Origin of the sequence: Streptococcus equi subsp. zooepidemicus (assembly GCF_015689395.1) — a bacterium.
Taxonomy (GTDB): domain Bacteria; phylum Bacillota; class Bacilli; order Lactobacillales; family Streptococcaceae; genus Streptococcus; species Streptococcus equi.
Map to the genome: position 1 here is coordinate 1,612,588 of NZ_CP065054.1, position 230,686 is coordinate 1,843,273.

212 protein-coding genes, 12 tRNA genes, 6 rRNA genes, 1 other RNA gene, 4 pseudogenes and 1 riboswitch (2 of these 236 running past the window's edge) are annotated in these 230,686 nt (G+C 42.5%); of the genes and pseudogenes, 40 read left to right on the forward strand and 195 right to left on the reverse strand.

Translation table 11 applies throughout. From position 1 onward, the window contains the following. Nucleotides 1-726: pseudogene (locus I2432_RS10525) on the reverse strand (cell division protein FtsK); its annotated part reaches 121 nt to the left of the window's first position; the annotation flags it as partial. 119 nt (nt 727-845) lie between these two features. Here I2432_RS10525 and I2432_RS07595 point away from each other — a divergent pair. Next, on the forward strand, nt 846-1,019 hold the full coding sequence (locus I2432_RS07595) for a hypothetical protein (RefSeq protein ID WP_012516058.1): 174 nt from the start codon (nt 846-848) through the stop codon (nt 1,017-1,019). An 85-nt stretch (nt 1,020-1,104) separates the two neighbouring features. Continuing rightward, nucleotides 1,105-1,911 (forward strand): peptidylprolyl isomerase, encoded by an 807-nt coding sequence (locus I2432_RS07600; protein WP_206158705.1) that lies wholly within the window; start codon nt 1,105-1,107, stop codon nt 1,909-1,911. 155 nt (nt 1,912-2,066) lie between these two features. Here I2432_RS07600 and I2432_RS07605 read toward each other — a convergent pair whose 3' ends face one another. The 3 genes from I2432_RS07605 to I2432_RS07615 are packed head-to-tail and all read right to left on the reverse strand — an operon-like array spanning nt 2,067 to nt 4,618. Next, nucleotides 2,067-2,900 (reverse strand): metal ABC transporter permease, encoded by an 834-nt coding sequence (locus tag I2432_RS07605; RefSeq protein WP_206158706.1) that lies wholly within the window; start codon nt 2,898-2,900, stop codon nt 2,067-2,069. Beyond that, nucleotides 2,901-3,626: a metal ABC transporter ATP-binding protein gene (locus tag I2432_RS07610; protein ID WP_138119628.1), complete on the reverse strand. Its 726-nt coding sequence runs from the start codon at nt 3,624-3,626 to the stop codon at nt 2,901-2,903. A 59-nt stretch (nt 3,627-3,685) separates the two neighbouring features. Next, a complete protein-coding gene (locus tag I2432_RS07615; protein ID WP_043031220.1) occupies nt 3,686-4,618 on the reverse strand; it encodes a metal ABC transporter substrate-binding protein in 933 nt (310 codons plus the stop codon). Between the two features lie 145 nt (nt 4,619-4,763). Between I2432_RS07615 and I2432_RS07620 the strand changes: the two genes are divergently transcribed. Continuing rightward, nucleotides 4,764-5,411, forward strand: coding sequence for a metal-dependent transcriptional regulator (locus tag I2432_RS07620; protein WP_138119630.1), 648 nt, complete (start codon nt 4,764-4,766; stop codon nt 5,409-5,411). A gap of 49 nt (nt 5,412-5,460) precedes the next feature. Here the strand turns inward: I2432_RS07620 and I2432_RS07625 are convergent, their stop codons facing one another. From I2432_RS07625 to I2432_RS07660, 8 genes are all read right to left on the reverse strand, one after another. Then, nucleotides 5,461-6,162, reverse strand: a complete 702-nt coding sequence (locus I2432_RS07625; protein WP_138119631.1) for a 5'-methylthioadenosine/adenosylhomocysteine nucleosidase — start codon at nt 6,160-6,162, stop codon at nt 5,461-5,463. A 21-nt stretch (nt 6,163-6,183) separates the two neighbouring features. Continuing rightward, complete coding sequence (macP, locus tag I2432_RS07630) at nt 6,184-6,432, reverse strand: cell wall synthase accessory phosphoprotein MacP (RefSeq protein ID WP_012679907.1); 249 nt, start codon at nt 6,430-6,432, stop codon at nt 6,184-6,186. Beyond that, nucleotides 6,432-6,986 carry an NUDIX domain-containing protein gene (locus tag I2432_RS07635; RefSeq protein WP_138119632.1) on the reverse strand — a complete coding sequence of 185 codons (555 nt, stop codon included), beginning with the start codon at nt 6,984-6,986 and terminating at the stop codon, nt 6,432-6,434. Before I2432_RS07635 ends, macP begins: the two co-directional genes overlap by 1 nt. Nucleotides 6,987-7,016: 30 nt before the next feature. Next, nucleotides 7,017-8,399, reverse strand: coding sequence for a bifunctional UDP-N-acetylglucosamine diphosphorylase/glucosamine-1-phosphate N-acetyltransferase GlmU (gene glmU, locus I2432_RS07640; RefSeq protein WP_138119633.1), 1,383 nt, complete (start codon nt 8,397-8,399; stop codon nt 7,017-7,019). Nucleotides 8,400-8,756: 357 nt separating this feature from the next. After that, nucleotides 8,757-9,731, reverse strand: a complete 975-nt coding sequence (locus I2432_RS07645; RefSeq protein WP_014623302.1) for a Gfo/Idh/MocA family protein — start codon at nt 9,729-9,731, stop codon at nt 8,757-8,759. Further along, nucleotides 9,732-10,190, reverse strand: a complete 459-nt coding sequence (locus I2432_RS07650) for an ASCH domain-containing protein (protein ID WP_138119634.1) — start codon at nt 10,188-10,190, stop codon at nt 9,732-9,734. 199 nt (nt 10,191-10,389) lie between these two features. Then, nucleotides 10,390-11,088 (reverse strand): 3-oxoacyl-ACP reductase, encoded by a 699-nt coding sequence (locus tag I2432_RS07655; protein WP_115251206.1) that lies wholly within the window; start codon nt 11,086-11,088, stop codon nt 10,390-10,392. Further along, on the reverse strand, nt 11,081-11,317 hold the full coding sequence (locus I2432_RS07660) for a DUF2829 domain-containing protein (RefSeq protein WP_012516072.1): 237 nt from the start codon (nt 11,315-11,317) through the stop codon (nt 11,081-11,083). Before I2432_RS07660 ends, I2432_RS07655 begins: the two co-directional genes overlap by 8 nt. A gap of 305 nt (nt 11,318-11,622) precedes the next feature. Here I2432_RS07660 and I2432_RS07665 point away from each other — a divergent pair, with 305 nt between their 5' ends. Then, the gene (locus I2432_RS07665) at nt 11,623-12,450 is read left to right on the forward strand and encodes a hypothetical protein (protein ID WP_138119635.1); all 828 of its coding nucleotides are present in this window, start codon (nt 11,623-11,625) and stop codon (nt 12,448-12,450) included. A 213-nt stretch (nt 12,451-12,663) separates the two neighbouring features. On the opposite strand, the gene I2432_RS07670 is transcribed toward I2432_RS07665, so the two are convergent. The 9 genes from I2432_RS07670 to I2432_RS07710 all read right to left on the reverse strand — a co-directional run bounded on the left by I2432_RS07670 (nt 12,664) and on the right by I2432_RS07710 (nt 19,291). Further along, nucleotides 12,664-13,269, reverse strand: a complete 606-nt coding sequence (locus I2432_RS07670; RefSeq protein WP_037579231.1) for a L,D-transpeptidase — start codon at nt 13,267-13,269, stop codon at nt 12,664-12,666. Between the two features lie 92 nt (nt 13,270-13,361). Further along, nucleotides 13,362-16,013, reverse strand: coding sequence for a valine--tRNA ligase (locus I2432_RS07675; RefSeq protein ID WP_138119636.1), 2,652 nt, complete (start codon nt 16,011-16,013; stop codon nt 13,362-13,364). 12 nt (nt 16,014-16,025) lie between these two features. Then, nucleotides 16,026-16,589, reverse strand: coding sequence for a hypothetical protein (locus I2432_RS07680; protein ID WP_012516076.1), 564 nt, complete (start codon nt 16,587-16,589; stop codon nt 16,026-16,028). Nucleotides 16,590-16,788: 199 nt separating this feature from the next. After that, nucleotides 16,789-17,373 (reverse strand): GNAT family N-acetyltransferase, encoded by a 585-nt coding sequence (locus I2432_RS07685; RefSeq protein WP_012516077.1) that lies wholly within the window; start codon nt 17,371-17,373, stop codon nt 16,789-16,791. Continuing rightward, nucleotides 17,370-17,594 (reverse strand): hypothetical protein, encoded by a 225-nt coding sequence (locus tag I2432_RS07690; RefSeq protein WP_154293451.1) that lies wholly within the window; start codon nt 17,592-17,594, stop codon nt 17,370-17,372. Before I2432_RS07690 ends, I2432_RS07685 begins: the two co-directional genes overlap by 4 nt. Nucleotides 17,595-17,632: 38 nt before the next feature. Continuing rightward, nucleotides 17,633-18,133: a helix-hairpin-helix domain-containing protein gene (locus I2432_RS07695; protein ID WP_012516079.1), complete on the reverse strand. Its 501-nt coding sequence runs from the start codon at nt 18,131-18,133 to the stop codon at nt 17,633-17,635. 21 nt (nt 18,134-18,154) lie between these two features. Continuing rightward, nucleotides 18,155-18,409, reverse strand: coding sequence for a DUF1912 family protein (locus tag I2432_RS07700; RefSeq protein WP_012516080.1), 255 nt, complete (start codon nt 18,407-18,409; stop codon nt 18,155-18,157). 367 nt (nt 18,410-18,776) lie between these two features. Further along, nucleotides 18,777-18,847, reverse strand: a tRNA-Thr gene (locus I2432_RS07705). A gap of 273 nt (nt 18,848-19,120) precedes the next feature. After that, nucleotides 19,121-19,291 carry a hypothetical protein gene (locus I2432_RS07710; protein WP_021321036.1) on the reverse strand — a complete coding sequence of 57 codons (171 nt, stop codon included), beginning with the start codon at nt 19,289-19,291 and terminating at the stop codon, nt 19,121-19,123. A 431-nt stretch (nt 19,292-19,722) separates the two neighbouring features. Between I2432_RS07710 and I2432_RS07715 the strand changes: the two genes are divergently transcribed. After that, nucleotides 19,723-20,478: a bifunctional 3-deoxy-7-phosphoheptulonate synthase/chorismate mutase gene (locus I2432_RS07715; protein ID WP_012516082.1), complete on the forward strand. Its 756-nt coding sequence runs from the start codon at nt 19,723-19,725 to the stop codon at nt 20,476-20,478. Between the two features lie 58 nt (nt 20,479-20,536). After that, nucleotides 20,537-21,619 (forward strand): 3-dehydroquinate synthase, encoded by a 1,083-nt coding sequence (gene aroB, locus I2432_RS07720; RefSeq protein ID WP_138119638.1) that lies wholly within the window; start codon nt 20,537-20,539, stop codon nt 21,617-21,619. Between the two features lie 330 nt (nt 21,620-21,949). Here the strand turns inward: aroB and I2432_RS07725 are convergent, their stop codons facing one another. The 9 genes from I2432_RS07725 to I2432_RS07765 form a co-directional block, all read right to left on the reverse strand. Next, on the reverse strand, nt 21,950-22,723 hold the full coding sequence (locus I2432_RS07725) for a nucleoside phosphorylase (RefSeq protein WP_138119640.1): 774 nt from the start codon (nt 22,721-22,723) through the stop codon (nt 21,950-21,952). A 125-nt stretch (nt 22,724-22,848) separates the two neighbouring features. Further along, entirely contained in the window at nt 22,849-23,733 is an 885-nt protein-coding gene (locus I2432_RS07730; RefSeq protein WP_138119642.1) for a shikimate dehydrogenase, read from the reverse strand. 150 nt (nt 23,734-23,883) lie between these two features. Next, on the reverse strand, nt 23,884-27,327 hold the full coding sequence (locus I2432_RS07735; RefSeq protein ID WP_206158707.1) for a glycoside hydrolase family 2 TIM barrel-domain containing protein: 3,444 nt from the start codon (nt 27,325-27,327) through the stop codon (nt 23,884-23,886). A gap of 13 nt (nt 27,328-27,340) precedes the next feature. Continuing rightward, nucleotides 27,341-28,825 (reverse strand): response regulator transcription factor, encoded by a 1,485-nt coding sequence (locus tag I2432_RS07740; protein WP_206158708.1) that lies wholly within the window; start codon nt 28,823-28,825, stop codon nt 27,341-27,343. Then, nucleotides 28,825-30,549, reverse strand: a complete 1,725-nt coding sequence (locus tag I2432_RS07745) for a sensor histidine kinase (protein ID WP_206158709.1) — start codon at nt 30,547-30,549, stop codon at nt 28,825-28,827. Before I2432_RS07745 ends, I2432_RS07740 begins: the two co-directional genes overlap by 1 nt. Then, entirely contained in the window at nt 30,539-31,144 is a 606-nt protein-coding gene (locus I2432_RS07750) for a YesL family protein (RefSeq protein ID WP_206158710.1), read from the reverse strand. The genes I2432_RS07745 and I2432_RS07750 overlap by 11 nt, the downstream gene beginning before the upstream one ends. A gap of 347 nt (nt 31,145-31,491) precedes the next feature. Beyond that, nucleotides 31,492-32,937: an ABC transporter substrate-binding protein gene (locus I2432_RS07755; protein ID WP_111710727.1), complete on the reverse strand. Its 1,446-nt coding sequence runs from the start codon at nt 32,935-32,937 to the stop codon at nt 31,492-31,494. A gap of 83 nt (nt 32,938-33,020) precedes the next feature. Continuing rightward, nucleotides 33,021-33,947, reverse strand: a complete 927-nt coding sequence (locus I2432_RS07760; protein ID WP_165619207.1) for a carbohydrate ABC transporter permease — start codon at nt 33,945-33,947, stop codon at nt 33,021-33,023. 9 nt (nt 33,948-33,956) lie between these two features. Beyond that, nucleotides 33,957-34,907 carry an ABC transporter permease gene (locus tag I2432_RS07765; RefSeq protein ID WP_042671048.1) on the reverse strand — a complete coding sequence of 317 codons (951 nt, stop codon included), beginning with the start codon at nt 34,905-34,907 and terminating at the stop codon, nt 33,957-33,959. A 211-nt stretch (nt 34,908-35,118) separates the two neighbouring features. Between I2432_RS07765 and I2432_RS07770 the strand changes: the two genes are divergently transcribed. Both I2432_RS07770 and I2432_RS07775 read left to right on the forward strand, forming a co-directional pair. Next, the gene (locus tag I2432_RS07770) at nt 35,119-36,012 is read left to right on the forward strand and encodes an ROK family protein (RefSeq protein ID WP_206158711.1); all 894 of its coding nucleotides are present in this window, start codon (nt 35,119-35,121) and stop codon (nt 36,010-36,012) included. Next, nucleotides 36,000-38,174 (forward strand): GH92 family glycosyl hydrolase, encoded by a 2,175-nt coding sequence (locus I2432_RS07775; RefSeq protein WP_206158712.1) that lies wholly within the window; start codon nt 36,000-36,002, stop codon nt 38,172-38,174. Before I2432_RS07770 ends, I2432_RS07775 begins: the two co-directional genes overlap by 13 nt. Before the next feature lie 319 nt (nt 38,175-38,493). Here I2432_RS07775 and I2432_RS07780 read toward each other — a convergent pair whose 3' ends face one another. From I2432_RS07780 to I2432_RS07790, 3 genes are read right to left on the reverse strand one after another with little or no spacing between them, the layout of a single operon-like run. Then, entirely contained in the window at nt 38,494-39,885 is a 1,392-nt protein-coding gene (locus I2432_RS07780; RefSeq protein ID WP_206158713.1) for a glycoside hydrolase family 1 protein, read from the reverse strand. A gap of 25 nt (nt 39,886-39,910) precedes the next feature. Continuing rightward, nucleotides 39,911-41,605, reverse strand: a complete 1,695-nt coding sequence (locus tag I2432_RS07785) for a beta-N-acetylglucosaminidase domain-containing protein (RefSeq protein WP_206158714.1) — start codon at nt 41,603-41,605, stop codon at nt 39,911-39,913. Between the two features lie 14 nt (nt 41,606-41,619). After that, complete coding sequence (locus I2432_RS07790; protein WP_037579350.1) at nt 41,620-42,678, reverse strand: GntR family transcriptional regulator; 1,059 nt, start codon at nt 42,676-42,678, stop codon at nt 41,620-41,622. 132 nt (nt 42,679-42,810) lie between these two features. Here I2432_RS07790 and I2432_RS07795 point away from each other — a divergent pair, with 132 nt between their 5' ends. Next, nucleotides 42,811-44,097 carry a glycoside hydrolase family 125 protein gene (locus I2432_RS07795; protein WP_206158715.1) on the forward strand — a complete coding sequence of 429 codons (1,287 nt, stop codon included), beginning with the start codon at nt 42,811-42,813 and terminating at the stop codon, nt 44,095-44,097. A gap of 14 nt (nt 44,098-44,111) precedes the next feature. Further along, entirely contained in the window at nt 44,112-46,832 is a 2,721-nt protein-coding gene (locus I2432_RS07800; protein WP_111678333.1) for an alpha-mannosidase, read from the forward strand. Nucleotides 46,833-47,020: 188 nt separating this feature from the next. Here I2432_RS07800 and I2432_RS07805 read toward each other — a convergent pair whose 3' ends face one another. The 4 genes from I2432_RS07805 to I2432_RS10440 all read right to left on the reverse strand — a co-directional run bounded on the left by I2432_RS07805 (nt 47,021) and on the right by I2432_RS10440 (nt 49,823). Continuing rightward, nucleotides 47,021-47,629: an ATP-binding cassette domain-containing protein gene (locus I2432_RS07805; protein ID WP_111678334.1), complete on the reverse strand. Its 609-nt coding sequence runs from the start codon at nt 47,627-47,629 to the stop codon at nt 47,021-47,023. Then, complete coding sequence (locus I2432_RS10350; RefSeq protein ID WP_231151225.1) at nt 47,626-48,099, reverse strand: hypothetical protein; 474 nt, start codon at nt 48,097-48,099, stop codon at nt 47,626-47,628. The genes I2432_RS07805 and I2432_RS10350 overlap by 4 nt, the downstream gene beginning before the upstream one ends. A 51-nt stretch (nt 48,100-48,150) precedes the next feature. Continuing rightward, complete coding sequence (locus I2432_RS07810) at nt 48,151-49,629, reverse strand: ABC transporter permease (RefSeq protein ID WP_231151224.1); 1,479 nt, start codon at nt 49,627-49,629, stop codon at nt 48,151-48,153. 68 nt (nt 49,630-49,697) lie between these two features. Further along, nucleotides 49,698-49,823 carry a hypothetical protein gene (locus I2432_RS10440; protein WP_255313937.1) on the reverse strand — a complete coding sequence of 42 codons (126 nt, stop codon included), beginning with the start codon at nt 49,821-49,823 and terminating at the stop codon, nt 49,698-49,700. 523 nt (nt 49,824-50,346) lie between these two features. On the opposite strand from I2432_RS10440, the gene I2432_RS07815 reads away from it, so the two are divergent. Beyond that, entirely contained in the window at nt 50,347-50,532 is a 186-nt protein-coding gene (locus I2432_RS07815; RefSeq protein WP_255313988.1) for a helix-turn-helix domain-containing protein, read from the forward strand. Between the two features lie 101 nt (nt 50,533-50,633). Here the strand turns inward: I2432_RS07815 and I2432_RS07820 are convergent, their stop codons facing one another. From I2432_RS07820 to I2432_RS07845, 6 genes are all read right to left on the reverse strand, one after another. Continuing rightward, nucleotides 50,634-51,215 (reverse strand): GNAT family N-acetyltransferase, encoded by a 582-nt coding sequence (locus tag I2432_RS07820; protein WP_043031274.1) that lies wholly within the window; start codon nt 51,213-51,215, stop codon nt 50,634-50,636. Between the two features lie 250 nt (nt 51,216-51,465). After that, nucleotides 51,466-51,867, reverse strand: coding sequence for a bacteriocin immunity protein (locus tag I2432_RS07825; RefSeq protein WP_249093179.1), 402 nt, complete (start codon nt 51,865-51,867; stop codon nt 51,466-51,468). Nucleotides 51,868-52,161: 294 nt separating this feature from the next. After that, the gene (locus tag I2432_RS07830) at nt 52,162-52,458 is read right to left on the reverse strand and encodes a bacteriocin immunity family protein (protein WP_111678339.1); all 297 of its coding nucleotides are present in this window, start codon (nt 52,456-52,458) and stop codon (nt 52,162-52,164) included. Then, nucleotides 52,458-52,646 carry a leucocin A/sakacin P family class II bacteriocin gene (locus I2432_RS07835; protein ID WP_229297300.1) on the reverse strand — a complete coding sequence of 63 codons (189 nt, stop codon included), beginning with the start codon at nt 52,644-52,646 and terminating at the stop codon, nt 52,458-52,460. Before I2432_RS07835 ends, I2432_RS07830 begins: the two co-directional genes overlap by 1 nt. A gap of 758 nt (nt 52,647-53,404) precedes the next feature. Then, the gene (locus I2432_RS07840; RefSeq protein ID WP_111678854.1) at nt 53,405-53,701 is read right to left on the reverse strand and encodes a bacteriocin immunity family protein; all 297 of its coding nucleotides are present in this window, start codon (nt 53,699-53,701) and stop codon (nt 53,405-53,407) included. 6 nt (nt 53,702-53,707) lie between these two features. Further along, a complete protein-coding gene (locus I2432_RS07845) occupies nt 53,708-53,956 on the reverse strand; it encodes a garvicin Q family class II bacteriocin (RefSeq protein WP_111678341.1) in 249 nt (82 codons plus the stop codon). 258 nt (nt 53,957-54,214) lie between these two features. On the opposite strand from I2432_RS07845, the gene I2432_RS07850 reads away from it, so the two are divergent. From I2432_RS07850 to I2432_RS07860, 3 genes are all read left to right on the forward strand, one after another. Further along, a complete protein-coding gene (locus tag I2432_RS07850) occupies nt 54,215-56,371 on the forward strand; it encodes a peptide cleavage/export ABC transporter (RefSeq protein ID WP_111678343.1) in 2,157 nt (718 codons plus the stop codon). Between the two features lie 10 nt (nt 56,372-56,381). Next, a complete protein-coding gene (locus I2432_RS07855) occupies nt 56,382-57,740 on the forward strand; it encodes a bacteriocin secretion accessory protein (RefSeq protein WP_111678345.1) in 1,359 nt (452 codons plus the stop codon). 99 nt (nt 57,741-57,839) lie between these two features. Continuing rightward, nucleotides 57,840-57,974 (forward strand): ComC/BlpC family leader-containing pheromone/bacteriocin, encoded by a 135-nt coding sequence (locus tag I2432_RS07860; protein ID WP_012516117.1) that lies wholly within the window; start codon nt 57,840-57,842, stop codon nt 57,972-57,974. Between the two features lie 118 nt (nt 57,975-58,092). Here the strand turns inward: I2432_RS07860 and I2432_RS10475 are convergent, their stop codons facing one another. The 8 genes from I2432_RS10475 to I2432_RS07900 all read right to left on the reverse strand — a co-directional run bounded on the left by I2432_RS10475 (nt 58,093) and on the right by I2432_RS07900 (nt 65,757). Further along, nucleotides 58,093-59,427 (reverse strand): sensor histidine kinase, encoded by a 1,335-nt coding sequence (locus I2432_RS10475; RefSeq protein WP_111678347.1) that lies wholly within the window; start codon nt 59,425-59,427, stop codon nt 58,093-58,095. Further along, nucleotides 59,427-60,176 carry a LytR/AlgR family response regulator transcription factor gene (locus I2432_RS07870; RefSeq protein ID WP_111678349.1) on the reverse strand — a complete coding sequence of 250 codons (750 nt, stop codon included), beginning with the start codon at nt 60,174-60,176 and terminating at the stop codon, nt 59,427-59,429. Before I2432_RS07870 ends, I2432_RS10475 begins: the two co-directional genes overlap by 1 nt. 631 nt (nt 60,177-60,807) lie before the next feature. Continuing rightward, nucleotides 60,808-61,011 (reverse strand): TmhB bacteriocin enhancer peptide, encoded by a 204-nt coding sequence (locus I2432_RS07875; RefSeq protein ID WP_111678351.1) that lies wholly within the window; start codon nt 61,009-61,011, stop codon nt 60,808-60,810. A 16-nt stretch (nt 61,012-61,027) separates the two neighbouring features. Next, entirely contained in the window at nt 61,028-61,285 is a 258-nt protein-coding gene (locus I2432_RS07880; protein ID WP_111678353.1) for a Blp family class II bacteriocin, read from the reverse strand. Between the two features lie 475 nt (nt 61,286-61,760). Further along, complete coding sequence (locus tag I2432_RS07885) at nt 61,761-62,042, reverse strand: hypothetical protein (protein WP_206158717.1); 282 nt, start codon at nt 62,040-62,042, stop codon at nt 61,761-61,763. Between the two features lie 15 nt (nt 62,043-62,057). Then, complete coding sequence (locus I2432_RS07890) at nt 62,058-63,383, reverse strand: family 4 glycosyl hydrolase (RefSeq protein WP_111678855.1); 1,326 nt, start codon at nt 63,381-63,383, stop codon at nt 62,058-62,060. A gap of 19 nt (nt 63,384-63,402) precedes the next feature. Further along, complete coding sequence (locus tag I2432_RS07895) at nt 63,403-64,953, reverse strand: PTS transporter subunit EIIC (RefSeq protein WP_111678357.1); 1,551 nt, start codon at nt 64,951-64,953, stop codon at nt 63,403-63,405. 15 nt (nt 64,954-64,968) lie between these two features. Then, nucleotides 64,969-65,757 (reverse strand): carbohydrate deacetylase, encoded by a 789-nt coding sequence (locus I2432_RS07900; RefSeq protein WP_111678359.1) that lies wholly within the window; start codon nt 65,755-65,757, stop codon nt 64,969-64,971. A 158-nt stretch (nt 65,758-65,915) separates the two neighbouring features. Here I2432_RS07900 and I2432_RS07905 point away from each other — a divergent pair, with 158 nt between their 5' ends. Next, complete coding sequence (locus I2432_RS07905; protein ID WP_206152409.1) at nt 65,916-66,632, forward strand: MurR/RpiR family transcriptional regulator; 717 nt, start codon at nt 65,916-65,918, stop codon at nt 66,630-66,632. A 348-nt stretch (nt 66,633-66,980) separates the two neighbouring features. Beyond that, nucleotides 66,981-67,217: pseudogene (locus tag I2432_RS07910) on the forward strand (ISL3 family transposase); the annotation flags it as partial. Between the two features lie 228 nt (nt 67,218-67,445). Here I2432_RS07910 and rlmD read toward each other — a convergent pair. Then, nucleotides 67,446-68,804 carry a 23S rRNA (uracil(1939)-C(5))-methyltransferase RlmD gene (gene rlmD / locus I2432_RS07915; protein ID WP_111678363.1) on the reverse strand — a complete coding sequence of 453 codons (1,359 nt, stop codon included), beginning with the start codon at nt 68,802-68,804 and terminating at the stop codon, nt 67,446-67,448. Then, a complete protein-coding gene (locus tag I2432_RS07920; RefSeq protein WP_111678365.1) occupies nt 68,801-69,769 on the reverse strand; it encodes a helix-hairpin-helix domain-containing protein in 969 nt (322 codons plus the stop codon). The genes rlmD and I2432_RS07920 overlap by 4 nt, the downstream gene beginning before the upstream one ends. A gap of 63 nt (nt 69,770-69,832) precedes the next feature. Here I2432_RS07920 and recX point away from each other — a divergent pair, with 63 nt between their 5' ends. From recX to I2432_RS07940, 4 genes are all read left to right on the forward strand, one after another. Further along, nucleotides 69,833-70,609 (forward strand): recombination regulator RecX, encoded by a 777-nt coding sequence (gene recX, locus I2432_RS07925; RefSeq protein ID WP_111678367.1) that lies wholly within the window; start codon nt 69,833-69,835, stop codon nt 70,607-70,609. Between the two features lie 232 nt (nt 70,610-70,841). After that, nucleotides 70,842-71,375: a nucleoside tri-diphosphate phosphatase gene (gene ntdP / locus I2432_RS07930; RefSeq protein WP_012516131.1), complete on the forward strand. Its 534-nt coding sequence runs from the start codon at nt 70,842-70,844 to the stop codon at nt 71,373-71,375. Between the two features lie 249 nt (nt 71,376-71,624). After that, a complete protein-coding gene (locus I2432_RS07935) occupies nt 71,625-71,936 on the forward strand; it encodes a DUF960 domain-containing protein (RefSeq protein WP_012516132.1) in 312 nt (103 codons plus the stop codon). 659 nt (nt 71,937-72,595) lie between these two features. Then, nucleotides 72,596-72,985 (forward strand): hypothetical protein, encoded by a 390-nt coding sequence (locus I2432_RS07940; RefSeq protein WP_206158718.1) that lies wholly within the window; start codon nt 72,596-72,598, stop codon nt 72,983-72,985. A gap of 16 nt (nt 72,986-73,001) precedes the next feature. On the opposite strand, the gene I2432_RS07945 is transcribed toward I2432_RS07940, so the two are convergent. The 14 genes from I2432_RS07945 to I2432_RS08010 all read right to left on the reverse strand — a co-directional run bounded on the left by I2432_RS07945 (nt 73,002) and on the right by I2432_RS08010 (nt 81,578). Continuing rightward, nucleotides 73,002-73,073, reverse strand: a tRNA-Glu gene (locus I2432_RS07945). A 12-nt stretch (nt 73,074-73,085) separates the two neighbouring features. Beyond that, a tRNA-Ile gene (locus tag I2432_RS07950) sits at nt 73,086-73,159 on the reverse strand. A gap of 45 nt (nt 73,160-73,204) precedes the next feature. After that, a tRNA-Thr gene (locus I2432_RS07955) sits at nt 73,205-73,277 on the reverse strand. Nucleotides 73,278-73,285: 8 nt separating this feature from the next. Continuing rightward, a tRNA-Leu gene (locus tag I2432_RS07960) sits at nt 73,286-73,367 on the reverse strand. A gap of 5 nt (nt 73,368-73,372) precedes the next feature. Next, nucleotides 73,373-73,445, reverse strand: a tRNA-Lys gene (locus I2432_RS07965). A gap of 3 nt (nt 73,446-73,448) precedes the next feature. After that, nucleotides 73,449-73,521, reverse strand: a tRNA-Asp gene (locus I2432_RS07970). 13 nt (nt 73,522-73,534) lie between these two features. Next, nucleotides 73,535-73,607: transfer RNA gene (locus I2432_RS07975), tRNA-Val, on the reverse strand. A gap of 14 nt (nt 73,608-73,621) precedes the next feature. After that, nucleotides 73,622-73,737: ribosomal RNA gene (rrf, locus tag I2432_RS07980) — 5S ribosomal RNA — on the reverse strand. 84 nt (nt 73,738-73,821) lie between these two features. Further along, nucleotides 73,822-76,721: ribosomal RNA gene (locus tag I2432_RS07985) — 23S ribosomal RNA — on the reverse strand. Between the two features lie 310 nt (nt 76,722-77,031). Further along, nucleotides 77,032-77,104, reverse strand: a tRNA-Ala gene (locus I2432_RS07990). A gap of 55 nt (nt 77,105-77,159) precedes the next feature. Further along, nucleotides 77,160-78,708, reverse strand: a 16S ribosomal RNA gene (locus I2432_RS07995). The 16S, 23S and 5S rRNA genes sit together here with 8 tRNA genes alongside, the layout of an rRNA operon. Before the next feature lie 283 nt (nt 78,709-78,991). After that, the gene (gene hpf, locus I2432_RS08000; RefSeq protein ID WP_012679953.1) at nt 78,992-79,540 is read right to left on the reverse strand and encodes a ribosome hibernation-promoting factor, HPF/YfiA family; all 549 of its coding nucleotides are present in this window, start codon (nt 79,538-79,540) and stop codon (nt 78,992-78,994) included. A 75-nt stretch (nt 79,541-79,615) separates the two neighbouring features. Continuing rightward, nucleotides 79,616-80,197 carry a ComF family protein gene (locus I2432_RS08005; protein ID WP_111678856.1) on the reverse strand — a complete coding sequence of 194 codons (582 nt, stop codon included), beginning with the start codon at nt 80,195-80,197 and terminating at the stop codon, nt 79,616-79,618. Nucleotides 80,198-80,255: 58 nt separating this feature from the next. Next, nucleotides 80,256-81,578, reverse strand: a complete 1,323-nt coding sequence (locus I2432_RS08010; protein ID WP_111678371.1) for an ATP-dependent helicase ComFA — start codon at nt 81,576-81,578, stop codon at nt 80,256-80,258. 55 nt (nt 81,579-81,633) lie between these two features. On the opposite strand from I2432_RS08010, the gene I2432_RS08015 reads away from it, so the two are divergent. Then, nucleotides 81,634-82,275 carry a YigZ family protein gene (locus I2432_RS08015; RefSeq protein ID WP_111678373.1) on the forward strand — a complete coding sequence of 214 codons (642 nt, stop codon included), beginning with the start codon at nt 81,634-81,636 and terminating at the stop codon, nt 82,273-82,275. 120 nt (nt 82,276-82,395) lie between these two features. Then, entirely contained in the window at nt 82,396-83,322 is a 927-nt protein-coding gene (cysK, locus tag I2432_RS08020; RefSeq protein ID WP_111678375.1) for a cysteine synthase A, read from the forward strand. Between the two features lie 415 nt (nt 83,323-83,737). Here the strand turns inward: cysK and I2432_RS08025 are convergent, their stop codons facing one another. From I2432_RS08025 to I2432_RS08085, 13 genes are all read right to left on the reverse strand, one after another. Beyond that, the gene (locus tag I2432_RS08025) at nt 83,738-84,100 is read right to left on the reverse strand and encodes a S1 RNA-binding domain-containing protein (protein ID WP_012516140.1); all 363 of its coding nucleotides are present in this window, start codon (nt 84,098-84,100) and stop codon (nt 83,738-83,740) included. Next, complete coding sequence (locus I2432_RS08030; protein ID WP_111678377.1) at nt 84,100-85,500, reverse strand: bifunctional Cof-type HAD-IIB family hydrolase/peptidylprolyl isomerase; 1,401 nt, start codon at nt 85,498-85,500, stop codon at nt 84,100-84,102. The genes I2432_RS08025 and I2432_RS08030 overlap by 1 nt, the downstream gene beginning before the upstream one ends. A gap of 33 nt (nt 85,501-85,533) precedes the next feature. Continuing rightward, nucleotides 85,534-86,175 carry a response regulator transcription factor gene (locus tag I2432_RS08035; protein WP_021321066.1) on the reverse strand — a complete coding sequence of 214 codons (642 nt, stop codon included), beginning with the start codon at nt 86,173-86,175 and terminating at the stop codon, nt 85,534-85,536. Then, nucleotides 86,168-87,172 carry an envelope stress sensor histidine kinase LiaS gene (locus I2432_RS08040; RefSeq protein ID WP_111678379.1) on the reverse strand — a complete coding sequence of 335 codons (1,005 nt, stop codon included), beginning with the start codon at nt 87,170-87,172 and terminating at the stop codon, nt 86,168-86,170. The genes I2432_RS08035 and I2432_RS08040 overlap by 8 nt, the downstream gene beginning before the upstream one ends. Continuing rightward, on the reverse strand, nt 87,169-87,861 hold the full coding sequence (gene liaF, locus I2432_RS08045; RefSeq protein WP_111678381.1) for a cell wall-active antibiotics response protein LiaF: 693 nt from the start codon (nt 87,859-87,861) through the stop codon (nt 87,169-87,171). Before liaF ends, I2432_RS08040 begins: the two co-directional genes overlap by 4 nt. 133 nt (nt 87,862-87,994) lie before the next feature. Continuing rightward, nucleotides 87,995-89,890, reverse strand: coding sequence for a Stk1 family PASTA domain-containing Ser/Thr kinase (gene pknB / locus I2432_RS08050; protein WP_111678383.1), 1,896 nt, complete (start codon nt 89,888-89,890; stop codon nt 87,995-87,997). Next, nucleotides 89,887-90,627, reverse strand: a complete 741-nt coding sequence (locus I2432_RS08055; RefSeq protein WP_111678385.1) for a Stp1/IreP family PP2C-type Ser/Thr phosphatase — start codon at nt 90,625-90,627, stop codon at nt 89,887-89,889. Before I2432_RS08055 ends, pknB begins: the two co-directional genes overlap by 4 nt. Before the next feature lie 37 nt (nt 90,628-90,664). Next, on the reverse strand, nt 90,665-91,987 hold the full coding sequence (gene rsmB / locus I2432_RS08060) for a 16S rRNA (cytosine(967)-C(5))-methyltransferase RsmB (RefSeq protein WP_111678857.1): 1,323 nt from the start codon (nt 91,985-91,987) through the stop codon (nt 90,665-90,667). Further along, nucleotides 91,977-92,912, reverse strand: a complete 936-nt coding sequence (gene fmt, locus I2432_RS08065) for a methionyl-tRNA formyltransferase (RefSeq protein WP_111678387.1) — start codon at nt 92,910-92,912, stop codon at nt 91,977-91,979. Before fmt ends, rsmB begins: the two co-directional genes overlap by 11 nt. Nucleotides 92,913-92,978: 66 nt before the next feature. After that, the gene (locus I2432_RS08070; protein WP_111678389.1) at nt 92,979-95,363 is read right to left on the reverse strand and encodes a primosomal protein N'; all 2,385 of its coding nucleotides are present in this window, start codon (nt 95,361-95,363) and stop codon (nt 92,979-92,981) included. 63 nt (nt 95,364-95,426) lie between these two features. After that, entirely contained in the window at nt 95,427-95,744 is a 318-nt protein-coding gene (rpoZ, locus tag I2432_RS08075; RefSeq protein ID WP_012516150.1) for a DNA-directed RNA polymerase subunit omega, read from the reverse strand. A gap of 24 nt (nt 95,745-95,768) precedes the next feature. Beyond that, a complete protein-coding gene (gmk, locus tag I2432_RS08080) occupies nt 95,769-96,395 on the reverse strand; it encodes a guanylate kinase (protein ID WP_012516151.1) in 627 nt (208 codons plus the stop codon). 163 nt (nt 96,396-96,558) lie between these two features. Next, nucleotides 96,559-98,169, reverse strand: a complete 1,611-nt coding sequence (locus I2432_RS08085; RefSeq protein WP_111678391.1) for a ribonuclease Y — start codon at nt 98,167-98,169, stop codon at nt 96,559-96,561. Between the two features lie 156 nt (nt 98,170-98,325). Here I2432_RS08085 and I2432_RS08090 point away from each other — a divergent pair, with 156 nt between their 5' ends. Continuing rightward, nucleotides 98,326-98,811, forward strand: coding sequence for an S-ribosylhomocysteine lyase (locus I2432_RS08090; protein WP_012677489.1), 486 nt, complete (start codon nt 98,326-98,328; stop codon nt 98,809-98,811). Between the two features lie 146 nt (nt 98,812-98,957). On the opposite strand, the gene I2432_RS08095 is transcribed toward I2432_RS08090, so the two are convergent. The 5 genes from I2432_RS08095 to I2432_RS08115 form a co-directional block, all read right to left on the reverse strand. Then, nucleotides 98,958-100,409, reverse strand: a complete 1,452-nt coding sequence (locus tag I2432_RS08095) for a cell division site-positioning protein MapZ family protein (RefSeq protein WP_206158719.1) — start codon at nt 100,407-100,409, stop codon at nt 98,958-98,960. A gap of 13 nt (nt 100,410-100,422) precedes the next feature. Continuing rightward, nucleotides 100,423-101,577, reverse strand: a complete 1,155-nt coding sequence (locus I2432_RS08100; protein ID WP_111678395.1) for a THUMP domain-containing class I SAM-dependent RNA methyltransferase — start codon at nt 101,575-101,577, stop codon at nt 100,423-100,425. A 63-nt stretch (nt 101,578-101,640) separates the two neighbouring features. After that, nucleotides 101,641-102,009: RNase P RNA component class B (rnpB, locus tag I2432_RS08105), an RNA gene on the reverse strand. 12 nt (nt 102,010-102,021) lie between these two features. Then, entirely contained in the window at nt 102,022-102,345 is a 324-nt protein-coding gene (gpsB, locus tag I2432_RS08110) for a cell division regulator GpsB (protein ID WP_111678397.1), read from the reverse strand. 121 nt (nt 102,346-102,466) lie between these two features. Continuing rightward, on the reverse strand, nt 102,467-102,982 hold the full coding sequence (locus tag I2432_RS08115; protein ID WP_037579781.1) for an SLOG family protein: 516 nt from the start codon (nt 102,980-102,982) through the stop codon (nt 102,467-102,469). 75 nt (nt 102,983-103,057) lie between these two features. Here I2432_RS08115 and recU point away from each other — a divergent pair, with 75 nt between their 5' ends. Together recU and pbp1a are read left to right on the forward strand one after the other, a co-directional pair. Beyond that, nucleotides 103,058-103,666, forward strand: coding sequence for a Holliday junction resolvase RecU (recU, locus tag I2432_RS08120; protein WP_206158720.1), 609 nt, complete (start codon nt 103,058-103,060; stop codon nt 103,664-103,666). Further along, nucleotides 103,653-105,818 (forward strand): penicillin-binding protein PBP1A, encoded by a 2,166-nt coding sequence (gene pbp1a / locus I2432_RS08125; protein WP_206158721.1) that lies wholly within the window; start codon nt 103,653-103,655, stop codon nt 105,816-105,818. Before recU ends, pbp1a begins: the two co-directional genes overlap by 14 nt. A gap of 42 nt (nt 105,819-105,860) precedes the next feature. Here the strand turns inward: pbp1a and pepC are convergent, their stop codons facing one another. The 9 genes from pepC to I2432_RS08170 all read right to left on the reverse strand — a co-directional run bounded on the left by pepC (nt 105,861) and on the right by I2432_RS08170 (nt 115,990). Continuing rightward, complete coding sequence (gene pepC / locus I2432_RS08130) at nt 105,861-107,195, reverse strand: aminopeptidase C (protein WP_111678401.1); 1,335 nt, start codon at nt 107,193-107,195, stop codon at nt 105,861-105,863. A gap of 674 nt (nt 107,196-107,869) precedes the next feature. After that, on the reverse strand, nt 107,870-108,694 hold the full coding sequence (gene nadE, locus I2432_RS08135; protein ID WP_111678403.1) for an NAD(+) synthase: 825 nt from the start codon (nt 108,692-108,694) through the stop codon (nt 107,870-107,872). Further along, the gene (locus tag I2432_RS08140; RefSeq protein ID WP_111678405.1) at nt 108,691-110,151 is read right to left on the reverse strand and encodes a nicotinate phosphoribosyltransferase; all 1,461 of its coding nucleotides are present in this window, start codon (nt 110,149-110,151) and stop codon (nt 108,691-108,693) included. The genes nadE and I2432_RS08140 overlap by 4 nt, the downstream gene beginning before the upstream one ends. Nucleotides 110,152-110,433: 282 nt before the next feature. Further along, nucleotides 110,434-111,819 carry an amino acid permease gene (locus tag I2432_RS08145; RefSeq protein ID WP_206158722.1) on the reverse strand — a complete coding sequence of 462 codons (1,386 nt, stop codon included), beginning with the start codon at nt 111,817-111,819 and terminating at the stop codon, nt 110,434-110,436. Between the two features lie 119 nt (nt 111,820-111,938). Further along, nucleotides 111,939-112,856, reverse strand: a complete 918-nt coding sequence (trxB, locus tag I2432_RS08150) for a thioredoxin-disulfide reductase (RefSeq protein ID WP_111678411.1) — start codon at nt 112,854-112,856, stop codon at nt 111,939-111,941. 59 nt (nt 112,857-112,915) lie between these two features. Next, complete coding sequence (locus I2432_RS08155; RefSeq protein ID WP_012516167.1) at nt 112,916-113,143, reverse strand: DUF4059 family protein; 228 nt, start codon at nt 113,141-113,143, stop codon at nt 112,916-112,918. A 109-nt stretch (nt 113,144-113,252) separates the two neighbouring features. Then, nucleotides 113,253-113,996 (reverse strand): amino acid ABC transporter ATP-binding protein, encoded by a 744-nt coding sequence (locus I2432_RS08160; RefSeq protein WP_111678413.1) that lies wholly within the window; start codon nt 113,994-113,996, stop codon nt 113,253-113,255. Then, nucleotides 113,996-114,799 carry an amino acid ABC transporter permease gene (locus tag I2432_RS08165; protein ID WP_111678415.1) on the reverse strand — a complete coding sequence of 268 codons (804 nt, stop codon included), beginning with the start codon at nt 114,797-114,799 and terminating at the stop codon, nt 113,996-113,998. Before I2432_RS08165 ends, I2432_RS08160 begins: the two co-directional genes overlap by 1 nt. Nucleotides 114,800-115,162: 363 nt before the next feature. Next, complete coding sequence (locus I2432_RS08170; RefSeq protein WP_111678417.1) at nt 115,163-115,990, reverse strand: transporter substrate-binding domain-containing protein; 828 nt, start codon at nt 115,988-115,990, stop codon at nt 115,163-115,165. A gap of 523 nt (nt 115,991-116,513) precedes the next feature. Here I2432_RS08170 and I2432_RS08175 point away from each other — a divergent pair. Next, entirely contained in the window at nt 116,514-116,969 is a 456-nt protein-coding gene (locus I2432_RS08175; protein ID WP_111678419.1) for a hypothetical protein, read from the forward strand. Nucleotides 116,970-117,621: 652 nt separating this feature from the next. Here I2432_RS08175 and I2432_RS08180 read toward each other — a convergent pair. From I2432_RS08180 to proB, 8 genes are all read right to left on the reverse strand, one after another. Further along, the gene (locus tag I2432_RS08180) at nt 117,622-118,965 is read right to left on the reverse strand and encodes a DEAD/DEAH box helicase (RefSeq protein WP_111678858.1); all 1,344 of its coding nucleotides are present in this window, start codon (nt 118,963-118,965) and stop codon (nt 117,622-117,624) included. A gap of 82 nt (nt 118,966-119,047) precedes the next feature. Next, nucleotides 119,048-120,055: a phospho-N-acetylmuramoyl-pentapeptide-transferase gene (gene mraY, locus I2432_RS08185; protein WP_206158723.1), complete on the reverse strand. Its 1,008-nt coding sequence runs from the start codon at nt 120,053-120,055 to the stop codon at nt 119,048-119,050. Nucleotide 120,056: 1 nt separating this feature from the next. Then, the gene (gene pbp2x, locus I2432_RS08190; protein WP_111678423.1) at nt 120,057-122,312 is read right to left on the reverse strand and encodes a penicillin-binding protein PBP2X; all 2,256 of its coding nucleotides are present in this window, start codon (nt 122,310-122,312) and stop codon (nt 120,057-120,059) included. 3 nt (nt 122,313-122,315) lie between these two features. Continuing rightward, nucleotides 122,316-122,639: a cell division protein FtsL gene (gene ftsL, locus I2432_RS08195; protein WP_012516176.1), complete on the reverse strand. Its 324-nt coding sequence runs from the start codon at nt 122,637-122,639 to the stop codon at nt 122,316-122,318. Between the two features lie 3 nt (nt 122,640-122,642). Continuing rightward, nucleotides 122,643-123,593, reverse strand: coding sequence for a 16S rRNA (cytosine(1402)-N(4))-methyltransferase RsmH (gene rsmH, locus I2432_RS08200; RefSeq protein ID WP_111678425.1), 951 nt, complete (start codon nt 123,591-123,593; stop codon nt 122,643-122,645). A 101-nt stretch (nt 123,594-123,694) separates the two neighbouring features. Continuing rightward, nucleotides 123,695-124,111 (reverse strand): hypothetical protein, encoded by a 417-nt coding sequence (locus I2432_RS08205; protein WP_111678427.1) that lies wholly within the window; start codon nt 124,109-124,111, stop codon nt 123,695-123,697. A 19-nt stretch (nt 124,112-124,130) separates the two neighbouring features. Then, on the reverse strand, nt 124,131-125,378 hold the full coding sequence (locus I2432_RS08210; protein ID WP_206158724.1) for a glutamate-5-semialdehyde dehydrogenase: 1,248 nt from the start codon (nt 125,376-125,378) through the stop codon (nt 124,131-124,133). Then, the gene (gene proB, locus I2432_RS08215) at nt 125,378-126,196 is read right to left on the reverse strand and encodes a glutamate 5-kinase (protein ID WP_043053371.1); all 819 of its coding nucleotides are present in this window, start codon (nt 126,194-126,196) and stop codon (nt 125,378-125,380) included. Before proB ends, I2432_RS08210 begins: the two co-directional genes overlap by 1 nt. Before the next feature lie 632 nt (nt 126,197-126,828). Here proB and I2432_RS08220 point away from each other — a divergent pair. Then, nucleotides 126,829-127,914 carry a hypothetical protein gene (locus I2432_RS08220; protein WP_249093184.1) on the forward strand — a complete coding sequence of 362 codons (1,086 nt, stop codon included), beginning with the start codon at nt 126,829-126,831 and terminating at the stop codon, nt 127,912-127,914. Nucleotides 127,915-128,503: 589 nt separating this feature from the next. Here the strand turns inward: I2432_RS08220 and I2432_RS08225 are convergent. Genes I2432_RS08225 through I2432_RS08235 form a run of 3 tightly spaced genes read right to left on the reverse strand, consistent with a single transcriptional unit; the run spans nt 128,504 to nt 131,172 of the window. Further along, nucleotides 128,504-130,132, reverse strand: a complete 1,629-nt coding sequence (locus tag I2432_RS08225; protein WP_111678434.1) for an ABC transporter permease — start codon at nt 130,130-130,132, stop codon at nt 128,504-128,506. Between the two features lie 4 nt (nt 130,133-130,136). Continuing rightward, nucleotides 130,137-130,868: an ABC transporter ATP-binding protein gene (locus I2432_RS08230; protein ID WP_111678436.1), complete on the reverse strand. Its 732-nt coding sequence runs from the start codon at nt 130,866-130,868 to the stop codon at nt 130,137-130,139. A gap of 46 nt (nt 130,869-130,914) precedes the next feature. Then, nucleotides 130,915-131,172, reverse strand: coding sequence for a bacteriocin immunity protein (locus tag I2432_RS08235; protein WP_111678437.1), 258 nt, complete (start codon nt 131,170-131,172; stop codon nt 130,915-130,917). Between the two features lie 368 nt (nt 131,173-131,540). Here I2432_RS08235 and I2432_RS08240 point away from each other — a divergent pair, with 368 nt between their 5' ends. Further along, nucleotides 131,541-132,767: an LPXTG cell wall anchor domain-containing protein gene (locus I2432_RS08240; protein ID WP_206152400.1), complete on the forward strand. Its 1,227-nt coding sequence runs from the start codon at nt 131,541-131,543 to the stop codon at nt 132,765-132,767. 195 nt (nt 132,768-132,962) lie between these two features. Here the strand turns inward: I2432_RS08240 and tkt are convergent, their stop codons facing one another. The 16 genes from tkt to I2432_RS08320 form a co-directional block, all read right to left on the reverse strand. After that, nucleotides 132,963-134,948 (reverse strand): transketolase, encoded by a 1,986-nt coding sequence (tkt, locus tag I2432_RS08245; RefSeq protein WP_111678441.1) that lies wholly within the window; start codon nt 134,946-134,948, stop codon nt 132,963-132,965. Between the two features lie 383 nt (nt 134,949-135,331). Further along, on the reverse strand, nt 135,332-135,976 hold the full coding sequence (gene fsa / locus I2432_RS08250) for a fructose-6-phosphate aldolase (protein WP_012677466.1): 645 nt from the start codon (nt 135,974-135,976) through the stop codon (nt 135,332-135,334). 174 nt (nt 135,977-136,150) lie between these two features. Then, nucleotides 136,151-137,656, reverse strand: coding sequence for a glycerol kinase GlpK (gene glpK / locus I2432_RS08255; RefSeq protein ID WP_111678443.1), 1,506 nt, complete (start codon nt 137,654-137,656; stop codon nt 136,151-136,153). Nucleotides 137,657-137,989: 333 nt separating this feature from the next. Further along, entirely contained in the window at nt 137,990-138,583 is a 594-nt protein-coding gene (locus tag I2432_RS08260; RefSeq protein WP_111678445.1) for a PepSY domain-containing protein, read from the reverse strand. A 665-nt stretch (nt 138,584-139,248) separates the two neighbouring features. After that, nucleotides 139,249-139,449 carry a bacteriocin gene (locus I2432_RS08265; RefSeq protein WP_043041044.1) on the reverse strand — a complete coding sequence of 67 codons (201 nt, stop codon included), beginning with the start codon at nt 139,447-139,449 and terminating at the stop codon, nt 139,249-139,251. A 58-nt stretch (nt 139,450-139,507) separates the two neighbouring features. Continuing rightward, nucleotides 139,508-139,702: a bacteriocin gene (locus I2432_RS08270; protein ID WP_111678447.1), complete on the reverse strand. Its 195-nt coding sequence runs from the start codon at nt 139,700-139,702 to the stop codon at nt 139,508-139,510. 504 nt (nt 139,703-140,206) lie between these two features. Next, the gene (gene rsmI, locus I2432_RS08275) at nt 140,207-141,073 is read right to left on the reverse strand and encodes a 16S rRNA (cytidine(1402)-2'-O)-methyltransferase (protein ID WP_111678449.1); all 867 of its coding nucleotides are present in this window, start codon (nt 141,071-141,073) and stop codon (nt 140,207-140,209) included. 4 nt (nt 141,074-141,077) lie between these two features. Then, nucleotides 141,078-141,401: a DNA replication initiation control protein YabA gene (yabA, locus tag I2432_RS08280; RefSeq protein WP_012680029.1), complete on the reverse strand. Its 324-nt coding sequence runs from the start codon at nt 141,399-141,401 to the stop codon at nt 141,078-141,080. Then, entirely contained in the window at nt 141,394-142,194 is an 801-nt protein-coding gene (gene ricT, locus I2432_RS08285; protein WP_206158726.1) for a regulatory iron-sulfur-containing complex subunit RicT, read from the reverse strand. Before ricT ends, yabA begins: the two co-directional genes overlap by 8 nt. After that, entirely contained in the window at nt 142,191-143,066 is an 876-nt protein-coding gene (locus I2432_RS08290) for a DNA polymerase III subunit delta' (RefSeq protein ID WP_111678453.1), read from the reverse strand. The genes ricT and I2432_RS08290 overlap by 4 nt, the downstream gene beginning before the upstream one ends. Nucleotides 143,067-143,079: 13 nt before the next feature. After that, on the reverse strand, nt 143,080-143,715 hold the full coding sequence (gene tmk / locus I2432_RS08295; protein ID WP_111678859.1) for a dTMP kinase: 636 nt from the start codon (nt 143,713-143,715) through the stop codon (nt 143,080-143,082). A 314-nt stretch (nt 143,716-144,029) separates the two neighbouring features. Then, nucleotides 144,030-144,314 carry a YlbG family protein gene (locus tag I2432_RS08300; protein WP_043053379.1) on the reverse strand — a complete coding sequence of 95 codons (285 nt, stop codon included), beginning with the start codon at nt 144,312-144,314 and terminating at the stop codon, nt 144,030-144,032. Beyond that, nucleotides 144,315-144,761 (reverse strand): YlbF/YmcA family competence regulator, encoded by a 447-nt coding sequence (locus tag I2432_RS08305; RefSeq protein ID WP_037579848.1) that lies wholly within the window; start codon nt 144,759-144,761, stop codon nt 144,315-144,317. Between the two features lie 102 nt (nt 144,762-144,863). Continuing rightward, complete coding sequence (locus I2432_RS08310) at nt 144,864-145,454, reverse strand: ATP-dependent Clp protease proteolytic subunit (protein WP_012677455.1); 591 nt, start codon at nt 145,452-145,454, stop codon at nt 144,864-144,866. Between the two features lie 231 nt (nt 145,455-145,685). Further along, nucleotides 145,686-146,315: a uracil phosphoribosyltransferase gene (upp, locus tag I2432_RS08315; RefSeq protein WP_206158727.1), complete on the reverse strand. Its 630-nt coding sequence runs from the start codon at nt 146,313-146,315 to the stop codon at nt 145,686-145,688. Nucleotides 146,316-146,464: 149 nt separating this feature from the next. Continuing rightward, on the reverse strand, nt 146,465-148,096 hold the full coding sequence (locus I2432_RS08320) for a putative polysaccharide biosynthesis protein (RefSeq protein WP_043031351.1): 1,632 nt from the start codon (nt 148,094-148,096) through the stop codon (nt 146,465-146,467). Nucleotides 148,097-148,181: 85 nt separating this feature from the next. Here I2432_RS08320 and I2432_RS08325 point away from each other — a divergent pair, with 85 nt between their 5' ends. From I2432_RS08325 to I2432_RS08345, 5 genes are all read left to right on the forward strand, one after another. Beyond that, a complete protein-coding gene (locus tag I2432_RS08325; RefSeq protein ID WP_206158728.1) occupies nt 148,182-149,627 on the forward strand; it encodes a UDP-N-acetylmuramoyl-L-alanyl-D-glutamate--L-lysine ligase in 1,446 nt (481 codons plus the stop codon). Nucleotides 149,628-149,888: 261 nt separating this feature from the next. After that, nucleotides 149,889-150,668, forward strand: a complete 780-nt coding sequence (locus tag I2432_RS08330) for an ABC transporter ATP-binding protein (protein ID WP_206158729.1) — start codon at nt 149,889-149,891, stop codon at nt 150,666-150,668. Nucleotides 150,669-150,692: 24 nt separating this feature from the next. Continuing rightward, a complete protein-coding gene (locus tag I2432_RS08335) occupies nt 150,693-151,631 on the forward strand; it encodes an iron-hydroxamate ABC transporter substrate-binding protein (RefSeq protein WP_111678461.1) in 939 nt (312 codons plus the stop codon). A gap of 9 nt (nt 151,632-151,640) precedes the next feature. Beyond that, entirely contained in the window at nt 151,641-152,666 is a 1,026-nt protein-coding gene (locus I2432_RS08340; RefSeq protein WP_111678463.1) for a FecCD family ABC transporter permease, read from the forward strand. Further along, nucleotides 152,663-153,661: a FecCD family ABC transporter permease gene (locus I2432_RS08345; protein ID WP_111678465.1), complete on the forward strand. Its 999-nt coding sequence runs from the start codon at nt 152,663-152,665 to the stop codon at nt 153,659-153,661. Before I2432_RS08340 ends, I2432_RS08345 begins: the two co-directional genes overlap by 4 nt. Before the next feature lie 671 nt (nt 153,662-154,332). Here the strand turns inward: I2432_RS08345 and I2432_RS08350 are convergent. From I2432_RS08350 to I2432_RS08500, 31 genes and pseudogenes are all read right to left on the reverse strand, one after another. Next, the gene (locus tag I2432_RS08350) at nt 154,333-154,986 is read right to left on the reverse strand and encodes a DUF1803 domain-containing protein (protein ID WP_111678467.1); all 654 of its coding nucleotides are present in this window, start codon (nt 154,984-154,986) and stop codon (nt 154,333-154,335) included. Nucleotides 154,987-155,052: 66 nt separating this feature from the next. Continuing rightward, nucleotides 155,053-155,988, reverse strand: a complete 936-nt coding sequence (locus I2432_RS08355) for a manganese-dependent inorganic pyrophosphatase (RefSeq protein ID WP_043052335.1) — start codon at nt 155,986-155,988, stop codon at nt 155,053-155,055. A gap of 352 nt (nt 155,989-156,340) precedes the next feature. Beyond that, nucleotides 156,341-157,132, reverse strand: a complete 792-nt coding sequence (gene pflA, locus I2432_RS08360) for a pyruvate formate-lyase-activating protein (protein WP_012516212.1) — start codon at nt 157,130-157,132, stop codon at nt 156,341-156,343. A 76-nt stretch (nt 157,133-157,208) separates the two neighbouring features. Beyond that, nucleotides 157,209-158,543, reverse strand: coding sequence for a hemolysin family protein (locus I2432_RS08365; protein ID WP_014623408.1), 1,335 nt, complete (start codon nt 158,541-158,543; stop codon nt 157,209-157,211). Nucleotides 158,544-158,670: 127 nt separating this feature from the next. Further along, the gene (gene mnmM / locus I2432_RS08370) at nt 158,671-159,228 is read right to left on the reverse strand and encodes a tRNA 5-(aminomethyl)-2-thiouridylate-methyltransferase MnmM (protein WP_111678469.1); all 558 of its coding nucleotides are present in this window, start codon (nt 159,226-159,228) and stop codon (nt 158,671-158,673) included. A 9-nt stretch (nt 159,229-159,237) separates the two neighbouring features. Then, nucleotides 159,238-159,966: an aminoglycoside 3'-phosphotransferase gene (locus I2432_RS08375; RefSeq protein WP_269206748.1), complete on the reverse strand. Its 729-nt coding sequence runs from the start codon at nt 159,964-159,966 to the stop codon at nt 159,238-159,240. A 70-nt stretch (nt 159,967-160,036) separates the two neighbouring features. Beyond that, nucleotides 160,037-160,960 carry a tRNA modification radical SAM protein MnmL/YtqA gene (mnmL, locus tag I2432_RS08380; RefSeq protein ID WP_111678471.1) on the reverse strand — a complete coding sequence of 308 codons (924 nt, stop codon included), beginning with the start codon at nt 160,958-160,960 and terminating at the stop codon, nt 160,037-160,039. Nucleotides 160,961-161,149: 189 nt separating this feature from the next. Then, on the reverse strand, nt 161,150-161,800 hold the full coding sequence (locus I2432_RS08385) for a phosphatase PAP2 family protein (protein WP_111678473.1): 651 nt from the start codon (nt 161,798-161,800) through the stop codon (nt 161,150-161,152). Further along, nucleotides 161,790-162,368: an ECF transporter S component gene (locus tag I2432_RS08390; RefSeq protein WP_043031370.1), complete on the reverse strand. Its 579-nt coding sequence runs from the start codon at nt 162,366-162,368 to the stop codon at nt 161,790-161,792. Before I2432_RS08390 ends, I2432_RS08385 begins: the two co-directional genes overlap by 11 nt. A gap of 72 nt (nt 162,369-162,440) precedes the next feature. Further along, nucleotides 162,441-162,566, reverse strand: a riboswitch (FMN riboswitch). 667 nt (nt 162,567-163,233) lie between these two features. After that, nucleotides 163,234-163,518: a hypothetical protein gene (locus I2432_RS08395; RefSeq protein ID WP_012677440.1), complete on the reverse strand. Its 285-nt coding sequence runs from the start codon at nt 163,516-163,518 to the stop codon at nt 163,234-163,236. 15 nt (nt 163,519-163,533) lie between these two features. Next, nucleotides 163,534-163,926, reverse strand: a complete 393-nt coding sequence (locus I2432_RS08400; protein WP_111678065.1) for a hypothetical protein — start codon at nt 163,924-163,926, stop codon at nt 163,534-163,536. Further along, nucleotides 163,923-165,119 (reverse strand): Tle-like phospholipase domain-containing protein, encoded by a 1,197-nt coding sequence (locus I2432_RS08405; protein WP_428843970.1) that lies wholly within the window; start codon nt 165,117-165,119, stop codon nt 163,923-163,925. The genes I2432_RS08400 and I2432_RS08405 overlap by 4 nt, the downstream gene beginning before the upstream one ends. Before the next feature lie 4 nt (nt 165,120-165,123). Beyond that, nucleotides 165,124-165,507 (reverse strand): hypothetical protein, encoded by a 384-nt coding sequence (locus I2432_RS08410; RefSeq protein ID WP_111678479.1) that lies wholly within the window; start codon nt 165,505-165,507, stop codon nt 165,124-165,126. A gap of 226 nt (nt 165,508-165,733) precedes the next feature. Beyond that, nucleotides 165,734-166,163: pseudogene (locus I2432_RS08415) on the reverse strand (hypothetical protein). 409 nt (nt 166,164-166,572) lie between these two features. Continuing rightward, on the reverse strand, nt 166,573-166,824 hold the full coding sequence (locus I2432_RS08420; protein WP_111678483.1) for a hypothetical protein: 252 nt from the start codon (nt 166,822-166,824) through the stop codon (nt 166,573-166,575). 25 nt (nt 166,825-166,849) lie between these two features. After that, nucleotides 166,850-167,089 (reverse strand): annotated as a pseudogene (locus I2432_RS08425) (hypothetical protein); the annotation flags it as partial. Beyond that, nucleotides 167,086-167,493, reverse strand: a complete 408-nt coding sequence (locus I2432_RS08430) for a hypothetical protein (protein ID WP_111678485.1) — start codon at nt 167,491-167,493, stop codon at nt 167,086-167,088. The gene I2432_RS08430 and the pseudogene I2432_RS08425, both read right to left, overlap by 4 nt. 381 nt (nt 167,494-167,874) lie before the next feature. Beyond that, entirely contained in the window at nt 167,875-168,420 is a 546-nt protein-coding gene (locus I2432_RS08435) for a tRNA (cytidine(34)-2'-O)-methyltransferase (protein ID WP_111678487.1), read from the reverse strand. Nucleotides 168,421-168,578: 158 nt separating this feature from the next. Further along, a complete protein-coding gene (gene yidD / locus I2432_RS08440) occupies nt 168,579-168,857 on the reverse strand; it encodes a membrane protein insertion efficiency factor YidD (protein WP_012677432.1) in 279 nt (92 codons plus the stop codon). Further along, nucleotides 168,854-169,576, reverse strand: a complete 723-nt coding sequence (locus I2432_RS08445; protein ID WP_111678489.1) for a pseudouridine synthase — start codon at nt 169,574-169,576, stop codon at nt 168,854-168,856. The genes yidD and I2432_RS08445 overlap by 4 nt, the downstream gene beginning before the upstream one ends. Nucleotides 169,577-169,821: 245 nt before the next feature. After that, nucleotides 169,822-170,361 (reverse strand): SMC-Scp complex subunit ScpB, encoded by a 540-nt coding sequence (scpB, locus tag I2432_RS08450; protein ID WP_021321103.1) that lies wholly within the window; start codon nt 170,359-170,361, stop codon nt 169,822-169,824. Next, complete coding sequence (locus I2432_RS08455; protein ID WP_111678491.1) at nt 170,358-171,065, reverse strand: segregation/condensation protein A; 708 nt, start codon at nt 171,063-171,065, stop codon at nt 170,358-170,360. Before I2432_RS08455 ends, scpB begins: the two co-directional genes overlap by 4 nt. Further along, nucleotides 171,065-171,811: a site-specific tyrosine recombinase XerD gene (xerD, locus tag I2432_RS08460; RefSeq protein ID WP_111678493.1), complete on the reverse strand. Its 747-nt coding sequence runs from the start codon at nt 171,809-171,811 to the stop codon at nt 171,065-171,067. Before xerD ends, I2432_RS08455 begins: the two co-directional genes overlap by 1 nt. Beyond that, nucleotides 171,808-172,269, reverse strand: coding sequence for a cyclic-di-AMP-binding protein CbpB (gene cbpB, locus I2432_RS08465; RefSeq protein WP_012516231.1), 462 nt, complete (start codon nt 172,267-172,269; stop codon nt 171,808-171,810). The genes xerD and cbpB overlap by 4 nt, the downstream gene beginning before the upstream one ends. Beyond that, nucleotides 172,266-172,787: a metallophosphoesterase gene (locus I2432_RS08470; protein WP_111678495.1), complete on the reverse strand. Its 522-nt coding sequence runs from the start codon at nt 172,785-172,787 to the stop codon at nt 172,266-172,268. The genes cbpB and I2432_RS08470 overlap by 4 nt, the downstream gene beginning before the upstream one ends. Then, nucleotides 172,763-173,752, reverse strand: a complete 990-nt coding sequence (locus I2432_RS08475) for a nucleoside-triphosphate diphosphatase (RefSeq protein WP_111678497.1) — start codon at nt 173,750-173,752, stop codon at nt 172,763-172,765. Before I2432_RS08475 ends, I2432_RS08470 begins: the two co-directional genes overlap by 25 nt. Further along, nucleotides 173,749-174,543 carry a glutamate racemase gene (gene racE, locus I2432_RS08480; RefSeq protein ID WP_111678498.1) on the reverse strand — a complete coding sequence of 265 codons (795 nt, stop codon included), beginning with the start codon at nt 174,541-174,543 and terminating at the stop codon, nt 173,749-173,751. The genes I2432_RS08475 and racE overlap by 4 nt, the downstream gene beginning before the upstream one ends. Nucleotides 174,544-174,722: 179 nt before the next feature. Then, nucleotides 174,723-174,965: a YneF family protein gene (locus tag I2432_RS08485; RefSeq protein WP_012516235.1), complete on the reverse strand. Its 243-nt coding sequence runs from the start codon at nt 174,963-174,965 to the stop codon at nt 174,723-174,725. A gap of 385 nt (nt 174,966-175,350) precedes the next feature. Next, nucleotides 175,351-176,040: a Bax inhibitor-1/YccA family protein gene (locus I2432_RS08490; RefSeq protein WP_111678500.1), complete on the reverse strand. Its 690-nt coding sequence runs from the start codon at nt 176,038-176,040 to the stop codon at nt 175,351-175,353. Between the two features lie 18 nt (nt 176,041-176,058). After that, the gene (locus tag I2432_RS08495) at nt 176,059-176,559 is read right to left on the reverse strand and encodes an HD domain-containing protein (RefSeq protein WP_111678502.1); all 501 of its coding nucleotides are present in this window, start codon (nt 176,557-176,559) and stop codon (nt 176,059-176,061) included. 38 nt (nt 176,560-176,597) lie between these two features. Continuing rightward, nucleotides 176,598-177,335 (reverse strand): TrmH family RNA methyltransferase, encoded by a 738-nt coding sequence (locus tag I2432_RS08500; protein ID WP_111678860.1) that lies wholly within the window; start codon nt 177,333-177,335, stop codon nt 176,598-176,600. A gap of 292 nt (nt 177,336-177,627) precedes the next feature. On the opposite strand from I2432_RS08500, the gene I2432_RS08505 reads away from it, so the two are divergent. Together I2432_RS08505 and yidC are read left to right on the forward strand one after the other, a co-directional pair. Continuing rightward, entirely contained in the window at nt 177,628-177,906 is a 279-nt protein-coding gene (locus I2432_RS08505; protein ID WP_037579906.1) for an acylphosphatase, read from the forward strand. A gap of 82 nt (nt 177,907-177,988) precedes the next feature. Next, nucleotides 177,989-178,909, forward strand: a complete 921-nt coding sequence (gene yidC, locus I2432_RS08510) for a membrane protein insertase YidC (RefSeq protein ID WP_111678504.1) — start codon at nt 177,989-177,991, stop codon at nt 178,907-178,909. A 255-nt stretch (nt 178,910-179,164) separates the two neighbouring features. Here yidC and greA read toward each other — a convergent pair whose 3' ends face one another. The 15 genes from greA to I2432_RS08585 all read right to left on the reverse strand — a co-directional run bounded on the left by greA (nt 179,165) and on the right by I2432_RS08585 (nt 196,292). Further along, nucleotides 179,165-179,647 carry a transcription elongation factor GreA gene (greA, locus tag I2432_RS08515; RefSeq protein ID WP_037579971.1) on the reverse strand — a complete coding sequence of 161 codons (483 nt, stop codon included), beginning with the start codon at nt 179,645-179,647 and terminating at the stop codon, nt 179,165-179,167. A gap of 72 nt (nt 179,648-179,719) precedes the next feature. Then, nucleotides 179,720-181,297, reverse strand: coding sequence for an endolytic transglycosylase MltG (mltG, locus tag I2432_RS08520; RefSeq protein WP_111678506.1), 1,578 nt, complete (start codon nt 181,295-181,297; stop codon nt 179,720-179,722). Nucleotides 181,298-181,405: 108 nt separating this feature from the next. Beyond that, nucleotides 181,406-181,888 carry a GNAT family N-acetyltransferase gene (locus I2432_RS08525; protein WP_111678508.1) on the reverse strand — a complete coding sequence of 161 codons (483 nt, stop codon included), beginning with the start codon at nt 181,886-181,888 and terminating at the stop codon, nt 181,406-181,408. A 47-nt stretch (nt 181,889-181,935) separates the two neighbouring features. Further along, a complete protein-coding gene (gene murC / locus I2432_RS08530; protein WP_111678510.1) occupies nt 181,936-183,267 on the reverse strand; it encodes a UDP-N-acetylmuramate--L-alanine ligase in 1,332 nt (443 codons plus the stop codon). Between the two features lie 43 nt (nt 183,268-183,310). After that, nucleotides 183,311-183,904, reverse strand: coding sequence for a divisome accessory protein ZapJ (gene zapJ, locus I2432_RS08535; RefSeq protein ID WP_111678512.1), 594 nt, complete (start codon nt 183,902-183,904; stop codon nt 183,311-183,313). 203 nt (nt 183,905-184,107) lie between these two features. Then, nucleotides 184,108-187,200, reverse strand: a complete 3,093-nt coding sequence (locus tag I2432_RS08540; RefSeq protein WP_206158731.1) for a pilus expression-regulating Snf2 family helicase — start codon at nt 187,198-187,200, stop codon at nt 184,108-184,110. 334 nt (nt 187,201-187,534) lie between these two features. Beyond that, nucleotides 187,535-188,845: a ribosome biogenesis GTPase Der gene (der, locus tag I2432_RS08545; RefSeq protein ID WP_037579917.1), complete on the reverse strand. Its 1,311-nt coding sequence runs from the start codon at nt 188,843-188,845 to the stop codon at nt 187,535-187,537. 38 nt (nt 188,846-188,883) lie between these two features. After that, on the reverse strand, nt 188,884-189,792 hold the full coding sequence (gene dnaI / locus I2432_RS08550) for a primosomal protein DnaI (RefSeq protein WP_012680068.1): 909 nt from the start codon (nt 189,790-189,792) through the stop codon (nt 188,884-188,886). Beyond that, nucleotides 189,793-190,956: a replication initiation and membrane attachment family protein gene (locus tag I2432_RS08555; protein WP_206158732.1), complete on the reverse strand. Its 1,164-nt coding sequence runs from the start codon at nt 190,954-190,956 to the stop codon at nt 189,793-189,795. It lies immediately after the preceding gene. Next, nucleotides 190,940-191,434 carry a transcriptional regulator NrdR gene (gene nrdR, locus I2432_RS08560; RefSeq protein WP_012516251.1) on the reverse strand — a complete coding sequence of 165 codons (495 nt, stop codon included), beginning with the start codon at nt 191,432-191,434 and terminating at the stop codon, nt 190,940-190,942. Before nrdR ends, I2432_RS08555 begins: the two co-directional genes overlap by 17 nt. Before the next feature lie 189 nt (nt 191,435-191,623). Continuing rightward, on the reverse strand, nt 191,624-193,114 hold the full coding sequence (locus tag I2432_RS08565) for a HAMP domain-containing sensor histidine kinase (protein WP_115251292.1): 1,491 nt from the start codon (nt 193,112-193,114) through the stop codon (nt 191,624-191,626). 3 nt (nt 193,115-193,117) lie between these two features. Continuing rightward, a complete protein-coding gene (gene covR / locus I2432_RS08570; protein WP_012516253.1) occupies nt 193,118-193,804 on the reverse strand; it encodes a two-component system response regulator CovR/CsrR in 687 nt (228 codons plus the stop codon). 183 nt (nt 193,805-193,987) lie between these two features. Continuing rightward, entirely contained in the window at nt 193,988-194,521 is a 534-nt protein-coding gene (locus I2432_RS08575) for a YceD family protein (RefSeq protein WP_111678519.1), read from the reverse strand. 288 nt (nt 194,522-194,809) lie between these two features. After that, nucleotides 194,810-195,703: a zinc metalloprotease HtpX gene (gene htpX / locus I2432_RS08580; RefSeq protein WP_111678521.1), complete on the reverse strand. Its 894-nt coding sequence runs from the start codon at nt 195,701-195,703 to the stop codon at nt 194,810-194,812. Nucleotides 195,704-195,734: 31 nt separating this feature from the next. After that, complete coding sequence (locus I2432_RS08585) at nt 195,735-196,292, reverse strand: LemA family protein (protein ID WP_111678523.1); 558 nt, start codon at nt 196,290-196,292, stop codon at nt 195,735-195,737. A 136-nt stretch (nt 196,293-196,428) separates the two neighbouring features. Between I2432_RS08585 and rsmG the strand changes: the two genes are divergently transcribed. From rsmG to ktrA, 3 genes are all read left to right on the forward strand, one after another. Continuing rightward, the gene (gene rsmG, locus I2432_RS08590; protein ID WP_111678525.1) at nt 196,429-197,142 is read left to right on the forward strand and encodes a 16S rRNA (guanine(527)-N(7))-methyltransferase RsmG; all 714 of its coding nucleotides are present in this window, start codon (nt 196,429-196,431) and stop codon (nt 197,140-197,142) included. 519 nt (nt 197,143-197,661) lie between these two features. Then, the gene (gene ktrB, locus I2432_RS08595; protein ID WP_111678527.1) at nt 197,662-199,038 is read left to right on the forward strand and encodes a potassium uptake transporter channel subunit KtrB; all 1,377 of its coding nucleotides are present in this window, start codon (nt 197,662-197,664) and stop codon (nt 199,036-199,038) included. Between the two features lie 9 nt (nt 199,039-199,047). Further along, nucleotides 199,048-199,722 (forward strand): potassium uptake transporter gating subunit KtrA, encoded by a 675-nt coding sequence (gene ktrA / locus I2432_RS08600; RefSeq protein WP_012516259.1) that lies wholly within the window; start codon nt 199,048-199,050, stop codon nt 199,720-199,722. A 201-nt stretch (nt 199,723-199,923) separates the two neighbouring features. Here the strand turns inward: ktrA and sstT are convergent, their stop codons facing one another. Then, nucleotides 199,924-201,138, reverse strand: coding sequence for a serine/threonine transporter SstT (gene sstT, locus I2432_RS08605; RefSeq protein WP_043030134.1), 1,215 nt, complete (start codon nt 201,136-201,138; stop codon nt 199,924-199,926). Between the two features lie 427 nt (nt 201,139-201,565). Here sstT and brnQ point away from each other — a divergent pair, with 427 nt between their 5' ends. Next, a complete protein-coding gene (gene brnQ, locus I2432_RS08610) occupies nt 201,566-202,957 on the forward strand; it encodes a branched-chain amino acid transport system II carrier protein (RefSeq protein ID WP_111678529.1) in 1,392 nt (463 codons plus the stop codon). Nucleotides 202,958-202,995: 38 nt separating this feature from the next. Here brnQ and I2432_RS08615 read toward each other — a convergent pair whose 3' ends face one another. From I2432_RS08615 to I2432_RS08745, 27 genes are all read right to left on the reverse strand, one after another. Then, nucleotides 202,996-203,688, reverse strand: a complete 693-nt coding sequence (locus tag I2432_RS08615; RefSeq protein ID WP_012677405.1) for a methionine ABC transporter permease — start codon at nt 203,686-203,688, stop codon at nt 202,996-202,998. Further along, complete coding sequence (locus I2432_RS08620) at nt 203,689-204,753, reverse strand: methionine ABC transporter ATP-binding protein (RefSeq protein ID WP_111678531.1); 1,065 nt, start codon at nt 204,751-204,753, stop codon at nt 203,689-203,691. It lies immediately after the preceding gene. Further along, nucleotides 204,746-206,119: a M20/M25/M40 family metallo-hydrolase gene (locus I2432_RS08625; protein ID WP_111678533.1), complete on the reverse strand. Its 1,374-nt coding sequence runs from the start codon at nt 206,117-206,119 to the stop codon at nt 204,746-204,748. Before I2432_RS08625 ends, I2432_RS08620 begins: the two co-directional genes overlap by 8 nt. A gap of 75 nt (nt 206,120-206,194) precedes the next feature. Continuing rightward, a complete protein-coding gene (locus I2432_RS08630) occupies nt 206,195-207,040 on the reverse strand; it encodes a MetQ/NlpA family ABC transporter substrate-binding protein (RefSeq protein ID WP_111678535.1) in 846 nt (281 codons plus the stop codon). A gap of 372 nt (nt 207,041-207,412) precedes the next feature. Next, complete coding sequence (locus I2432_RS08635) at nt 207,413-208,258, reverse strand: amino acid ABC transporter substrate-binding protein (RefSeq protein WP_111678537.1); 846 nt, start codon at nt 208,256-208,258, stop codon at nt 207,413-207,415. Nucleotides 208,259-208,479: 221 nt separating this feature from the next. Beyond that, entirely contained in the window at nt 208,480-209,196 is a 717-nt protein-coding gene (locus I2432_RS08640) for a YebC/PmpR family DNA-binding transcriptional regulator (RefSeq protein WP_111678539.1), read from the reverse strand. Nucleotides 209,197-209,336: 140 nt separating this feature from the next. Continuing rightward, entirely contained in the window at nt 209,337-210,053 is a 717-nt protein-coding gene (locus I2432_RS08645) for a MerR family transcriptional regulator (RefSeq protein WP_043053402.1), read from the reverse strand. A gap of 354 nt (nt 210,054-210,407) precedes the next feature. Beyond that, nucleotides 210,408-211,508 (reverse strand): nucleotidyltransferase, encoded by a 1,101-nt coding sequence (locus I2432_RS08650; protein WP_206158733.1) that lies wholly within the window; start codon nt 211,506-211,508, stop codon nt 210,408-210,410. 109 nt (nt 211,509-211,617) lie between these two features. Next, on the reverse strand, nt 211,618-212,379 hold the full coding sequence (locus I2432_RS08655; protein ID WP_304364313.1) for a class I SAM-dependent DNA methyltransferase: 762 nt from the start codon (nt 212,377-212,379) through the stop codon (nt 211,618-211,620). A 111-nt stretch (nt 212,380-212,490) separates the two neighbouring features. Continuing rightward, nucleotides 212,491-212,844 (reverse strand): ribosome silencing factor, encoded by a 354-nt coding sequence (gene rsfS, locus I2432_RS08660; protein ID WP_012677397.1) that lies wholly within the window; start codon nt 212,842-212,844, stop codon nt 212,491-212,493. A 1-nt stretch (nt 212,845) separates the two neighbouring features. Beyond that, complete coding sequence (gene yqeK / locus I2432_RS08665) at nt 212,846-213,439, reverse strand: bis(5'-nucleosyl)-tetraphosphatase (symmetrical) YqeK (RefSeq protein ID WP_012677396.1); 594 nt, start codon at nt 213,437-213,439, stop codon at nt 212,846-212,848. Beyond that, nucleotides 213,436-214,068 carry a nicotinate-nucleotide adenylyltransferase gene (locus I2432_RS08670; RefSeq protein ID WP_043026538.1) on the reverse strand — a complete coding sequence of 211 codons (633 nt, stop codon included), beginning with the start codon at nt 214,066-214,068 and terminating at the stop codon, nt 213,436-213,438. The genes yqeK and I2432_RS08670 overlap by 4 nt, the downstream gene beginning before the upstream one ends. Nucleotides 214,069-214,151: 83 nt before the next feature. Beyond that, entirely contained in the window at nt 214,152-214,460 is a 309-nt protein-coding gene (yhbY, locus tag I2432_RS08675) for a ribosome assembly RNA-binding protein YhbY (protein WP_012516273.1), read from the reverse strand. 26 nt (nt 214,461-214,486) lie between these two features. Further along, nucleotides 214,487-215,605 carry a ribosome biogenesis GTPase YqeH gene (gene yqeH / locus I2432_RS08680; RefSeq protein ID WP_043053403.1) on the reverse strand — a complete coding sequence of 373 codons (1,119 nt, stop codon included), beginning with the start codon at nt 215,603-215,605 and terminating at the stop codon, nt 214,487-214,489. Then, nucleotides 215,605-216,132: a YqeG family HAD IIIA-type phosphatase gene (locus tag I2432_RS08685; RefSeq protein WP_037579990.1), complete on the reverse strand. Its 528-nt coding sequence runs from the start codon at nt 216,130-216,132 to the stop codon at nt 215,605-215,607. The genes yqeH and I2432_RS08685 overlap by 1 nt, the downstream gene beginning before the upstream one ends. A gap of 138 nt (nt 216,133-216,270) precedes the next feature. Next, a complete protein-coding gene (locus I2432_RS08690) occupies nt 216,271-216,756 on the reverse strand; it encodes a competence protein ComX (protein WP_111678543.1) in 486 nt (161 codons plus the stop codon). Nucleotides 216,757-216,844: 88 nt separating this feature from the next. Next, nucleotides 216,845-216,918, reverse strand: a tRNA-Arg gene (locus I2432_RS08695). 238 nt (nt 216,919-217,156) lie between these two features. Beyond that, a tRNA-Asn gene (locus I2432_RS08700) sits at nt 217,157-217,230 on the reverse strand. A 5-nt stretch (nt 217,231-217,235) separates the two neighbouring features. Next, nucleotides 217,236-217,351, reverse strand: a 5S ribosomal RNA gene (gene rrf / locus I2432_RS08705). Between the two features lie 84 nt (nt 217,352-217,435). Beyond that, nucleotides 217,436-220,335 (reverse strand): 23S ribosomal RNA (locus I2432_RS08710). Between the two features lie 310 nt (nt 220,336-220,645). Further along, nucleotides 220,646-220,718: transfer RNA gene (locus I2432_RS08715), tRNA-Ala, on the reverse strand. Between the two features lie 55 nt (nt 220,719-220,773). After that, nucleotides 220,774-222,322: ribosomal RNA gene (locus I2432_RS08720) — 16S ribosomal RNA — on the reverse strand. Between the two features lie 380 nt (nt 222,323-222,702). Then, a complete protein-coding gene (locus I2432_RS08725; protein ID WP_012516278.1) occupies nt 222,703-223,626 on the reverse strand; it encodes an ATP-binding cassette domain-containing protein in 924 nt (307 codons plus the stop codon). Continuing rightward, nucleotides 223,619-224,689: an ABC transporter ATP-binding protein gene (locus tag I2432_RS08730; RefSeq protein WP_012516279.1), complete on the reverse strand. Its 1,071-nt coding sequence runs from the start codon at nt 224,687-224,689 to the stop codon at nt 223,619-223,621. The genes I2432_RS08725 and I2432_RS08730 overlap by 8 nt, the downstream gene beginning before the upstream one ends. An 8-nt stretch (nt 224,690-224,697) precedes the next feature. Further along, nucleotides 224,698-225,624, reverse strand: a complete 927-nt coding sequence (gene oppC, locus I2432_RS08735; RefSeq protein ID WP_043030145.1) for an oligopeptide ABC transporter permease OppC — start codon at nt 225,622-225,624, stop codon at nt 224,698-224,700. Continuing rightward, nucleotides 225,624-227,123, reverse strand: a complete 1,500-nt coding sequence (locus tag I2432_RS08740; RefSeq protein ID WP_111678545.1) for an ABC transporter permease — start codon at nt 227,121-227,123, stop codon at nt 225,624-225,626. Before I2432_RS08740 ends, oppC begins: the two co-directional genes overlap by 1 nt. Before the next feature lie 63 nt (nt 227,124-227,186). Beyond that, a complete protein-coding gene (locus I2432_RS08745; protein ID WP_196819673.1) occupies nt 227,187-229,163 on the reverse strand; it encodes a peptide ABC transporter substrate-binding protein in 1,977 nt (658 codons plus the stop codon). Between the two features lie 308 nt (nt 229,164-229,471). Between I2432_RS08745 and pbp3 the strand changes: the two genes are divergently transcribed. After that, nucleotides 229,472-230,686, forward strand: the 5' portion of a protein-coding gene (gene pbp3, locus I2432_RS08750; RefSeq protein WP_111678549.1) for a D-alanyl-D-alanine carboxypeptidase PBP3. The gene runs 24 nt beyond the window's last position; 1,215 of the gene's 1,239 nt are visible here — the first part of the coding sequence; the start codon lies at nt 229,472-229,474; its stop codon lies beyond the right edge, outside the window.

The following is a 230,686-nucleotide window of genomic DNA, read 5'->3' on the forward strand; positions in this document are numbered from 1 at the left end:
CTCAGGATCAATCGCTTGGTTTGCCAGATATTCTTGCTCCTCCAAGGCCTCTCTTGCTAGACGCTCCTCTTCAGCCAACAATCGTTGCTTTTCTCGCTCAACAAAGCGTTTTTCCTTCTTTTCTTGATAGGCCAAGGATAGCTTTTCAAAAAGCGTCTTAACAAAATGACTGACGTCATAAATATCCCAAGGGGTCATTAAAAACAAGCCCAGCAGAATAAACAAAAAGCCAATAAAATAAGAGCCAATATTAGAAAACAAGAAGGAAATGGGCTTGTACAGCATGGCCCCAAGCATACCACCACCAACAAACTCGCTGACCTTAAAGGCTAGCAGGTCATTGGTGATTAGCTGGATAGTCCCAGCAACAATAGCCTGATGCGCTAGCTTAGGCAATGAGAAAAGATAGGCATGCCATTCAACCAGAAGCCCTAAAAACAAGATGATAAAGCCAGCGATAAGGCCATCTTTTTGCCTGAGCCACTTGAAGAAAAAGAGGTAAAAAAGAACCGCCAATATCAAGAGATTAGCCAAGTCGCCAACCATAAAGCGAATAAGATTATATAAGGTAACCCCAAGCGCACCTAGCCGAAGCATAGCAAAAACAAGCAATAAAGCGCAGGAGAAAGAAACAATCATTCTCTTAATAGCCTTTTGCTTTTCAAGCTCTGCCTTTGTTAAACGCTTCTTAGGGGAATTTTTTTTTCGTTGAGTTCTTCTAGCCATAGCCTTATTATAACATTTTTTAATCGTTATGAAAGATGACATTAAAATTCTCAATAAATAGGTGAAGCTGCTTGATTTTATGCTATAATGTCAATCATAAGAACAAATAGGAGTTGAAGATGGAAAAAGAATTTAACACCTTGACCTATGGCAAACTTCCCCTGCAAATTGATATGGGACATGGCAAACTAATTCCCAAAGGAGTTGAAGTCAAGGCTGTCGTTGATATGCAGACTGGGCAAGTCACCTTTAAGGTTTCTCAGGAGGACTTAGAGAAGCTTAGAAATAGTTAAAAAATAGACTTCGTCTCATGCCCTTTAGCTTTATTTTCCAAGTCATTTTATGTTAAAATAAAAGAAATTGTTCTAAGGAGTACACATGAAAAAACTACTATCTTTTGGCTTAATCGGTCTTGCTTTGCTTAGCTTAAGTGGCTGTGAGTCCATTGATCGTGCTATTAAAGGTGATGAATACGTCGATGAAAAAATCGCTAGAGAGGAAAGCGAGGCAGCAGCAAAGGCTTACGAAGCAAAAATCAAAAAAGCGCTCAAGGCTGACGCTGATCAGTTTCCACAATTAAATAAAGAAGTCAGCAAGGACGAAGCTAAGGTCATTATCAAAACTAATCAGGGCGATATCACCCTCAAGCTCTTCCCCAAGTATGCACCGCTTGCTGTTGAAAACTTTTTAACACACGCCAAGGAAGGCTATTACGACAAGCTTTTGTTCCATCGGGTGATTAATAACTTTATGATTCAAACCGGTGATCCAAAGGGAGATGGATCTGGCGGAGAATCCATTTGGAAGGGCAAGGACAGCAAAAAAGATGCGGGACAAGGCTTTGCTAATGAAATCTCACCATTTTTATATAACATTCGAGGGGCTCTTGCTATGGCAAATGCCGGTGCAGATACTAATGGCAGCCAGTTCTTTATCAATCAAAGCAAGCTCAACCAAGCCAAGGCCTTATCAATTGATAATTACCCTAAGCCAATCATTGACGCCTACGAAGAGGGTGGCAATCCTAGCCTAGATGGTGGCTATACCGTTTTTGGTCAGGTTATCGAGGGTATGGATATCATTGATAAAATAGCTGCCAGCCCAGTCGGTCCAAATGACAAGCCAATAAAGAACATCACTATTAATGCTATTGACATTGTTAAGGATTACTCCTTTAAAAAATAGCCTCTAAGCTACAACAACAATAAAACGACCAGCTCCTTATCGGAAAAGCCGCCGATTCAAGAGCTGGTCGTGATTTTTTTCTTGTTAACTAAATGAAGAGCTGGCCTGTTGATCATGCCATAAGTTGCTTTCAAAGCACAGCCAGCTATGGTTTACTAGGAACGCTTTTTAAAGTAGCCCTGCTTAGGCGAAACAAAGAAGCTAATCAGAAACACCACAGTCGAGGTTAAAACAATGCTTGAGCCTGCCGCAATATTAAAGGTATAGCCCAAATAAAGCCCCAACACAGAGGTCACAGCTCCCAAGCATGAGGAAATAACCAGCATTACCTTTAGGCTGTTAGCATACAAATACGCTGTAGCTGCTGGCGTAATCAGCATCGCCACAATCAAAATAGTACCAACACTTTGCATAGCAGTCACCGAAACCAAGGTCAATAAAATCATCAACAGATAATGATAAGCAGTGACCTTCATTCCCATAGACCTTGCTAGCACAGGATCAAAGGAGGTAATGAGTAATTCCTTAAAGAAGAGGACAATAATAGCTAAAACAAAAACCGAAACAATGATCGTAATCCATTTGTCACTGTCTTGCACTGCCAGGATATTTCCAAAGAGGATATGAAAAAGATCCGTTGAGCTATTAGCAACCCCAATCAGAATAACCCCCAAGGCAAGAAAGGAGCTAAAGGTTATCCCTATTGCTGTATCTCCCTTGATAACAGAGTTTTCCTTGATATAAGTGATGATCACAGAAGCCAATAGACCAAAGACAATAGCCCCTACAAAAAAATTAATCCCTAAAATAAAGGACAAGGCTACTCCTGGCAAAACAGCGTGAGAAATCGCATCACCCATTAATGACATGGATCTAAGGATAATAAAGCAGCCTACTGCTCCTGATACAATACCAATAACAACGGCTGTAATAAGGGCATTTTGTAAAAAATGATAGGACATCAGCCCTTCAAAAAACTTCAAATACATTTAAACAATTCCCTTTCCTAAGAATAGATGATCACCATAGGCCTTTGATAGGGTTTCAACAGTGAACACATCATCAACAGGTCCATAAGCAATCAGCTCTTTGTTCAATACCACTAACTCATCAAAGTAATGCTCTACCTTGCTTAAATCGTGATGAACAATTAAAATCGTTTTGCCTGCTTTTTTCAAGTCCTTGAGCAGGTCAATGATGATTTTTTCGCTAACCGAATCAATCCCAACAAAGGGCTCATCAAGAAAAATATAGTCTGACTCCTGAATCAAGCATCTAGCTACTAGCATACGCTGAAACTGCCCACCAGAAAGAGATTTTATCGGACGATTACCAAAGCCAGCAAGCCCAACCTGCTCTAGTAGCTGGTTAACCTGATCATATTCTTTTTTTCCGACACGACGAAAAAGCCCTAGCCTAGTGTAGGTCCCTAATGAGACACACTCCTTCACCGTAATTGGAAAGTTGTAGTCAATCATGCTGCGCTGCTCTACATAAGCAATCGTATGCCCCAGCCTTCGACCGTCCTTTTGATCAACAGTCACTTGGCCACTATAATCTAAAAGATTGAGCATAGCCTTCATCAAGGTTGATTTTCCTGCACCATTTGGCCCGATAATCCCAACGATAGCTGGTCCTTTGATTTGTAGTGAGATATTGTCTAAGGCTTTTACGTTACCGTTATAGCTAACCGAAAGATTTTGCGTATCAATCATTTTTTCTCCTTAATACAAACAAAGCACAACACCAGAAGCTGCTGTGCTTTATTGTTATATTATTTTGCCAAGCCTTCAGAAATTTTATCAAGGTTCCATTTCATCATAGCATAGTAGCTATCTCCATCTTGACCTTTTTTGGCTACAGAGTCTGTAAAGATTTCTGCATAGATTGGAATACCACTGTCCTTAGAAACAGTCTCCATTGGACGTCTGTCAACACTTGACTCAACAAAAAGCGCTGATGGCTTAACGTCCTTCAATTTTTCAATCAATGATGAAATCTGATCTGGAGTTCCTTCTTCTTCAGTGTTGATTTCCCAGATGTAGGCTGATGGGACACCGTAAGCTTTTGAGAAGTATTTGAAGCAACCTTCACTTGTTACGATTAGCTTTTTGTTGTCAGCAATCGCATCAAATTTTGATTTTGCTTCCTTATCAAGCTTCTCTAGCTTTTCAACATAAGCTTTTAGGTTGTTTTCATAGGTTTCCTTGTTTTTAGGGTCTTTAGCAATCAATTGCTTTGCAATATTTTTTGAATAGATAACCCCATTTTCAAGATTCAACCAAGCATGAGGGTCTTCCTTGCCCTTTTCACTTTCACCTTCTAGGTAAATCACATCAATGCCATCAGATACAGCGAAGTAGTCCTTGTCTTTTTTCTTCTTAGCATTTTTTACAAGCTTTGTAAACCAAGCCTGTCCGCCGTCTTCAAGGTTAATACCGTTATAGAGGATAAGGTCAGCATTGCTAGTTTTCTCAACGTCTTCTGGCAACGGCTCATACTCATGAGGGTCTTGACCAATCGGCACAATGCTGTGCAAGTCAATCTTGTCACCTGCAATATTTTTAGTCATGTCAGCAATAATGGAATTGGTAACCACAACCTTGAGCTTATCACTCTTAGCTTCCTTGTTTCCACCATTAGAGCAGGCAACCAGCATGAAAACAGCCAAAAAAGCACTCAAGGCGAGGCTAAGTTTCTTTTTCATCAGTTATCTCCTTAGGATCTATTATTTAATTAATTAAGTATAGTTAATTATGCTATTAGCATAACTTTTTTTTAGGCCTTTGTCAAGATTTTTATGAAATAATCTGATATAATAATCATTATAAATAAGAGAAAGGCTTTTAGACATGACGCCTAATAAAGAAGACTATTTGAAATGTATTTATGAAATCGGAGAGCAGAATATTAAAATTTCTAACAAAATGGTAGCAGAGAGAATGAAGGTTTCTGCACCCGCTGTGTCAGAAATGATTAAGAAAATGATCTCACAAGGCTGGATTGTAAAGGATAAGACCTGCGGCTATTATCTAACAGAGCAAGGGCAGCGCTTAGTGGCAAATCTTTATCGTAAGCACCGATTGATGGAGGTTTTCTTGATCCATCAACTGGGCTATACTGCTAGAGAGGTGCACCAAGAGGCTGAGGTGCTAGAGCATACGGTGTCAGATATATTTATTGATCGCTTGGATAAAACCCTTGGCTATCCCACCTTTTGCCCTCATGGAGGGACAATTCCACGTCGCCAGCAGCCCCTAATCGAAATCAACAAAACAACGCTTAATACCATTAAAGAGCTGGGAGTTTTTCGTTTGAGCAGGGTTCATGATCACTTTGAGCTTATCCAGTACCTAGAAGCCCACCAGCTGACAGTTAATAGTGAATTTAGACTGATACAGATAGATGACTTTGCAAAAACCTATACCATTGCTTATGCAGATAAGGAGCTGATTATCCCTGAAAACATTGCTAAGCAACTCTATGTAACTGCTATTTAGAAAAAACCTGATAGTTTGCTGCTACCACAAACTATCAGGTTTTTGATTATCAGTTGTCATTAGGTAAGGCCTCTAAAAAGGCTATTAAGACCTTGGCTGATTTTTTTCCAGCCTCAACAATAAACTGGTCAAAGGTCATATTAGCGTCATGAGCTGCTGTATCGCTCATCGCCCTAACAACAATAAAGGGCTTACCAGCAGTATGAGCGGCCTGTGCCACTGCTGCTCCCTCCATTTCCACTGCTAAGGTCTCTGGGAAATGTGCTTTGATGGTATCAATACTTTCTTGGCCGGCAATAAAGCTATCTCCTGTTGCAATCAAGCCAATCCGACTATTGGTCTTTTCCTGATCAAGCACCTGCTTAAAGGTCTCAACCAGCTTGCTATCACTGTCAAAGTAAAGGGGCTGCGCAGCCATTTGACCATAATCATAGCCAAAGGCCGTCACGTCCACATCATGATACACCAAGCGATCCGCAACAACAACATCACCAATAGCCAACTCATTAGCTATTGCCCCAGCCGATCCTGTATTTATAATAGCGTCAGCCTGAAAGTGCTCTGCTAGCATCGCAACGGTCATCGCTGACATGACCTTTCCAACACCAGATTGGACTAAGATCAGCTCATGGCGACCAAGACGACCTGTATAGTAAGTATTGGAGAGCAGCTGATGCTCTTGACTATCCTGGAGCTGCTCCAATAAAAACCGTAGCTCCTCTTCCATAGCCGCAATAATTCCAATTTTCATATGATATCCCTATTTGTTTTTCTATAAATTAAAGACCGCATAGACCAAGAGAGCAATCAAGACAAGCACCGCTAAGAGAATCAGATTTAACCGAGATTGAAAGCGACTGCGCTTAGCATTTTCAATCCTGCGACTTTTGTAAATGCGATCGGTATGCTTATCCTCAAAGGTCATGATTTTGGTTTCAAAATCTGCATAATCGTCAGGCTCAAACTGTTCTCCGCGCTGAGCCTTTTCGATAATGTCATCAGTTAGCAAGGGCTTGCCCATTACACATCACCTCCAAAATGAAGGGCGTAATATTGCAGGGCAATGATGGTTTTAGCATCGACAAGCTTCCCTTGTGCCACTAGATCCATACATTCTTGATAGCTCAGCTCAAGAAGCTCAATCACCTCATCTGCGTCCTGTGGTCTAGGATTGGCAACTCTCTTCAGATCTGTCGCCAAGTATAGCTTAATTTTTTCATTACAAAAGCCAATTGCTGTATAAAACTCGTGAATGAGACGCAAATCACCAGAATAGGCTGTTTCTTCCTCTAGCTCTCGTGCTGCTGCTTCTAATGCTGAGTCAGCCTCACCGATCTCTAATTTTCCAGCAGGAATCTCATAGGAAATCGCTTCGATAGCCTTACGGTACTGCTTGACAATTAGCAGCTTACGCCCTGGCGTTACAGCCAATACAGCGACTGCACCACGATGAAAAATCAATTCACGCTTAGCCTGACCTAGACCGTTTGGCAATTGGACATCATCTACCGCAACTTTGAAAATGTGACCATCAAAAATCTCTTGCCTTTTAATCGTTTTTTCTTCAAAATCCATGTCTGATCTCCTTGCTTTCTCTCCATCATTTTACTTTGCTTGATTTGGGTGATGTGGTAGCCTCTTGGCATAGCCCTCCTTCACCACCTGACGGCTACGCCCTATAGCCACACTGTCTGCCGGCACTGACTGGGCTATCGTAGACCCTGCGGCTGTTAAAGCATTCTCCCCAACCTCTACCGGAGCTATCAAAGTCGAATGACTCCCAATAAAGGCATGACTGCCAATCACTGTCTGGTATTTCCTTTGACCGTCATAATTAACCGTAATGCTTCCTGCACCAATGTTAACCTCCGAGCCAATCTCGGCATTCCCCAGGTAAGTCAAATGCCCTGCCTTGGTATTGGCACCTAGATGAGACCCCTTAACCTCTACAAAGTTCCCAATATGAACGCTCTCATCGAGCTGTGAATCCGGGCGAATGTGCGCATAGGGCCCTACTGTCACACCATCTGCTAGGACTGAATCCTCAATCACCGACTGGCTAACCACTACACCCTCACCAAGCCTCGAATCAAGGATATAGCTCCCATTGCCTATGACACTTCTGCTGCCAATCCTGGTCTGTCCCTTTAAGGTCACATTGGCTTCAATCAAGACGTCTGGTGCAATCTCTACACTGCTTTCAATATAGGTAGCTGCCGGGTTTTGCAGGGTCACCCCATTAAGCATGTGCTGCCTATTGATCCGCTCCTGCATAATCACCTCGGCCTGAGCTAGGGCTAAACGATCATTAACCCCTAGGCTCTCATCAAAATCCTTCAGCAGGTAAGCGCCAACCCTTTCTTGGCCAGCCTTGAAAATACTGATCACATCGGTTAGGTAGTACTCCCCTTGGGCATTATCAGTCGTGAGATGCTTTAGAGCCTCAAAAAGGCGCTTATTGTCAAAGATATAAGTCCCTGTGTTGATCTCCTTGACCTCTTGCTCTGCCTCATTCGCGTCCTTTTGTTCAACGATGTTGACCACCTCTCCTGCTGCATTGCGAATGATTCGGCCGTACCCAAAGGGGTCCTTGGCACTGGCTGTGAGAATGGTTGCCACATTCTTTTCTCTGATATGATAGTCTAGCAGGGCCTTGAGGCTTTCTCCTCTGATCAAGGGGGTGTCACCTGCAATCACTAGGGTCTGCCCCTCTAAGCCAGATAGCTCCTCTTCTGCCATCATGACTGCATGACCTGTTCCTAGCTGCTCCTCTTGCACCACTGTCAGTGATTGATCACCTAGGACGGCACGTACTTGCTCTGCCTGATGACCGATCACTGTGAGTTGCTTTTGAGGAGCTAGGGCTGAGACGCTCTTGAGGACATGCTCCAGCATGCTTAGGCCTGATACCTTGTGCAGCACCTTGGGAAGCGCTGAATTCATGCGGGTTCCCTTTCCAGCTGCTAGGATAATGGCGTAGTTTGGCATAATGACTTCCTCCGTTTGTACATAGATCATCTCATTATAGCACAAATGGCCTTAATTTGCAGAAAAAACAAGAATGCTGCAATAGTCCTTAGCTTCAGACAAACTCCCTTACCTACCTTGATTAACTTTTTAAAGCAGCTAGCTAGAGCTGCCTGTCATCGTCAAGTATCAAAGATGTCGTAAACAAAGCAAGCTGCAAATTAGACCCCTCACTATGGAAAAAGCAGCTAATGCTCAGCCATTGAAGAGGCTCCGAGTCATCAGGAGCAAGACCTGTATCTGATAGAACAAGAAAGGTCATCATTTCTTAAGGCAGCTAGCAAAAAAGATGACTTAGCTTGTAGCTACTAGCTACTCTTAGCTATCGCTTTCTAGCGAAGCTGCTGCCTGCTCTAAAACAGCCATGACTGCCTTGCTGTGCTCCAAGGCCTGCTCTGCCCTTTCCATGTCCTTATTAGAGATAATATCTGAAAAGGCAATAAATTCATCGTACATGCGATGAGACGGGTGGTTAAGGTTGACGGTCCTTGCTTGCTCACCTCGAATGGCTAGTAAAAGCTCTGGTACAGCATTAGGAGCACCTAAAACAGAAAGAAAGCCTTTATTCCCCTGAATCGTAGAGACAATCTCTGCACTGCAATCCTTAGCCCCAATGCAAACAGCCTTAAATCGCTCATAATCCATCAGCAAAACACCAGAGGTGTCGACCTGGCGCTCCATATTAGCCAGGTATTGAACCGTTTTGGGCTTGCCAAATAAGCCAACGAGCAGATGGATATTATAAATATTCAAATCACGCAAGGCCCCTCCACCCTTTTTAGGATCAAAGGCTGGTGCAATCTCCCCTCGCTTAAAGGCATCATAACGAGAGGAATATTGAGAATAATTGCACTCCACAAGCTTAATCTCTCCTAACTCAGTCAAGTGATCCTTAATAAATTGTGTGTTTGGCAAATATTGGTTGGTAATAGCTTCTAATAATATCAGCTGCTTAGCTCTTGCAATGCTGCTTAAAGCATCAAGCTCCTTGGCTGTCATGGTAAATGGCTTTTCACAAATGACATGCTTACCAGCCTCAAGGGCTTGCTTAGCCACTTCAAAATGCAAATGATTTGGGGTGGCAACGTAAACCGTATCCACCTCTTCATTTTTTAGGACCTCGGCCAGCTGACAGCTGGCCTGTTGAATGCCAAAGGCGTCAGCAAGCGCCTCTGCGGTTTCAAGACTACGAGGCGTTGAAACAATCGCCATTAAGTCTATGCTTTTGATCTCCTTTAAAACAGGCAAAACCTCTTTGACAATCATGCCTGTACCAACAAGGGCTAATTTCATTTATCTCTCCTTTTTAGCAGCTTCAGGGTAAACCAGCTGAAATTCCTCTAACACAATAAGGCTATCCTCTGTAAAGGGGATGCCTGCCTCTTCAAAATAAGGTCTGAAAAAGGCCTCATGAAGCAGCCGCCATCCTTCCAAGCTTTTATCACCCTCTCCTTCCTTATAGGCGTGCTCTGCTGGCACGTCCTTGAAGGGAACAAGACTAACCTTAGTAATCTGAATAATACAGATCGCCTGACCCCTACTATCCAAAATCACGTCATAGCTGCCCTCTTTGGAAAGCGGCTCATGATCAAGGTCATATAAGTCATAGGCAGAGGCTGTAGCTGTTTTAGTGCCTTCTAGCACTAATTGTGCTAATAAATCAGGCTCAGCTCCAAAGGCCCAGGCCTCAGCTAGATCACCAACACCAGGATTGATTTGCTGGTATTGAGACCATAATTCTTCTGCAGTCATGTCATCACCTCTCTTGATCAAATTCTCTAGACAGATAGGCTTCTGCTGTGTTTAAGCAAACCTCCTAGGCACTAGGCTTCATGGAAAGCCACCTCATCAGCTCTATTAGCCTGTAACAAGATTGCTTGGTATAGCTATCAACTGTCACCCTCTGTACAGACAAGCTAGATCTTGCTAGGCCTTATGTCAATGTGCTGTTTCACTTTAAGCTCCAGCCGCCATCAATTTTAACAATTTCTCCTTGCATGGCGCTAGCTTTTCCAGATGCTAAAAACATGGTCAGCTCGGCTATTTCTTCAGCCCTAAGCCAACGACCGATAGGAGTCTCATCAGCCACCCACTGGGCTAAGCCACCTGGCTCAAAGTCTGTGGCTGTCATTGCTGTTTGCACTGCGCCAGGGGCAATTCCAAAAACCTGAATGCCTGCCTTGGCATAATCAAGCGCTAGCTGTCTGGTAAAACCAGCCAGAGCATGCTTGCTGGAGGTATAGGCAGCTCCTCCGCCACCTGCCATGAAGCTAGCAATAGAGCACATATTGATGATAATACCTGATTGAGCTGCTAGCATCTGTGTCAAATAGTGACGCGTGATGCGGACAGCCGCAAAGAAATTGACCTGAAAGAGGGCCTCAAAGTCAGCCTGTGTGGTATCAAGCAAGGGCTTATAGGCATCAAGAACGCCCGCAGTATGGCACAACACATCAACCCTAGGCACAGCCTCAAAAAGCTCTGGCAAGTCACCTGTAATATCTAGCTGTAGAAACTGAAAATTTCCTGATAAATCAGGCTTTTTTGCCTTGTCAACCCCGTAAACAGCAAAGCCATTTTTCAAAAACAGGCGTGCCTGTGCCAGTCCTATGCCCGACGACACACCAGTGATCAGCACCCGCTTAGTCATAAACCTCTACCCAATCAGTAGCAAGAACATCACAGGGAGTCGGTGCCCACATGGAAAATCCCTCGCCATCTCCTGACACGTTAATCAAAAAGTAAGGCGTCACCTCAAGTGCCACACCATTTTGTTCAATGCTATCAAACAGCTGAACATAGTTTTCAGCGCCTCCCCAGCCCTTACGAACGTATTTTTTCTTGGCCTTCAAGCCTGGCAAAATCTCTTCAAACGTCATGATTGTCTCCTTTTCTAAGCCTACATCACAGCATGAGCTCTTTTAACAATCATTATACCAATTTACTCAACTTTTGTAAGCTTAAAGCAAACGTACAGGTTTTCTTTGTTTTTAGATAAGGAGGTATAGGTTACATTCAAGAATTAAAAAACGGGATTATACTACAAAACCATTTTAAAAAACAAAAGTTATATACTCCAAAATAATCATTTAAGCATTGTTTTCATGCTGGAATTATTATATCCTGACAAAGGTACTCTACCATTAAAATATAATAATTATCAAGATTAAGATTGGAGTGTAAGATGAAGAAAAGGTTAGTCTCAAGTTTAAGTATATTATTTATAACAGTAATCATAAATTACTATTATGATAATGTAAAGGCAGAAAGCTATACCCTAAGCGAGAGGGAATGGAAACAAAGTTTTGGACTACAAAATTTTAGTGGGGATTATGGACATGATGACTATACAATTCAACCTCAACCTACTGGAGATGCAAAAATAATTGGATTTAGAAATGACTGGAACAAAGCTAGAGAATTTGGAGTAAAACCTATTGCAAAAGGTGACCGTCAAATTGAACTGAAAACATACCCTAGAGCAATAGTTCAAGTTTTTTTAGGGAACACAGATACTAAAAATGTTGAACTACTACAACCAATTGTTAATACGCCACAAAAACGTGAAAATGATGAAACTATTCCATCCACCTACAAGCCAAAGTTCACTTTAGCTAACGACGAGGGGAAAGTTATTTTTCCTTTAACCAATGTTATTACTTATGACTATTCAAATAATAACATCGAAACAAAATACGAACCAAAGACAGTAAGTCTAGAGTATGGAAGTGAAGTAACAATAGTCATTAGCATTGATGGGTGGACTATAGGTCAAGGAACTTGGATTGTTGGACAATCTAAACCACAAGATCAAATAGAGAAGGAAGAAAAAGAGTATGAAGAAGAAATGACAAAAATTTTAGAACAGTTCGAAAAGCAAGAACAAGAACGTGAAGCTTTAGAAATGTTTCAAAAACAACAACAAGAAGAAGCTAACAAAACCTGGTATCAACGTCTGGGCGATAACATTGAAGACACTTGGGCTAATGTCAAAGGTTGGTGGAGAGGCTAATCATATCGTTTCCTCGCTTTGATTTCTGCAAGTAATATACTCCCCTAAAAAACTCTTTGCTAGAAGGCTAGTTGCTTATCTGCTCTTAGATCAATGGACCTGTTTCAGGTCTTTTTTCGTTACTTTTTGCAGTCTTTTAAGGAGCTTTAAAAGCCTGCTAATATTAACAGGCTCTTCCTTTATCTGCTTAGGCTATTCTGAGGGAGATTAGGGCTATTCTATTGTGACGCTGATGCCTTCTGGGATATTTTCATAAAACCATTTGGCGTCTGCTCTGCTCATGCGGACACAGCCATGTGAGGCTGGCTGTCCCAGTCTCTCTGCCTCCTCTGGAATCTCATTGCCATATTGGTCTGTTGGTAGGCTATGAAACAGATAAATCCCATGATCCTTAAAGGACACCCAATAATAAGCTCCCTCTTCTGATGCCTGATTGAAGAAAAAGTCTCCTCGCTCAGGCTCAATGACAAAGGTCCCTGTCGGTGTTGGACTTTCCTTTGCTCCTGTTGACACGCTGGTCTTAAAAATAACCTTACCATCTCCTATAATGGTCATGACTTGGTCTGCAATCGACACATGAACAGCCAACTCCTGATAGCTAGCAAGATCAGGATAGGCTTCTGGCTGATGTGATGTCTCAGGCTCTTTTGATTCCATTTTTTCCTTATGCGGCACTGAGGCCTTTGTCGCTGCTGTGGTCATGACTTCCTTGACCTGCTTGGGTTGTGGACGATCTGCCACTGACCATTTCCACCATACCAGACCAAGCATAAGTCCTATTACCAGCACACCTAACCAACCAATGACTCTTTTTTTCATGAGACACTCCTTTGACTTATATAGATAATTGTGATGATTACTCCTTGACAGTATATCAAAAAAAAGAGCCGATTGGCTCTTAAATCATCAGTTTACTTCACTAGCTTTTCCATTTCCTTAATACGCTCTACGGTTGCATCGTATTTAGCTTGGTAGTCAGCCTGTTTGTCGCGTTCTTTTTGGACAACCTCTGGCTTGGCATTAGCAACAAAGCGTTCATTGCTGAGCTTTTTGCCGACCATGTCTAGCTCTTTTTGCCACTTAGCTAATTCCTTTTCAAGGCGCGCTAATTCTTCTGTAACATTGAGCAGATCAGCTAGGGGAAGGAAGATTTCTGCACCTGTAATAACAGCCGACATGGCCAACTCAGGAGTCACAATGCTTGAAGCAATCTCAAGCCTCTCTGGATTTGTGAAGCGTTTGATGTAGTTGACATTGCTGTTGAAGAAGGCTTCCAAGTCGCTGTCACTTGTTTTCACAAGGATAGTAATTGGTTTGCTTGGGGCAACGTTCACTTCCGCACGCGCATTTCGCACCGTACGAATCAAGTCCTTCAAGCTTTCCACGCCTTTGTGCGCAGCTGCATTTTCAAACACAGGAGTCACTGTTGGATAGGCTGCTGTCACGATAGAGCCTTCAGCGTATTGGCCAAAGATTTCTTCTGTCACAAATGGCATGATTGGGTGGAGGAGACGCAGAATCTTATCCAGCGTGTAGAGGAGAACAGAGCGAGTGATAACCTTCTCGTCTTCGTTGTCGCTGTACAGAACCTCCTTGGTCAGCTCCACATACCAGTTGGCAAATTCTTCCCAGATAAAGTTATAGAGGATATGGCCTGCCACACCAAACTCAAACTTATCAAAGCTCTCTGTGACCTTACCGATCGTTTCGTTGAGGTTGTGGAGGATCCAGCGGTCTGTCACGTTACCAGCAGCGCCAGACACAACTTGCTCAACATTAGCAGTAGCTTGCTCAAGTGTCAAGCCTTCATTATTCATAAGGATATAGCGTGAAATGTTCCAGATTTTGTTAATGAAATTCCATGACGCGTCCATCTTTTCATAGGAGAAGCGCACATCTTGGCCAGGAGCAGACCCATTTGATAGGAACCAACGAAGAGCGTCAGCACCGTATGTCTCAACAACGTCCATTGGGTCAATCCCATTACCAAGCGATTTAGACATCTTGCGTCCCTCTTGGTCACGAATCAGACCATGAATAAGGACGTTAGAGAAAGGCTTACGCCCAGTAAATTCAAGCGATTGGAAAATCATGCGAGACACCCAGAAAAAGATAATGTCATAGCCTGTCACCAAGGTTGAGGTTGGGAAGTAGCGCTTGAAGTCTTCTGCATCTGTATCAGGCCAGCCCATAGTTGAAAATGGCCAAAGCGCAGAGCTAAACCAGGTGTCAAGGACATCCTCGTCCTGCTTCCAGCCATCACCCTCTGGTGCTTCCTCACCAACATACATCTCACCTGCTTCATTGTACCATGCAGGGATTTGGTGCCCCCACCAAAGCTGGCGAGAAATCACCCAATCATGGACATTTTCCATCCATTGCAAGAAGGTATCGTTGAAGCGTGGTGGGTAGAAGTCAACCTTGTCATCTGTATCTTGATTGGCAATAGCATTTTTAGCCAATTGGTCCATCTTCACGAACCACTGTGTTGACAAGCGAGGCTCAACCACAACACCTGTACGTTCTGAATGACCTACTGAGTGAACACGTTTTTCAATCTCAACAAGGGCACCGATTTCTTCTAGCTTAGCCACAACAGCCTTACGAGCTTCAAACCGATCCATACCTGCAAATTCACCTGCAAGCTCATTCATAGTGCCATCATCATTCATGACGTTAACCTGTGGGAGATTATGACGCCCGCCAACCTCAAAGTCATTAGGGTCATGGGCTGGTGTGATTTTCACGACACCGGTTCCAAATTCTGGATCTGCATGCTCATCAGCAACGATTGGAATTAGCTTATTAACGATTGGCAGAACAACATGTTGACCAATCAGGTCCTTGTAACGAGGGTCTTCTGGATTGACAGCGACAGCCACATCTCCAAACATGGTTTCAGGACGTGTTGTTGCTACTTGAAGGGCGCGCGAACCATCTTCTAGCATATAGTTCATGTGGTAGAAGGCACCCTCAACGTCCTTATGGATAACCTCGATATCTGAAAGAGCTGTCCTAGCTGCCGGGTCCCAGTTGATGATGAACTCACCGCGGTAAATCCAGCCTTTCTTGTAAAGCTCAACAAAGACCTTGCGAACAGCCTTTGAGAGCCCCTCATCAAGAGTGAAGCGGTCTCGCGCATAATCTAGTGAAAGCCCAAGCTTGCCCCACTGCTCCTTGATGGTTGCTGCATACTCGTCCTTCCATTCCCAAACCTTGTCTAGGAACTTGTCACGACCGAGATCGTAACGGGAAATCCCCTGCTCGCGCAAGCGCTCCTCGACCTTGGCCTGAGTGGCGATACCTGCATGATCCATACCAGGCAACCAGAGGGTGTCAAAGCCCTGCATACGCTTTTGACGGATAATAATATCTTGAAGGGTCGTGTCCCAAGCATGACCAAGGTGCAGCTTACCTGTAACGTTTGGCGGTGGAATCACGATAGCATACGGCTTAGCCTTCTTATCGCCTGATGGCTTGAAAACATCTTGGTCCAGCCAAGCTTGATAACGCCCAGCCTCAACCTCAGCTGGATTATATTTTGGTGAAAGTTCTTTTGACATATGGTGTCCTTTCTAGCTTACTTCTAACTCTTTCATTTTTTGGACGATAAACTGCGCTGTTTCTTGAGCAGAAAGACTCGTATTATTGATTTTACAATAATGTTTAAGATTTTCTGGTGCCTTTGCAGGATTAAAGTTAGCAAATTTAGCAGTATCCAAAATATCTTTCTCAGACCACTCCAAATGACGCTTTATCGGTTTATGGTAAAGTCGATTTTCAGTTTTATTTCGCCTTAAGCGTTCTTTTAAATCTGTTTCTAATTCAACGAATAAAACCTCTCTGTCGAAATCATGAAACACACTCTGTAGTGTTTCCAAAAATGCTATATCTTCAGGTGCATTAAAATCAATGACAACAGTAAAAATAATTGATTGCTGACGCTTTGCAAATGTTTTAAAAAATAGCAATCGTAGCTCATCAATTAGTTCTCTGGCTTCCGATGACATTGGTATAAACTTAGTTACAAAATCAATTGATTCATGATTATGAAATAAAGTCAGATCAGTCAGTTTTTCTAATTTCTGTCCAATTGTCATCTTACCAGACGCCTGTGCTCCAATTAAGATAATATTCATACCAAACCTCTTTCCGATCTCTCTTACCTCTTCTCACCTCACTTAACATAACACTTGCTGCTCAAGGCAGACTACCAGAAACTGATGACACTGGTTGGCGAAGCGCTAACCAGTTTTGGTAGTCATAAGCGCTTTGAGTTTGAGGACTTCTTATGAAATGCTTTTGACAGATTAACGCATATTTTAGAGAGTCTACTCCTTATCTACGCTGCCTCTCCCATTCACTCCTTAGCAATCCATATCGTAGGTCTGCGCAGCGATTGCCTTTAGCGTCCTTGCGATCACGAATGGTCGCCTCAAGAGTGAAGCCTAGCTTTTCTGCGATCCGACGACTCCCCATATTGTAATCGTAACAGCTGATTTCAACCTTGTGAAGCTTAAGCAGAGTAAAGGCAACCTCTAGCAGGGCACTCGCTGCCTCAGTCATAATTCCTTGATGCCAATAGTCAGGGTGAAGCAGATAGCCCATCTCAAAAACATCATCTGCGTGACGGTTGTTAAAATCAACAGACCCAATAATCCTATTGTCACCCTTTAGGGCAATGCCATAGCCTGCCGGTAGCTGTTGCAAAAGCCAGCGCTTAGGCATCGTGTTTGCGATGTAATGCTCCTCTTCTTCAAGGGTTTTCACAGGTGGAAAGCCTGCTGGGTAACTAACCTCAGGTCGGCTAGCATAAGCAAAAATCGCTTCAACATCAGCTAAAGTACGCTGCCGCAGCAGCAAACGACTCGTTTTGACATCTGGTAATCTATTATTCTCAACAGAAGCCATTATCTCAATCATAGCAAGTCCTCCAAAAAATAACCCCGCCTAGTCAATCGACTAGACAGGGACGAATTCACTAATAATCCGCGGTACCACCACTGTTTCAGATTACGCTTAATCTGCTGCTTTATCATTTTTCCATTGTAAGCCTCAGCTACATAGCTTGACATCTGTGCGGATTTCTCAACACCACCGCTCTCTGTAACAGACAAACTCAAGATACCTCTGATTGCTAACATTCTAACAAATTTATACTTATTAATCAATAAAAATCAGACTACTTTTTAAAGCTGACACCATTTTCCTTTAGCTTGCTGATAGTCGCTGGTCCAATTCCCTTAAGCGCCAAAAGCTCTGCCTCTGTCCATTGGCTAAAAGCAGCAGCTGACCTAATACCAGCCTCAAAAAGCACCGCAACAATATCTGCCCGAAGCTCTGAAACCTCAGCCAACTCTGCAAAAGCATCGCGTGATAAGACTTCACTGCTAGCCTTTGAGGTCTCTTTTTCACTTGAAACCTCAGAACTGTCAGCCAAGCTACTAGAAGCTACATCTGCTTCAGGCTGAGCTGCTTTTTTAGCAATGCTCTGCTTATCCTGTAGATCAGCAGTCTCTGTCTTTGATGCTGTTACCATTTGTGAAGCGGTATGCACTGCTTCTTTAGTCTTATCAACCACCTTTTCCACAGTCTGCTCCACTTGATTGATTACTGCCTTGAGCAGTCCTTGACGCTTAAGCTGTAGCTTGTATTGTTTTTTACGATTGTATCGTCTTGCCATGATTACTGCTTATCCCTTCCTCTAATAACGACGGCTACCAAATAGGCTGTCTGGTACCTCATGAAAAGCTTTGCCCTTATTATAATTATCAAATTTCCCTAATAAAAACTCATAGGCATCTAGCTTACTTTCATAACGAATAAAGGCATCTCTGGCTCTTTGATCATTATCTTCCTCTGCAATTTGCTGGCTCGTTGCCATAGCTAGCTGGTTGACCTGAATTTGAGCCTTCACCCAGTCTTCAAAATCCCTTAAAAAGTCTTGCTCATAAGACATGTCTGACCCCCTCTTTCTGACTTAATCCTTACCATTATACCACAGCCTGACTTATTGTGCTATTTTCTTAGAAGCTCATAATAACAACAACTATAAGGCAGTCTGACTTGCTGATGATTGACTAATACAAAGTCTTAAAACGAAGTTAAGCTGTTGAGGAGAGCTGATGACTGTCTGTTGGGCAGTGGTCAGGGAGACTGTCAAGCGATACCTGATGTATTGACAGAACTGGTAGCATCAAGTGATTTGGCGTCACAGACAGCTTAGACGAACAGAAGTCATTATGGTAATGATTCACAGATGACCACTATTGGTTCACCTAGCAATTAAAAAAACTGTCCTAATAAGACTTAGGACAGTACTCAAATGCCACCACCGAGAATCGAACTCGGAACGAAGCATTACCATTGCTTTATTATACCATTTAACTATAGCGGCTACCTTTCTATAATACTATAACTTGCTTTAGTGTGCAAGTCTTTCTTTAAAAAAATGTCATTAGTGTTCTGATTTTTTCTTGTGTCATGCTATCGTGGTGGAGTAGAAAAGTTAAGACGATGGCTGCTCATTCTGAAAGGGCCTTGAGGTTTAAGCAATTGAAATAAAAGCATTTTTATAGTTGTACTTATAATGGCTAACATAGCTCAGACGCTTCTTCGTTTTAACGTATCAGCTACCTTTTGTCAACTAAATACGAAATAAGTCCCACAACTATTTTTCTGGTAGGTCAAGAGAATAAATGGCAAGCCAAAAAGCAATCGTCATTAACACATGGTAAACCAAGAATAAGCTATCAAAAGCATCAGGAAATAATATGCCTGTTACTGAAAAAGCCAATCTAGGAGCTAATAGATATAAAATCGCTTTTAAATACTTAAACATCTACCATTACCTCTGTTTCTAAAATGATTTGCTTTCTATTATTAATATACACCAAAAAACGATATAGGTAAACCTTTTCTTTTTGTGTTTGAAAAGCTAAACTCTCCCACAATAAAAGCTATAACTAGTCTCATCATGACACTCAATCATCAGCACTTTTTCACTGTGCTTGCCTATTCCAGCTAATAAGCATTCGCAACAGCTCTAGCAGCTGTAAAACCTCTACCTGAGAGGGTTAGGATGCTCACAAGCTTCTCCTCTGGCAACGAGCTGATCTCTCTTACTAGCTTGAAATTTAAGCTTGATTATGGTATGATTTCCCAAGCTATGAATAGTTCTGCCATGCCTTATGCACAGTATTATCTAAGGCAGAGCTGTCATCTTACCTTTGGGGAATCATTCTCTCAATATCATATTAGGAAAGAGTATAAATGGGAAACGATATAATAGCTGATTTTTTAAACAAGGGCTGTCAAAAGAGTAACTTTATTGTCGGTCCCTGCGCCATTGAATCTTATCAGCAAATCAGACAGGCAGCAGCAAGCGCCAAGGCTTTAGGCTACAAGTATTTTCGAGGGGGAGCCTATAAGCCCAGAACCTCTTCTAACTCCTTTCAGGGCTTAGGGCTGACAGGGGTTACCTATCTACATGAGGTTTGCCAGGAATTTTCGCTGAAGGCTGTTAGTGAGATTATGTCTGAAAGACAGCTAGAGGAAGCCTATGACTATTTAGATATTATTCAGATTGGCGCTCGAAATATGCAAAATTTTGAATTGTTAAAGGTATTGTCAAAGATTGACAAGCCTATCTTGTTTAAACGAGGACTAATGGCAACCATTGAGGAATATTTGGGTGCTTTATCTTATTTACAAGAAAATGGCAAGCAAAATATTATTTTATGCGAGCGTGGGGTTCGTGGCTATGATGTGGAAACTAGAAATATGCTAGACATCATGGCAGTCCCTATTATTCAGCAAAAGGTGAAGCTGCCAATCATTGTTGATGTCTCTCATTCTACCGGAAGAAGAGATTTATTATTGCCTGCTGCTAAGGCCGCTAAGGCTATTGGTGCCAATGGTATTATGATGGAGGTGCACCCTACACCTGATCTTGCCTTGTCAGATGCCGCGCAGCAGATTGACTATCAACAGCTAGAGCAGCTTGGAAAAGAGCTTTGGGAAAGCTAACTAACAGCAGCCACAGGTCCAGTCATTTGAACTAATGGTGCTTAGGAGAGAAAGACGCATGACACAAACACTTCAGGTTAAGTCTCGTATCAATGACTATCCGATTATCTTTACAGACGATATTTTTCAGCCGCTGAATCAATTTCTTGCTGAAAAAGGAGACGTCAAGCTATTATTTATCACTGATCAAACGGTATTTGATTTATACCAGCCTTTATTTAGACGTTTTCAACAGGATTACGATAGTTACCTTCATATTGCTACTCCAGGGGGGCAATCTAAGTCTCTAGAGGAGGTTAGTCGGATTTACGATCGACTGATTAGGGCTAATTTTTCTAAAAAGGACGTCATTGTTACTGTTGGAGGAGGGGTGATTGGAGATCTTGGGGGATTTGTTGCGGCAACCTTTTACCGCGGGATTTCCTACGTTCAGATTCCAACAACCTTACTTAGTCAGGTAGACAGCAGCATTGGTGGTAAGGTTGGGGTTCACTTTAAGGGCTTGACCAATATGATAGGCAGTATCTACCCTCCAAACCAGATTATTGTGTCAGCCAAGTTTTTAGACACGCTTTCTGAGAGAGAATTTGCCTGCGGCATCAGCGAAATGATTAAAATTGGTTTTATTCATGATCGCAAGCTCTTTCAACAGCTCCTAGCCTTCCCCAAGGACCGCAATCAAGAGCAGCTCAGGCAAATGATTTTTCAAGCGATTTGCCATAAAAAAAGAGTGGTTGAAAAGGATGAATTTGAAGGCAATCTCCGCATGTCCTTAAATTTCGGGCATACGCTAGGGCATGCGATTGAAGCCTTATGCCATCACGAGCTTTACAGGCATGGTGAGGCTATTGCGATTGGCATGGTCTTTGAGGCCAAGCTGGCCGTCCAGCAGCAGCTATTGAGCCAACAGGATTTAGAGGCATTACAGGCTGCCTTTGAGGCTTATCAGCTGCCTACCACACTTGAGGCTAAGTCAATGACAGCCGAAGCCTTGATGACTGTTTTAAAAACAGATAAGAAAAATTCTGGTCAGCATATTGTCCTCATTTTGCCAACGACGAAAGGCTATATAAGCTTTCCTATCGCTAAGCATGACAGGCGCCTGCTGGATTGGCTAAGAAGCCTGCTAGATATCGCCTGAGAAGGCTTTTCTCCTGTCTTATTAGTCGAGTGAAAAACTGCTGCTTCTGAAAAACAAAAAGGCTTCAAAGCCTCTTGTTTACTGAGTCTTTTGATGAGAAAAGACCACTTTTTTCACAGTAAGGTGAAAGGCCTAAGCTTCATTGCTTTGTCCCTAGGTGAATGCTAAGGCATAGGTATAAGAAGCATAGGCTACTCTAAACATTATATTAACATGCAGAGGTGAGCTGTTTGCATGACACCTTAACAGCACCTTGAGCTGAACTGATCTCCCAGGCGTTAGAGCCTTAATCTAACCTTTTGGAGGCACTTCATAGCTCTTGATGCTTTTTTAGTTATCCTTAAATAATCGTAAGGCCAACTCTAAGGCAATAAAGGCAATGTTATCCTTTGCCTCTAGGTCTGCTTCATTGGCTAAGCTTCTTGCGTCCCACTCATCAGCATCTAGATTATCAGCGGAATAAAAAAACTGAAAATGCTCTAGCTGTCTGAAGGCTGCTAGGGCCGCAATCGCAGAGCATTCCATGTCAACACAGATAGCCCCCTCCTGCTTTCGTTGAATCATCTTGTCTCTAGTTTCTCTATAAATCCCATCTGTTGTCCAGGTCTTACCAAGGGTATAGGTCTGGGAATGCTGTTCTAAAACATCAATAGCCCTTGTTAAATAAGCTTGATTCACTGCAATGTCATGACTAGCAGGCTGATAGTGGTAGCTGGTCCCTTCGTCTCGAATAGCACTAGTTGGGATAATAATAGAGTTTTCACTGATAGTAGCGTCTAGGACTCCACAGGTTCCAAAGACCAAGAGCTGCTTCATTCCCATAGCAATGATATCCTCTAAAACCCCAACGCAGCCAGCTGCTCCAACGTAGGAATTGAAAAAGCCAAGCTTATGCCCTTTAACATCTAATTCGTATATTGGAATATCAAGATTAGCAACGCTTGTTGTGGCTATCAATCGATGCGGCAGTACATTAAGTACCCTATTAAAGGTTGCTCTTGCAAAGCAGGTAACTACTGTTTTAGGAAAGTCATCTATCTCTGCCACAAGATCCTTAGGGTTAATGATAGCTTGGTAGTCAGGGTCGAATTGTGTTAATATCATAGGCTGCTCCTTTGCTTTTGGTGCTTTTTATTATAAATAAAATGCTAATAAACCTCAAGACCAATCAAAGAGCTGAGCGATTAACCTTTTTTTCTTTTTCCTATACCGGTGTGAGTAGCAGGCATTCATTCCTTGTTCTGACATAAAAGCTCTCGGATATAGGCTACCGGCATGTCTTCACCTGTCATCAGCTTAAAGGCTTCTGCTCCTTGGTAAAGGAGCATGCCTAGGCCATTCATCACTTTTTTAGCCCCATGCTCACGCGCAAAGGCTAGGAGCTTTGTTTCTGCCGGGTGATAAACAAGATCAAAAACCACAAGATCTGGACGAATAAGAGCTGGATCAGTAATCAGGCGATGCTCCTCAAGAGGCTTCATGCCTACACCAGTCGCGTCAACATAAATACTAGACTCTGCAATAGACCGCCTAAAGGCTCGATCGTCTGCTAAGTCCTGTAGGCTTGCCAGAGCTGAAGTCTTTGCATTAATGCCTTTAAGCACCTGCTTGGCCTGCTTGAAGGTGGCTGTTTTTCGATTAAATAGTCGAATCTCCTTGGCGCCATCAAGTCCCAGCTGAACAGCAATGGCTGTGCCTGCACCGCCTGCACCGGCAATCGTAATGATCTGATCCTTTATCGAGACCCCTTCTTCTGCTAAGGCTCGAATAGCACCTGTGCCATCGGTGATATGACCAACAAGATGACCTCTGCCATCTTTATTAACAACCGTATTAACAGCTCCAGCTAAGGCGGCAGCTGGTGATAGCTCATCAAGCAAGGGCACAATGGCCTGCTTATTTGGCATAGACACATTTGCACCGCAAATGCCCAAGGCACGCATGCCCTGTACCGCAGCTGCTAGTCCACTATTATCAACCTCAAAGGCTAGATAGGCATAGTCCAGTCCTAGCTTAGCATAAGCTGCATTGTGCATTTTCGGTGATAGGCTGTGACGTGCCGGTGCTGCCAGCAAAGCTGTTAATCGTGTCTGACCTGATAGCCTCTCCAGCATCAAATACCCTCCTCCTTTACATCATATCAGGCGATGCTTATTTTTGCTAACCTAGCAAAGCTTGCTAGGCATTTACTGTCATTATACATTATTTTTCAAAGACTGTCTTAGCTCAATCCTATTGACAGTATGAGCCGATAAGCTTGAAGCCTAAGCCTCCTTAGCCATGCTCCAAAGGCCTAGCTGAAGCCTAGCTAAGTCAAAAGCCTGTCCGATCGGCTGCTCTAATGTTAGGTCTAGGCTTAGCACATCAACTACTTCTTCCAGCATGATATAGTGACAGGGCTGTTCTATCTGATCAAGCGATAGGATCAGCTGTTTTGATGGCGCATTGGTGCTGCTGCGATAGTCCAAAACAAGCCTAAGCGAGCTTAAGGGCTTCTTTAGTCCTGTCAGGCTAATGGCACCAATGGCCTGTACGGTATCGTATTGATAGCGGTAGCTAAGCTGGGTATCACTCTGAAACAGCCGCTCCTTTTTAGCAACTAAGCTAAGCTCTTGATTGATCCTCAGCCCTTTTGTATCGGGCTTAAGAATAGCCTCAAGCTTCAAGCTCTGACCAAAGCAAGAGGTCTGCCCACTAATCCTTGACTCCTCAGTAAAGACTGGAGCTACCAGCTGCCAATCAATAGGAAAGGCCTTGGTTAATAGGTGGCCAGCAGCTGTTTTAGGCTGTAGCCAGCTTGGCAGAAAGATATCCCTCCCCTTTATCAGTCTTTGCGTCAGAGGCTGAAAGGTCAATGGCTCTGTAAATACCGTAGCATAGCTAAACATCATCACAGGCCTATCAGACAAGCAGTGACTTTGGCATGATACATAGTAATCAGCAGCAGGTGCGAAGTCATCAGAGCCTTGGCTGATTGGCCTTGGAGCTGCCTTGAGCTGCCTTTTCGTCTTGTTAATGATAAAGCTGTATTTGTCAAGCCGATAAGCTAGGAGCTTCTCTTTGATAGCTACTTCAGCGACAGTCAGCTGATAGCTTGCTTCTTGTAGGCCTTGAGCTCTGGCGGTTACCTTGAGCTGACCTGCCCGACCATCAAGGGCAATAATGGCTAGCAGCCTGCCGCCATAAGCCTGCCGCGACAAGCTGCTATAAGGCTGATGGTCACGAGGGTCACCATTATCCAAGGCTAAGCACATTCCAGGACCCTCAACTTCAATGTTGATAAGGAGATTAGCATTAGCTACCAGGGTCTGATGGACATCTAATAAGGATAGTTCAAGATAAAGTAGCGCAGGCTCTGCAAGCAGTTTAGGAAGCTCAAAGCAGGACCAGGAAAGCTGAGCAGGCTGCTGGTAGCTGCTCACACAGGAACGACCGCTGGTCTGTGTGAGCACCTGTCCCTTGTCGTCATAAGCAATAGCTCTCAAGCTGCCTGAGCGATAAGGAAGCTTCCATGTCAGGTAAAGGTTTTGATGAGGTAATTCTGCTGCATCGTCACCCTCATATAGCTGGTAGCAATGGCCTGCTGGCGTTTCATGCCTTGTCAGAGCCTTGATACCATAATCAATCTGGCCCCCATGACCATCATCAAAAAGTAGCCTCACACTAGCAGCATTACTATAAACCACAACCTCCACCATGCCCTGATCATCTAGCTGAAGGTCTTTTTCCTGCCAGCTGGGCAGGATATGAAGTGTCGTTTTGTCTTTTGACCATTGGCTTTGGTAGAAATAATAGCTATCCTTAGCAAATCCAGCAGTATCTAAAATACCAAAGTAGGATTGCTTGGGCGACGGCCACTGATCAGCTGCGCCTGAGTCAATCTTGTTCCAAGGAGTAGGCTCCCCTAGATAATCAAAGCCCGTCCAAACACACTCACCTGCAACAAAATCCCTTGTGATTGTATCATACCAAGCCTCACTAGCTAAGGATCCCCAGTCAACCGTTGACTGGTCATAGGAGGTTAGCTCATGATCCTGACTAGCTCCTCCTTTGAGATGATAGACCCCTCTACTATTAATAGCAGAGGCTGTCTCTGAGCCATAAAGCAGCCAAGTCGGGTTGTCCCTATGCAATCGATCATAATCTCTGGCCTTAGCATAGTTAAGTCCAATCACTCCTTGCACGGACTGGAGCTGATTGACCTGCTCTGCCAACGCTTTTGTTTCCTGAGCCCAATGAAAATGCTTGTCCTTGAGCTTATTATCCCCAAGGGTAATAGGTCTTGACTGATCCAGCTCAGTGATCCACTGGCATAGCTCCTTAGCAACATAAGGGTAGTGACTCACATCAGCTGAGAAGCCTTCTAACAATTCATTGCCGATTGACCACATCAAGACAGATGGATCATGAAGACCTGAGAGAACCATGGCCTGTATGCTATATTGCGCCCAGGTGGTTTCTGCTGTAGTGACTCCCTTTAGCCTGGCTGCATTTTGATGTCCCACTGTCTTGTGAAAATGGCTCGAAAAATCATGGCTATTACCATTTTTAGCATAAGTCCAGGTATCAAAGGCTTCCTCAATGAGAAATAACCCAAGCCTGTTAGCCAGATCCTTAAGCCTTCTGGCACTAGGGTTGTGCGTGACACGAACCGTATTTGCTCCCATTTCCTTTAGCAAAACAAGCTGCCTAGCTATAGCTTCCTCATAAGCACATGCCCCCAGGCTACCCTGATCATGATGAAGACAGACCCCTTGCAGCTTAAAGGCTTTGCCATTCAAAAAGAAACCACACTCAGCATCAAAATGCAGCTGTCGAAAGCCTGTTTCAAGTGTCAGCCGATCAAGCACTGCTCCCTTGTGGTAAAGAAGCATATCAAGCTGATAGAGCTGGGGCTGAGCTGGTGACCACAGCTTTATCTGCCTAAGGGAAATGGGCATCACCAGCCTACCTGACTCCTCCAAGAGGTCCAAAGCTACCGGTTTACTCTCATATACTGTCTGCCCTTGCTGGGTATCTGCCAGCTGCTCAGATAGACTAAGGCTAAGCTGATAGTCACCCAAGGAGACCTGTTGGCTTACTCCAAGCTCTATCTCCAGTACTTGACTATCAGCCTCAAGCGCTGCCTGGGATAAGGATAAACGAAGCCGATCCTTATCAAGATGAACCTTAGGAAGAACGGTCAAAAAAGCCTCCCGATAAAGCCCGCTTCCAGAATACCAACGCGAGCTAGGCACTTGATGTTCAACCCGAACCGCTAATAGATTCTCTTGCCCAGGGATTACAAAGGCTGAGAGATCATAGCTAAAAGCCTGATAGCCATTGACATGCTCTCCTATCAAATGCCCATTAAGGTATACCTGTGTTTCCATATAAGCCCCATCAAAGGTCACATAAACCTTATGGTCAGCCAGCTTTGGATCAAGGGCAAAATACTTCCGGTACCAGCCTACACCACCTAGCTTATAGGCACTTTGAGCTTCGCCATTAATCGTATAGGGCTGATTAATGCTAAAATCATGAGGTAAAGAGATCTGCTGCCAATCTGAATCATCAAAAAATGGCTCCTGAGCGAGCTGCAAATCAGCCATCAGAAAGCGCCACCCCTTTGAAAAGGCATGGCAGTGCCCTACTTTATCAATCCAGTGAAGCTGATAGATATCCCCATGAGATTGATCCGTTGAACCAGTGATTGTCTCTACAGACATAGCGCCCCCTTTCTTAATAGCTTCCTTTTATAGCTTGATAATTATCTTTATAACGGTCTCTAAACTCCTTGGGCGATAAACCATTTAATTTTTTGAACATTTTTATGAAATAATGGTTGGTATTATAGCCTGTCTCATAGGCAATTTCGTTAATCGATCTATTGGTGTAAAGCAGCAATTGCTGTGCCTTTTGGATCCTCACCTGATTGAGGTATTGGGAAAAACTACACTCTGTTTCATTTTTAAAGCATTGTCCCAAATAAACCCCATTGATATGCAAGCGATCTGACACAGCCTTGAGGGTTAATTCCTGAGAGTATTCCTCCTGAATACAGGTAATGGCTTCACTGACCAGATCAGAATAGCGCTTTTGGGGCTGATTGCTTTTGCTTGTCAGCTCAAGCACCTTTTTTAAGGCTGATAAGATCTGATCAATGGACTGACTATCGTGAATAGTCTTGACCATCGATAGGTAGGTCATTCGATCTAAAATCGGAAATTGACGGTAAATATCTGAAAACAAGAGAAAAGAGACATGCTTGACATCTTCAGGAGAGAAGCTTAGCTCTGTCATTTCCTCAAAGATTGCCTGTAATTTGGAAACAATAGTTGGCTCGTCCCCAATCATCAAGGCCTTATTAAAGGAAAAAAACTGCAACCGCGATTCCGGCAGCTCAATTTTAGCATTGGTCTTAGCAGCTACCTGAGACACCTCGCTGTTGTAAAAAAGGCTCCTTCTGACCTGATTATAGCTTTCATACACATTTTCCCAATCAACAACCGTTTCTCCTAGAATGATCTGGTTGATGGTATTGTAAAATCGCTCCTGAAGCGTATTAGTAAAGCGCTTAGCCTGATGGCTCTGTCCTAATAGAATGACTAGATAGACCTTCTTTTGCTCTGCCTTTTTTAAGTAAAAGGGCTGCTTGGAGGCCTCAAAAAAGGCTTCTAAGGCAGGGCTAAAAGCCTTGCAATCCACATACAACACCGTAAAGCCTAAAAGCTCAGCCTCGGGTTGCTCCTGCGTTAGTTGAAAAAACTCTTTCTCACTCAATTCATCAGCAAGCCAGAGATTGATCAAGCCCTCACGATAAGCAGCCTGACGCAAAGAAGCTGCCCTCTGCTCATCAAGCCATTCCTTAAAATAGAGCATTTTAGCTACCAGCTCTTTTTTATCAACTGGCTTTAGGAGGTAGCCCTTAGTCTCTAGCTCCATAGCCCTTTGCACATAGGAAAATTCCTGATAGCCTGATAAAATCAAGGTCTGCAAATGCGGCAATACATCTCTTGCTGCCTCAATCAATTCCAGGCCTGTCATACCAGGCATATTGACATCTGAAATCATGACATCTACAGCGCAGTCATCTAGGTAAGCTAAGGCTTCTTTGGCTGACCTTGCCGTTGCCACAACCTCAAAACCAAGCGCCTGCCAGTCAATAATCACCTTTAGGCCCTGTAAAATCATGTATTCGTCATCAACTAATAAGACCTTGTACATTAAGCTTCCTTTCTAATTCTGATCTGAATCCTAAAGCCGCCAGTCGGTGCCTGAGACATGGACCAAGTCACCCTGTCTCGATATTGGTGAAATAGGCGCATGTAAACATTTTGCAGGCCAATAGAGCTATTACCCGTTGCTTGAGGGACCTGTAAGCCCTCCTCAATAGCCATTAAGCGTTCAGAGCTAATGCCCTTGCCATTATCAAGCACCTGAATCAAAATACTGTCCCCCTCATCTAGCGCCTTGATGCTAAGGGCGTTATCATAGCGGCTGTAATCAATCCCATGCACAAAATAATTTTCCACCAAGGGCTGAATGATAAACTTAGGCATTTCCACATCAGCCACGACAGGATCAAGCTTGACATGGTAGGCAAAGCTATCTGGATAGCGCATTTGATACAGGTAGATGTACTTTTCACAAAAAGCCAGCTCTTCTTTTAGAGTGGTTACCTTATCCTGGCTGATGTTATTTCGAAGTAAAGCAGCAAAAGCATAAATCACATCTGCCAATTCCTCCTGCTGACAGCTAAGCGCATACATGCGAATATATTCTAGAGTGTTATACAAAAAATGAGGGTTAATTTGTGATTGCAGGGCACGCATCTGGGCATCTCTTTGCTCAACCTCAAGGACATAGATTTCTTGGATATAGGCATTGATATTGCCAAGCATTTGATTGATCGCCTCAGAAATGTGATACAGCTCTAATTCCATATGACTGTTGTCAATCCTTAACGACAAATCACCAGCTGCAACCATTTCAATAGTATCTGTAATCTCAGAGACCTGTCGGATATAATTGCGAAATACCCTGAAAAGGAGCTGTAGCAATAACCAAGCTAGCAATAACGAGCCAAGGCCATACAGGAGCATTGTACGCACAGCCTCTTCCATAAAATAAGACCTTTTGACCGCCACATAGGCCAGCAAGTCTCCTGAGCGATTGTATTGAATATGATAGCTCTTGCTGAGAGCTGTCAAATCAATAGCCTGATCCGCCTTTAGCGCCTTTTTAAGACCTGCCTCAAGCTCAGGAAAGGCCACACCTCCTTGGTGAAAGAGCTCTCTGCCATAGTAATCAAAGGCAAAGGTCGCTAAGTATTTATGCTGCTCAGGCTGTAATATCGTACCTGGATCTGTAAAATGCAAATAGAGCTGTCCTGTGACGTCACCCGACTCAGGGTGGCGAATGGACCTCACTAAATAATTGCCCTTTAGTGTCTGGGGCTTACCAAATAAAAGCCGTCCTGTCTTAATAGACCTATCAGCATACAAATAAGCTGTGCTATCGTCCAGCATCAGGGTCAGCCCGTCCAAGTCTGGATACAAATCAAAAAGCCTTCTGACCTGCTCTGAAAACAGAGGGGTATTTTTGCCCTCGCCCCAATCCTCAAAGACCCTAGTAAAATACTGATTTGGTGTCAAGAGCATGTACTGATAGAGATTATGATAATCCTCTGGACGTCCTACTAACTGCTCCAGCACACGCAGGGTAATATAGTTTTGGGACTGTAGCTTTGTTAAGGTCTCATCTAACCGCATTTGCATTTGATTGTCAACCATTTGGTAGGTATTTCGAATCGAATAGGTGCTTAGACCAACCGCACTTAAGCTAAAGAGAGCCACGATAAACAGGCTATATATTTTCATCAAGCGGTTAATTAAAAAGCCCTGCTTAATATGCTCCATCAAGAACCGCTTTAAAGATTTACTTGTCATCAATGACTCCATCTACCATGCGACGATTAGGCTTGGTAGCTATATCCAGCAAAACAACCAGAGCACCAAAGCTAAGAAAAAGGTACAGGCCCTTATACTGCCAAGTAAACCAAGCAACTCCAGCTAAAACCATAAGGGTCAACAAAAACTGCTTGGCATTCAAGAAAATACTGATAAAAGACAGCTTGAGATTCTCCCAAAAAGCAATCTCATAGGTCACTGCATAAAAGGTCATGTAAATCACAATCATCACCAGCCAGACCATGACAAACATGATAATAAAGGATAGGCTAAACCACAGCAGCGATTGAAATTGAATGGCCAAGTACAGGCTCGTATTCAGCAATAATAGCAATAATCCAAAGAAGAAAAAGCTGAGATTGGCCTCTTTGAAGACCCGACGCCATATCTGAAAGGCCCGCTTGAGCGAATAATGTTTCTCCTGCTGACTGGTCTCCAAAAACAAGGTAACAACGGTCTGCCAAGCTGGCCCCACTCCAAAAATCACAGCTCCACATAAGGAAAGCAAATGAAATATAAGGGTTAGCTGCATCATTTTCCAGATGAGAAAGCAGGCTTTTTCAATTCCTGTCATAAGATTATCCTTTTCTAGTATCCTTTGTAGGACCAATAGCGCCCTAAGAGAAGCAACGATCCCTCAGCCAGATGACTAAGGTCTTAGCTGTCATGATGATAAGATGAGATACTTCTAATATAGCATATTTTACTCTAATTGTGACAAAAGCTTAATAAAAAGAGGACAGCCGACTAAGGCTGGTAAAACCTTGTCAGCAAGGGCTTTGGTGGACCAACTGCCTTGCAAGCAGGCTCTGGCTTTTTTCTAAGAGAGGCCTTATCTGTCAGCTCTTGTATGCCTGCTTGAGCTAAAAAGAACTGAGGCTGTCCCCAGTTCTTACCACCTTGCAAGGAAAGTCCATTGCCTTATTTATTTTTGGTAACAAAGTCGTCCAATTGCTTTTGCACTTCCTTTTGAACCTTGTCCCAACCAGCGTCCTTAAGGTCTGAAAGAAGTTTTGGAAGAGCTTCATCAGGGTCTACTGTACCAGTATTGATACTAGCTTTATAACGGTTCATCACGTTTGAGATATTTGATAGCTCCGTTTTGATTGCCTTGGTATCTACCGTAAAGCCTAGGATCGGAGATTCTTTAGCGTCTTTGATTGATTGGTCACGCTTGGCAATCATATCATCTGTGATGGATTCCTGAGTGTAGAGGATCTTGTTGTTACCAGTATTCCAAGCACCCATGTGCATTTTGGGTTGGTAGCCATCAAGCAGCTTGATTTTCTTGTCGCCAACCTTTTCCCAGGCCTTGCCTTCAACACCATAAACAAGACCATTTAGCAATTCCGGGTCGCTGTTAAGAAGGGAAAGAACTTCAACGGCCTTTTCTTTATTTTTAGACACATTTGACACGACAAAGTTTGCCATTTGGGCCTGTGAGGTTGTTTTAAGAGGCTTAGTCAACGGACGTGACACAATGTCCTTACCAGCAGCATTTGTCAGGATAGTATCGCCATAGTCCATAGGACCTTGGGTTTCTTCACGCATGAACCAGGTGTTGCCTTCAAGCGGGTAGCCCTCTGTATTGGTTGCCGCATCTGTTGGAATCAAGCCTTCCTTGTACCACTTGTGCATCAACCGAAGATTTTGCTTAAACCCTTCGTCATCGTATTGGTTGATGATGGTTGGTTTGCCATCTTCAATCTTAACTGCAAATGGTTGGTTTTTGGTCAATGGGTAATCGTAGTCACCTGACATGCTAAAGACTTGACCAATCGCAAAGGCAGCAGTATTAGGTTCTTTTTCGTGGAATTGTTTCAAGACCTTTTCAGCATCTGCATAGGAATTGATGTTTGAAATGTCAAGACCATATTTGTCTACCAATTCTTTGTTGAAAGACAGCATTTGCTGAGCATAGACGTTAGCATCTACTGGAAAGGCGTAAAGCTTACCGTCAATGGTATTTCCCTTGATATAGGCTGGATCTAGGTTTTTATAGGTTTTCTTAGCGTATTTTGGCATTAGCTTGGTCAAATCAGCAAAGGCACCCTTTTGAGCATTGACCACATAATTGTTGGCAAAGGCAATGTCGTAATTTTCACCTGACGCAATAATGGTACTCATCTTGTCGTCCCAATCACCCCAGCCAATGTATTGCAAATCAAGGGTTGCCCCTGTTTTTTCCTTAATACGTTTATTTGCAATTGTCATCAGCTCATCAAAGTTATCAGGCTTATCTCCCACCTGATACATCAATAGCTTCACCTCACCGTCCTTAGAAGCTGATTTGCTTCCACAGGCTGTCAAGCTAGCAGCTGCAAGCACAGCTCCCGTCACACATAAGATTGTTTGCCACTTTTTCATCAGTAAGCCTCCTAAAATAATTTCTTTTTTTGATAACAGAATCATTGGAACGGTCAGCTGTATGACCTATTCCAAATGGGTGATTATTCCTTAACCCCGCCGATGGTTAGTCCTCCAACAAAGTATTTTTGAAAGAAAGGATAGGTTAGGGCGATCGGCAAAGTTGCAATGACAACAATAGCCATGCGGACAGATTCCTTTGGTAAAGAGGCTAAGCTATCAGATAGCTGGGCACTCATACCAGCATTTTGGGCTAGTGCCTGTATATTGCTTTGAATCTTCATCAAGAGGTATTGCATCGGGTAGAGACTCTCGCTTTGCACATAGAGCAGCGCATTGAACCAATCATTCCAATAGGTTAAGGCTGAGAACAGGCTAATGGTTGCAATCCCAGGAACTGCCAAAGGTAAAACGATTTTCATAAAAATCATCAATTCACCTGCGCCGTCCATACGAGCGGATTCAATAATACTATCAGGAACGGTCTTTTTAAAGAAGGTCCTCATCACCAAAATGCCAAAGGGACCCAGAGCCATCGGTAAAATCAAGGCCCAAATCGTATCCTTTAATTGCAGCAGGTTACTCACCACCAAATAATTGGCTACCATACCCGGTGCAAAAAGCATGGTGATCAAGGCATAGATGGTAAAAAAACGCCTGTAGGGAAAATAAGGTCTTGAGATGGCATAAGCATAGGTTGAGGTCATTGTGGTATTGATAAAGGTTCCTAAAACGGTGATAAATACAGACACCGCAAACGATCTTATGATCCGATGAGACATAGCCCCTTGGAAAATATAATGATAAGCCTTTGTCGACCAAGCAGCTGGGAAAAAGCTATAGCCATGATTGATCAGATAGCTTTCATCTGTGAAGGAAATAATCATCACAAAGATAAAAGGAATGATACAAGAGATGGCAAAAAAGGCGATTAACGCATTAAAAACAACATTGGTTTTTTGATCAAAGGTTCTGACATTAACCTTTTTAACGATTTTCTTTTTCTCCATGTCCTCCTCCTAAAATAAGGCTGCATCGGGATCCATACGACGAACAAAAGCATTGGTGATGAGCAGGATACAGGTTCCGACCACAGATTGATAAAGACTGGCCGCAGAAGCCATACTAATATCACCAGTAGCTGTCAGGGCATTGTAGACATAGGTATCTAAAACACTGGTAACATCGTAAAGAGGACCTGAATTTTTAGGAATCACATAAAACAAGCCAAAGTCAGATTTGAAGATACTCCCAATATTGATAATCAATAAAATAGACATCATCGGCAAAAGCTGTGGAATGGTGATATGTCTAATTTGCTGCCACTTACTGGCACCATCAACCATAGCCGCCTCATAGTAGGTGTCTGATATTCCCTTAACCGATGCGTAATAAATGATACTGTTGTAGCCAAGTCCTTTCCAAACACTCATGAAAAGTAAAATCAAGGGCCACCAGGTTGGATTGGAATACCATTTGATTGGGCTATTGCCACTACCAATGAGCAGTTGATTAATAAAGCCCTTATCCGTATTTAAAAAGGCAGAAACAAAATACTCAATCACAACCCATGATAAGAAATAAGGCAGTAAGGACATGGTATGATAGACCTTAACAGCCTTCTTGTTTCGAAGCTCACTCATGATAATAGCGAAAGCGATGGCAAAAAAGACGTTAAATAGTAAAAAAATAAGATTATAAGCAATGGTATTTCGCGTAATCAACCAAGCATCCTTAGAGGCAAAAAGGTATTTAAAGTTATCTAAGCCAACCCAGGGACTTTCTTTCAGGCTTTCCATAAAACCTCCTGCTGAGTAATGAAAATCCTTAAAAGCCACTACATTAGCTAATACTGGAATATAAAAGAAAAAGATGAACCAGACAAATCCCGGTAATACCATCAGCAACAAAGCGCGGTATTTGATCACATTTTTCCAAAAGGATTTCTTGCTGCTGATCTTTGTCGTCATCTTCCCAACCTCCCTTTGCTTTTCAATTGATGCTTCAAGTATATCAAGCGCTTACACATAGAACAAGCAACAAATTATAGGTTTGATAACACAAATTATAGGTATCATAGCACAAAATATAGGAATGCCGAGAAAGCCTTTTCAAGCACTTTGAAATCTGTCATACTAAGGGTAGCTAATTGGTAATATACCTGTTATAGGAGGAATTACAATGACCTTATTATGTATCGACATAGGCGGCACCAGCATCAAATTTGCTATTTGTCACAAGGGCAGGCTAAAAAAGCAAAGCAGTCGCCCAACTCCCCAAAGCCTAGAGGACTTTTACCATATGCTTGACGAGCGACTGGCTTACTACCGCACAGAAAAGCTCTCAGGAATTGCCATTAGCTCCCCTGGAGCTGTCAATAAAAAGACTGGCAGCATTGAAGGCGCAAGTGCTCTGCCTTATATTCATGGCTTTCCGATTCAGCAATGCCTTGAGGAGCGACTAGGTCTGCCGGTTTCGATTGAAAATGATGCCAACTGTGCTGCTCTTGCCGAATCTGCTCTAGGTGCAGGACAAGGTGCTAGCAGCCTTGCCATGCTGGTACTTGGCACCGGCGTTGGAGGCAGTCTAGTGATTAATGGCAGGTTTCATTACGGTGCCCATTTATTTGGAGGTGAGTTTGGCTTTATGGTCATGAATGAGCGTTATCAAACCTTCAGCGAATTAGGCACTGTGGTCAATATGGCCAAGCGCTATAGTCAGATCATAAATGATGGTAAAAGCTACACCGGTAAGGAGGTCTTAGAGCTAGCTGATCAAGGAGATCCTGTGGCCCTAAAGGAAAGACAGGTCTTTCTTCAAAGTCTGGCAATGGGGGTGTTTAATATCCAGCATGCCTTTGATCCTGAAATGATCCTAATTGGTGGCGGTGTCTCTCAGGCTGACTTTCTTCTTCCTGCCCTTGAGGCTGAGCTGGATAAGCTCTATCAGATAGTCAGCATTTCTGATTTGAGACCGCAGCTTGCTATCTGCCACTTTAAAAACGAGGCCAACCTACTAGGTGCCTCTATTGATTTTATGCAAGAGCATAGAAAGGACGAGATGTGGATCGATTAGACTTCATTGACACCCGCTTTGGAACAACCAATCACTACCATTTTTCACAGGGAAATTGCCTGCCATTGACAGGGGTTCCCTTTGGCATGCATTATCTAAGCGTCGAAACCAGTCAAGATCGAAGGGCTTGGTGGTTTCACCCCGATGATCACAGCTTTTCAGGTATTCGCTTGACACATCAACCCAGCCCTTGGGTCGGTGATTTTGCGACGGTTACTTTTCTTCCAGTCAGCGGACCGCTGACCAAGGGAGATGTGTTTCATAATCAGACCTCCTATCGTCCCAAGGAGGCAGCTTTTCGGCCTCATCTTCTTGAGATTTTTAGCCAGAGACATCGGATTTTGACGCGAGCAACAGCAGCTGCCTACAGCTTTCATTGTGCTTTTTCCTTTGATAATGGCAAAGCAGGCTTGATTATCCATAACCCCGGAAAAAGCTCCTGGCAGGTGACAGCTGATGGTAAAACAATCCTTGGCTGTGTGCAAAACATCACAGACTGTCAGGATAAAGACCTAGCCATGTTTGTTTATCTTCAGTTTAGCAGCCCTGTGCTAAAAAAGCTTATCGGAGAAGACTTAAACTCCAAATCTCTTGATGATTGCAGCAAGACGTCCTTTACCTATCTCCAATTTGCTGATGACCTCAAACATCTTGAGCTTAGGGCGGCTGCTTCTTTTATTAGCTTTGATCAAGCTCAACTCAATTGGCAGAGGGATTTCCCCAGATCATTTGAAAAAAGCCTTGAATACAGCCGCAAGGAGTGGCTCAGCTACCTCAGTCGTATTGACATTAAGGATAAAGACTTTGATAAGGTCAAGGCCTACTACCAGCATTTTTACCGAGCCCTGCTATTTCCCCAAAGATGGTATGAAATCACTGCAACCGGGCAGGCGATTCACTATAATACAACAAGTCAAAGACCTGTTGCTGGAAAATACTATACCAACAATGGCTTTTGGGATACTTATAAATCTGTCTATCCTTTGCTGTCTCTAATTGCACCTGAGATTTATGCTGATATTTTAGAGGGACTCTTGTCAGCTTATCAGGACACCAACTATCTGCCAAAATGGCTGTCTCCAGATGAGCGAGGCCTGATGCCTGGAACCTTGGTTGATGCTGTTATTGCTGATGGAGCTGTCAAAGGCATCAGAAAAGACCTTATGCCTGAGCTTTTAGAGGCCATGCTGGCAACTGCCAATACAGACAGTCAAGGAACAGGCTATGGCCGCAAGGGCAATCAAGACTATCAAGAGCTAGGCTATCTGCCAAATAGCTACCAGGAAAGCGTCAATCAGACTCAAGATTATGCTTATAGTGATTTTTGTATCGGCCAGGTAGCTGCCACCTTAGGCAAGACAGCACTTAGTGACCAATACCACACACGCTCTCTTAATTACCGGCATTTAGTGGATACTGATACTGGCTATCTTAAAAGCAAGGATTCCAAGGGGCAATGGCGATGTGGCTTTAACCCTATCCACTGGGGGCAGGACTACACCGAGGGATCCTATTATCAAAATGGATTTGCCTTTTATCATGATATTCTAGGTTACATTCGACTGATCGGAGGAAACGCCGCCTTTGCCAAAAGACTTGAGGAGCTGTGCAATCATGAGCCTGTGTTTGACGTTCACAGCTATGGCTTTGAAATCCACGAAATGAGTGAGCTAGCCGCACAGGATTTTGGTCAGATTGCTATCTCAAATCAGCCAAGCTTTCACCTCCCCTATCTCTATCACTATATCGGTCAGCCACAATACAGTCAGCTAATCCTTAAAAATCTGCTCAGCCATGCCTTTACCGATACAGGCTACCCAGGAGATGAGGACAATGGCAGTATGAGCGCGTGGTATCTGTTAAATAGCCTTGGTCTTTACCCTGTCACACCAGGAACTGGGCAATACCTGATTGGTATTCCAACTGTAGATCAGGCAACCCTTTATCTGCCAAATGGCAATACTATCCAAATCAGCTGTAGGGGCAATGTCCCTCAATACCAATTTGTCAAAGAGGTCAAGCTCAATCAGGCTAGCTACAACAAGCTCTACATCAATCATGATGATCTGATTCAGGGCTGTCAGCTCGACTTTCAGCTGGGCTTGGTGCCTCCGCTCAAAGACTATTTGCCCGAGGATCTGCCCTATTCCCTAACCCATTAATAGCCAAAAAAGCATGTCATAGCTTGCTGTAAGACAAGTCATGACATGCTTTTAGTTATGTGACTTTAGTCCGTTTCGCTCCGTAGGTACGAAACAATAAATCACCCGTTAGACGGATAGTTATGATGTTAGGAAATCCTCTTTTACACTCCTTTATCGCTATCACTGGTATAGCTCATCAGCAAGCCCTAATACTGGCCAATTACACTAGCAGGTAAAGCCGCTAAAGCTAACAGCTGATCCTCTAACATCTCTCTTAGCTTTCCTAAAAGCAGCTTTAAAGGGGAGGGGCTGGCTTTTGTGGTTTTTTCTTCTGTTCTTAGCCAATACCGTTAGCCTGTGCTACCTTCTGAAACCATTCTCCTGATTTTTTCACACGACGGCACTGCGTGTGATGATTGTTCTCCACCAGACCATAACGATTTTTATAGGCATTTAGCCAAGACCAGCAATCAATAGGTGTCCAGACATGATAACCAAAACAATTGGAGCCTGCTTGAATACCCTTGTGAAGATAGGTCAAGTGTTCTTTTAGAAACTGAATGCGATAGTCGTCCTGAATCTGTCCGCTCTCATCTCGGTAACGGTCCTCTCCTGAAATCCCAACACCATTTTCAGATAAAAACCAGGGGATATTCCCATACTGATCACGCATTTTTAGAGCAATATCATAGACCGCCTCTGGGTAAATCTCCCAGCCCTTATCCACATTCATACGGCGCCCCGGCATCAGATAAGCGTCATAATACCGCTCAGGACTCCATGAGGGGCTGATCACAGGGATCACCGCTGGTGCCTGCACGCGCTTAGGGTGGTAAAAATTAATCCCCACGTAATCAACCTTATAAGTAGCAATAAGAGCCAGCTCCTCTGGTGTGGACTGCCAGAGCACCCCATCTCTTTGTAGTATTGCTACCAGCTCCTTTGGAAAGCTACCGTAAACAGCAGCAGACATAAAGAGGTCATTATTCCACAGCTCTGCAATATGAGCAGCAGCAAGATCAGCCTCTGAATCACTTGCCGGATAGACTGGAGTCAGATTGAGAATAGTACCAATGCGGCCTTCGCTACGTTTCTCATCTAGTGCTCGATAAGCACAGATGACCTTAGCCGTTGCAAGTGCTAGGTTATAAGCCACCTGTACCGCTTTTTTCCCATCGACAATGGCAGGATAGTGGAATTGCATCAGGTATGAGCCCTCCACCACAACCATGGGCTCATTGTGCACAAACCAATCCTTAACGCGATCACCAAACTGCTCAAAGCAGACCTTGGCAAAGGCAACAAACAAATCCACAACATGCTTTGATTCCCAACCGCCATATTTCTGATAAAGAGCAATCGGCAAATCAAAGTGGTGCAAATTGATCACTGGACGTATACCATGCGCCAGACAAGCATTAATCACCCTATTATAGTAAGCAAGCCCTTCTGGATTGATCGTGGCTGCCTCAAAATCATCAATCAAGCGTGTCCACTGGATAGAGGTCCGATAGGAATTGTGCCTCAAAGACGCTAATAAAGCTAGGTCTTGATCATACTGATGAAAAAAATCAGAAGCCGTATCAGGTCCAACATAATCATAAAACAGCTCAGGATTTTGCTCATACCAATAATCAAATAAATTGCGATGCGGCTTTTGAAAGCGGCCTTCACTTTGAGGGCCTGATGTAGCACCTCCCCACCAAAATCCTTCTGGAAACTCTAGCATGTCCACTCCTTTCTCTCCATGCTGATTAAGTGTAATCCTCAGCCCTAGCCTCAGCAACCTGTACCTGATTGCCTAGCCCCCTATCCTCCTGAAGATAGTGCAACTGATAAAAGCGGCTTGGAATGTTGCTTCCAATTCGATGCCTTTGCTCCTGAAGCTCAGCATATTGCTGCTCAAGATCAGGCGCTTGCTCTAAAATAACCCTCCAAAAGCTCTGATCAGCCTTAGCCCGATCAAACCAAGGTGCAATAGCCTGTTGAAACTCAGGAATATCAAGCTTTTTCAGCTTATCCACCAGCTCTACTACCTCAGCTACCCAAGCAGATAAGCTCGCTATGTCCTTACGCACAAGGGCCTCCTCCACCTCAAAGGGGAGGTCTCTGTGCAAATGACGATTGCCATTATGCCAAGCAAAGCGCAAAAGCGCTAAAGCCATTGCCTCATCTCCAGTATAATCTCTCAAGGCCTCTAGCCAAGAATAACTTGGCTGATAACGCTTGGCGTCCCACAGGTAGCGACTCATGTCTATTAAGGTCGGCTTTGATAGCTCCCAGCTAATCATTGGATTAGACACAATTCCCCTGACCTGATAGTCTGGCTGACACAAGAAAGGAGAGCGATTGGCAAATGGGGTCAAAAAGAGCCTCTCAGAATCGTTCTGATAATCATTGACAGGAATATTATCCCAAATGATTATGGGCCGCCGGTAGATGGCTGCCATTGTCTCAATATCTGCCTGAGAAATCTGACTGGCCAGAGTGCTTGGGCCAGTCCAGAAAAAAGCCACCTCAGCAGGAATAGCCTCTGATAACTCTGCTAAATAAAGGGAGTCATGATGATTATCATACTCCGTCGGACAGACAACCAGATCAGGAGCTGCATGCTGCCGCTGTAAAAACTGGTAAACAGCTGTTGCCAAATGTGCTTGGGCATAGGCTGTTTTTTTGAAACGTCTCTCAACTGCCGCCACTATTTGGTAGTCAATATCATCAAGCAACAGGCCAAAATGACAAACACCTAGATCCAGCAATTGCTGCAATTTTTGATAGAGCAGCTGATAGTCCTCTTTCTTGGTGTAGTCAAAATCAAGCCCCGGACTAATCATGTACCAAAAGTCAACCTGTCTTTCCTTGGCAAGCTGGATCAGATCCCTAAAATGAGCCACCCAGTCCTCTGGATAGGGCTCACGCCAGTGGCTGCGCTGATAGTCATCATTTTTAGGGGCATACATGTAGGTATTCATGCCCTTATCAGCAATAAAGCTCAAGCAATCTAAACGCTCCTCACGCGTCCAAGGAGTGCCATAAAAGCCTTCAATCACACCACGCATGTCAAAGGACGGGCAATGCTTGACCGAAACAAGCGGCAAGTAGAGCCTGCCCTCCTTAACAGTCATGACCTTTTCTAAAGCCTCCTGAGCATAGCGAAAGCCTCTTAAATTCTGGCTTTCAATCACAAGCTCCTTATCCTCTGAAATGGTCAGGGTAAAGGCGTCCCTAGCTAAGGTGCGGTTAAAAACGTGCTTAAAGGTTAAGTCAGCAGCTCCGTCCTCAACCCAGTTGATATAGGCTGACGCTGCAAGACTAGGCTTCATAGCTGTTTGATTCTCAAATCGGAAAAAACGACCAACAAAGCGGCAGGAAACAGGGGTGTCAAAAACGAGGTAATCACCTCTGGTTATAACCTCCTGATAGTCCTTGAGGGCTTGATAAATAGACATGGCACTTCTCCTTTTTATGGCATTTCTAGGGACTTTTGACTGCTTTCTCTGATAAAGACCTTAACAGGAAGCTGACAAGATACTGCCTGCTGATCAGACCGGGTCAGCTCCTCTACCAATAGCTGCGCTGCTTGCTGTCCCATCTGGTAAAAATCCTGAGCAGCTGTTGTTAGCTTAGGGCTGATTAACTGAGAGGCTTGGCTGTTATCAAAGCCAACAACAGCTACCTGATCAGGAATAGATAGCCCAGCCTGCTGGATTTTTTGGATCAATTGAATAGCTAGCCAATCATTTTCGACCACTAAGCCAGTCTTTTCAGCTGTAGCACCCGCCAGGTCATCAACCAACCGCTCAAGATAAGCAGCATTGCTTTCTGACTTCAGCTTTGCAAAATAATTAGCCTTAAGCTCTGTTTCAGCCATCGCAGACAAATAGCCCAAATAACGATCTCTAACAGAGGAAATCTCACCAAAGGAGGCTGTTGCCACAAACATGATCCGACGACAATCCTGATCAATCAAATGCTTGGTCAACTCATAGGCTCCGCCCTTATTGTCTGCAACAACCGCCGGAAAGTGAAACAGGTCTAAGGCCTTATCCAAAAGCACCAAGGCAAGCCCACGCTGAGCACAGTAAAACAGGAGCTCAATACTATGATTAACGTCTTCTGGATAATAAATCACACCAGCATAATCAGCTAGCTCCTCCAAGCTTACCGTACTCGTAAGCTGGACCATCAGGCGATAGCCTTTCTCAGCGACAACCGTCATAATCCCCTTGGCATAATCCCCCAGCTCATAGTCAGAGGCAAAGGGTAGGATCAAAAGGATATCCCTACTAGCCTTGGCAGAAATCGCTGGTCCTTCGGTAACAAAGCTGCCCTTACCTCTGCTGCGTGTGATCAAGCCCTCTTGCTCAAGCTCTACTAAGGCTCGCTTAGAGGTAATACGACTAACCGAAAATTGCTCTGATAGGGCCTTTTCTGTTGGCAGGCGGTCACCTACCTGTAATTGCCCTGAATCAATTTGTTGCTTGATAAAATGATATATCTTTTTGTATAGTAATTCAGTCATTTTTTACTCCCTCTAGCAGTATATCATGAAAAAAAAGACTTGTAAACCTTTTCTAAAGTGGTAGACAAAAGCAAAGTTATATCTTATAATTAAAAAAGATATTAAACGATATATCTTTTAGGAGGATATGATATGACAAGATCTATTCCTAGCAGTGTGCTCAGGTTTATGGACACGATTGAAGAGCTCTGCGGTGAAGAGCACCGTAGCTGGGCCATTAATTTTAAAGCCAGCTTTGCCAACACCTTGGAAACGACCCTAAAAATCGACGAAGATGGTACCAGCTTTCTTCTAACGGGTGATATTCCTGCCATGTGGCTTCGTGACTCAACTGCCCAGCTAAAGCCCTATCTCTTTTTAGCCAAAACAGACGCTGGCATGAGGCAAATCATAGCAGGTCTCGTTAAACGTCAGTTCCGTTACATTTGTATTGATCCCTATGCCAACGCCTTTAACGAGAAAGCAAATAGCAAGGGCCACCAAGCAGACCACACCCAGATGGGACCTTGGATTTGGGAACGAAAATATGAGATTGATTCCCTCTGCTATCCGATCCAATTAGCCTATCTGCTCTACCGAGAGACAGGCTGTACAGATCATTTCAATGAGGAGTTCCACAAAGGAATCGAGCTGATTCTTGATGTCTGGACCACAGAGCAAGACCACACCACCTCTCCTTACAGCTTTGAACGTGACACCTGGCGTAAGGAGGATACCTTGACTCATAACGGTAAGGGAGTTCCTGTTGTCTCTACAGGCATGACCTGGTCTGGCTTTAGACCAAGCGATGATGCCTGTCAATATGGTTATCTCGTCCCGTCAAACATGTTTGCTGCTGTCGTCTTATCCTATCTTGAAGAGCTCTATACTGATCTCTTTAAGGATCAAACGCTTGCTAGGAGAGCTCACGCGCTTAGGCTTGCCATTCAAAAAGGGATTGAGCAGCATGCTCTTGTAACCAACAGCCAAGGACAGACCATCTATGCCTATGAGGTAGATGGTCTGGGGCACTATACTATCATGGACGATGCTAACATTCCAAGCCTCCTTGCGGCACCCTATCTTGGTTTTTGTGCTAAGGACGATCCTATTTACCTAGCCACTCGTCAAACCATTTTAAGCCCGGAAAATCCCTATTATTACCAAGGCAGTGCTGCTTCTGGTATTGGTTCTTCTCATACCCCTAAAAACTATATTTGGCATATCGCCCTTGCCCTACAGGGCTTAACAGCGCTTGATCAAAAGGATAAGGCAGACATGCTTGATTTGCTGGTAGCCACTGACGCGGGCACCCACCTGATGCATGAAGGCTTTGACGTCAATGATCCTAGTCACTATACACGTGAATGGTTCTCATGGGCAAACATGATGTTTTGTGAGCTTCTTCTTGATTATCTGGGCTTTACCATTAGCCCTTAGAAAGTGAGTCAGTGATGACACCTAAAAAAGTACATATCATTTCACACAGCCATTGGGATCGCGAATGGTATATGGCTTATGAGCAGCACCACATGCGCTTGATCCAGTTAATTGACGATTTACTAGACCTTTTTAAAACAGACCCTGATTTTCATAGCTTCCATCTAGATGGGCAAACCATTATCCTAGATGACTATTTGCAGGTCAAGCCTGAGCGTGAGGCCGAGATTAGACAAGCCATTAAGGCTGGTAAGCTACGAATTGGCCCCTTTTATATCCTACAGGACGCCTTTTTGACCAGCAGTGAATCCAATGTCCGAAACATGCTGGTTGGCAAAGAAGACTGTGATAAATGGGGGGCAAGCGTTCCACTTGGTTATTTTCCAGACACCTTCGGAAATATGGGACAAACACCACAGCTAATGCGAAAAGCAGGACTAAATGCCGCTGCCTTTGGACGTGGTATCAGGCCTACCGGCTTTAACAATCAAGTGGATACAAGCGAAAAATACAGCTCCCAATTTTCTGAAATGATCTGGCAAGGACCTGATGATAGTCGCATTCTTGGGCTATTATTTGCCAACTGGTACAGTAATGGCAACGAAATCCCAACAGAGGAAACTAAGGCCCGCCAATTCTGGGATCAAAAGCTAGCAGACGCTGAGCGCTTTGCATCAACCAGACACCTGCTGATGATGAATGGGGTGGATCACCAGCCTGTTCAGCTTGACGTTACCAAGGCAATTGCCCTTGCAAATAAGCTCTATCCTGACTACGAATTTGTCCACTCCTGCTTTGAGGACTATTTGGCTGACTTGAGTCAGGAGCTACCTGAGGAGCTATCAACTGTGTCTGGTGAGATTACCAGTCAAGAAACGGACGGCTGGTATACCTTAGCCAACACTGCCTCTGCTAGAATTTACCTCAAGCAGGCTAATACCAGAGTGTCTCGTCAGCTTGAAAATGTCACAGAGCCTCTTGCCACGATGGCCTTTGAGGTCACAGGCACCTATCCTCACGAGCAGCTGCGCTATGCTTGGAAAACATTGATGCAAAATCACCCTCATGACTCCATTTGTGGCTGCAGTGTCGATAGTGTCCATCAGGAGATGATGCCTCGCTTTGACAAAGCCTATGAGGTGGGGACTTACCTGGCAGAGCGCTCTGCCAATCAAATAGCTGAGGCTATTGATACCTCCATGTTTCCAGAGGATAGCTGTCCTTTTGTCCTCTTTAATACCTGTGGTCATGAGAAAAAAACGGTCTCAGACCTCACTCTGACATGGAAAGTCTTTCCTTTTGGGCAGCGGCTGCCTAAAGCTGTTTATCAAGAAGCCCAGGAATACCTAGAGACAAGACAGCCGCAATTTCAGGTTATTGACGCAGCTGGCAGGGTCATAGAGGAGGCTGAAATCTTAGGCACAGACATCGCCTTTGATTATGCCCTACCAGAGCGCACCTTCAGAGAAGCCTACTTTGCCATCAAGGTACAGCTAAGGCTCCCACTGACTCTTTCTGCTATATCATGGCAATGCCTTGCTCTACAAGCAACTGACCAGCCAAATCAAGCACCTAACGAGACACTCCTTCACCAAGACGGGAGCTGTCTTGAAAATGATTTCCTAAAAGTCATCATCGCAGCAAATGGCCTTCTAACGATTGAAGACAAGCTAAATGGCAATAGGTTTGACAGCTGTCTCCAATACGAGGATTGTGGTGATATTGGTAACGAATATATCTTTCGCCAGCCCGATCATGATATCCCCTACCTTGCTCATCAAGGGAGCTGTAAGCTGCGTGTCTTGACCAACACAGCCTATCTTGCTGAAATCGAATTGACACAGACCTTTGATATTCCCTTAGCTGCAGATGATCGTCTACAGGCTGAAATGGAGGCTGTCATTGACATTCAAGAGCGTCAGGCCAAACGCTCACAGGAAAAAGCGCCCTTTACAATAAAAACAGTCATTCGCATGGAAAAAGAAAGCCCACGTCTACAATTTCAGACCAGCTTTGACAATCAAATGACAAATCACCGCTTGCGCGTCTTATTCCCAACCCATTTAAAGACAGACCACCATTTTGCAGATAGTATTTTTGAAACGGTAAAGCGGCCTAATCATACCAATGCCCAATTCTGGAAAAACCCAAGCAACCCTCAACATCAAGGAGCCTTTGTCAGCCTTTTTGATGGCAGGACTGGTGTCACTGTAGGAAATGATGGCCTCAGTGAATATGAAATCCTACCAGAAACCAATACTATTGCTATCACGCTACTAAGAAGTGTCGGTGAGCTTGGAGATTGGGGCTACTTCCAAACTCCTGAGGCCCAATGCCTCGGTCAGCAGACGGTGAGCTTTAGCTTTGAAAGCATCAGTACCAAAACACAATTTGCCAGCTATTTTCGGGCACAAGAGAGCCAGATACCAGTCACTACAGTGCAAACCAAGATCCATACCGGGCAGCTACCAGCTCAGTATGCTTACATCAGTGGCCTAACTAATCACGTCGCTCTCACAGCCTTCAAGCGTCGCCTATCCGATAATGCCCTAATCACGCGCAGCTATAATGTATCAAATGATGAGGCCTGCGCCTTTACCCTAGCAATCCCAGACCACACAGCAAGGGTGACCAGCCTACTAGAAGAGGATCAGCATAACCCCCTACCAGCTCAGCTTGGCAAGGGCGACATCCTAACCCTAGCTTGGAAAAAGAGTGAATCAGCTCATCTATAACCAGATTACCACTACCTTGACCTAAATCACAAAAAAGTCCTTAGCATTAACGCTAAGGACTTTCAGCATTGTCTATTCGAAAAATCTATAGAAGAATAGCAATCTCTTCCTGACACAAAGGAATAACAGCATTGTCAAGCTAATTGCTGTAGCTCGACAGTCCAGACTAAATGTCTCAGAGCTTGCCTCTATTGTAGATGACAGATGTCGATGATGTCATCAACGCGGCTAAACACATTTGGGTCATGAGTGGCAAAAATCAGAACAGTATCAGGGCTCACCAAACTAAGCAACAGCTCAATAATCTCATCACCTGTTTCCTTGTCCAAGGCACCCGTTGGCTCATCTGCCAAAATAATGCAAGCCTTTTTTAACAATAGGCGTGCAATAGCAACACGCTGAGCCTGACCACCTGATAATTCATAAATGTTCTGTGAGAGAAAACTACTGTCTAAGCCAACGCTATGCAAGGCTTCCACAATTTTAGGCTTAGGAGCTAATATTTTAAGATTATCATAGACCGTTTCTTCCTCTATCAGTGCATAGTTTTGGAAAACATAGCCCAAATAGCGCTTAAAATAATCTTGCTCTTTCATGCTCCAGATTTCCTCACCATTTACCAAAATCTGACCGCTATCTGGCTTTTCAAGGCGAGCAATAGCATTTAATAGGGTTGTCTTGCCTGATCCTGAAGGACCTACAAGTGCATAAGAACGATTGGCCTCAAAAGTCAAGCTAATCTTGTCATAAATTGTCTTTTTTCCATAATGTTTGGAAAGCTGTTTTATCTCAATCATAATATGTCAAAATCTCCTTTGATGATTTGAATCCGATGCTTCAAAATAGCCTGATAAGCAAAAAAGGACATACAAACGATTTCTCCTAAATAAAGCAGGCCAATGCCTAGTACCATGAGCCTATTTCCAGTAAGGATTCCCATCATTCCTATGGCAAGAAACAAACACAAAGCTAAGGGCAATAACAATCTACCAATCAAAACAAGGCTTTTTTGCCCCATCAAGAACCAGACGGAAATCTTTTTGGCCTTTTGTTTCATCAGAGAAACAATGTATTCATAAATGATAAAGCACTGGGCAATGGCAAGGACCGTTAAGGCAATAACACTTCCGATGAGCTGGCTTAGGATTTTATGGCGCTCTAAAATCAAATGATTGGAAACATTGGTCAAACTGGAGAAATTCGTCAAGCCTGCTTGTGTTAATCGATCACGAATAAGCGCCTGACGATAGATAGATTTTTGAGCCATTTCTCCAAACTTCGTCAGTAATGATGGCTCCATCATGAACGAAAAGTTTAACTACACTAATATAGTATCCACTTCTTCTTGCTGAGCAAAAATGTCTTGTTGGTCTTCCTTATGATTAAAAAGAAAACTCTTTTGTCCGTTAGGAACCTCTTGAACAACCAATTGATTAGCCTTTAGGCTGCTGTATTGAAACCATTCATAATTGACAATGTTTAAAATGCTGTCAGCATCTCCCATCATATGTTTAGGAATATAAATGACTCCTGCAACATCTGCTGCTGGCCTTCCGTAATCATTGTTAGGAAAAATGTCTTTATTTTTTAGCATAAATCCCTGATTGACATAACGGACTTTTGACGCAATCCTTGGATCAACCCCATTGGTCTTTAACTCCTTTTTGAAGTCATCAGGAGCTGATTGTAAATTGGTTTCGTTAAGGCTTGAAGGTTCTGAATAAATAACCTCACTATCCGAAAAAGACAGGAGAAAATGTTGATAGCGCTGATTTTCTTCCTTTAAATAATCACTATCAATTTGGTGATTCTCATCAGTATGAGCACTCAGTGTCTCTAGCCATGTTATTTCCGCAAAATCCTTAGCTGTATCCCATTTTCCTAGAACTTGAATGTCATTGGCAGATTTACCTATAGTCTCCAAGCTTTTGTGTAGAGAAAGCCCGAAAATGACGCTAGACAGACAAATCCCCACCAACCAGACAAAGAGGACCAGAGGGGTTGCTCGTTTATTTTTTAGAATGGCTAGCGCCTTCAACGAACGGATATTGATGAAAAATAAAGCATGAACAGCAAGCATCAGCAATAATAAAATGACAGCATTAGTCAACATCAGAAGTGTAAATGACTTGACAAAAACATTGGAGATACTGCCTTGATAGAGAATGAAGAGGAGAATACTAACCGCAAAGCTAGCTCCCATCAGCAACAAATCCTGTAGCAACTCTCTACGGCTATAGTGTTCAAATAAGCCCAGACTTCTTTGAATCATAGACTTTTTAGCATACATCAATTTAACAGCAAACAAGAGGAGAGCAAACACAAAAAAGAGGGTCCAAATAGCTAAGGATCGTAAGTTTGTGAACAAAAAATAATAAGGCAAGAGATACCAAGGTAAATCAGCACCTTTGTAGGTCAAGCCCAGTTCAGTCATCGCGGTTTCAAATGATGAAGGAAGAGACCTCGTCGTGTAGTACATGCCACTAAGATCGTTTGTCAAGAGCTCCTTGCGATTACTGCTATAGGCAGTCTTTTTCCCATTTGTCCCAAACAGGTAGGTAGCTTCTTTACCAGTATGATCTAAGTAGGGACGATAAATTTGGATATGTTCCTGCTCGACTAAGGCTTCGATCCTGTCTAAAACGTGTCCCTTATCAACATCTTTGTTTGAAGCCACTAATGAAAATGCAGCCTGAACAGGGTATTTGATATCATTGCCATACTCCTTGACCGCACCAAATGATAAACATGTCAAAAGCAGAACGAAAATACAGATAACTGTAGCTCTCCACCTCATAAAAACCTCCTTGAGAAAAGTTGACTAAGAGGATAATATCTTAGTCAACTAAAACGTACAATAAAACATTAAACCTGATACCAGCCATAACATGACTTTGCTTGAACCCAATTCCACTGCTTTTTTACACCGGCACGAGCCCAACCATTGTTTTGACTATCTTTACTATTTACATTTCCCCAAAATTCTGTCACAGAAGCACTACTTCCTAGCCTAATAGGAACTCCAAGAAAAGCGTTTGAGTAAGATCAGCTAGCACTGGTCATTCCAGATCTCCAAGTATCCTTACATCTTAGGTAAGGGTGGCTAGCTTCTACACCAAAATCAGTTATCCCAGTGGCTGACGTCAAGGTTATAGATCATTTTACACTTCTGTTCATACTATATCTTTTCTTTTATTAAAATAAAGTAAACATAAGCTTAATTCGTATCAGAATCTTTTTACAATACAACTATACCATATTATAAAAGGTTTTTTGGATAGCGTTTAAGTTTTTTTTGCAGCTCATTAACAGAATTTTCAAGGGCAAAAAAAAGATATTAAAAAGACAAAGCTTAAAAAATAACATTTATTTCCTCATCAAATCTTCCTTTATGGCGTTTAGATGATGCTATTGTCATAAAAAGTGCAGGGAATAATCCGTTTTTCTACACTATTTATTAGTAATTTCAAAGGAGGCAAGGTTAGGAGAGAGAAGCCTGCGCTATTACAAGAACATACGACAAAATAAGGGATTATCACAGGCAATCATTGGAGAAGTCATCAGCAGACAAAGCTTGATTAGCTTTGAAAAAGGGGAAAGCACTCCTCGCTATGAAACTATGATGTTTCTATTGAGACAAATTGACATGACTTTTGGGGACGTTGAAGACAGCTACACTGAGATTGAGAGAGTGTTATGATTGCGGTTACCAGCCAAGGCTTCTCGTAAAAAAATACAAAAAAATTAGCTTCCTCTGATAGGACCTAATCCTTTTGTATTAATCTAAGCTTTTATAAGGTGTCATTCAGACTGATGCTTCTGGCAAAGAAGATCTCTAAATGACATCACTGGGCGAGGGCGTACGTCATGCTCTCCCAGCAGTTTCTCCATCCAAATCATATCAAACCACTGGTTAAACTTATAGCCCGACTGATGAAATCTGCCAACCAACCGATAACCGAGTTTTTCATGGAAGACTTGACTGCTATTGGTCAGATAAGGCGTAGCATGCGCTGTACTAGCGATACAGGCATTACAATTTAAAATTCCCATGCCTTTCAGATAGCCCTCCAAACGGTGATACAAGGCTGATCCCAAGCCTCTCCCTCTAGCCTCCTGGGCCAGATAAATGGTCACCTCAGCAGACCAAGCATAGGCTGCGCGTGCATGAAAGCGACTAGCATAGGCATAACCTAAAATGCCTCCCTCCTCTTCCACTACTAGACAGGGATAAAAGGCCATAATGTCAGACAGGCGTTGCTCAAACTTGGTCAAGCTAGGTACAGTGTACTCAAAGCTAACAGCAGTTTCCTCAACATAAGGACGGTAAATATCAAGTAAAGCCTTAGCATCTGCTAAGGTTGCTAAACGAATCCTACGCATTAATAGCCCTCCTAGTTTTCCCAGTATACTCCAAAACAAGGGCCTTGTCAAAAGCACTGATAGTAAAAAAGCCTGATCCCTAAACGAAATAGGTTGTCATATCGCTTGCAGATAGACAGCTCTACCCCCTCAAAAGCTATTTTAAGCGTTTGAGCACACAAACACTAGGTATCGCTTTAAGGCTGATACCTAGTGCTATAGCTTATGATTAACTGGTTAAGGAGGTGATTCCAAGTACCACCTCAAGCTATTAACGACGATAAGCTTTTGCGTATCTGATCCCCCAAATCATCAATCCCATAGTGACAAATGATATAAAAGAGCATATCACAGCAATAACCTGCTTATAAAACTCAGACGAGCTTAGACCACAATAGATTGACACAATGCCTATAATCATAAACACCACTATAAACAGGATCTGAGTTAATAACAGATTGGGACGTGTTTGTTCTTTCAACTGCTCAATCGCAATTTCTCGTGAAAAATAGTAATTAGAAGCAGCAGTGCTTACCGCAAAGATAGCAAAACTAATCAGTGATCCAAAAGAAAGCCTATGAATGGCTTTTGAAAGAAGAACAGCCATCAAGCCAATAGCTGGTAGCTGACCAGTTAATAGCCTAAAAATCATCAAATAATGTAGTCGCTTCATTTTATTAAGCATTACAACACCTTGCCCTTTCTTAGCAAGTCAGTGCGCCACCTATTCCTCCAATAGCTGCGTCACAAACTCTATTAATTTTTTCAGCCTCAACATAAGCAAGTCTAACAGTACCTAAGCATTAAATATTTCATCAATGCTGTCGTCCACATGAATACTTCCTATGTTTAGCAACCGGCACCAGTATAGCAGATAAACAATCGCTTTCAGTATTTAAGTCTTAAAATGTCGTCGAAGCGTCTTGAATGGTAATACGAAAACCGTTGACACCAGTTAAGCGCATTTCTAATACCCATAACGAACATGAGAAAGCTGTCTTAATTGCTTCAAAAGCTGGGTTTCCTTCTTTGTGAGCTGAAGGCTCTCTTTTACCATTATAGCTGACAGTGCAACGTTCAACTCACTAAGTACCAAAGGAACTGAGGTGCCTCCAGAAGCCAACTCATTAGAAAAGTGATAAATAATCTGATAAAGAGATTGCTTGTTTTCCTGTTCAGATAAGAGTATCATCAATTCCTTCAGCAATAAAAGTGCTTCTGTCCTTCGAGCTTTCCCACCTGAAAACCAGTTTAAAGCTGACATCAGATGATTCCCCCTGAATGCCAACCTGCATTCCCACCGGTAAGGCCATTCATCACAGAATTGTTTAATATGATATTAACTGCTTCTGACCAATTTACCCAACACTTTTGCGTATTACAATATAAGCCATTCCCATAGTAAGTAGTCTTTCCACCCTCAACGTGAGCAAGCTTGTCAGCGTCTATAATATTAAATTATTTCATTAATGTCGTATTCATTGTGAATACCTCCTATCTTTATTTTTTGTCTGTTGCAACTGACAAACCCAGTATAGCAGATAAACAACTGCTTTCAACGCTTAGTCTTGAAATGTCGTCGAAACGTCTTGAATGGTAATACGAAAACCGTTGACACCAATTCAGTGAAAATTCCTAATACCCGTAACGAATATGAGAAAGCTGTCTTAATTGCTTCAAAGGCTGAGATTCCTTCTTTGTGAGCTGAAGGCTCTATACTGTAATGACAAATAGCCAAACCTTAAATAGCTATTTTATTTTTCCAGATAGCAATACGTCATCAACAGCTGATGAAAATAATACATTTGTGGCCTCAGCTTACTAACTTAAGCCTCTAGAAATAAGGAAAAGCAACTGATTTGATAGCTAATAGCGCAGATAATATTTCTTTTCCAAGCTCAATAAGACTCAAAAATAAGTTCTTTGTAAGAAAAAATAAATCACTAACCAAATGAGATAAGCTTATTGCCCTTGCAATTATCCCAAGCTACTTCTTGTCCGAAGCCACCCTAGATAGTTAACTACCACAAAACAATAGGTATCAGCTTTAAACCGATACCTATTGTTATATCCTGCGATTAGCCAATCAACTCAATCGTTACTTACTTTACCTTTAGCTAGCCATCTCACAAAATAGCAATAACAGTCTTTTCATGTCGTTTCGCCTATTAACAATAATACCAATACAACAATAAGGTATGAGCGTTTTATTATCGCCTAATAACTCCCAATGATATTAGGCCTCGACCTAGCTGTTTATCACATTCTTTGTAAGTAGAGATTTCTTTATAGAATTTAGCCATTTCTATACTCATTGTTTCAACTCTTATCTGCTTAACAGCTAATTGATGCAGAGATTCAGACAGCATCATCACTTCCCTGTCAAAGCTATTTGACTCCCCTACTCTATCTTTAAATCTTATCAGAATGACTCGCTCTTCTGATGTTAAGGTCGGATCTAAAATTAAATTATAAACCTTATTTAGTATCTCTTCTCGCGTCAACATACCCAACTACCCTCTATAGCCTGGATGGAAATAACCACCTCCTAAAGATGATATCCAACCGTTAACAATAACATCTTTAGTTGCTTCAACATTACTTTTAGTGACAATATAGCCCCATTCGCCATTGCTATATCGGCAGGCATACCCATTAGAACCGGCCATTACAAACTGACAATTTCCTTTGCCTCCCCCCTCAACGTGAGCAAGCTTATCTGTATCTATAATATCAAATTGTTTCGTTAATGTCGTGTTCATCGTGAATACCTCCTATATTTACTTTTTGTCTGCTACAACTGATAAACCCAGTATAGCAGATAAACAGCTGCTTTTAATGCTTAGTCCTGAAATGTCGTCGAAGCGTCTTGAATGGTAATATCGCAGCTGATTAAAAAAGAGTGTTAATATCATTATTCCCATTTAAGACGTTTCAACGACTATTCAAGACTAGCTCAGTTTTTTTCTGAGCTTTTGTGGCACAATAGAGTCGTTACAACAGAGAAAGGAAGCCAACCAATGACACTCTTTTATAAAAGAACCTTTGTACCACAAATAGATGCCAGAGATTGTGGCGTAGCTGCTCTAGCTTCGATCGCAAGGTATTATGGTTCAGATTATTCATTAGCTCATTTGAGAGAATTAGCAAAGACCAATAAGGAAGGGACAACAGCCCTCGGTATTGTCATGGCTGCTAAGGAAATAGGGTTTGAAACCAGACCCATTCAAGCGGATATGACCCTCTTTGACATGGCAGATGTGCCCTATCCATTGATCGTCCATGTCAATAAAGAAGGAAAGCTACAGCACTACTATGTGGTCTACAAATCTAAAAAAGACTATCTTATCATTGGTGATCCCGATCCAATGGTCAAGGTCACAAAAATGTCCAAGGAACGCTTTGCTTCTGAATGGACAGGTGTCACCATATGTCTTGCTCCTAAGCCAAATTATAAACCACATAAAGACCAAAAAAATGGACTATTAGGCTTCTTTCCACTTATTTTTAAACAGCGAGCCCTTATTTTTTATATCGTGTTAGCTTCTGTCTTGGTAACGGTCATTAATATTGCTGGTTCATACTATCTCCAAGGGATTTTAGACGAGTATATTCCAAATCAACTGAAATCTACCTTAGGGATTGTATCAATTGGTCTCATCATTACCTATATACTCCAGCAGCTAATGAGCTTTTCTAGAGATTATCTTTTAACTGTCCTTAGCCAACGTCTTACGATTGATGTGATCCTGTCCTATATCCGCCATATTTTCGAATTGCCGATGTCCTTTTTTGCAACACGTCGAACAGGTGAGGTAACCTCGCGCTTTACAGATGCTAACTCTATCATTGACGCACTCGCTTCAACCATTTTATCTCTCTTTCTAGACCTCTCTATATTAGCTATTGTCGGAAGTGTTCTTTTGGTGCAAAATAGCAGGCTTTTTCTGTTATCTCTGATTTCTATCCCAGTATATACCATTATCATATGTGCCTTTATAAAGCCGTTTGAACAAATGAATCATGATGTGATGCAAAGCAATGCCATGCTAAGCTCTGCTATTATCGAAGATATCAACGGGATCGAAACCATAAAATCACTAACCAGTGAAGAAAACCGTTACCAAAAAATTGACAGCGACTTTGTGGATTACCTCGATAAGTCCTTTAGGCTTAGTAAATATACCATCTTACAAGCCACACTTAAGCAAGGAGCGCAGCTAATTCTGAATATCATCATTCTTTGGTTTGGGGCTCAACTGGTTATTAATGGTAGGATTTCAATCGGGCAGTTAATTACCTTTAACACACTTCTTGCCTATTTTACAACCCCTTTAGAAAATATCATTAATCTTCAAACCAAGCTCCAAGCAGCTAAGGTTGCCAACAATCGTCTCAATGAGGTCTATCTTGTAGAGTCCGAATTTAAAGCCTCGCAAGCCTTATACGATTTATCGCTCTTACAGGGTGACATTCAGTTTGAAGCTGTTTCCTACAGGTATGGCTTTGGCAAGGATACATTATCAGATATTACATTAACCATTAAGCAGGGAGCAAAAGTAACCCTTGTTGGTGTCAGCGGCTCAGGAAAAACAACCCTAGCCAAGATGCTCGTCAATTTCTTTGAGCCTTATAAGGGACGTATAACCATCAACCAAAATGATCTCAAGACCATTGATAAAAAGAATCTTCGACAATACATCAACTACCTTCCACAACAAGCCTATGTCTTTAATGGATCTATCTTAGAAAATCTAACCTTGGGAGCCAAGCAGGGCATCAGCCAGGAAGACATTCTTAAAGCCTGTGAGATTGCTGACATTCGTCACGACATCGAGCAAATGCCAATGGGATACCAAACCGAGCTCTCTGATGGGGCTGGCTTATCTGGCGGACAAAAACAGAGAATTGCACTTGCTAGAGCATTACTAACCCAAGCTCCTATACTAGTTCTTGATGAAGCAACCAGCGGACTTGACATACTGACAGAAAAGAAAATCATTGACCGTCTCATGAACATGACAGACAAAACGATTATTTTCGTTGCCCACCGGCTTAGTATCGCAGAGCGCACTGATCAGGTTGTGGTTCTTAATCAAGGGCAAATCATTGAAACAGGCAGCCACCAGGAATTAATGAAACAAGGTGGATTTTATTACCACCTATTTAGTGAATAAGGAGACAATCATGAATCCCAATATGTTTAAAAGTGCGGAATTCTACCAAAGACGCTATTATCATTTGACAACATTCTTAACAATCCCCTTAGCCCTCTTGTTGACTTTTCTTATCCTTTTTTCTTGCTTTACTTATAAAGAAATAACGGTAACGTCCTACGGAGAAATCACTCCCACTCAAGTCATTGCAACAGTCCAGTCTATTAGCAATAACCCTATAATTGCGAACCATCTCATCAATAACCAGCCAATCAAACAAGGAGACTCCATTATTCAATATGCTAAAGACCTAGAAGAGTCTCAAAAGCAGGTACTTGAGAAACAATTAGCTACCTACGAAAAGCAAAAAAGCAGCCTTAATACTCTATTGTTAAGCTTAAAACAAGGCCAGAACCTTTTTCAGAACGATGATCAATTTGGTTACGTCAATACCTTTAATCATTTCATGAGCCAAGCCCAAGATATTGACCTTGGTTTCTCAAAAATAAAGGCAGAGACCTGCCAGCAGGCCCAGCTGATTCAGGACTCTATTGTTGCTATCAATCAGCAAATAAATAGTCTTTCTCAACAAATAGCAGATTATGAAGAGCTTCGAGCTGCAGTCATTAACCAATCCGATAGTCTATCCTCCAATAACCCACATCAAGCCACCCTTGATGCCTATCTCTCTCAATCTCAAGCAAGCCAAGAGGCTGCCACTAATCAGCTTTTATTTCAAATAGACCAAAGCCTTTTAAATCTAAAAGCTTCTATGGATAGCCTTAATAGGCAACGTGCTAATCTGCATCAATCTACCAGCTATGATAATAGCCTCAACACAAAGCTAGAAATACTCCGAACACAGTTTTTGATAACAGCCTCTCAGCAGTTAACAGACGTCAATCATCATATTACTGAGCTCAAGGCACAATTAGAGCAAGCCACTCTTCAGGTAAACAGTCTAGTGATCAAAGCCCCCAAAAGTGGCATTGTTCAGCTCAATAGTGCTTTTGAAGGCAAAACTAGTATTCCAATCGGTCATGATATTGCCTACATTTATCCTAGCCTCAAACAAACAAAACAAGCCTTGCTCACTTACTATGTCAGCTCTGAATCTGTTTCTCTCCTTAAGAAAAACCAGATTGTCAGACTAGCTCTAGATAGACATGGAAATCAACCGATAGTCATTACGGGAACCATTAAAACCATTGATGAGCTAGCGACCAAAACCAAGCAGGGAAATCTTTTTAAGGTTACAGCCAAACTAACACTTTCTGAAAAAGAAAGCACTACTATTCAATATGGTCAGCAGGGACGAGTGATAAGTGTTATTGCCAAAAAAACATTCTTTGACTTTTATAAGGACAAGCTCTTTAAAGTGACAGAATAACCATTTAGCGCTTTTCAACGACCATTTAGGACATACAGTATAACAAAGAGTCAAAATAAGCTATAATAACATAGACAGTATTTAAAAGGAGCTTTTAATATGGATAAACCAACTAGACAATCAAAATTTCAGGAACTAACACCTTCTCAATTAACTCAGATTACTGGAGGAGGCTGGCTTGAAGACACTATAAATAACTTCCTTATCCCTAGAAAAAAACTATTAGAATGGTAACATTCTCCCTTTTCAAAACACCACTATCTAAAGATACTGAGACACTATCGGAATGATGTGATCCTAAACATCAAATCTGAGAGGTGTAAGACAGTTTTTCTTTACTAGTGGTGTTTTTTTATAACCTAAGCTCAAGTGTTTGACCAAATACATGATTTTGACTTATGGTTTTTATCATCACATTGGGATAACGATTGATAATTTCCATAGCATTATAAAGTCCCACACCTCTATTATCCCCCTTGGTGCTTACTCCGAAATCATATAGAAAGGATAGATCAATCTTCTCTTCCTTAGTTGTATTTTCAATCATAAATAGTTGCTTATTGTCCAAAGTAAAATAAGAAATCGTTATCTTAGACGAGGAAGCTTCAACAGCAGCCTCTATAGCATTATCACATAAAATAGACACAATAGTAAGAAAATCAATCAGCTCCATGCCTTGCGGACTACTAGCCTCTGGAACCTCTAAGGATACTGAAATCCCACTTTCTAAAGCCTGACTAAATTTTGCAGCTAAAAGACTTTTCAAGGCTGTGTCAGTGACATGGATAAGACGCCCAACATCATATTTTTGCTTGCGAAATCGTTTATTTGAATCCTTAAAGACTGATTGATAAACTGACCTAACAATAGACATGTTATTATTGTCTATACCAAACTTTAACGTGGCAATCAGATTGCTATAGTCATGACGAAATCCTCGAACCTCTCTGTAAAGCTCCTCTATCTGACGACTATAGCTCTCAATATTTGCCAGCTGCAGCTCTCTTTGAAAGGTCAGTCTTTCTTGCAGTGTATCTCTTAGCGACCGGTCCAGTCTCGCCACAGTTCCCATAAATATAATCCAATAGCCAAGCATCATGCATTGACGATAGGTATAAGTATCAACAGCTAGCTCATACTCTAAATAAGCAAGCAATTGGATCAAAAAATAATAGCTAACCATAGACCAGTTGGTCACACCTAAAATTCTTTTATCCCTATCAGATAAAAGATTAATTCTTAATGCTCTGAAATCATATCGTAGCCACCGCAAAAAGAGAAAAACCATCAAAGTAGATACTATATCTGTAAAAATTCCCCAAAATCCATCATTTGTTAAATGATAATCAAGTTTAAAAAGAGGTAAGATAAAAAAACCAAGCAGTCGGTACCAAAGGCTCCACAGGGTAATAGGAAATAGCCCATAAAATATCAATAATGTTTTTGATAAGGGTCGCAGCAATAGCCATGATATCACTACCATATAAATGGGAAGACTCCAATAATTGAGAAGTGAAATGTCGGCAACATGATTAGCTATAGTGAAAAAAACAGCAAATCCTATTCTTAAAAAAGTACTGAAAGCAACTTCAAGCCAGGTTAATTGACGTCCACTGATTTTGGAAAAGAGCACTAACGATAAGCCTATACTTGTCGTCATTTCTAAGAAAAATAAAATAAACTTCATTAATCATCTCCTCTATGTAGGTTCTCAATTGTTGTTAAAACACTGTTCATTTTACTACGAGCAATTAAGCAGCTAGAGCCATTTCGAAAATAAACCACTCGCTCAATCTTATCTACCTTAACGACATTCCTAGGATTAATCAAAAAAGAACGATGACATTGCAAAAAACGAGACTCTTGCTTCAAAATATCCGTCAAAGTCCCTGTAAATTGCATTCTCTCCTTTTTTGTATACAAATTGACACGATGCGCTCGTGACGATGTCTCAATATACAGGATATCATTAAAAGGCACCTGTACCTGAGCATAACGAGATGTAAAATAAAAAGCACTTTCCACTATCGTTTCACTATTTTGCCGCACAGCATATAATAAAGCAGTCTCTACCCGTTGAACAAACTCAGTGTGAGGCAGCTCTTTATCGATATAGTCCAAAGCAGATACCTGATACTGAAAAGCCAAGGGCATAAATTCCGAGTGAGTCGTTACAAAAACAATCATCGCATCTGGATTTATCTGACGAATTTGCCTAGCAACCTCAAGCCCTTTTTTGTCCTCATTTTTTATCTCAATATCTAAAAAGAATAGCTGCTGACCACAGTTCTTCTTGATAGCACTTAATAGCTGATGAGGCCTTCCAAAACAGTCAAGTCCTTGAAATAATAGCTGGTGCTTAACCTCAAGCTCTTTAATGAGCTTTTCTAAATATCTCTGCTGAATCATATCATCTTCTAAAATAACTACTCTCACCTAAACTCAGTCCCCTATCCAATCTGCAGAAGCATTAGCATTACTACCGTTTCAACAAAATAATAAGCACAATAACAAAAATAAATCCATTAAAAACAACTGCATCAAATCTCATAAAAATAATATTTTGTACTTATTTTAGCATAAAATACCATTTTTGAATACACTAATCTCTAATAAACTAATGCTATCTAGTCTTAGCTAGCAATAACCTAGTGCTTCTAACAACAATAATCAGCTCAACAATTTTTAGCAGCTACCTTTTTAAAAAAAAGAGACTGGGATAAAAAGATTTCTCAGGTAAGAAAAATAGAGATTCACCAAACAGTGAATCTCTATTTTTTGAACTGAAACTCCTTTTGTCCCAAACTCATAAGATGTATTGACTTTGTGAGATGAACAATTTGTTACACTTGATTTGATCATCGGGATTTAGAAAAAATAGTGAAAAGAATCCTCATAATTCGTGAAAAATATAATTTCTCACCCAAAAATCCAATTCAAGATTGTATTTATAAGAAGTAGCATGATTAAAGTTATAGAAATTCTTATCAATACTTCTTCTTTTTTAACAACACTAAATATCAATAGTATAATCGGAACTAAAACTAATACTACTAATAATATTGTTTTATAGTCCATTGATAATGGCCTGTCCTGCACCAACAGTGCTTCCTATTCCTGCACCCAATACATACAATGGACCAGAGAAAGCACCTGTAACGATAGCTCCACCTGCACAATGTCCTGCAACAGAGCCCCAATTAATTTTACCGCCATTTACACTTGCCAAGTCAAGCTCGTATAACATCTGAAAATCTTCGTACTGCTTCATGGTATATACTCCTTTCTTAGTTAAATCTATTACCTATCATTCCACCCATACATGCAAAACCTCCCCCAATTGCACCAACATGTGCGCCAACAAATGCACCTGGAAGTGCGCCAATCCCTCCTGCTGGTGCTCCCCACAAAGCCCCACTTCCAGCTCCTATTAACATATATCCTCCCATGTCTTTAAGACAGTCCTTACCAGAATATCCACCTTCAACAGTTGCAAGAGCCTCTATATTCATAACATCAAATTGATTAATCGTTTCTGTATTCATTTTGAATACCTCCATAACATATTTTTTCTTTGTGTCGCGATCACGATTTAAGTATAGCATTCTAGTATCATATTTTTTCTAAAAGTCTTAAACGGTCGTTTTTTCATCGTAAACGGTCATTTTCAATCGTTTTCAACCGTTCAAGACAAAATTAACTACCATTCAGGATTTTCATTGGATAAATCGCTATTTTTTGACTCCTTGTCAACCCACTAAAGCTATTAATAAAAAAATAAGACAGTAGCCTAAATGTGACTACTGTCTCTTTTATCTAAAGCCTTGATCGGCAAGAAAAGAGCCAGTCTTTTCCAACTAATCGATTATTTTTGTGGTTTTTGTCGCTTCTGTAGCTTCACTACAGCCTCGGTCCTTGGTAATTACTCATCGAAGACTTGCTTCTACTAAAATGATGAATCTAATTTATATTAAAACTCATAGCGGCATTAGAAAACACCGTTTCGTCTAGTTCTGATGACTAAATTTTTTGATCTTCAGCAATATAATCAATAAATTTCCTATCTTCAAATCTATAATTTGTCTTAGCATTTTTAGGATTAAAAGTCCAATGTGAAAGATAACAACCAGTCCATTTTGTTCTAGCTAAGCTATCTCCATCAAATTCATCATGAAAATCTAAGTAATAGTCTTCTTTAGAAGTAATATTCTCTTCTGCATTTACAACTACAAGTACTCCGAGTAAGACTATTAAACAAAATGAACTAATAAGTCTTTTCACAAAATATTCTCTCAATTTCAAATAAAGTATTAGTGATTACTTTAAAACAGGCCAAAAATCTTTATTTGCCTCATAAAGTTCATCGAGCACTTTTTTACCAACAGTGTAGTTCGGGATCGTCTTATTGAGCATCACAGCTTCTAAAGCAGTCTGATATGATCCAGTTAATGCTGCATCAACTGTCTTTTTCTCATAAGCCTTTTGCATTTCCATAAGCCCCTTTTGAAGGGGTGGAATGCTACCAATATTAATCGTCTCAGCCCCCATACTTCCGACATAAGCTGGAACTTCAACAACAGCTTCTGGATCAAAGTTTGAAATCGCCCCATGATTCTTTTTATTAACAGTAAAACGCTCACGAGTGTTGTGAATGATGGAATAGGCGATATCCACAATATAGTTTCCATGAACTCCAGCATGAAGTGAAGAATTCTTAGCAGTCCCTGAAGCAATAACGCGGCGGCATTCTTCATAAATCCGTTTTTCACGTCCTTGTATCACGTAATCCCCACGAGTGAAGTTGACGTCATCATGAGCTAGCATTTCATCTGGTGTTAAGTAATACTGTAAGTAGCAATTAGGGAAATAATCAGGGAATCGCTTGAACAAACTGATCATCTGTTTGTAGGTATCAATCCAATACTGGTCTGCCTTTGTTTCTTCATTAGATTGCAGTAATGTATCAATCTTACCAGAAACAACATCCTCGCGAAGTATAGGTAATAAATCATTCCCATTTTCATCATAGATATTGGTCCACCAGCCAAAATGATTTAGACCAAAATACTTGAATGTTAAATCGCGTAGATCTTTGTTAAAATATTTAGCAATAGCTCCTTCAATCGAAATCGGCATATCACAAATACAAAGGACCTTTGCTTCTGGAAATTCACGGTAAATAGCTTCAGACAAGATAGCTTCTGGATTAGTATAGTTCAAGATCCAGGCATTTGGACAAAGCTCTTTGACCTTACGAATAATATCCATCACAGCTGGAATCACACGCATAGCGAATGAAAATCCTCCCAAACCACAAGTCTCTTGGCCTACAACTCCGTTTCGAATACAGATTTTTTCATCAATAGCTCGTTGGCGATTGAGGCCTGGACGGATTTGCATAAAGAGGTAATCTGCTCCAGTGAATGCTTCGTCAATATCAGTTGTATAAGATACGTTGACAGTTGAACCTGTCTCAGCATAATACATCTTTGTATATTGACCAAGTAAAGAGACACGTTCTTCATCAATATCATAAAGAACCAAATCTGTTAACCTTAACTCTTCAGATCTTTGACGTAACACCTCTAAAATTCCTGGCGATTGAGTAGAACCTCCACCCACCATAACAAATTTATGTCCCATAATCATTTCTCTCCTTTTCTTATGAATTCAAGTAATTTTCAATTTCTTCACGTATAGTTTCAACACCAAGTCCGATAACAATCTGGATATGTTTACCCTTATCTACAATACCTGATGATTTCACTTGATTTTTTAGGATATTCATATCCAATTTAGTTTCATCTTTAATATCAACTCGTAACCGTGTATAGCAGTTGATAATGCTAGAAATATTATCTTTTCCACCTAGACCAGCTACAATTTTTTCAACCTGATCATTGCTTTTTACAACTTTAGCTGTCGTTTGAATAGTCGTCATTTCGTCTTGCTCCTCATCATCTGCCATATCCTCACGACCCAAGGTTGGAATATTAAGTTTAACAATAAGGTATCGGAAAACAAGGTACTCAATAACAGCAGTAATTACAAATACCACTGGAATCCAGTATTGTTTACCAAGGGATAATGGGAAAGCAAAACTGTTAATAATCATATTGATACCTGTATCAAACTGGATGGAGATGCCAATAAGGTTTGTGATTAAGAGGCTTAATCCATAAACAATAGCATGGGCCAACCAAAGTACGGGTGACAAGAATAGGAATAAGAATTCAAGCGGTTCTGTAATACCTGCCATAAATGCTGTAACAACTGTTGGAATCAGAATTGAAGCCACTTTCTTACGATTTTTAGATTTAGCCGTTTTCCAAAGAGCAAATGCGATACCAATAGGCAAAGAGATAGAACCAAAGTTTGATAAATAACCAATAGAAGAATGCATGCTGATGATTGATCCAGCATTTCCTAGCTCAGCCAACCAAATATTAAATGCTCCATTTTGCATCTGACCTGCGATTTCTGCCGTACCACCAAGGGGTGTGTAGAAGAGTGGCATCCACAAGAAATGATGTAAACCAAGTGGTAATAGCATACGGTTGAGGAAGCCATAGAAGAAGAATCCAAGTGAACCTGCTGTTGTAGTTGTTGCAACAACTGACTCAACAATTCCATTGACAACTGGCCAAATATATGTTGTAACAATAGCAAGTAAGATAGTCAAGAAAATCAGAATAATATAAACTGACTTGGTTCCTTCATATGGGGCGAGATACTTATGTAGCTTAATTTCACCAAATTTATTAACCATGACACCAACGAAACAGCCTAGCATTATACCAAGGAACACACCCATATCGACTACTTGCATACCAAAGACCATACCTTGACCAGTACCATATAGACCAAATTCTCCAGCTTCTGCTAGTCGATTTGTCAAGGTTAGCCAAGAGTTATTGGCATACAAGAAAATTAAGAACGTTACAATTCCTAGAATAGCTGCGTCAGTCTTATATTTTCGTTTTGCAAGAGCTGTTGCAATTCCTACACTGAAAATAACACTTAGCTGTCCAATCATACCCCCAGATAGGATATCAAATATAAAATTCCCAATATTTTTCGTGAATTCTGGCATAAAATCTAGTTTTAAAATAGCACAAATAGATAATACAATTCCTGTTACAGCCATAAACATAACCGGCTGGATTATTGCCTTTGAAAAGACACTTGCTGACTTCATCATTCTTTCTTTCATGATAAACTCCTCTCGCTAAAATGTAATATTGCCATAATGATATAACTGAATATTGAAATCTTTAAATAATTGAGCAACATCTTGATCACACAAAAGAGAAACTTCTTTGACGCGTGCTATGTTGAAGGAAGAATTAAAGTAGAGTATTTCATCCACATAAGCCGGATGTACCATTAACTCCGTAATTGTATTATCCTCAATTTGATCAAGAAGCTTTTCAACTTCTGTCAAACAAGCTATTTTATCACTTTCAATGCTTTTCGATAAATCACGAATGTGAGGATAGTTTGTTAAATCAAAAAATCCTGTTGCTCCAATTTGATTTGGCAGATCGATATTAATTTCTAAACCATATGCATTGCGTAAGGGTAAGCCATATCTCTGAGCTATTCTTTGACTAATTAACAGATTTTCAGGGAAAGTATGCAAATGATGATGGCTATCAATATGGGTTGGCTTCAACCCTTCATCTAATAAATAGTCAATTTGACAACACCACTCCTGATATATCTCTTCATCATCTATCTTAAACCGATTTTCATGATAATTTTTCAAGGAATAAAATTTCCCTTGTTGACTAATAGTCTTACCTTTAGTCATAGATTCACCACAAGTAAGTACCATATGGACACCGACACCCAAATCGGGATTTTCCTTTGCTAACATAATTGCCTCATCACAGCCAGGCATATTAGCCATTAAGGTTGTTGATGTCAAAATACCATCCTGAAATGCTTTGATAATCCCTGCATTTACGGCTGGTGAATAGCCAAAATCATCAGCATTTATTATTACTTTTTTCATAGAGGTCCTCCTTTCACTCTAGGGCTATTGATTGTTGATTAGTATTTTATCATTTACTTCACGCCTAGAGTATAGTATAATGAGGAAGTGAATACAATAGCTTTTCAAAAGATTGAAATCGCTTGCATTTCTTGAAAATATTTTCAGGAGAAAGAGTTATGTCACCTATTTATCACCCTAATCGCTTGTTTCCTAATAATAGTTTTTATCCTGAAGATGGTAAATTGATTGAATCAATCATCAGAATGATTGAAACAGGTGAAAATCTCGATATTCGTCATATCGCTGAAATAAACTATACTTCTCCATCTTCAATTAGTCGTTTAGCCAAGAGAGCTGGTTTTAGTCATTTTAAAGAATTTATCTTTTTTCTGTCAACGACTTCACAACAAAAAAACAAAAGCCAATTAGCTAATCTCCCCTTTGCTAGGACAGACTCTGATTGGGAAGCTATTGGAAATCAGCTTAGACATGCGTTTACAGAAAAGAAAATTTTTTTATTTGGTGAAGGTTTCTGTCAATTTCTGGTCGCCTATACTTATCGAAAGCTCTTACTTAAGAAGATCTATCCTGTAAACCTTGATGGTGTCGAAATCAGTACTGTTTCTGATGATACTCCCCACACACTCATTACCTTTTCACACTCAGGTGAAAATAAACGTGGTTTAATCAAGATAGATGAATGCAAGCAACGCGATGGCTGTGTTATCGCCATAACTGCATCCTCTAATAGTAGCTATCATCAAAGAAGTGACCACTGTATTATTGTCGAAAGTCATACCATAGCTACTGATTATGAAAATCAGCATCTCAATTTCTTTTTCGGGAACTCCTTAAACCTAGTTGAATATCTCATCGACCAATTTACAAATTAACTCTAAAGTATCATATTACTATTAATTCAAATATGTTCCCTCGAATTCTTTACTTTTTCTCATCTCTTTTATCAGTTCCTGCACATAATTTAAAATAATAGCTCTTTTCTCCTCTTTGTTAAGCCGAACAAGGCTTTAGGTAAAAATAATTTTTAAGACAGTAGTCAAATTCAGACTACTGTCTTAATTTCTTAAATTAATAGCTTCAAACCTTATAAAAAAATGTAGCTCTATAATTTCTGTAGTGGGTAAAGCCATCATGGAGATTATAGGGCTTTTTGAGGGCATACAAAAGTCCCATAAGACTTATCATGAAAAGCGATCAAACAACTCATTAGAAAGTATCTTATGGAACAGATTCATCATACCACACTACTCATCGGAATCAAAGATCAAAATATCACCTTGAATGAGGCTATCCAGCATGATACACATATCGAAGTCAGCGCTACACTGGACTATCAGTCTCCTAGGTGTAGACACTGCTTGGGGAAACAAATCAAATACGACTTCCAGAAGCCCTCTAAAATTCCCTTCGTCGAAATCGGTGACTTCCCTAGCCTCATTCGATTGAAAAAGAGAAGACGAACTTCGTCTCCTCTCATGCTTAGCTATCAGTCACCCACTACAGTTGATATAGAGCCTTATTATAATGTTCTCATATCCTTTAACATATCTAATCTTTGTGTCTTCCACAGACAGGCGAGATAAAAACGTTAACTTCAATCGCCTTTTTTTGGACTTTTTTAAGTCCTCTTAGACCATCTGAGACAAATACGAAATGCTTGAAAAACTGCTTAAAATCAAGGATTCTCAGCATTCCTTCTTTTGTAGTTTCACTACAGCCTCGGTCCTTGCTGTGTGTGGAAACATGTCAACAGATTGAATATATACCACATCATAGACCTGAACCAAGGACACCAGATCACGAGCCAAGGTTGAGGTATTACAGGAAACATAAATCATTTTAGCTGGCTGATAGTGTAAAATCGTTTGCAATAGCTTGTCATCTAGTCCTGTTCGAGGGGGATCTACAATCAAGGCATCAGCTCGGTAGCCTTCAGCGTACCAGCTTGGGATCAGCTCCTCTGCCTTGCCAGTCTCATAATAAGCATTGTCAAAGCCCAATGCCTGCGCATTTTTCCTAGCATCAGCAATTGCCTCTGGAATAATGTCCATACCGCGAACAGACCTTACCTTGTCTGCAACTGCCAGACCAATTGAGCCAACACCGCAATAAGCGTCAATAATATGCTCCTCAGCTGTGGGATCAAGCGCCTGAACCACTTGACTATATAAAACCTCTGTCTGCTTGGGATTAAGCTGATAAAAGGCTCTTGGCGACAGGGCAAAGCTATAGCTCAAAACCTCCTCTTGAATGGTCTCCTGACCCCAGAGAATCTCAGTTTTGGCGCCATAAATATCACTGGTTTTTGAAGCATTGATGTTTAAAGCAACAGTCCTGATTTGTGGAAATGCAGCAGTCAGCTCAGCAATAAGACCTGCCAACCTCACCTCCTTACTGCTGACAAAAATCAACTGAACCTGGTCACTGGCCTGTGCCCTACGAACCATAACTGTACGAATTCCAGCTACTCTTCGTTCATTATAGATAGGAATCCTATGCCGATCAAGCAGTTGAGTCACACGATTAACAATAGCCTGTGTTAGCTGATCCTGAACCAGACAATCATCAATAGCAACCAAGCGATGGCTTCCCTCTGAAAATAAGCCTGCCTTGACAGAGCCACCAAATGAACGCGTCTGAAACTGTAATTTTGCTCGGTAATGCTGCGGCTCTGCCATTCCTAAGGTATGACGAATCTCAAAATCCTCATACCCCTTAGGCTTAAACTTTTTTAAGGCCTGCCGAATGATGTCATCCTTAAAGTAGAGCTGCTTAGGATAGGCCAGATGCATGATTTGACAGCCCCCACAGGTCTCGTAAATGGAACAGGCCGGCTTCACTCGACTTTTAGAAGCCTTATTAATCACCAAGAGCCTTGCCTCAGCAAAATTGCGCTTAACAGCAGTCACTTGACAGAAAACCTCTTCTCCCTTCAGAGCTCCAGGAACAAAGACCAAGGTTTTTTTATAAAAACCAATCCCCTCACCATTAATCCCCATTCGCTTAATCTTAAGCGGTATTTTTTGCTTTATTTTGACATTCATTCCTGACTAAATATTACTCCTAATCGCTTAAGCCTTGCTATCATCTGCTTGCCAACACCTGGAATATCAAGAAGCTCTTGAGTTGTCCAGGCAGAAAAATCCTCCAGAGTATGAATCCCATACTGATTAAACAAATTGACCTTACTTAAAGGAAGATCAAGCTCCTCTAGAAATGTTAGCTCATCTTCAGCTCCTTCAAAAAATACTTGAAAATACTGCTGCAGGTAATATTGTGCAGTCATCAACAGCGGCAGGATATTAAAGAAAGCAAGGTAAATACTTGATAAGCTGTTTGGCTCATAGCTCTCTAGGGCACCAGCAGCTAAAATATCATTTATTGGAAAGGCTTTTTGTCTGACAATTGCCACAAAGTCTGGAACTGTCTCAGCAAGGTTGGCCAAAATATCATCAGCTAGCTCTTCTCTTTCAGCTAATAGCGCTCCAACCATCAAAGGAACCTCCATCAACAGATCTCCTCTATGATAATCCTTACTGTCATAAAAAGCCTCTGCCATCGTAAAATCAGACTTTAACACATAAAGAGCTAAGATTTCATACCTTGTCCCTAAGTGATCCCCTTCATCGTATTGATGAATTTCTAAGAGGTGATGTAAAGCTTTTTCATAAAAGCCATTTTGCTTATACAGCATTGCCAGCTCAAATTTTTGAGACAAGTAAGGTCTCTCTTCAAGATTCACCCAGCCCATAGGCTTAGAAGCAAGCCAGGCCTGATGCTGACAGTCTTCATCAAAGGCCAAATACTTGATTAAATCATAGGCTCTATCTCCTGCAAAGTGCTCCAAGTCCGACAACGACTGGTTATCCATACTATTTAAAAGAGCCTCTAAGTCATCACTGAAAAACTCTGTCTCATATCCAAAGAGCATATCATCTTCTGCATCAGCTTGGCGATAGTGCTGTAAGCTAACAACCTTATCTCTATCTTTTTTATCTTTTTCTGTCATAATGCCCTTTCAATCTATTGACCATTTATACTCTTATTTTACCATTTTTGTTATAATGAGGGTATGAAAATCAGTCAAATTGAAAAGAAAAAGCATTTATACCTCATTAAGCTAGACAATGGTGATAGCCTAACGGTCACAGAAGATACGATTGTCACATTTATGCTAAGTAAGCACATGGTCATAGACAGCCAACAATGGGAGGACATCAAAAGCTTCGCACAATTCTCATATGGTAAAAGCAAGGCCTTAGGTTTTATTGCCTTCCAACAAAGGAGCCAAAAGCAAGTCCAAGATTACCTGCTAAAGCATCAGATTAGTCCTGATCTCATTCCAAGCATTATTGATAGCCTAAAACAAGGCAAATGGATTGATGATCAGCAATACGTTGACACCTATATACGCCAAAATAGCCTTACTGGAGACAAGGGACCATTACTTCTCAAGCAAAAGCTAATGCTCAAGGGAATAGCCTCACAACTCATTGAGCCTGTCCTAGCACAGACTGATTTTTCCTCTATAGCACAAAAGGCTGCTGAAAAAATCTACCAGAAATATCAACACAAATTGCCAAGTAAGGCCTTGACCGATAAAATCATACAAGGACTTCTTAACAAGGGCTTTTCCTATGACCTTGCCAAAGGCATTGTCAGTCAACTAAGCCTTGAGCAGGATAGTCAGCACATCGAAGACCTGCTTGATCAGGAATTCGACAAGCTATTACGAAAATACAGTCGTCGCTATGATGGCTATCAGTTGAAGCAAAAGCTTTACCAAGCCCTTTACCGCAAGGGCTATGACAGTGATGATATTACCACTAAGCTAAATAATTATTTCTAGTCCTATCAAGGCTGCTGCGCCGATTTGACGCAAAAGCTTTTAGTCAGCAACAAAGTAGTCCTATTATGATCCTGTAGCTTTGATAATGGTTTAGCTAGCTCCTCAACTGAACATCAGATTTCTAAAAACTTCTTTAAGCATTTGTCAGATCATATTGTCCAAAACAGTGATTTATTTTCTCAATTATGGTAAACTATAGAGGATAAGTTTAATTGTAGAAAGTTGGTAAGGCATGAAATTACCTAAAGAAGGCGACTTTATTACAATTCAAAGTTATAAGCATGATGGTAGATTGCACCGGACCTGGCGCGATACTATGGTACTAAAAACAACTGAAAATGCTCTGATTGGAGTTAATGATCACACACTTGTTACTGAAAGCGACGGCAGGCGATGGGTGACACGAGAGCCTGCGATTGTTTATTTTCATAAAAAATACTGGTTCAATATTATAGCAATGATTCGAGATAATGGTGTTTCTTATTATTGCAACCTTGCAAGTCCATACCTGATGGACGCAGAAGCACTCAAGTATATTGACTACGATCTTGATGTCAAAGTCTTTGCAGACGGTGAAAAGAGATTGCTTGATGTTGACGAATATGAAATGCACAAGCAAGAAATGCATTATTCACCCAATTTGGACTTTATTTTAAAAGAGAATGTTAAGCTATTAGTCGACTGGATCAATAAAGAAAAAGGACCATTTTCAAAAGCCTATGTCAGTATTTGGTACAAACGTTATCTTGAACTGAAGAATCGTTAGTCGTTGTCTAGCACTCCACAGGGAGTGCTTTATTTAATAGCTAGTATAACATCATATCAGTAAGTCGATCTGGAGCTTACAACCTGTCAGCATTTGTTATCAAATGCATATCATTAACCACTGTAGCTTGGCACAAGCACAGACAGCCTATAACACCAAGTAGCAATCAACAGTTATCATCAGCTACCTAGCTAGATCAGGCATTCGGATGACCTCATCATAAAATCGCAACAATAGAAAGGATTGACAATGGCATTTCAAGCAACAAAAGGACGATACGCAAGCTTTGGCGTTGCAGTCAGCCTTCCACCTGAGCTCATTGATACCTTCTGGGAAATCATTGACCATTACCTAAAAGGAGTGTTTCCCCTCAATACTGTTCTCACCTTCAAACTAATCAAAAATAAGAAAAACCTTTCTTACGAGTACATTGACCAACAAGCTGGGCTTCGGATTGTTTTTGACTATAACACACTATTTAACGCCTTTTACCCCAAAACACTCTATATTGTAGATCAGCAAGGCATTGAAACAATTTTATTGCCTCACGAGATGTATTGATAAGATCTCGGACATCAGCTATAAAGTCCTTACCATTCAGTTTCATTCCCCCCTTTGTAGCCCATTAATTCCATTACAAGCATAACATTAGATGATTATATACCTTTATCCTAGCTCTGAATGCTGTATAGATATTAAGTCAGTCAGATACATAGCAATAAACTAAACCCATGCCGGTAGAAATCGTTCTAACATGAGCTTGACAGTTTTTTCATTCTGTAAATCATTGCTAAGCAAACACATCAGCCTTATTTCCTATTCTGGGAAATCTTGATAGAACATTTCAGTAACCTCCACCATATTGAGCTACATCTATAGGGTTTGACATTTTAATATGTAATCATCTCATTTCGCAACAATCGCTATAGACCTTATAGCAATTGGCATCATTGTCATAACGATTAAATTCTATATGACCAAATGGCTAGTAGGAAGCTAGTTGCTTTGTATTAGCCTCACATAGGCTTTTTACATAGCCCACAATCTTAAGAGTGGTTTTAACTGCGCAACACTTATAAAACCTAAAAATCAACAAACACACTTTAAAGTACAAGAACTTTGACCCTTTCAAAAAAGCTCTGTAATCTCTGTAGTGAGTAAATCCACTATGGAGATTATAGAGCTTTTAATTGTACAAAAACAAACTCATATGACTTATCATGAAAAGCAATCAAACCATCATTAGAAAGGCTCATATGGAACACTTTAAGAATACCACAGAATTACTCGGAATAAAAAACACTATCCAACTGTTGACTGTCCTAAATCCTCACCCCCACATCGTTATCAATCCTAAGCTTGATTATTCAGTTCTCTTATGCCCTCACTACAAAGGAAACATGAGCAAACAAGACTTCCAAAAAGCCTCTAAAATCCCTATCCTCGATTGCCAAAGCTTTCCAACACTGCTTCAACTCAAAAAACACTGCTTTCAGTGGAAAGCCAGTTCTAAAGTGAGCCTTGCTCAAACTCCTTTTGATTTTAACATCACAAAAAAGAGCACCAATCTGGTCCTCTTTAGATATCAATTACTAGTCAACCCACTATAGTTGACAAAAATCCAAATAGTCCGTACGGGATTCGAACCCGTGTTACCGCCGTGAAAAGGCGGTGTCTTAACCCCTTGACCAACGGACCATCATATCTTAATGGGCACGAGTGGACTCGAACCACCGACCTCACGCTTATCAGGCGTGCGCTCTAACCACCTGAGCTACGCGCCCAAGCATACTATAGCTTGGGAAAAACTAATGATAGTTATCTCACAATGCCGGCTACATGACTTGAACACGCGACCCTCTGATTACAAATCAGATGCTCTACCAACTGAGCTAAGCCGGCCTATCTTATGCGGGTTAAGGGACTTGAACCCCCACGCCGTTAAGCGCCAGATCCTAAATCTGGTGCGTCTGCCAATTCCGCCAAACCCGCCTTTATGACCCGTACTGGGCTCGAACCAGTGACCCTTTGATTAAAAGTCAAATGCTCTACCAACTGAGCTAACGAGTCCTACGGTCCCGACGGGAATCGAACCCGCGATCTTCGCCGTGACAGGGCGACGTGATAACCGCTACACTACGGGACCTATTCATAACTTATGGGAGTTAACGGGATCGAACCGCTGACCCTCTGCTTGTAAGGCAGATGCTCTCCCAGCTGAGCTAAACTCCCCCAAGTGGATCTAAGCTAAGCAACTTCCGTATCTCACAGGGGGCAACCCCCAACTACTTCAGGCGTTCTAGGGCTTAACTACTGTGTTCGGCATGGGTACAGGTGTATCTCCTAGGCTATCGTCACTTAACTTACGAGTCTTCTCCACTCAAAATTGAATAACTATAGTCTAACAAGAATTCCTTAAGCTGTCAATAGCGACTGGTTTCATCTTTTGGATAAGTCCTCGAGCTATTAGTATTAGTCCGCTCCATGTGTCACCACACGTCCACTCCTAACCTATCTACCTGATCGTCTCTCAGGGCTCTTACTAACTTAACGTTATGGGAAATCTCATCTTGAGGGGGGCTTCGCACTTAGATGCTTTCAGCGCTTATCCCTTCCCTACATAGCTACCCAGCTATGCCTCTGGCGAGACAACTGGTACACCAGCGGTAAGTCCACTCTGGTCCTCTCGTACTAGGAGCAGTTCCTCTCAAATTTCCTACGCCCGCGACGGATAGGGACCGAACTGTCTCACGACGTTCTGAACCCAGCTCGCGTGCCGCTTTAATGGGCGAACAGCCCAACCCTTGGGACCGACTACAGCCCCAGGATGCGACGAGCCGACATCGAGGTGCCAAACCTCCCCGTCGATGTGAACTCTTGGGGGAGATAAGCCTGTTATCCCCAGGGTAGCTTTTATCCGTTGAGCGATGGCCCTTCCATACGGTACCACCGGATCACTAAGCCCGACTTTCGTCCCTGCTCGAGGTGTTGCTCTCGCAGTCAAGCTCCCTTATACCTTTACACTCTGCGATTGATTTCCAACCAATCTGAGGGAACCTTTGGGCGCCTCCGTTACATTTTAGGAGGCGACCGCCCCAGTCAAACTGCCCGTCAGACACTGTCTCCCTAGACGATTAGCCTAGTGGGTTAGAGTAGCCATAACACAAGGGTAGTATCCCAACAACGCCTCCATCGAAACTGGCGTCCCGACTTCTATGGCTCCTACCTATCCTGTACATGTGGTACAGATACTCAATATCAAACTGCAGTAAAGCTCCATGGGGTCTTTCCGTCCTGTCGCGGGTAACCTGCATCTTCACAGGTACTAAAATTTCACCGAGTCTCTCGTTGAGACAGTGCCCAAATCATTACGCCTTTCGTGCGGGTCGGAACTTACCCGACAAGGAATTTCGCTACCTTAGGACCGTTATAGTTACGGCCGCCGTTTACTGGGGCTTCAATTCATACCTTCGCTTGCGCTAAGCACTCCTCTTAACCTTCCAGCACCGGGCAGGCGTCACCCCCTATACATCATCTTGCGATTTAGCAGAGAGCTGTGTTTTTGATAAACAGTTGCTTGGGCCTATTCACTGCGGCTGACTTGCAGTCAGCGCCCCTTCTCCCGAAGTTACGGGGCCATTTTGCCGAGTTCCTTAACGAGAGTTCTCTCGATCACCTGAGGCTACTCGCCTCGACTACCTGTGTCGGTTTGCGGTACGGGTAGAGTATACGTATCGCTAGAAGCTTTTCTTGGCAGTGTGACGTCTCTAACTTCGCTACTTAACTTCGCTCCCCTTCACAGCTCAATGTTATAGATGTAAGCATTTGACTCACATCACACCTCACTGCTTAGCCGGACTCTTCCAGTCGTCCGGTTTAGTTAGCCTACTGCGTCCCTCCATCACTATATACTCTAGTACAGGAATATCAACCTGTTGTCCATCGGATACACCCTTCGGTCTCTCCTTAGGTCCCGACTAACCCAGGGCGGACGAGCCTTCCCCTGGAATCCTTAGTCTTACGGTGGACAGGATTCTCACCTGTCTTTCGCTACTCATACCGGCATTCTCACTTCTATGCGTTCCAGCACTCTTCACAGTATACCTTCATCACACATAGAACGCTCTCCTACCATTACCTTAACGGTAATCCACAGCTTCGGTAAACTGTTTTAGCCCCGGTACATTTTCGGCGCAGGGTCACTCGACTAGTGAGCTATTACGCACTCTTTGAATGAATAGCTGCTTCTAAGCTAACATCCTAGTTGTCTGTGCAACCCCACATCCTTTTCCACTTAACAGTTATTTGGGGACCTTAGCTGGTGGTCTGGGCTGTTTCCCTTTCGACTACGGATCTTAGCACTCGCAGTCTGACTGCCGATCATATCTCATTGGCATTCGGAGTTTATCTGAGATTGGTAATCCGGGATGGACCCCTCACCCAAACAGTGCTCTACCTCCAAGAGACTTTATATCGACGCTAGCCCTAAAGCTATTTCGGAGAGAACCAGCTATCTCCAAGTTCGTTTGGAATTTCTCCGCTACCCACAAGTCATCCAAGCACTTTTCAACGTGCCCTGGTTCGGTCCTCCAGTGCGTCTTACCGCACCTTCAACCTGCTCATGGGTAGGTCACATGGTTTCGGGTCTACGTCCACGTACTTGCGCCCTATTAAGACTCGGTTTCCCTTCGGCTCCGTCTCTTCAACTTAACCTCGCACGTAAACGTAACTCGCCGGTTCATTCTACAAAAGGCACGCTCTCACCCATTAACGGGCTCGAACTTCTTGTAGGCACACGGTTTCAGGTTCTCTTTCACTCCCCTCCCGGGGTGCTTTTCACCTTTCCCTCACGGTACTGGTTCACTATCGGTCACTAGTGAGTATTTAGGGTTGGGAGATGGTCCTCCCAGATTCCGACGAGATTCCTCGTGTCTCGCCGTACTCAGGATACTGCTAGGGTTAAAGACTATTTCGAATACGAGGCTGTTACTCTCTGTGGCGACCCTTCCCAAGGCCTTCTTCTATAATCTTGTCGTCCCACAACGCAGTCCTACAACCCCGAAGAGTAAACTCTTCGGTTTGCCCTCCTGCCTTTTCGCTCGCCGCTACTCAGGCAATCGCGTTTGCTTTCTCTTCCTGCAGCTACTTAGATGTTTCAGTTCACTGCGTCTTCCTTCTCATAACCTTAACAGTTATGGATACTAGCCATTAGCTAGTGGGTTCCCCCATTCGGACATCTCTGGATCTTTGCTTACTTACAGCTCCCCAAAGCATTTCGTCGTTTGTCACGTCCTTCTTCGGCTTCTAGTGCCAAGGCATCCACCGTGCGCCCTTATTAACTTAACCTTATTTTTTCTTAAACTCGTTATCACAGCGTTTCGGTTTATTTCTTGTTACTTTCTTACAATCTTTTTTGATTGCGGAATGTGATATAGTTATTCAATTTTCAATGGACAAGATTAAGATACTAAGACCGTCCCAACTTGTTGGGCATTTTTGTAGAAAAATAGGAAATCGACGATGTGTGCTTTACACACGAGGAGATTTATCTTTTTTCCTAAAAAATGAGGTCGTGTTCAATTACTTGAACGATATCTTATATATCTTAGAATACAGAAAATTAGGTAACCCAAACATTTCTTTGTATCCTAGATAATGGAGCCTAGCGGGATCGAACCGCTGACCTCCTGCGTGCAAAGCAGGCGCTCTCCCAGCTGAGCTAAGGCCCCACAAGACCTCTCAAAACTAAATAAGACTTCCAAACATGCTTCCATTTTTCCTTAGAAAGGAGGTGATCCAGCCGCACCTTCCGATACGGCTACCTTGTTACGACTTCACCCCAATCATCTATCCCACCTTAGGCGGCTGGCTCCTTAACGGTTACCTCACCGACTTCGGGTGTTACAAACTCTCGTGGTGTGACGGGCGGTGTGTACAAGGCCCGGGAACGTATTCACCGCGGCGTGCTGATCCGCGATTACTAGCGATTCCGACTTCATGTAGGCGAGTTGCAGCCTACAATCCGAACTGAGATTGGCTTTCAGAGATTAGCTTGCCGTCACCGGCTTGCGACTCGTTGTACCAACCATTGTAGCACGTGTGTAGCCCAGGTCATAAGGGGCATGATGATTTGACGTCATCCCCACCTTCCTCCGGTTTATTACCGGCAGTCTCGCTAGAGTGCCCAACTTAATGATGGCAACTAACAATAAGGGTTGCGCTCGTTGCGGGACTTAACCCAACATCTCACGACACGAGCTGACGACAACCATGCACCACCTGTCTCCAATGTACCGAAGTAACTTCTTATCTCTAAGAATAGCATCGGGATGTCAAGACCTGGTAAGGTTCTTCGCGTTGCTTCGAATTAAACCACATGCTCCACCGCTTGTGCGGGCCCCCGTCAATTCCTTTGAGTTTCAACCTTGCGGTCGTACTCCCCAGGCGGAGTGCTTAATGCGTTAGCTACGGCACTAAGCCCCGGAAAGGGCCTAACACCTAGCACTCAGCGTTTACGGCGTGGACTACCAGGGTATCTAATCCTGTTTGCTCCCCACGCTTTCGAGCCTCAGCGTCAGTTACAGACCAGAGAGCCGCTTTCGCCACCGGTGTTCCTCCATATATCTACGCATTTCACCGCTACACATGGAATTCCACTCTCCCCTTCTGCACTCAAGTTTAACAGTTTCCAAAGCATACAATGGTTAAGCCACTGCCTTTAACTTCAGACTTATTAAACCGCCTGCGCTCGCTTTACGCCCAATAAATCCGGACAACGCTCGGGACCTACGTATTACCGCGGCTGCTGGCACGTAGTTAGCCGTCCCTTTCTGGTTAGTTACCGTCAAATGATGGACTTTCCACTCCCATCACTGTTCTTCTCTAACAACAGAGCTTTACGATCCGAAAACCTTCTTCACTCACGCGGCGTTGCTCGGTCAGGGTTCCCCCCATTGCCGAAGATTCCCTACTGCTGCCTCCCGTAGGAGTCTGGGCCGTGTCTCAGTCCCAGTGTGGCCGTTCACCCTCTCAGGTCGGCTATGTATCGTCGCCTTGGTAGGCCTTTACCCTACCAACTAGCTAATACAACGCAGGTCCATCTCATAGTGAAGCGTTTGCTTCTTTCAAGCCAATGACATGGGTCATTGGCTTTTATGCGGTATTAGCTATCGTTTCCAATAGTTATCCCCCGCTATCAGGTAGGTTACCTACGCGTTACTCACCCGTTCGCAACTCATCAGTCCAGTGCAAGCACCTGACCTCTGCGTTCTACTTGCATGTATTAGGCACGCCGCCAGCGTTCGTCCTGAGCCAGGATCAAACTCTCTTTAATTTAGTTTGAGCTCTTAACTCGACGTCATTACTGACTTGTTTCTTTATTGACAGGTTACTTCCGTAACCCGCACGTTTGGTCGTCTTATTCAGTTCTCAAAGGTCTTTGTCTTACGAGACAACTATTACATTCTATCAGCTTAGGCTACCTTTGTCAACTACTTTTTTTACCTTTTTTCATTAACCTTAGCTAGCTCTCGTCGACAGCTTCATTAGTATACGATATCTTACCGACACTTGTCAAGGGCAAAAAACAAGAGGTGAGATGCCTCTTGCTTTTCAAATTATTTTGCTTCGATAAGTCCTAAGTCACCATCCTCACGACGATAAAGAACATTTGTTGCACCGTCCTCAGCATCTGTATAGATGAAGAAATCATGCCCTAGAAGTTCCATCTGCAAGCGAGCTTCCTCAACGTCCATTGGCTTTAGAGTCACATTTTTAGTGCGGACCACTTTGATTTCTGGAGTTTCTTCTGCTTTTTCTGCTTCAAATTCACTAGTAAACACTTGACTAGTTGACATTTTTTCACGATGCTTTTTAGCAATTTTTGTTTTATTTTTTCTAATTTGACGTTCGATTTTATCAACGACTAAATCAATAGAACCGTACATATCCTGTGAAACGTCTTCTGCACGAAGTGTCACTGAACCAAGCGGAATAGTGACTTCAACCTTTGCAGTCTTTTCACGATAAACCTTTAAATTAACGCGCGCATCTATTTCTTGCTCTTCAACAAAATATTTTTCAATCTTAGTAAGCTTTGATTCTACATAATCGCGAATAGCCTCTGTAACTTCGATGTTTTCTCCACGAATACTGAATTTAATCATAAGAGTACCTCTTTCTTGCGTTTAAAACGCTTTCTTTAGTTCTATTATAGCCGTTTTCATGAAAATTTGCAAGTTTTATCGTGCAATTGAGAGACTTTTGATGTCCTGACAGCCATGCCTGATAAGCTCCTGCCTTAGACTCATTATGGTGCTACCGGTTGTATAGATATCATCAATTAATAAGATTTTCTGTGGAAGAGCTGCTCCCTTTTTGAGTCGATAGCGGTTATTTAGCTGCAGGCGTTCTTTTTTTGTTTTGCTTGATTGTCTAGTATCGTCGATTCGCTCAAATAGGTCAAGATAGGCTAGGTTGGCATATTCTAAAATAGCTGTTACTTGATTAAAGCCCCTTTCATCATACCTTTGTTTGCTAACAGGTACAGGAACTAAGGTGTAGACTTTATAATACTTTTTTATGTGCTTAGCTAGCTCCTGAGCAAAAAGACTGCGTAAAGCATAATCTCCTTGAAATTTGTAACGGCTGAAATAATCCTTCATTGCAGTGTTGTATTGGTAAAGGCTCTGATGATCAACCTGATAGCCTTGTCTTTTCCAGGCAATACAATCCTGGCAGGCGCCCTCATGACGATACTGGTAGCAGTTAGAGCAGGCTGGCTGAGTAATCCTACAAAAATGGCGCTGACAAGCATCACACATAAGGGCTTTGTTAGGACTTAACAACAGGATTGCTGTGATAGATAAGGTCTCTTTACTATTATTGTGACAGAGTAGACAGTTCATTTTGATACCCTTTTTGATTCATATCCTTTATCTCCCGCACTGCCTTGAGCATGGCCTTGCTAATGCCATCATGAAAAAACAGCACCTGTCCTTCAGGCCTTTCCAAGGAACGCCCGACGCGACCTGAAATCTGAATAAGACTGCTGCTTGTGTAAAGGCGATGATTGGCTAACAAGACAAAGACATCTACGGTTGGAAAGGTCACACCTCTTTCTAAAATGGTTGTTGATATGAGTATAGTGATTTGTCCTTGTCTAAATTGCTCAATGATAGCCATTCGATTTGATGACTGACTGGAAGCATAAGCAATAGTTTCCTTAGGAAAATACTTTTGCAGCAGCTGACAGCACTGCTCAGCCAGCTCAATAAGTGGGAAAAAGATTAAGAGGGGATAGCCTGTTGCCCTTTGTTTTTTGACTAGGGTGATTAACCTTCTAGGCAATTTCCCGCGATGGATAGCCTCTAAAAGGGAGAATAATCTTTGATACTTTGGGACAACTAAGGGCTTGCCATGAAATCTTCTTGCTAATGTCAATTTGACAAGCTCTTTTTGCTTGACCTTGCGCTCTAAGTCTCTTGTAGAGGTTGCTGTTAGGTATACTGTCACTGCATCTGCTTTTGCAGCCTGATGAGCAGCATGGTTTAATTGACGATTGTTGACAAAAGGAAAGGCATCTACTTCGTCAATAATGAGCAGATCAAAAGCATGGTAAAAGGTCATCAATTGATGTGTTGTGGCAATGATTATGGGACTTCTATGATAAGCCTCTGACTCAGCATGCATAAGACAGATTTGACAGGAAAAGTCCCGCGATAGTCGTTTTTCAAGCTCTATGCAGACATCAACTCGTGGACTAGCAATGCAGACCCAGCCACCCTTATCAACAACTGCTGCAATAGCTTCATACATCATCTCTGTTTTACCAGCGCCGGTAACGGCATGAACCAGTGTGTCTTGCTTGAGCTTAACATGGTTAGTAAGCTGATGAGAGACAGCTACCTGATATGTTGTGAGCTGTCCTTGCCACCTCAGATAATGTCCCTTTGGAAAAGGAGCCGGTGGAAAATAGAGCAAGGGCCGATCAGATTGGTTTCGACCAAAAACGAGACAGGCTCTACAGTAGTAAGCACCGCTAGGTAGCTGATGAGCTTTCTCAATTAAACTGCTACAGCGTTGGCAGTATAATGTTCCTTTTTTAGCGATCATGCTTTGTAAGCTACAAGCCCAGACAGAAACAGCCTTTGGGCATTGCCCTTCGGGTAAAAGACGTCCATAGTAATTTTCGATATTCTCCATACCTTATTATCCGAATTATTTTGCTAAATATCAGCATTTTTTGTAAAATTTTCTTATGGAAGATTATAAAACTATTATGACTGATGGGCTTTTTGAGGAAAGCATCAAAAAATCTCGCTTTATTTGCCAAATCAAACGTGTCTACACAGAAGAAGAGGCCAGAGCCTTTATTGCTGATATCAAAAAAAAGCACTATAAGGCCAATCATTCCTGCTCTGCTATGATTATCGGAGATAAAGGACAAACCAAGCGCTCAAGCGACGATGGTGAGCCGTCTGGCACTGCTGGTATTCCTATGCTTTCTGTCTTAGAAAGGCAGGAATTAACCAATCTTGTAGCTGTTGTGACTCGCTATTTTGGAGGTATTAAATTAGGAGCTGGGGGACTTATTCGTGCTTACTCCGGCGTGACTGCAGCAGCTATTCAGGCTTTAAAGGTGGTTGAGGTAAAAAAACAAACCGGGCTAGCAATCAGCCTTACCTACCCTCAATACCAAATCTATCCTAATTTTCTGGAGCAAGAAGGATTGATTGAAATGAATACCGAATTTTCTGATGTCGTTAGAACAGCTATTTACTTTGATCCTGAGCGCTTGGATAGCATTTCTAAAGCTTTGATTGAGCATTATCATGGCAAAGTTTTCTTTGAAGAGATCGAATCTCAAAGGATTGAGGTCCCTGTTTTGCCTGCCGATTAGCATTAACAGTGATAGCGTCTCTTTATCACTATGATAGTAAATGGCTACTTTACTTTGTCGATTATTGGCTATATACTTTTATATAAGCATGTATTGATACAAGGATAAAAAGGAGGACCTATGTCAAAGCTATATCACAACATTACAGAATTGGTTGGTAAAACCCCTATCATTAAATTGAGAAACACCAGTCCAGAAGAGGCTGCCGATATTTATGTCAAGCTAGAGGCTTTTAATCCAGGCTCCTCAGTCAAGGACCGCATCGCACTTGCAATGATTGAAGCTGCGGAGAAAGCCAGCATGATCAAGCCAGGTGATACAATCGTTGAGCCAACTAGTGGCAATACAGGGATTGGCTTATCCTGGGTTGGGGCTGCAAAAGGCTACCGAGTGCTTATTGTAATGCCTGAGACAATGAGTATTGAAAGACGTCAAATCATTCAAGCTTACGGAGCAGAGCTTGTTTTGACCCCGGGTAGTGATGGGATGAAAGGCGCGATTGCTAAAGCAGAAGAGATTGCCAGAGAGACTGGTGCTTGGATGCCCTCACAATTTGACAATCCTGCCAATCCCAAGGTCCATGAGGAGACAACAGGGCAAGAAATTATCGAGGCTTTTGGAGAAAAAGGACTTGATGCCTTTGTTTCTGGTGTGGGAACTGGTGGCACTATTTCTGGTGTTGCGCATGCCTTAAAAGCTGTTAATCCTGATATTTCTATCTATGCTGTGGAAGCAGATGAATCTGCCGTCTTATCTGGTGAAGAGCCTTCTCCGCACAAGATTCAAGGGATTTCAGCTGGCTTTATCCCAAATACCTTAGATACAGAGGCCTATGACCACATCATTCGAGTAGCGTCAGAGGCTGCCCTTGCCACTGCTCGGTCAATCGGGGCTAAGGAGGGCTTTCTTGTAGGCATTTCTTCTGGAGCTGCTGTTTATGCTGCTATTCAAGCCGCTAAGGAGCTTGGAAAAGGTAAAAAGGTCTTAGCTATATTACCAGATAATGGTGAGCGATACCTGTCTACTGCCCTTTATCAGTTTGATTAGGATAAAAAGCAGAACACATCAGCGCTAGTCCAGTCCCATCAGCTGCAACAAACTTTTAAGCACACATCATCGCTCTTACTTAGCCACCACTTAAAGGCAAGTCAGCTAGCCTATGGAAAAATGCTTACTTTGATTCCTTTCTAACAGTGAATATAGGCATATCAAGCTTAAGCGCCCAAGAGCTCCTAGCTTCTTGGAAACAAGCTTTTGATCTGTCAATATTCTAGCTGCTTTTACCACAAGCTAAGAATACTCAAGCTAGTAGCCTAAGTATTCAAAGAGGATTGGCAATTACAGTTGGCTTTTTCTGAAGATAGCTTTGAGATAAGTAAGATGATTGGTCTAGAGCTGATAGCAAAAAACCGAGGAACAGTTCATATAGCTGTTTCTCGGTTTTTTATGTTTCCAAGTCTGTTTACGATTTTTCCTGCTTAAAGTGGTCTAAGCCTTCCTCAATCCAATTGGGTAAGCTGGCTTCAAGAGGTTTAAAGCCAATCTTATAACGGCTGTTTGAAAAGCGATGATGACTTGACACATGATGCTTTTCCTCCTCCAAAGTTCTCAAGGACAGGCTGACCTTATGACTATATTCGTCATAGTCAATGACCTGAACTAAAACCGCCTCACCAAGCCTTAGGATCTGATGAATATTATCAATAAACCCCGTCTTAATTTCTGAAATATGAATGAGACCTGTTGTCCCATTTTCAAGGGCAACAAAGGCTCCATAGGGTTTGATTCCTGTAATGGTCCCATGCAGCTTATCGCCAATTTTCATCAATCAAATACCTCGATGGCCTCAATGACAACGTCCTCTTTTGGCTTGTCTTGTGCCCCTGTTTCGACAGCAGCAATGTTATCCAAAACCTGATAAGAGGCTTCATCAGCCAGCTGACCAAACACTGTATGGCGACGATCAAGGTGAGGAGTCCCCCCATGCTCAGCGTAGGCTGCTGCAATTTCCTTTGGCCAGCCACCACGCTCTAATTCCTTTTGAGAATAAGGAAGGCTTGTATTCTGGACGATAAAGAATTGGCTGCCGTTTGTATTTGGTCCTGCATTAGCCATCGAAAGGGCTCCGCGAAGGTTGTACAATTCCTCTGAAAACTCATCCTCAAAGCTTTGACCATAGATGGATTGCCCACCCATTCCAGTGCCAGTCGGATCTCCACCTTGAATCATAAAATCTACAATAATACGATGGAAAATAACACCATTATAGTAGCCTTCCTTAGCTAGACCTAAGAAGTTAGCAACTGTTTTTGGGGCATGCTCTGGAAATAAAGCCAGTGTCAGCTCACCATGATTTGTTTTCATCACCACTCTTGGTCCTTCATAGCTAGCCAAGTCTAGCTGCGGAAAATGTAATTCTTTATCAATCAAACCTAATTCCTCCAAGGCATATAAAATGCCGTTTTCTTCAACTGTTTTAGTAATAAAATCTGCTTTTTCTTGTAATTGTGGGTGAGAAACCCCCATAGCAATGCTGATGCCAGCATAATCAAATAGCTCTAAATCATTGAGCTCATCACCAAAGACCAGGATATTTTCAGGTTTTAAGCCTAAATGCTCAACAACCTTTGATACACCTAAAGCCTTAGAGGTGCCCTTTAGGACCACATCAGAGGAGTGATCATGCCACCTTACCAGGCGAAGCTGCTCAGCCAATTCAGCAGGTAATTGCAGGTCATCTCCCTTGTCCTCAAAGGTCCACATTTGATAGACATCGTGGTGTTCATTGTAATCTGGGCATACCTCTAGTGTGGAGTAAACCTTATCAATAGCATCACTAATCATCTCATTACGAGCTGATAAGACAGCCTCGTGACGTCCTGCCATGCCATAATCGATACCGACTGTATTGGCCCAGTCTTTATAGGCTACAACGGTGTCTGCTGGGATAGGCGCCTGAAAGATAATGTTTTTTTGATTGTCCTTCACATAAGCGCCGTTTAGCTTAACACAATAATCTGCCTCTAAATCCTGAACCTCCTTGGGCACTCCATATCTGGCGCGGCCCGAAGCAATTCCTGTTAGGATTCCTTTTTTCTTGAGCTCTTTGAAAATCCTCTGGATAGACTCTGGCATATAGCCTGTGTCCTTTACGCGCAGGGTATCATCTATGTCAAAGAAAACCATCTTGATTTTCTTGGCCTTATACTTTAATTTTGCGTCCATACTTTCCTCCATTGCAATGATACTATTATAGCATTAATGATCATCTTGGGGCACTAAATGGTGTCGGAAAGCGTATACAACAGCCTGAGTACGATCATCAACCTGCAATTTGGCTAAAATATTTGACACGTGAGTTTTAACTGTCTTCAAGGATATAAAAAGCTCATCAGCAATGGTCTGATTGTCATAGCCCTTAGCCAATAAATGCAGAATATCGTATTCACGCGCTGTTAGCTCTTCATGTAAATCAGGCTGCTGATCATGTGCCTTAATCTTCTTGTCAACCTCCGTTTCAATGGCAAGCTCACCCTTAGCAACTTTTCTAATAGCATTTAGGATTTCAGCTGCACTTGATGTTTTTAACATATAGCCCTTAGCTCCTGCGTCAATGACAGGGTAAATTTTTTCGTTATCAAGATAAGAGGTTAACACCAACACTCTTGCTTCCTTCCATTTGGATAGGATTTCCAAGGTTGCCTCCACACCTCCTAATTCGGGCATTACCAAATCCATAACCACGACATCTGGTCTCAATGCAAGGGCAAGCTCAACTCCTTCACGACCATTAGAAGCCTCACCTATGACATCAACATCTTGCTGCAAATTTAAGAAGCTCTTTAAGCCCATTCGGACCATTTCATGGTCATCAACTAATATTACGGTTATATTACTCATCTTCATCTCCCATCACAAGTGGCAGTCTAATGTCCATCGAAACGCCCTTTCCTTTTTGACTAATCAAACGAAGCGTTCCAGCTAGGTCATTCACACGATCTTCAATATTTTTAAGGCCATAGCTTAATTCCCTAACCTGATCTATGTCAAAACCAACCCCATTATCAACCATTTTTAGCTGTAGCTCTGTTGGTGTTTGGTTCAGGTACACCTCAAGGCGGCTCGCCTTAGCATGCTTGAGGGTATTGCTGATAAATTCCTGAGCGATCCTAAAGAGGTTATCCTCTATGGCCTTTGGCAGAGTGCCAATATCTTCCTTATAGACAACCTCAATGCCGCTTTTATCAGTTAGCTCCTTGAGAATCATCGTAAATCCTTCTGATAGGCTGCGATTTGCCAATTCTGTCGGGCGCAGGTGCAACAATAAAATGCGTAAATCATTTTGAGCATTTTGCAGCATGGCTTCAACAGTAACTAATTGCTGCTGTAGCTGCTCCTTATCCATCTGATCTAGGCTCATAGAAACCCCTGACAAAATCATCGACGAAGCAAACAATTCTTGACTAACAGTGTCGTGCAGGTCTCTAGCGATTCGTTTACGTTCCTGTTGAACAATTTTTTGACTATCTAAAATATAAGCATTCTCTTTTTTCTGGATATTGGTTGTTATATGAGACATTTTCGCAGAAAGTCTGGTCAAATTCGTGTTGATTTCAGAGGTCTCCTCCAAATGAATTCTTTGATTGTTGAGAATCCTGCGTAAATTTTTATTGATGCTCCGCTTGCTATTATCATCTAAAATAATCCACAACAAAAGCAGCAGCAAAGTTACAGAGATGATAAGCAGCACAACTGAAAACACCAAGCGCTCTAGCTGCCATAAATGGCTTCGCAAGTAGTCAAAGGTGATCCCCAGATTATCCATCACAACAAAAACAATTGATAAAATGGTTATAGTCGAATAAAGCCAGACCAAAGCATAATACCTTTTTTTCATCGTCTAGCCACCTCGACATTTCCTGCTATAGTGGATACGATAATCTTAACCTTCTTTAAGCTGCTGTCCTCGGCCTCTCCTAGGGTAATAGATTCATTTCGTAAATCGTATTCTTGAAGCTCAAAAAAATCAACACTAGCATAGATAGAGCTGACCTCTAAGGTAACAGCCACATCAATAGGCACTAGAATCTTTGTATTGCCAAAGATCTTTCTGATAATGATGACATTGTCCATTCCAGTCACAATCACATTTGTCAGATCAATCGTATCATTGCCAGAGGCACGAATAATATTGATATCCTCAAAGGAATAATAATCACTTTCATAGTTAGCTGCGCCAAGCCATTGATTTTTGACCTGTCGCACAGTCATTTTTTCTTCTGCAAACCGAATGAGGGCAAATCGATTCTTCTTTTTTACTTGTGAAAAGTGATTGATAATCACATACACAATTCCCAACAGAACCGCCATAATAATATAAGGGTTCAGCATAAAAATTAAGAACAAAAGCAATAAGCTAACTGTTAGCAAAAAGCTATTGCGGGTATCTTGATTATAAAAACGCAGAGCCAATAAAATCAAGACCAAAATTAAAATAAAGCTTGATAAATCGTTGGCCAAAATGGTCATAATCCCCATAGCCAACAGTATGCATTCAACAAGCAGAAAGAATTGAAATTTTTTCATTAGACTCCTTCCATTACCCTGACATTTTATCAAAAATTAAGCAAAAATTCACCCTTGAGTGGCATTCTAGTAAAAAAAGAATACCTAGCTTAGCAACTATGGGCAAGCCAGATATTCTATATCCTATTTACGTTTACGGTGTTGTAACAGCGTCATTTTGACCTAATTCGGTATGACTGCTTGAGTCTGTTGTATCTCCAGCTGATGGATTAGGAGCCGAGGTATCAGAGCTCGATGAGCTGCTTGATGCACGTGTCTCCTCAGGGTAGAGGTAGAGGCTAATATCACCCTTTTCAGAAAGGCTAATCTGGGTACCATAATACGGTGTCTGCCCACTGACAATCGCCTTTGAGCTTGGGGAGCTCACCTGCACAAAGCCTGTCGGAGAGCTGGAGCTTGGTACATAGGCCTTGATTCTTGCGGCATCAATTCCTAGGGCTGTTAGTGTATTGACTGCGTCTGCATAGCTGTACTCAGTTACCATTGGCATGATGACCGTATCACCCACTGCTACACTGAGAGTAATCTTGGATTTACCAGCTGGGTTAAATTTTTCTCCCGCGCTTGGAGACTGGCTAATAACGGTGTTTTCAGGGTATTCATTTGTCACGATACGCTCAATCTTGATTTTTGACTTTGGTACACCATAGGTCTCAGTCAGACTGGTCATCACATCTTGATAATCCTGTCCCTTATAATTTTCCATCTCAAAGCCTTTATTTCCGATCGAAAGGTAAAGGTCAACGCTGGAGCCTTTTCGCTTAGCTGAGCCAGCTTGAGGATTTGTCTTAACCACCTGATCCTCACTAACTGTGTCACTTTCAATCTGATGGACCTTACCGACCTTTAGTCCCGCCTCCTCCAAGACCTGCTTGGCAGCATTGAGACTAGAGCCTGTCACATCAGGAACCTTAACCGTAGTTGGCTTGGTCAAGACCAAATAAGCAAAAAGAGCCACACCAACAACAAAAAAGGAAAACAAGATTTTTAAGAGTGTTCCTAGAAAACGCCCATTTTTTTTCTTTTTTTGAGGCTTTTGCAGAGTATCCATCTGGCTAGTCTGCTCAAGTCTAGCATCAGCTGCCGCAGATGCCTGACTAGCATTTGATACCTTAGGTGCTGTTACAGGAGTCGGTGTTACCTTTGGCAAGGGCTTTGTGCTTTCGACATCATTAAAAACAACCTTACGCTCACGACTGCGATTATAACTAAGGGCTGTCATCAAATCCCTGCTCATCTCAAAGGTCGAGCGATAACGGTCACTTAGCTTTTTGGCAGTGGCCCGAATAACAACATTTTCCAAAGCTTGAGGCACATTAGGATTTTCATCAATGATAGAGGGCAGCGGCTTTTGAAAATGCTGCAGAGCAATCGTCACAGCGCTATCGCCATCATAAGGAATATGCCCTGTTAGCATTTCAAAGAGCATGATTCCCATCGCGTAAATATCACTTTGAATTGTCGCTTTAGAACCACGCGCTTGCTCAGGTGAGAGGTAATGCACACTTCCTAGCATAGAATTTGTCTGGGTTAGGCTGGTCTCTGCAAAGGCAACAGCAATCCCAAAATCTGTAACCTTAACAACACCTGATTTGGTTAAAAGAATATTTTGAGGCTTTAAATCCCTGTGGACAATTCCTTTTTGATGGGCCAGAGTCATGGCAGAAAGAACCTCCTCCATGATTCTCACCACCTCATTGTTGGATAATGGCGCATGATCCTGAATGTATTTTTTCAAGTCAGAGCCATCAACGTATTCCATTACTAAAAATTGCTGTCCGTCTTCCTCGCCTATATCCCGAATGGCAACAATATTGGGGTGATTTAATTCAGCCATGGCTCGCGCTTCTCTTTGAAAACGCGCAACAGCAACCTGATCTGTTTGATAATTGGTCCGCAAGACCTTAATGGCAACGTCCTCATTATCCAGAATCAAATCGTTTGCTAAATAAACATCCGCCATACCACCGCGGCCTATAGATTTTAGAATGCGATAACGACCAGCAAATAGCTTGCCAATCTGAATCATTCTGCTTCCCCGCTTTCCTTATGCACCAAAGCAACGGTGATGTTGTCTAGACCTCCTCTTTGGTTTGCCAGGTCAATCAAGGCTTGATTTTTCTCATCAAGGCTGATATCTTGACATAATATGTCAACAATCTCCTCATTAGCAATCATATTGGTTAAGCCGTCACTATTAATCACTAGGTAGTCGCCCTTTTCTAAAACCTTGACACCTAAGTCTGGCTCTACTGGCGAGGCTTGACCTATAGATTGTGTGATGATATTTTTTTGTGGGTGGCTAGCAGCCTCCTCTTCGGTAATCTGACCAGCCTTAACTAAGGCATTAACCAAGGAATGATCACTAGTTAAAAGGCTATAATTTCCCTCATGAACCAAGCCGATACGAGAGTCGCCAATATGAGCGTAAATCGCATTAGAATCAACTAGGGCAACTGCCTCAACGGTTGTTCCCATTCCCTTATAATCCTCAGACTGTCCCAAGTCATAGATGCGTTGGTTCTCTGCTTCGATAGTTGCTAGCAGCCAGTCCTTGATCTGACTAAGCTCAGTAAAATCAGTCTTAACCCATTCCCTGCCTAGGTCTGTAACAGTCATCTCACTGGCAATATTTCCTGCCCTGTGACCTCCCATACCGTCTGCTAGGATAACAAGGGTAATGCCTTTTTTATTATCAAACTTGTTGATAAAATCTTGATTGTTTGAGCGCTTTTGCCCAATATCGGTTTTTAATGAAATCTTCATATAATCTTTTCTGACTAGGTCAGTCTCCTCCTAAATACTACAAGACTCGTCTGACTTGCCCAATAAAGAAGCCATCAGTCTGGTATTGCTCTGGTGTAATCATAAGACAACCGTCCTTGACAATATCTGCTTGTGCATGCTTGAGTGTTACTTGTTCAAAATTAGGATGACGTTGTAAAAATTTGTCAATAACTTGGAAATTCTCTTCATCAAAAATCGTACAAGTGCTATAGGTTATTATACCACCTTTTCGCAGCGTTTGACAAACACTAGATAATATCTCCAGCTGAATTTCCTGCAATTGCTGGAAGTCCTGCCCTTCCTTGTTATACTTAATATCTGGCTTACGCCTTATGAGACCAATGCCAGAGCAGGGAGCATCAACTAAAATCTTATCAAAGCTATCCTTGGCAAAATACCTATGGGCCTCTCTAGCATCAAGCATCTTAGTATCAACCCGATCTGCTACCCCTAGACGCTTGGCATTTTCATTTACTAAGACCAGCTTATGCTCATACAAATCGAGAGCTGTCACTCTCCCACTTGTCAAATAAGAAGCGATGTGAGCTGTTTTCCCTCCGGGTGCGCTACAGGCATCTAAAATCATTTCCTGTCCTTGAATATCGAGCGTCGGGGCAACTAGCTGACTGGTCTCATCTTGGATCGTAATGTCCCCATTGATGAAATAGCTGCTGGCAGCAAAATGACCAGCTCTCTTGGTCAGACCAGTCTCAGCAAGTAATGATTGCTCTGAGCCTGTTGCTTGCTTGATCTCATCAAACTTTGCCAGATCTGTGACACGTATGCTGGCTCTGCTTCTCACAAAAAGACTTTCCATGATTGCTACAGCTCGCTTCTCGCCAAATTGGTCGATCAATTTTTTGACTAGCCAGACCGGTACTGAGTAAGCAACAGCATAGTATTTGTTTTTTCGCTTGATGCTCTTGATATCTGGTAAGGGCTTATTGGTCAGCTGGCGCAAAACGGCATTGACCAGCTTATCTGCTCCTCTGCCATGAGTTCTCGCCTTGGCAAGGTTAACAGCGTCATTAACAATAGCATGAGCAGGCACCTTGTCTAGGTAAGCCAGCTGGTAAAGGCTAAGCATCAAGAGATAATAAACCCATTTATCCAGCCTGTCTCGGTCCTCAATATAGTGAGCCAGATACCATTCTAGGGTTATCTTCCTAGAGATAGTCCCGTAAACAATCTCTGTGACCAGGGCCTTGTCCTTATCACTTAGAGACTGATTCGCCAGCTGGTGCTTCAAGGCAAGGTTAGAATAAGCTCCATGGTCAAAAATATCCTCAACGATAAGTAGCGCCTGTCCTCTAGCTGATTTTTTCCAATCATTTGCCAAGGACATCACCCACCTCTAGGCCTCTGCCAACACCATTTAAAAAGTCAACAATAGGCATCTTGGGCTTGCCTGCTGGTTGGACGAGCTTCAAGGATAGAGCTCCCTCACCTGCTGCTACGACCAATGCTTTTTTGGTTTTAGCGATGATTTGTCCGGCTTCCCCAGAGCCTTCAGCCAATTCAGCCTCATAAATTTTGAAGCGCTGCCCATCTAATAAGGTATGAGCCACTGGCCAAGGGTTCATTCCTCTGATATGATTAAACACCTCTCTTGCTGGCTTTGACCAGTCCAATCTTTCTTCTTCTGCTGAAAGGTTCGGAGAAAAGGTGGCTTGGCTATGGTCTTGAGGAACTGGCTTTAGGTTACCCGACAAGTAATCAGGCAAGGTCTTCAATAATAAATCTCGTCCTAGAATGGCCAGTTTATCAAACATAGTGCCAACATTATCAGTATCTAAGATCGGAAGGCTTGCGCTTGATACCATATCCCCAGCGTCCATCTCCTTAACCATCTCCATAATGGTAACCCCGGCCTCCTTATCACCATTGATAATGGCATAATGAATCGGAGCACCACCACGATATTTAGGAAGCAAGGACGCATGCACATTAACAGCAAATGTCACTGAATCCAATAAGACTGTTGGTAAAAATTGCCCAAAGGCTGCCGTTACAATCCCATCTGCTCCTAATGCCATGATATCTGCTAGCTCCTGTGAACCAGATAGCTTCTCAGGCTGAAAAACAGGCAGCTGATGTGCAAGCGCCAGCTCTTTGACAGGTGTCATTGTGATTTCTTTTTTGCGACCGACCGCACGATCAGGCTGGGTCACAACCGCTAAAATGTCATAGGCTGGGTTTTCTAATAAGCCCTGCAAAACGGTTGCTGAAAACTGGGGGGTACCCATAAAAATTAATCTTGTCATCTATTTCCTCTATTTTCTTTCTTTTTCATTATAGCATAGCTTGGTGCAAAGTCTGGCAAAGAACACTTACATAAAGCTCTGTGGCTCTTGATCAATGATAACCTTTAGTTCACGATTATCCTGCTCTTGACTCCAATCAAGAATTTGATTCAGGGTAGCTTCAAGCTGATCCTCAAAACGATATTTCAAAATAATCTGATAATGGTAAAGATTGTGCGTTCTTGCAATCGGCTTTGGCGTTGGCCCTAATATTCTGATCTGATCAGACAAGCCCTGCTTCAATATGGTCATCATTTGATAGGCCTTTTTGACCACCTCCTGCTCACTCTTATGCGATAGGGTCAGACCTACTGTGAAATAATAGGGAGGATAGCCTAGCTTTCGTCGAAGCCCCATTTCATAAGCGTAAAAGGCTTCAAAATCCTGCTTTTTAGCCAGTTGAATCGCGTAATGCTCAGGATTATAGGTCTGAATCAGGACTTCACCTGGCTTGTCTGCACGCCCTGCTCGTCCTGCAACCTGGGTCAGCAATTGAAAGGTTCGCTCTGATGCCCTAAAATCAGGTAAATGCAAGGAAGTATCTGCATTTAAAACACCCACCAGAGTAACATTGGGAAAATCCAACCCCTTTGCAATCATTTGTGTGCCAAGCAACACATCAGCATCACCATTGCCAAACGCCTTTAAAATAGCTTCGTGACTGCCTTTTTTACGTGTTGTATCCACGTCCATTCGTAATATTCTGGCTTCTGGCAATACCTGCTTAAGCTCATCATAGGCCTTTTGCGTCCCTGTTCCATAATAGCGTATGCTTTTGCCTTGACAGCTAGGGCAAAGCCTTGGAATAGCTCTTTGAAAGCCGCAATAGTGACAATTCATGGTTTTCGTATCCATGTGGAGGGTTAAGGAAATATCACAATTTGGACATTGATCAACATAGCCACAATCTCGACACATGATAAAGCTAGAGTAGCCACGCCTGTTGAGCATCAAAACAGCCTGCTCTTTTCTAGCAAGACACTCTTTGAGTTTATCAATCAAATAAGGGGTGAAGCTGCTAACCTCCTGCTGACCAATATAATCTCGAAAATCAACAATCTCAACCTGAGGCATACTGGCAAGAGGATTGGCTCTCTCAGTCAGCTGGATAAACTGATACAGTCCCTTGCTGGCTCTAGCGCGACTATCAATACTAGGGGTCGCTGAGCCCAGCACTAAGGCAGCCTTATGGTGCCTTGCACGAAGCAGAGCTACATCTCTGGCATGGTATCTGGGATTAGATTCCTGCTTGTAGGTGGCCTCATGCTCCTCATCAATAATAATGGCACCAATATTTTCTAAGGGTGAAAAAATAGCAGAGCGAGCACCGACCACCACTCTAGCCTGCCCTGTCTTAATTTTCTGCCATTCGTCAAATTTTTCTCCATCTGACAAGCCTGAATGCATAATAGCGACCTGTCTTCCAAAGCGGGAAATAAATCGAGAGGTCATTTGAGGCGTGAGGGAGATTTCTGGCACTAAGACAATAGCTGTCTTTCCTTGCTCAAGCACATGCGCAATCACATGAAGATAGACCTCTGTCTTGCCAGAGCCTGTAATACCTTCCAGTAAAAAGGGCTTAGCCTCTCTGCCAACAGCCTTGGTAATCTGATCAACAGCTTGCTGCTGCTGCTGATTAAGCTTTAAGAGCGGGGCTGCCTTGATGTGATTGAAATAATCCTCACTGCGATTGACACGTCGCTCCTCAAGCTCGATCAGCTGGTTGGCCACAAAATAGCTAACAACCTCTCTAGAATAATCCTGATAAAGCTTGGCTAGCTTATTTTTTTGTGGATTGGCTAACAAATAAGCCTTTAAGGCTTGGCGCTTTTTAGCCCGATTTGAAATCTTATGCTCCTGTAAGGCTAATCTATTGACCTGATAGTAAGTCTCGGTTTTGATTGTCTTTTTGTCCTTGGCTAGATAAGTTGCCCTAATCTTACCAGACTGTATCAGCCTAAGGACAGGTCCTTCCTGCTCTGGACTTAGCTTAGAATAAAGCAAGGAATCCCCATTAGAGAAAACATCAGCAAGGTCAGCCGCAGCTAAGTCAGCTGTCGGGGTGAGCAGCCGATCGTAATGAGAATTGAGTAGGCTAGGAAGCATTGCTTTTAAGAGGGTGATTTTGTAGGAAAAAACTGTTTGTCGCAATTGCTCTGCTAACGCCACCTGCTCCTGATTCAAGACAGGCTCAGCATCTAAAACTGACCAAATAGCCTTCAATTGCTGCGTTGATTGACTAGAAAAGCCAATAACAAAGCCCTGTAGCAACCTATTGCCATTACCAAAGGGCACATGAACGCGAGAACCAATCTTAACCAGAGATAATAGCTCATCTGGAATAAGATAAGAAAAGGGCTTATCGGTTTGCATCAAGGGAATATCAACAATGACCTGTGCTATGTGTTGCATTTTGACTTCCTTTCTATCAAGAAATGGACCTGCAATATGAAAAAAACTAAGATTGACTCAACCTTAGATTTTTTCTCCCTCTTCTTCTTTTTCTTTTGCAATCTGCTCTTTTATTTTACGCTCTTCTTCTTCTCTTGCTAAACGCTCTGCCTCAATCCTTGCACGAACAGCCGCACGCTTAGCAGCAGGGTCCGGGTGAATCACAACATTGCCTGACTCAATCTCCTCTAGTGCCTGAAGCGTTGATTTGACAGACTTAAAGGCCTGTGTCGGCGTAGCACCTGCTTCTAACTCGTGGGCACGCTTGGCCTGTAAAATAACAAGTGAATATTTTGATGGGACTTTATCTAATAAAGTATCAATCGAAGGTTTTAACATCATGGGCTTTACTCTTTTCTATTTCTATCATCTGAGAGATTTTGTTGTTTTAATCATTTGGTCATAGCGACCAATCACACGCTCAACGCGGAAATGCTCGGTCTCAATAATCCGCTTAACACGCTCGGCGGCTAGAGGAACCTCGTCGTTGACCACAGCATAATCATACTCCCGCATGAGTGCAATCTCTTCCTTGGCTCTTTCGATACGCTTGGCAATCACCTCTTGGCTGTCTGTTCCACGACCAACCAGACGGTCCTGCAATTCATCTAAATCTGGCGGCGTTAGAAAAATGAAGACACCATCAGGCACCTTAGCCTTTACCTGCAAAGCACCCTGTACCTCAATTTCTAAAAAGACATCAACACCCTTATCAAGGGTTTCATTAACATAGGTTAAGGGAGTGCCATAGTAATTGCCGACATACTCTGCATATTCTAGCATTTGACCATTTTTTATTAGCTCTTCAAATTCTTCTCGTGTGCGGAAGAAATAATCAACCCCATCAACTTCACCTGGTCTCTGTGGACGTGTCGTCATCGAAACAGAATATTCAAATTTATGATCTGGCGTTGAAAAAATCTCTTGTCTCACCGTTCCCTTTCCGACGCCTGAGGGGCCAGAGAAAACGATTAACAAACCGCGTTCAGACATTGTATTCTCCTTATTGATTGCTTTCTAATAGTTTATCAAAAAGGCTATCGTTTTTCAAGACAATTATCAGCCCAATCCTAAGAAAGAAAAAGGAAGAGATAGACGCCTTCTCAAAGCTAGAGGCTAAGCTCTGGCTTTTGAAAAGCATACACTCTTTCCTTTTTTATTTAGCATAATCTATTGCTCGCATTTCACGAATAACGGTTACCTTGATATTTCCTGGGTAATCCAGATTATTTTCAATCTTTTCTCTGACCTTATGTGAGAGGACCACAATCTCGTCATCAGAAATCTTTTCTGGCTGAACCATGATGCGAATCTCTCGACCGGCTTGGAGGGCAAAGCTGCTTTGAACACCATCAAAGCTTGTTGCGATTTCTTCAAGGTCACGAAGACGCTTAATATAGTTTTCCACAGATTCATTGCGAGCACCTGGACGAGCAGAGCTAAGAGCATCAGCAGCAGCTACCAGAACCGCAATAACTGAATCTGGCTCGACATCGCCATGATGGCTGGCTATGGTGTTCACTACAACAGGGTGCTCCTTGTACTTGCGAGCAAACTCCATACCAATCTCAACGTGGCTTCCCTCAACCTCACGATCAATAGCCTTGCCCATATCGTGCAAGAAGCCTGCGCGACGTGCAAGTGCCACATTTTCACCAAGCTCGCCAGCTAGAATACCAGCTAGCTTACCAACCTCAACTGAGTGGCGTAAAACATTTTGACCAAATGAGGTACGAAACTGTAAGCGCCCCATGATCTTAATCAAATCCGGGTGGAGGTTAGGCGCACCGATCTCATAGGCAGCAGCCTCACCATATTCACGAATCCTATTGTCCATCTCAAGACGATTTTTCTCAACCAATTCCTCGATACGCGCCGGGTGAATACGACCATCAGCAATCAAGGACTCTAGGGTCATACGAGCAATCTCTCGACGAATAGGGTCAAAGCCTGATAAAACAACCACTTCTGGGGTATCGTCAATGATCACATCAATCCCTGTCAGACTCTCCAGAGTACGGATATTGCGACCCTCTCGACCGATAATACGCCCTTTCATGTTATCATCAGGCAAGTGCACACTTGTAATCGTCTGCTCAGTCACATACTCACCAGCCATACGTTGCATGGCCTGTGCAAGCAGGTCCTTAGCAGTCTTGTCTGTCCTGTCCTTGATGTCACGCTCTGCATCACGAATGCGTGTTGCGATCTCATGCGTCAGCTTGTTTTCAGTCTCCATCAGGATAACCTCACGCGCCTCTGCAATAGTCATAGCAGCAACTCGTTGGAGCTCTGCCTTTTTTTCTTGCTCAAGCCTTTCAACCTGTGCCTGTCGCTCATCAATGTGCTTAGATTTATCGGTCAGACTTTGCTCTTTGCTATCTAGTACTTTTTCTTTACTTGATAGATTTTCATCCTTACGATCAAGAGTTAGAGCACGCTCTGCTAAGCGCGTCTCCAGCTGTTTAAGCTCTTGTCTTTCAGATTTAAATTCCTGTTCAATTTCTTCACGATACTTTCTTGCCTCTTCCTTTGCTTCTAAAAGTAATTCTTTACGACTTGCTTTACTTTCACGTTGTGCTGTCTTTTTGATATGAGCAGCATCAGCCTCTGCCTTGCCACGAATATCAACAGCATCCTGTTCAGCGTTTAAAAGAGTCAACTCTGCAGCTTCCTTCGCAGACTTGAGTCTAATCGAAATAAGTGCATAACCTAATATTACACCAATGAGGCCACAGACAAGCAATGTTATGATATTAATTAACATGTCTTTACCTCAATAATAGTTTAGTTTTCATTAATAGAAAGCCATCTCCTAGTCTATCATAAAATGAAGATTTAGACAATTTAAAATCCACCTGCATTTTTCTAAAATCTAGTGATTTTATGTTATGATATTGATAAAAATAAAAAGGAGTTTCTAATGCCAAAAGAAGTTATTGTTGAAAGCTTTGAGCTTGATCATACCATTGTTAAGGCACCCTATGTAAGACTAATCTCTGAGGAATTTGGACCCAAGGGAGATGTGATTACAAATTTTGATGTTCGGCTTGTTCAGCCTAATCAGGCTGCCATTGAGACGGCCGGTTTACACACCATCGAGCATTTATTAGCCAAGCTCATTCGTCAACGCATTGATGGAATGATTGATTGCTCCCCCTTTGGCTGCCGCACAGGCTTTCACCTCATCATGTGGGGCAAGCACAGTTCAACAGACATTGCTAAGGTTATCACGTCCAGCCTAGAGGAAATCGCTACAGGCATCACTTGGGAGGACGTTCCCGGAACAACCATTGAATCCTGCGGCAATTACAAGGACCACAGCCTTTTTGCTGCTAAGGAATGGGCCCAGCTTATTCTCAAGCAAGGGATCTCTGACGATCCATTTAACCGCCATGTCACCTCATAACAATGAAAGCCTCGCTTTTCTGCTAATGAAAAGGAGGCTTTTAATGCATTCAAAAAGGTGCCAAAGGCAGGGCTCAATCCCTTTGCCTTTTAGCACCTGTGATAACTAGGGTATCCAGCTCAGGATCACACCTTGTCTTCTAAAGATTAATAGTCTAAGTCCTCTGCATGCCCCTTGCCATTTCCGACAAAATAGCCTGTTTTGCAGTTCAATGAAAAGAGATAGGTGCCATCAGGCTTAAACATGTTGTAGTAGCCATTTCCATTGATAATATTGACCGGCTCCAGAATATAATCATTACCTGAAATATAACCCCTTGCTTGTGAGGTAGCCACAATACGCTCAAGCACACCTGGATTAAAGGCCCAAGCAGGGTTTCCTGTATCAGCAATCATAGCCTGATTGTAAGGCACACGAGACAGGTCACGCTGCAATATTGAAGGGTCATAGCCTGTAATGCCATATATTGGAGCAGCTGGAGCTGGTACGGCAGGAGCCTGTGGAGCTGCAGGGCTTACTGGTGAGGCAGAAGCAGCTGGAGTGCTGGCTGCTTGGGTAGCAGACCTGCTTGCTAGCTGCTCACGACCTGCCTTGATGCTTGATTGTAGCAATGAATCAAGTTTTGCATTACCGGTGGTTAGCGTATCACTAGCTAGGTCATCAAAATTAGCATTAGCCTTGACCTCAGCTGCAACTTTTTCACCATTGACAATTGCAGCTGTTGTAAATTTCCCATTAACCGCCTGAATCGCTGTTAGTTGCTTTTTCAGCCCAGTAACCTTTTCCTTAGCCTTGTCATAATAGGCTGTCCCCTCAAGCCTTTTTAAAGCAGCCTCCAAATCTGGTAGCTGATCAAAGGCGCTATTTTTTAGGGTTGTTTTATCATTATCTGTGAAAAATGTCTTGTAAAGATCTTCAAAGGCTTTAGCATTAGCCTTTGTTTTGTTGGTCTGGTTAACCGTTGACGTTTTGCTTCTTGCTTTTTTAGAAATAGTAGCCTTTGGCTGAGGCTTATGCTTAGACAGCTGATAGATATAGTTGAGGGCAAAGGCTGAGGCTGCAAGGGTTAGCAGGGCTAATAAAATAGCAAACAGGGGCTTTTTCTTTTTAGACCTACGACTGACATAGCTATCTGATAAAATACTCTCTACTTCTGCAGGCCGCTCGCTAACTGCGTCATCAGCTGGCTGCCCAGTAAAGTCACTAGCAGAATCAGTAGCTGCCGCTGAAGTGTCAGCTCTAGCTGCTAGAGGCTCAATGAATGAGGTCTCACCAGCTGGCTTCTCCTCTGTTGAAGCCTCGTCCACTGGCTCAACATCAACTAAGCCGGCTTTGCTGAGCTCCTCTCTTTGTTTTTTGATAAAGTTATCCAGACTTGCTGTATCTAACTCCATATACTTTGCATCAAACTTTTGTGATGACACTTCGTTACGATGCCGCTTAATATATTTGTCTAAAACACTATCGTCCTCGGTAATCCCTGCTTTTAGCTCTGAGTCCTTGCGTACTGCCTCACCGATTGTCATTTTTTTGGCTTCATGAAGCTCCAAATTTTGGCTTTCTGCCTCTGATTCAAATGCTTTGCTTTTTTCTGACACGTTTTTTACCTCTCTATATCAGATTGCGCTTTACCCTCTCTCCATAAAATTGATACAAATCAACCCTTAGAGTACCATTATAAAGCTTACGTTTTTTATCAGCTTTTTGACCATATTTTTGTTCAAAGTGATCATCACTCGTCAAAATAAACTTGCTCCAGGTAACTAATGGAGCAAAGACCTGTCCCATCTCATTATACAAGATGTCTACTGCTTTGTCATCAAGCAAACGCTCTCCATAAGGAGGATTTGAAATGATGACACCGTTTATCTTGTCTGTACGGAAATCCTGCAAGCGCATTTGCTTAAAGGTAATGACATCAGCCAAGCCAGCCGCCTCAGCATTTCTCTTGGCAAGCTCAACCATACGACCGTCAATATCAAAGCCTGAAATATCCAGCTCAATATCGTAATTAGCCTCTTTTTCAGCAGCGTCACGAACCTTTTGAACACGATCCTTGTCCACCCAGCTCCATTCCTCAAAGGCAAAGGAGCGATTAAAGCCAGGAGCGATATTCATTCCGATGAGAGCCGCCTCGATACAAAAGGTCCCCGATCCACAGGTGGGATCAACCAAGGGCTTATCCGGAAACCAATTAGACAGCTTGAGGATAGCTGCTGCCATGTTTTCCTTAATAGGAGCTCCCCCTTTTTCCACCCGGTAGCCACGCTTAAATAGGCTTGAGCCACTAGTATCAATCATCAGGGTAGCCTGATCCTTTAGGATTGAGACCTCAATTTTGAACTCAGCCCCCACCTCTTGCAAAGGAATATGCTCTGGTCTATGAAAATGCTGCTGCAATTTTCTGACAATGGCTTTTTTGGTAACAGCCTGAACACTTGGCTCGTTGTGCAGGGTTGACTTAACACACTTAGCCTTTGCAATAGGAAACCTAGCACCTAAGGGCAAATAATGCTCCCAATCTAAGGCAAATACCCCCTGAAACAGCTCCTCAAAGCTTCGTGCCGGGAACTGACCTACAATAATCTTGATACGGTCAGCCGCTCGCAGCCAGAGATTTGCCTTAGCAATAGCTTCAATATCACCTTCAAAGAATACCTTGCCATTATCCACTCGGCAAACAAAGCCCAAGGCCTTTAATTCCTTACCCACAACAGACTCTAGTCCAGCTGCTGCAGTTGCTACTAATGTAAATTGTTCTTTCATATAGCTCTTTCCATCCTAACCAAATAAAAGCTAGCATATGCTAGCTTAACCTATTATGCAATTTTCTATAAGCCATGTTTTGTTCCAGAAATAACTAGGTATTATCTCCTTCGATAATCATCTGTCTACTGTCTGTCAACAGTCAGGATAGCTTGTTCGTTTCCAACTATCCCATGCCCCTACCAAAGTTTGGGTTGCTAGCTTGAGGGGTTTACCGCGTTCCACTTTTTACGTTTCCATAAAAACTACGTCACTGTGGCACTTTCAGAGTTACTCTAGCATATCAAGGACTTAGCCTTTTCACTCGCCGTAATGTGTCAAACACATCCCTAGGCTTATTTGTTCGCCTAGCACAAACACTACCGGCATCACAGCCGGTGCTAGCATGGACTTTCCTCATAGTATTGCAATACTACGCGATTATCCAAAAATTGCACATCTACATTACTCAATAATTTGCTTTCCAAAAACCTCTTTTTCCAGCTTGCTAATGCGCTTTAGCATGTCAAAATTGGTGGCTGACTGTGCTACTCTAGTTGGTTGTGATACCGTTTGAGAGTTGCCTGTCAAAGGATCACGCATCTGAGCCTTAGCCTTTTTTAAGGCCTCATTTTCAGCCTTTAGAGCCTCGATCTGAGCATTGAAATACTCATAATCCTTGATAACGTTATCAAGGAATTCGTCGACCTCCTTTTTATCAAAGCCACGCATACTGGTCTTAAATTCTTGCTCAAAAATGTCCTTTGGACTATAAATTATACCTGTCATTCTATACTCTCCAAACGGTCAATCTTTTTCAAATATCAAACTTTGATATCACTATTTATGATACAGAAAAATAAATTAAAAAGCAAGTATTTAAATACCAGTGATTTTTAAATGTCATTAGCTACTCATCTGCAATGTCGTTTAAACGTTCAAAATCTAGAAAAGAAAGGGGATAGCAGGGCTGCTCCTTCATAGCTGCTAGCAAATAGCTTAGGCGCGTTTCGTGCTCACTATCATAAAAAAGATAGGCTCCGTCTGTATTGTGAATTAAAAAGTGATGGTAGCTCTTTAGCTGTTTAGGGCTTTCATAGCTGGGATAGCTATATTTGACAAAATCAGTCGCCTGAAATTGCTGCAATAGCTCTTGATTACGATCATTCCAAGTACTGCCATGCGTTTCAAAAGCAAAAATAGTAGCTGTTTTTAAGGGGTAGGTCTTTTTGAGGTCATTAGCTACCTCTAGAGCCCACTGCTCAAACCCTAAATTCCCAGTAAAAATAAACCAGTCTACGCCCTCCTCAAGATAAGCAATTAGATCTCTTTTGATCGCTTTTTTGATAATGGCAACTCTTTTATCCTTTTCACTAAAGATGCCCAGCTCAAAACTTCGATAGCCTGTCACGAGAATTGCAGTCATTAGATGTTATCCTTTCAAAAATATGTTATAATGTGAATACTTAAATTATTATTAAGTCATGATGTTAGGAGAACAATGGTTAACTACCCTCATAAACCTATTCGCCAGAAGGTGGCCCCTCTTCAAAAGCAGCAAAAGCACAAGCAAGTAGACTTTGCTAATCGTGGTATGTCCTTTGAAGCAGCCATTAATGCAACCAACGCTTATTACTTGGCCAAGGGCATTGCTGTCATTCATAAAAAGCCAACTCCGATACAGATTGTCAAGGTAGACTATCCAAGACGTAGTCGAGCCAAGATTGTTGAGGCTTATTTTAAGCAGGCTTCAACGACCGACTATTCTGGTATCTACAAAGGGCATTATATTGATTTTGAAGCTAAAGAAACAAGACAAAAAACAGCTATGCCAATGAAAAACTTTCACGCACATCAGATTGAGCACATGGCTGCTGTTTTAAAGCAAAAAGGCATTTGCTTTGTCCTCCTTCACTTTGCGACACTAAAGGAAACCTATTATTTACCTGCCAAAGCACTCATTGATTTTTATCAGATTGACAGAGGCAACAAATCAATGCCACTTGATTATATCAGAAAAAACGGCTTTGAGGTCAAGCTAGGAGCATTTCCACAGGTTCCTTATTTAGATATTATAGAACAAAAATTTTTAGGCGGTGATTACAATTAACAATCCAAAAATCCTTAAATTCCTGAAATATGCATTAGGCGCTATTCTTAGCCTTATCATTGCGACAATTGCCTTAGGAGGCCTTTTGTTTGCTTACTATATCAACAGCGCCCCTAAGCTTTCTGAGGCCCAGCTCAAATCAACCAATTCCAGTCTTGTTTATGACGGTAATAATCATTTGATTGCCGACTTGGGCTCTGAAAAGCGTGAAAATGTTACAGCTGACAGCATTCCTATTAATCTGGTCAATGCTATTATTTCTATAGAAGACAAGCGCTTTTTTAATCATCGAGGTGTTGATCTCTACCGTATCTTAGGTGCAGCCTTTCACAATTTAACAAGCAAAACCACCCAAGGGGGGTCTACACTTGATCAGCAGCTGATTAAGCTAGCCTACTTCTCGACAAATGAGTCTGACCAGACCTTGAAGCGAAAAGCTCAGGAGGTTTGGCTGGCCCTTCAAATGGAGCGAAAATATACCAAGCAAGAAATCCTGACCTTCTACATCAACAAGGTTTATATGGGAAATGGTAATTATGGTATGCTGACAGCAGCTAAGGCCTATTATGGCAAGGATTTGAAAGATTTGTCCTATGCTCAGCTAGCCTTGCTGGCAGGGATTCCACAGGCCCCAAGCCAGTATGACCCCTACACACAGCCTGAGACAGCTCAAAGCCGCCGAAATATTGTCCTTCAGCAAATGTATGCTGAAAAGAACATTACCAAGGCTGAGTACGAGGCAGCTATCGCCACACCTATATCAGAAGGCCTACAGCCCCTCCAGCAACGCGCTAGCTATCCAAAATATATGGATAATTACTTAAAGCAGGTGATCGAGCAGGTAAAGGCTGAGACCAACAAGGATATCTTTACCTCTGGTCTAAAGGTTTACACAAACATCATTCCAGAGGCCCAAAAAAGACTTTATGACATTTACAATTCTGAGGACTATGTGTATTACCCTGATGCTGACTTTCAGGTTGCCTCAACCGTTATTGATGTCACAAATGGACACGTTATCGCCCAATTAGGAGGACGCAATCAGGATACCAACGTTTCCTTTGGAACCAATCAGGCTGTCTTAACCGATCGTGACTGGGGATCCACCATGAAGCCGATCACAGACTATGGACCTGCTATTGAATCTGGTGCTTACAACTCTACAGCTCAAACAACTAACGACTCTGTCTACTATTGGCCAGGGACACACACTCAGCTCTATAACTGGGATCGTAGATACTATGGCTGGATGACCATTCAAGCTGCTCTCATGCAATCACGAAACGTCCCTGCAGTTAGGGCTCTAGAGGCGGCAGGACTTAGCTATGCACAATCCTTCCTCAGTGATCTGGGCATTAACTATCCAGAGATGCATTATTCAAATGCCATCTCAAGTAACAATAGCAGCTCTGATTCAAAATACGGTGCAAGCAGTGAAAAAATGGCTGCTGCCTATGCGGCTTTTGCCAACGGTGGACTCTATTATAAGCCACAATACGTCAACAAAATTGAATTCAGCGACGGCACCAGCAAGGTTATCGAAAACAAGGGCAAGCGTGCCATGAAGGAAACAACAGCCTATATGATGACTGATATGCTAAAAACGGTACTAACCTACGGTACAGGTACTGCTGCGGCTATCCCAGGAGTTGCACAGGCTGGTAAAACTGGTACCTCAAACTATACCGATGAGGAGCTGGCACAAATTGTTGAGACACATGGACTATCTCCTGATTACGTGGGAACAATGGCGCCAGATGAAAACTTTGTTGGCTACACCAACCGATACGCTATGGCGGTTTGGACTGGTTATAAAAACCGTATGACGCCAATTTATGGCTACAGCCTAGAAATTGCTTCTCATGTTTATCGCAACATGATCAGCTATCTCACCGGCGGCTACAGTGAGGATTGGACCATGCCAAGCGGGCTCTATCGCAGCGGCGGCTTCCTCTACCTAAGTGGTACCTATACAAACAGTAGCGATTATACAAGCTCTGTCTACAACAACCTCTATGGTAATAACAGCTCATCTTCAAGTCAATCCTCAGATGAGGATACAACTGAAGACAGCCACTCAGAAGCAAACGATAGCACAACGTCATCATCAGAGCAGCAATCAAGCTCCACCGATGATAAGAAAACCAACTGATAACAAAAAACTGGTTCAAATGTTCTGAACCAGTTTTTTCAATTATTTGGCTAAAGCACCCATCGGATCCCAAGGAGCAAGCACCTGTGGCTCTGCCTCATAGGCTGCTAGCTCATCAGCTGTTAGGAGATCCTTGCGAACCACAATCTGATAAGTATACTCGTCCATCCAAGCATCAGAAGCAACAAAGTAGCCTTTGTCACCAACCTTATCTCCCCAAGAATTTTCAACCTTCCATTTGATAGGCTTGCCAGTATCATCTAAATCAACACCTGTCAAAACCATAGCATGTGTCATTAAGCTTTCGCTGTAATCAAGACGACCAGCCTTGTCCTGGCTCAATTGAATATCCATGCCTGCCTGAAAATCATAGGTATTAAGGGCTAAGATACCCTTTTGACGGTCTGATACTTGACCAACATCTGAACCAAACCAAACAGACTCTCCAGCCTGCATTTGCTTAATAGCAAGCTCCTTGAAGCGCTCCATATCAAGATTAAGGTAGCGCACCTCAGGACTGCCAACAACATTACCAAGCATATCAACCGTATAAGATTTGCCATAAGGCTTATCAGCTGTTGGAGCATTAATAACAGACACATAGTCAGACAGCTTTAGGCCAACATATTTTTCATAAAACGTCTGTGGTGTGACCCCTCTATCAGCATGATAGTGATTATCCTTATCACGATAAGCAAAATCAAACTGACGAGGTGGCAAGCCAAGATTCATGGCTAAGAAATTAAAGATTTCCTGAAGTAGCTCTTCTTTTTTAGCCTGTACTGCCTGATAATCAGCACCAGCACTGATCACATCTCGAAGAATCTGAGCGTCCTGACGCAAGAGCTTATTGAGGTATTGATTTAGCTCACGACTATTGCTTGATGACACAGACTCTGGGTAGACTGATTTTGGCACAACACCATATTTTTCAAACAGGGCTACAACCATGTCCCACTGACCACCGTCTTGCTGCGGAACGTCCAAAAGAAACTTAACCCTACGGCTAGTCAAGGCTTGATCAGCAGTTGCAATCACCTGTTCCATAAACCAGTTTGATTTTTCGTATTTGTCCCAGAAAAAGGTGTGTGCTTGTGACAACTCAAAATCTTCTAATTTAAATTCTGAAATAAGCTTATGGCGAAAGGTGTTTAAGGCTGCAAACATCCAGCAACGACCTGAAGCCTTTTGATTAGAGACCTTATCCTTTGTCAAGTCAATGGAAAAGACAAAATCATTGTCGATCTCACTTTGTCTTGTCTCCAAGGATTTAAGCAAGCCATTGTGAGTGATGGCATTTTCTAGAGCTAAATATTTAGCATTAGCTTCATAATTAGCATATAGCTGTTCTGTAAATGTCTCTGTTAATACTGACATCATTTTCCTCCAAAGATAATAAATAACAACACCTAAAAATAAAGTTGACAGAAAAATCCATAAATACTGTCAATTTCATTTTTAAGGATTACTTCTATTATAGACCTTATTTGATATTCTTCAAGTAAAAAAATTAGGCTGGCTTAATTTTTAAAGCTAAGTAGCAGCTTTCCAATAACCAGACAAAAAGCCATCTCAAAAGACGACAAAACCTGCTGGACTTTGAGCACCTAAACATGTCATATGTCCACCTCAGCATTGGCTCAAAGAAGCTAGCTGTATCTAGTCTTCACGTCATCATGGTGATTAGCACAAAAAATTGTCTCTACTACAGCAAAAGCAATTGATAGGACATTATCAGCTAGTCCAAGAAACTGCAGGTAGCTAGCTGAAACATATGGCAAAGCTAAAACCAGAGACCTCCCAACCTTAAAGCCTCTGGTTTTTAGTTAGCTGAGCATTCTCCTTTATCTTGGCTGCTTTAAGATAGGGACAAATCAACGACTACCCCAATCCCATTTACAAGAAAGCCCTAAGTCAGAGTCTTCATAGGGCTAAGGATGAGGGAAGCTCTTAGGCAACAGCTACTAGATTCATGCCTAATAGAAGCTTCTGTCCCTCCTCACCTATTTAAAATAGCATTGGTTTATCTATAGCCTGTATAGGTTTGAGGATCACTTCCAAAAGTCATCAAAAATAGTAATTGGCAGATGGCGCTTATGCTGCCCTTTGTGCCACCAAGCTTCAAGCCTTGCCTGAGCTTCAGCGGAAATCCTATGTCCCTCTAAGTAGTCATCTATCTCTTGATAGCTAACACCTAATGCCACCTCATCTGCAAGTCCTGGCTTCTTATCCTCCAGATCTGCTGTTGGCACCTTCTCATAGAGGCTAGGATCAGCCTTTAGCTCCTTCAACAAGGCCTTGCCCTGCCGCTTAGTCAACCGAAAAAGTGGCAGAATATCCGCTCCGCCATCACCAAACTTGGTGAAAAAGCCTGTAACATTTTCGGCAGCATGATCTGTCCCAATGACAGCACCAGCTGTCTGACCAGCAATAGCATACTGACTAATCATACGCTGACGCGCCTTAATGTTTCCCTTGTTAAAGTCAGAAATCTCAAGCCCTGCCACCTCTAAGGCTCTTAGCTGACCATCAACAGCCTCTTTAATATTAACCGTCAAGACTTGATCAGGTTGAATAAATGCTAAAGCTCTTTGTGCGTCTGCCTCATCTGCCTGAACACCATAGGGCAAGCGGACAGCGATAAATTGGTACTGCTTATCACCTGTTTCAGCACGCAGCTCCTCAATCGCTATTTGAGCTAGCCTTCCGGCTAAGCTAGAATCCTGACCACCAGAAATCCCTAAGACATAAGTCTTTAAAAAAGGATGTTTTAGCAAATAGGCCTTTAAAAAATCAACCGACTGGCGAATCTCCTGCTTAGGATCAATCACTGCTTTGACTCCAAGCTGACGAATGATATCCTCTTGTAATGTCATATACAATCACTCCTTTTACTGGCTTCCTTGCGAATTTTGTCAATGAGATGCATCTTATTTTGCCAAACATCAAGCGCAAGATCCACAGGATAGTGCTGTGGATTCAAGACACGCTTGTATTCGTCCCAAAGCTTATCAAATTCCTTTCTAGCATAAGCCTTGATGTCTTTTAAGCTTGGCAACTGATAAACTAGCTTTCCTTTATCAAAAATATCTACTAGCAAAGGAACAGCATCAAAATCTCTGACGGTTTTATTAATGTAGGTATAAGTCGGGTGGAACATGTGAATTTCTTCTAGCTCATTGACATTAACACCTGTAAAGGTGATGTAGTCGCCTTCTGATTTGCCCTTTTCGCGGCTGGTAATTCGCCAAACCTGCTTTTTACCTGGTGTTGATACCTTTTCAGCATTATTTGATAGCTTGATGGTATCGCGCATGGTACCATCTGCCTGCTCTATCGAAACAATCTTATAGACCGCACCTAGAGCTGGTTGATCATAGGCTGTAATCAATTTTGTTCCAACACCCCAAACGTCAATTTTAGCCTTTTGCATTTTCAGGTTGAGGATTGTATTTTCATCTAAATCATTGGAAGCGTAGATCTTAGCCTCTGTGAAGCCGGCAGCGTCTAGCTGCTGACGTACCCTCTTAGATAGGTAAGCAAGGTCACCAGAGTCCAGACGAACACCCAAGAAATTAATCTTATCACCCAATTCCTTAGCCACACGAATAGCTGTTGGCACACCTACTCTTAGCGTATCATAGGTATCAACCAAGAAAATACAATCCTTGTGCACACTGGCATAGGCCTTGAAAGCATCATAATCATTACCATAGGCCTGTACTAGAGCATGTGCATGCGTGCCAGACACAGGAATGTCAAAGCGCTTTCCGGCACGAATGTTACTTGTCGCGTCTGCTCCGCCAATAACGGCAGCACGTGTCCCCCAAATAGCAGCGTCCATTTCCTGAGCGCGACGTGTCCCAAACTCTAATAGAGGCTCATCTTCAATAACAGAGCGAATACGGGCTGCCTTTGTAGCAATCAAGGTTTGGAAATTCACGATATTCAAAAGAGCTGTCTCTACGAGCTGACATTGACCTAAAGGTCCTTCAACCTGAACAATAGGCTCATTGGCAAAGACCAAGTCTCCCTCTTGTGCTGAGCGAATCGTCAGCTCTAAACGAAGCTCTCTGAGATAGGTCAAAAAAGAAGGACTGTAGCCTAGCTCCTCCAAATAAGCCAAATCAGTCTCAGAAAAGGTCAATTGCTCAAGGTATTCTACGATTCTTTGCAGACCAGCAAAAACTGCATAGCCATTGCTAAAAGGCTCTCTACGAAAATAAACCTCAAAGACAGCATTACGATTATGAATGCCCTGCTCAAAATAAACCTGCATCATATTTAATTGATATAAATCAGTATGAAGGGTTAAACTATCATCTCTGTACATATAAGTAACTCCTTAACATAATTGTTATTATTATACCATATTTTTAGCATAGGCCTGTAAGACTCAACTAAAATCCTCTGCTCAAGCTTTCTAAAAAAGAAGCCTTGAGCTGCTATTAAGCCTAACATATTTTTTGCCAGTACCTTCCTAAAAAGTCTATAGCACAAGGGCTTATGGCTTTTTAACAAAAGCAGTTTCAGTTGATAGCATTCATAAAAAAAGATTGAAGAAATTGACCAAAATAGCCCTTTCTTCAATCTGTTTAACTCACACCTTAGCGCTTTAACACTTTTTACACTTGAGCTGACTATAGCAGCCAAAGACTAGGATCCAAATGCTAGCACCGATTGCCCCGATATAAGTGGACTTCTGTAAAAACAGGGAAATAAAAACAAAGGCAAAAAAAGCTAGGGTCAATGGCGTTGTTAGCTGATAGCTTGGCATCAAATAACCATCTGGCATAAAGTCACTGGATTGACGATATTTCCAATGCGCAAGCATGGTCAAAGCATAAATCGCAATATAAACACCAGATGAGGAGGCCGTAATCAGCGAAAAGGCGTCTGAAACACCCGGCAGGATATTAATCAAGGCCGACACTCCAACAGTAACAGCTGAGGCAATAATAGCCCTGCTTGGTACCCCTTGACGAGACAGAGTGTTAATCCTTAAGGCTTTAGTAAGAGCATTTGGGGTCTCATTAGCGATTTGATACAAATGCCGCCCTGTCGAATACAGGGTCGAATTTAGGGCTGATGCCGCTGATGTTAAGACCACAAAATTAATTAAAGCAGCAGCCCATTTAATCCCAATCAGCTTAAAGACCATCACAAAGGGAGATTCGTCCGTAGGCAGCTGATACCAAGGCACAATCGCCATAATAGACACCAAAGCACCAACGTAAAAAATGACAATCCGCATCGGAATCTCTTGGATGGCCTTTGGCAAGACCTTTCTAGGATTTGCTGTCTCAGATGTTGTAATACCAACAAATTCGATGGCTTGATAGGCAAAGAAAACCATCTGAAAGGCCATGAAAAATTTCAGCTTCCCATTTGGAAACAGTGAAAAGTGATCCACAATATTAGCAAGGCTTGCATGACCTACATGCGTTTCAAAGCCGGTCAAAACCATAAAGATTGCTGTTGCAATCAAAGCCAAAATCGCAACAATCTTAATCATGGCAAACCAAAACTCAGTCTCTCCAAAGACTCGCACAGCAATTAAATTGATGGAGCTAAGCAACACCAAAAAAACGAGCTGAATCAGCCAAGACGGCCAAGCAGGAAACCAGAACTGAACATAGGAGGCGACAGCTGTAATCTCTGCCATGCCAATAAAGATAAGAGAAATCCAGTAAGAAAGCCCAGAAAAATAGCCCCAGCCTGGCCCAATATATTTTGTAATGAAATTGATAAAGGTATGCTGATCCGGGTCATAGTACAGCATCTCACCAATAGCCCGCATCATCAAAAACATAAAGACACCCGTAATCATGTAAACAAAGATAATAGACGGGCCCGTTAACGCAATAGAGCGACCAGCTCCTAGAAAGAGACCTGTTCCAATGGTGCCTGCTATCGCAATGAGCTGAACATGTCGGTTTTGCAGCCCTCTTACCATGCCATTTTCAAGTTCCTTAGTGCTTTTAGCTTCTTTTGTAGACATTTGACTCTCCATTCAATAAAAAAAACACCACTATTATATCTGTTTTTCAGAAAATGTTCAACTTTATCTAAGGTTTGCAAACTAAAAAGGTCAACTGAACCTTTTTAGCGTTGACCTTTTTAAGATGTTAGATTTTCAATGTAATGGTAGACGCCTTGACCAGCAATGGCACCATCTCCAACTGCTGTTGTGATCTGACGCAACTGCTTTTGACGAACATCACCGACAGCAAAAATACCAGGAATACTTGTCTTCATTTGATCATCTGTAAGAATCCAGCCCTCTTGATTGGTAATGCCTAGCTCAGATACCATTTGAGTAACTGGAATCAAGCCGACATAGATAAAGACACCACCAAAATCATGACTAGTCACTTGACCTGTTTTGACATTTTCAATCATAACATTAGAAACCTTAATGTCGTTTCCTTGAATCTCCCTGACAACAGAATCCCAGATAAAATCAAGCTTTTCGTTGGCAAAGGCACGCTCCTGCAAGATCTTTTGGGCACGCAGCTGATCACGACGATGCACAATCGTTACCTTCTTAGCAAACTGGGTCAGGTAGATTGCTTCCTCAACTGCTGAATCTCCACCTCCCACAACTAATAGCTCCTGATTGCGAAAGAAAGCGCCATCACAGACCGCACAATAAGAAACACCTCGGCTGGTGTACTCCTCTTCTCCAGCAACACCTAAAAGACGATGCTTTGCTCCTGTCGCGACAATCACTGTTTTAGTATCGTAGTGCGTATCTTCTGTGTACACACGCTTATAATCACCACAATCCTCAACCCTTTGAACAATGCCATAAATGTTTTCAACCTTAAATTTTTCAAGCGGCTCATACATCTTTAGCGATAGCTCTGGTCCTGAAATGTGATCATAGCCAGGATAATTTTCAATATCTGATGTGTTATTCATTTGACCACCGGGTGCTCCCTGCTCAATAATGCCAACTCGTAGGTTACTACGTGCTGCATATAAAGCAGCTGTCATACCAGCAGGTCCTGATCCAATAATGAGTGTATCGTACATGGGTTAACTCCTCTTAATAGTCTTGTCATCATTTTAACAATAGCTACATCATATTGCAATTATTTCGCCTTCAATACCACCAGAATGCTCATAAAGGCAAAGGACAAAATCGGAATCGTCAAAATAGCAACCATGATCATCTCATATAAAAATGCCTGTCTCTGGAGAATGGTTTTATCCTTTTTGGTCACAGCACGCCATAAAATCCACAAAAGACAAAGCATGACCATCGTAATAGCTGCTAACAACAGACCTTCCAAATAAAAGCGAAAAATTTCTACTAACATCTTTATCTACCTGATTACCATAACCTTTTTTCATGGCAGCTTAGCTTTTAAGCACATACAAGAAAAGCCTAGCCTACCTAGACCTTTTTATTATATCAAAAGCCGGCTTTTAAATATACGTTTTTGCATAGTTTGCAAAAAATTCCTTTGTTCTTGCTTCCTTAGGGTGTCTAAAGATCTGCTCAGGAGCTCCCTCTTCAAGAATTTTCCCCTTGTCTAAAAAAAGCACCCTATCTGCAACCTGATAAACAAAAGCCATATCATGACTCACTAAAATCATCGTTTGACCTGCCTTGGCAGCATCAATAATAGACCGTTCAACCTCTCCAACCAGCTCAGGGTCTAAGGCTGAGGTCGGCTCATCTAATAAGAGCACATCTGGCTTCATTGCTAAAGCACGTGCAATAGCAACCCTTTGCTTTTGACCGCCAGATAGATGACGAGGGTAATGGTTTTCGCGATCAGACAAGCCAACCTTAGCTAATTCTGCTCTAGCTATGTCTGTTGCTTCTTGGTCAGACAGTTTTTTAACTATTTTTAAGCCTTCCTTGACATTGTCAAGCGCTGTGCGGCGTTCAAAAAGGTTAAATTGCTGAAAAACCATCGCTAATTTTCGTCTAAGCGTTAGAATGTCTTCTTTTGTGATGTGTTCAAAGTCAACTGCAAAGTCATCAATAGCAATACTCCCTGTGTCTGGCTGTTCAAGATAATTCATGCTTCTAAGGAAGGTTGATTTCCCTGCGCCTGATGCACCAACCAAGGCGATGACCTGACCTGTTTCAATCGTCACCGTTAGGTCGTCCAAGACCTTTTGCCCAGAGAAGGACTTGGTTAAATGAGTTACCTTAATCATTAGCGCAATTCTCCTATCTTGCTATTATTTGTTGGGACTGGTGCTTTGATAGCCATTTTGTATTCAATCAAGCGACCAGCCTGCTCTATCAAAATACTAATGCCCCAATAAACTAAGGCAACTGAAATATAACGTTCAAAATAACGATAATCTGCTCCACCTAGAATCTGGGCCTGTGCAAACATTTCAACGATACCTGCATTGAAGGCCAAAGAGGTTCCCTTTGTCAGGCCTATCAAGCCATTAATCAGGGTCGGTGTTGCCACAACAGCAGCATTTGGAATGATAACTCGGCGATAAACCTGAACAGAGGTCATTCCTAAGCTCTTAGCAGCCTCAATTTCACCTGCGTCAACGGATTGAATCGCAGCTCTAATGGTTTCACTCGTATAAGCGGCTTCATTGAAGGCAAAGGCTGTAATCGCAAAAACAGAGGCCGGAATGGCATTAATATTCCAGTCAAAGCCATAGCGTTGATTTAAGAATTTCAGAAAAAGAGGAATACCATAGTAGCTCAGCATTAGCTGAACCAAGATGGGTGTTCCACGCAAAAAGCTAACAAAAACCGCTTGAATCGGATAAAGGATGCGAACCCTGTTGATTTTGACAATGGCAAAAACCAAGGCCAAAAAAAGACCCAAGGCAGCACCAGCTATCGTCAAACCAAGTGTGATTGGCAGACGCCTGATAATATCTGGAATGGCATCAAAAACAGCATGCCAGCTAAACAGCTTCCCTTCTGGAATCAACGAGATGAGCTTGTCATACCAAGCCCACCCACTTGTTAAAAACGTAGATGTCATGTATCGCCCCTTTATACTGGTTTGTCTCAATATTTTCATTTTAACATTCTTGAGATGTCATGTAAAATAGTAAATCCGCATGATAACGATAAGAAAAGCCTATCGCAGAGGATAGGACTCAAACAAAGGAAAAAAGCTCTTTTAGCTGCCTGTGACAGTACCTCCTTGGAGCTACCAAGCTTGATCTTGAGCTGCACTCTCAAAGCCTCAAAATGGCTGATTCTAAAGGAATACAGCCACTGGTACAAGACTAACAATCAGTTGCTAGGCCAAAAAGCTTGACACCACAGCTAACTGCCTCAAAGGCTAGATCAACAAAAGATTGAAGCTGACTCAGAGCTTGAGGGCTTTTAGCCCTATTAATTAATTAACCTTGGTGACAAAGTCTCCTCCCAAAAATGCTTGGCTAAGCTTTCTGAGCTGACCTGATTTTTTTAGCTTAGCCAGCCTTTTATTGACAAAGCGCTGTAGAGCCTTACCCTTTTGATCATTGGCAAACACATAATATTCCAAGCCGTCCTTAGCAGTATCAGCTTGCTCCTTGAGCTTTGTCACATGTAGATCAAAACCCTGCTCTTCAGCTACGGTGGTTAGAGAAATAGCATCATAGAAAAGAAAGTCCAGCTGGCCATTCTCCAGCAGCTGCAGCCTTTGGGTCAATGGGGTTGACTCAGAAGCATAGGTGAGATGAATAGGCTTTTGATCAGGGTGAGATTGGTTCCATTTTTCAAGGATAAGCATGTAATTGGAGCCTGCTATGCCTTGGGTTTTCTTTCCAGAAAGGTCAGCTAAGCTTCTATACTGCTGCTTGCCCTTTGTTGCCAGAGCATAATGTGAGGCCGAAATAGGACTTGAAAACAGATACTTTGCAGCTCTTTCCTTACTATAGCCAAAATTATTGGCCCCGATCTGATAACGACCTGCATCAATACCAGCCAGAATCGATGGAAAAGGAACCACCTCTATGCTTAACCGATACTTTTTAGAGCCTTTAAAAAGCCTTTTTAAAACCTCAATATCATAGCCTGTAATGCTATGCTCCTTTCTATAGGTAAAGGGCTTGGTTGCAGCATCTGTTGCTACTCTGACCACCTCTTTTTGACGGGCTGTGACCTCATGGCTAATCATGACTGCCAAGAGTCCTAGACTAGCTAACAAAAGAAAGAGTGCTCGCTGTAATTGTTTTGTCATACCATACTCCTATCTCTTAATAGTAGCCATTTTAACAGATTATGATAAATTTGAATAATATCATTTATTTATCAAGGCAATAAGAAAATAGTATCAAACAAGCAGCTAAATCAGCACAATCTGATTAAAACAGCACATTCTTCATTCACCTGATCATGGATTAACCACAGACAAGCTTTAGCTATTAGCAGACTACCTAAGCCTAAATCAACACCTCAAGCTTTCAATTGACTGATATCAGAACTAGTAACCACCTCTATAGGACGAAAAAGCGCTGTTGATGGCACGCAACCAGTATTACGGCATCTTAACTGGCCGTTCGTATCCACCTCTATTACTAGGCTGGTAGCTAATGATCAGAAAAGCAGCTGACCTGTCTGCCCTATAGAGTCTAGAAATCCAGCTTCATTTTCGTGCAACATTAGAAAACAACCGAATAGTTTAAAATAAAATTTTATTATTAAACTTTAACTGTTGCTTTATTAATCTTTTTACAATATAATTAAGTATAAGGAGGCTTTCTATGAAAAAGGTAATAGTATCGGTTACTTTGTTAACAGTAGCTGTTTTAAGCTTATCAACGAGATTTATCTACTCCACTGATTATTCCGATTTAAATCATAAGGAGATGGCACGTCTTATCCAGTCAAGAAAACAACCAGTAATTAAGTATCATGACAATGTGACCATTAATAAAATGATTACTTACCTAGCTCAGGCTAAAAAGGAGGGCATTCTGACAGAGACCTTCCTCATGAATTATATTTTCGCTGGAGAGGGTGAGTACCTGACTAAAAATTCAAGGATTATTGCCGATCCTGACGGAGGGTATTGGAGTATCCTAGAAGGCTATGAGGGAGATGGCGGTGTTAAGACCGGTATTGATGGCGTCTCAGAGCTCAATATCTTTAGTCCAGAATCTACCAGCATCGGAGAGCTTCAAGAAGCGGTGCTAGCCTGGTATGAGGCTAATAAGTAACCGCAGCTTAGTTAACCGACTGCTTTATATAATAGCTAGTATTAGCTAATCATAAGCCTTATAGGCATTGAAATGGTTAGACCCATGCTCAATGCTTATAAGGTTTTTTAGTGCTTACCATCTAACCAAAACCATAGCCTTCAGAGAGACATTGAGCTGAACAAGCAAAAAGAGGAGCAAGCTCCTCCTCAAACATTAATACACCTCAATCCAGACTCCTGTAACAGGTGCGACAGAAATAAGGCTTACATTTGAAATTATCGAACCTATATCAATTGTTACAGTAACCATCTTTGAAGCGTGGCAACTAAAGCCAATTGCTAGCAACTAAAGCCGCCCCCTCTGCTATCAGGATAGTGACTGACATTAAGAAATGGATACGCTTTGACACACCAGCCTTAAGCTACTTCCTTTTGAGGGCGCGTAGATTGAAATCCTTACACTCCGACAAGACCATTTGACATGGGACACTGAACAGAGTTGAAGCCTTTAAAAACAATCCCTAAACAGCTTTGGGACCTAATCACAGTTCCTTGACTCAGCTATTGCAAGGACCTACTGTTCGTATCAGCTTAGAATGCTCGCTAACAAATTTTTTGACCTAAGAAAATTATCTTTTTCTTGAACGTATAATCTTTATTAATCATCTGTCTTAAAAGCTTTGCTTTCTGGATTTACGCTCTGCTCGGCCCTTGGCGCGTTTTTCTGCTCGTCGCTGCTTGCGCCGCTTCTCATCAACTGCCCACTGAATTTTCTTTTTATAACCTGGTTTAATTTTTTTCTTTTTTTTCTTAACCAGGCCAATCATTTCGGTATCTAGCTTCTGATAAGCTTTTTCACGATTCTGGCGACGATCACGATCATAGGTATCCTGAAATTCGCCATTTTTTAAGACCTTTGGTATAAAGCTAATGCCCAGCTTTTCCAACTCCTTGATGTCAGAATCATCACTTGGCTGATAAAAGGTAATGGCTGTCCCTGGCATGCCATTTCTACCCGTCCGTCCCACACGATGCACAAAAAAGGACAGGTCTTGAGGAATGGCGTCGTTAATCACATGACTAACCCCCTCAATATCAATACCACGCGCCGCCAAATCCGTTGCCACAATATATTCAAATGCTAGGTTTTTAACTTGATTCATGATCCGCTTGCGCTCTCTAGGTGGAATACCTCCATGAAGCTTGGCTACCTTCATGCCATTAGCTGCCAAGAAGGCATGCAAGTCGTCAGCTCTCTCCTTGGTATTGACAAAAATCATGGCCAGATAAGGCTGGATAGCCTTTAGGGTCGCCAAGATTTGCTCATTTTTATCGCGTCCCTTGGTTGATAGCAGCCAGTTATCAATCGTATCTGCAATAACGGTTTCTGTCTTGATCTGTTCAATGACAGGATTGGTCAGATACTTCTTTAAAAAGGGCTGTAGCTTTTGTGGAATGGTCGCTGAAAATACAAGCATTTGGATAGTCTTTGGCAGTGCTGAAGCAATCTTATCCACAGTGTCTAAAAAGCCCATATCCATTGTCATATCAGCCTCATCAACAACAAAGGTAGAAGCCTTATGAATGGCTAAGTCTCCTGACTTGACCAGATCATAGATACGACCTGGCGTTCCAATGACAAGCTGGGGCTGACTAAGCTTTAGCTTGTCAAGCTGACGCTGCTTGTCTGTTCCTCCAACGTAATTAGCAATACGAATCTCCTGCTTAGAGTGCTTAGCAATTTGCCTGCTGGCCTCAAAGATCTGTGTCGCCAGCTCCCGGCTAGGTGCTGTAATGACAGCTTGAACCTCTTCTTTTTCCTCCTTGAGCTTTTCAAAAATAGGCAGCAAAAAGGTATGCGTCTTTCCTGAACCTGTCTTTGACTCACCCACTAAGTCTCGTCCTGTGCTGACAAGCGGAATAAGACGCTGCTGAACCTCTGTTGGCTCTACAAAGCCAAGCTCCTCTAGGGCCTCTTGAATATAATGCTTAAAGTGATAATCGTGAAATGACATCATTTACCTCGTTTTCTTTCTGATAATACTATTAGTGCTTGAGACGAGCAAAAGGCGGTGCCTCAAGCACTGCCCCAGTTGCTTACAAATAAAGAATCGCTAAAACAATGAGACTGGCTACAAGACCAAGAGCCCATAAGAAGGCATCAACCTTCCATTCAGACCATTTGGCTGCTTTACCGGATAGGCCGCCTAATTCCAGATGATGATGAAAAGGGGTCATCCTAAAAATACGACGACCTTCGCCATATTTTTTCTTGGTGTATTTAAAGTAAGTGACCTGAAGCATGACTGAGCTTGTCTCAAGAACATAGACAATCCCAATAACCAGCAAGGTCCATTCCTGACGAAGCGCAATAGAAATCGCTGCTAGCATGGCTCCTAAGGCTAAGCTTCCAACATCACCCATAAAAATTTTGGCCGGCTTATGGTTAAACAAGAAAAAGGCCAGCAAGGCACCAACCATAGTACCTATCAAGAGCAAAACATCAAATTGCCCCTGAGCATAAGCGATAACGCCATAGGCCAGCAGACTAATCACAACAGATATCGAGGCCAGACCATCAATACCATCTGTCAGATTGACTGCATTTGAAAAGCCAACCACCCAAAAAAGAACAAAGCATAGGTATAAAAAGCCTAAATGCCAATGATAACCAAAGACATTAATCGCATCAATACCACTTGGCCTAACATGTACCACATAAAAGACCAGACCTCCAACAATCTGAAGCATGAATTTTTGCTTGGCAGTAAGGCCTTCATTAACCTGCTTGAAGATCTTTAAGAAATCATCTAAAAAGCCTATGATCCCGTAAATCAGTACAATCAATAAAATCCCCGAAATCAAGCCTAGGCTTTGCCCGTCTCGAAAATAGACTAAAGCAAATACAAAGGATAAGCTTGTGGCAACAAGAAGAAAAACTGTTCCTCCCATTGTAGGTGTTCCAGCCTTAGCCAAATGCTGCTTAACATCCTCATGCATCTGCTGCCCCCCAATTTTTTTCAACTGGTAAAGCCTTATAAAGTGAGGCATGGCAAGGGCAGCCACAGCAAAGGCTATCAGGCCTGCTAGAATGGTTAAAAACATGTTAATCTCCTAAAGTTATGGTAATTTTTTTGACTTTTTTGAGCGCTTTTCCGACATCAACGCTCTGTTTAACGACACGTCCCGAGCTTGATCCCTTGTACTTGATATCAATGCCAGTCCATTTGGCAAAGGTAGCCACATTAGCCTTAGTCCAGCCATACATATCAGGCATCTCATCAAAATGATTTGACAAAATCAGGATTTGTTGGTTAGCAGCTAGATTGGTCCCTGCCTTCTTAGATACCTTTTTAATCTTGCTGCCATTGCCAAGGACAATAGGGTGAACCAGATTTCTGCGCATCTCATCAGCTGCTTTTCCGGTATCTTGACCAACAATATCAGGCAACTGATAAGTAGCCTCGTGATTAGCATCTACAGCAGCTGGCTTGTCTAAGATATCCTTCATCAGATAGGCTTCCTCTAAAACAGGGTTGATAATATCCTGCCAAAAGACCATTGCCCAATGCTCTGGGTGCTTTAGTGTAACATACATCAGAAAATCAGGCTCATCAGCCGGCACCATAGCAACAACCGAATAAATATAGTTTGTCAAGCCACCATCTAAATAACCTGTACCGTCCTTAGTCGCAATCTGAGCGGTCCCTGACTTGACAGCAACTGGTAATTGGCCAACCTTAACCACTGGACCTGATGATTTCAAATGAAGGGTTCCAAATTGTGGGTCAGTCCCAACGTTAATCATGTATTTTCGTGTTTCACTGGCAGCCTTTTGGGAGACCGGCTTTCCGACAATCTCCTTGTCTGACACCCGATAAGTGTCTGTATTGGGGTCATAAATGCGACTAACAAATTGAGGCTCTAGCATCACACCGTCATTAGAGATGGCTGTAAAGGCTCTAAGCATTTGAATTTGCGTCACCGAAATCCCCTGACCAAAAGCACTCATTGCTTGGGTAACAATATTATCAGAAGGGAAAATGCCTGGGTCTTCATTTTCTAAGCCAAAGCGTGTCCGGAATCCAAAGCGGAATTTGGTCAGGTAGTTCATCCATTTATCATTTCCCATTTTTTGCTCTAGCTTGGTCATGCCAACGTTACTTGAAAATGAAAAGCCTTGAGCGTAGGTCATGTACTGCCCTGTAGAAATACCTTCGTTAATCGCCCAGTCCTGAATGGTAGCATCAGCAATGGTTAAGCCATTCGCATTGCTAAAGGTCTCATCAGGATTAAAGACCTTCTCATCAATAGCAGCAGCCAAAGTCATAACCTTCATGGTTGAGCCGGGCTCAAACTGACCCTGATGGAGGATATTTTGCCAGCTATAGCTTTTGCTATTTAGCCCCTCTAAGGTATCGGCATTGTAGGTTGGTCTTTGAGTGGTCGCTAAGATCTCACCGGTTTTAGCATTCACCAGAGTGGCACTTGCAAGCTCTCCTTGGGCCTTCGATTGAAAGACGTCCATTTGGGTTTCTAAAAAGGTTTGAATGGGCTCTGACAGGGTGGTATAAATGTCCTTACCATCAATTGGCTTTTTCACTGTCTTTCCTGTTCCAAGTAGGGTATTGCCATTTCTATCCTTTTGATAGGTGATAATGCCATCTTCACCAGATAAAATGCGGTCAAAGGCCGCCTCCATGCCCATCTTTCCAACTAGACTCTTGGTACCGTCCTTTTTGTTTTCTTCAAGTGAGGCAAGACCAATCAGCTCTGAAGCAAAGGTTCCATTTGGATACATACGGCTAGGGCTTGCTGAAAATGCGATCCCCTTGATTTTAGCTGCCTCCATAGCCTTTTGGATCGTTGTCATTGTGCTATAGGAAATACCTGAGCCAGACGGACCAAAGGAAACCTGAAAAAGACCCTTTCGCTTGAGCTGCTTGATAACATCCTTTTCCTCCATGCCCAACTGCTCCTTGAGGATTTGAGCAACCTTGTCATACTGAGACGGTTGAACAAAGAGCTTCTCACCAGTTGCTGACACAAAGGACTTATCAAGAATGGCGTAAATGCTATAGGTTGTCGAGTCCACAGCGATAGCTGTACCATTGCGATCATAAATCGTGCCTCGCTTGGCCTGAACAGAAACCGTCTCTTGGTAAACCTTTTTGGCTCCATCTGATAATTTGACACCAAATTTCTGATCCGTCCCGATAATGATCATAAAATTAATCATAAAGATGAAGAAAATAAAGATGGTCAAGAGCATCATGTTTTGCCCCACCCTCAAACGGTTTTGAACAGGTGTTTTTCGATCACGAACCACATAATCTAAAAAATATTTTTGCCATTTTTTCATAGATTACTCGACTTTCTTAATGTTATCATTTCGGTTACTAAGCCCTGCTTTTCCAGCAATATCAACAATGCGGTCACGACGCGACAGCTCGTTAACCTCTTGCTTGGCATTGTTAAGCTCTGTCCTTTTATCTGAGATCTGTCTATTGAGCTGGGTGATATGCTGCTGGAGCTGCAATTTACGACTTTGCAAGTAAATAATGCTGACAGCCATTGTCACTGCTGTCAGGATAAGCGTAGCATAAAAAGCCTTCTCAACCCTCGAGAAAGTTCTAATTCTTTTTTGCAAGGCTTTTGAAACTGCCTGAGTTCTTTTTTCATTAACCATAATCTATTTCCGAACTTTTCTTGCGACTCGTAGCTTGGCTGAATGTGCCCTATTGTTAGCCATTAGCTCCTTTTGACTTGGTAAAATCGGCTTACGAGAAACCAATTCAAGCTTAGGCTTGAGCTCATCAGGAATAAAAGGAAGCCCCTTTGGAGCATTAGCTGTGCTTGCCTCTTTAAACAAGTGCTTTGTCAGACGATCCTCCAAGGAATGAAAGGTAATCACTGAGATACGTCCATCAACAGCTAACAGCTCTATCGCCTGCTGGATAGACGCCTCAGCAGCACCAAGCTCATCATTGACCTCAATACGAATAGCCTGAAAAATTTGCTTGGCTGGGTGTCCTTTTTTTTTGAGCTCCTTGGCTGGCTTAGCTGCTTTGATCAATGCTGCCAGCTCTGTAGTGGTGCTGATTGGCTTAACTGCTCTTGCCTGCTCAATCTTACGAGCAATCTGCTTTGAGAACTTATCCTCACCATATTTAAAAAAGATCCGAACCAAATCATTGAAATCATAAGTATTGACAACCTCATAGGCTGTCAAAGCTGCCTGGCTATCCATTCGCATATCCAAGGGAGCGTCCTGCTTGTAAGAAAAGCCCCGCTCTCTCTCATCTAGCTGTGGACTAGAGACACCTAAATCATACAAAATCCCATCAAGTTCTGTAACCCCATGCTCTAAAAGACGTGCCTTGAGGTGTCTAAAATTATCCTTAATAAAGGTCACCTGTCCCTTGTCAATATAAGGCTTGAGCAGCTGCTGTGCATGATCAATAGCCCTTTGGTCCTGATCAAAGCAATACAGGTGCCCCTTATCACCAAGCTGGGACAGCAAATAGGCTGAGTGCCCAGAGCCACCAAGGGTCGCATCTACATAAATACCATCTGGCTTAATATCCAGCATATCAACAGCTTCATGAAGAAGTACAGTTACATGATGAAATTCGTTTGTCATAGCTCTAATTGTACCATACTTCAAATGGTTTATAAATCAAAAAGTAAGAGAAAAGGGCTTTCAAGGCCTAAGAAAGTCTCCTTTTTTCTTACTTTTTTGACTTAGCTATCCTTGACATCAAGATGACTAAGAGCTTGCTGCACAATCTGGTACAGCTCCTCTGCTGATTCAAGCAAGTGCTTGGTTTCCTTTAGTACTCGCCAGTCTGTCACTGGATTATCCAGCCAAATATCAAGCCCCTTATCCCAGCCTGTATGAGATAGCCCAGAAAGCGAGCTTGTGCTACTAGCAGTCAACTCCTTTTGATACCTACAAGCCAGATCTCTCACGTCCTCTAGGCTCTCATTAACAGCACTGATTTTTTGCCTTTTTACCCAGCTTGTTAGTATCCCATTGTCGAACAAATCAAAAAATCCCCACCTCTTAAGCTCTTTCAATGCCTCAATGACAGACTCAAGCTTAAAAGCTAATGTCTTTAGGTCTCGTATGGTTTCTTGCTTCTTTAGATCCCTTGTCATAAGCCTACCTCCTTAGCAGCTAGCTCCGAATATGGCCATTTCCATTGATCAGGTATTTACTACTGGTCAAGGCCTCAAGTCCCATAGGGCCACGAGCGTGCATTTTTTGTGTGGAAATGCCAATTTCTGCTCCTAGACCAAAGACAAAGCCATCTGTAAAGCGTGTCGAGGCATTCACATAGACAGCTGCCGAGTCAACCAGATCCTGAAAACGCTCTGCAGCATTGATATTAGCTGTGATGATAGCTTCTGAATGATGACTGGTATACTGATTAATCCAGGAAATGGCCTCATCAAGAGAGGAAACCAGATGAACAGACATGATATAATCCAAAAATTCAGCTGCATAATCTTCCTCTGTGGCTAATACAGCCTTGCTAAACAAGGCTTTTGCCTGCTCATCTGCTCGCCATTCCACCTGCTGGACCTCACTGATGGCTGCTTCAAGCATGGGAATAAAGGTCGCTCCTACCTTCTCATGAATAATCAGGCTTTCTGCAGCATTGCAGACGCTTGGTCTTTGCGTCTTAGCATTAATCACAACCTTAACAGCCATCTCTAGGTCGGCTGCTTCATCAACATAAATGTGAACATTGCCAACACCCGTCTCAATGACTGGCACCTTAGCCTTTTCCTTGACCGTTTGAATTAATCTGGCACCACCACGAGGTATCAAAACATCAACATAAGCAGCTGCCTGCATCAATTCCTCAGCTACAGTATGAGAGGTATCCTCAACCAGCAAAACAGCATCTGGCGTAATAGCTGATGCCTCTAAGGCATTTCTGATAAGCTTGACCAAGGCCATATTAGAGTAGAGAGCATCTTTGCCACCTCTAAGAATGATGGCATTATTGGTCTTAAAGGCCAAGCTAAAAGCGTCAACAGAAACATTAGGGCGGCTTTCAAAAATCATCGCAATAACACCTAAAGGCACACGCTTTTGGGTTATTTTCAGGCCGTCCAGATTTGTATAGCCCTTAATCACTTCGCCAATGGGATCAGCCAAGTCTGCCACCTGTCTGACGCCCTGAGCCATCGCATGGATACGATCTGCTGTCAGGCGTAAGCGATCAAGCATAATCTCTGAAATCCCATGCTCAGCCGCCTTAACCAGATCCTTGGCATTTTCTGTCAAAATCATATCCGTCTGGGTCACCAATTCCTCAGCCAAAAAGGCAAGAAATTGATTTTTATCCTTCGTTGTCAAGGATACCAAGGCCCTACTGGCTGCCTTAGCCCTTTGTCCTAGCTGTTCTATTGTCATCAGGCATCACCTCTTTCTATCTGTTTAAACCAGGTACCTAGCTTTTCTCCCTCCAAGACCCTTAAAATGTCTCTAGGGTTGGCACCATTCATCAAAATCATTTGCCCCTGATGCTCAAACATCATCTGGGCGGATTGGATCTTACTTAGCATGCCACCAGTTCCAAATCTGCTGCCTGCACCGCCTGCTGAGGCTATAATGTCCTCTGTGATCTCTGTCACATGACTCCTCAAGCAAGCATCCTCATAGATGGTCGGGTTTTTATCAAAAAGACCATCAATATCTGACAGCATAATCAGCAGATCAGCCCTTGTAATACGAGCCACAATAGCTGATAAGCGGTCATTGTCTCCAAATTTTGTTGAATGATCCATCTCATCAACGCTAACAGCATCATTTTCGTTGACAATCGGAACAATACCTAGGCTAATCAAGCTCTCAAAGGCATTGGTAACATTTGCTAGACTTTCTGGAAAAATAACCACATCACGTGTCAATAAAATCTGAGACACCGTCGTCTGATAGTGAGCAAAAATTTGCGAATAAAGGCTCATCATAGCAACCTGCCCTACGCTTGAGACAGCCTGCTGCTTGGCAAGCTGACTTGGTCTTTTGGCCATTTTCAACAGATCAAGCCCAAAGCCCATGGCACCAGAGGAAACCAAAATAACCTCTTTTCCCTTATTCATTAAGCTTGAAATCACAAAGGCTAAATGGTCGATCTTTTCTAAGTTAATCTTCCCGTTCGCAAGAACCAGTGAGCTGGTTCCAATTTTAATTACAATACGCTTTACATCTTCAAATTGTCGTTTCATCATATTAGGATTATAGCATAAAAAACAGCTCAGAGGACTGGCAGATTGAAGACAAAATCAATCAGCCTATCAGCTTGACAAAAAAGGATCACTGGCTACCCATTCACCTAAGATATAAAACCCCACCTGATAGCCACTCCAAGCAGGATTTCCTTTGTGACACCACATACCACGCTACGCTTTATCCTATTGTAAGTTTAAGTCTGATCCTCCTGCATTGTCCTGTCATTTTTAATGACCATATACCAACACTAAAGCTATTGACAAAAACGCACAATACGATAAAATGAAAGCGCAAACAGCTATATTTACTACCTAAGGGCCAGACCTTGCTGTAAAGCGCAATACCTGACAGAAAGAACACGTTTCAGAAGTAGCAAGAACAAGTCACAGGCATACTGTCTGGCACATTGGCGCAAAGGCTACCAGTGTTCAACAAGACTGGAACGCAGGTCAATAGGCTGGAAATCGAGTAGAAAAACCGTATCATTTAAATTTTTGGAATACCAAGACTTAATTGTTCTCAATTAGTTTGGGGTGCTTAGGACGACAGAGCCTGTCAGTCATCTAAAGCAATTAATTAGTTATAGGAATAAATCACTATGGTTAAACTATCAAAAAGAAGCAAGATAGCTATGTCATTTTTAATTGTCTTTTGTGGTATATTTTTCGTCGCTCAAAAACGATTCGGTTCGTCAGACCAATCATTTACCGTAAGGCCAGACGCAGATTTCTATATAGTCGGTTACCACAATATTGAAGGTTATCAATTGACAAATGAGCAGCCGCAAAAAATTTCTGACGCTAAGCTCGAAGTGGTCAAAGGTCAGATCAATCAAGTGGTTAAACGAGCAGAGCTTTCAAATCGTTATCTGGTCTTTTCCGAAGAGGGGCCTCCTTTAGGGGCAATAGGAAGACTTATCGCTCTTGATTTTCAAAAAGGCAAGGTGACGTATCACCCAACAGCTGATTATGCCTTTACTTCCTCCGGAGTATCACCAGATTATTATTTCACTTCTACAGCAAATACCGACGATAGTTTTATTGCTGTTTTTGATCCTAAGCTCAAAGAAATTGATAAGCATATCTTTGAGGATTCTATCATTGCTAGCGATTTTTCAGTTGATGGAGATGACATTTACCTCTTAGGAACAGATGTGAAAACCAAGGATAACTACCCAACCTACCTATATACGCTATCTATCAAAAATGGGAAATTAGCTCTGAAAAATAAAGAGCTGCTCTATGAACAGCCTGAATCCACTTACTTTTTCCATGATAGCATTGTCAAAGAAAAACAGCTCTATACCGTCTCAAGCGGCTATCGAAACAATGCTACCAAGGAGAGAACCGTTTTAGGACAGGTTTTCCATTATGATATGCAATCAGGTCAAAAACATTTTTTCGATCTCACCGAGATTGCTCCAGTCAACATTTTTGATTTGGGTCACGATACATTGGCAATCGAGCATGAAAAAAATGAAACTGGAAAAATTGGGTTTAGCCTGTTTTACCTCAATGATAAAACGTCTACTTTTATTGACTTATCTCAATTTGGTTTATCCATTGAAAGTGACTACTTAAAAGACATCAAACAAATCGACGAGAATACCCTGTTAATATTAGCTGGTCATAAATTAATCGGATACCATATCAGTGACCATCAAGTTATCTTTGACAAACAAGTCAGTGATGATGCTTTCCATATATGGGTAAAATAGCTAGTCAGTTAACTGAAAACAAACAAAAGATCAAGGACCTGTACCTTGATCTTTTAGTTATGTGACTTTTAGTCCGTCACGCTCCGTAAGGTGCGTGACAAATCATGCCCACCCGTTTGACGGGTGGGTATGATTAAAACATTTAGGCTAGCTTCTTGGAAAAAGCTAGCCTAAATTAGCAGTATTTGAAACTGTCATCAAGACGGGATAAAGCTAGCATGCTTGTGATTGGTTATCAGAATGTCACTCCAGCCAAAACGTCATGGAAGCCCTTTTTGAAAATGATTTGGCGCATTACTGTTGACCTAAAGCTAATAGCTACTAAAGCTGAGTTAGCTTTTTCGTGAGGCTCCCAAAGCTATTTGCTGAGCAACATCACTAACAGCTTTAGGAGCTTGAACTTGATGTTCCACAAGCTGCTACGACAGGGCACTGCTAGCTTGCTAAAGCTTTTTGCTTTTCTGTTTCAATAGCTGCTCCAGATTTTCAAACATAGCTGCCACATTCCTTCTCCCTATCTAAGCTAGAAACAAGCTTGTATCACACCTTAGCTTTCCTTTGAACAATCCAGAGGACTGCTCAGTGCTATTTACATCTTATTCAGGCTTTTCCAAAAGCTTCTTTGAAGCCAGAGCTGAGCAAAGAGCAAGCAGCTAAGAAGAATAAGGCTCACAGCAATGCTCACAAGAAGAGGCTGCTGACTAATGGTAGCACACATAATTGCTAAAACAATCAAAAAGCCACCAATAATTAAGTCGCCAAACATCAGCCCAAGCATAAACCATTGGCTATTTCCTCGAGTGAAAAGCTGAGTGACGTCCTGCCATTTCAGATCTAGCATGCGATAATCACGCCTAAACATCAATTGCCCTTGTATGATTCCCATCAAGACAAAGCCTAATGAAAAGAATAGGACAATAACGGGGTGAAAGCCTAATACAAACAACCCAATAAAGGCATAAACCACCAGTGGAGCAAGGATTTGCAGACCTATCAGCAAGCGAAATTTGTTAAGCAAAAAGCCCTTTAAGCTAATGGGTAGGGTCTTAATAAAGGTGAAATTTTCCTTTTCAAGAGAGATCCCAACACCAACAAAGCTGGTCGGCACAGTACACACACTTCCCAAGAGCACCCCCACGAGAAGCGCAATACCAAAGTACTCATAGGTAATGTAGCTTGAAAATTGTGCACCGCTTGTCACACTAGGAGTGATAAAGATCATCACATAAATCAAAGGCATCAGATAAGTCTGTGTCAATAGCGTCGCATTTTGCAGTGTTGCAAGATGGTGCTTTATCAACAATCGCTGTAGGCTTTGCTGACGATCAGCTGCAGCTGCCTTACGCGCCACTGCTGCTTTTTTAGCATTTCCACCAACATAGAGAGTCTCTCTGTAATAAGCCGGCATGATTCGTCTAACAAGACCATACAGCATCAGCATGACCAAAAGTAAGGGAAGCCAAAAATTAAGCAGGGCCTGACCAGAAAACGGCGCCACAACAACATCATAGCTGCCCCTAAAATAAGGAATCAAAGGGCGATCTGAAAAGGCTTGACCAGCCATCATTCGCTGATTGTTAGTCATATTGAGAAATACAATCAAGCCCAGAGCACCAAAGGTCGAAACAAACATCAACATCGCTGAAATCAGCTTGCGCTTACTGCTTCTAAGAATAAGCCTGCCAATCCAAGCATTGAAGTACAGAGCAAAAACAATCGAGCTGACAAATAGCACCACAAACAGGATAAGTGCCAGCACAAACGCCAAGGCGTTTCCAATAATCTGCCAATAGGCAATCATGAAAAGACTTAGCAGGGGCATTAAAAATATTGACCCCATACCTAAAGAGGAAATCAGCTTAGCAATAAAAAGCTCCTCAGACCTTATGGGCAAATGAACATAGAGCTTAACGTCATTACTCTCATAAAAGACTGCATACATTGCCGTAAAGGCATTGACAGTTGCCATGACAAAGAAAATGGCAATATAAAGTGACAACAGTCCCGGATATTGACTAAAATCAACGCCCATAAACATAAAGATGTAAATGACTAAAAACAGAGCAATCATCAAGGCTTGCTGTCTAATCATGCTCTTATAGGCCTTGAAGTTCTCTTTAGGTGCCTTTTCTTGCTTTTTCTTTAAGGCTGTCAGGGACTGGGGATTGGAATAAAGGATATTAATCTTGATTAATTCCCAAATAGTTGACCAATTCATACCATTATGCCTCCTGTGCTTGACGTCCTGCCAATTCAAGGTAAATAGTCTCCAGATCCTTATCAGGATAATCAGCCTTTAGCTGCTCAACTGTCCCAACAAAAATCAATTTTCCCTTTTTCAAAATCCCAATCCGGTCACACAGCTGCTCAGCAACCGACAAGACATGCGTTGAAAAAAGGACCGTATTACCAGAGGCAGCGTGCTCTTTCATCATTTCCTTTAGGTCAAATGAAGCCTGAGGGTCCAGTCCAGTCAAGGGCTCATCAAGGATCCAGATACTAGGATTGGAGATCAAGGCACCAATCACAATGACCTTTTGACGCATACCATGTGAGAAGTTATCAATCGTGTTGTGCATCTCCTGCGTCAGCTCAAACAATTGCGTCAGCTCCTCAATCCGAGCTTTTGTATCTTCCTCGCTGACCCCATAAATCTTAGCAAGAAACTGCCAATATTCATAGGCTGTCAGGTTTAAGAAAATGTCCGGTGAATCAGGTACATAGCCGATTTGCTTTTTGATGGCGTCACGATGCTCACTTAGCAGCTGACCATTGACCAAGACCTCGCCATAGCTCGCTTCGATAATAGAGGTCAGGATACTGATCGTTGTCGTCTTGCCAGCCCCATTGTGACCAATGAGACCAAAGATTTCACCATCCTTAATCGTGAGGCTCATATCACTCAAGGCCTCCTTGTCACCGTATAGCTTTGAAACATGTCTAAATTCTATCATAACTCTCTCCTAGCTTTCCTATCCTAGACCAGCCACTCATTGCTGGTCAGCCTTTTTCCAACAAATAAGCGTCAAGCGATTGCTTAAAGCCACACAAGGACTTAGGCAACAACAAATCATTAGCAAGTAAATAATCATCAAGGGCTTGATTTAGCTGCTCTGCAATCGTCAGTGGATTACTGTTTTTAATTAATTGATTAGAAGCTGACAGCAATAATCTGGCTAAATGGGTATTAGCACGATTTTCTGGATAATCGTAGGCCTGTTTGATGACATCGTATAAGCGCTGCTGTTCCTTTTCCATAGGGCCTCCCTCTAATTTGTACGTTTACGCTAATACAACTGTTTAATACTTAAATCATAATCTTTATTAGAGGTTTTGTCAATATCCTATCGCCATATTTGTCTCTCCTCACAAAGGCAGATAGAGCAACGATGATGACGCTTACTTTTATTCCCTTTTTAAGGCAATAAGGGCAGCCAATTCTGACCCTTAGCTTTAGCTAACAGTAACAAAATCAGACCATTGTCCTTTTCATTAAAAAAAAAAAACGAAACTACGGAGACAAACTAGCCAGCAGCCATTTCTCGCCATCAACCATCATGTTACAATGAGCCTTGGAAAAGAGCATTTAGGAGTACTTCATATTTCTATTATCAAAGGAGAGAGAAATGATTAACAAACAGAAAAAAGCCGTCTACAGATATGGCATTTGCACCGCAGCAATTGTGCTTATGGCGTCAGCTACGGGACTAGGAACAACCGCTCACGCAGAGGAACGGAATATATCAAAACTTAAGCAGCTGCTAGAAGAATTTCCCGAAGTTAACAAAACTCTTCAAATTCAAAGTGGCATTAGTAACGTCTATACCACAGGTTCTATCAAAAAATACTTAAATCAACTAGAACAATACTTTAAGGATTACCTTGGAGAAGTAAATTCTGAATTGACTAAACCAGGACCTAAAGGGGAACCTGGACCTCAAGGGCCACGTGGTGACAAAGGGGAGACTGGACCTAAGGGCGACACTGGTGAAGCTGGAAAGCAAGGGCCTGCAGGAGAACGCGGACCAGCTGGACCTCAAGGACCACGTGGAGATAAAGGTGAGACCGGACAACAAGGGCCTCAAGGAAAGCAAGGAGAACCTGGACCTAAAGGGGAGACTGGACCTAAGGGCGACACTGGAGAAACTGGAAAACAAGGACCGGCGGGAGAGCGTGGGCCTGCTGGACCTCAAGGACCACGTGGTGACAAAGGCGAGACCGGACAACAAGGGCCTCAAGGAAAACAAGGAGAACCAGGACCTAAAGGGGAGACTGGACCTAAGGGCGACACTGGAGAAACTGGAAAACAAGGACCGGCGGGAGAGCGTGGGCCTGCGGGGCCTCAAGGAAAGCAAGGAGAACCTGGACCTAAAGGAGAACCTGGACCTAAGGGCGACACTGGTGAAGCTGGAAAGCAAGGGCCTGCGGGAGAACGCGGACCAGCTGGACCTCAAGGACCACGTGGTGACAAAGGCGAGACCGGACCACAAGGGCCTCAAGGAAAGCAAGGTGATAAAGGTGACAGTGGTCAGCAAGGTATGCCAAGTGAACAGCACAACAAGCATGAGCATAAGGGTGACCAAGACAAGGATACCAAACCATCAGTACCAAAAGCTCCTGAAAAAACTCCTGAAAAAACTCCTGAAAAAACTCCTGATCCAAAAGCTCCAAAGGCTTCAGAGCAGCAATTAGCCAGCCCTAAAGCACCAGCACCTCAATCAGCACCAAACAAAGCAGCTAAACAGGCAACCCTGCCAGCAACAGGGGAGACAAGCTATCCTTTCCTTACCCTTGCAGCCCTTAGCGTCATTGCTAGTGCAGGCCTGCTAACGCTAAAGGAAAAGAAAGACTAAACTAGCTATACCTGTGGCATAGCTCATAGCAGCTAATACCACTTCTAGCTATCTATTTTAAAAAAAAGCTAGTCTAAATCCTAAACCCCAAAAAACGCATGAAGCCAACCTTCTAGGAGACTTCATGCGTTTTTGTTTATTGATTAATGCCAGAGCTAAGTAGCTAACCAAGCACCTCGTCTAGCCTAATAATGATTATAAGGATTTGTACAATTCAGTAGCATGCTCTACTGTAAAGCCGTATTCTTCAAAGATACGATTGCCCGGTGCAGAAGCTCCCCATGTATCAATGGTCAGTGTTTTGCCTGCAAGGCCAACGTATTTTGCCCAGCCAAAGCTTGAGCCTGCTTCAATCGCTAGACGTTTTGTCACTGCCGCTGGCAAGATGGCTTCCTTATAGCTGTCTGTCTGCTCATCAAAGATATTTTGTGATGGCATTGATACCACACGCACATGGATACCATCTGCTGCAAGAGCAGCTTGAGTCTCCATTGCTAGCTTCACTTCAGAACCGGTTGCAATGATGATCCCATCAAGGTCACCCTTTGCTTCTGACAGGATATAAGCTCCCTTATTAAGACCATCTTCTGCCAATTCCTTAGTGCCTTCAAGTACAGGAAGGTTTTGACGTGTTAAGACAAGCATTGTCGGACGGTCTGTTTCAGCGATCGCACGCTTCCAAGCAGCGTTTGTTTCATTGCCGTCAGCTGGACGAATAACGTTCAGATTTGGCATTGATCGAACACTAGCTAGCTGCTCGATTGGCTCATGGGTCGGACCATCTTCACCAACCGCGATAGAATCATGTGTCATGACATAAACCGTTGGTAGCTGCTGCAAGGCTGCCATACGAACCGCTGGCAATAGGTAGTTTGAAAAGACAAAGAAGGTTCCGCCATAAACACGTGTTCCACCATGAAGGGCAATACCGTTCATCGCTGCTGCCATTGCAAACTCGCGAACACCAAACCAGATGTTACGACCAGCATAATGACCTGGCTGGAAGTCTGTCTCAGCCTTAACCATGGTATTGTTAGAGGCAGAAAGATCAGCTGAGCCTCCCCAGAAGGCTGGCACCTGCTCAGAGATTTGTTGGATAGCCTGCTGACTGGAAACACGACTGGCTACTGCTGTGCCAAGCTCATGAGCTTGCAGGTCAACCTCTGCTGCCTCATTAGCAAAGGCTTTTTTGTATTCGGCTGCTAACTCAGGGTATGCTGCTTCATAGGCTGCAAATAGGTCATTCCATGCCTGCTCAGCCTGCTCACCACGCGCCTGAAGGCCTTGTCTAAAGCGCTCAGTCACCTCTTGCGGCACCTCAAAATCAGCATGGGTCCATTGATAAGATTTCTTAGCAAAGGCAATGCCTTCTGCACCAAGCGGAGCCCCATGAACAGCTGAAGTCCCTTGCTTTTCAGCACCAAAGCCAATGATTGTCTTTACTTCAATAATGGTTGGCTTTTCAGTCTCTGCCTTAGCTTCCTCGATAGCTTTAGCAATAGCTTCTAGGTCGTTACCATCCTTAACGAGGATATGCTGCCAGCCGTAAGCTTCAAAACGTCCCTTGACATCTTCTGTGAAGGCCATTGAGGTTGGTCCATCAAGCGAAATATCGTTTGAATCATATAGCAAGACAAGCTTACCAAGCTTCAAGTGACCGGCCAGACTGGCTGCCTCCTGACTGACACCCTCCATAAGGTCTCCGTCACCATTTAGAGCATAGGTATAGTGGTCTACAATATCAAAGCCAGGCTTATTGAACTTAGCTGCTAAGTGTGCTTCTGCCATAGCCATACCAACTGCATTGGCAATTCCTTGTCCTAAAGGCCCTGTGGTTGCCTCAACACCATCTGTGTGATTGACCTCTGGGTGACCTGGTGTTTTAGAGCCCCATTGACGGAAGTTCTTCAGATCCTCAACAGACACATCATAGCCTGCTAGGTGCAATAGGCTGTAAAGCATGGCACTACCATGACCTGCTGATAGGATAAAGCGGTCTCTATTTGACCAACGGCGGCTTGTCTTTGGATTGACTGTCATAAAATGGTTCCATAGCACATAAGCCATTGGCGCTGCCCCCATCGGCAAACCTGGGTGCCCAGAATTTGCTGCTTGAATAGCGTCCATTGATAGAGTACGAACAGTATTGACTGCCAGCTGATCAATTGCATCAAATGTCATAAGTAAAACCTCTCTGTGTATTACAACTAAAAATTAAACGTTTTCCATTGTCTATTGTAACATAAAAGTAAACTGATTTTTAACAAAATCCTATAAAGTCCTTAAATTCTTATCCAGCCACAAGCATTGCTGTTCCTAGCTTTTTGGGATTGACAGCTGTCCTAGCCAGGGCACCTATGCTCATAAGAAAAAGCAAGCCTAGCTGTTGCCAGCTAAGCAAGCATTCCTCTTTGGTACCTCCCTTTGGCTACAGTAAGCGCCAGCTGCCTGTTAATTCTAGCGCAACAGCAAAGCACCAGCTGATCCTGCCACCTACAAATAGCTGGTTCCAAACTCACTGCTATAGCCACATTAGAACATAAGGAGAGCTCTATGCTCTTAGCCTATTGCTTAAAGGAAGCCCAATCCTCCATAAAGGTCTTTAAGCCATTTGTTGTCAATGGGTGCTCAGTCATCTTGGCAAACAATGGATCTGGAATGGTTGCAATGTGTGCCCCTAGCTGTGCAACAGCTTCAACATGAGCAGCTGTCCGAATGCTAGCTGCGATGATTTCTGCTTGGAAGCCATACAAATCAATGATCCCACGCAAGTCACTAATGAGCTGATAAGGGTCTGCACCAATATCCTCTAAGCGCCCGATAAATGGACTGATATAGGTCGCACCAGCCTTCATCGCCATTAGTCCCTGACTAACTGTAAAAATAAGCGTCACATTCGTTTTGATGCCTTCTTGTGATAAGACATTAGTTGCTTTTAAGCCCTCTGTCGTCATCGGAATTTTCACGACCACATTGTCATGCCACTTGGCAATGCTCCTAGCCTCTGCAATCATTTCCTCTGCGGTTAATCCAGTTACCTCGGCACTGATCGGGCCATCAACAATCTCACAGATTTCTTTGATAACTGTCTCAAAATCACGACCCTCACGTGAAATAATGCTAGGATTTGTGGTAACACCGTCCACAACACCAAGCTCATTAATCGCACGAATTGCCTCTACATTTGCTGTGTCTAAGAAAAATTTCATCTTAACCTCCGTTAAATTAGTCTGTTACCAGTCATTGAACAGCACGACGCTGTTTACCGTCTACACTATCATTATAAAAGTCACTCCTAGGATATAAAAGACCAAGTATCACACAGTCTAGTGTTCAAAACTAGACCTAGCTAGGGGACTCTGTTTCCTTAAAAGGCCTGATTCTTACAGCTCCTCTGTGAAAAACTGTGTGGCTTTGACAGCTCTTTTCCAGCCTTGATATAGCTTTTCTCGACGGGAGTTACTCATGCTTGCTTTAAATAGCTGACCTGTGGCATTTAATTGCTTTAGCGTCCCCATGTCCTCCCAGTAGCCTACAGCAAGCCCGGCCAAAAAGGCTGCTCCTAGAGCTGTGGTTTCAAGATTTTCAGCACGAGCAATATCAATCCCTAAAATATCTGCCTGAAACTGCATGAGCATGTTATTCATGGCCGCTCCACCATCAACACGTAATTGCTGGATGGTGATCCCTGAATCCACCTGCATGGTATCAATCACATCTCTGACCTGATAAGCAATAGACTGTAGGGTAGCCTTAACAAAATCCTCTTTTGTTGTTCCACGCGTTAAGCCAAATACCGAGCCGCGTGCATTGGAATCCCAATAAGGAGCGCCAAGACCTGTAAAGGCTGGTACAACATACACCTCATCAGCATTGGTTGAAGCCAAGGCTAGCTGTTCAGACTCAAAAGAGGTTTTTATCATTCGCAGGCCATCTCGCAGCCATTGCACAGCAGAGCCGGCAATAAAGATAGACCCTTCTAAGGCATAATAAACCTTGCCATTAATACCATATCCAATCGTTGTTAGCAGATTGCTGCTGGATAATTGAGCCTCTTGACCAGTATTCATGATGATAAAAGAGCCTGTGCCATAGGTATTTTTTACCATACCAGGCTCAAAGGCCAGCTGCCCAAATAGGGCGGCCTGCTGATCACCCGCCATGCCAGCAATAGCTACCTCTCCTCCGTAAAAATGAAAAGGAGCCGTTTTACCATAAATTTCCGAATTAGACCTGACCTCAGGAAGCATGGCCTTAGGGATATTCAGCAAGGCCAATATCTCATCGTCCCATTTTAGCTCTTTGATATTGTATAGCATGGTACGTGCTGCATTAGAATAATCCGTCACATGTACCGCCCCGTCCGTTAGCTTCCAAACCAGCCAGGTGTCAATCGTGCCAAATAATAATTCTCCCCTTTCAGCTCGCTCTTGAGCCCCCGGAACATGATCAAGAAGCCATCTGAGCTTGGTCGCAGAAAAATAAGCATCTATAACCAGACCTGTTTTTTCATGGATCATTTTGGTATAGCCGTCACGCTTTAGCTGCTCTGCAATGGAGGCTGTTTGTCTAGACTGCCACACAATAGCATTATAGATGGGCAGACCTGTCTGTTTATCCCAGACTACCGTTGTTTCACGCTGGTTGGTAATGCCTATAGCTTCTATTTGCTCTGGCTTTATACCAGACTCTATAAAGGCGTCTGCAATAACAGACTGCACCGAATTCCAAATGTGATTGGCGTTATGCTCAACCCAGCCAGCCTGTGGAAAAAACTGTGGAAATTCCTTTTGACTACTAACCAGCGCTTCTCCTTTCTTATTGAAAATAATGGCACGAGAGCTCGTTGTGCCTTGATCAATAGCCATAATATAGGTTTCAGTTCCCATGTGTCCTCCATTCTATTGCTGCTGAGATAAGACCTCTCAATCATAGCAAGCGCTTTCTATTCTATTATACAACATTTACAGCCCATAGCCTATCCTTATAGTCATAAAAGTATCACTCTACCAAATCCTAAGCTGATAATGCCTATCATTTCAACTAAACAGCCCTTATCACAGCCAAATACCAGCAACAAAGGCGGGCTATAGACTAAGCGCCTAAATGGCTGCCAACAAGCTCCAGCTTTATCAGCTAACAAGGAGCAACAAAAAACCTAAGCCCTTTTAGCATTTAAGGGCTTAGGAGTGGGCTTTTATCGCATAAGCGGTGATAGCTTCTTAATCGTAAACAGGCTCAGAGGACTTTTCTAAAATATCTCCACTATTAGCGTCAATAGTATAGCTGTACTCCTGATCCTTGGCGTCAAACTCAATATCGTAAACTAACCTACCATCGTCTGTTTCTTTCGTCAGCTTGAGCCTTTGAGCGTCAGCTGCTGTGATTGAGGCGTCCTTAAAAGCAAGCTCCTTGGCCTTGTCCTCTGAAATGCCAGCTGCTTTATCAGCCTGACCACCAGCTGCTTGAGCTGAAGCAGGAGCCTCAGTGATTGGCTCAGAGGATTTTTCTAGGATCTCACCGGTATTAGCGTCAATGGTATAGCTGTACTCCTGATCCTTAGCGTCAAACTCAATATCATAGACCACTCTACCATCGTCTGTTTCTTTCGTCAGCTTGAGCCTTTGGGCGTCAGCTGCTGTGATTGAGGCGTCCTTAAAGGCAAGCTCCTTGGCCTTGTCCTCTGAAACACTTGCCTTCCTATGATTCTGAGCGCTGCCATTTTGACCTAGAGCCTGATTCTGTTGACGACAAGCTGATAGGCTGATTAAGGATAGACTCGTAAGAGCTATTACTGAAAGTTTTTTGATTATCATTGTATTGACCTTCCATCTTTATTCATCTTATTTCCTCTAGTATACATTAAATAATCTGATTTTACAATTTTAAAGCACTAAAACTCTCTTAACCAGGCTTACTCCCTTATATGATACCCCCCAAAGAGCCCATAAGGTAAAGGTAATGGCTTTGCTATCCCTCAACCAAGAATAGATCACCCAGCCGAATAAAAAAAGCAATTATTGGTAGAATGAGAAGAATTATTTTGGTCTTATTTATTGCCTTCACCAGCTATCAATCACTATTTAATGACCATTTTGGTATGAACCCTCACTGCCACTCACTATCTGACACCAAGCTACTTTTAAGTACCAGCATCGATGTCTCTTACACCTCCAGTGCCTATCCATAGCCGACCTTCAGCATGCCAGCATTTCTGATTAATTACAAATACTCCCTAAACTGTTGAAAAAGTATCTAAACGAATCATACAAAACTTAATTTACCTTTTTTCTATATAAATAGCTAAAAAACATAGTAAGGTCACAAGGGATATAAGATTTACATTGCTTATAGTAGTCGATAAGAAATAAAAAATTAAAAAAATAAAGTAGGAAGACCCTTCTTTGCCCCTCTTAGCACTGTCAACCAGTATATAGATAAAAATTAAAGCATAAAGACCTGAAAAGGTAATCAATAACATCTAATTTGCCTTATATGCCAAGTATGCTCCTCCAGCAGTAAAGCCGGCTATACATACTCCTTTTAGCACCGGATGAGGTATTTTGCAAAACTTAATTCCTGTCTTGAGACCTCCTAATCCCCCGATAACAGCATTACCTGCTGCATTTCCTCCTGAAATGTCCTGCATTTCATTTATTGCTAATGCTCTATAATGTTCCATTTCTATTATCCTCCTAAAACAAGGTTCCAAACTCAGAATCTTTCTGTTTTTCTCATTTCTAAAAGCCTCCTGTGACACCAGTAGCCCAAGTCCAGAGTGTAACTCCAGTTTTTGCACCAATAGATCCACAAGCTACTCCACATACTGGAAATCCAAGTGCTGCGCCTGCACTTCCTGCTCCAATCACACCTGACACATTGGCAGCCCAATTATTTTTTTCTCTTTCAAAGCTAGCAAGCATTTCTGTAGCCATTACGTCAAATGATTGTATTGATTGCAAATACTCCCTAAAAATTGATGTTGTCCAGTTGCAACCTTGACATATTTAGTATAACCCTTTTTTGTAAAACATTCCTCCATATCCTAAACAGTCGTTGAAACGTCCTAAATGGGAGCATTTTTTTCGTTTAAGACTGAAAAGTAACCATTAAGGGAGGTCATAAAGCGGCAAGCCTGTGGCTTTAGAAACCTTAAAAATGTTAAAAGCAAGATTTTCATTGCTATTAAGAGCATCAAAGAAAGCACCAGTCTGGTCCTCACTAGGTGCGAGTTGTCAGTCAACCCACTACAGTTGACGTTGAGGCAAAAAAAGAGAACTGACTAGCTCTCTTAGTGTGCAGACAAATCTATCTGCTTACATTAATGACAATTCTCAGAAGTACAAAAGACAGCTACTAGCCCTTGCTTGAGTACCTCTCCTTTACTTAGCCTATTAGAGATTCTCTCAGCCAAGTGACTGGTCTAGGTTAAAACCAGCCTAGCCAAGCCCATGAAATTGCTGATAGAGCTCTTGGCGATTCACCTTATAATCTTTGGCGACTGTCTTGATCGCCTGATTAGGCTTCATGCCAGCAGCAATAGCCTGTTGAACAAGTGCTAGCAGATCCAAATCCTCAGCAGGCTCTGATGCGTCAGCTTGATTGGCACCTGCCACAATCAATAGACACTCACCCTTGAGTGGATGGTCTGCTAGATAGGTCAAGACCTCTGAAATCTGACCACGCTGGTATTCCTCAAAAAGCTTGGTTAGCTCTCTCACCAGCACCACCTGGCGATCCCCATAGCAGGCCAGCAGGTTTGTTAGCGTATCCTTAACACGATAAGGAGATTCATAAAAGATTTGAGTCTCCGGATAGTCTGTCTTAGTCATCAAAAATGCCCTTTGCTGCCCAGCTTTTCTTGGCAAAAAGCCATAAAACAGATGAGGCTGGGGCACCAAGCCGCTAGCAATGAGACCGGTAATGCCCGCAGAAGCACCCGGCAACGCAACAATAGTAATGTCTCGATCAATAGCTGCTCTAACTAGCTCATGACCAGGATCTGAAATAGAGGGCATACCAGCATCGGAGACCTGCGCTAATGACCTTCCAGCCAACAACAGGTCTAGCAAATCTGGAATTTTATCATAAGCATTATGCTCATGAAAACTTACCTGCTTTGTCTTTATTCCAAAATGCTTGAGCAACAGACCAGTATTTCTCGTATCCTCTGCACAGATAATATCCACCTCTTTTAGAACATTAACCGCTCTAAAGGTCATATCCTCTAGGTTACCAATAGGGGTAGGCACCAGATAGAGAACCCCTGACTCTTTTTCTTCCTTGAAGCTCTTTTGGATTTGCATGACTCTACTTTCTATCTAATAGCTCTCGACAAAACATACACTCTTCATCATTTTCACGACGTTGCCCATAGAAAAAATTGCAGATATGAAAGCCCTCATCATAAATGCCCTCCAAGTGGTCCTTGCCCTGCTTAGAAGAGGTCTTGGCCAGATTTTCGTGCTCCAATTGACTCAAGCGCTCACGTAATTTGGTGTTTTCAAGCCTAAGGATAGTATTTTCCTCTACGAGTCCTTGGACCTGCTTTTTCATTGCTTCAATTTCAGCTAAAGTCACCATCAGGTTTTGTGAAAAGCCATCAAAAGCGTCAAACAGTTCTTTTTTATTCACTAACTTTAACCTCCTCTAAAGCATAGGTTACCAAGGCCAGCTGGTCCTTAAAGCGAACCTGAATGGTATCTGTAAAAAGATCAATTCCTGCAACCTCACCTGGTCCCTGCGCTGTTCTTACTATAGTACCATAATCAGGAAATTTTTTCTTACTTTCTTGATAAAAATCGTCCTCATATTGTAGGCAGCACAGCAAGCGACCGCAGCAGCCCAGAGACTTTGCCGAATGCAAGGACAGCCCTTGATGTTTTAGCATTTTGATTGAGACTGGAGGAAACTCTCCTAAAAAGCTTGAACAGCATAGTGGGCGACCACAGGGACCCAGCCCTCCATAAACCCTTGCCTCCTCACGACTATTAATCTGACGCAGCTCAATCCTTGTCTTAAAATAGGCAGCAAAATCCTTGAGGAGCTGGCGAAAATCAACACGCTCCTGAGCGGTAAAGGTAATCAAAACATAACGTCTCTCAAGGGAGAAAACAATGTCAACCAAGGTCATGTCTAAGCCATTTCTGTCAATCATCTCTGCTACTTTTTGCTTTGACTGGACTGCTAGCTGAAGGTTTTGCTGGTAAGCCTTGTAGTCCATGTCATTGGCAGGTCTCAAAACAGAGGGCATATCCTTTGGCAGGTCGTCCTTACAAAAGCTTTTTATCGGAGAATTGACCATTGCCAATCGACTGCCCTTGCCATCAGATATGACAAGCTTGGTTTGCACAGGAAAGGCCTGATCGGTTTGAACATACCTGACAGAGCAGGTGTCACAATATTTAATTCCAATCGTACTTATCATGAAATCACCATATATTCTAACGTATTTTGAAAGCTGACATTGCTTTGCCACATGAGTCTAGCCTGATAAACAGCCTCCAGATAGGTAAAAGCATTTTGTCGACTGTAATCCTTCGCCAAGATTAAGGTTAAAAGAGTTAGTGCCATGTCCTGCTCCTCTTTTTCCTCTGCTAGCTGAACCAAGCGATTAAGTTCCAGATAAGCCTGTTCCTTATCCTGAAACCAGATGGAAACAAAACGCTCAGCCTGCGCCATCAGCTCCAACATCCTGGTGTTTTCAGAAAAAGCGGTAAGCTGCTGGGCATTGGCTGCTAATCTGGCTAAGAGGTCTGCTTGATGTTTCAAAAGCCCCTTTTTTTGGGCCAGCTCAGAGAGGTAGTGCTCATCTTTTGGAAAGTGAAAAACCTGTGTACGGCTCTTGATCGTTGGTAGGACCTGATTGTCATCATTCGTTAGTAAAAACATATAGCAATCCCCTTGTGGCTCTTCTATATATTTTAAAATGCTGTTAGCTGCATTGACATGCATCTTATCACAATCCTTAATGATAAAAACCTGCCGCCTGCCCTCATAGCCGGTCTGCGAAAAATTTGTCATCATTTCTTTGACGGTATCAGTCTTGATAAGCTGACCAACAGGCTCTAAGATGGTAACATCTGAAAAGTCATTGTGCTCAATCAGCTGACAAGCACGACAGTGATGACAAGGAGCGTTGCCTCTTTTTTGTTCGCAAAAAAGAGTCTTGGCTAAAAAAAGAGCCATGTCAAAATTGGCAAAATCACCTGAAAAGAGGTAGGCATGATTTAGACGTTTTTTTTGCAAAATCTCTTGAAAGGCCTGATAGACCCTAGGAGCCTTTTGAGCCAAATCCATTCCTAACCTCCTGCTATGCTTGACTGTGTGTGATAATGGCAGCTAAAGCCGCTGCCACAACGCTTTCTAAGTCCTGTGATGCATCAATCTTGACAATACGCTGGGGATTTTCCAAAGCTAGCTCCAGATAGCCCTTACGAACACGCTGGTGCAGGTCTAACTGCTCAAGATCAAGACGATTGACCTCTCGCTCAGTATTTTGTGCAATCCTTGCCAATCCAAGCTCTGAGGGTACATCAAAATACAGGGTCAAATCAGGGTCAACACCATCTGTTGCAAAATGATTGAGCCATTGAATGGCTTGTTTATCCAGCCCTCTTCCGGCACCCTGATAAGCAACTGAGCTATCAATAAAACGATCCACTAAAACCAGGTGTCCTGCCTCAAGAGCTGGCACGATCTTTTCAACCAAATGCTGCCTTCTTGCTGCAATATAGAGCAGCAACTCTGTTTTATCGTCCATGGTCGTGTGACTGACATCTAAGATCAGCTGACGAATCTTCTCAGCAATCGCAACACCTCCAGGCTCTCTCGTTGTTACAATGGTTTGTCCCAGAGCTGCCTGTAAGAGTGGCACCAGTCTTTCCAGCACCGTTGTTTTTCCCGCTCCGTCTGGACCTTCAAACGTTATTAATCTTCCTCTAGTCATCTTATTTCCTTTGTTTATCGTTACCTCTATTTTACCAAAATTTGCCTGAAAAAGCACTGCCAATTCATTGAGCAGTGCCAGATCAGAAAAAAACCTTTTTGTGCTGCCTTTTAGACGATAGGGATAAAAAGCCACCTCTCAAAGCAGGCAATCTGAGGCTGTGTCTCAGACCTCAAAGCCTATGCCACGATTTGACAAATGACAGGCGTCTCAGCCCTTATTTTCTTTATCTAAGCAAGCCAGCAAGGCTGATCAATCATGCTTTAGGCGATTGATGAGCTACGACATGCTATGCAAGACAGGAGCAGGCCTACTTAGTCCTGATCAGGCTGGGCTTGAATCTCTAGAGGCTCACGATGTAAATTCCCAACAAAATCGCAATCAATGTCATCAAAGGCTGATGCCTTCACCTCTTTGACAAATTTTAGTCGACTAATGTCCTTTAGCTTTTCTTCCATGTCCTCTTTATTGATGTAAATAATAAGGTATCGAGAACGCTTGGAATGGTAGTACAGGTCACCATATTTCATCAATTTTCTAGCGTCTCGATTGTAATACAAGTAGATAACCAGCCCAATTCTCTGCTGTTTTTGAAACATTTAGGTACTCTTTTCTTTAATATTTTGATACGGTCCAAGCTCATGTCGAGGTCTATTTGTCGCCAAGGGAAGCCCTGTGTCGACAAGAATATCCTCAGACACTGCCTCTGCAATAGCTGTCGAAATCGTCGCCAAAACCTCCTGCAAATCAACCTGTGCCAAGCGCAGCTCAGCAACCAATGGGTGCAGATCAAGCTGGCGCTTTTGATGAAGTAACTGGCAACGCAAAGCCCTAGCATCTGGACAAGACTCAAGCAGGCCCTGCTTAAGCTCATAATCCCGCTTAAGCTCTTCAAATAAGGCTAGCTCGGTCTGTAGGGCCAAATCTGCCTCAAAAGCCTTTTTAGCTAAGGCATAGGTCTGATACTGGCTGCTTGTCCTAATATCCTGAACCAGCTGCAAGATAGCCCTTTCAATGGCAAACAATTCTTCATTTATGATTAGCATAGATTAATTATACCATAATTTTAAGAGGGATAGCTCTCTTTAGCATGCAAAAAGCCCCTGAAGCGTTAGCTTCAGAAGCTTTTAAGCTATTTACTAGACTCTCTAAGCTAGCTCATTATTTTCCATAATTTCATCAATAAAGCCATAGGCTAGGGTCTCTTCTGCGCTCATCCAGTAATCACGCTCAGCGTCCTTATGGATTTGTTTGATCGTTTTACCGGCATTTTGTGCCAAAATCTTTTCCAAGCGGTGACGTGTCTTTAATAAATGCTCAGCCGCAATGGCCATATCTGTCTGCTGTGTACCACCACCTGTGCCTCCCATAGGCTGGTGAATCATGTACTCTGCATTTGGAAGCATAAAGCGCTTGCCCTTTGCACCTGATGAAGCAATAACGGTTCCCATAGAGGCAGCCATACCCATAACAATGGTTTGCACATCTGCCTTAATAAAGTTCATCGTATCCACAATAGCTAGACCAGCTGATACAGAGCCTCCTGGGGTATTCACATAGAGGTAAATGTCTTTTGTGTTGTCTTGGGCATCTAAAAACAAGAGCTGCGCAATAACAGAGTTTGCCATATTATCCTCTACTGGACCAGTCAGCATGATAATACGGTCCTTTAACAGACGTGAATAAATGTCATAAGAACGCTCTCCACGACTGGTTTGTTCAATAACTACAGGAATCATAAAAATCTCCAATCTATCGTGACTGTCTAACGCCACTCAGCCTCATGCAGTGACAATCAGTCAAACACATCTTTTTATAATGATTGACCTTATTATAATCTCTTGGTCAAAAAAGGTCAAATGATAAACTTGCTTTTAAAAAACCTTCCAGCCTAAACTAGAAAGTCTTATTAGCTTTAGCAGGCTAGCCTCTAGCAAGCAGAGCCTAGCACAACCAAAGCCTGTAGCCTTTTACTTGGTACCAAATAAGCGATCGCCAGCATCTCCAAGACCAGGAACAATGTAGCCATGATCATTTAATCTTTCATCAAGGGCTGCTGTATAAATGTCAACATCTGGGTGAGCCTCCTGAAGCTTTTTAACCCCTTCTGGTGCTGCTACCAGACACACAAACTTAATATTAGCAGCCCCACGCTTTTTCAGTGAATCCACTGCAAGAATTGCAGAGCCGCCAGTAGCAAGCATTGGATCAACAACAAAAATTTGGCGCTGATCAATATCCTCTGGCAGCTTCACCAAATATTCAACCGGCTCCAAGGTCTCCTCGTTACGATACATACCGATGTGACCAACCTTGGCAGCTGGCACAAGGCTAAGAAAGCCATCCACCATACCAATACCAGCTCTAAGAATCGGAACAATTGCTAATTTTTTACCTGCTAACTGCTTTTGAACCGTCTTGGCAACCGGTGTTTGAATCTCAACATCCTCTAATGGCAAGTCACGAGACACCTCGTAGCCCATAAGCATTGCAATTTCATTGACCAGCTCTCTAAAATCCTTGGTTGAGGTATCCTGACGACGCAGGATTGATAGCTTATGCTGAATAAGTGGATGCGAAATAACCTGACATTTTCCCATGATGACGTACTTCCTTCTTTATTTTTTACACTTTTGCTATTATACCAAAAAATTGAAAACCTTGCTTACTTTTTTCAGACCCGGTTGAAATGATAAAAGCAAGAATCTGGTCAGCTAGCAGCCTGCGTCAGCTGTCTTGAGCTTGGGTATCAAAGCCCCAATTTTTGGCGATACCTAGCTGCTCTGCTGCCAATTAATTTGTCCAGCTGACGCGTCAATAGCGTCATGTAGGCGTAAACACCCATTCCCAAGCCACCAATAATCACTAAGTAAAGCAGGCTAGTCAATCTGCCTGTCGGCTTAAACAAATAGCCCAAAAGCCAGCTAGCTAGTAGCACAATCAGTCCCATCAGTGCTGTCTCAATCACCGTTAGTAATATACGCTTATGCAGCAGCTTACGGTTAAATCGTGTGACCTGATGCAGACGACGGTACATGAGATAGATAGGCACTAGCAAGCCAAGAGTCGTAGCTAACAAAGGACCATAAGCATGAAATAGATAGATCAAAGGAACCTGCAAAACCAGCTTGACAAAAACACCATAAGCAAAATAATAGATGGCCTTACGGTTTTCAAACAGGGCCTGCAGCATCGGAGAAAAAAGCGTATACAAGGCCATCAATAGGGTAAGGCAAAGCACAGCAACAAACAGCCTAACAGCCTCTTCCTCGCTACTACCGTAAAAAACCGTATAAAGAGGCCTTGCCAGTATAATAGCTCCTGTCAGAGCAGGCAATAAAAACATCAGCAGCATTTCAATGTTGTTAATGATCAGGCGCGCTGCTGCTCGCATGTCCTTTTTAACGTAATTTTCTGTCAATAAGGCAATACCAACACTACCGATTGAAGCGGCTACTGCAATGAGGACCATGGTGATTTTAGCAGGGTTGGCATTAAAATAACCAAACAGCACCCAGAGCTGAGAACGAGCATAATTGGTAAAGAGGGTCATTGTATTGACAAAGGTCCACTGGTCGATGAGCTGAAAGGCCTGAATTGCACTTCCTGTGATGATAAAGGGAATCGACTCCTTTAGCGTTTCAATAAGCAGACCCTTGATGTCAATAGGAATCGCATGCTCTGTCTTGGTAAAAATAGCCTTTAAAAGGCCCTGCGTCCAGAAATAATAAAAGAGCACCGCCATACTGGCTATCATTCCAATAAAAGCAGCAAAGGTGGACTGCGTAACAGCTGCAATATAGTCCTTAGACCCCATTTTCATGATGAAAAAGGTTGTTAGAAGCATCCAGATCACACGAACCAGCTGCTCAGCAATTTGGCTAAGAGCATAGGGCTTAATCTCCTTATAGCCCTGAAAAATCCCCCTAATCACGCTCATCACTGGAAAAACAAAAACAGCTAATGATAAGCTATGCATAATCGGGACAAGGGTCTCATCACCACCGGACAAGCGAGCAAAGAGTGGAGATCCCAGATACATCAGCACTGAGAAAATCAAGCCTAATACCAGCATAACCTTTAGAGTGCTTCGAATGAGCTGATAGCTATGCTCTTGCTGCCCCATCGAGTTGTACTTAGCGACCTGCTTAGCAATGGCAACATTTAGCCCTGTTGTCGAAATCAACAAAAAATAGGCATACACATTGTATCCCATATTAAAGAGCGCATTTGCCTGTATCGCATACTGCCCCATCCATATGTACCATGGAATAATATATAGAACGCCTAAAAGTCGGCTAATAAAATTACCTGCGGTGGACCAGGCTGCTCCCTGAACCATCAGCTGTTCTTGTGTCAATTGTTTTTTTTCTGTCGACATATCCGTTCTTCCTAGTTTTTATAGCTTTATTATAAACTTTTGCTTGTGACTTGTAAAACAAGAACATTAAGGATAAAATAAGGCTATGATAACAATTGAGCACTTATTAACCATTTTAAAAAAGGACCATAATTTCCGAGAGGTTCTTGATCAAGACGGCTACCACTTTAACTATAGCGGTCTACAGTTTGACAGCCTTAGCTACGACAGCAGACAAGCAGATGAGCAGACGCTCTTTTTTGCTAAGGGATCAGCTTTTAAGGCTGACTTTTTGAGACAGGCCATTGCCAAGGGACTAAGACTCTATGTTTCAGAGATTGACTATCAGGTAGGGATCCCTGTTATTCTTGTTAACAATATTAAGCACGCTATGAGCCTAGCTGCGATGGCCTTTTATGATTACCCACAAAATAAGCTCAAGCTGTTAGCCTTCACCGGAACAAAGGGCAAGACAACTGCTGCCTACTTTGCCTATCATATGCTAAAGGAATCTCATAAGCCTGCCCTGCTCTCTACAATGAACACAACTTTAGATGGTCAACACTTTTTTAAATCGCAGTTAACCACACCTGAAAGTCTTGATTTATTTGTAATGATGGCTCAGTGTGTGGCTAATGGCATGACGCATTTGGTGATGGAGGTCTCTAGTCAAGCTTACTTGGTCGGGCGTGTCTACGGCTTAACCTTTGATGTCGGTGTCTTTCTCAATATTAGCCCTGATCATATCGGACCAATCGAACACCCAAGCTTTGAGGATTATTTTTACCATAAGCGGCTTTTAATGGAAAATAGCCGAGCTGTTGTCATCAATAGCGGTATGGAGCACTTTCATATCCTAGCAGAGCAGGTGGCCGATAAGCCTCATGATTTTTATGGCAAGGGGGCTTGTAACAGGCTGCTGCAGCGTCAGGCCTTTTCATTTCAAGCAGCTGGCAAGCTAGCTGGAGACTATGCGATTCAATTGATTGGCAGCTTCAACCAAGAAAATGCTATGGCTGCTGGACTGGCCTGTCTTCGATTAGGAGCAAGCCTAGAGGATATTCGATTAGGAATTGCTAAGACAAGGGTGCCTGGTCGCATGGAGGTCTTAACCATGACCAATCAGGCCAAGGTGTTTGTTGATTATGCACATAACGGTGATAGCCTTGAAAAGCTCCTATCTGTCGTTGAAGAGCACCAGAAGGGCCAGATTTACTTGATTCTAGGAGCACCGGGTAATAAAGGCGAGAGTCGTCGGGCTGATTTTGGACAGGTCATTAACCAGCACCCCAATGTTCGTATTATTCTGACTGCTGATGATCCTAATTTTGAGGACCCACAGTTGATTTCAGAGGAGATTGCTAGCTATATTCACCGCGAGGTTGATATTATCATTGACCGTAAAGAAGCAATCAAGACTGGTATGGAGCGCTGTCAGAGCAAAGAGGACGCACTCATTATTGCTGGTAAGGGAGCTGATGCTTATCAGATTGTCAAGGGACAAAAGGCAGCCTATGCAGGTGATTTAGCGATTGCAAAGAGCTACCTATAAGGTGTCCTAACAGGCTAAACAGTAATGATTCTTAAGACTACTAATAATGATTCTAAGCTGGCTCCTTTTTTTAGTGTCAGCTCAGTAATTAGATTCTGAAAGGCTTTTTTAGGCCTTTTTTCTATGCTATAATGGGATAGCTTTTAAGAGAAAGCATACTATGTATAGTCAGACCAAAAGAGCAACTAGCATTCCATAGGCTATCAAACCTTTAGGATTGCGCTAGCTGGCCTTGCTTGACTATTAGAAAGGAGAATAACCATGTCAACAATCAGTGCTGAGACGATTTCAGCTGGCTATGATCAATCGCTTATCATCAGCGACTTATCTGTCACTATTCCCGAAGGAAAAGTAACGACCATCATCGGCGCTAATGGCTGTGGGAAGTCAACCCTTTTAAAGGCTCTAGCGCGGCTATTACCACTCAAAGCAGGGCAGGTTCTCTTAGATGGACAAGCCATTGCTAGGCTAGCAACCAAGGACCTTGCTAAGACACTAGCACTCTTACCTCAGCTACAAGAAGCTACCGCAGCTACTGTCTATGAGCTGGTTTCTTATGGGCGCTATCCCCACCAATCCTACCTAGGACGGCTTAGTCAAGCTGATAAGGATAAGATTTGCTGGGCAATGGAGGTCACAAGCATGACACCCTATGCTCATCAGACTGTTGATGCCCTGTCAGGCGGCCAACGTCAAAGGGCCTGGATTGCTATGGCCTTAGCACAGGATACTGATATTATTTTTCTAGATGAGCCGACAACCTACTTAGACATGAATCATCAGCTCGATATTTTAGAATTACTAAAGGAGCTCAATCAGGTCTCTGGAAAAACAATCGTGATGGTCCTTCATGATTTAAATCTTTCAGCACGCTACTCGGATCATCTGATCGCCATGAAAAATGGACATATCAAATATTCTGGAGAGGTCAACCAGGTGATGACGCCAGAGATGATTCAAGAGATTTTTCAAGTAAAGGCTCAGCTCGTCACTGATCCTCTCTATAATTGCCCTACATTGCTGACCTATCAGCTGATATAAATTTATTCTAGGAGAATAGAATACATGAAAAAACTACTGCTTATTTTAACTGTTTTTGTGACAGCTTTTACATTAGTCGCCTGCTCAAGTCAAAGCAAGCAACAAGAAAGCACCAGCAAAGCAAGCCTATCCCACAAGCCAAAAATTGCTGGGGTGACCTATTATGGTGACATTCCTGTCAAGCCAAAGCGCGTGGTTAGCTTAGCAGCTACATATACTGGTTACTTGGCAAAATTAGACCTTCATCTGGTCGGTGTCACCTCCTACGACAAAAAGAACCCTGTTTTAACAAAAAGCATTACCCAAGCCAAGCAGGTGGCAGCTACTGACCTAGAGGCTATTACAGCACTAGAGCCTGATCTCATTGTTGTTGGCTCAACAGAAGAAAACATTGACCAGCTAGCAAAAATCGCACCACTAATCTCCATTGAATACCGCAAGCGTGATTATTTGCAGGTGTTTTCTGATTTTGGCCGTATTTTTAACAAGGAAAAGGAAACTGACCAATGGTTGGCCGACTGGAAACAAAAAACAAGTGACTATGAAAAAGAAGTAAAACAAGTCACCGGATCAGCTGCTACCTTTACAATCATGGGGCTCTATGAAAAGGAAATTTACCTTTTTGGTAAGGACTGGGGAAGAGGTGGTGAAATTATTCATCAGGCCTTCCATTATGATGCTCCCGAAAAGGTGAAAAAAGAGGTATTTAAGCAGGGCTATCTGTCCTTATCACAGGAGGTTCTACCAGATTATATTGGTGATTATGTAGTTGTTGCTGCTGAGGACGACCAAACCGGCTCAGCCTTATATGAGAGCGACCTTTGGCAGCAGATCCCTGCTGTGACCAACAATCATGTCATCAAGGTCAACGCTAATGTCTTTTACTTCACAGACCCACTGTCACTGGAGCACCAACTTGAGGTTCTAAAAAAGGCTATCCTCTCAACTGGTACAAGTCAATAAAAACTTAAGATGACAGCTCAACATCATACTAAGCCTAAACGAGCTAAAGCAGCTCCTCCTTGGCTGATCTTAACCTTTATCAGCTTAACTCTAGTGCTTGCCATTTACTGCAGTCTGAGGTTTGGGGCTGTGTCACTATCACATCAGGAGCTCTATCATATTCTACTTGGAAAGCAGGACCATGGTCAAAAGGCCAGCATTATTTTGGACATTCGCCTGCCCCGCTTGATTTTAGCGGCTCTAGTTGGTGCTGCACTTGCTGTTTCAGGAGCTATCATGCAAGGCATTACCAGAAATCCCATTGCCGAACCTGGCTTACTGGGAATCAACTCTGGAGCTGGGCTGGCATTAGTCATCGGCTATGCTTTTTCCCCTCATCTTCATTATTCGACAATTATATTACTTTCCTTGCTAGGGTCACTCTTAGCGACCCTATTAATCCTCAGCCTAGCCTATCAAGCTGGTAAGGGCTACACTCAAATGAGGCTTATTTTAGCAGGAGCGATGATCTCTATGCTGCTGTCAGCTATCGGACAAGGAATAACGACTTATTTTCACTTAGCCAATGCCATTATTGGCTGGCAGGCGGGAGGACTGATCGGGGTCAATTGGCAGATGGTTAGCTATGTTGCGCCACTCATCATCTGTGGCTTAGCCCTATCTTATCTGCTAGCCTATCATTTGACCATTTTAAGCTTAAGCCAAGAGCAGGCCAAGACTCTAGGACAACGCACCTTCTTGATTAGCCTTGTCTTTATCGGACTTGTGCTGCTTTTGTCCTCTGCTGCTGTGGCAGTAGCTGGCAGTATTTCCTTTGTCGGCTTGATTATCCCTCATGCCATCACATTAGTCATTGCTAAGGATTATCGCTGGATCCTGCCGCTAGCTACTCTTCTTGGAGCCAGCTTTATGCTTTGGGTAGACTTTGCCTGTCGCAATATTAATCCTCCCTATGAAACACCGCTATCTGCTCTGATCAGCTTTATTGGACTTCCCTGCTTTTTATGGCTAGTTAGAAAAGGAGGTCGCTTTTGACAGCTACTAAAAGACACGTCCCATTATTTCTAGGGCTAAGCGCTGGACTGGTCTGCTTGATGATCATTTCCTTATCTATTGGGGATTCTAGCATGTCACCGTTAGAGGTTATCAAGGTTCTATTTGGAAAATCTACCGCCGCTATGACCTTGATCATCACCAACATTAGACTCCCAAGAATTTTAGCTGCCTGCATTGGTGGCGGATCACTAGCCCTTTCTGGCTTATTGCTGCAAAGCTTAACGCGAAACCCTCTGGCAGATTCGGGCATATTAGGCATTAATGCTGGTGCTGGTATGGCTATTACCCTTGTCATATCCTACAGCACCAGTGACAGCCTGATCAGCAGGCAATGGCTGCCGCTTATTACCATATTTGGGGCAATGGCAACCATTGTCTTGGTCTACCTGCTCTCACTCAGTCATGGTCGTATCAATCCTATTCGACTGATTGTCACTGGCGTAGGGGTATCATCCATGCTATCTAGCCTGATGATTGCCTTTGTTGGCAATGTAAACCGTTACAAGGTGGATTACGTCATTCATTGGCTAAGTGGGCAGCTAACAGGTGATGATTGGTCCAAGCTAAGCATTGTTGCTCCCTTATTGGGGATCACTTGGTTGCTTGCCTTTAGTCAAGCCTATAAGCTCAACATCATGGCATTAAACGATGAAGCAAGCATGGCTCTAGGCTTCAAGATCCATCAGTACCGTACAATTGTTCTTGCGCTATCTGCAATTCTCGCAGCTTTAAGTGTCATTTTGGTCGGAAACATCACCTTTATTGGCCTGATAGCAGGACATACCAGCAAGCGACTAGTAGGAGCCGATCACCGATTAAGCCTGCCCGTCAGCCTTTTAATCGGCATGATCCTGCTCCTTTTGGCCGACACTATCGGACGAGTATATCTCGTCGGCAGCAATATTCCAACGGGGATTCTGGTCTCTATTCTTGGTGCAGCTTATTTTCTCTACCTTATGGTAAAAATGAACTAAAAGCCTTTACCACATAGCCTAACAAGCATAATGGCTTGGAACCTTTTTTCTACAATAGGGTTCTAAGCCATTTTTAGTTGCAAGCATTACCATAAAAGCAACTACAATAAAACCATAATGCAATTCTCTCCATGCACACCCTCGCCAAGGAGAAGATAAGGTACCTAACCAATGACGATCAGGTTCGTCAATGTCAATCCACGCTCCCATGAAGGGCGAGACGACTGGGCGGAAATCCCAGAGATTACTTTTGACGATTTCAATCTACGCTCCCATAAAGAGAGCGACTCTGGTAAATGACCAGTATTGCAACGTGCAACTCTGTCAAGGCATAGCCACTCCCACAACCTGTCCTGACAAACCACAAACAAGCTCAGCAAAAAACATCAAACAGACAAGTCTTAGCCTCTTGATCTTGAAAGCGTCCCCCAATCCCTATTGAGCTCAGCTCTTTGAAATCAAAAAGAAAAGACCAGGCTGGTCCTCTCGATTAGCTATCAATCATCTACTACAGCTACAGTGAGCTTGGAAATGTGCCATAAGCCTCCTACTGCTACCACAAGCTTAGACCACTAGAGCGGTAAAAATGCAGTTACAAGCACAGCCAAAATTGCTGACAAGGAGCCTGTTACAATGTGAATCTAAACGCTTTTGACTATTCCAGTCAACTCTTAATCAGCGTAGAAAATTAGCTGCTCCTTATCAAAAGCCAGCTTCAGGCAGTATTTAGTGGCCTCTACTTTTTCAATATAGCCTAGAAGCTCCAAGGCAGTTACAAAAATATCTGTCCGCTTTTGCATAACAATCTCTTTCCTAGCAAATTTTAGAAGAAAGCTAGTCATGTACTTCAAGGCATAGTCCTGATTCACATCGCCTAATAGGGCATAGAGCCTTAATTGCTCATCAGATAGGGCTTCCCCTCTTCTTAAACGGTAAAAATAATTGGCAAGCGTCAGCTTATCTCGCTCGATCGTTGTTTTTTCCTTGATCAAAACCTGATTGGTCTGATTAGGCAGCACTGTCTCAAACACCAATGCCAGCAAAGCCTCATATAGATCTGATGCCCTATCCACAAAGATTAGATCTTCTAATGTCACCTGCTGCAGGTCATCTAGCAAGGGCAGACACAGATAGTAGCGTCTGTTTTTTCGACAGATATAGCCAGCCTGAATGTAAGCTTCAAGCGCCTTATCAATCCCCTTAACATGAGAAAAGGCCTGCTTAATGTGACGTAGGGTCACGTCATCATGCTGATTGAGGTAATGAATAAGGTCTTGAAAAAAAGGCTGTCGCGTTAATTTATCAGGATTAAAAATGGCAATCATGCTACTATTATAGCAAAAATACCAAAGGACTGCTGATAAAAATCAACAGTCCTCTACAGGCAAGCTCTATGCTCCGAAGCTTTCAGTTAATTGAGGGACAACCTGCTTTTTACGAGATACAGCACCCGCTAGGAAAGCATGATTATCCTCAAGCTTAAAGTCAAAGGCTACTTCAACCTTATCCATATTCGCACCAAGAGCCAAAATCTCTGAATTTGAATTAACAATATCTGTAATCATCAAGACAAAATCAGAATAGCCCTCACTTGCCATCACCTCTTTAATAGCAGCCTCAATAGCCTCCTTGCGCTCTAGCACCTCTGCAATGTCAACGGTATTGACCTGGGCTACACGAACTGCATTGCCATTTAATTCAAAGGTCTTTGCATCAATATCAATCAATTCTGCTTCTGATTTACTTGCAAGGTTTGTTCCGGCCTTGAGCATAGCCATACCATATTCCTCTAGCTTAACTCCTGCTAGCTCCGCTAATTCCACAGCAACACGATGATCTGAAGCATGCGTTGTTGGTGATTTTAACAGTAAGGTATCAGAAATCAAGCCAGATAAGAGCAGGCCTGCAATATCCTTTGGAACATCAACCCCATTTTCCTTGAATAGACGGTAAACGATAGATGAGGCAGAGCCAACGGGTTCGACACGCATATAAAGCGGGTTTGCTGTCTCAAAATTAGCCACCCGATGATGGTCCACAATACCATACACTTCAACCTCACGAATATCCGAAATAGATTGTGGAAATTCGTTATGGTCTGTAAGGATCACCTGATCAACCCCTTCTGCCTTTGCTGATGTCACCACTCTTGGCGCTGACACCCCAAAATAGTCAAGGGCAAAGGCTGTTTCTTCATTTGGATCACCCAGAGCGACTACCTCTGTATCCAAATCAAAGGCTTTTTTTGCTAAGTAGTCAAAGGCATACGATGATGCGATAGCATCAGTATCTGGATTTTGATGACCAAAAACTAATATTTTTGACATAATGTTTCTACCTCATTCTCTTTATTCATCTTATTGTAGCAGAAATAGGCTCTAAAATCAAAGGAGATTCCCCAGTCACAGGACAAGGACCTAAAGAGCATAGGCGAACAAAATTTCAGATACTAAAGAGCCCTTTCAAACACACAAGAACAGGCAGGCAAGGCCAAAAAGCAATGCCCTCTATAGTGAGCTGGGCAGTTGTTTGGGGACAGTACACTGTCCTTGATTCTTTTAACTTTTCAGAGATTGCTTTTTGTCAGGTGTCTGAGCTCGCCTAAAAACACTGAAGGTCTCATCAAGTCAGCCGCTTCATCAGCAAAAAAAGCTGGGCATTCCCCAACTCTAGATTAGCCTATGATTGATGAATACGGTTCATGTATTCAGTATAGGATTCTGTATGTAGCAGCTTTTTGGCATTTTCCACACGCTCCTTGGTCGGTGGCTTAACGCCCTCAAGCTGGTATGGAATACCTAGCTCACGCCACTTGAATTCTCCCATCGTATGATAAGGCAGCACTTCAAACTTGTCAACATTTTTCAGGGTTTTGACAAACGCATCTAAGCGTACCAAGTGATCATCAATGTCTGTCAAGCCAGGCACCAAGACGTGGCGAATCCAGACAGGGACCTGCCTATCAGAGAGGTAACGAGCAAACTGAAGGATATTTTTATTGGGCTGGCGGGTGACAAGCTTATGCTGCTCCTCGTCAATCTCCTTTAAGTCCAGCAAGATCAAATCAGTAACTGCTAATAAGGTCTCTAAAAGCTCATGGTATTCAGGGGTTGGACGATAGGCAAAGCCACAGGTGTCTAGCGTTGTATGGATCCCCAGCTTTTTAGCCTCTGTAAAGAGCGCAGTGATAAAGTCCATTTGCAGCATGGCCTCACCACCTGACACAGTGATCCCACCCTTTTTTCCCCAAAAGTGCCTGTACTGTAAGGCCTCTTTTAGGACATCATTGACCGTTCGACGTTGAGACTGATTGGTTTCCATAGCCCAGGTATCCGGATTATGGCAATACTGGCAACGCATCTTGCAGCCCTGCAAAAAGATGATAAAACGTATCCCTGGACCATCAACAGAACCAAAGCTTTCTGTAGAATGCACCATTCCAGTTACTTGCCCATAATCTACTTCAACCATTATGCCTCCTTCACCCTTGTAAACGGTTTTACATTTTCATTATATCATGTTTCATAAAAAAGACTAAGCTCAATGCCTAGTCTTCAGTAATATTCTGTTCTATATTAGAAATGGTAAGCTTCAATTTGGTGATACGACCGTCCTTTACCTTATCATTGACCAAGACCAGATGCTTTTGCTTGCTATCACAGGCAAAGCTCTCCTTCTCCTTTTGGCTTGGAATGGTACCAATCCCTGTCAAATAAAAGCCTGCGATGGTATCTACATCATCACTTTCTAATTCTGTGTCAAAATACTCGTTAAAGTCGTTGAGCGTCATTGTCCCTGTGACAATATAGGTATTGTCATCAATGTGATGAACAAATTGCTCAGCCTTGTCTGTCTCATCATCAATCTCACCAACGATCTCCTCTAGCAAATCCTCAAGCGTCACCAAGCCTGCAACTCCTCCGTACTCATCAAGTAGGATAGCCATCTGGTTTTGAGTATTTCGCAACTGCCTCAACAGGTCATCTACAAAAATCGTTTCTGGGACAAATAAGGGCTCCTGCAGGAGCTTTCGCATGCTGATGTTTTCAAAGCCCTGACGAAAGCCTGATTCTAAAAGCCTTTTGGTATGAATTAAGCCGATCACCTTGTCCTTATCAACATCATAAACTGGAATACGAGAGAAGCTCTGCTTTAGGATTTCCTTGATATTATCTAGCGTATCGTCATTAATATCAATCATAAAGGCATCTGTCCTTGGGACCATCACCTCACGCGCCATCATCTCATCAAGCGAGAAAATCCCTTGCAGCATTTCAATCTCTTCGGCATCAAGCGTTGCCTCGCTATTAGTCAGCATGTACTCAATCTCATCACGCGTCATGCGCTCATCTGCGTCATCAAAGGTCATTGGGGTAATCCGGCTCAGCAAATTTGTCGACGCCGATAAGAGCCAAACAAAGGGACTAACCAATTTCCCTAAGACAATGATCACTGGGGCAGAAACCACAGCAAGCTTGTCTTTTAGATTCATAGCTATCCGCTTGGGGTATAACTCTCCCAAAACAATCGAGACATAGGTCAGGAACACCAAAGAAATAATGCTGCCAGCTGTTTGAGCGGTCGCAGAACCACCTAACCAGCCAGAAATAACCTGCCCTAAAGAGGCTGACAGGCTCGCCCCTGACAAGAGGCTAATAAAGGTAATACCAACCTGAATGGTCGATAAAAAGTTATTGGGCTGCTCTAAAACACGCAGCAAGCGATCATACCTCTTATCCCCATCGGCAGCCTTTTGCTCCACACGAGAGCGATTTAAGGATACCAGAGCCATCTCACTGGCTGAGAAAAAGGCATTTAACAAGGTTAGAATGACTAACAATAAAAACTGAATCAATAAAGGCTGACTCACAGGGTCTTCCATTAATATAACTCCTAAAACATAATATACTATTTCATTATATCACAATTGTCGCCAAAGATTGCTGATTTATTTCTTTTTCCTGAGAAATCGCAGACAGTCCAAGCCTTGACGTAAGGCTGGCTAAAGCTTAATCAGTAACTGCTATTTTTTCCAGCATGATTAAAAATGGCGGCTGATTCATCTGATTGATCGGCTGATAGAGCATTGCTGTTACCTGGCGCTGATCGAGCTGACCAATATAGTCCAAAAGCTCTTCTTTCTCCTTATCACCGCCATCATGACCATAATACACCATGATAGCAATCCGACCGCCTAGCTCAAGCCGATTAAGTATTTTAGCTAGGGCTAATATGGTCGTCTCAGGCCTTGTGATCAACGACTTATCTGCATTGGGTAGATAGCCCAAATTAAAAATGGCTGCCCGAATGGGCTCCTTAACATATTGATCCACCTGCTCGTGTCCAGCTAAAATAAGCTCTGCATTAGTCAAGCCTTGCTGCTCCAAGCGCTCTTGTGTCTTGGTTAGTGCTTGCTGCTGCACATCAAAGGCATAAACCCTTTGTGACAGACTCGCTAAAAAGGCAGTGTCATAGCCATTTCCCATAGTGGCATCAACAGCAATACTCTGCTTATCCAAAACCTCTTTTAAAAACTCATGTGATACATGAATAGGACGCTTTATCATCTTATCCTCCTAAGCAAATACTTCAAATGCCGCGATACTCTCTAGTATATCTAAGTCAATATGCCTTCGGCCGTAACAATCTAGCACATAGTCCTTATACCGATCTGTTTTTAGATTGAATTGAAGTGACCAGATCAGCCAAAAAAGATCAATATGTCGATCGCTTTTCCCTGCCTCCCCCCAATCAATCATGGACTGAAATTGCCACCGATCCAAGATCATATTTGGCAAACAAAAATCCCCATGAATCAGAGTTTCATGCTGTAACAAAGGCTTAAGCTCCTGAATCTGCCTGTAAGCCTTCTCCTGGGACCGAAACTGCTGCTGAGGCGGTAAAAAGCGCTGATTGAACCGCCCTTGGTGATAACCAGTCTCAGCAGCTTCGATATAGGCTAGCGTTTTGTCAGCTACAGGAAAATCAGACAAAGACAGGCTATGCAGCCTTAGCATATGATCAACTAAGATACGACATAAGCGCTTGGGATCGGACAAATAATCAATATGACTGGCGTCCTCTCCTGCTACCCTTGCGGTTAAAAGCCAGTCCTGATCACCGCTGATATAATCAAGCACCTCTGTTGCTAAGCCCTTACTATGACAATACCGAGTTAGGGCGGCCTCCTTGGCAAGCCTGCCTTTAGCGGCTGTTTTTAGAAAATAGCCCTGCCCTTTATCAATAGCATAAACACGTGCCTCTGCCGAGCTACTGCTATCATAAACTAAACTGTTTTGTAACAGTTTTTTTTAAAACAAGTGGTAGGCTTAGCTCCTCTCCTGCTATCAATCTTTGTTTCATTGCTTCCCCCGATTATCCCTTAAGCTTACAGCCCTGCCAGCTATTTCTTCTTTCCATTTCTAGGTCAATCGCATTCAAAACCTCCCATTTATTCAGGCTCCACATGGGACCAATCAGCATGTCCCTAGGCGCATCACCTGTGATGCGATGAATAATGATATGCTCAGGTATGATTTCTAGCTGATCACAGATAATCGATACATAGTCCTTCTGACTCAAGAGCTGCAAGCGTCCCTCATGATAGTCTCTTTGCATGCGCGTATTGGTCATCAGGTGCAGCAAATGCAGCTTAATGCCTTGAATATCATTGTCTGTGACACAGCGTCTAACGTTTTCGATCATCATCTCATGGGTTTCACCAGGCAAGCCATTAATCAGGTGAGACACAATGTTAATGTTAGGGTGCTGCCTCAGACGCTGAACCGTTTCCTTATACAAGTCATAGGAATGCGCCCGATTAATCAGTTGGGAAGTGGCTTCATAGGTTGTTTGCAGCCCAAGCTCCACTGTCACATGCATGCGCTCTGATAGCTCAGCCAAATAAGCAATCGTCTCATCTGGCAAACAATCAGGCCTGGTTCCGATATTGATACCAACAACGCCAGGCTCATTGATTGCTTGCTCATAGCGCTCGCGAATAACCTCCAGCCTGTCATGCGTATTGGTAAAATTTTGGAAATAAACCAAATACTGATTGACCTCAGGCCACTTGCGATGCATAAAATCAATTTCTTTGTAAAATTGTTCCCTGATCGGTGCATCAGGCGCCACAATCGCATCACCTGAGCCAGAAACGGTACAAAAGGTGCAACCACCATGAGCAACCGTCCCATCACGATTGGGACAGTCAAAGCCAGCATCAATGGGCACTTTGAAAATTTTAGCACCAAATAAACGACGATAATACTCATTTAAGGTCTGATATCTTTTTGTCATGCCTCTATTGTAGCACAAATCCCCTGATTAACAGCAGAAGATCTCAATTGGCTGCTACTTCTCTGATTGACGGGCTAAAGCAGGGCAACAAAAAAGATTGAAGAAGACCTCTGGAAGAGACCTGCCTTCAATCACTAGCTTTTCTAGAGCTGATCTGTAACGAGCCATGCGGCTAACTGATCACTTGATTTATTTTTGCTTTAGCTGAAAACGCCATTCAAAACGCTTTTGATCATAAAAAGGATAAAGCAGCTGAAGTATGCCAAAGCCTAAAGCATAGCCAGCTAACACATCACTAGGATAGTGCACTCCCAGATAAATGCGTGACAAGCCTATCAGCAAAATCAAGGCCAAAAGAGCTATATCAACCAGCCAGCGTAAGGAGGCTGACTGCAATCTTTGATGGCAAATAATCAGCAGGCTTCCAATAATCAAAAGGCTTCCCATCGAATGGCCACTCGGAAAAGAATAGCCAGAAGCATGCACCAAATGCTCAATGCTGGGTCTTGGTCTTTGATACAAGAGCTTTAGCACCCAAATCAAAAGGGCCGCAAAAACACCATTTGATAGGACAAATAAGGCCTCAGCTCTCCAGCTCAAGGCCAATAAAGCCAGCACAGCAACAACAACAATCACTGCCTGTGTACTAACATTTCCAGCTACAGTGATCCCTTTAAAAAACTGGGTTAGCCCTTCAAGCAGATGACCTCTTAGGGCTAACTGAAGCTGACTATCAAAAGACGTTAGGTCTTCGGGAAAAAATTTAACAATATAGCCAAGCACCACAAATAGTAGCATAGCAAAGGAAGACAATAGCAGATGTTGTTGTTTATGTTTCATGATATGAATTCGGATATCTCTCTAAAATTGGTTTACCTGCAATATACACGAAATAAAAGACAATTGCAAATATTAGCCCCTCCAAAAGGTTGAAAGGAATGACCATTGTAAATATGTAGCGGGCAATCCCAATAGAAGCTTTAATATCAAAGCCAGCAAACTTGGCATATAAGGGAATAGCAAAGACATAGTTCATGATAACCATACCAAGCGTTAACAGGCCTGTCCCTACAAGGCTTGCTAGTACATAGGTGACCAGCCCTTTCTGACGATGCCAAATCAAGGCAAAGGCAGTGATAAAAAGCGCAACTGCAATAACATTCATCGGTATACCAATCAAATCATTAACGCCATGATTATTTAAGGCTAGTCTAAGCAAGGTCCTCACCGCTAAAATCAAGTAAGCTTGCTTTAGATCCATCAAGACCAAGCCTAATAAAATCGGAATAATACTAAAATCAATCTTTAAAAAGCTAGCTCCCGGAATAATGGAAAACCCCACAAACATCAGGCAAAAGGATATGGCTGAAAGAATGGCAACCATCACCAGTTGATGTGTTTTTGACATAAAAAATTCCTCCAATTTTGACAAATTGAAAGAAGCTCCTTCGTATGAGCAGGCAAAAAGTCAACTCAAAAACCCGGTCTTCTCTCTTCCAGACTTTACTGTCGGTTGTGGAATCACACCACATCAGCTTGCGCTCGCGGACTTCTAGCTGCACTAGTCACCGCCGGTCGGGAATTACACCCTGCCCTGAAGACACTTATAGCATAGCAAATTTAAACCTATAGCGCAAGACATTTTTTTGAAGCCTAGCTTTTCCAACAAACACAAGACATCAGGCAAAAAAGCTAGATGAAAGCAACAGCAAGAAAAATCACTTTGAGGCTACAAAGCTCTCTACGAGGTAGGCCACCCTGTGACATGGCACTAGCCTAGCTCAAGGCAAAAAAGAGCAGACTAGAAGAAACCTCCCATAACCTGCTCTGGTATTACTACCGTTGTCCCCTTTACGGTAATAGGCATACACAACCAATGAAAACTCCAATCGGAGTTTTCAGATTGAAGAAAAAGTCCATTTTAGACGGTTTTCTTCAATCTTTTTCTTTTAATCAAAAAAAACAAAAGAACTCTGAAAAATACTGTAATATCAGCATTTCCCAGAGTTTTCATGATATGATAGTCAATTTCTAAATTTTCAATTTTTCTATCACTGATAGGGTTTGCCTACATTCTGAACTCTAATCGGAGTTTTTTTCTTTTTGGCTTTAGAAAACCATTAACACAGCTGGTGCTTCCAAACGGGTGATGGTGATTCATCAGCCCTCTAGGGCAGCACCTTTGCTTCTTACTGCTGCTCACATCGCAAGTCTAGCAGTGTGGTGACTGCTGTAAAAGCCTAGACAGCTGGTAGGACATGAAGAACTTACTATCACATCAGGCTGCTATAGCCCCTGTTCTGTGTCTTGATCGCCTGCTCGAGCGCTGTCCTGCCTTGCCCTCTAATGCTGCTATCTAGCTGATTGACAATGGTCTGAATATGATCTGCGGTGTCTGTGGCAATCCGAGATACCTCACTGTCATAGCGCCTTTGAAGGGCATGAAGCCTGCCTAAGGTCAAGGGGGCACATATGGACTGAACCAATCTCCTATCCAGCTCTTTCTTTAAAGCCCTAATCGGCTCTTGTCCGGTTAAAATCATCTCTATAGCAATCATCTTATCTCCTTTCCTTTAACCTTCACGCCACTGACGCCTCAGCGCTGTGATGTCCTTCTCTATAGCCTGTCGCTTGCTGCGATAGTGATGGGCAATCTCTTCCTCCTGCTGCGACATCTTGCGACATTGCTCGTGATAGCACTGATCTGTTCGGTGCTGGTAGTCATCAATCAGTCTCGTTAGAACGGTATATTGGTCTGTTATCAGGCTAGCATCATAATGTCTGAGGTAGCTGCTAACAGCCTGATAGCTAGAGGCATAGAGCTGCTGCAGCTGGTTGTAGTTGCCTCTTAGCTCGTCATGGGCTGCTTCCATTTGGAGCCGCTCTTGATGATAGTGCTCCTGCAGCTCCTCTAGCTCCTCTTCCTTTTGACGGATAGCAGCTCTGATCTTCTCTAATGCTGTCATGAAAAGTCGCCTCCTAGCTTTTGGTCAGTAGCGATTGTCCTTTCTATTCCCTCCTCTAGCTGCTCCTTTACGGTCTTGAACTTAGTGGCCAGTCCTCTAGCTTGAGCGACCTTGTCATCAAAGTGCCTCTTGGTCTGACCGACAAGGCTGTCATAGGTCACACCTGCCTGGGCATAAGCCTCCTCTAGCTCCGCCCAGCTCAATTCACTCACAAAAAAGGGCATTTCTCTTGTCTTTTGGTGAAGCGCCTCTGCTTCTGCAACTGCCTCCTTCCGACGAGCAATGATCTCCTCTTGGGCAAGCTGAGTGGTCTGCTCCAAAGCCTGTGCGACTGCTCGAGCCTGAAACTGATCAAGGTAAAACTCCTCTGAGCTGCTAATACCGTTAGAGGCTGCATACTTTTTCTTTAGCAGGCGGTAGTCGGTTAGCTTTGAGCTTAGGGTAGCAAGAGCAGGTGCTTGAGCAGCGGCAGGACGACCCTTACGGTCAATCACCTGACCCTTTGAGTTGAAGCGATAAGCGGCTAAGCTATGACGTCCTATTCCCGCCTTACCGTCAACCCATCTTGAAATCCCTAGCTCATCATCTCCAAAGTAAGTGCCTAGGTTTCCAATGTAGTCATTGTTAATACGGTAGCTGTGATAGAGTCCCTTGTTGGCTGTAACAAAGTCAATAGCCTCCTTGGAGAGGTTATTAACAGAGCTTGGCGCATTAAAGACAGTGGCAGGCTGCTTGGCATGGGCTGCTGTGATGAGTGCCAGATAGCCTCCCAGAGAATGTCCGGTGTAGGAGATAGCAGCGTTAGGGTAGCTTGTCCTGATGTGGTCGGAAAAGGCTTTAGCAGTGCTTAGCTGACTCTTGACTACTTTAAAAGAATCAGGCTCCTCATGGGCACACAGGTATTGATCATCTCCAAAAACAACAGATTGAATATCGGTGTCAATATCGCGTATATCACTGCTATTTGTCCCGGCATAGGCAATGACAATGTGACTTCTATCCTCTTTGCCATCTTTTATTGGTGCAACTGCCATAGCCTGCATACCATTGTCGGGGTTGTCTTCGGCTTTGAGGATTTTGTAGGTACCGTCCATTATTTCTTGTCCTTCTTGTTCATGAACAACACCTTCTTTTCCACTATCTACATTATAAACACGATTAGATAATTCGTTATAGTCTTTATCAGTAACTATCATATTATTCTCCACAGTAAACCACTTTTATATTGCCCTTAAAGGAATCTTTTCTATTTGCTTTAGGATATTGAGTAATAAACTCTCTTGTATAATAATCAAGAGATATTTCACCACCAGCACCTCTTTCATAGAACGTTACTTCAAATCTATCATCTATTTCAGCAACACTGGTATAGTAGCCTGTTTTTGTATTCTTTTCAAAATTCTTAAACTCAACTTTTTTAATGCCTTCATAATTTTGTGCTAAATACTCTACCATTCTATCCTGCTCATGTTTATACCTTGGTTCGTCCTTACCTGTGAATGAATTAAACATTGCCATACCTCCCATTACTAAAATTGCTACGATTCCTAATAAAATGATGACTTTCTTTTTTACTATCATAAAACCTCCTTAATTTATAATTTAAAACTAGAACATTCCCATTTCTCTTTGACACCCTAGCCTGCATACCATTGTTAGGGGTGTATTCAGCTTTGAGAACATAAAATTGCGAATCTTTTTTACCAATAACATCATATCTGACCACATGTTTTTCAGAATTAGCTTTAGCATACTAAACATCATAAACTTTTCCAGCTAGCCAGTTATAGTTTTCGTCAGTTATCATTTATTTTCCTCCGTCAGAATATTTAATATCAATACCTGTTAGATCCACTTGACTTAATGTCAATTTTTTGTGACGCTCCGCTAACTTAAAATTTTTTTTTATTAAAATGATAATAATAATCATCAAGCTTTCCTGAAAAAGTCATCGAAAAAGAATAAGATATCTCATTAGTTTTATTTATAGTAGCTGTTGTTCCCCAATATCCTGTTTCTTTGGATTGGACTGGACTAAGAAAACTAATCTCTTTTACCCCTTCAAACTCACTAATAATTTCCATTGCTAAATCCTTCTCTACTTGATAATAGTTATTCTCGCTTTTATTGTCTCTATCCCCATTAAACCAACCCATTGTTATTATTCCTCCTAAAATTGTTATTAAGGCTACTATGCCAATTAGTTTTCGTCGTTTGTTTTGTTGTTTGTTCATCATCAACTCCTTTTATTGCTAGGACGCTAGCAAATAGCTGCTTTTTACATAGACAATCATGATATGACTCTTACTCACCTCGCCACCCTTAATTGCTCCAACCACCAGCCTGCATACCATTGTCGGGGTTATCTTCGGCTTTGAGGATTTTAAAATTGTTATTTCCCACAATCATTCCTACTCGAAAAGGAGAATTAGTTTTGTTAGAATCCACTTTATAAACATCTTTTGAAATATAATTATAATCTTTATCTGTTATAATTTTTAGTTTCCTTTACATATGTAATTTTTATATTATTTAAAGTAGAATTATTACTTTTATCATTAAAAGAAAGTTCATAATCATAATATCCATTTGCATCAATCTCTTTACTACTTTCATTTTGGGAAAAGGAAATTCGATACTTTCCATTTATAATCGTTGAAAACCATAAAAAACCTGTTTTTTATCTTTTTGAACTTCAACAAACTCTATTTCTCTAATGGGTCTTTTATCCACTAAAGTTATATGATTAACACAGTATTCAGCTACTGCTTCTTGTTCCCTATGTTCTTTGTTGACTTCTTCTTTACTAAATAAATTCATTGTTATTACTCCTCCTAAAATTATCACCAATATAACTATACAAATTGATACCAATCTTTTATTTCGTTTCTTATTCATAATAGTTTCCTTAATTATATTAGGCTACCCTACTACTATTTGTCCCGGCATAGGCAATGACAATGTGACTTCTATCCTCTTTGCCATCTTTTATTGGCACAACTGCCATAGCCTGCATACCATTGTCGGGGTTATCTTCGGCTTCAAGAACGCGGTATTTTCCATTAGCAACCGGATATCCTTCTTGAATCGGATCTCTTTCTTTACCAGAATCAACCTTATACACATCCTCTGAAATATTTTTATAATCTCTATCAATCATCATTTCTCCTCGTAATAAATTGTTTCAACATTAGTCATATTATTCCTCATCTTTTCACTGTATTGCTTAAATTCTTTTGGAGAATAATAGGAAGTCCGTATTTCTTCACCTAATCTATCTTCTGAAAAATGAATCAGATATTTCTCATTAACAATTGCTGTTATTGACCAAGTTCCGGTGGTTGCAGTTTCTAACTGAAATTCTATAAACTCAATTTTGGTTATAGGCTGACCATTACCTAGTTCTATATGCTCTCCTATGTATTTCACTACCCTATCCTGCTCTTGTCTGTACTTTTTCTTTTTTAGCTCTTCGCCATTAAGCCAATTCATTGTTAGTATTCCTCCTAGAACAATGAGCAAGATTACTATGAGTTTCCGTTTTTTGCTTTGTTGTTTGTTCATCATCAACTCCTTTTATGTTATAGTGTTACTGTCAACTGCCTTTGTGCTTTATCATAAGGTGTTGCAGGCTTTTTGCTTTTACCAAAACAGCTAGACACCAGATGTTCTAATATTATGATAGGATTATAAATATTATACTATAATAATAGTATAATATTGACATATTGTCAGTAACTTTTTACCATTTTGACGCTTTTATGAGATTTTTGCGGTATATTTTTTGACACATCTTTGTTTTATACCTGTCTATAATACAAGCCTAATAACGGTTTTATTGGCTTTAAACGCTTGATTGACAGCAATAGAATACAATAAAAAAAGACTGAAGAAGCCTCCTAACGGACACTTCTTCAATCTCATTTATATTTTGCGACATGCTTATTATCATTTTAGTTTGTCATGCTCATAGGTATGGCTAAGCTCTAAGCCCTTAAAGGCTTGCTGTCTGAGTGCCTCATAGACAATCATGCAAACAGCATTAGAGACATTGAGACTTCTGACATGCTCATCATTCATAGGAATCCTGAGTGCCCTATCAGCATATTGACGCATAAAGGGCTCAGGCAGACCGGTATCCTCACGCCCAAATAAGAAATAATGAGACTGACGATCATTGTAGTCTTTGTCTGAGTACACCTGATCAGCAAATTTGCTAATCACATGCAAGCTCCCATCACATTGTGCTAAAAACTCATCTAGATGATCATAAAATCTAATGTCTAGCTTATCCCAATAATCTAGTCCCGCTCTTTTCATCTTACGGTCATCAATCGGAAAGCCCATAGGCCTGATGATATGTAAAGGCGTGTTGGTGGCAGCACAGGTCCTAGCAATATTTCCTGTGTTTTGTGGAATTTGTGGCTGAAATAACACCACATGGTTTCGACTATTTTTTTCCCTATATTGTCTATTAATGATTTCTTGTTTCATGCTTGTCTCGCTTACTCTTTTCATCAAAAAAACCACACTGCCCGGAGTCATGCTCAGCAAACAATGTGGTTGACGGTGACTCGTTAACTTAAATCATAACAGGTTTGATTTAAACCAACGAATACTTAACTGCTATTATAGCACTTTAACTGCTATTGTCAATCAGTTTTTTGGTCAAAATCCTGTATTTTTTCATGCGTTATGAAATGTCTTTTTAAGGAAAAGGTATCTGGAACCGGGTCTTCCCCGCCAGCAGCAAAAGGGTGGCACCTTAATAGTCTGGCAAGCCCCATCAAAACACCCTTAGCGCCATGCTTTTCAATAGCTGTAATCATATAGGCCGAACAAGTCGGCTGATAACGGCAGGAAGGAGGAAATAAGGGAGAAATATATTTCTGATAGGCTCTGACAGGAGCGATGAGTAGGGCTTTGATCATTTTCGTGTGCTCGCTAAATGATGTAGCTGGCTGACTTCTTTTTTGCTCAACCTTCTGGCTTCTCCAGGCTTTAGACCTCTGACATCAAGGCTGCCAAACTGTGTTCTTGATAGCTTATCAACCAAGTGTCCAACTGCTTCAAACATTTTCTTGACCTGATGATGACGACCCTCGTGAATCGTTAGTTCAACAATAGAGCGATTTTTATCAGGCTCAACACGAATAATACGGTAACGAGCCGGCTTTGTTTTTTTACCATCAATGACGACACCACGTGTTAAGGGACGCAGGCTTTCTTTAGTCACCACTCCCTTGACACGAGCCAGATAAACCTTGTCGATTTCATTGCGGGGGTGAATCATTTTATCTGTAAAATCACCATCATTTGTCAAGATTAACAAGCCAGAGGTATCCCAGTCCAAGCGACCAACAGGGTAAATGCGCTCCTTAACCTGCGGCAACAAATCAATCACTGTCTGACGCCTCTTATCATCTGAGACGCTTGAGATGACACCACGAGGCTTGTTGAGGAGATAATAAACCTTCTCTTCATTGTAAATGGGACTCCCCTCTATCTCAACAAGGTCGCCTGATTTAACAGTAGTTGCTAAATCGGTTACCACCTGACCATTTAGAGTCACCAGTCCTCGTTTGATCAGCTCTTCAGCCTTACGACGGCTAGCAACGCCTGCATGGGCGATGTATTTGTTAATTCTCATTATCCTTCTCTCTTTCTTATTAGGAAATCTGACGATAGCTCCAACAGACCAGTCACTCTCCTATGGGTAAAAGCTCACTAGCTTAAACAGGTCTACTCTTATTTAATAGCATGCCTAAAAAGACCGCTGTCCATAACGACAATAGGATTTTCAGGCACCATACCTTGCTAAGACTGTTATGCTAAAGGCTCTTTTACTAGGGAGCATAAGGCCTGTCTGCAAATGAGACAAGCTCCTCTTTACCCTTAAAACAAGGTTGTCTCTTGCTCTTCAACAGCAATAGAAGAAATGTCGACCAGCTCTTCTAAATGATTAATGCCCATATAATCAAGAAAGTAATCTGTTGTCGCATAAAGATTTGGTCGACCAATCACTTCTTTTTTGCCAGCCTCTTGAATCAGGCCAAAGGCCACTAATTTACTAAGGGCACCACTTGAATTGACACCACGAATCTCGTCAATTTCAATCCGAGTTATCGGCTGCTTATACGCAACGATTGACAAAACCTCCAGGCTTGCTCGTGACAAGGTTTGGTTGATTGGAGCCTTAGCATAGTCTCTAAGCAAGGGAGCCAGACACTCTTTGGTGACTAGCTTATAGGTCCTAGAGGACTCAATCAAGCACAGACCAGACTCCTTATCCTCTTTGTATTTCTGAGAAAGCTTGTCGAGCTGCTGCTGTAAGGCTGTCGGTGTTAACTCTAATAGGCTGGCCAACTGACGTAGGCTTAGTCCTTCTTCTCCTGCGACAAACAGCAAGGCCTCCAGCTGAGATAAATAGGTCATTGGATCTCCTTTCGCAAAACAATCTGGCCAAAATGTGATGTCTGCTCAATACCAACAAGCTGCCGTTTGATTAATTCTAGGCTTGCTAAAAATAAGGTAATGGCCTCATTAAGATGGTCACAATGCTTCAATAAATCCGTTAAGGTAAGCTCTTGCTCTAGCTCAAGCCTAGCTTCAATAAGCTCCATCATATCCTCAATACGATAATCATCTCGCTCAATGACTGTATGGTTATATTTAAAGGCCTCTTGCTTTGCAGCCATTAGCTGGGAAAAAGCTAAAAACAAATCCATGACCGTTTTATCCTTTTGTAGGACAGCCTGCTCAAAGATCAGCTCCTGCTTTGGCTTAGAAAAAAGCAGAGCCCTCTTGTCATGCTGGCTGGCCAACTCCTGACTCAGAGCCTTGAAATGACTATATTCTTCAATCTTACCTAAAAGCTCCTGCTCAAGATCCTCATCATCAGGCTCCTTGTCTACCAGCTTTGGCAGCAGTCGTCTGCTTTTGATAAGCATTAGCTGACTAGCCATGAGCATATACTCTCCAGCAAGCTCCAAGCGCATCGCCTGCAGGGTCTCAATATAGGCTAAATATTGTTCGATAACCTCTACAATAGGTACCTGATAAATATCAACCTCATACTTTGACACTAAGTGCAAAAGCAAATCTAGAGGACCTTCAAAATCTTTTACTTTTATATCCATTATATCTTATAATATTTTTCTAAGGTGATCGGGCTTTTTAGCCCCAGCAGCTGAGCCACCTCAATGATGGATTTGCCAGCTGCTTTTTCATTTAAAATGAATTGCTCTCTCAAGCTCTGAGCTGAAAGCTCCGCACAGCCAATGCTCTCTAAAAAATCTCTGAGCTGGTTAAAAAACCATTGCCTTGAAAAGGGCTTGGCGTCATGATCAAAGAGGTAGAGCTGCTGAGCTTCTGCTGCCCTTTCCAAAAATGGCAGCAAGGTTCTTGATAAGGTCATCACACGAATTCCTCGGTGAGATTGCAGTCTTAGCACCTGAAGACCAAGGTCAAAATCAGCAAGACGAAGCCCTGCTATCTCACTTGGCGTCAAGCCCAGCTCCAGAATCAACAGCGCAATGAGCTGCCCTTTGAGAAAGGCTGTTTCAGCATAAAAAGCACTGGTGTCAAGCCTTGTCAGCTGGGGCTTCAGAGAAAAGGAGGCTTCTATCCTATCGTCCATTTTAAAATAGTCTGTTAAAGCCTTCTGCTGATACAAATAATACAGGAATTGATTGACCGTTGAGAGCTTACGCTTTTTAGCTGCCGCTGTAAGACCAGATAGGCTTTGCTGATACAAGGCCAAGGTTTCAGGATTAATACGCTGTCCTACCTGCTGGCAAAACTGCTTTAAATCATAACGATAAGCCTGCTGGCTGTTATTAGCAAGAGATTTGCTTGCTAGAAAGGGTTCAATAAATGCTATCATTTTTTTGTGATTGTGTATTCATCAGTGAAGTCGTGCAAAAGGCTATTAACCGCCTTCAAAATGGACTTACGCGTAATAATACCGATAAATCGATTGTCATCATTAACAACTGGTAAAAAGGGAAAATCAACCAATTTATGCATGATTTCTGTCAAGCTAGAGGTGATATTGATGGTCTCAATCTTTGTATTTACCATATCACCAATATTAGTTTGCGTCATCTCCCAGTCTGTTAGCTGCCTTTTGGCTTGATAGGTCATTATATCAGAAATGCTGATCGTTCCGACATATTGCTTTTCCTTGGTAATGACAGGAACTCGTGAAAAACCATTGCTAACCAATAAGAGCATGACATGATCAGCATTATGCGTGTTGATAAAAATAGCTAGCTCCTCTGCCGGAATCAGGTAGCTATCCAAATGACTGATTAAAAAGGCTTCAAATTCTTTTGCTATCATCGTTTAAATTCCTTAGAAAGTGATGGGTAAGGCTTATGCTGGCAGGTAAAGTAATCCACCCTAATGCAAGCTGCTGTCCATTCAACACGCGCATACAGCTTTTCATTCACCTCACCACGCGGCTGAGTGACTGATCCAGGATTGATAAAGACAGTCTTGCCCAATTGCCAAGCAGCAGGTCTGTGCAAGTGCCCATACAAGCAAATATCCGCTCCAGTCTCCTGAGCAAAATAATCTAGCCTATCCCAAGTAAAGTTAATATGATACAAATGCCCATGCGTTTGAGCAATGGTAAAGCCATCAAAAGAGGTAATCAGGCTATCCTTATAGCCACTATCATGGTCACAGTTGCCTGCTACAACATGAATCCCCTCCCAAATAGGATCTGAGCTTTCCAGCTCAGAATCGCCATTATGGAAAATCGCATCAACCTTTCCAAGGTAACGGTCTTTAATAACTGCCACAACCTCACGATCGCCATGCGAATCGCTCATCACGATGATTGTTTTGCTTGCCATGCTGGAAATACCTCCATTAACCTCTTGACAGCCTGTCCTCTATGAGACAGCTTGTTTTTTTCATCAGCAGCTAGCTCTGCTGCATGGCGCCCAGTCTCCCCAACAATAAACAAGGGATCATAGCCAAAGCCATGCTCACCTTTTGGCTTGGTTGCAATATAGCCAGGCCAATCAGCCTCGACAACCAAGCTGTCTTTACCGGGTGCAGCAACCACCAAGGTCGTATGAAATTGAGCAGAGCGATCCTTTTGATCAAATACCATTGCCAGCTCATGCAATAGCTTAGCATTATTAGTCTCATCAGTAGCATCAGGGCCCGAAAAACGAGCTGACCAAACCCCAGGTAAGCCACCTAAAATATCCACCTTGAGTCCTGAATCATCTGCCAGGACCATTTTTCCAGTGAGCCTTGAAATGGTTTCTGCTTTTAGGCGGGCATTTTCTTCAAAGGTAACCCCTGTTTCTGCCACATCTGGAAGCTCTGGGTAATCATTGAGATTTTCAACGCGATATCCCATATCACCAAAAAGCCGGCGAAATTCCTTGGTCTTGCCTTCGTTTCGGGTCGCAATCAAAATCGTATCCCCAAAGCCATCTGCCTGTTGACCAAAGAAGTCAGCCACAGGGACGCCATCATCTGGCATATGCACAGCAAGCAAGCGCTCATTTTCGGTCACTAAAATCGCACCTGAGTGCCGAACAACCTTAAGGGCTCGATTGGCTTTCTGATTGATCATACCAACAACAAAGCTAATCAAAGCAAAGGGTGAGGCGTAACGAATAACAGTCACATCATAACCGACTGGACTTTCAAAATCCACATTACCAGCAATCGCACCTAACATATCGTCTATTCTGGCAATAAGCTCATGGTTAACACCCCAGCCAGCCATTAAGTTGTGGCCTGTCATCTTGCCAATAAACCAATTGTCTTTATCCTTGTATTCATAAATGTTATCACTCATAAGGTTACATGCTCCACATCTATCGTTTGATTTAGCCAGACTGAGGCAATTGCTTGAAAGCTGTCTGAGCCGGCTGTAGTGTAAAAATGATGACACCTATGTTCATCATCTCGACTACCATTAATCTCAAAATAATTTAAAAGAACAGAAATATCACGCACACACTCTGCCCCACTATCAATCAATTTAACTTGTGGCCCCAGTACATTTTGGATAATCGTCCTGAGAAGAGGATAATGGGTGCAGCCCAAAACCAAGGTATCTACCCTTCCAACTAAGGGGGCCAGCGTTTCGTAGACAATTTTCTTGGCCACACTTGAGCTTATCTCATTGGACTCCACAATCGGGACAAATCTGGGACAGGCCAAGCTAGTTACCTGAACAGTGGGGGCCAGCAGCTGGATCTTTTCCTGGTAAATGCCTGAAGAAATAGTCATTGATGTGCCAATAACACCAACCCTTCCTCCACTAGTAGCCTTGATAGCTGCGCTAGCGCCCGGCAGGATAACCCCCAAAACAGGAATATCCAGAGCCTCCTTGACCTCCTCCCAAGCAACAGCTGTTGCAGTGTTACAAGCAAAGACAATCATCTTGACATGTTTCGTCAACAAAAAACGAACCAGCTCCCAGGTATATTCTCTGATTTGTTCAGCAGGTCTAGGGCCGTAAGGAGCTCTTGCTGAATCACCAATATAAATGATTTTTTCATGGGGAAGCTGACGCATCAGCTCACTAACAACGGTTAAGCCTCCTACACCAGAATCTAAAAAACCAATTGGTCTATTATCCATAACGATTATTTCCTCATTGAAGCATAAAAAACTCAGCTGGTAAGAGCCAACTGAGTCTATTGTTAAACCCTGAACAGTTGACACCTCTAACTGACAATGCAAGCTCTAAGCAAGCTTTTAACATCAAAGACTGTTCACTCTTAGCTATTGCTTAGAAACCACGATTTCTAATCCGTAGCCTATTTTTTACCCTTAGTCATTGCGGCTTTTGATTGCTTGACAATGTTGCGGTAAGTTTGTTGAATTTTCGCTTCACTTGGTTTTTGACCCATTTGACTCATCATTTCACGAATGGCCTCAGGCGTTAATCGTGGGTGCTCTCCAATTTCCTTTTCAATTTGCTTACGGGCAATAAAGATCCCACCAAAAAGACCGGCTGTAAGAGCAACAATGATTAATAATATCCAGATAGCTGTAGACATATTGATAGATATTCTCCTCGATTTTTTGTTTCTCTCATTATACCAAAAAAGAGCATGCTTTACAAATCTACACCAACAGGCGATCTTATCATCTGATAAGAGCTATCAGACCAGATATAGGCTTGGCTTGAAGCACTTTACCACAAATCAAGCAAGCAAAAACGAGCCCTTAGGCCCGCTTCTTGACTTTCCTTTTTTAATACCTTCTCTAGATGGCTGATAGTAACTGTCTTTCCTTGACAGTCATGCTCATCAGCGCTTTCCTATCAACTGCTTTCTTGCTAGCAGCAGCCTCTCTCTTCTAACAAAAGGTAACACCTGCAGCCTTGCTGATTTCTCTTAATAGCGATTAAATGACAATCAGCAGCTGTGCTTAAAATAGCTATTAGTCATTTCTTCCCAAGATACGAAGCAAACTGATAAAGAGGTTGATAAAGTCTAGGTATAGGCTAAGAGCCATAGCGACAGCCCAGCCATCACCAGCCTGACCATTAGAGGCTTGGTAAACCTGCTTAATCATCTGGTTGTCTGAGGCGATCAAGCCAGAAAAGATCAATACTGAAATCAGACTGATCACATAGCTCATCAGGTCACTACTGATAAAGAGATTTACCAGACTAGCTACGATAATCCCAATTAAGGCTGCAAACATGGCCTTTCGGATACCTGACAGGTCACGCTTAACCTTAACACCAAGCAGTGACATAGCAAAGAAAACAGCTGCCGATGAGATAAAGGCCTGTAGCACTGTTGTTTGCGCATAAGCTACAATAATGAAACTCAAGGTAAAGCCGTTTAAGGCTGAATAGACAAGAAATAAGGGTAAAGCTGCTGGTGTATTGCGACGTGCAGCACCACTAGCAGCAAAAACCAGTACAAGCTCAACAATAGCCGCCCCATAATAGACCATAGGATGGTCAAGAATAATCGACACTAAATTTTGCCTAAATGGAAACAGCATCAAATAAGAAACAAAGGCAGAAAGCCCAACTCCCATACCAACCAGACTATAGACCTTGGCAAAAAAATGGCTCAAGCCTGCGTCAGACTGTGTGTAAATAACATTATCGTTCATCATAACTCCTTTTTTTACTTAATGATTGTGACTTTGAAGCGTCTTTCGACGCAGGAAGCGACGGTTTGTCCATTTTTGACGCAGCGGCGTCATGGCCTCCTTGACCGCCCAATATTTATCAACAAAGGTAACAATATAGCTTTCCTTGTAGCGGGGAAAAGCAATGGTAGCTCCCCACATATGCTTTAGGATAATATCCTCTTCTTTTTTGTTGAGCTCTGTTAATTTTTTAGCATTTCTAACAGCAATTCTAGGGTGCACCCAAGCATGTCCCTTGTTAAACTTGGTTACTCGCCAATCATAATAAAAGAAATCGTGTAATAAGCCACCTCGTGCTGTACTCTTAGCGTCTAAGCCAAGCTTCTTTGCCAGCCTATAGCTAGAATAAGAAACATTGACAGAGTGCTCTAAGCGAGTAGAATGGTGATGCTGAACAATATGTCCGAGCCTTTGGAAGCGAGGGTGAGCAATCAAATGACCAACATGCTCCATGTATTCTGTATCTTCTGTATAATGCATACACTAATCACCTCACATCATTATTATACCATACTAGCTTAAATCAAGCTGAAAATAAGGATTCCTGCTGCAACTGCGACATTTAAGCTTTCAGCCTGTCCAGGCATGCTGATATGAATCAGCTGATCAGCTAGGGCTTCCATCTCAGGACTAATGCCCTGCCCTTCGTTTCCTAAAACAAGGGCAAGGCTACTTCTAGCCGGGAGATCCTTGTAATCAATCGAATTCTGAGATAAGGTCGTTGCTAGCACTGGTATTTTTTGCTGCTGCATCGCCTGACTGATCTGATAAATATCAGTTCGCCAAATCGGCAGGTGAAAATGACTGCCCTGCATGGAGCGTAGGGTTTTTTGATTGTAGATATCCGCAGTCTTTTCAGATAAAAACACCCCATCAAACTTTGCTGCGTCCGCTGTTCTAATGATTGTCCCTAGATTGCCTGGATCCTGAATGTCCTCTAAAATCAAATATTTTCCAGCATAGCTAGTCGGTAAGGCCTGTTGACAAAGCTTAACCTCAGCAATAATGCCCTGTGGATTGGGAGAGCTCGTCAGCTCCTTTAAAACCTCTGGGCTGACGATAATAACCTGATCAAAGCCCGATAAGCGCCCTGCCATTTCCTCCAAAACAAAGATATGTATCAATTCCTGCCCAGACCTCTGAGCCTCCTCAAATAGGTGCCAGCCCTCAATCAAATAAGAGTGCTTACGGTGCTTTTTTTGCAGTAATTTCTTAGCCTGCTTAATCAAACGATTTGCTTTTGATGTGATAATCATGGTCTTATTATACCACAAAATAGTTCACTCTTTGGCATAAAAACCATCAGAAGGCTATCAGCCTAAAAGGAGCTTTCTCCCCTCATCAGGTGTCGTAAGCTCATCAGCTCTACCCCTTAAAAGACAAGAAGGAGAGTTAACCATAAACATGGCCTTGCTGCACTAAGACCTATTGTTTACCTCAGCAGATAGCCCACTTGCAGTCTTTGCCTATCCTTTAGCTGCTTGCTCTATGGCAACTTTTAGTATTTATAGGCTATCTATGCTATAATAAAAAGAAAAGAGGTGACTTATGAAAAAGGTCAGACTAATCGTTTCAGGTAGGGTGCAGGGTGTTGGCTTTCGCTATTCAACCTACGCACTAGCTTTGGAAATTGGTGATATTTACGGCCGCGTGTGGAACAATAGCGATGGGACTGTTGAGATTTTAGCACAGGCTAATGATCCCGCAAAGATAACGCGCTTTATCCAGGAAATCAGAAAAGGACCTTCTAAATGGGCAAAGGTGACCTATGTTGATGTTAGCCCATCTCACTTTGAGGATTTCCATGATTTTAGGATCAGCAATTAAAAATCCTACTGTAGAACTATTGTTAATTTCTCAAAAAAACAGTAAAATGTTTAGGTATATTAAAAATTAAAGGACAAACACATTGAAACTCAAAACGAATCGCATACTTTTCTCAGGACTTGCCTTATCGGTCCTACTGACATTAACAGGGTGTGTCGGCAGAGATGCCAAGGGGCACCCAGAGGGCATCATTTGGGATTACCTTGGAAAGCCTGTTTCCTTTCTCATTGATTACTTTGCTAACAGCACTTCCCTAGGCTATGGTCTTGCCATCATTGTTGTAACTATTATTGTTAGAACCATTATTTTACCACTTGGACTCTACCAATCATGGAAGGCAAGCTACCAATCAGAAAAAATGGCCTATCTAAAGCCTTTTTTTGAGCCAATTAACCAACGCATCAAAAACGCTACAAGCACTGAAGAAAAAATGGCAGCCCAAACAGAATTAATGGCAGCCCAGCGTGAAAATGGGGTCAACCCACTAGGCGGCATAGGCTGCTTGCCACTACTGATTCAAATGCCTTTCTTTTCTGCCATGTATGTTGCAGTCCAATTTACCAAGGGAGTATCAACAAGCACCTTTATGGGAATTGACCTGGGTCATCGCAGCGTCTTGCTTACAGCTGTGATTGCGGCTTTATACTTCGTTCAATCCTGGTTGTCAATGATGGCAGTCCCTGAGGAGCAACGCGAGCAGATGAAAGCCATGCTGTACACCATGCCAATTATGATGATTGTCATGTCGTTTTACCTGCCTGCCGGATTAGGCTTGTATTGGCTAGTTGGTGGTTTCTTTAGTATCATTCAGCAATTGATCACAACCTACCTTTTAAAACCAAGGCTCCGCAAGCAAATTGCAGAGGAGTTCGCAAAGAACCCTCCTAAGGCCTATAAATCTCACCAGCCACGCAAGGACGTTACAGCTGAAAAGCAAGCCCTTAGCACAAGCAAAAGGACTAAGTCAAACCGAAACGCCGGTAAACAAAAAAAGCGTCGCTAAGATAGCTAAAAGAGTCTGTGACAAAAGTCTGACTCAAGATAAAACAAACGAACAGGTCTAATTTCAGGGATTCCGAAAACTAGACCTGTTCGCTTTTTTAATGAATGAGACTAGGTCATAAAGTATCTTAGTTAAGACTTTCTAAAGTACAGCTCTTTTGGTTTCAGCCGCTTTTTGATGGACCACAACAACTGATATAAAAAAGCAAACCACTAAAAAGACTATCAGGACACTGCACTGATAGTCAGATAAGTCTTATTGTGTTTTGTCAACACTGATGATAGTAACCTCATAGGTAGCTGCTGGAGACTCAATCTTAACCTTATCTCCTGTTTTCTTACCAATCAAGGCCTGTGCAATTGGACTTTCGTTTGAAATCTTCCCAGAAAAAATATCTGCTCCTGCCGCACCGACAATATGATAGGTATCCGTTGTTTGTGTGCCAACCTCCTGGACAACCACTGTCTTACCAATCGCCACCTCGTCCTTGGCAACAGCATCACTATCAATAATCTCAGCATAGCGAATCTTTGTCTCCAAGGTTGAGATTTGTCCCTCAACAAAAGCCTGCTCATCTTTAGCAGCATCGTATTCAGAGTTTTCAGAAAGGTCTCCATACGAACGAGCGATTTTTATGCGCTCAACAACCTCTGGACGACGAACTAATTTTAGCTCCTCTAATTCCTTTTCAAGCTGTTCTTTTTCTGCTGCTGTCATTGGATAAGTCTTTTCTGCCATTATCTTTCTCTTTTCCTTTTTCTTTTGACGAATCAGAAACACAAACATGATGCTAAAGCACCATGTTTGTCCTTACTGAATTTGACTGTTAACATATTTTTCAACATTTGCAGAGTGCTCTTCAAATGTTTTTGCATAGTAAACCTCACCGGTACGCACATCAGCCACAAAATACACATAATCTGTCGCCGCTGGATTGATAGTCGCCTCTATAGCTGCAAGCCCTGGACTATCAACCGGACCAGGCATTAAGCCGGTGTTGGTATAAACATTATAAGGAGAATTAATGGTTGTGTCAATAGCAGCGTCCTCTGCTAAGGTTGTCTTTTCTCCCAATTTGCCCATTGCATACAATATAGCGATGTTAGACTGTAGGGCCATGCCATTATTTAAGCGATTGTAAAATACGCTTGCAATTTGACGCCGATCATCATCAGTAGAGCCTTCCTTTTCAACCAAGGAGGCTAGGGTCAAGACCTCATTAACTGTTTTGCCGCTAGCTGCAATCGCCTCATAATAAGGCGCTAGGTTTGCATTTGCTGCTGCAATCATTTCCTCTGCCAGGTCTTTTAATGTTGTTTCCTTATAATAATTATAGGTCGCAGGGAAAAGGTAGCCTTCCAGTTGATAAGCAGCTGCTTCCTTGCTTGGAATATCTCCTAGCAATTTTGGATATTTTTTAACCATTTCTTGAATAAAGGCATCACTTGTCACCAAATTCAAGAAATCCTTTGAGTGAAAAGGGGTTTTAGCCTTGTTACGGTTCTTTGCTCTACTATTAGTTTCTATGGCCTTAGCAATTTGCTTAATGGTATAGCCCTCTGGGATTAAAATTTTTCCTAGCACTGGCTTTGTAGGCTCTGCTGTACCACCCTCTTGTAAGGCTTGGGCAATGTCTTCTAGGCTCATACTCTTTTGCAGGTTGTAGTAGCCACTTTGAAAATTAGTGAAATTTTTAAACTTAGTGTAAAAGCTAAAGACGGTACTATTTTTGATCAGCCCCTCTTTTTCAAGGATCTGCCCAATAAGCTTATTGCCTGAGCCGGCTGGGATTTCAACCTGAACAAAGTCATCGCTATTTTTGTCAACAGGGTTAAGGGCACTATAGACATAGGCTGTCCCTGCGAGGCCAATCACCACAATAATAGCGACAATCGACGATATCAGTACTGTCGAAATTTTTTTGGCCATTCGATCTGTCTGCTGGCGCTTATTTGTTTTTCTTCTCACTGGACCACCCTTCTTAGTCTGACCCTCGACACTTGCCTCTTCCTTAAGCAGGCTTTCACTCAATGCAGGCTCCTCTGGTGGCGACACTGCTTGATCCCCAGTAGCTACTGCTGTCTCTTCTAGCTTAATCGCAGAGGTGTGGGCTGTTGAAGCCGTTGAGGTCGTCTCTTGCGACGCAGCTGCTATATCACTGGACGCTTGTTTGGGGTTATTGCTTAGTGCTTCTTGTCTTTTATATTCTGCATAAAGCTGAGCTGTTCTTCTAGCAGCCTCTTGAACCTCTAGATCCTTTTTAAAAAGCTCTTCTTCTTTTTCTTTTCTAATCTGATTTGCTTTTTCTAATTCGGCTAGAATCTTTTCTTTGAAGCTTTTTTGCTGCTGACGTCTTTGCTCATCATCTTTAAAATCAGTCAAAGCCATTCCTCCTAAACTTAATCAACCGCCATTATATCCTAATTGCACTATAAATGCAATAAAATCCCCCTTTTGTTACTAATTCTTAATACATGCTAAGCCTTAATATCCTTCCTATGGCTGCCATAGCATTTGATACCAAACAGAGCCACCATGCTGTGAAGCTGACAGGCCTTGATCTTGAAAACCATTCATCTCATAGTAAGGAATCAAATAGTCATGACAGGTAAGTATGATGCCCAGCCGATCCTGTGCAACTGCTAAATCCTTCATTGCAGCTAAGAGAGCTGTGCCAATCCCCTGCTTTTGGTAACCAGGAGCAACAGAAAGACTGGTAATGGCTATATAGCCACCCCTTGCTGGATTCTTGGTCACACTATGAAATAGGTGGTCCTCAAGCCTTGGCTCAGCAACAACCGGACCTTCGATATAGCCGACAAGCTGATTGGCAATAACTGCGACAAGAAAGGTATCCGAAATAAGCCTTGTCCGCTCCTTGAATACTTCTTTTGCTACAGCCTCTTGGGGAGAAAAATTGGCCTGTTCAATGTCAGCAATAATTTCCCAGTCAGTCTGATTCACATGTCTAATTAGCATAGGTCCTCCTTTACGATGAGAAAACCTGCCTAAGGCAGGTGGTTCAATCATTGATTATTTTTGGTCAAGTTAGCAAGCAGCTCTTCAAATGAGCGTTCGTACAGCTGAATATCGCCTGCTCCCATAAAAACATAGACTGCATTGTCATGATCCAGTAGCGGCGATACATTGTCAACTGAGATGACCTCGGCTGGACGCTCAACCTTAGCTGCTAGATCCTCCACCTTGACGTCACCCTTATCAATTTCACGCGCTGAGCCATAGATAGGCGCTAGATAAACACTGTCAGCCTCATTTAGGGCATGGGCAAAGTCGTCTAGCAAAGCAATGGTCCTTGTAAAGGTGTGTGGCTGAAAAATAGCGATGATTTCCTTATTAGGGTATTTTTGCCTAGCAGCATCAAGCGTTGCAATGATCTCTGTTGGGTGATGAGCAAAGTCATCAATAATAATAGTGTCATTGATCACCTTTTCAGTAAAACGACGCTTCACCCCCGAAAAGCTCTTCAAATGCTCTGCAACAAGCTTCATATCAAAGCCTGCAATAAATAAATTGGCAATCACCGCAGTAGCATTTAAAATATTGTGACGCCCATAGGCCGGCAAATGAAATTGACCGATAAGCTTGTCATGATGCCTTACCTTAAAGTCTGAGCCATTTGTGGTACGTGTGATATCAAAGGCTACAAAATCATCAGTATCCCCAAAGCCATAATAGTAAATCGGTGCAGGAGAGCTAATCTTTCTTAATTCCTCATCTTCACCGTAAACAAAAAGAGCTTTTTTCACCTGCTTAGCATAGTCATTAAAGGCATTGAACACATCATCAAGACCCGTAAAATAATCAGGGTGATCAAAATCAATATTAGTGATAATGGAATACTCCGGGTGATAAGGCATAAAGTGACGCTCATATTCATCTGATTCAAAGACAAAATAACGAGCATCAGCAGCCCCATGCCCAGTACCATCACCAATCAAATAAGAAGTAGCCGCCATATGCTTGAGCACATGTGACAGCAGGCCTGTGGTAGAGGTTTTTCCATGAGCTCCTGCCACACCTAGGCTGGTAAACTGTTTCATAAACTCACCTAAAAACTCATGGTAGCGTTTAAAGGGCAGCTGATGACGCATCGCATAAGCGACCTCGCTATTGTTGTCCTCACGAAAAGCATTACCTGCTATCAGCTCCATATCCGGAGAAATATTATCTTCGCTAAAGGGCAAAATGGTAATACCTGCTTGCTCTAGACCTCTTTGTGTGAAATAATACTTCTCCACATCACTGCCTTGAACCTTATGCCCCATTTGATGGAGCAGCAGGGCTAAGGCACTCATTCCAGCTCCTTTAATTCCGATAAAATGATAGGTTTTTGACATGTTAACTCCTTTTAATGTTGACAGATATAAGGCTGTATAAAGCTTACTTAATATCCTCAAAGCGATTCAGGTTTAGCTCTTGAGCAATGGTCTTTTCACGATGATCTCTGTCTTCTTGATGATTGTAGATTTGGCTGCGCTTCAAAAAGTCATAATTATTTTTTTTGACAGCTACTTGGCTGGTATTTTGCGGCTCCTTATATTGACGAGGAAGCTCAGCTAAAATATAAGACTCTTGGTTTAATTTCTCTGTAAAACGGCTCAATTCTGTTGCTGGCTTTTTGGAAGAGACAACCCTACTTTGACCTTTCTTGGTTGCCTGCTTTGGGCTATAAGCCATATTTTTAGCAATATAAGCCTGTCTTTTTTCTTTGACAGCTTGCTTTGCTTGCCTTCTGGCCTTTTGAGCGTAGCTGTGATCCTCATTGACAGCTGGAGAATGATGAAGGGATTCTTTAGGGACGACAGGAGCTTTCTCAGCAAATTGATGGTCTCTTATGATGTCGTCGTAATGTTTGTCTTGATAGCTGCCAGCAATATTTGTGATCAAATCTTCGTTTTCATATAAAGCCATCTGCCTAGCTGACTCAATAATAGGCTCACCATCTGCAACCAGAGGAAACGCATGCTTTGTCATTCTATCTCACTCTCCTTCCTATAGCATTCCCTATTATAAACTAAATAATCCTATTTTTCAAAGTAATTCCTAAAAAGAAAGGCAGCAAAGCAAAAATGATGTGACTAGCTCATCACCTCTGCTCTCCTGCCTTATTTGTTTATAGAGGACGGACACTGGCTTTAGCTGATAAGCTTAAGAGCATGTGCTAAAAGCTATGTAGGCTAAGGCTGAAGGCCAAGGATCTCTTTGATCTCCTCGACAGACATGCTTGCCAGGCCTTGATTGCCATCTAAAACGGTGGTGATCAGATGACGCTTATTTTCCTGAAGCTCCAGCATTTTTTCTTCAATTGTTCCGCGTGTAATCAACCGGTAAACCTCTACATTGTCCTCCTGACCAATACGATGAGCACGACTAATGGCCTGCATTTCTACAGCTGGATTCCACCATAGATCAATCAAAATAACAGTGTCAGCGCCTGTTAAATTGAGCCCAACACCACCAGCCTTTAAGGAAATCAAAAAGGCGTCCTTTGAGCCATTATTGAAGGCACGTGTCATTTCTTGACGGTCATTGGCCGGTGTTGAGCCTGTTATGGTATAAGATGATAAGCCAAGCTGATCCATTTCCTGCTTGACAAGAGCCAGCATGCCCTTAAATTGTGAAAACAGCAAAGTCCTATGACCGTTTTCTTTGATTTGCAACAGCAGGGTTCTTAGATTGTCTAGCTTACCGCTTCCTCCTTGATAATCCATAAACAGGCTTGGAGTATCACAAATTTGCCTTAGACGTGTGATACCAGATAGGATTTCCAGTTTGCTGCGATGAATATCATCATCAGTTGCAGCAGACAGCCGCTCCTGCATTTGCCTTAGCTGGGCCAGATAAATCGCTTTTTGACCATCAGACATTTCATTGTAATAGCTCATCTCGATTAATTCTGGTAGCTCTGGTAAGACCTCCTCTTTTTTACGTCGCATGACAAAGGGCTTAATATAGCGAGAAACATCTTTAGCTTCCATTTTCAAAAAGGCTTTTTTAGACGGTAGCAGGCCCGGCAGAACAATTTGAAAAATGGACCAGATTTCAAGTAGCTTATTTTCAATCGGCGTACCGGATAAGGCAAAGCAGTTCTTTACGTCAAAGGCACGCAGGCTTTGAGCGATTTTGGTCTGAGCATTTTTAATCATCTGTGCCTCATCTAAGATTAAATAATCATAATCACTTGCCTGATAGGTCTCCAAATCCTGTCTAAAGGAGGAATAGCTGGTAATCGTCACCTGATGTCCTTCTCGAATAAGAGCATCTCGTGCTGGCTTTAGTCCATAGGATACAGCAACATCTATCTGAGGGGCAAATTTACTAAACTCATCTAACCAATTGTAAATCAAGCTAGAGGGTGCCAAGATAAGCACCTTGGAGGTCTTGGTTAGCCTGCTTGATAAAAAGGCAATGATTTGCAGCGTCTTGCCCAAGCCCATATCATCTGCCAAAATACCACCAAAGCCATACTTATCAAGCACAGATAGCCATTTGATGCCCTGCAGCTGATAATCTCTCACCTTGGCCTTAACGACTAGCTCTCCCAGCTCAAAGCGATCCGGGTGCTGCAGATCCTTGATTAGGGTCTCTAGCTCCTCAGAAAAATGGACAGAAGACAGATCCGAAAACAGATGAGACAGCTGGGTGGCAGCTATTCCTTCTAGCTGAAGGTGACCATTTGCCAGCTGCTTAGCTCTTAGCTCCTGTAAGCTACGACTGATTTTTTGTGTCTCTTCATCAAAAACGACCAGCTTGCCTGACTGATTGACAAAATAAGAGCTGTCACTAAATAAAGTGGCTAAGGCCTTTTCAATATCAGCCTGACAAACCGTTGAAAAATCAAAGGAAATATCTAAAAGACCACCCTCACGTTTGACCGTAAGCTGAGGGCTTTCCAGCAGGCGCTGCTCTTGAAGCTTAGAGGAGAGCTGAACCCTACCTAGACTTTCAAAATAAGGAACAGCCTCTGTAAAAAAGCGATACCAGTCCTTGGGATCAGTCAAGGCTTTTTTAGCAAAAAACTGCGGAGAGAGACCAAAGCGCTTCAAGGCACGATAAATACGGTTTTCTTTTTTATAATGGCTAGCAAAGGGGAGCTGATCTAAGCTCGCCTTATCACTGATCTGAATGCTCCCATAGTCAAAAATCAGCTGAGAGGTCAACTCGCCTTTTTCAGTAATATCAAAGACAAAAGTCACTTGGAAATCTCTAATATCAAAGCTTTTAGGAGCCTTCACCTGACCAAGCTCTCGAAATTCCAACAAGCTAGCTGCCAGCTTAGCCTGATCATCAAGATCAAAATGAATGTGCTTAGCCAAATCAGCCTCAATAGGGAGGCTACGAATAGCTTGAACCATTTTTTGCTGCTTCAGGCTTAGGTGATAAAAGGTGTTCATGTATAGCAGGTATTCATTATTGAAAAAATACTCTATATTTTTTTCCTTAATGTGAAGCTCAATAGAGCTGCGATGAACATCAACTGTAAATTGAAAGAGACCAGCCTCTGCCTCCAGGGGTCGAACATAAAGATGAGAATAGGTGTGAGAGGAGGTCTCAAATGAAAACTCATAAAGCCCTGTCAGCAGGTCAATGCCCTCCTCAAAAAAGCCTGCTGGTAACCGAAGATGACGAGCATGGTTAGGAAATAGCCATTCGTAATCTAGCTTATCTGAATGCGTTGATAAGCGACAAAGAAAACGAATCAAATCCTGGCTAGCCTGATCAAACTGCAATATGGAAAGAGACTCAAAATAATTCTTTCCAATCTGGTAATAGCCTTCGATTTTGACCAAATGGATAAAAGCCTTAATATCTCGGATAACATAAGCCTTCTCGCCGGGCAAGCGATTTATCTTAAGGCTCCACCAGTAATCAGACGAAAAGGGGCTTTTGGCACCAAAGGCTAAAAGCCTATATTTGGTCGTGTCGTCCTCATTCATTTGCAAACTGTCCAAAAAAAGACTGCCAAAGGAGGTCAATTTTTTAGTCTCCTCCTTACTTTCCAGCTGGCTGTTAAGCTGCTCTGAGAGCGACTTGCCCTTCTGATTATTTTTCAGAAAATATTCTAGAGCAGCAATGTGCTGGCAATACTGCTTTCGCTCAAAATAATCACACTGACACCTAATATCCTCATCATTGATACCGTATTGAACCTGATAAGTATCCACCTCTGCCCAAATAAGATCAGTCCTGTCATCTATGATTTTCACCAAGCCCTGCTCATAAAGCTCGATGCCTTGATTGCGAATCCGCCCCGGAATTAATCTAGCCATATCTGCTCCCACCTTTTTGCTTATCCTTTTATTATAACAAACTTCAGCTTAGATTTCCTGCAAAAATCTCTCTTAAAGGCTATTAAAACATATTTGAATAGCTGTATATAGCTGTTCTGATAGGCCTAAGGCACTAAAAAATCACTAGCCTAGGGCTAATGATTATCAGGTTATATTAATGCTTGGCATGCCTTGCTTGCTGGTAAGCTCTATTGGATAGCAGCCTCTCATTTCTGGTAAGGCTTATCAGTCAAAAGCCTTAGCGCACAAGGTCTAGACACCGCACATCAACAGCGCTCGCTGCTTTCAACGCTAAAAAGAGCAATAAGAGGGCCTATTTACGATTGCGCGCAATCAGCTTGATTGGTGTTCCTTCAAAGGTGAAAGCAGCACGAATCTGGTTTTCTAGAAAGCGCAGATAGGAGAAGTGCATAAGCTCTTCTTCATTCACAAAAACAACAAAGGTTGGCGGCTTCACAGAAACCTGTGTAGCATAGAAAATCTTTAGACGCCGTCCCTTATCCGTCGGGGTTGGGTTGATCGCAATAGCGTCCATGATCACATCGTTTAAAACAGCTGATGAGATCCGCTGGCTTTGACTATCACTGATACGCTTAATCAACTGAGGAAGCCTGTTTAAACGCTGCTTTGTAACAGCAGAAACAAAGATAATTGGTGCATAGGTCAGAAATTGAAATTGATCGCGAATATCAGCCTCCCACCTAGCTACTGTATGATTATCCTTTTCAATGGTATCCCACTTGTTAACAACGATAATCATGCCCTTACCTGCCTCATGCGCAAAGCCTGCAATCCGCTTATCATAGTCACGAATGCCCTCCTCGGCATTAATAACCATTAACACAATATCTGATCGGTCAATGGCACGCATGGCACGCATTACTGAGTATTTTTCGGTATTTTCATAGACCTTACCGGACTTACGCATTCCTGCGGTATCAATCATGGTATAGGCTTGACCAGATTCATCGGTAAAGCTTGTATCAATTGCATCACGAGTCGTACCAGCAACTGGACTAGCAATAACACGCTCTTCTCCTAGGATCGCATTAATCAGGCTTGATTTTCCAACATTTGGACGTCCAATTAGGCTAAAACGAATCACATCGTCGTTTTCTACTGGCTCTTCTATCGGCAGGTTATCAATGATAGCATCTAAAACATCACCCGTACCAATACCATGAACTGATGATACCGGGAAGGGATCTCCTAAGCCAAGAGAATAAAAATCATAAATATCGTTTCGCATCTCTGGATTGTCCACCTTGTTGACAACCAAAATCACTGGCTTGTTGGTACGATACAAGAGCTTAGAGACATATTCGTCTGCATCAGTAACGCCCTCTTTACCAGAAACCACAAAGACAATAACATCTGCCTCGTCCATCGCAATATGAGCCTGATGCTTGATTTGCTCCATAAAGGGAGCATCAACGTCATCAATACCACCTGTGTCAATCAATGAAAATTGGCGGTTAAGCCATTCACCAGTCGTGTAAATACGATCGCGAGTAACCCCTTCGACGTCTTCAACTATAGAAATACGCTCTCCTGCAATTCGGTTAAATAATGTGGACTTTCCAACATTAGGACGTCCAACAATGGCAACTGTAGGTAAAACCATGATTCTCCTTTTCTTTATCTCATTATCCATCACTTGAGCTAGCCCTGGCGGCGATTAACTCCTTCTAAATGGCATTCACGCGCTAAATAACGCACACGCTCCATAACACGCTTGGCCTGCCAGGTCTCATCATTTCCTTTGATCTTTGCCCATTTTCTCTCCAAATCTGCAAAGCTGTAATTAGAGGTGAAAAAGGTTGGCAAATCCTCTAGCATACGATGCTGCAAAATAACCTGTAGCACCTCATCACGCACCCATGAGGTCGCCTGCTCTGCACCAATATCATCTAAAATTAAAACAGGGACATGCTTGATGGCATCAATCTCTTCTTTGACAGAGCCATTTGAAATGGCATTTTTAACATCAATCGTAAAGCTAGGAAAATGAAGAAGAGTTGTTGATACACCCTTTTTTTCAGACAATTCATGTGCCATAGCAGCCATCAGATAGGATTTCCCGACCCCCATATCGCCATAAAGGTAGAGACCCTTTTGCTCTGCCGCTGGATACTGCTCAACAAAATCCAAAAGCTCTGAAAACACCTGCATACGACTGGCATTGTTAACATCAACAGCTGACAAAGAAACCCTACGATAAGATCTTGGCAGACTAACCAAATGAATCCGATCTGCAATAGCTGCCTGCCTTTGGGCTTCAACAAGCTCTCTTGTCTCTAGGTAAGACACGTCTGCATAGCCCTCGTTCATGACCAAAATGGGCTGATAGCCCTTAGCAATATAGGTCTCATCACCTGTCTGGTATTTCCGGCGCTCAACTAAAAACTGGTTGAACTTTGATAAACTCAGCTTTATTTCTGCCTGAGATAGCTGGTGAGCCTTGATAAACTCAGCCACCTCCTGATCAGCAAGTATAGCCTCAATCAGCTCAGCACTAGCTACACGACTAGCCTGTCCCAAATGCTCTACCATTTTCCCGATCTTTTCCATCTAGTCACCACTCTTTCCTAGGTTCTCCAGCCTTTTTAAGGCAGCCTGCTTAAACTGCTCTAGCTTTGCCTGCTCTTCCTGACTTGTTTTTTCTTGATAATCCGGATTGCTCCACTTAGGCACATTGGACTGCTGTGACTTTGCCTGCTGCTTACGCTCACCAAAGGCGCGTGTCTTGATAATAGCAGCCTCTGCTGTCAAAATCTGCTGGTAAGCAAAATCATTTGCCATTTTCATCAGATAAGTCTTGTGAAGATTAGCTGACTTGGTCTTATTGAAGGTATATAATACCATAATATTGATGACCTCGTCTAAGAAATTCATGCGAGCTAGAGTAAGCAACAGATCCTTTTCGTCCTTTGTGACTCTGGCTCGCCTAGCTTTTTTGATCTTCTCCAAAAAGACAAGTGGGGTGTCCTGCTTAGACTCTCTAAGAATAACCTGCTCAGCCGGTGAGAAAGTCTCTGTATTATTTTGAAGACCCTCTTGCTGCTTCTTGACCAGCATGCGCTCTGGGCGAATACTGCCGCCGACTGCTGTTGCCTTAGCCAGCTGATAGGTATCAAACCAAGTTAGGTGGTATTGCTCAGAAATACTATAAAGACTGATAACGTCCTTTTGATGATTCTCAAACCTAAGGCCGTCACGCCGCATTAGCTGCTGAAAGCTGTCTAAATCAAAATTTATCTTTGATGGCTGAGGCTGCTTGAGCTCCTGAGAGTCTATTCCAAAAACATCTGAAAAGGTCTTTGAGATATTTCTAGCCTGGTTGGGAATCACCATTTGCAGGTCCAAAACCGCTACATCTCCAATCTTTTGCTCTAAAAGCCTACGATAAATTGGGTTATTTAAAAAGGCTTCCCTGCCCAAGGGCTGATGCAGCTTAATCAGATAAGCCTCTGGCAGCTGATACAAAACCAGCAAATCAATAGCTGTCAGCATAACCAAGGCTTCCTCTAAGCGCCTCATTCCAAACTGCAGATGGTTTAAAATATCACTAAATTTGTGGGCTCCTGAGCCATCGTCAAAAAAGTGAACCAAATACTGATAAACTGCCACTGCGTCATTTCCAATAATAGGAAAATACAGCTGAATCAGGCTGCTTGAATCGTATTGAACCTGATTATGCTTAATATAAGAAAAGGTATCAATAGGCTTCATCATCTACACTGCTCTTCTTTTTTCCTCTAACACGATTAGTAATCTGCTGTAGGAGCTCTTCAATTTCGTCTAAATCCTTAAAGCTTTTATAGACACTAGCAAAACGGACATAGGTAATCTCATCAAGCTCTGCTAATTCCTCCATCACCAGATTGCCAATAACAGTGCTTGACACCTCATTTTCATAGGCTGTACGAACCTTCTGCTCAATGCGAGAAATGAGATTTTCAATGTCAGTACTTGACACCGGACGCTTTTGGGCACTTTGAACAACGCCATTTAAGATTTTATCTCTTGAAAACTGCTCCCTAGTCCCGTCCTTTTTGATCACTAGTAATGGAAGCTCTTCTAAGCGCTCAAAGGTTGTAAAGCGCGTGTGACAGCTTTCGCATTCTCTGCGGCGACGAATCGTATTGCCATCTTCTGCCTGTCTACTATCAACAACACTTGACTTATTATAGTTACATTTCGGACAACGCACGCAAACACCCCAATTCTATCGTTAATCTAATACCCTATTTTACCATAATTTTAGGGATAACAAAAGAATAGACAAGCACTCAGGTTTGCCTCCAAGACCTCTCCTTCTCTGATAAGCACCTCATCATCAAGCCACACACCAGAGCAGTCAAAAGCCTGAGCATCTACTAGATACTCAGGCAGGTATGAGCTATAAGCCTTGATGATCAGCTAAGGGAATCCGCAAAATAAAGACAGAACCTTTATTTAGCTCACTCTCAACCTCCATATGTAAATGGTAGCCATCAACAATTTGCTTTAAAATGGATAAGCCAATTCCAAGGCCTGCTTGGGTGCTGGTTCGATTTCTGGACCTATCGGTGCGGTAGAAGCGCTCAAAAATATGCTTAATGTCCTCTTCTGAGATCCCCTCACCTCTGTCCTTGACCTTAACCACAGCCTCCTTACTAGCATTGACTGATAATTCTATAACGATTTTCTTTTCTTTTCTAGAATATTTGACCGCATTATCAATCAAAATCATCAGGGCCTGCTCAAAATGATTTTTATAAATCTTGGCTAAGGTTCTTTGATTTTCAGAATACCAGGTAAAGTCAAAATCCTCACGCAGGACCCTAAAATTACCAACAACGGTCTCAATAGAGCCCTCTAGGGTAGTTGTATCGTTTTGATGCCCCTCAAAGGATCCCTGTACTCGGATCATATCAAGCATGTCATTGATCATGATAGCCATCCGGTCGACCTCATGCGCAGCTGCGGTAAGGCTTTCATCTAAAATAGCACTATCGTCCTTGCCCCAGCGCTGCAATAATCCAATATGCCCCTTGATAATGGCAACTGGCGTGCGCAGCTCATGGCTAACATCACTGATAAACCTCGATTGCAATCGTGTATGCGTCTCAATCTTATCAAGCATTTTATCAAAGATAACGGACAATTCCTCAATTTCATCACCCGAGGAAATACCCGAGCGCAGCATTAGATTATCTGGATTTTTGGAAATTGTCCGCATCACATCATGAAGATTGTTCAGAGGCTTCAAGAAATTGCGTGTGACAATTAAGATAATGAAATACGCCAGACCAACCCCAAAGAGCTCAACCACCAAAAGCCAAAAGAAAAGGCGTGCTCTGATCATATAGTAGTTTTCCAAGTCATGGAAAACCTGAACATAGCCTACAAACTTCCCTGTCTTATTAGAGTAGACCTTCTGAGTCATTGAAAAGCCCTTGTATTGCTCCTCAATGTGGTCCTTGGTTACCTTACCAATAGTTCCGTTTAAGCCTGGCGAGGCCTCTTCGTCATCTGTTGTGAAGATCATTTGCTTATCAACATTGTAGACGTAGATATCCTCATTGGCATTGAGCGTATTGGTAATATCTCGTTCACTTCTGATAATACGACTACCATTTGCGTCATCAATCTTTAAATGCGTTCTATCGTTTTTATAGAGAACCTCTGCTAAATTCTCTAACGTAAAATTAGAGTCCACCTCAGAAAGACGAACTCTAACAATGTTAACAGCCTGAAAAATAGTTTGTTTTTCTCGTTTCAACAAAAAGTAGTTTGTCGAAATATAAGCGAGTAGGGTAAAGGCAGAGAAAATGCAAAAGAAGAGAACGAAAAAAAGATTCGATAAACGTTTTGGTAACGATTTCTTATATTTTTTCTGCTTTGCCATCAATTATTTCTCGCGAATCACATAACCCATTCCACGAACAGTTTGAATGTAAGATTCTTTCCCAGGGATATCTATCTTCCCACGAAGGTAACGAATATAAACATCAACAACATTGGTCTCAACAGCCTCGTCATATTTCCAAACGTTAGACAAGAGCTCCTCACGAGTCATGACACGATTCATGTTTGTCATCAAAATATTAAGCAGGTCATATTCACGCTTAGTCAGTGAAATCTCGTCATCACCGCGATTGACAGAGCGGTTTTGAGGGTTTAAGACTAAGTCGCGGTAAACGCCTTGACTAGGAGTCTTTTTCTCTGACTCAATGTCCTGACGACGGAAGATAGCACGAATACGTGCCAGCAATTCTTCAATGGCAAATGGCTTCACGATGTAATCATCAGCACCACGATCCAAGCCGGCTACAACGTCCATAATAGAATCACGCGCTGTCATCATCATGATGTAAGTCGTTTTTTCTGTTTGCAAACGACGTGTCACTTCAAACCCGTCCATCTCAGGAAGCATCAAATCAAGAAGGATTAAGTCAAAGTCCTTCTCTAGGGCTGTCTCCAAGCCCTCACGACCATTAACCTCAACGGTTACCTCGTAACCCTCATGCTGTAGCTCAAGTGAAACAAATCTTGCAAGATTCTTTTCATCTTCGATAATTAAAATTTTCTTTGTCATTACACCAATCCTTACTTCCTGTATCACAGCCCCTTATCAGCTATGTACAAGATTCATCCATTTTATATTAATCAAGTATTGCTATTTAGTCATCAAAATGACTAATATGCCGTATATTTATAAAGTATACCAGACAACCGTTCTTTTTTCAAATAAAAAATACAGACATCTTTAATGTTTTTTCTACTCGTCAAAAAGACCCTGTAAACCTGCAAAAGGATTATTGTTTTTTGCCTTTTCCTTCTGCTGGGCCTGGTATTGCTCCTCAGTTAAGATTGCCCAATCCTCCCCTGTCGGCAAGGCTTGTGAGTCCTTTTCAGCCTCTGTCAACACCTGCAAGGGAATCGCCAACAAAATATTGTCAATAATACTCTCTTCAAGGTCAAGCTGACCCTCTGACAAGACCAAGACAAGGTTTTCATCAACCATTTCCTGCTTGCCTGCCACATCTGCTTCCTCGATAAAAAGCTCCTGAACCGTCTGCATCTCATCTAAGACAACAGGCGTCATGGAACGACTCGAGGGCAGAGTGATCTGATAGACCAGCTGATATTCTAATAGATACAAGCCGTCATCAAACTGAGCCCTCCCCGAAGCCCTGACGTCCTTAATATCTATAATTTGCGGATCACGCATAAGTAGCGCTTCCTTGACATCGTACTCTCTCTCAAAGCGAATGCCTTCCGGCCGCTTTCTAATATCTGAAACAGATAACATGCTTTCTCCCAATAAAACACTTCCTAATAAAACTCTAATCTATTTTTACTATTATATCAAGAATTTGTCAATAGCTTTATGACAAATTCATAACATTTTTTAACATTAAGTCTGGATACAAATAAGTATTGACAAGCCAACAATCAAATGTTTAACCATAAATACCCTATGAAAATAGCCCAAATTCCTATAAAAGTCTTAAAAAATATCAGGGTCAAAAAAATTAATTAATGATGTTTTCTGAACATTATGACTAACAAAAATGAGAGCTGAGCCAGCCTCAAGCTCTCACATATGCTTCAAGCGTTCAATTCTATCTTCAATTGGCGGATGGGTACTAAATAAAGCGCTAAGCTTTTCTTTTTTTCTAGGCTCATTGATGTATAAGGCTGCGCTAGCATCATCTACTGGATGGGTCATAGGCTGTGAATTGCTTAGCTTTTGCAGAGCCCTAATCATGCCCTCTGGGTTTCTGGTTAACTCAACAGAGCTGGCATCTGCCAGATACTCTCTTTGGCGAGAAATAGCTAATTGAACCAGAGAGGCCGCAAGAGGAGCTAAGATGAGTGACAAAATTGAGAAAATCAACATAATAGCACCAAAGCCATTATCGCTACGATCGTTATCACGTCTCCTACCACCGCCATACCACATCATGCGCCCACCAATGCTGGAAATCAGTGTGACAGCACTAGCTAAGGCAACTGCAATGGTGGATATCCGAATATCATAATTACGAATATGGCTGACCTCATGCCCAATAACGGCTTCTAGCTCCTCACGATTCATCACCTTTAGTAGACCAGTGGTTGCGGCAACAGCTGCATTTTGAGGGCTGGAGCCTGTGGCAAAGGCATTCAATGAAGGATCATCAATGATAAATACTCTTGGCATTGGAATCTGAGCAACCAAAGCCATATCCTCAACAATGTGAAAGAAATCAGGAGCATCGTTTACTGTGATTTCCTTAGCCTTATTCATTCCCATAACCAGGCTGGTTGACTGAAAAATCATGCTAAAGGCATAAATAGTACCAATAATCAGAGCAAAGGCAGCCCCCAGCTGATAGCTGTCAGCCAGTAAATAACCAGCAGCAGCGCCAATCACTACCAGTAAGACAAAAAAGGCAAAAAGCAGGATAACTGTTCGTCGTTTATTTTGTGAAATTTGTTGATAAAGCATTGATGTCCTCTTCTGACCTTGATTAGCCGCATTAGACTGTAAAGTCTACCTTTGGAACCTCTTTTTCAGCCTCAGGAACCTGTAAAAACTCACTTGGCTTGAAGCCAAAGCATTTGGCCACAAGATTGCTCGGAAAGGTTTCTAGCTTAAGGTTATAATGCGACGTTGTTGTATTAAATAATTGACGCGAATAAGAAATTTTATTTTCTGTATTGGTTAATTCCTCTTGTAATTTTAGGAAATTACTATTGGCCTTTAAATCTGGATAGCTCTCTGCAACTGCAAATAGGCTAGTAACCTGCTTGCTCAATTCATTAGAGGCTGCCATTGTGGCCTGTGGTGTAGTAGCGTCAGCCACACGTGATCTGAGACTAGTAATCTTTTCTAAGGTTTTCTCCTCATAGTTGGCATAGCCCTTGACCGTCTCAACAAGGTTCGGAATCAGGTCATTGCGACGCTTTAGCTGCACGTCAATCTGACTCCAAGCTTCCTTTGTATGCATACGAGCTTTAACCAAGCCATTATAGCTAACCATCAGCCAAACAACCAGCACACCGATAAGAGCTAATATTACTAAAAACATTGGCATTGCAATTCTCCTTTAATCTTTGTGTCTCAATTATAGCAATTTTCAGTTTAATAGCAAGTATTGAAGGAGCTTTTCAGCAGTTTTCTGCTATTTTATGCTAAAATAGTAGCAATTAATTAAAATATAGAGGATATATATGACACCCCAAGCCTTTTACCTTGCCCTAGAGCAAGCAGGATTTGCTCTGACAAATCATCAAAAAGAACAATTCGACACTTATTTTAAGCTTCTGGTTGATTGGAATCGTAAGATCAACCTAACAGCCATCACTGAAGAAAATGAGGTCTATCTCAAGCACTTTTATGACTCTGTTGCTCCACTTTTACAGGGATACATTCCAAACGAGCCTCTCAGGCTGTTAGATATTGGGGCTGGAGCGGGCTTTCCAAGCATTCCTATGAAAATTATGTTCCCAAAGCTTGATGTTACCATTATTGATTCTCTCAATAAGCGCATACATTTTCTTCAGCTCCTTGCTAAAGAGCTAGGATTAGAGGGAGTACATTTCTATCATGGTAGGGCAGAGGATTTTGGACAAGACAAGCAGTTTCGCGGACAATTTGATTTGGTAACTGCTAGGGCTGTTGCCCGCATGCAGATCCTGTCTGAGTTAACCATTCCTTTTTTAAAAATCAAGGGAAAACTGATTGCTTTAAAGGCACAGGCAGCAGACCAAGAATTAGAAGAAGCTAAAAAGGCACTTCAGCTACTCTTTGCTAAGGTGCTTGATCATCAGCCCTACCAGCTCCCTAATGGAGATGCCCGCTATATCACCCTTGTCGAAAAGAAAAAGGAAACGCCAAACAAGTACCCTCGAAAAGCCGGTATTCCTAATAAAAAACCATTGTAAGAGGCTATAGAATGCTGCTTCAGGCAGCCTTGATCAAAGGCTGTCTGAAACATTTTTTGAAGTAGCGTCCTTGATACACTAGCCTAGCTTCTAATGGCTGGCAGTAGGGAGCTGAGGCTATGACCATAGCTAATGATGACCACGCAAGTTAGGTGCCAGCCTTGAGTGATATAGATAGATTGGCCCTATAGGACCCTGTCAAGACTACTTTTGATACTTTACGACGTCAAGCCTCTTTGAAGCCTAGCAAAAAAGCATGGGCTAGAGCGAGCTCACAATTCTGCTTTCTACTGTGCAACAATGACTAAAGCTTTTAGGATTTTAGAAAACATTAGTCAGCGCTTTTAAGCTCTAGGCTAAAAGCTTAAGCCTGACATGTCAAAGAAAGCTATTGTTCCTTAGAGTATTTTAGAAAGGTATTATCGTAAACAGGGGCTGCTTCAGTCTAAAGCTAGGTTACTGCTTAGCTTTTTCAATGTATTTTTGATATGATAGTATGAGATATTATTAGGAGGAATCATGAAACGCTCATTTTTCAAGTCCTTATCGGTGACCCAGCGGCTAACCTTTAGCTTTGCGATTGTCATTTTGATAGGCAGTCTCTTGTTATCCATGCCTTTTACCCACTACAGCAATGGTCCTAATACGGTTTACCTTGATCATTTTTTCAACGTGGTGTCAATGGTCTGTGTAACTGGACTTTCTGTCGTTCCTGTTGCAGATGTCTACAATGGCATTGGTCAGACAATTGCCATGATGCTCATGCAAATTGGCGGACTTGGATTGGTCACTCTGATTGCGGTCAGCACCTTTGCACTCAAGCGCAAAATGCGTTTAAGTGATCAAACCTTGCTCCAATCCGCCCTCAATCGTGGTGACAGTAAGGACTTAAAAAAATACCTCTTTTTTGCCTATAAGGTCACCTTCTCACTGGAGGCCTTTGCTGCCTTGGTTATCATGACTGACTTTATCCCTCGCTTCGGCTGGAAAAATGGTATCTTTAACAGTATCTTTCTGGCTGTCTCTGCCTTTTGTAATGCAGGCTTTGATAATCTAGGATCATCTAGCTTAAAGGACTTTGTGTTAAACCCTACCATCAATGCTATTATCACCTTCTTAATTATTTCTGGCGGACTTGGCTTTGCTGTTTGGGTGGATTTAGGCACTGCCTTTAAAAAATACTTCTTTGAAAGGCCTCACTGCTATGGCATCACCTTTAAAAAGTTTTCTAATCAGTCACGCTTAGTGCTGCAAACAACCCTAGTTATCCTTGTTTTAGGCACCTTTTTATCATGGTTTTTGGAAAAGGACAATCTCAATACTATTGCCAGATACAATCTACCGCAGCAGCTGATGGTGTCCTTTTTCCAAACGGTAACCATGAGAACTGCAGGCTTTGCGACTATTTCTTATAATGATACCTTGGCTCCTACCAATATTCTTTATATGATTCAGATGGTCATCGGTGGAGCTCCAGGTGGTACTGCCGGAGGAATCAAAATCACAACTGCTGCCATCACCTTTTTATTGTTTAAGGCAGAGCTTTCCGGTCAATCTGAGGTAACCTTTCGTAACCGTATCATCGCCAACAAGACCATTAAGCAAACCATGACTGTTTTGATTTTCTTTTTTGCAGTCTTGATGATTGGCTACATTCTACTGCTAAGCGTGGAGCCAGATATTGCTCCTATTCCGCTTTTATTTGAATCCATTTCAGCTATTGCAACGGTTGGGGTCTCAATGGACATCACACCACATTTATCAAGTGCAGGACGATTAATCATTATTGTGCTGATGTTTGTTGGTCGTGTCGGACCGATTACTGTTTTGATTAGTCTAATTCAACGTAAAGAAAAAACCATTCAATATGCCACTACTGATATTTTAGTGGGTTAAGGAGAAATCATGTTAAAACGAAAAACTGTTGGTGTTCTTGGTCTAGGGATTTTTGGCCGCACCGTTGCCAGAGAATTAAGCAATTACGACCAAGATGTCATTGCCATTGATATTAGAGAAAGCCACGTGAAAGAAATTGCTGATTTGGCTACCAAGGCAGCTGTTGGAGATATTACTGATAAGGATTTTTTAATCGCAGTAGGGGTTGAGCAATGTGACACAGTTGTCATCGCATCAGGAAACAACCTAGAGTCCTCTGTGCTAGCTGTCATGCACTGTAAAAAATTAGGGGTCCCAACCATTATTGCAAAGGCTAAAAACAAAATTTTTGAAGAGGTTTTATATGGCATTGGAGCAACCAAGGTTATCACTCCTGAAAGAGACTCTGGAAAGCGAGTGGCCTCAAATCTCTTACGCCATCACATTGAGAGCATTATCTACCTAGAGCATGGGATTTCCATGATCGAATTCACCATTCCTAAGAGCTGGGAGGGCAAATCGCTCTCAGAGCTTGATGTTCGTCGAAAATACGAGCTTAATATTATTGGCATGCGTCAAAAAGAGGTCAAAACCCTAGACACCAATGTTCAGCCCTTTGAACCACTTGAGGCTGACACCATTATTGTTGCTATCGCTAACGATCATACCTTTGAAAAGTTTGACTACCTAGGCTACCTCAAATAACATAACGGGTCTGGGACAAAAGCCTGACCTAAAATAAACGAACAAGTCTAGTTTTCAGAGATTCCGAAAACTAGACTTGTTCGCTTTTTTAATGCATGAGACTAGGTCATAAAGTATATTAGGTTAAGACTTTCTAAAGTGCAGCTCTTTTTGTCCCAGCCTCTTTTTTACTAATAAACTGTATTAACAGAGCTATTAAGGCTAGGCCTTCTTTTGCTTCCAGAAGGCCTTTTCAGCAATGGCTGTAAAGAGGACATCAGTTGATGAGTTGAGGGCTGTTTCACAAGAATCCTGAATCACACCAACAATAAAGCCAACTCCAACAACCTGCATAGCCAAATCACTTGAGATCCCAAAAAGACTACACGCCACCGGGATAAGAAGGAGAGAGCCTCCCGTAACACCTGAAGCACCACAGGCTGAGATAGCCGCAACCACACTCAAAAGCAGGGCAGTCAGAAAATCAATCTGAATACCAAAGGTATTGACAGCAGCAAGTGTCAAAACATTGATCGTGATGGCTGCTCCTCCCATATTAATCATTGCACCTAGGGGAATAGATACTAAATAGGTCGCCTGACTTAGTCCCAAGTCCTCACATAGTTGCAAATTGACTGGAATGTTTGCTGCCGAGCTCCTTGTGAAAAAAGCTGTAAGGCCAGAATCCTTTAGACACCTAAAAACAAGAGGATAAGGATTTTGATGGGTAAGGGCAAAGGCAAGCAAAGGGTTAACCACTAGCGCTACAAAGAGCATAGTCCCTACCAAGACCAGAATTAAAAGAGCATAATCAGACAAAATGCTAATGCCATTTTCAGAAACAGTTGAAAAGACCAAGCCCATAATACCAATCGGAGCTAAATTGATAATCCAAACAACAATTTGAGACGTCACGTCTGCAGCTGTTTTGATCAAATGCTTAATATCTGAAGGAACAGACTTGAGGGCTAAGCCAAAGATTAGCGCCCAAGCTAAGACGCCGATATAATTGGCAGTAGCCAAAGCATTAATAGGGTTATCCACTAGTTTTAATAAAAGCGTCTGAAAGACCTGAACAATACCTTGTGGTGGTGAAAGCTCAGTATTAACCGGAGTATTTAAGGTTAAGGTTAGAGGAAATAGGTAATTAGCAATAACAGCAACCAAGGCCGCCAGAAAGGTTCCAAGCAAATAAAGCACAATAATCAAGGTCATATTGGTTTGCTGACCTGACCTTTGGTGAGAAATAGCCTGTGCCACCAAGGCAAAAACCAAGAGAGGAGCTATCGCCTTTAAAGCCCCAACAAAAAGCTGCCCCAAAATGCCAATCGCTGTTACATCAGGCAATAAAATCCCCAAAAGAAGCCCTATAACAACCCCGATACCTATTTTTTTAATCAGGTTGGTCCTGACCCATAAGTCACGAATTCTTTTCATTTTGTTTATCCTCGCTCAAGTTAGATGTTTTTTATCATAATATAATTTTAGTTATTCGTCAAATCAGGCAAGGATGTTGTACAACGCTGCAGCCCCACTATCACAAGCTAGCTGACAGATTCTTTCATCAATAAAACAGCAAAGCTATTATCAAGACTCCCCAAGCCTTGGACCACTCTTTCTAGCAAGGCTTGATTAGAGATTCAGCAGGTGAGCAAGTCCTCTCAAAAGCTGTAAAATAAAGGCTAAGCTGCTTTATCCAGATACCCCTCAGCGCTTTTTTAGGTCTCAGCTTGATCTATCGTCTGATAATTGTTGACGACTTTCAGAAACTTAGGTATAATAGCAACTGTTATTATTTTCAAGAGTTTTCAATTAAATTATTGGAATCTTCAAATTTATATCAAAAGAAAGACTTATTAAGGCAATGAAAGAAAAAAATGTCTATATCGTTATTGGCTTTATGCTGTTTGCGCTCTTTTTTGGTGCAGCAAATCTCATTTATCCGGCCTTTCTTGGCATCTATTCAGGACAAAATATCCCTTGGTCTATTATTGGCTTTTGCTTGACTGGTGTATCTTTACCCTTGCTTGGTGTCATTGCTGTTGCAAGATCGGGCTCTGATGATGTTGAAAGCTTAGCTCGGCCGATTTCAAAATGGTATGCTATCCTTTACTCATCAATCCTGTATTTGTCCATTGGTCCTTTCTTTGCTATTCCTAGAACAGGCGCTACCTCCTTCTCTGTTGGGATTGCCCCGATATTAGGAGATAGCGTCATCAATAAAGCCATCTATGCTGTGCTATTTTTTGGCTTATCTTACTTCTTGGCTATCAGACCAAACAAGCTAGCCGAAAGCATTGGTAAATTTCTGACACCGACATTGCTGGTTGTGATTACTATTTTAATCATCGCTTCTTTTGTTCACCCAGCTGGAGGTTATGGCGAGGCCTTTAATGCTGGAGCCGGTATCAACAATGCCTTTAAGGACGTTCCCTTCATTGCAGGTCTTATTCAAGGTTATGGTACTATGGATGCTCTAGCCTCCTTGGTTTTTGCCATATTAGTCATTGAAGCAACAAAGCAATTTGGCGCTAAAACCGATCAGGAAATCACTAAAATCACCCTTATCTCTGGGGCCATTGCCATTTTGCTGCTAGCCTTTGTTTATATTTTTGTGGGACGGATCGGTGCGACCTCACAATCTCTTTTTCCTTTTGTTGATGGGCATTTCACCCTAAACAATAGTGCTGTCAATGGGGGACAAATTTTAAGCCACGCCTCACGATTTTACCTAGGCAGTATTGGGCAAGCCTTTCTTGCGATTGTCATTTTCTTAGCCTGCCTGACCACCTCAACTGGGCTTATCACTTCAAGCGCAGAGTATTTCCACAAGCTAGCGCCAAGGGTATCACATGTTGCTTGGGCAACTCTATTTACCCTTGTATCTGCCTTTTTCTACTTCGGTGGCTTGTCAGTTATTATCAATTGGTCATCTCCTGTTTTGTACCTCTTGTATCCACTGACTGTCGATTTGATTGTCCTTGTTCTGATCCAAAAATCCTTTGGCAATGCTCCTCTTGTCTACAGAACGACGATTGGGCTTACCATCATTCCAGCACTGTACGACGCTCTAGCTACCCTATCGCAGCTAACCAAGCTCTTTACCTTGCCTGATGGTCTTTCCTATTTCTTTGAAAAGTTGGTGCCACTCGGCCAATTTTCAATGGGCTGGATTAGCTTTTCCATCTTAGGTTTTGTCTTAGGTCTTATTATCAGCAAGGCAAAAGCACCTCACCTTACAGCATCAGGACATTAAAAAACTGCTTGGAGCTAATAAAGCTCTGAGCAGTTTTGTTATTTGTGACTAAAATGCCTTGTCAGGCTGTCTCCGATAAATTGAATCGCAAAGATCAGCAAGAGAATAATAAGGGTGGCAACCCACGTCACATCATTGTTAAAACGGTTATAGCCATAGGAAATCGCGACATTACCAAGCCCTCCAGCACCAATAGCTCCTGCCATCGCTGTCTCACCAACCAAGGAAATCAAGGTCACTGTTGACACACGAATCAGGTCTGGTAAGCCCTCACTCAGATAAACCCTGACAATATCCCAGAAGGTAGCTCCTGAAGCCTGTGCAGCCTCAATCACACCTCTATCAAGCTCTGAAAAAACAACCTGGACCTGACGCGCAAAAAAGGGAAAGGTAGCAAAGGTCAAAGGCACCAGAGCTGCTGTTGCCCCCAGGGTTGTTCCCATAATCAGGTAAGTAAAGCTTGCTAAAATAGCAATCAATATGACAAAGGGAATAGCCCGAAAAATCGACGTGAGCTTATCTAGAAGCCAACAAACCAGTCGATTTTCAATCACCCCATCTGGCCCCATCAGTACCAGCAAAAGACCAATAAATAAACCAATAGCTCCACCTACAATAAATGGAACGATCGTCATGTACAAGGTATTCCAAATGGCTACTCCCCAGCCAGCATCACCAGACCAGCCAAGCTCATAAACATTTGGCAAATAAGCCTGAAACAATTCTAACATTTAAGCCCCTCTCTTTAAAATAGTGACATCGACGCCAGCCTCATGCAAGACTTTTTCTGCCGCCTCAATACTTGCTGCTGCACCTTCAAAAACAACAATCATCTCACCAACTGGTACCTGATCTAGGATTTCAATATTCCCATAAAGAATATTAGCGGTCACCTCAAACTGGCGATAAATCTGGTTAAGTAAAGGCTCGTCAGTCGATGTCCCTGCATACTTGAGCTGAGCTAAAATAGCATTAGCTGGTAGCTCCTTGACAATATCCTGCTGGTTAATTTTCTCAAGTGCCTCATCAATACCAGTCGCTGTCTTGATAAACTCCTGCGTCAAAGGCTCTCTTGGATTTGAGAAGATATCCAAAACACTGCCTTCTTCAATTAAGGTTCCCTGCTGCATAACAGCCACACGATGACAAATATCCTTGACAATCTGCATTTCATGCGTAATCATGACAATCGTTAAGCCTAGCCTGCGGTTTAATTCCTGCAAAAGAGCTAGAATCTGCTTAGTCGTTTTGGGATCTAGCGCTGAGGTCGCCTCGTCAGAAATCAATATTTTAGGATCATTGGCAAGGGCACGCGCAATAGCAACCCTCTGCTTTTGACCACCAGACAGCTGTGCTGGATAATTGTCTGCACGCTCAGATAAGCCAACTAGCTCTAATAACTCAGCTACCTTTTTTTCTCTTTCAGCCTTAGACAATCGAGAATGGCGCAGAGCAAAGGCAACATTTTCCCGAGCTGTTTTTTGCGCCATCAGATTGAAATGCTGAAAAATCATGCCAATATCACGACGCTTCTCACGTAGGCTATTAGCAGACAGCTGAACCTTCCCTTGATCAAAGGTCAGCTCCCCATCAATTGTAATGCTTCCCTTTGTTGGCTGCTGCAGCAGGTTAATCACACGCACTAGGGTTGATTTACCGGCACCAGAATAGCCAACAATGCCATAAATATCTCCTTGATTGATATGAAGCGTTACATCCTTAACGGCTTCAATCACACGTTTTTTTTGGTGAAAGGTAATATCAATATGATCTAATTGAATCATTGGTTCACTCATAAGATGTTATTAACTCCTCTATTAATGCAATATGCCGACAATAATCTACAATAGCAATGTTTTCATCACCTGCATGATCACAACTATTAGAATGCCCTAAGCCAAAAGCGGCAATCGGAACCTGCAGGGCTTCAAAAACAGTATGCATAGGGCCTGTTCCTGCTGATGTCGGCAAAAGAGATAGCCCCTTAGGGTAAAAAGGCTGAGCTGCTGCAATCAGCTGACTAATAGCAGACGATGAAAGATCACTCCGATAGCTCATCTCACCCAAAGTATAGGTCAGCTTGATCTGGTCAAAGCCCTTATTGAGCAAATAAGACCTAATCTGATCAAAGACATACTCAGGCTCTAAGCCAGGAACCAAACGAACCTCCAGTTTAGCAGTAGCCTGTGAAGGAATGATCGTCTTAACCCCCTGTCCTTGATAGCCAGTCCACAGCCCTTGAATGTTAATGGAGGGCTGAAAGTAATAAGCTGCTAACAATTGACGACGCTCTGATTGTAACATAGGAAGCTCCAGTCCGTAAAGCTTTTTTAGAGCTTGGGCATTTTCAATCGCATAGGTCTCAACTAAATCTAGCTCTCGCTCAGTTGGCTGAACGACTTTTTGATAAATACCAGGCACCAGCAATTCCCCACGATGATTCCGCAAGCTTGATAGGGCCTGAAGCAAATACCAGGCAGCTGACTCAATAACACCACCATATTTAGAATGAATATCACAACGAGCACTATCTACTGACATCTCAAAGGTCAAAATCCCCTTATTACCACCGGTTATTTCAAGCTGATCATGTTCATTACGAATACCCTGCTCCCAAATCAGCAGCTCAGCCCCCACTAACTGATCCTTATATAGCGCCAGATACCGATCCAAATCCACTGAGGCTGACTCCTCAGCTCCCTCTATCATAAAGACAATATTAAGCGGAAGGTCTGCATGCTCCTTTAGGTATCTCACAACAGCAGTCAATCTAGCAATGATATGCCCCTTGTCATCGTCAACGCCGCGCGCAAACAAATAGCCATCACGCGCTGTCAAGGTAAAAGGGTCACTCGTCCACTTTTGATCACTATCTGCTGGCACTGTATCGTAATGATTGTAAAATATCAGCGTCTTAGCAGCTGGCCTAGAGCTATTAAAGCGTGCTAGGACAAAGGGGGCTGCATAAGTCTTATCAACAATAACCTCAGCACCGGCCTGAGCAAACAGCTCCTTTAGATAGTCTGCTGTCTCTTCTAAGCCGACAGCCTGAGCAAAAATAGACCTACTAGCAATCAAGTGCCCCAACGACACAAGATAATCCTGTGTGAGCTGATCCTCCCAAATCCTTTTTAGAAGCTGCTGATTCTCCATAGCTGTCATCTATTTTCCTCCTAATATAAGAAAGGGCGTGCTTCACACGCCACTTATCCTCCTGTTGCTACTGTTAGCTAGCCTTTACCATACAGGGACATCAACACCGTTTGAGGTTTTGTCCACAATTTTTTTCACATCATCAGTATGGTAGGCCTTGATTAATTTTTTAATCGCATCTGCCTTAGCAGACTTTTCCCAATCCTTTTGCGCGGCAATGATATTAATCCATTGCTTGGCATTCTCATCAGCCTTTTCCTTAAAAAGAGATGTTTTAAAATCAATTTTCGCAGGAATGGCATAGCTGTTATTAACAATAGCAGCATCAGCTGACGTCAAGGCACGCGCTGTCTGACTCGCATCTAATTCTTTAATATCTAGCTTTTTCTTATTTTCTGTAATATTTGCAATGGTTGCCAGCTTATCGCCTGACACATTGAGCTTTATCAAGCCTGCTGCTTGAAGCACATACAGGGCACGACTTTCATTTGTCGCATCGTTTGGTACTGCGATTTGAGCCCCATCTGGAAGCTCATCTATCGACTGGTATTTAGGCTTACCGTCTTGACTGGTCCCTGAAAAGAGATGGATCGGGCTGATATAGGTTTCAGCAATAGCCTTCAAGTCTGCCTTGTTTTCCTTGTTCCAATTATCCAAAAAGTTATAATGCTGGAATGAATTGACATCAACCTCACCATTAGCAACTGCCTTGTTGGGCTGAGAATAATCTGTGAACTCTTTATACTTTAGAGTGATCTTATCCTTTTTCAGCAGCTCTTCAATCTTATCCCATCTGGCTTGATCAGATGCTGTTTTAGTCATTACCCCAATGGTCAAGGTATTTTTGTCGTCCTGCTTACCAGAGCAGGCTACTAGAGCTATTGAAGCAAGAGCAAGGCTAACAAAGCTGACAGCTTTTTTAATAGTCATATTTGATTCCTCATTTTCATTTTTTCAATGAGTTTATTTTATACGAAATGACTCTCGCATTCAAATTGGTAAATTTTAGGATAAGGTATAGTCATTAGCTATAATCTCTAGTCAAAACACCAAACCTAAACCAACTGACAGACTAGCCAAGCAAGCATTAATTAAGTCAAGACTCTTACTACAGACCTTTTACCTCAAAACCACCATCGAAATAAGGCAACAGGTCTTAATAGCTGCTGCCCTAGACACTAGGTCACTTGAAAAGCCTTGGTAGGCCATAAAGGCATTTAAAAAGGCTTAAAAGCAAGCCTTCTAACAGCTTGGTTTTAAGCCAAATAGTCGCTTATATCGTTGTTGGTCTTTACAGCCAATTTAGGATTTTGCTGTAGGAAGCTTCAAATCCTGCTTAGCTGGAACATAATCGCCACCTAGATACTTTTTAGCAATTTTACTGAGTGTGCCATCAGCTGTCAGCTCCTCTAAGCGCTTATTGACAAAGGCCTGTAGCTCCTCTTGATCTTGACTAAAAATAAAGTAGATAAAGGGTTGCTCACTTGTCGCCAGCTCAATTGTTTTCAAGTGCTCTAAGCCTTGATTATCAATAATAGCATTAACCGTTGGAGCATCAAAAATCTTAAAATCAGCCTTGCCCTCATTCAGATTAGTTAGCATTTGAGTGATGGTTTCGTTGGTAAACTTTAGCTCAACAGGATTATCAGCATGCTCTTCGTTGAAGGCCTTTAGCTGAGCAGCAGTCGTTGTTCCCTGCACCACCTGTGTTGAATGACCCTTAATATCATCATAAGACTTGATATCACTATCCTTTGGCACAACTAGCACTGACGGGGTTGCACCAATTGGATAAGAAAACAAATATTTGGCTGAGCGTTCCTTAGTGTATGAAATATTGTTGCCACCCATTTGATATTTTCCAGAGTCTAAGCCTGTAAAAATAGATGACCATTCTGTTTTCTTAAATTGAAGCTTGTACTTCTCAGAATCTTTAAACACAGCCTTAGCCACTTCGATGTCATAGCCTGTCAATTGTCCTTCCTTTTCAAATGAGAAGGGGGCAGTTGTTCCAACTGTCGCAAAGATAACCTCTTTTGGTGTGTCCTTTGTGCTCGAAGCTGATTTTTCCTTTGTGCCACATGCCGCTAGCATACCCACAGACAGTACGGCCAAGCCAGCTAAACCTAAATAACGTTTTATTGTCATTGTCCTCTACTCCTTTATGATTCATAAGATTAGTTTATCATTTTTTATCATAAGATACTAATGATTGAACTCTGCTAAAGCAACACCATGTGACAATCAGCTACTACGTCAGCTGTTACCATAAAAGACAGATAGTCATACTCAGCCTCTACAGAGCTCGATTATAGGAAAATGAACAGAGCCGAGAAATCTCGGCTCTGTTTACATGATAGTCTTAGGGCTTAGACATCAGCTACATTATGATAGACCTTTTGCACATCATCATCTGCTTCAAGGGCATCAACCAGCTTTTCAAAAACAGCAAGGTCATCCCCCTCAAGAGTTACCTCAGACTGAGGAATCATCTCAAGCTCAGTCACCTGAAACTCTGATATACCTGATTCACGAAGAGCAAGAATAGCCTTATGCAGATCTGTTGGTGCTGTATAAACAGTAATTGATCCGTCTTCTGCCTCTACATCATCAACATCAACATCAGCCTCTAGGAGCAGCTCAAAAATACTGTCTGCGTCATCGCCCTTAAAAACGATAACCCCCTTTTTATCAAATAAGTAAGAAACTGATCCAGCCGCTCCCATATTACCGCCATTTTTACCATAGGCAGCACGAACATTGGCAGCTGTACGGTTCACATTTGACGTCAAGGTGTCTACGATAATCATTGACCCACTTGGTCCAAAGCCCTCATAGCGTCCCTCAACAAAGGTCTCATCAGTATTACCCTTTGCCTTATCAATGGCTTTATCAATAACATGCTTTGGCACCTGTGCCTGCTTTGCCCGATCAATGACAAACTTGAGGGCTGTATTCAACTCAGGATCAGGCTCTCCTTGCTTAGCAGCCACATAGATTTCAACACCAAACTTAGCATAAACCTTTGATATTGCACCGTCTTTAGCAGTTTTTTTTGCAACAATATTTGCCCATTTACGTCCCATTGGATTCTCCTCTAAAATACAATTTTGATTAAGCTCTTTTTAGAATAAGCAGAGTTAAATTAGCTTTAACTCTATCATTATAGCACTTTCAAAAGGGTTCGTAAATTAGGAATAGCAGCCAGTGATATGCACTTAGCAGCTTATTGCTGACAATAATAGCTAATAGCTCGGCTGACAAAGGCTGCCGTTCCTGCACCACCCATATGATCAATAGCCGCTCTAAAGCGGTCATCCTCAAGATACATACAACCAAGAGCTGATAAGATCTCAGTTGAGCAATCGTAAAAGTGTTGACTAATGTAATCCTGCAGAGCCTTTACCTGCTGCTGTACTGCTAGCTCTGCTACAGGCTGATCCAGCATACGACCAAAGATTGAAAAGATCTCCCCCATATCCTTGATAAGCTGCTCTGCGCTAGGCTGATTGACTTTGGCCTCATAAGCCATATAGGCCTCTGTCTCTCCCCAACGCTCCTTAGCCTCTAGTTGAAAGGCTTCTAGCTGTGACTTACTATAAATGTCAAAGGTCATGGTTTCTCCTCCTTTTTGTAAAGTCCTAGCATGAGCAATAACCTTTTCTAAATGAGCCTTGCGTAGCTCTAGCATCTTAATCTGAGCAGCAAGGGCTGCTTGTTGGTCATAGCTAGGACTGTCCAGCAATTGTTTAATCGTTTTTAGAGGAAATGCCAGCTCACGAAAAAGTAAGATGTCCTGCAGGCGTCTCAAGGCAGCAGCGTCATAAAAGCGATAACCATTTTCTCCCACCATTGTAGGAGGCAGCAGGCCTATCTCATCATAATAATGCAAGGTGCGTACACTAAGCCCTGTCAATTGACTAACCTCTTTTACGGTTTTCATGGTATTCCTCCTTAGTGAGGTCAGAAGAGCTCCAACTAGTATGGCTATTTCCACCTCAACAACAAGTATAGACTATCACGTAGGGAGAGAGTCAAGAATAAACTTAACTTTTTTGATCTTAAATGATAAGCTTCCATGAGCTGACAGTTCTTGCTAACTATCTTCTTATCAGCAATGAAAAACAGCTTAGCAAGCAAAGGCAGTCTATCTGACCTTTATACCAGCAAAGAGTCACCTGAACTACTCTAACAACACCTTTACCAACTGACTATAGTGCCTACCCGAACTTCTTAGAAGCTCTTGCTGGTCCTCTAAGCGTGTCATACAAAGACAGTGGTTTGCTTCTAGTAACGCTCAATTCATCGCCCCTGGCCTTATCGGCACGCGTCCCCAAGTCTGTTCTGGCATATCCATATGCCCCAGCTGATAAACAGTGTCAGCTCGTTGAGTCAACTGATCCCAAGGCTTAGCTCCAATACGACTGATTAGCGGCACAGAAGCTTTTATTGTTTTAAGATGAGCCTGACCTTTTTTTGAAAAGCCCAAAACATGAATGCCTTCCGGCAATGGGGCTTCCACAGCCTTAACCAAGATATAGGTCAACACACGCCTCACCCTTGCCTTGGTATAGTGCTTGGTTGCAACCGCCTCTACTAGCTCATCTACCGTCGCTACGCTCCGAATAGCAGCGCTGATTCTACTAGCTAGCTCATCATTAACTTGAAAAAACTGTGTTAAATCTGGAGCTGTCAGAATGTGATATTTTAACAAAGGAAAATAATGCTCCCAGGTCACCTGAGGAGCCCTCAAAATAAGAGCTGCATTGGGTGATGATTTTTCCACAAAGGCTCTGTCAGCGATATGCTTACGAATCGCTGTAGCTGATGACAAGCATTGATCCTTGGCTTCTGAATGAAAGCCTGCCCCCAGACGCTTAATCGGCTGCAATTGCAGCTTTTTCCCTGCACTGGCCTTGACATAAGATAGAGCTAAAAGATGGTTTGGCCTATCACCAGTAGGGCTAAGGCCTGCAAAGGCCTCCCACATGCTTTGTGTTTTTTGTGGATAAGACAGATGATCAGGTAAGGTGGCCAAATAAGCAGTCATGTGCTCTGCTTGCTCACTATATAGCCTAGACAGCTTCTGGTAATCAAGCAATTGCTCAGTCCCAAAGGCAAGAGTCTCAATCCCAAGTCTCATCAAGATATCCACAGCTCCCTGAGCAAAATAATCTGCAGATTGAACAGAAACCAGAAAAGGGAGCTCCACCACAAGGTCAGCTCCATTTTCCAATGCCATTTGCGTGCGTACCCACTTATCCACAAGTGCCGGCTCTCCTCGCTGCACAAAATTCCCCGACATCGCAACAATTTTTAGACCCTTTGCCTGTGATAGCAAGTACTGATGCCCATAATGAAAAGGGTTAAATTCAGCAATAATACCAGTGACAGTCATAACATTGTCCTACCTTTCGCATCTATTCCTATTATCATCAAGACCTGCCACAGACTCAATACAGAGCCACTAAACCACAAAACCGCTCGCTGACCTGTCTTAGCCACAGCTATTTTTGTGCAACAAAAAACCAGCGCTTACTTGTCTTTGTTGGCTCCTGATCCTCAAAATCTGCATAAACCTTGAAAGACTTAAAGCCAGCCTGCTCCAGCAAAATATCGTAGGTCAAGATATCATAGGTACGCTCCTCATGTACCTCATCAAAGCGTAAAAAATGGCCGTCCTCAGCCTGAATAAAAAAGGTCAGCTCATGCACCACTGAATGTGGAGCCTCAGCCTTGTAGGTATCCCAAACCATAGCAAATTCCTCAGCATTTTCATGGTAAGAATAACTAGGAAAAAGGTGATCCATCTGATAAATAGAATGAACATCAAACATAAAAATACCGCCATCATTCAAAACCTGATAGACCTCTTTAAAGACATCACCCACCTCAATCTCGTCCTGCATATAACAAATCGAATCCGAATAGCAGGTCACCACATCAAACGATCCAGCCTGTGACAGATCCAGCATATTGCCTTGCACAAAGGTAATGGCCTTCTTAGCTGATTGAGCTCGCTTTTTAGCAACCTCTAGCATTTCTTGACTAAGATCCAAGCCAGTAACCTCAAAGCCTGCCTGAGCAAATCGAACCGATTGAATACCAGTCCCACAGGCCAACTCTAGAAGCTGTTGCTGATCCCTGCTTTTAGGTAAATGACGAAGCGAAAACGCTGTCCACTTATCATAAAGCGAGTCGTCCATAATGGCATCATAAACTGATGCGAAGGTATCATAATTCTTTTGCATATTATTTGATACAGTCAGCACGTCTCACAGCAAGTACTACAAGAGCTTACCTCTTAGGCAATCCTGCCTCTAATGCCAACTTCCTTTCTGTTTCTTATTGTAAAAAACAGCCCAGAGCCGGCTGCTTTTTTATCCTAAATAGTGACTAAGCTCCAGAGCTGGAGCCTCATGCCAAAGCTTTTCAAGATTATAATGATAACGCTCATCTTCTGAGAAGATATGCACGACCACATCATTCAAATCCAGCAGCACCCAACCAGTCTGACTGTTTCCTTCAACATGACTAGCATCACCACCTGCTTCCTTAACCCTTTCACGAATATTGTCAGCAATCGCCTCCAACTGACGACTATTGGTTGCCGTTACAATAACAAAATAGTCCGTTAGGCTTGTTAAGCCAGCCAGATCAAGAGCTAGCATATCCTCAGCACGCTTTTCATCAGCACCCTTAATCACAATTTCTAAAAGTTCTTCTTTTCTCATTTTATTCCTCATGTAAATAATGCACAAAGGCATTGTAAGTATCAATAGTTTGCGGAAAAATCGGCTGAGCCTTCGATGCCAAATAAGCAACTGTATGAGCTGTTTCGTAGGCAACTGCCTTATCTAGATCAAGCTCTGCTATTCTCCTAGCTTCGTCCACCAAAGGAAACACTCGACCTTCCTCAATATAATCTGCAACGTACAGAATTTTATCCAATATCGTCATCTCAGCAGCGCCAACAGTATGAATCTCAATTGCCCGCAAAATGCCTTTGTCTTTTAACCCCAAATCTTCCTGAAGCTTATAAATGCCAACCATACCATGCCAAATATTATTGTTCCATTTAAGAAGCTCAGGATCCAGCTGATATTTGTCAATTAAGCTTATAAAAAGCTCATCAGGACATTCCTTGGCATAGTCATGCAGTAGAGCTGCTAACCCAGCCTTAATCGGATCACAATGGTAACGCTCTGCCAAGTGAATAGCAGCCCTTTCCACGCCAAGAACATGCTTAAAGCGCTTATCGCTCATCTGCTCAGCAATTTTTCCTAACAGCTCATCACGTCTATAGCCAACATAATCTTGATACATCATTGATACAGGCCTTCTTTATGAATATAGTCTAAAACAGCCTTTGGTAATAAATGATTAGGCTGACGATCACTTTGGATAAAGTCACGAATCATGCTTGAGGAAATATCTAGCAAGGGGACATCTACCCAGATAACCGGATAAGAGGTACCAGCCTTGTATTTAGGCCTTTGCACGCCGACAAACTGCACCATATGGATCAACTCATCAATACGGTGCCACTTTGGCAAATAATCTACCATATCCGCACCAATAATGAAATAATAATCCACGTCAGGATTTTGCTCAATTAACAACTTCATCGTATCATAGGTATAGCTAACCCCTTGACGTGTAAGCTCAATCTCTTCAATCGCTAGACCTTCTGTCTCCTGAATAGCCAGCTCCAGCATACGAAGCCTATGTTTTTCATCAATTGTTTCTTTGTGGTCAACATGCGGAGGATTAAACTCAGGCATCAAAAGCACCTGATCAAGCCCCAATTGTTGACGAACCTGGTCAGCCACCACTAAATGAGCATTATGAACAGGATTAAAATTCCCTCCCAAGATACCAACCTGCTTGCGATTGCTATCTTTTTTTTCCATTTCTAATTCCACCCTCGTAAAAGGCGTCAAAAGTTCTAAAGCCATAACCTCTCCAAAATATCACCATTACTCATGTTGTCAGCACTGACACAGCAGACCTAAACGTCTTAGCCTAGCAAAAGCTCTCGCTAGATCGATTTGACCTTAACTGATAGCTTGCGATTGTCTTTTTTAGCTGACACCTTAAACAAAATAAGGATCCGACCAATCTTTAAAACCGTATCACAGCCAATCTCCTCTTCTAAAATCTCTGCCACCTCATGAATTGTTTCATCAGTATTTTGCAACAGAGTAACCTTGATCAGCTCTCTAGCGTCCAAGGCTTGACGAATACTGGTTTTAATCTGATCATTCAAGCCATTTTTACCAATCTGAACAATCGGTTTAAGACTATGGGCCTCAGCCTTTAAAAAGGCTCTTTGTTTACTTGTAAGCATTTTTATTCCACTTTTCTTTTTATTTATTAAATAATCGCCTTGCGAACGACTACTGCAACACCATCAGGAGCCCAAGCCGCCACCTTAGTTGCAGTTTCCTTATTAGCATTAACACGAATCCAACCAAGACCAGAAAAAACAACGTCCACTTTTTGATCCAGCAGAAATTCATGACGAACCAACCGAGGAAAATCATCAAGCTCCTTTTTATCAGGAGGAGTCAGCAGTTGCCCTGCCTGCTTGTCATAAAAAGCATCTGCACCCTCTAATTTTGTCCGATGGAGGAGCAATTGATTATCAAAATAAGCTGTAAAGCCTTGTCTTTCACCGCTAATAAAATCAAATCGCGCCAAGCCACCTAAAAAAAGCGTTTGCTCCGGATTTAATTGGTAGGTTTTAGGCTTAATTTCCTTTTTAGGACTGATAAACTTCAAATTCTTAGCTGACAAATAATGAGCCATCTGGTGACGATGGATAATACCAGGAGTATCAAAGATAAAGCTACCATCATCTAAAGGAATTTCGATTTTATCAAGAGTGGTTCCAGGAAAGCGTGACGTTGTAATCACATCCTTATCCCCAGTAATTTCCTGAATAATGGCATTAATCAAGGTCGACTTTCCAACATTAGTCACCCCAACAACATAGACATCTCGCCCTTGGCGCAATTGATCGATCCGTTCAATCAGCTCTTTAATAGCATATTTATTCTGCGCACTCGTCAGCAGGACATCAAGAGGTCTCAAGCCCTCTTCATGAGCTCTTTCTGTCAACCACTGTGTCACCTTGCTGTCCTTAACAGACTTCGGAAGAATATCCTTTTTATTTCCAACCAATAATACATCATTTCCAGCAACAAAGCGTGATAGGCCAGGAATAACCGAGCCATTAAAATCAAAAATGTCAACCACATTAACAACCAAGGCATCACTATCTCCCACCTCATGGAGCAGCTTCAAAAACTCATCATCAGTGATGTGAACATCTGTAATGTCGTTGTAGTGACGTAATCTAAAGCAGCGCTGACAGTAAACCTCCCTAGCTTCAATTCCCTTTGCCAAAGCAGCAGCAGGTGTAAAGCCAGCCTCTTGCTTTCTTGTCGTTTGGATCTGAATACCACAGCCGATACAAAATAATTCTTCCATTAAATCCCTTTTTGATATACTAGCCTTCCATATTTTTCTTCTAATTTTGCCAAAACACGACGCTCACGCCATCTATTAACCTTAGTGTTCCAAGCATCTGATGTTACCAGAGGCTTTACTAAAACAGACTTAATTCCTGCCCGATGACTAGCCCTAATATCAGTCATTAGCTGATCTCCGACCATAACGACCTCATCACGATCAAAGCCATAACGATCAATAGCCTTATTAATACCATAGGCAAAAGGCTTCATGGCACGAGCAATAAAATCAACACCAAACCGCGAAACAGCGCGCTCCACACGTGAATATGTGTTATTTGACACAACCACCACACTAATATCTGCAATCGTCATCTCATCTAACCAAGCACGAACCTCCGGAGTTCCATCAGGATTATCCCAGGCGATTAAGGTATTATCTAAATCCACCAACACAGCCGTAATCCCTTGACGCAATAAATCATTTGCTCTTAAATCATAAACAGCCGCTACCGCATAGGTCGGCCTATAATCATCGACACTCATTTCATCTCCAAAATAATTAGTACTTTTTATTTTACCATATTTCACCAGAAATAGCATTCAAAATCAAATGAAAAAGAAGGGAAAGCAGGATTCTCCCTGCACAATAAGCCTTTTTAAGCACATTCCGGGAACTCCCCCTTATTTCTCACCAGTAAAGTCCTGAAAGTAAGGTCCTATCTTGCGAAGCAAGGCCCGTCTCCCCTCAAACCGCTCTCCCCTGATCAAAGCCCTAAACTGTAACAGCTCGCTCTCTGTCAATTGCTCCTCAACCTCCTTCACAATCAACTGATAAGCCACATAATCATCTACTCCCAAGCCACCTGCTGGTATCGCATGGCCTACCGCCCCAATCTCCTCATAAGCCATCTTATGAAACCGACGCTTCTGACTCTCCTGCTGCCGCAACACGTCCTTCAAATAAGAGGAAAACTTGGTCTTAAAATAACGGTACAGCTTCTCCTCATCTTCTATCAATTCTGGATAAGTAACCAACAACCGATACAAGATCAACCGTCCCTCCTGTAACCAATCATCTAGCTCCCACAGCTGAATATAATAATGCCGTCTTAGCTTCATAATAATAGGCTTGATCTTATCAAACAACCTCACTAAATCATCAGTCATTATACTTTCTCCTTTTCATGCTTAGTAGCCTTATTATAAGGAGACAAACAAAAAAACAACAGGACAGAAATGTCCTGTTGCCTTGCTATGCACCCTAGAGGAGTCGAACCTCTAACCGCCTGATTCGTAGTCAGGTACTCTATCCAGTTGAGCTAAGGGTGCTTTTCTTAACCACTGCTATCTTACCATACTATCTCCTAAAAAGCAAGGCTCTATACCATCTGGAATAGGTAAGACTACTCAGGGGGGCAGAGCCTTTGATTGTCCAAAACAATCCCGTAAGCCTTATCATGAAAAACAACCAAACACATCATCTTTAGTACCAAAAAAGAGAGCACCAACTTGGTCCCCTCGAAATGTTCGTTGTTAATCAACCCACTACAGTTGACATGGAGTCAAACTCCGCCAGTAGGACTCGAACCTACGACATCATGATTAACAGTCATGCGCTACTACCAACTGAGCTATGGCGGATCTAAGCTAAGCAACTTCCGTATCTCACAGGGGGCAACCCCCAACTACTTCAGGCGTTCTAGGGCTTAACTACTGTGTTCGGCATGGGTACAGGTGTATCTCCTAGGCTATCGTCACTTAACTTACGAGTCTTCTCCACTCAAAATTGAATAACTATAGTCTAACAAGAATTCCTTAAGCTGTCAATAGCGACTGGTTTCATCTTTTGGATAAGTCCTCGAGCTATTAGTATTAGTCCGCTCCATGTGTCACCACACGTCCACTCCTAACCTATCTACCTGATCGTCTCTCAGGGCTCTTACTAACTTAACGTTATGGGAAATCTCATCTTGAGGGGGGCTTCGCACTTAGATGCTTTCAGCGCTTATCCCTTCCCTACATAGCTACCCAGCTATGCCTCTGGCGAGACAACTGGTACACCAGCGGTAAGTCCACTCTGGTCCTCTCGTACTAGGAGCAGTTCCTCTCAAATTTCCTACGCCCGCGACGGATAGGGACCGAACTGTCTCACGACGTTCTGAACCCAGCTCGCGTGCCGCTTTAATGGGCGAACAGCCCAACCCTTGGGACCGACTACAGCCCCAGGATGCGACGAGCCGACATCGAGGTGCCAAACCTCCCCGTCGATGTGAACTCTTGGGGGAGATAAGCCTGTTATCCCCAGGGTAGCTTTTATCCGTTGAGCGATGGCCCTTCCATACGGTACCACCGGATCACTAAGCCCGACTTTCGTCCCTGCTCGAGGTGTTGCTCTCGCAGTCAAGCTCCCTTATACCTTTACACTCTGCGATTGATTTCCAACCAATCTGAGGGAACCTTTGGGCGCCTCCGTTACATTTTAGGAGGCGACCGCCCCAGTCAAACTGCCCGTCAGACACTGTCTCCCTAGACGATTAGCCTAGTGGGTTAGAGTAGCCATAACACAAGGGTAGTATCCCAACAACGCCTCCATCGAAACTGGCGTCCCGACTTCTATGGCTCCTACCTATCCTGTACATGTGGTACAGATACTCAATATCAAACTGCAGTAAAGCTCCATGGGGTCTTTCCGTCCTGTCGCGGGTAACCTGCATCTTCACAGGTACTAAAATTTCACCGAGTCTCTCGTTGAGACAGTGCCCAAATCATTACGCCTTTCGTGCGGGTCGGAACTTACCCGACAAGGAATTTCGCTACCTTAGGACCGTTATAGTTACGGCCGCCGTTTACTGGGGCTTCAATTCATACCTTCGCTTGCGCTAAGCACTCCTCTTAACCTTCCAGCACCGGGCAGGCGTCACCCCCTATACATCATCTTGCGATTTAGCAGAGAGCTGTGTTTTTGATAAACAGTTGCTTGGGCCTATTCACTGCGGCTGACTTGCAGTCAGCGCCCCTTCTCCCGAAGTTACGGGGCCATTTTGCCGAGTTCCTTAACGAGAGTTCTCTCGATCACCTGAGGCTACTCGCCTCGACTACCTGTGTCGGTTTGCGGTACGGGTAGAGTATACGTATCGCTAGAAGCTTTTCTTGGCAGTGTGACGTCTCTAACTTCGCTACTTAACTTCGCTCCCCTTCACAGCTCAATGTTATAGATGTAAGCATTTGACTCACATCACACCTCACTGCTTAGCCGGACTCTTCCAGTCGTCCGGTTTAGTTAGCCTACTGCGTCCCTCCATCACTATATACTCTAGTACAGGAATATCAACCTGTTGTCCATCGGATACACCCTTCGGTCTCTCCTTAGGTCCCGACTAACCCAGGGCGGACGAGCCTTCCCCTGGAATCCTTAGTCTTACGGTGGACAGGATTCTCACCTGTCTTTCGCTACTCATACCGGCATTCTCACTTCTATGCGTTCCAGCACTCTTCACAGTATACCTTCATCACACATAGAACGCTCTCCTACCATTACCTTAACGGTAATCCACAGCTTCGGTAAACTGTTTTAGCCCCGGTACATTTTCGGCGCAGGGTCACTCGACTAGTGAGCTATTACGCACTCTTTGAATGAATAGCTGCTTCTAAGCTAACATCCTAGTTGTCTGTGCAACCCCACATCCTTTTCCACTTAACAGTTATTTGGGGACCTTAGCTGGTGGTCTGGGCTGTTTCCCTTTCGACTACGGATCTTAGCACTCGCAGTCTGACTGCCGATCATATCTCATTGGCATTCGGAGTTTATCTGAGATTGGTAATCCGGGATGGACCCCTCACCCAAACAGTGCTCTACCTCCAAGAGACTTTATATCGACGCTAGCCCTAAAGCTATTTCGGAGAGAACCAGCTATCTCCAAGTTCGTTTGGAATTTCTCCGCTACCCACAAGTCATCCAAGCACTTTTCAACGTGCCCTGGTTCGGTCCTCCAGTGCGTCTTACCGCACCTTCAACCTGCTCATGGGTAGGTCACATGGTTTCGGGTCTACGTCCACGTACTTGCGCCCTATTAAGACTCGGTTTCCCTTCGGCTCCGTCTCTTCAACTTAACCTCGCACGTAAACGTAACTCGCCGGTTCATTCTACAAAAGGCACGCTCTCACCCATTAACGGGCTCGAACTTCTTGTAGGCACACGGTTTCAGGTTCTCTTTCACTCCCCTCCCGGGGTGCTTTTCACCTTTCCCTCACGGTACTGGTTCACTATCGGTCACTAGTGAGTATTTAGGGTTGGGAGATGGTCCTCCCAGATTCCGACGAGATTCCTCGTGTCTCGCCGTACTCAGGATACTGCTAGGGTTAAAGACTATTTCGAATACGAGGCTGTTACTCTCTGTGGCGACCCTTCCCAAGGCCTTCTTCTATAATCTTGTCGTCCCACAACGCAGTCCTACAACCCCGAAGAGTAAACTCTTCGGTTTGCCCTCCTGCCTTTTCGCTCGCCGCTACTCAGGCAATCGCGTTTGCTTTCTCTTCCTGCAGCTACTTAGATGTTTCAGTTCACTGCGTCTTCCTTCTCATAACCTTAACAGTTATGGATACTAGCCATTAGCTAGTGGGTTCCCCCATTCGGACATCTCTGGATCTTTGCTTACTTACAGCTCCCCAAAGCATTTCGTCGTTTGTCACGTCCTTCTTCGGCTTCTAGTGCCAAGGCATCCACCGTGCGCCCTTATTAACTTAACCTTATTTTTTCTTAAACTCGTTATCACAGCGTTTCGGTTTATTTCTTGTTACTTTCTTACAATCTTTTTTGATTGCGGAATGTGATATAGTTATTCAATTTTCAATGGACAAGATTAAGATACTAAGACCGTCCCAACTTGTTGGGCATTTTTGTAGAAAAATAGGAAATCGACGATGTGTGCTTTACACACGAGGAGATTTATCTTTTTTCCTAAAAAATGAGGTCGTGTTCAATTACTTGAACGATATCTTATATATCTTAGAATACAGAAAATTAGGTAACCCAAACATTTCTTTGTATCCTAGATAATGGAGCCTAGCGGGATCGAACCGCTGACCTCCTGCGTGCAAAGCAGGCGCTCTCCCAGCTGAGCTAAGGCCCCACAAGACCTCTCAAAACTAAATAAGACTTCCAAACATGCTTCCATTTTTCCTTAGAAAGGAGGTGATCCAGCCGCACCTTCCGATACGGCTACCTTGTTACGACTTCACCCCAATCATCTATCCCACCTTAGGCGGCTGGCTCCTTAACGGTTACCTCACCGACTTCGGGTGTTACAAACTCTCGTGGTGTGACGGGCGGTGTGTACAAGGCCCGGGAACGTATTCACCGCGGCGTGCTGATCCGCGATTACTAGCGATTCCGACTTCATGTAGGCGAGTTGCAGCCTACAATCCGAACTGAGATTGGCTTTCAGAGATTAGCTTGCCGTCACCGGCTTGCGACTCGTTGTACCAACCATTGTAGCACGTGTGTAGCCCAGGTCATAAGGGGCATGATGATTTGACGTCATCCCCACCTTCCTCCGGTTTATTACCGGCAGTCTCGCTAGAGTGCCCAACTTAATGATGGCAACTAACAATAAGGGTTGCGCTCGTTGCGGGACTTAACCCAACATCTCACGACACGAGCTGACGACAACCATGCACCACCTGTCTCCAATGTACCGAAGTAACTTCTTATCTCTAAGAATAGCATCGGGATGTCAAGACCTGGTAAGGTTCTTCGCGTTGCTTCGAATTAAACCACATGCTCCACCGCTTGTGCGGGCCCCCGTCAATTCCTTTGAGTTTCAACCTTGCGGTCGTACTCCCCAGGCGGAGTGCTTAATGCGTTAGCTACGGCACTAAGCCCCGGAAAGGGCCTAACACCTAGCACTCAGCGTTTACGGCGTGGACTACCAGGGTATCTAATCCTGTTTGCTCCCCACGCTTTCGAGCCTCAGCGTCAGTTACAGACCAGAGAGCCGCTTTCGCCACCGGTGTTCCTCCATATATCTACGCATTTCACCGCTACACATGGAATTCCACTCTCCCCTTCTGCACTCAAGTTTAACAGTTTCCAAAGCATACAATGGTTAAGCCACTGCCTTTAACTTCAGACTTATTAAACCGCCTGCGCTCGCTTTACGCCCAATAAATCCGGACAACGCTCGGGACCTACGTATTACCGCGGCTGCTGGCACGTAGTTAGCCGTCCCTTTCTGGTTAGTTACCGTCAAATGATGGACTTTCCACTCCCATCACTGTTCTTCTCTAACAACAGAGCTTTACGATCCGAAAACCTTCTTCACTCACGCGGCGTTGCTCGGTCAGGGTTCCCCCCATTGCCGAAGATTCCCTACTGCTGCCTCCCGTAGGAGTCTGGGCCGTGTCTCAGTCCCAGTGTGGCCGTTCACCCTCTCAGGTCGGCTATGTATCGTCGCCTTGGTAGGCCTTTACCCTACCAACTAGCTAATACAACGCAGGTCCATCTCATAGTGAAGCGTTTGCTTCTTTCAAGCCAATGACATGGGTCATTGGCTTTTATGCGGTATTAGCTATCGTTTCCAATAGTTATCCCCCGCTATCAGGTAGGTTACCTACGCGTTACTCACCCGTTCGCAACTCATCAGTCCAGTGCAAGCACCTGACCTCTGCGTTCTACTTGCATGTATTAGGCACGCCGCCAGCGTTCGTCCTGAGCCAGGATCAAACTCTCTTTAATTTAGTTTGAGCTCTTAACTCGACGTCATTACTGACTTGTTTCTTTATTGACAGGTTACTTCCGTAACCCGCACGTTTGGTCGTCTTATTCAGTTCTCAAAGGTCTTTGTCTTACGAGACAACTATTACATTCTATCAGCTTAGGCTACCTTTGTCAACTACTTTTTTTACCTTTTTTCATTAACCTTAGCTAGCTCTCGTCGACAGCTTCATTAGTATACGATATCTTACCGACACTTGTCAAGGGGATTTTACAGGTTTTTTGTAAATAGATGTAAAATGCTAGATTTTTCTATCCTTGTTGAAGCAAAGAAACTGTGCAATAAAGACAAAAACAGAATCTAGCTGGGGCTAAATTCTGTTATGTGATGATAACTAATCTTAAAGCTCTTTGCGGTAACGCTCCGCTTCTGCCTGGTTAGCCCAGACGAAGTGATTTGGTTTGATTTCCACCATTGATGGCTTGTCAACAGAATAATCATGCTGCTCTGGATGATAAACCACCAATTTCTTTTGACGCTCTAAAATGGGATCTGGAATTGGTACCGCTGACAGCAGAGATTTGGTATAAGGGTGAACAGGATTAACAAAAAGCTCTTCTGTTTCGGCGACTTCAACAATTACTCCTTTGTGAATAACAGCAATACGATCTGAAATAAAACGCACAACTGATAAATCATGAGCAATGAATAAATAGGTCAAGCCTTTTTCAGCCTGTATTTTCTTCAACAGGTTCAAGACCTGAGCACGAACAGATACATCAAGAGCTGAAATCGGCTCATCAGCAATAACAAACTCCGGATCCATTACAAGCGCTCTTGCAATACCTATACGCTGACGCTGCCCGCCTGAAAACTCATGAGGATAGCGTGTCAGGTGCTCTGCAAGCAAGCCCACCTCTGACATCATCTGTTTAATTTTTTCCTTACGTTCGTCTTCTGTTTTGAATAGGTTAAAATTATAAAGGCCTTCTGAGATGATATAATCAACCGTTGCACGCTCATTCAGGCTGGCTGCTGGATCCTGAAAAATCATTTGGATTTTTCTAATCAGTTCATTAGCTTCAGATTTTGATTTTTTACCATTAATAATCTTACCGTCATAGCGGATTTCGCCTGAGCTTGTTTCATTTAAACCAATGATGGCACGACCGATTGTTGTCTTTCCACTGCCTGATTCTCCAACAAGAGAAAAGGTTTCTCCTTTATTGATAAAGAAATTGGCATTTTTAACGGCAACAAACTTTTTCTTTCCCTCTCCAAAGGAAATCTCCAGGTCTTTTACTTCAACTAATTTTTCAGACATTTCCTTCCTCCTGGCGTGACATTTTTTTCAATATTTTTTGATGCAAATCTTGGATAACAGCCGGCTTTTGAACCTTAGGTGCATCTGGATGTAACAGCCAAGTTTTTGCCCAATGCGTGTCACTGATCGTAAAACGAGGAACTGTTTCTTCAAAATCAATGGCCATAGCATACTGAGAGCGTGGCGCAAAGGCATCCCCAACAATCGGCTTATACAAGGACGGAGGTGTCCCCGGAATTGAAAACAGAACGCCCTTTTCATCTGCCAATTGCGGTAAGCTAGATAATAAGCTCCATGTGTAGGGGTGACGAGGATCATAGAAGATTTCTTCAACCTTCCCATACTCGATAATCTCCCCTGCATACATAACAGCAACCTTGTCAGCAATACTTGCAACCACTCCTAGGTCATGCGTGATAAAGATAATGGTGAAGTGATACTCTTTTTGAAGCGTCTTTAATAGATCAATAATCTGAGCCTGGATGGTAACGTCAAGAGCTGTTGTCGGCTCATCACAGATAAGAATATCTGGCTTACAGGCTAGGGCAATGGCAATAACGATACGCTGTCTCATACCACCAGAATATTGGAAAGGATACTCTCCAAAGCGCTTTTCCGGCTCAGGAATACCGACCCTTGTCATATAATCGATCGCTAAAGCCTTAGCCTCTGATCTAGATTTTTTCTGATGCTTAACAATAACCTCAGTAATCTGGCTACCAATCGTTTGAATCGGGTCTAGACTAGTCATTGGATCCTGGAAAATAGTAGCAATTTTAGAGCCGCGAATAGCTTCCCAGTCCTTATGATTTTTAAGCTCTGTTAGTTCTTGACCCGCATAGGTTATCGTCCCTGAAGCAACACGTCCATTTGCCTCCAGCATTCCTGTAAATGTCTTAGTTAAAACAGACTTGCCAGAGCCTGACTCACCAACAACAGCCAATACCTCTCCCTTGTACAAATCAAGAGAAACATCGCGAATAGCGGTCAGTACACGATCACGCACATCAAACTCTACAACAATATTTTTAGCACTTAATATAATTTCTTGTTTTTCAGTCATGACTTCTCCTATCTATGCGTCCTTGGATCACTAGCATCTGCTAAGTTTTGTCCTACAATGTATAAAGGTAGGGAAACAAGAATAAGAGTTGTCAATGGAATCCAGAATAAATAGGCATTCGTTGTTAAATTGTTTGAATAATTTGAAATTAATCGACCCAAGCTTGGTTCTGTGATTGGTAATCCCAAGCCAAAGAAGGATAGGAAGGCCTCTGATGAAATGTAGGACGGCAACAGCAAGGAAACCATCGAAACGATCACCGAAACCAATTGAGGCAAAAGATTTTTAATGACAATTTTATGGGTGGGTGTTCCTAAGGTCTGACTTGCTAAATTGTATTCTAGATCACGATAACGCAAAATTTGTACACGAATCGAATAAGCAATTCCAATCCAGCCTGTCACACAAAAGGCAAAAATCAAGTTCCAAAAGCCTGCTCCGATAGAATAAGTCAATACAATGATAATGAGCATTTGCGGCAGGTTAGAGATGATATTATACACTTCAATCATTACCTTATCAACTGCCTTGGAAACACCCCAAATACCACCAATAACAACTCCAATAATCATATTGATGATGGTAGCAATGACTGAAATTAAGATTGAATTTCTAGCACCATACCAAACACCATCAAAGAGCGATTGACCATTTTGATCCGTACCAAACCAATACTCTGCATTAGGTGCGATATAACGCTTTGAAAAATCATTAATATTGCTCACATCACCAAAGTCATAGTTGGCAAACATAGGATAGATGAAGCTCATCAAAATAATAGCAATTAAAATAACCAGCATCAAAATAGTTGATTTACGTGAGAAGAATTGCCTAAAGACAGATTTCCAATAAGAGTAAGCAGGGGCATCAATGACTTCTGATGCATAGCTATCCAATTCAACAAAGGTGAATTTATTTTTGTCAATTGCTGCCATTACTTACCTCCTTTACCTGATAATTTAATACGTGGATCTAAAATCGTCATAAGAATATCACCTACTAGCAAGGCTAATATTGATAAAACAGCAAAAATAAAGACAAGACCAACAACCATAGAGTTATTAGCAGCTTTTATGGAATCAATCAGCATTTTACCCATTCCTGGGAAAGCAAACACCGTCTCTGTCAAGGTTGCACCAGCAATTGTTCCGACAATGGCCTGTGGAATACCGTTAACAATAGGCACCATAGCCTGCTTAAAGAGGTGATTTTTTGAAATCTCGAATTCTGAAAGCCCCTTTGCTCGTGCAAAGCGAACAAAATCACTGCCTTGCAGGTCCACAATATAGCGCCGGAACCAAACTACTGTACTTGGTGTACCAAGAATTCCTAATATAAGAGCAGGCAGCACATAAGACCTAACATCTCCTGCTCCTAGCAGCGGAAAGGTATCTGGCAAGCCCAAATAAGAACCGACAAATCGAACAATATAGATAAGCGCAATGCTTGGCAGGGCTAACATAAAGGTTGTGGCAGCCGTTGAAAAACGGTCAAACCAGCCATTCTTATAATAAGCCATCAGCATACCAATTGGCAAACCAAAAAGATAGGACAACAAGACACCGAAAATACCAATCTTAAAGGAATTTGCAATCATAGATGGCTCTGCATAGTTATTTTGTGTATTGGTATAAGCATCACCCTTACCAAAATTGGCAATATCCTTGCTATCTAAAGAGCTTGGTGTTTTATAGGTTCGAGAGTAAATATCGATTGAAGACAGCTTTGTTTTGCCTGTTGGGAAGGTGACCTCTTTTTGAAGTGTTCTTCCTTGTCCTTGAGTGATAACCTGAACAACTGGAATATTGGCATAGGTTGGATAGGACACTCCCAAATCAAAGGTTACGATATTTTGATGGATAAATGGAAATTGCTTGTTGAAGTAAATCAAGTATTTGTGCTTAGTACCAGAGCCAACTAAGGCTGGACCAACAGCAGGGTCAATTTCTGGTCGCACATAACGCTCTAGATTTGGATTTTTTGGATCCTTGATTTTCCATGGGTGATCAATCACAACCAAATGGCTAAAGAAATTCCACACGCGCTCATAGATTGGAATCTCTCTAACGGCATAAAATCCCTTACTTTCTGTAAAGCGCCCAAGCTTCCAACCATTACCGACAGAAGCAATATATTTTTGATATATTTTTTCATTGGCCTTGGTTGGTGCAGTTGTTACAGAAGGATCAAGCTTTGAAGCCTTATTCTGCAGTTCTTTACTGCTGTAATAGGAAATATAGCCCATATTTTCAAAAACAGTATTTAGATAATTGGTTTTCTTATCAGGTGTTGTCACCATCTTATTGTAATTAGGGTCTTGCTTAAAAATCAAGCTTTTTGGCACTAAGGTAAAAACAATGGTATAGGTTAGTGCAGTTACCAGCAGGATTGAAACAAGCGACCTCAATATGCGTTCAAATATGTATTTTTTCATTCTAGTCCCCAGCAGTTCAAAAGAACTTCCTCCTCTAAGAGAAAGTTCTTAATGAACATTAATTTATTTTTCAATATGCTTCTCGAGGGAATTGTTATATTCTTCGTTAGATTTTTTCTTTTCTTTTTTCCACTCGGCCAATGCTTTGTCATATTGTTTAACAGTTACAGGCTTATCTTGCAGCTTGACGTATTTGTAATAAAAGTCATTTTTAGTACCAGCCCAAGCAAAGGCACCTGAAAACGGTACGATTTTAGTTACACGTGGTGTTCCACCAAGTGAGATAGTTGGGATGTAAATAGCAGAGTCTGTCAATGCCGCTTGAGCCTTAGCGTAGAGCGTATAGCGGGCATTGAGATCATCAGTAATCTTACCTGCCTCTGTCACTAGCTTTGTAAATTCGTCTAAGCCAGCTGCACTAGCAATAGCCAAATCCTTACCTGGCTCAAGTCCAATTGATTTTGTTTGTGAGTTTGCAAGCGTTGGATTGAAAATATCAAGATATGATGATGGGTCGACATAGTCAGGTCCCCAGCCAGAAGCCGTTGAAATATCCCAGTCATTTTGAGCAGGAGTTTCGGCGAGATAACTAATATTTTCATAAACATCTCTCTGAAGCTCAATAATATCAATCACAACATTGTCAGTTCCTAATGTTTTCTCGATTGACTGCTTCATAGAGCGAGCCTGCTGTAAGAGCACCGTTGCAGTTTGATCCATTGGGTAATCAAGATGGATTGGGAACTGTACACCCTCAGCTTGTAGGGCTGCTTTTGCTTTTTCAAATGATGCTTTTGCCTTTTCAGGATTGTACAAGCCATCCTGTGCATCATCTAGATTTACATTTTCCCACTGGCTACCATAGGTCACCAAGTGCTCCTCAACAACATCACCAAAGTCTTTGTCGCCAATTTGCACAAATGTCGGTGGTACAAGTGTGCTACGAAGCGCTTTGTTAGCTGCATCTTCACCTGCTGATTGCGCCTGATAAGCAATTCTATCAAAGGCAAATGTCATAGCCTGACGGAAATCCTTGTTTAAGATAGCCTTTTGGGTATCTGATTTTTGGCTATCTGAGGTCTTCTTAGTATGGTTGTAAGACGTACGGTTTAGGTTAAATGCCGCATAGTAGAGAGTAGCATTTTGTTGTCCGTAAGTGATGCTATCTCCATATTTTTTCTTAACGGTTTTGTAAGAAGGTGTTGTTGGGAATAATCTCGCCGCTGAGTAAGCTCCGTCATCAAAGTTTCTAAACAATGACTCCTGATCCTGTCCATCGTAAAAGGTCAATTGAACACCATCAAGGTGAACATTCTTAGCGTCCCAATAGTTTTCGTTTTTGACAAGCTCGATAGAGGATTTACTTGTCAAAGCTGTAATAAGAAATGGACCATTATACAGGATAGATGATGGATCTGTTGCCTTACCAAAATCCTTGCCCTTTGATTTTAGGAAGTCAGCATTTACCGGAGCTAGGATACTATAGGTTAGCTTTGAATTCCAGAAGCTTTCTGGTTGATTAAGGGTGTACTGAACTGTTTTTTTGTCAAGCGCTTTGACACCTACGGTTGAAAAGTCCTTGGTCTTACCGTTCAAGTAATCGTTTAAGCCTTTAATAGAGTCCTGAATGATATATAGGGCATCAGAGTTAACATCTGCTGCGTGCTTTACTCCAGCCACAAAATCCTCAGCTGTCACATCTGCATATTCTTCACCATCAGATGTGTACCATTTGATCCCATCACGAAGCGTGTAGGTATAGGTCAAGCCATCCTTTGAGACCTTCCAATCCTTAGCAAGAGAGGGGATTAAATTCCCATATTGGTCATTTTCCAAAAGCCCATCAACAGCATTCGTTGTTATGTCATTTGTTGTTGCTTTACTTGTACTGATATAGTCTAAAGTACTTGGATCACTAGAATAGACATAGCTATAAATCTTTGATTCACTGCTTTTACTTGAGCTGTTTCCACAGGCTGCCAGGATGGACACCGACAGCGCCGCGACACCCAGCGTTGTCAACCATTTACTTTTCTTCATAGAAGTCACCCCTAAACATTATTTTTCATTTATCAGCATAAATGAAATTGGTTAATTGGAGCTATTATACCACAAATTTTAGCTGATGGAAATACTGATCGCAAAATTATCTGAATATTTTGCAAGATTTTTTCTATTGACGATCTGATGACGTTTAAAATACATTATTTGCTATTTTTATACAGTTCGTTATCGCTATCATAACAGCCAGCATTTTCTCATAATAATCACTCTTATCTGAGAGGTTTAGTCAAGCTCCTTGAAAAATTATGGTATAATTAAAAAAACGACTAGAAGGATTTGTTCAAATGAATAAGGTTTTGATAGGTTTGATCACATTAGCCATATCTTGTCTGGCTTATCCGGCACAGGCTGATCATTATGATATTAGCGCTAAGCATGCGATTGCTGTTGAGCTTGATAGCGGTAAGATTCTATACGAAAAGGACGCCAACAAGACTGTTTCTGTGGCTTCTCTAAGCAAGGTTTTAACAGCTTATTTGGTGTACAAAGAGGTGCAAGCAGGAAAGTTAAAATGGGATAGCTCTGTAACGATTTCTAACTATCCTTACGAACTAACCACCAACTACACCATAAGCAATGTTCCCTTAGATGCTAGAAAGTATACTGTTAAAGAGCTGTTAAAGGCTCTCATTGTCACCAATGCTAATAGCCCTGCTATTGCCCTAGCAGAAAAAATCGGGGGAACAGAGGCTAAGTTTGTTGATAAAATGATCGCTCAATTGAAGAAATGGGGCATTACAGATGCCAAGGTGGTCAATGCTAGTGGCCTGCCTAACCACATACTAGGGGAGCATATCTATCCGGGATCTAGTCTTGATGATGATAATCAATTTAGTGCAGCCGATCTTGCTCTTGTCACCAGCCATCTTTTAAAGGAATTTCCTGAGGTTTTAAAGCTATCAAGTCAGCCTGAGGCTGAGTTTAATCATCAACAGATTTTTTCATATAACTACATGCTAAAGGGAATGCCTAACTATCGTGATGGTGTTGATGGGCTTTTTGTTAGCTATTCTGAAAAGGGAGGCTCTTCTTTTTTAGCCACTAGTGTCGAAAACAATATGCGTATTATTACAGTTGTCCTCAATGCTGACCATGCCCAGGACAACGATACGGCTGTCTTTACAGCGACAAACCAATTGCTGCAGTATGTTTTGACACATTTTAAAAAGGTTGTTGTCCTTGAAAAGGGTAAACCAGATCAGCTTAAAGCGCTTCCTGTTTTAGATAGTCCTCAAAAGAAGATCCAGCTAGTGCCAAAAAAGAAGCTCACGATGATAAAGGCTCTTGACGACAAGTCTAAAACGACTTTTCAGATAAGCGATACAAAAAATCCCTTAGTAGCGCCTATCCAAAAAGGACAGACTCTCGCAAAGGCCACACTTAATGATCATAGCTTAATCGGAAAAGGCTATTTAGGTCAAGCCCCAAGCGTTGAGCTGGTGGCTCAAAAAAAGATTCCAAAAAGTTTCTTTTTAAAGGTCTGGTGGAATCATTTTGTT

Bases quoted from the DNA above. Each gene is read 5' to 3' on its own strand.
- pknB (WP_111678383.1), bottom strand. From the start codon at position 89,890: ATGATTCAGATTGGCAAGCTATTTGCTGGTCGTTATCGCATTCTAAAA.
- I2432_RS08475 (WP_111678497.1), bottom strand. From the start codon at position 173,752: ATGAGTGATAACATTTATGAATACAAGGATAAAGACAATTGGTTTATT.
- I2432_RS07850 (WP_111678343.1), top strand. From the start codon at position 54,215: ATGACACTCTTTTATAAAAGAACCTTTGTACCACAAATAGATGCCAGA.
- I2432_RS08435 (WP_111678487.1), bottom strand. From the start codon at position 168,420: ATGAAACAAGAAATCATTAATAGACAATATAGGGAAAAAAATAGTCGA.
- I2432_RS07695 (WP_012516079.1), bottom strand. From the start codon at position 18,133: ATGGCAAGACGATACAATCGTAAAAAACAATACAAGCTACAGCTTAAG.
- I2432_RS08365 (WP_014623408.1), bottom strand. From the start codon at position 158,543: ATGGAAGACCCTGTGAGTCAGCCTTTATTGATTCAGTTTTTATTGTTA.
- I2432_RS08100 (WP_111678395.1), bottom strand. From the start codon at position 101,577: ATGAAAGAACAATTTACATTAGTAGCAACTGCAGCAGCTGGACTAGAG.
- zapJ (WP_111678512.1), bottom strand. From the start codon at position 183,904: ATGACAAAGCATGCGTTTCCTCTGGTTGCAGATGGTGAGCCTATTATT.
- proB (WP_043053371.1), bottom strand. From the start codon at position 126,196: ATGATGAAACGACAATTTGAAGATGTAAAGCGTATTGTAATTAAAATT.
- I2432_RS07750 (WP_206158710.1), bottom strand. From the start codon at position 31,144: ATGACAGGAATTGAAAAAGCCTGCTTTCTCATCTGGAAAATGATGCAG.
- I2432_RS08230 (WP_111678436.1), bottom strand. From the start codon at position 130,868: ATGATAGAATTTAGACATGTTTCAAAGCTATACGGTGACAAGGAGGCC.
- I2432_RS08335 (WP_111678461.1), top strand. From the start codon at position 150,693: ATGAAAAAACTACTGCTTATTTTAACTGTTTTTGTGACAGCTTTTACA.
- I2432_RS08025 (WP_012516140.1), bottom strand. From the start codon at position 84,100: ATGAAAATTGGCGATAAGCTGCATGGGACCATTACAGGAATCAAACCC.
- I2432_RS08005 (WP_111678856.1), bottom strand. From the start codon at position 80,197: ATGTGTGATGCTTGTCAGCGCCATTTTTGTAGGATTACTCAGCCAGCC.
- I2432_RS08300 (WP_043053379.1), bottom strand. From the start codon at position 144,314: ATGTTTCAAAAACAGCAGAGAATTGGGCTGGTTATCTACTTGTATTAC.
- I2432_RS08165 (WP_111678415.1), bottom strand. From the start codon at position 114,799: ATGACATCTACGTTTTTAACAAGTGGGTGGGCTTGGTATGACAAGCTC.
- I2432_RS07805 (WP_111678334.1), bottom strand. From the start codon at position 47,629: ATGATTGAGATAAAACAGCTTTCCAAACATTATGGAAAAAAGACAATT.
- I2432_RS08090 (WP_012677489.1), top strand. From the start codon at position 98,326: ATGCCAAAAGAAGTTATTGTTGAAAGCTTTGAGCTTGATCATACCATT.
- I2432_RS08630 (WP_111678535.1), bottom strand. From the start codon at position 207,040: ATGACTATTAAAAAAGCTGTCAGCTTTGTTAGCCTTGCTCTTGCTTCA.
- I2432_RS08670 (WP_043026538.1), bottom strand. From the start codon at position 214,068: ATGGCTTTAGAACTTTTGACGCCTTTTACGAGGGTGGAATTAGAAATG.
- rpoZ (WP_012516150.1), bottom strand. From the start codon at position 95,744: ATGATGTTAAAACCTTCGATTGATACTTTATTAGATAAAGTCCCATCA.
- der (WP_037579917.1), bottom strand. From the start codon at position 188,845: ATGGTTTTACCTACAGTTGCCATTGTTGGACGTCCTAATGTTGGAAAG.
- I2432_RS08175 (WP_111678419.1), top strand. From the start codon at position 116,514: ATGAAAAAGGTAATAGTATCGGTTACTTTGTTAACAGTAGCTGTTTTA.
- dnaI (WP_012680068.1), bottom strand. From the start codon at position 189,792: ATGGAAAAGATCGGGAAAATGGTAGAGCATTTGGGACAGGCTAGTCGT.
- I2432_RS08145 (WP_206158722.1), bottom strand. From the start codon at position 111,819: ATGTCTACAAAAGAAGCTAAAAGCACTAAGGAACTTGAAAATGGCATG.
- I2432_RS08240 (WP_206152400.1), top strand. From the start codon at position 131,541: ATGATTAACAAACAGAAAAAAGCCGTCTACAGATATGGCATTTGCACC.
- I2432_RS07780 (WP_206158713.1), bottom strand. From the start codon at position 39,885: ATGCTAGAGTTTCCAGAAGGATTTTGGTGGGGAGGTGCTACATCAGGC.
- I2432_RS08270 (WP_111678447.1), bottom strand. From the start codon at position 139,702: ATGGCTACAGAAATGCTTGCTAGCTTTGAAAGAGAAAAAAATAATTGG.
- I2432_RS07795 (WP_206158715.1), top strand. From the start codon at position 42,811: ATGACAAGATCTATTCCTAGCAGTGTGCTCAGGTTTATGGACACGATT.
- I2432_RS08210 (WP_206158724.1), bottom strand. From the start codon at position 125,378: ATGACAATAGAACAGCTAGGACAAAGGGCTAAGGCAGCCAGTAGGGCC.
- I2432_RS08325 (WP_206158728.1), top strand. From the start codon at position 148,182: ATGATAACAATTGAGCACTTATTAACCATTTTAAAAAAGGACCATAAT.
- I2432_RS08725 (WP_012516278.1), bottom strand. From the start codon at position 223,626: ATGTCTGAAAAATTAGTTGAAGTAAAAGACCTGGAGATTTCCTTTGGA.
- I2432_RS08340 (WP_111678463.1), top strand. From the start codon at position 151,641: ATGACAGCTCAACATCATACTAAGCCTAAACGAGCTAAAGCAGCTCCT.
- I2432_RS08055 (WP_111678385.1), bottom strand. From the start codon at position 90,627: ATGAAGATTTCATTAAAAACCGATATTGGGCAAAAGCGCTCAAACAAT.
- I2432_RS08305 (WP_037579848.1), bottom strand. From the start codon at position 144,761: ATGCTAATCATAAATGAAGAATTGTTTGCCATTGAAAGGGCTATCTTG.
- I2432_RS08035 (WP_021321066.1), bottom strand. From the start codon at position 86,175: ATGAGTAATATAACCGTAATATTAGTTGATGACCATGAAATGGTCCGA.
- I2432_RS08455 (WP_111678491.1), bottom strand. From the start codon at position 171,065: ATGGATATAAAAGTAAAAGATTTTGAAGGTCCTCTAGATTTGCTTTTG.
- sstT (WP_043030134.1), bottom strand. From the start codon at position 201,138: ATGAAAAGAATTCGTGACTTATGGGTCAGGACCAACCTGATTAAAAAA.
- oppC (WP_043030145.1), bottom strand. From the start codon at position 225,624: ATGGCAGCAATTGACAAAAATAAATTCACCTTTGTTGAATTGGATAGC.
- yidD (WP_012677432.1), bottom strand. From the start codon at position 168,857: ATGATCAAAGCCCTACTCATCGCTCCTGTCAGAGCCTATCAGAAATAT.
- tmk (WP_111678859.1), bottom strand. From the start codon at position 143,715: ATGACTAGAGGAAGATTAATAACGTTTGAAGGTCCAGACGGAGCGGGA.
- I2432_RS07595 (WP_012516058.1), top strand. From the start codon at position 846: ATGGAAAAAGAATTTAACACCTTGACCTATGGCAAACTTCCCCTGCAA.
- rsmI (WP_111678449.1), bottom strand. From the start codon at position 141,073: ATGCAAATCCAAAAGAGCTTCAAGGAAGAAAAAGAGTCAGGGGTTCTC.
- I2432_RS08585 (WP_111678523.1), bottom strand. From the start codon at position 196,292: ATGCCAATGTTTTTAGTAATATTAGCTCTTATCGGTGTGCTGGTTGTT.
- I2432_RS08555 (WP_206158732.1), bottom strand. From the start codon at position 190,956: ATGATGAAGCCTATTGATACCTTTTCTTATATTAAGCATAATCAGGTT.
- gpsB (WP_111678397.1), bottom strand. From the start codon at position 102,345: ATGACAGGTATAATTTATAGTCCAAAGGACATTTTTGAGCAAGAATTT.
- I2432_RS08485 (WP_012516235.1), bottom strand. From the start codon at position 174,965: ATGTCTACAGCTATCTGGATATTATTAATCATTGTTGCTCTTACAGCC.
- I2432_RS07820 (WP_043031274.1), bottom strand. From the start codon at position 51,215: ATGCGTAGGATTCGTTTAGCAACCTTAGCAGATGCTAAGGCTTTACTT.
- I2432_RS07715 (WP_012516082.1), top strand. From the start codon at position 19,723: ATGGGAAACGATATAATAGCTGATTTTTTAAACAAGGGCTGTCAAAAG.
- I2432_RS08625 (WP_111678533.1), bottom strand. From the start codon at position 206,119: ATGACAGCTATGGAGAATCAGCAGCTTCTAAAAAGGATTTGGGAGGAT.
- I2432_RS07800 (WP_111678333.1), top strand. From the start codon at position 44,112: ATGACACCTAAAAAAGTACATATCATTTCACACAGCCATTGGGATCGC.
- I2432_RS08040 (WP_111678379.1), bottom strand. From the start codon at position 87,172: ATGAAAAAAAGGTATTATGCTTTGGTCTGGCTTTATTCGACTATAACC.
- nadE (WP_111678403.1), bottom strand. From the start codon at position 108,694: ATGACATTACAAGAGGATATCATTCGTCAGCTTGGAGTCAAAGCAGTG.
- pbp2x (WP_111678423.1), bottom strand. From the start codon at position 122,312: ATGAAAAAATGGCAAAAATATTTTTTAGATTATGTGGTTCGTGATCGA.
- I2432_RS07735 (WP_206158707.1), bottom strand. From the start codon at position 27,327: ATGTCTGTAGAGACAATCACTGGTTCAACGGATCAATCTCATGGGGAT.
- I2432_RS08500 (WP_111678860.1), bottom strand. From the start codon at position 177,335: ATGATTATCACATCAAAAGCAAATCGTTTGATTAAGCAGGCTAAGAAA.
- ricT (WP_206158726.1), bottom strand. From the start codon at position 142,194: ATGATAAGTACGATTGGAATTAAATATTGTGACACCTGCTCTGTCAGG.
- I2432_RS07765 (WP_042671048.1), bottom strand. From the start codon at position 34,907: ATGACGACAAAGATCAGCAGCAAGAAATCCTTTTGGAAAAATGTGATC.
- covR (WP_012516253.1), bottom strand. From the start codon at position 193,804: ATGACAAAGAAAATTTTAATTATCGAAGATGAAAAGAATCTTGCAAGA.
- I2432_RS07700 (WP_012516080.1), bottom strand. From the start codon at position 18,409: ATGTCTTATGAGCAAGACTTTTTAAGGGATTTTGAAGACTGGGTGAAG.
- I2432_RS07900 (WP_111678359.1), bottom strand. From the start codon at position 65,757: ATGAAAAAAGTAATAATAAATGCTGATGATTTTGGCTATTCACCAGCC.
- I2432_RS08235 (WP_111678437.1), bottom strand. From the start codon at position 131,172: ATGGAAAAGGAACAGCAGCGCTTATACGATGTCATCAAACAGGCCTAC.
- I2432_RS08620 (WP_111678531.1), bottom strand. From the start codon at position 204,753: ATGAGTGAACCAATGATTCAATTAGATCATATTGATATTACCTTTCAC.
- I2432_RS07645 (WP_014623302.1), bottom strand. From the start codon at position 9,731: ATGAAATTAGCCCTTGTTGGTACAGGCATGATTGTCAAAGAGGTTTTG.
- I2432_RS08330 (WP_206158729.1), top strand. From the start codon at position 149,889: ATGTCAACAATCAGTGCTGAGACGATTTCAGCTGGCTATGATCAATCG.
- rlmD (WP_111678363.1), bottom strand. From the start codon at position 68,804: ATGAATGTCAAAATAAAGCAAAAAATACCGCTTAAGATTAAGCGAATG.
- macP (WP_012679907.1), bottom strand. From the start codon at position 6,432: ATGGGCAAGCCCTTGCTAACTGATGACATTATCGAAAAGGCTCAGCGC.
- I2432_RS08495 (WP_111678502.1), bottom strand. From the start codon at position 176,559: ATGCATTATACAGAAGATACAGAATACATGGAGCATGTTGGTCATTTG.
- I2432_RS07605 (WP_206158706.1), bottom strand. From the start codon at position 2,900: ATGTATTTGAAGTTTTTTGAAGGGCTGATGTCCTATCATTTTTTACAA.
- I2432_RS08390 (WP_043031370.1), bottom strand. From the start codon at position 162,368: ATGTCAAAAACACATCAACTGGTGATGGTTGCCATTCTTTCAGCCATA.
- I2432_RS08170 (WP_111678417.1), bottom strand. From the start codon at position 115,990: ATGACAAAACAATTACAGCGAGCACTCTTTCTTTTGTTAGCTAGTCTA.
- I2432_RS07830 (WP_111678339.1), bottom strand. From the start codon at position 52,458: ATGTCAGCTTTAAACTGGTTTTCAGGTGGGAAAGCTCGAAGGACAGAA.
- I2432_RS08615 (WP_012677405.1), bottom strand. From the start codon at position 203,688: ATGTTAGAATTGTTTCAGGCTTATTTGCCAAATGTTTATGAGCTTGGC.
- I2432_RS08395 (WP_012677440.1), bottom strand. From the start codon at position 163,518: ATGATTGCTATAGAGATGATTTTAACCGGACAAGAGCCGATTAGGGCT.
- I2432_RS10350 (WP_231151225.1), bottom strand. From the start codon at position 48,099: ATGGCTCAAAAATCTATCTATCGTCAGGCGCTTATTCGTGATCGATTA.
- I2432_RS07680 (WP_012516076.1), bottom strand. From the start codon at position 16,589: ATGAATATTATCTTAATTGGAGCACAGGCGTCTGGTAAGATGACAATT.
- I2432_RS07725 (WP_138119640.1), bottom strand. From the start codon at position 22,723: ATGATATTAACACAATTCGACCCTGACTACCAAGCTATCATTAACCCT.
- I2432_RS08640 (WP_111678539.1), bottom strand. From the start codon at position 209,196: ATGGGACGTAAATGGGCAAATATTGTTGCAAAAAAAACTGCTAAAGAC.
- I2432_RS08310 (WP_012677455.1), bottom strand. From the start codon at position 145,454: ATGATTCCTGTAGTTATTGAACAAACCAGTCGTGGAGAGCGTTCTTAT.
- I2432_RS07825 (WP_249093179.1), bottom strand. From the start codon at position 51,867: ATGAAGCGACTACATTATTTGATGATTTTTAGGCTATTAACTGGTCAG.
- I2432_RS08430 (WP_111678485.1), bottom strand. From the start codon at position 167,493: ATGATGAACAAACAACAAAGCAAAAAACGGAAACTCATAGTAATCTTG.
- cbpB (WP_012516231.1), bottom strand. From the start codon at position 172,269: ATGATAGCAAAAGAATTTGAAGCCTTTTTAATCAGTCATTTGGATAGC.
- mnmM (WP_111678469.1), bottom strand. From the start codon at position 159,228: ATGATAAAGCGTCCTATTCATGTATCACATGAGTTTTTAAAAGAGGTT.
- I2432_RS07635 (WP_138119632.1), bottom strand. From the start codon at position 6,986: ATGGATTTTGAAGAAAAAACGATTAAAAGGCAAGAGATTTTTGATGGT.
- I2432_RS07660 (WP_012516072.1), bottom strand. From the start codon at position 11,317: ATGACGTTTGAAGAGATTTTGCCAGGCTTGAAGGCCAAGAAAAAATAC.
- I2432_RS08180 (WP_111678858.1), bottom strand. From the start codon at position 118,965: ATGTCATTTCACGATTATCACTTTAAGCATTATATTCAAGAGGCCCTA.
- ktrB (WP_111678527.1), top strand. From the start codon at position 197,662: ATGAAACGCTCATTTTTCAAGTCCTTATCGGTGACCCAGCGGCTAACC.
- I2432_RS07880 (WP_111678353.1), bottom strand. From the start codon at position 61,285: ATGAATACAGAAACGATTAATCAATTTGATGTTATGAATATAGAGGCT.
- cysK (WP_111678375.1), top strand. From the start codon at position 82,396: ATGTCAAAGCTATATCACAACATTACAGAATTGGTTGGTAAAACCCCT.
- liaF (WP_111678381.1), bottom strand. From the start codon at position 87,861: ATGAAAAAATTTCAATTCTTTCTGCTTGTTGAATGCATACTGTTGGCT.
- upp (WP_206158727.1), bottom strand. From the start codon at position 146,315: ATGGGAAAATGTCAGGTTATTTCGCATCCACTTATTCAGCATAAGCTA.
- pflA (WP_012516212.1), bottom strand. From the start codon at position 157,132: ATGGTTGAAGTAGATTATGGGCAAGTAACTGGAATGGTGCATTCTACA.
- rsmH (WP_111678425.1), bottom strand. From the start codon at position 123,593: ATGACAAACGAATTTCATCATGTAACTGTACTTCTTCATGAAGCTGTT.
- I2432_RS07740 (WP_206158708.1), bottom strand. From the start codon at position 28,825: ATGTACAAGGTCTTATTAGTTGATGACGAATACATGATTTTACAGGGC.
- I2432_RS08685 (WP_037579990.1), bottom strand. From the start codon at position 216,132: ATGAGTGTCGATGATTATAGGCCGACCTATGCGGTAGCGGCTGTTTAT.
- I2432_RS08030 (WP_111678377.1), bottom strand. From the start codon at position 85,500: ATGGACGCAAAATTAAAGTATAAGGCCAAGAAAATCAAGATGGTTTTC.
- I2432_RS07920 (WP_111678365.1), bottom strand. From the start codon at position 69,769: ATGACAGAAAAAGATAAAAAAGATAGAGATAAGGTTGTTAGCTTACAG.
- I2432_RS07615 (WP_043031220.1), bottom strand. From the start codon at position 4,618: ATGAAAAAGAAACTTAGCCTCGCCTTGAGTGCTTTTTTGGCTGTTTTC.
- I2432_RS08645 (WP_043053402.1), bottom strand. From the start codon at position 210,053: ATGAAAACCGTAAAAGAGGTTAGTCAATTGACAGGGCTTAGTGTACGC.
- I2432_RS07625 (WP_138119631.1), bottom strand. From the start codon at position 6,162: ATGAAAATTGGAATTATTGCGGCTATGGAAGAGGAGCTACGGTTTTTA.
- murC (WP_111678510.1), bottom strand. From the start codon at position 183,267: ATGTCAAAAACCTATCATTTTATCGGAATTAAAGGAGCTGGAATGAGT.
- I2432_RS07845 (WP_111678341.1), bottom strand. From the start codon at position 53,956: ATGAACACGACATTAACGAAACAATTTGATATTATAGATACAGATAAG.
- recU (WP_206158720.1), top strand. From the start codon at position 103,058: ATGGTTAACTACCCTCATAAACCTATTCGCCAGAAGGTGGCCCCTCTT.
- I2432_RS07855 (WP_111678345.1), top strand. From the start codon at position 56,382: ATGAATCCCAATATGTTTAAAAGTGCGGAATTCTACCAAAGACGCTAT.
- I2432_RS08070 (WP_111678389.1), bottom strand. From the start codon at position 95,363: ATGCAACACATAGCACAGGTCATTGTTGATATTCCCTTGATGCAAACC.
- I2432_RS08410 (WP_111678479.1), bottom strand. From the start codon at position 165,507: ATGATAGTAAAAAAGAAAGTCATCATTTTATTAGGAATCGTAGCAATT.
- trxB (WP_111678411.1), bottom strand. From the start codon at position 112,856: ATGTACGATACACTCATTATTGGATCAGGACCTGCTGGTATGACAGCT.
- I2432_RS07755 (WP_111710727.1), bottom strand. From the start codon at position 32,937: ATGAAAAAGTGGCAAACAATCTTATGTGTGACGGGAGCTGTGCTTGCA.
- I2432_RS08220 (WP_249093184.1), top strand. From the start codon at position 126,829: ATGTCATTTTTAATTGTCTTTTGTGGTATATTTTTCGTCGCTCAAAAA.
- I2432_RS07610 (WP_138119628.1), bottom strand. From the start codon at position 3,626: ATGATTGATACGCAAAATCTTTCGGTTAGCTATAACGGTAACGTAAAA.
- rsfS (WP_012677397.1), bottom strand. From the start codon at position 212,844: ATGAGAAAAGAAGAACTTTTAGAAATTGTGATTAAGGGTGCTGATGAA.
- I2432_RS08650 (WP_206158733.1), bottom strand. From the start codon at position 211,508: ATGACTGTCACTGGTATTATTGCTGAATTTAACCCTTTTCATTATGGG.
- I2432_RS08355 (WP_043052335.1), bottom strand. From the start codon at position 155,988: ATGTCAAAAATATTAGTTTTTGGTCATCAAAATCCAGATACTGATGCT.
- pepC (WP_111678401.1), bottom strand. From the start codon at position 107,195: ATGTCAGTATTAACAGAGACATTTACAGAACAGCTATATGCTAATTAT.
- mraY (WP_206158723.1), bottom strand. From the start codon at position 120,055: ATGTTTTTAACCATTCTAGCAGGCCTGATAGCCTTTGCTGTGGCTGCC.
- I2432_RS08205 (WP_111678427.1), bottom strand. From the start codon at position 124,111: ATGACAAGGGATCTAAAGAAGCAAGAAACCATACGAGACCTAAAGACA.
- glmU (WP_138119633.1), bottom strand. From the start codon at position 8,399: ATGCCAAACTACGCCATTATCCTAGCAGCTGGAAAGGGAACCCGCATG.
- I2432_RS07650 (WP_138119634.1), bottom strand. From the start codon at position 10,190: ATGACTGCAGAAGAATTATGGTCTCAATACCAGCAAATCAATCCTGGT.
- I2432_RS08140 (WP_111678405.1), bottom strand. From the start codon at position 110,151: ATGTACAGAGATGATAGTTTAACCCTTCATACTGATTTATATCAATTA.
- I2432_RS07600 (WP_206158705.1), top strand. From the start codon at position 1,105: ATGAAAAAACTACTATCTTTTGGCTTAATCGGTCTTGCTTTGCTTAGC.
- I2432_RS07785 (WP_206158714.1), bottom strand. From the start codon at position 41,605: ATGTCTATTTATCAAGCCCTCAAGGACTATCAGGAGGTTATAACCAGA.
- I2432_RS08385 (WP_111678473.1), bottom strand. From the start codon at position 161,800: ATGAAACATAAACAACAACATCTGCTATTGTCTTCCTTTGCTATGCTA.
- I2432_RS08010 (WP_111678371.1), bottom strand. From the start codon at position 81,578: ATGGAGAATATCGAAAATTACTATGGACGTCTTTTACCCGAAGGGCAA.
- ftsL (WP_012516176.1), bottom strand. From the start codon at position 122,639: ATGGTTAATGAAAAAAGAACTCAGGCAGTTTCAAAAGCCTTGCAAAAA.
- yqeK (WP_012677396.1), bottom strand. From the start codon at position 213,439: ATGATGTATCAAGATTATGTTGGCTATAGACGTGATGAGCTGTTAGGA.
- I2432_RS08565 (WP_115251292.1), bottom strand. From the start codon at position 193,114: ATGGCAAAGCAGAAAAAATATAAGAAATCGTTACCAAAACGTTTATCG.
- I2432_RS07675 (WP_138119636.1), bottom strand. From the start codon at position 16,013: ATGTCAAAAGAACTTTCACCAAAATATAATCCAGCTGAGGTTGAGGCT.
- I2432_RS07760 (WP_165619207.1), bottom strand. From the start codon at position 33,947: ATGGAGAAAAAGAAAATCGTTAAAAAGGTTAATGTCAGAACCTTTGAT.
- brnQ (WP_111678529.1), top strand. From the start codon at position 201,566: ATGAAAGAAAAAAATGTCTATATCGTTATTGGCTTTATGCTGTTTGCG.
- I2432_RS08225 (WP_111678434.1), bottom strand. From the start codon at position 130,132: ATGAATTGGTCAACTATTTGGGAATTAATCAAGATTAATATCCTTTAT.
- I2432_RS08160 (WP_111678413.1), bottom strand. From the start codon at position 113,996: ATGATTAAGGTAACTCATTTAACCAAGTCCTTCTCTGGGCAAAAGGTC.
- gmk (WP_012516151.1), bottom strand. From the start codon at position 96,395: ATGTCTGAACGCGGTTTGTTAATCGTTTTCTCTGGCCCCTCAGGCGTC.
- I2432_RS08155 (WP_012516167.1), bottom strand. From the start codon at position 113,143: ATGTTAGTAGAAATTTTTCGCTTTTATTTGGAAGGTCTGTTGTTAGCA.
- I2432_RS08470 (WP_111678495.1), bottom strand. From the start codon at position 172,787: ATGGCAAGCAAAACAATCATCGTGATGAGCGATTCGCATGGCGATCGT.
- I2432_RS08085 (WP_111678391.1), bottom strand. From the start codon at position 98,169: ATGTTAATTAATATCATAACATTGCTTGTCTGTGGCCTCATTGGTGTA.
- fsa (WP_012677466.1), bottom strand. From the start codon at position 135,976: ATGAAATTTTTCTTAGACACAGCAAATGTAGAGGCAATTCGTGCGATT.
- I2432_RS10475 (WP_111678347.1), bottom strand. From the start codon at position 59,427: ATGAAGTTTATTTTATTTTTCTTAGAAATGACGACAAGTATAGGCTTA.
- I2432_RS07790 (WP_037579350.1), bottom strand. From the start codon at position 42,678: ATGACTGAATTACTATACAAAAAGATATATCATTTTATCAAGCAACAA.
- fmt (WP_111678387.1), bottom strand. From the start codon at position 92,912: ATGACAAGATTAATTTTTATGGGTACCCCCCAGTTTTCAGCAACCGTT.
- I2432_RS08265 (WP_043041044.1), bottom strand. From the start codon at position 139,449: ATGGAACATTATAGAGCATTAGCAATAAATGAAATGCAGGACATTTCA.
- I2432_RS08420 (WP_111678483.1), bottom strand. From the start codon at position 166,824: ATGAATAAGAAACGAAATAAAAGATTGGTATCAATTTGTATAGTTATA.
- I2432_RS08740 (WP_111678545.1), bottom strand. From the start codon at position 227,123: ATGAAAAAATACATATTTGAACGCATATTGAGGTCGCTTGTTTCAATC.
- tkt (WP_111678441.1), bottom strand. From the start codon at position 134,948: ATGACATTTGATGCAATTGATCAGCTGGCAGTCAATACTGTTCGTACT.
- I2432_RS08540 (WP_206158731.1), bottom strand. From the start codon at position 187,200: ATGGCTAGATTAATTCCGGGGCGGATTCGCAATCAAGGCATCGAGCTT.
- I2432_RS07745 (WP_206158709.1), bottom strand. From the start codon at position 30,549: ATGACAAGTAAATCTTTAAAGCGGTTCTTGATGGAGCATATTAAGCAG.
- I2432_RS08015 (WP_111678373.1), top strand. From the start codon at position 81,634: ATGGAAGATTATAAAACTATTATGACTGATGGGCTTTTTGAGGAAAGC.
- I2432_RS08690 (WP_111678543.1), bottom strand. From the start codon at position 216,756: ATGACTGATGATTTAGTGAGGTTGTTTGATAAGATCAAGCCTATTATT.
- I2432_RS08730 (WP_012516279.1), bottom strand. From the start codon at position 224,689: ATGACTGAAAAACAAGAAATTATATTAAGTGCTAAAAATATTGTTGTA.
- I2432_RS07935 (WP_012516132.1), top strand. From the start codon at position 71,625: ATGGCATTTCAAGCAACAAAAGGACGATACGCAAGCTTTGGCGTTGCA.
- I2432_RS08635 (WP_111678537.1), bottom strand. From the start codon at position 208,258: ATGACAATAAAACGTTATTTAGGTTTAGCTGGCTTGGCCGTACTGTCT.
- greA (WP_037579971.1), bottom strand. From the start codon at position 179,647: ATGGCAGAAAAGACTTATCCAATGACAGCAGCAGAAAAAGAACAGCTT.
- htpX (WP_111678521.1), bottom strand. From the start codon at position 195,703: ATGCTTTATCAACAAATTTCACAAAATAAACGACGAACAGTTATCCTG.
- I2432_RS08320 (WP_043031351.1), bottom strand. From the start codon at position 148,096: ATGTCGACAGAAAAAAAACAATTGACACAAGAACAGCTGATGGTTCAG.
- rsmG (WP_111678525.1), top strand. From the start codon at position 196,429: ATGACACCCCAAGCCTTTTACCTTGCCCTAGAGCAAGCAGGATTTGCT.
- I2432_RS07670 (WP_037579231.1), bottom strand. From the start codon at position 13,269: ATGAAAAAAAGAGTCATTGGTTGGTTAGGTGTGCTGGTAATAGGACTT.
- I2432_RS07685 (WP_012516077.1), bottom strand. From the start codon at position 17,373: ATGATTGAGATAATGGCTTCTGTTGAGAATAATAGATTACCAGATGTC.
- I2432_RS08290 (WP_111678453.1), bottom strand. From the start codon at position 143,066: ATGGATTTGGCTCAAAAGGCTCCTAGGGTCTATCAGGCCTTTCAAGAG.
- I2432_RS07890 (WP_111678855.1), bottom strand. From the start codon at position 63,383: ATGGGACATAAATTTGTTATGGTGGGTGGAGGTTCTACTCAATCGCCA.
- I2432_RS08115 (WP_037579781.1), bottom strand. From the start codon at position 102,982: ATGACTGCAATTCTCGTGACAGGCTATCGAAGTTTTGAGCTGGGCATC.
- I2432_RS07665 (WP_138119635.1), top strand. From the start codon at position 11,623: ATGAAGAAAAGGTTAGTCTCAAGTTTAAGTATATTATTTATAACAGTA.
- I2432_RS07895 (WP_111678357.1), bottom strand. From the start codon at position 64,953: ATGAAAGAAAGAATGATGAAGTCAGCAAGTGTCTTTTCAAAGGCAATA.
- I2432_RS08400 (WP_111678065.1), bottom strand. From the start codon at position 163,926: ATGACAGCATTAGAGAAGATCAGAGCTGCTATCCGTCAAAAGGAAGAG.
- glpK (WP_111678443.1), bottom strand. From the start codon at position 137,656: ATGGGAACTGAAACCTATATTATGGCTATTGATCAAGGCACAACGAGC.
- I2432_RS07710 (WP_021321036.1), bottom strand. From the start codon at position 19,291: ATGTTTAAGTATTTAAAAGCGATTTTATATCTATTAGCTCCTAGATTG.
- hpf (WP_012679953.1), bottom strand. From the start codon at position 79,540: ATGATTAAATTCAGTATTCGTGGAGAAAACATCGAAGTTACAGAGGCT.
- I2432_RS07940 (WP_206158718.1), top strand. From the start codon at position 72,596: ATGAAAAGCAATCAAACCATCATTAGAAAGGCTCATATGGAACACTTT.
- I2432_RS07690 (WP_154293451.1), bottom strand. From the start codon at position 17,594: ATGTTAGCAATCAGAGGTATCTTGAGTTTGTCTGTTACAGAGAGCGGT.
- I2432_RS07770 (WP_206158711.1), top strand. From the start codon at position 35,119: ATGACCTTATTATGTATCGACATAGGCGGCACCAGCATCAAATTTGCT.
- I2432_RS08445 (WP_111678489.1), bottom strand. From the start codon at position 169,576: ATGAGAATTAACAAATACATCGCCCATGCAGGCGTTGCTAGCCGTCGT.
- scpB (WP_021321103.1), bottom strand. From the start codon at position 170,361: ATGACCTATTTATCTCAGCTGGAGGCCTTGCTGTTTGTCGCAGGAGAA.
- I2432_RS07655 (WP_115251206.1), bottom strand. From the start codon at position 11,088: ATGACTAAGCGGGTGCTGATCACTGGTGTGTCGTCGGGCATAGGACTG.
- mnmL (WP_111678471.1), bottom strand. From the start codon at position 160,960: ATGACAAAAAGATATCAGACCTTAAATGAGTATTATCGTCGTTTATTT.
- yqeH (WP_043053403.1), bottom strand. From the start codon at position 215,605: ATGGAAGAATTATTTTGTATCGGCTGTGGTATTCAGATCCAAACGACA.
- aroB (WP_138119638.1), top strand. From the start codon at position 20,537: ATGACACAAACACTTCAGGTTAAGTCTCGTATCAATGACTATCCGATT.
- I2432_RS07810 (WP_231151224.1), bottom strand. From the start codon at position 49,629: ATGAGGTGGAGAGCTACAGTTATCTGTATTTTCGTTCTGCTTTTGACA.
- I2432_RS07620 (WP_138119630.1), top strand. From the start codon at position 4,764: ATGACGCCTAATAAAGAAGACTATTTGAAATGTATTTATGAAATCGGA.
- I2432_RS08490 (WP_111678500.1), bottom strand. From the start codon at position 176,040: ATGAACGATAATGTTATTTACACACAGTCTGACGCAGGCTTGAGCCAT.
- I2432_RS07860 (WP_012516117.1), top strand. From the start codon at position 57,840: ATGGATAAACCAACTAGACAATCAAAATTTCAGGAACTAACACCTTCT.
- I2432_RS08260 (WP_111678445.1), bottom strand. From the start codon at position 138,583: ATGATAATCAAAAAACTTTCAGTAATAGCTCTTACGAGTCTATCCTTA.
- I2432_RS08575 (WP_111678519.1), bottom strand. From the start codon at position 194,521: ATGTTATCTGTTTCAGATATTAGAAAGCGGCCGGAAGGCATTCGCTTT.
- recX (WP_111678367.1), top strand. From the start codon at position 69,833: ATGAAAATCAGTCAAATTGAAAAGAAAAAGCATTTATACCTCATTAAG.
- ktrA (WP_012516259.1), top strand. From the start codon at position 199,048: ATGTTAAAACGAAAAACTGTTGGTGTTCTTGGTCTAGGGATTTTTGGC.
- I2432_RS08525 (WP_111678508.1), bottom strand. From the start codon at position 181,888: ATGCTAATTAGACATGTGAATCAGACTGACTGGGAAATTATTGCTGAC.
- yhbY (WP_012516273.1), bottom strand. From the start codon at position 214,460: ATGCTTACAAGTAAACAAAGAGCCTTTTTAAAGGCTGAGGCCCATAGT.
- I2432_RS07905 (WP_206152409.1), top strand. From the start codon at position 65,916: ATGTCACCTATTTATCACCCTAATCGCTTGTTTCCTAATAATAGTTTT.
- I2432_RS07875 (WP_111678351.1), bottom strand. From the start codon at position 61,011: ATGAAGCAGTACGAAGATTTTCAGATGTTATACGAGCTTGACTTGGCA.
- I2432_RS07730 (WP_138119642.1), bottom strand. From the start codon at position 23,733: ATGCTGGAGAGGCTATCAGGTCAGACACGATTAACAGCTTTGCTGGCA.
- ntdP (WP_012516131.1), top strand. From the start codon at position 70,842: ATGAAATTACCTAAAGAAGGCGACTTTATTACAATTCAAAGTTATAAG.
- mltG (WP_111678506.1), bottom strand. From the start codon at position 181,297: ATGGCTTTGACTGATTTTAAAGATGATGAGCAAAGACGTCAGCAGCAA.
- I2432_RS08350 (WP_111678467.1), bottom strand. From the start codon at position 154,986: ATGATTGCCATTTTTAATCCTGATAAATTAACGCGACAGCCTTTTTTT.
- I2432_RS08505 (WP_037579906.1), top strand. From the start codon at position 177,628: ATGAAAAAGGTCAGACTAATCGTTTCAGGTAGGGTGCAGGGTGTTGGC.
- I2432_RS08745 (WP_196819673.1), bottom strand. From the start codon at position 229,163: ATGAAGAAAAGTAAATGGTTGACAACGCTGGGTGTCGCGGCGCTGTCG.
- I2432_RS07840 (WP_111678854.1), bottom strand. From the start codon at position 53,701: ATGTTGACGCGAGAAGAGATACTAAATAAGGTTTATAATTTAATTTTA.
- racE (WP_111678498.1), bottom strand. From the start codon at position 174,543: ATGGATAATAGACCAATTGGTTTTTTAGATTCTGGTGTAGGAGGCTTA.
- xerD (WP_111678493.1), bottom strand. From the start codon at position 171,811: ATGATAGCATTTATTGAACCCTTTCTAGCAAGCAAATCTCTTGCTAAT.